Origin of the sequence: Micromonospora sp. NPDC023737, from assembly GCF_040639715.1 — a bacterium.
Taxonomy (GTDB): domain Bacteria; phylum Actinomycetota; class Actinomycetes; order Mycobacteriales; family Micromonosporaceae; genus Micromonospora.
On the sequence record NZ_JBFAAL010000003.1, the window covers coordinates 1 to 228,877 of the forward strand.

The window sequence follows — 228,877 nt, forward strand, 5'->3', positions numbered from 1 at the left end:
CCCCCAAAAAGAGGCCAACCAGTCCGGGGTAATAAATCAATTTGGCACTGGCTTATCAAGCACCCTGTTGAGTTCTCAAAGAACAACCACACACCATCCGACAAACCCCACCAAAAGGGCCCATCATCCGGGGCATTTCGCTCCGCATCCCGCCGCTCCCGCGCCGGGCACTTTTACTACGTTACCTCACCGTCTCCGCCGTGTCAAACCGGTCTGTCCCGGTCTGTCGTGCTTCGTGCGGGTTGGCACCGGCGATCGCACGCAGCAGCAAGCCGCTGAGCTTGATCGTCGGATTCGGCAGGCCGGCCGCTGCGGTCTCCCGCGAGCTCGCCCGGTGCCCTGCCGGTCGTCAACCTTACCCGGTCGGTTTCGCCTCACCAAATCCGCCTCGCGGCGAATCCGGGGCACCGCCCGGATCGGTCCCGAAGTGGTCTGTGACCGCTCCGAGCCCGATGCCATCTCGGTTCCGGGCCTCCGGGCTTTCGTCCCGTTTGCCCCGTTCCGCGCTGGCAGAGAGAAAGTTACGCGTCCCCGGGTTTGATCGTCAAATCGGGGGGCGGCGGTCCGCGTCACATGATCTTCGCCGAACTATCTTCCCTGGTCAGAGGGGTCCGGTCCGCAGCACGTCCAGCCTGGACCAGGTAACCGCCGGGTGAACGATGCCCCGGAGGGGCGGCTGAGCGGGGCCGGCGGAGCCACAACTCGCACCCTGCGGACGGCTCGACGGCATGCCCCGCGTCAGGAGGTACGCCGACGGGCTGCGAGCCAGGCGCGGATGCCGAGCACACCCACGGCGGTGCCGATGGCCAGCGAGCCCCCGATCAGGAGTGCGTGCACCCAGAAGAAGGCGGTGGGCGACCCCTGCGCGGACGTACCGCTGGACCACGCCCTGGGGTCGTCCCAGATCGCCACGGCGAACCTCGGCCAGATCACCCACATCCAGACACCGACCCCTGTCAGGAAGAGGGACCAGCTACGCGAAAGCACCATGGCACCCCAGTATGCCAGCGGCGCCCTGGCGCTCAGGATCCTCGATCGGCGGGCCTCCGCCACGGTGGATCGTGCCGGGCACACCTAAATAGCGCGCTTTCGATACCGCGAGATCATCCCGGTGTACGGTGAGCCCATGCCCCGGCCGAGTGTCCGCACGCCGGAGGTCGTCACCCGCACCGACGACCTCCCGCTCGGCGTACCCACCGGCCCGGTCGAGCGCGGCGACGGCCGCGAGCAGACCCTCGATGTCCTTCGTGCCGGCGGACTGCGGTTCCGCGACGGCGCGCGATGGCGGACGGCGCACTGACCCGATCCCGCTGACCGGTCCGGCGAACCTCGCCGCGACCGGCGCGCCCGCGTATGAACCCACTCTTCCCAGGCACGAAAGGCGTACCACCATGTCCGTTCCACGGATGCTCACCGGGGACCGCCCGACCGGGCGACTGCACCTCGGCCACTACGTCGGCAGCATCGCGAACCGCGTACGGCTGCACCAGCGGTACGAGAGCTTCTTCATCGTCGCCGACCTGCACATGCTCACCACGAAGAACACTCGCGAGGACATTCAGCAGGTGGCCGACAACGCCCGCGAGATGGTCACCGACGTCCTCGCCGCCGGCGTCGACCCGGCCCGGGCGACGTTCTACCTCCAGTCCGCGATCCCCGAGGTCGGCGACCTGAACACGCTGTTGCAGAACCTGGTCACCGTGCCCCGGCTGGAGCGGGTGCCGTCACTCAAGGACATGGCCCGCGACTCGGGCAAGGAGGAGATGCCGTACGGGCTGCTCGGCTATCCGGTGCTCCAGGCCGCCGACATCCTCTGCGTGAAGGGGCAGGTCGTACCGGTCGGCAAGGACAACGCCGCCCACGTCGAGGTGACCCGGGAGATCGCTCGACGGTTCAACGGGCTCTACGGGACCGTGTTCCCGGTCCCGGAGCTGATCCAGGCGGACACGCCCTCCCTCGTCGGCACGGACGGGGCGGCCAAGATGAGCAAGAGCCGGGGCAACACGATCCTGCTCTCCGACGACGCGGCCGCGGTGCGGCGCAAGGTGATGGGCATGTACACCGACCCGAACCGGATACGCGCCGACGTGCCCGGGACGGTCGAGGGAAACCCGGTCTTCGCGTACCACGACGTGTTCAACCCGGATCTGGCGCAGGTGGCGGAGCTGAAGGAGCGCTACCGCGCCGGGCGGGTCGGTGACGTCGAGGTCAAGGAGAAGCTGGCCGACACGTTGAACCACTTTCTCGACCCGATCCGGGAGCGCCGGGCGCGGATCGAGGACGACCGCGGCCTGGTCGACCAGCTGATCTTCGAGGGCACCGAACGGACCCGTCGCGAGGTGCGCCAGACGGTGGGCGAGGTACGCCGGGCGATGGGTCTTACCAGCGCGTACACCCGGATGCGCCGCCGGGCCGAGCGGGCCGGACGGGCCTTGGCCACCAACGGCTGACCCGCGACGGCCCGGGCACCGGAGCGGCCAGGTCATCGTCTGGCCTCGACACTTCGTCGACCGTCCCCCGTACGCCTCGCGTGCGGGGGCGGTCGGCACCTCGACACGACCGGCAGTTGCCACCACCCCGCTCCTGACCTGCGGAAATACGACTCGGTGTGGGGTGGACGAGAACTTCGGCCAGTGATACCACTTGACTATCGGCCCGTCAACGGCGCCGCGTCGTGTCCCACTTGATGCCGCCCGTTCATCGGGCTTCCACCCGGGTCGCGCAGCCGCGAGGGCACCCCCAGCCAGTCGCCGCCCTGCCGGCCGGTGCACCGCCGAATGGACGCGGCAGAGTCGCCCGAGGAGTACTCGTGCCGCACAACCGCATCCGCTCCCGGCGGCAGCCATTCGAGGTCGCCGTCCTGCTGGCCGCTCCGCCCTGCGGCCTGCTGCTGATCCTGCTTGACGTTCGACCACCGTCGGTCACGTTGGCGATGGACACTCCGATCCAGGTCCTCTGGGAAATCGGTCTGATCGTCGGAGGCTTGGTCGGTCTCTCCGGGATCATCTGGCCCGGTCGGCTCGCGACGGGCCTCGGCATCGAACTGGCAGCGGTGGTGTTGCTGGGCACGATCACCGCCATGTACGCGGTGGCCCTCGCGGCGGTCTCGGGCCGGTCGGGGACCGCCGCGATTTCGTTCATCCTCGCCGTCTCCACCGGATCGTTCTGGCGCGCCGCGCAGATCGTCTTCGACCTCCGCCTCCTGGCCCACGCCAGTCGCACGACCGACACCGACCCGAAGATCGGCACCGAACTTGTGAACGGGGAGGCGGCATGAGCAGCGCGCCACCACCGGCTGCCCCACATTGGCTGCAGACTGTGCTCTCCGCGCTCGGCGTGCTGGGTAGCGCCGGAGGGCTCGCCGCCATCGTCGCGGTGATCATCCAGCGGGGCAAGTTCAAGGCCGACGCCGCGGACACGCTGACCGACGCCGCACTCACCCTGGTGCAGCCGCTACGGGCGCGGGTGTGCGAGCTCGAACGCGAGGCGCTCGCGTCCCGCGAGGAGCTGGCCACGATGCGCAGCAGGGTGCGTCAGCTGGAGGCCGCTGTCCGGTCGCTGCGCCGGACGCTCGAGAAGTGGCGAGCGGCGGTGATGGCCCCGGACGCCACGCTTCGCCGGATCCGGGCGACCGTGGCGGAGTCGACCGAGCCACCCGATCTCTGAACCGGGGGTACCCGGCGACGGCCGCCGACAAGCTGCTGCCGCTGTCCGCGTCCGGCCGGGCGTGCCGCCACAAGCCCGGAGCCGTAGGGCCAGATCACACCTGCGGCGGCCGGCAGGACGGGCGGTACTGGCCGTCCTAGTCTCGACAGGGTGTGGCGACCGGAGTGGGGTGCATCAGCGTGCCGCATAGCCTTCGGGCCATGAGCGAGAGCACGATGACGCGGCGTCGGACCGTTGCCGTGATAGTGGCGCTGGAACTGGTGCTCGTCGCGCTCGGCTTCGGTGTGGCGCAGCAGGTCGAAGCCGACGGTGCCACCGAACGGAATCCGGTGGCCAACCTCCTCGGCCCCGACTTCGTCGACATCAGGTCCGTGCCGTCCGCCCTCGGCGCTCCCGCGACCGCACCCGGTGCGGCCACGGGCACCTACACATGGGACTGTGGCCGCAACGAGAACGGCCACCGCAACACCGCCAACATCGTGATGGCACCAGGCTTCCCGGGCCAGGCGCACCACGTGCACGACTACGTAGGCAACGTCTCCACCGCGGTCAACTCGACCCCGCGCACCCTCGCGGTCGCGGCGACGACCTGCCACAACGGTGACCGTTCGACCTACTTCTGGCCGGTGCTGCGCACCGTCGGGCCGGCCGGGACGGAACCGGCCGTCGCCCCGGACGCGACGGGCCACGAGGGCCACGACGGTGAGATCCAGCTGCCGGCCGAGGTGACACTGACCTACTCCGGCAACCCGCGAGGAAACGTGGTGGCGATGCCACAGCAGCTCGCCGGTACGGTCGGAGACGCCGTGGCCGTCACCAACGGCGGCGCGCACGCGGCGGCGACGTGGACCTGTTCCAGCACGCCGGAACGGCGTACCACGGCTTATCCAGCCTGCCCGCCCGGCGACCGGGTGCTGCGGATCTACGACTTCCCGAGCTGCTGGGACGGCCGGCGGACGGACAGCCAGAACCACCGCGCGCACCTGACGTTCCCCACCCGGGAGGGCAACTGCCCCCGCAACACCTTCCCGGTGCCGCGGCTGCGGCTGGCCCTCTCGTACGACCTGCCGCCGGGAGTCCGGTTCCAGATCGACGCCTTCGACGGTCAGCGCAACAGCCCGCTGACCGACCATGCGTTCTTCGTCAACCTGATGCCCGATCCACTGATGGCGAAGGTCGTGGCCTGCCTCAACAGTGGGCAGACCTGCCGGGAGGGCTGACCACCGGCAGGGTGGTGGCCGGCGGCCGGCCCCCGTTCCTGCGGCCCGGCCGCCGGCATCCCGGCAGGCCGGGCAGGTCGATCCGGCGTACCTGCCGCCGTGACCTCATTGCGGGCGACCGACCTCGAACCGCCCGTCGGACGACTTCACCGTCACGGTGATCGTCTTCGGGACGCCGGCGACCTCGGCGGAGCAGGAGAAGCGGCTGTCCACAGTGACCGCCTGGCCCGTGGGACAGGCGACGTTGTTCGCGTCGAGCTGGTAGTCGTTCCGCAGCACCGTCAGCACCCCCTGCTGCAGCGCGGCCGTGTCGAAGACCTTCCGGTTGAGGAAGCCGGGCCAGACCAGCCCGAGCACGGCCACCAGTACGACCAGGACCACGACCGGGCCGGCGACACCCACCACGAGCTTCGGGGAGACGCGCCGTGGGCGTTCGACGGGTACGGCTGATCCCGTCGAGTCCGGCCCCCACTGCGGCGGTGGTGCGGGCGCCCAGCGGGGCGCGGGTGGGGACGCTCCGTTGCCGCTGGTTCCGGAGCCCCCGTACGGATTGGTCATCGTCGTCTCCTCCGGGTTCAGCGGGTGGCAGCCGTGGTGGGCATGCCGATCACCTCTGGCAACGGCTTCGTCTTGCCCCCGGTCGGGTTGACCGCGAACCAGGTGCCACCGACGCCCTGCCCCTTGATCTCGCCCGGCTTGCTGTCCCCGCTGAAGAGGTAGACCGGCCAGCCGGCGATGGTCACCTGGCAGGTGCCGTCGGCGCGCTCGACGTACCCGAGCAGCTTCGGGTTGATCCCGCTCGGGTAGATCTGGCCGGGCGACTTGATCAGAAGCGGCGGCCAGGTCTTCGCGCAGTCACCGTTGCAGTTGGACTTCGACGGCTTCGCCGTGTCCTTGTCGAACCGGTAGAGGGTCATGCCCTTCCCGTCGGCGACGTACGTGCCGATGTCGGCCGACGCGGTCCCGTTCAACTGCACGATGTTGCTGCCCCGTCCCTTGTCCGGTGCGGGCGACAGCGGGCCGTTGGCCGGTCCGCTGTAGATCTGCACCCGACGCTGGGTCTTCGCCACGGTGGGCGTCGGCAGCGGGGTCGGAGCCTCGATCACCTCGGGATTCCGCTCCGGCGTCGCGACCGCCGAGACGCTCGGGCTCGGCTGGTCGACCGTCGGGACGACGGCCGGCGCCGCGGAACCGGCCTCCTTGTCGCCACACGCGGCCAGGGCCGCCAGGCTGGTCAGTGCGATCGCGGTCCGCGCGATCCGGCTGCGCAACAACATCTGTGCTCTACCTCGTGTTCGGGGAGAACCGTGCCCGTACGCGCGGTCCGGCACCCACACGGCGCGATCGGCTAAGTGGTTCACCGGGGTGGCGGAGAGAGGTTCCCGTCACGAAGCCGAACTTCCCACTGAACCGTTTCGGGGCACCGTCCGTGTGGGTGGCGGCAACGGCGGAAGGCGGTCCACGAGAGACCGCCTCGAGAGCCGGAGAGACCCGAGGACACGAGGAGCGGGAACGTGGCTACCTACCACATCGTCAGCGAGGACATCCAGGAGTCGGCGAGCTGGCTGAAGCAGAACATGCAGACGCTGCTCGACGGGATGACCCAGGCCAAGAGCAAGATCGACACCCTGATCCAGGGCGGCTACAACACCCCGGGCGCGCAGCAGCAGTTCGGCCCGTACTTCGAGGAGTACAAGGGCAGCGTGGACCAGACCCTGCACGGCATGGAGGGCATCAGCCAGTACCTCACGCAGGTCAGCGACGCCTTCTCGGACACCGACACGCAGACCGCGAACAGCCTCAGCCGCTGACGACCGGACGGCGTCGGGGCCGCGTGGTGAGCAGATCACCGCGCGGCCCCGACGTTTTGTTCTGACGGACCATCCGACCAGGAGAACCACGTGCGTCTGTTGCTCACCGTTGCGGATCCGTCCACCGCCGTCACCGACTACCAGGTCGACGCCAGCCCCGAGAACACCGTCGGTGAACTCGCCGAGGCGCTGGCCGCGCGTCGCCCGGTGCCCGGTGACACGCCTCCGACCGTCTTCGTCGCCGGAGCGCCGTTGGACCCGCGGCTCACTCTCGCCGAGGCGCCCCTGCGTCAGGGCACCGTGCTCGGCCTGGACCGCCCCGTCCCCGAGGCCCCCACGCAACCGCCCGGCCTGCTGGAGGTACGGGTGGTCAGCGGAACCGACGCCGGTAGCGTCCACCAGCTCGACATCGGCGAGCACTCGATCGGCGCCGCGAGCACCAGCCGGGTTCGCCTCAGCGACTCCTCCCTCGCCGCCGTGATGGCGTGGATCCGGGTCACCCCGGACGGTGAGTGCCGGCTGCGACCGGCGCAGACCGGAATGCTGCTCGACCGGGTGGAAGTCGAGGGCGAGCAGGTGTGGGCGCCCGGCGGGCAGCTCGCCGTGGGTTCTTCCATGCTGGAGCTGCGCCGGCCGGTACGCGCGGAGGCCGCACTACAGATCTCCGAGGACCGCACCGGCCTGGACTACAACCGGCCACCGCGGCTGCTGCCCGCGGCCCGGACCACCCAGTTCTCCCTGCCGGGACCGCCGTCACCACCCGACCGGCGACCGATCGCGTTGATCACCGTGCTGGCTCCGCTGGTGGTGTCCGGGGCCGCCTACCTGGTCACGCGGAATCCACTGACCCTGCTCTTCGCCGTCCTGTCGCCGATCGCGTTGATCGCCAGCCAGGTCGGTGCCCGCCGGCAGGGGAAGGTCACCTACCGCACCCGGGTCGCCGAGTACGAGGCCAAGAAGAAGCGGATCACCACCGACGCGCAGGAGGCCCTGACGGCCGAGCGGCTGGCCCGGCGGGACAACTTCCCCGACCCGGCGGCGGTACGGCTGATCGCGGTGGGACCGCAGCGCCGACTCTGGGAGCGGCGCCGCACCGACCCCGACTTCCTGGAGCTGCGGGTCGGCAGCGCCGACCTCCCGTCCGAGGTGGTGCTCCGGGATCCGAGCCAGGACGAACACCGCCGGGAGATCCGGTGGAGCGCGCTCGACGTGCCGGCGACCGTGCCGGTGCGCCAGCACGGCGTGGTCGGCGTCGCCGGCGGCCCGGTCGCCCGCACCACGGCCCGCTGGCTGGTGGCGCAGGCGGCCACCCTGCACAGCCCCGAGGACCTGCAGATCTATCTGCTCTCCGGGGCCGCCGACGAGGAGGGCTGGTCGTGGGCCGGTTGGCTGCCGCACGCGGTGCCACGCGACGGCCAGGACACTCTCGCCACCGTCGGTGCCGACACGCAGACCGTGGCGCGGCGGGTGGCCGAGCTGGTCGCCCTCATCTCGGCCCGGTCCGGCGAGCGGGCCGACGGTGGCTTCCGCGACGTCCTCGTGGTGTTGGACGGGGCGCGCCGGCTGCGTTCCCTACCCGGCGTGACGCAGATCCTGCGGGAAGGGCCGTCGGTCGGTGTGCACGCGATCTGCATCGACGCGGAGGAGAAGCTCCTGCCTGAGGAGTGCCAGGCGGTCGTCGCCGAGCAGCCCGACGGGACGTTGCTGGTGACCCGGACGCTCGCCGCCCCGGTCTCGGGTGTCCACCCGGACCTGATCTCCCTGGACTGGCTGCGTACGGTCGCCCGTGCGCTCGCGCCGCTGCGCGACACCGGCGGATCGGACGACGGCGGCGCCCTGCCGGACGCGAGCCGGCTGCTCGACGTACTGGGCATGGAGCCGCCGGAAGCGGACGCGGTGGCGGCCCGGTGGACCACCGGGGGGCGCACCACCGAGGCCGTCCTCGGCATCTCGCTGGACGGGCCGTTCGCCCTGGACCTCAAGCGGGACGGGCCGCACGCCCTGGTGGCCGGCACCACCGGCTCCGGCAAGTCCGAGTTGTTGCAGACGCTGGTCGCCTCGCTCGCCGTCGCCAACCGGCCGGACGCCATGACCTTCGTGCTGGTGGACTACAAGGGCGGCAGCGCGTTCAAGGACTGCGTCCTGCTGCCGCACACCGTCGGCATGGTCACCGACCTCGACACCCATCTGGTGAGCCGGGCGCTGACCTCGCTCACCGCGGAGCTGAAGCGACGGGAACACATCCTCGCCGAGGCGGGGGCGAAGGACATCGACGACTACGTCGACCTGCTGCGCCGCGAGCCGACCCGGACCCCGATGCCCCGACTGCTGATCGTGATCGACGAGTTCGCCTCGATGATCCGCGACCTGCCGGACTTCGTGACCGGTCTGGTCAACATCGCCCAGCGGGGTCGATCGCTCGGCATCCACCTGGTGCTGGCCACGCAGCGTCCGGGGGGCGTCGTGTCGCCCGAGATCCGGGCGAACACCAACCTGCGGATCGCGCTGCGGGTCACCGACAGCAGCGAGAGCCAGGACGTGCTCAACGCCCCGGACGCGGCCTCGATCTCCAAGTCGACGCCCGGCCGGGCCTTCGTACGTCTCGCGCAGTCGTCGCTGGTGCCGTTCCAGGCCGGACGGGTCGGCGGGTTCCGTCCGGGGGCTCGCACGAGCACCCGGCAGGTGCCGTGGCTGGCGCCGCTCTCCTGGCCCGACCTCGGCAAGTCCGCCCCGACGCGTCCCGGCGGCGGCAACGCCGAACCGTCCGCGGAGCTGACCGACCTCGCCGTGCTGGTGGAGGCGATCCGGGGCGCGAGCGTGCAGCTGGCCATCCCGCCGCAGCACAGTCCGTGGCTGGCGGCGTTGCCGGACACCTTGACCGTGGACGCGCTTCCCGCCGCCCGCGGCAGCGGCTACCACCTGCCTCCGGTGGCGTACGGCCTGGTGGACCTGCCGGCGCAGCAGGATCAGGTGCCGCTGGAACTGGACCTGGGGACGCTGGGGCACCTGCACGTGATCGGTTCGTCGCGCAGCGGCCGGTCGCAGACGTTGCGGACGATCGCCGGGACGGTGGCCCGTACGCACTCCGCGGCGGACGTTCACCTCTACGGCGTCGATTGCGGCAACGGTGCCCTGCTCGCCCTCAACGACCTGCCGCACTGCGGTGCGGTGGTGCAGCGTACGGAAGCCGAACGGCTCGGCCGGCTGTTCGTCCGCCTGGTCGCCGAGCTGGGACGGCGGCAACAGCTGCTCGCCTCCACCGGTTCGGCGAGCCTGGTGGAGTACCGCGCCGGGGCGGCCGAGGCGGACCGTCCGCCCCACATCCTGCTGCTGCTCGACCGGTTCGAGGTCTTCGACAAGACCTTCGCCGACTACGACAACGGCAACATCATGGCGGCTCTCCTCACCCTGCTGCGGGAGGGTGCCGGGGCCGGGATCCACGTGGTGCTGGCCGGTGACCGGAGCATGTTCTCCACCCGGATCTCGTCGACCACCGACGACAAGCTGGTGCTCCGGCTGACCGAACGCAGTGACTACAGCATGGTCGGCATCAACTACCGGCAGCTGCCCGACGAGATCGAGGCGGGCCGGGCGATCCGGGCGGCCGACAGCGCGGAGGCGCAGATCGCCCTGCTCGCGGAGGACAGCTCCGGTCAGGGGCAGGCCCGGGCGCTCGCCGAGATCGCCGAGGCGGCCCGGCTGCGGGACGCCGATCTCGCCGACGCCGCCCGCCCGTTCCGGATCGACGTGCTGCCGGACGAGCTGACCCTGGCGGAGGCCTTGACGCTGACGCGGCCGACCAGCCCGCTCTGGACGATGGTCGGGGTGGGCGGCGACGAGCTCACAGCGATCGGTCCGGACCTGGAGAACATCCCCACCTTCGTCCTGGCCGGGCCGCCGCGTTCGGGCCGGAGCACGACGCTGCTCACGATGGTCGCCGGCCTGTTGGCGAAGGGAACGCCCGTGGTGATCGCGGCGCCCCGCCGGTCGCCACTGCGGGAACTGGCCGGCCTGCCCGGGGTGCTCGATCTCGTGACGAGCGAGAACTTCACCTCCGCGGGACTCGCGGCGGCGCTGGACGGGCGGACCGGACCGGCCGTGGTCGTCCTCGACGACGCCGAGCAGCTGCTCAAGTGCGACGCTGGCAGCGACCTCGGAGAGATCGCGCGGACCGGGGCGGAGAAGGGCCTGGGGCTGATCATGGCGGGTTCCATCGACGGGCTCTCCGGCGGCTTCGGCGGCTGGCACGTCGACGCCCGGCGCAACCGGCAGGGCGGACTGCTCAGCCCGCAGGGCCTCGGCGACGGGGAACTGATCGGCGTCAAGCTCTCCCGCGGCCAGCTCGGCGGCGGACGGCCGGGCCGGGTGCTCGCCCACTTCGGCGACGGCAAGGTGCACCTGGTGCAGGTGCCCCGGACCGAACCCGCCGCGCTGCGGTCACTTCCGGCGGACGCCGGATCCCCGGTCAGCGAGCCGGCGTAACCATCACGCACACGCCGGCAGGTCATGCCCTGACGGGTGTGACCTGCCGGCGTATCCGTAGCTGAAAAGGTCGGGGGGACACCGCCCCCGGTGTCCCCCCGACACGAAGCCGGCAGCTACCCCCTAGCTACCGGCTCCACCGGAGGAGGCGCCCGGCGGCGTGAGCGCGGGGCCGTCCTCCTCCCAGGTGAAAGTCAACGTCGCGGTGATCGTGGCGAAGAGCTCGAAGAGCTCCTCCGCCTCCGCGAGGTTCGGGCTCGAACCGGTGACCAGCAGTACGTTCGCCGAGCCCGGCAGCGGTACGACCGTGTGCATCACGGCGCAGCGGAAGCCCACCCCGTCCTGGGTCACGTTCTGGATGCCGTGCACGCGGCCGACCGTGCCGATCGCGGGAATCTGTGCCGTGCTCACCCGACGCCAGGTTCCGTCGGCTCGAGCCGGCTGCCCGACCGCGGTGAGCGCGCCGAGGATGTCACCGGTCGCCGGTGGCGTGACCACCGAGACCAGCACCGTCGCGGTGAGCGGACCGTCCTCGTAGACCTGGAACGTGCCGGCGGCGTGCACCGCTCCCGCGATGCGGGCCTGCCGCACCGAGCGGCGTAGCTGCTCGGCGTACTGGCTCGCCTGCTCGTCGGTGAACCCGCCGTCGTGGGCCCGCGTCCACACCTCGTTCGCCATCCGGTTCTCGCTCGCCTCGTCGGCGACCGAGAAGTCGACCCAGTCCTCCGGCGTACGCAGCAGGAAACCGGTCGGGGTCGGGGAGATGGCTGTCGCGCCGGTCATTGTGCTGACTCCCTCGCTGGTCAACTCGTCGCCTCGTCCGAGTCCTTCAATGCGTTGACCGTCTGCTCGTCCGTCTCGCGGAACGCGTCGGCCACCGCCTTCGCGGCGTCGCGTACGCCTTCGAGGTCCTTCGCCACGACGTGCCGGCCGTCGCCCCACTTCTTCTCGAACTCGTGAGCGGCCTTCTCCAGCTCCCGCTGCCCGAGCGTGTCGACCACGTGTCCCATGGACTTGATCGGTGCGCTGTCCATCAGATCCTTGGTGCGCTGCAGCAGGTCGTGCACCCGCTCCAGCTCCACACCGGGTACGTCGATCACGCTCATCCCGACGCTCCCGTGCCGCGTCCGCTCCGCCTGCTCATGGCGGCACCCCCGCTGCGTTTCCTGCCGTGACGAGGCAGCAGCACACCGAGCCTGACCATCCGCTCGCTCATCTCCGCTCTTCCTCCGGGAGCCCTGAACGGCTCTGCGCGGTACACGGACGGCCGGCCGTAGCGGTTCAGACCGCGTGAACCGATCTCGCCTCCGCTACGTGTTCGAGCCGGCTCCCGACACCCGATCGGATGCGGGATGTCCAGGTGATGCGATGGGGGAGGTTGGTCATGGCGCGTCCAGGAGCGGCCGAGTGGTCGGTGTTGGAACTCGACTCGGATCCGGTGCCGGGTGATCCGGAGTCCTTTGAGGAGATCACTCGCGCCTATCAGGAGTTGGCTCGCACCACCCAGGAGGCGCACGACCTGCTCGCCTCGGGCGGTCAGATCGACGTCGGCCAGGGCAAGGCCATGGAGGCCTTCAAGGACCTGATCGGCAAACTGCCGCCCCGACTCGACCGGATGGCCCACTCCTACGCGACAGCCGCCGACGCATACCTGCGCTACCTGCCCTCCCTCGAAGAGGCGCAGACCATGTCGCTGCGCGCCCTGGAGCAGGCCCGGCAGGCCTCCGGCGACCAGGGCGCAGCACAGGCCGCACTCTCCTCGGCACAGGCCGCGCTCACCGCCCTCACCGGCGACACCGACGCCGCCAAGGACGCCAAGGACAAAGCCGACGACGACCTCGCCGCCGCCCAACGCCGCACCGACGACGCCCGCCAAGCCCTCGACCAGGCGAAATCCCTGCTCGGCCAGGCGACCGCGCTACGCGATCAGGCTGCCCGAACCGCCGCTGAAACGTTGCGGCAACTGGCCAAGGACGCCCCTCAGCGATCCCTCTGGGAGAAGATCGCGGAAGCGTTCCACGCGTTCATCGAGTTCCTCCGCAGCACCGTCATCGAGTGGATCACCACTATTCTCGACGTGCTGTCCACCATCGCCTTCTTCATCTTTCCGCCCCTGGGTGAGGCGATCGGGTTCCTGTCCGGCGCGATCGAACTCGGCGCGGCCATCCTCAGCGGAAACCCCGCCGAGATCGGGCTCGCCGCAGGCGGACTGGCACTCGGACTCGTGCCCGGCGGCCGCCTCGTCGGCAAAATCATGAAGTTTGCCCTCAAGGGCTCGATCAAAGACGGCATCAAGACCGGCACCAAACAACTCACCGACGTGCCAACCACCACCGGCACCAAGAACCTCGACACAGGCGCGACGAGCTACGGCCCCGGCAAGACGATCAAGGGCGTGTTCACGGCCGGCGGGAAGAACCTGGGCGACCTGGCGGCCCGGTTCAAGCCCAAGCCCAAACCGGTGGACGAGAACACCATCGTCGGCAAGAACCGCTGGGGCATGAAGACACGCTTCAACGTCGACGACGTCCGCGCCGAACCGGTGTTGAACGGTGACGGCAAGCAGATCGGCGTGAGTTTCCCGTTGAGCGCCGGCGACAGCAAGAGCCGCGCCGAGTGGGCGAGCGTGAATACCAACATCTCCACCGGCCGGTACAACGGTCCGGATCTGGCCCCGGACGGGCGGGCGGTCTTCAAGAGCGTGCCGGGGGAGCGGCCGACCGAGGCGGTGGGTGGGAAGCTCGGTCAGCCGCGGCCGGACTTCGAGTTCGACCAGCTCCGCCGCGCGCCGTGGGCCGGCGAGGCGAGCGACCCGATGTTCGTCATGGCGCACAGCAGCGCCAAGGACGTCGGGCTGCAGTTGAAGAACGGGAAGATCGTCAACGTCTCGGGTGGCGATTTTGCCAAGATCATGCACCACAACACGGTGTTCAAGGATGCGGCCGGGGCCAACCCGGACAGTTCGATCACCATGATCGCCTGCAGTTTCGGGGCGAAGGACGGCAAGGTCGCCCCGGAGTTCAGCAAGGTGATGCAGGACCTCGGCAACGACCGGCAGATCTACGCGGCGACCGACACCGTGTGGACCACCCGGCCGAAGGATTTCCGTGGCGACGTCGGCTTCCCCGGCGCGGATTTCGCCACCATCGCGGTCTCCAACAAGGGCGAGTTCCGTCCGCTGGTCTCTTCCGGAGGCGGCCACCCGTCTCCTCCTCCGGCAAGCACTCCGCCGCAGCTGCCCCCCTTGGACTTCGGCGACCCGTTGCCCGACTTTAGCAGGTAGGCGTCCCGGGGCACGGCCGGCAACCGGCAGACAGGCAGGCGGACACCGGGCGGCGAACGAGCGCCACCGACCATGCGCGCCCGGCCACACAACGGCCTGATCGAGGTCGAGTACCCGCTCAGATTCGTCGAATCGATTCCCGTAAGGAGTTGGCACGTGAGCGAACAGGACGACAACGGTTCCGACCGTAAGTGGATGCTGTTGCTGGACAGTGACTGGTCGCCGCCACCGGAGACCGACGACCGGTCCGGGGCGGTACCGCCGGTGGAGTCGATCGTCGGTGGTTGGCTCGTCGACGACGACGGAACAGTCGGCCCGTTCGAGCCCAACCCGCTCTACCTGCCCAGCGGACCGGACGCGCCGACCGGACCGGTCGACGCGGCCGCGAAGCTGGCCGTGGCAGGGCGTGCCGACCCGGACCTGGTGCTGCTCGCGATGCGGGACAGTCTGGCCGAGGTCGCGGTCGACGACGAGGACGCCGTCATCGTGGCGCCCGCCCCTGACGGGGCGCCGTGCGTGCTGGTCGCCACGGGTGCGGCGGACCAACGTCGGGTGGAAGCAGCGGGTTGGCGGCAGGTCAGTAGCGCCGAGTTGGTGGAGCTGCTGCCCGAGGGCGTGGACGTGCTGCTCAATCCGGGCGGTCCCGCCTCGATGCGGCTGTTCGCCGACGCGTTGCGCGAGGCCGTCACCGGAACGGAATGACTTCGCCCGGATCCATCCGTGGGAACAGGCCCGGAGCCGGCCACCGATCCGAGCCCGCGTGAACCCGTTCGGTCCTGAGTACGTGTTCGGATCGGCCGACACCCGCCCGTCCGGCTCACCAGTGGGAGCGGGCGGCGGGATGCCGAGCGTGAGATAGGGGAGGTTGGTCATGACGCGTCCAGGTGACGCCGAGTGGTCGGTGTTGCAGCTCGACTCCGACCCGGTTCCTGGTGATCCGGAGTCCTTCGAGGAGATAACCCGGGCCTACCAGGAATTGGCCAGGTCCACCCAGGAGGCGCACGACCTGCTCGCCTCCGGCAGCCAGATCGACGTCGGCCAGGGCAAGGCGATGGAAGCCTTCCGTGACCTGATCGGCAAGCTGCCCGGGCGGCTGGACGGGATGGCCAACTCCTACGCCTCGGCGGCCGATGCGTACCTGCGCTACCTGCCGTCTCTCGAAGAGGCGCAGAGGATGTCGCTGCAGGCCCTGGAGCAGGCCCGGCAGGCGTCCGGAGACCAGGGTGCCGCGCAGGCGGCGGTGTCGGCGGCGCAGGCGGCGATCACCGCACTGGGCGGCGATCCGGAGGCCGCCCAGGCAGCGAAGGACAAGGCAGCCGACGACGCCACGGCCGCCCAGAACCGCGCCGACGAGGCCCGGCAGGCGCTGGACCAGGCGAAGTCGCTGATCGGTCAGGCGACCGCCCTGCGCGACCAGGCCGCCCGCTCGGCCGCCGAGACGCTCCGGCAGTTGGCGAAGGACGCCCCGCAGCGGTCGCTCTGGGAGAAGATCGCCGAGGCGTTCCGGGCGTTCATCGACTTCCTGCGCAGCACCGTGATCCAGTGGATCACCACCATCCTGGACGTGATCTCGGTGATCGCGTCGTTCATCTTCCCGCCGCTCGGCGAGGCGATCGGTCTGCTCTCCGGCGCCATCGACCTCGCGTCGGCCATGCTCGGCGGTGACCCGGCCGAGATCGGTCTGGCCGCCGGCGGTCTGGCCCTCGGCCTCATCCCGGGCGGCCGGGCCGGCGCGCTGGTGCTGAAGTTCGTCGGCAAGGGCGGCAAGGCCCTCGGCCTGGCGGGAGACGGCATCAAGGGAGCCACGCGAGGCCTGGACGGTGGCGGGGGTAAGACGATCGGCGGTGGGCTGCCCGGTAAGGGCGCGGGCGCCAACCGTCCACCCGTTCCAGGGGACACCTCACTGTCGATCGACGTACGCAAGTGCGTCACGGACCCGATCGACGTCGCCACCGGGGAGATGGTGCTCTCCCAGATCGACCTGGAGTTGCCCGACCCGTTCCCGCTGGTGCTGGAGCGGACCCACCTCTCGTCGTACCGGGCGGGCGGCTGGTTCGGGCCGAGCTGGGCCTCGACCCTCGACCAGCGCCTCGAGTTCGACGCGCTGGGGGTGTGCTACTTCGCCCCGGACGGCACGATCCTGGTCTACCCGCCGGCACCGGCCGGTGAGGCGGTCCTCCCCGAGGAGGGGCCGCGCTGGCCGCTGACCGTGCACGGGGACGGCACGGCCGTCGTGACCGACCCGCTGGCCGGCCGGAGCACCTTCTTCCTGATCTCCGGGGCCGTCGGCCGGCTCGCGCTCGTCGCCGACCGGAACGGCAACCGGCTGGAGGTCGCGAGGGACGCGCGGCACGCGCCGGTCGCGCTGCGGCACGCGGACGGGCAGTGGGTCGCCGTCACCACCTCGGGCAACCGGATCACCGCCCTGCACCGGACGGATCCGGGTGGGCGGCCCACGACGCTGATCACCGGGTACCGCTACGACGAGCAGGGCCGGCTCATGGAGGTCGACAACGGCTCCGGTCAGCCGATGCGGTTCGGGTACGACCACGCCGGCCGGGTGACGGATTGGCGCGACCGCAATGGTGTCGAGTACCGGTACACGTACGACGCCGCCGGGCGCTGTGTGCGTACCGAGGGTGCGGACGGGTTCCTCAACGGCACCCTGGCCTACGACTTCGAACAGCGGACCACGACGTACACCGACTCGCTCGGCAACAAGACCGTCTACCGGCTGGACGAGCTGCGGCACGTGGCGAGCGAGACCGACCCGCTGGGCAACACGACCCGGTACGAGTGGGGCCGGTACAACCAGCTGCTGGCGCGGGTCGACCCGCTGGGCCGGACCACCCGTTACGAGTACGACGCCGACGGCCGGCTGCGTACGGTCATCCGCGCGGACGGCACCGAGGCGCAGGTCACGGGCGGCCGCGACGCCATGGCCACGACGATCGCGGTGCGGGACCGGGACCTGACGGTGACCCGCAGCTATCCCACCACCCCGGACCCGGCCGGCGGCCAGGTCGGGGTCGCCGAGCCGTTCGACTACGACCGGCTGCGCGCGGACGACCCGGTCCGGGACGCCGCGCTCGCGGGAAGGCGGGTCCACCGGGTCGACGCACGCGGCCGGCTCGAACGGGTGCGCTACGACGACGAGGGCAACCCGATCGAGCGGGTCGACGCCGCGGGCCACGTGACCCGCACCGAGTACGGCCCGTTCGACCTGGTACTGGCCACCGTGGACGCCACCGGCGCCCGGACCAGCTACGACTACGACGCCGAGCTGCGGCTGATCCGGGTCACCGATCCTCGCGGGCTGGAGTGGCGCTACACCTACGACCCGGCGGGCCGGCTGGTCGAGGAGGTCGACTTCAACGGCCGGGTACGGCGGTACGACTACGACGCGGCCGGTCAGCTGATCCGGTCGACCAACGGGCTGGGCGAGGCGACCGAGTACGAGCACGATCTGCTGGGTAACGTGGTCGAGCGCCGGACCGTGTCCGGCACCACCCGGTACCGCTACGACGCGGTCGGTCGGCTGGTGGCGGCCGAGAACGCCGACGCCGAGCTGGTGATCGAGCGCGACGAGGCCGGGCGCGTCGTGGCGCACACCACCAACGGCCGTACCCTCTCGTTCCGCTACGACGACCGCACCGGCGCTCGGCACCGCCGCACCCCCAACGGGTCGGAGAGCGTCTGGGCGTACGACAGGTTCGGCAACCTCGATTCGTTGGTCACCGCCGGGCACACGCTCGGATTCCGGCACGACGGGCAGGGCCGGGAGCTGCGGCGCAGCCTCGACGGCCGGGTGGTGCTCGAGCAGAGGTTCGGCACCGACCGGCAGCTCGCCGCACAGGTGCTGCCCGGCCTGCGGCAGCGCCGGTTCGACTACCGGGCCGACGGCCTGCTCGCCGGCATCGACGAGGACGTCACCGGCCGGGTCGACTTCACCCTGGACGAGGCGGGCCGGGTGCTCGCCGTCCGGGGCGCGGGCCGGGTCGAGGACTACCGGTACGACGCGACCGGCAACCTGACGTCGGCCCGGGTGTCCGGCCTGCCGTACGCCGGGGAGCTGCGCTACGACGGCAGCCTGGTCACCGAGGCGGGCGGGGTCCGCTACCGGTACGACGCGCAGGGCCGGATGGTCAGCCGGACGCTCACCGACCCGGCCGGCGGGGACCGCACGTGGCACTTCGAATGGGACGCCCACGACCGGCTGGTCGGGGTGCGGACGCCGGACGGCGACCGCTGGCGTTACCGCTACGACCCGCTGGGTCGGCGGATCGCCAAGCAGCGGTTCGCCGACGGCGACGACCCGGCCCCGGTCGAGCAGGTGGACTTCGTCTGGGACGGGTCACTGCTGATCGAGCAGGCACACACCGACGAGCACGGCCGCACCCGGGTGACCACCTGGGAGTACCACCCGGACGAGCAGCGCCCGGTGGCTCAGACGGTCCGGGACGAGCGGGACGAGGTCGCCGAGCGTTTCTACGCGATCGTCACCGACCTGGTCGGCACGCCCACCGACCTCGTCGACGCCGACGGCCGATCGGCGTGGCGCAACGACGCCAGCCTGTGGGGTGCGTCGACGGCCGACGCGCCGGGCGTGATCCCGCTGCGCTTCCCCGGGCAGTACCTGGATCCGGAGACCGGTCTGCACTACAACGTGTACCGCTACTACGACCCGATCAGCGGCCGGTACGTCAGCCAGGACCCGCTCGGCCTCGCACCGGCGCCGGATCCGGCCGGCTACGTACCCAACCCGTACGCGGCAGCCGATCCGCTCGGCCTGGCCTGCACCGCCGGCTCGTCGAGCAAGACCCCGGGCTCTCCGGGCGGGGGTACCGACGCTCGGAACCTGCCCGACACCGCGGGTTCGCCGAACCGGACGCCGTCCCCGACGCCCGACGTCAAATCCGGGCCGCCCAGCCTGGATTCCTACGTCACCAACCCGAACAAGCCCGCCATCACCTACCACGGCTCGGATCAGGTGGGACCAGATGTGATCTTCAATTCGGGCCTGCTCTCCTCCTCCGAGATCGCCAAGTTGAAGGCCGTGAATACCGGCAAGCCGGCGCCTTCGACGCATTACAACGTGGGAGCCCACCAGCACAACACGGGAGACACCAGCGGATTCGTCTCCACCACCGGCAATCTGCACGTCGGTCTGCAGTTCGTCCGCCCGGATCCTCGGCTCCCCATTGCCAAAGACAAGACCGGGCGCGACTTCCCCGGACGCCAAGGTTGGATCTACGAGGTCGACACCTCAAGGCTCCCCATGGTGCACGTGCAGTCTCAGGGCGGGACCTCGAGTCTCATGAAATATCAGGACGAGTGGGCGGCGTTCGATCGCATTCCTCCCGAACACATCATCCGGGCGATCGAAGTCAAGGGCCACTACAACGTCGAGAACATCCAGCTCCGCGATCCGAGCGACCGGAAGAAGATGGTGGATGACCTGCGCATCAATGTGCCACAGGGCAACACGGCGCACGGGCTGGACATGTCGAAGCAGGTGTTGAACCCCAACTACCGTCCGCCGAGCCCGGTGCCCGGGCCGTCCGGCAGCGGTACGAGCAGTTGACGGGACCTCGGCGGGCCAGCGAGCAGGATCCGATTCAGGCAAGGAGATGACATCGATGGTGACGACAGTGCCAGTCCCCACGGTGACCGACCAGCTGCGCCAGCAGGCGAGGCAGGCCCCGGGCAGCTGGATCTACGCGGTCGATCCGGCCTTCGAGGGGGCCGAGGATGTGCCCGGCTGGGCGGTCATCGGGGCGTTCCGGGTGGACGAGCGGGGCGAGATCGGCGACGAGTTCCAGCGGAACCCGAACTACCAGCCGACCCCGGCCGCGCTCGGGTTCCCGGCCCCGGCGAACGAGGCGGAGAGTGCGTTGCAGTTGTTGTTGACCGGCCTGGGTGGCGAGGACCAGGTCCGCAACGCATTGCGCGAGGCAATGGTCTTCGTACCCCATCTGCCGGGGGTCGGCATCGCCGACCTGGACGCGGGCCTGGACCGGCCGGTGGTGCACGCGTTCACCTCGGACCGGTACCTGCCCGACCCGGCGGACTGGCAGTACTGGGAGCGGCTGCCGCTCCAGGACCTCAGCGCCTCCATGGGTGACCGGTACCTGGTGCTCAACCCGGGCAGCGCGCTGGAGCTTCGGCTTCCCGCGTCCGACCTGACCTGACCGCCGGACGCCGCACCCACGGCGGGACGACCAGGAGACGGACCGGGCCGAACGACATCGAGAGCGGCCAGACGTCTTGCCGTCCAAGATGCCGTCGACCCGGACGGGCCCGGGAACGGGCCGCCGATCCAAGGTCGGCACTGAACCTGATCGGGCCGGGTTACGTGTTCGGGTCGTGCCGGGGCCCCGGCCGCCGGCCCGTCCGTCCATGTCACGACAACGCTGTGAGTGAGGTACTTCATGCGTAGGCTGCTCCACGCCGCGTTACGCCGGTCGCCCAGGCCGGCGCGAGGCGGGTTGCTCGCCGTCGCCGCCGCGCTGGTGATCCTGGTGCTACCGCTGGCCGCGGGTACGGCGAGCGCCGTGGAGCCGGCCGTGCCGTACTGGGTGGTGCCGGGACAACCCGGCACGGAGAGTGACTTGACTCTCCCCGGGGTCGCCGACCGGGTGCTCGGGGACAGCAAGCGCTGGCCGGAACTCTTCGAACTCAACAAGGGCCGGACGCAGCCGGACGGTCTCGCGCTGACCGAGCCGTCGCAGTCGATCCGGGCCGGCTGGGTCTTCGTCCTTCCCAAGGGCGCGACGTCCGGCGAGATCCGGATCGGCACCCCGCCGACGGCTGCCCCGCCGAACGGGCAGCAGCCCGCCGGCCAGCAGCCGGACGCGCCGGGGGCCGACCGGCCGCAGCCGACCGCACCGGGCGCGGCGCAACCGGCGCCACAGGCCGAGGAAGGCGAAACCCAGATCCTCGGTCTCCGGCCGATCACCGCGGTGTTGCTCGGTGTGGGCACGCTCCTGGTGCTGGCCGCCGTCGTACTGGTGCCGATCCTGCTGAGCCGGCGCCGCCGCACCGCCGGACCCGCGCAACCGGCACCGGCGCCGGGCTCTCGGGCGGTCCTGGACCGCGCGTTGCGGCAGCTCGCCGCCGAGGCCGCGCAGGCCCAGGTGTACGCGGCGCTGATCGGCCCGGACCGGGTGTCGCTGCGACTGGCACCGGCGCTGCCGGAGGCTCCGTCTCCGTGGCAGGCGCGGCAGCAGGGTGCGATCTGGGAGGCGCCGAGCTGGCAGCTCGACCAGAACCCCGACGACACCACGGAGTTGCCACTGCTCGCCACCGTCGGGACGGTCGGGGGCGAACTGGCCGTCGTCAACCTGGGACGCGCGCCGGGCATCGTCGCGCTCACCGGGGACCGGGACGCCGGGATGCGCATCGCCGGGGCGTTCATCGACGAGATCGGCCGTCATCCCGCAGCCGCGTCCGTGGCGATCAACGTGGTCGGTCCGCCACCTCCGCCGTGGCCGGCCCCGGAGCGGGTCCGGGCCACCCTCGATTTGCAGACGGTTCTACCGCCGTCCGATGACGGCGTGGACGCCGCTCAGCAGGGCGGGGTGCTGCGTGACCGCCTGGTGGTGGTGACCGCCCCGGTCCCGCCGGCCGAGCTGGAACGTCTCGGCGCCCTGGCGGCCGTCTCGGGCAGCACGGCGGCGGTACTGGTCGTCGGCGACGCACCGAACGCCGCCTGGCGGTTCGAGGCCGGTTCGGACGGGTCGCTCGACGTCGGCGTGCTCGGGCTCCAGCTCGACCGCCCCACGCCGCGCGGCCGGCTCGTTCCGGGCCTTCGCGGCTGACCGGCCCTCTCCTGTCCGAACCCGTCGATCGATTGGTGTGGCGATGAAGGCACTGATACCCCGTACGCTGCTCGGCTCCCTGGCTCTGGCCGTGACGCTGGTCGTGACCGGGTGCACCACCACGGTGACCAACCCGGTCGCCCTACCCCAGCCGGACGCCGGCGGCGGCACCCAGCTGCCGGAGACCGGTGCGGCGCAGCAGCCGGAGGGCGGCGATCCGCGGAACGACCTGGGGCAGCGCAGCCCCGACGGCGGATACTGGCCGGCGTCGGTGCAGCTCGGTGAGAACCCGGAGCTCGGTCCGATCGTGCTCGACGGGCAGGGCTTCACTCTCTACCGGTTCGACCGGGACAGCTCGTCGCCATCCCGATCGAACTGCACGGAAGGCTGTCTCCTGGAGTGGCTGCCGGTGCTGGCCAACGAGAAGATCAAGTTCGATAACCTCGACCCCGCCAAACTCGGCGCCGTGGCCCGTGCCGACGGCAGTCAGCAGGTGACGGTGGGCGGCTGGCCGGTCTACCGCTTCGCGGAGGACAAGGTGCCGGGACAGATCTCCGGGCAGGGCACCGACGGGCTCTGGTTCGTGGTGGCCCCGGACGGCGCCAAGGCCGCCGCGCCCGCCGGCCAAGGTATTTGACGGCGCAACAACGTGAGCAGAAATACACATTCGTCCGCGATCTCCGTCAAAGAGGAACGCGGCAGGCATCCTGGTGACCTGTGGGCACCGGTGGAAACCGGCGTCGTGGGGCCAACAGAGGGTGGTACGTATGGCGGGGTTGAGGCCCGTTCGTCGGCAGGCAGTAGCAGACGAGGCCTTGGTCCGATCCCTGTACGAGGAGCACGGGCGGGCGATGCTCGCGTACGCGACTCAGTTGACCCGGGACCGCGCGGCCGCGGAGGACGTCGTCCAGGAGGCGTTGGTACGAGCGTGGCGGCACCCCGACAGCCTCGTCAACGGCAAGGGTTCCGTACGGGGGTGGCTGCTCACCGTGGTACGCAACATCGTCACTGACACGGTGCGCGCCCGTAAGGCGCGGCCGACCGAGGTCCCGGAAAGCCCGACGGACGTCGCGATCGAGCGTGACCATGCCGACCAGGTGGTCACGTCGATGGTCGTCATGGACGCCCTCAACCACCTCTCGCGTGAGCACCGCGAGGTACTTGAACAGGTATACCTACTCGGGAGTACAGTCGCGGAGGCCGCAAAGGCGCTGGGTATCCCGCCGGGCACGGTCAAGTCACGCTCCTACTACGCACTCCGGGCGTTGCGCGATGTCGCGGGACGCCCAACCGGGGTGGAACGGTCTGCCTCATGAAATCCGACAGCTCGATGCCGGCCGGTGACCACATGGACATCGGCGGCTATCTGATGGGCGCGCTCGACGAGGAGCAGGTCCGGCAGGTAGAGGAACACCTGGCGGGCTGCGCGGAGTGCCGGACCGAGGTCGAATCGCTCCAGGAATGGACGATGGCGCTGCAAGCGGTGCCGGACGCGATGCTGCTCGACGGCCCGCCGGAGGGCGGGGACCTGATGTTGCAGCGCACCTTGCGGCAGGTCCGGAGGGAATCGACCGGGGGGCGCCAGCGCCGGGGCGTGATGATGAGCACCGCCGCGGCGATCGTCATCGCCGCAGCCGTCTCCGGCGGCGTCGTCCTCGGCCGTGCCACCGGCGACGCCCCGAACATCGAGGCGCAGCCGGGGCCGTCCACCTCGGTGACCGCCGCCGAGCCGAACACCCGGTACGCCAGCGCGTCCGACCCGACCACCGGTGCCCGGATCACCGTCGCCGTGACCCCGGCAGCGGGTTGGGTGCGGGTCAACGCCGCGGTCTCCGGGGTCCCCCAGGGGGCGCGCTGCCGCCTGCTCGTCGTCGGCAAGGACGGCAGCAGCGTGCTGGCCGGTAGCTGGCTGGTGTCCGAGAAGGGGGCGGCCGACGGCACCACCCTCGACGGCAGCGCCCTGATCGACCCGGACCAGGTCGACAGCGTCCGGGTGGAGACCACCGACGGCATGCAGTACGCCAGCGTGCAGCTGCCTGCGTAAGGCTGTAGCCAAACGGGCCCGCCCCCGGCCGAGTCGTCGGCCAGGGGCGGGCCCGTACGGTTCACCGGCGCGCCCGCGGAGCAGGGCCCTACCGATACTTCTCCAGGCACGGCGCGATCTCCCCGGCGGAGAAGCCGTCACGGAACGCCTCGACCCGGGCGAACCCGGAGGGAATGCCGCCGCCGTTGACGTCCGCAGCGATCAAGCTCCGCGGTGCGAGCATCTCGGCCACCGCCTCGTCCAGGTCCCCGGGGGAGAGCTGCAGGACCGCTCCCCGGCCCACCACGATCGTCGCCGCCCACACACCGGTCAGGCACGCCGTGCGTTGCGCGGTGGCCAGCCCGGTGAGTGGATAGCCCTCCGCCTGCTGCCGGGCGAGCGCATGCCGGGAGGCGACCTCGGCGAAGGCGGCGAAGTCCCCCATCCCACCCGCACCCTGCTCAGGGTCGGTGCCGATCCGAGCCAGCTCAGCCACGTCGAGCCCGACGGCGTTGGTGGCCGGGCAGTAGGAGGCGGGCGTGGTCACGGTCACATCGGGGCACGGCGATACGGACTGGCTGATCGACGGCCACCGGGCACCCGAGCGGCCGAAGGCGGCACGCAGCGTCTCCTGCAAGGCGAGCAGTGAGCCCTGGTCCACCGGCAGGTTGCCGGCCACCTCGCCGGTCGGCGACGCCTGACCGCTGGCCGGCTGGGTGATTCGCCGCCGCACCTCGGCCTCGTCGATCCGGGCGCACCGGGCGGGGCCGTCGCCGAAGCCGAACTGGAATGCCGAGACCCGGTCGAACGCGTTGCCGTGCGCCCCCTCGGCGTCGAATCCCGTGCCGGCGCCGTCGCGGATGAAGAACAGTGTGGCGAGGATCTGGTTGAGGCCGGGCCCGGTGGACAACTGGAAGTGCGGGGCGTTTCCCTCGGCCACCCACCGGAAGAAGTTTCCCGCGTAACAGTCGGCCTGCTGTTCCTTGACGATGGAGCTGGTCCGGGCGTCGACCGAGCCGAGCCGGAACTGCACGGCGTGCCCCAACTCGTGTGCGAGGACGGCCACCACCGCCATCGGCCCGAACGAGTCGTCGAGCGTGGGAAGCAGTTGTCCCCGGTCCCAGGCGACCGAGTCGTCGAGTGAGCAGTAGAACGCGTTCACCGCGCCGGCAGTGCTCGTGTTGCAGACGGTGATGTCCGGCCCCGTCGAGTCGTACGAGATGAGCCGGGTGACGGGGTCGAACCGGCGGTCGAAGACGGCGGGCAGCTCGTCCGCCCAGTACCTCTGCACATCGTCGACGGCATTGCGCGCGAGCCGGTCCAGCTCGCCGCCGTCGCTACCGACGGCGACCAGACCCGTGTCCGGCGCCCCGGCCCGCGGCCCGCTCTCGCCAGTGGTGATCTCCAGCCCGGCGACCTTGGTGGCGCTCCAGCGTTCGGCGCCACCGGTCCCGGCCACGGTCCGGGTACAACCGGCGAGCAGAGCTGCCACCCCGAGGGCCACCCCGCCGAGGGCGAGGGCCCGCCTACTGCTCACCGCTCGCCTCTTGCGAAACGTCATCTTCCAGCACCTTCTTGCGTCGCGGCACCGTCACGGTGCCGCGGTTCGGGGCGACGCCGGCCGGGAGGGCGTCGAGGGCCACCGGCGCGGCGCGGAAACGGAAACGGGTGTGCCGGCCCGGCGAAGAGCCGGACCGGCACACCCGCTGGGTGAGGGTCGGAGGGTCAGCTGAAGCGGACCGAGGCGACGGCGTTGTCAAAGCCGATGGTGGCCAGGTTGCTGACGTCACCGTTGATGACCTGCGACTTGCCGGTGCAGTTCGGGCCCGTCCAGATCTTCAGCGAGCCGGGGGCCGCTACGGAGGAGGCGACGCCCGGACGGGCCAGGTTCTGGCACTCGTTCTTGCCGGCGACACCCTGGGAGGCGCCGTTGTCGCTGAAGTTGGCGTCGTCGAAGAAGACGGCGCTGGTGGCCGGCGGAGTGGCCGCCTCACCGTTGTCCGGGGTGTTCTGACCGCCGTCGGCAACGCCGGCCTTGCCGCCGGTCGGGGTCACACCGAACCAGGTGCCGCCGACACCCTGGCCGAGGGTGTCACCGCGCTTGGTGTCCTTGGCGAACCGGTACACCGGCCAGCCGTTGATGGTGACCTGCCGGGTGCCGTCGGCGCGCCGGACCGTACCGACCGCCGACTTCTTGATGCCCGCGATGAAGATCTTGCCGCCCGGGGTGACCGTCACCGGCGGCCAGGTCGCCGCGCAGTCCCCGTTGCAGTTCGAGGTGGGCGGGTTGTTGCTGTCGTTGTCGAAGCGGTAGAGGGTGAGCCCCGCACCGTTGACCACCACCGGGTCGAGGTCGCCGGCCTTGCTCGCGGTCAACTGGACCCACTTCTGCGCGTTCTGCAGGGTCTCGCCGGTCGCGACGCCACCGTTCGGCACGGCCCAGTCACCCATGCCCGGGGTGGAGTTGTTGGACTTCGCGGTACCGGGAAGCAGCGCGAGGTCGCCAGCGCCCGCACCGTCGGCGGGGGCCGCGGCCTGGCTGCTGGCCGGCGTGGAGGCCTGAGCCGGGGCCGGTGCCTCCGGGGTCGAGCTGCACGCGGTCAGCGCCGCGAGGCCGGCCGCCATCACGGCAACGAGGGGCACCAGGTGCTTGCGCATCATGTGGAATCTCCAGGTTCTAGCCGGCCCCAGTACGTCCGGAGGCCGTTCGGCATCCACACGGAGCCCGCCCCGAAACGGTTCAGCCCGCTCCCGGTCCCCGTCGCTCCACATGCCAAGATCGGCCATGCCCGTGACCAACCCCTGGCTGGCCGGCCCAGCTTCCACCAGCCGACTCGACCGACACCGCCTGGAGGAGCGCATCCTCAACCTGTTGTCGTCGCAGAACATGTGCGTCATCGCCACGTCGGGGCCGGATGGACCGCTGGCGACACCCGTGCGCTACTTCCATCTCGACTTCGCGCTGATGTTCACCGCCGCCGCCGCTTCCCCCAAGATGCGGAACATCGCGGCGGACCCACGGGTCTCGATCGGCGTCTTCGCACCGCTGGTCGGTCAGGCCAGCAGCCGGGGAGCACAGGTCTTCGGCCGGGCCCGGGTGTTCGCGGCGGACGACCCCGAACGAGCGCACTACTGGCCGGCGGTTCGCTGGCAGTCCGACCACGTCGAGCGTTCCCGGTCCCTCGACGAGCCGCCCGTCGACCCGCTCGTGGTGGTCGAGGCGGAGCGCATCGTCTACACAGAACACTGGTTGCGCCGGGACGGGTACGCTCCACGCCAGTTCTGGCGGCGCGACCCGAGCTGAGGACCGCGGGCTCGGCCCCGGCACCGCGGCTCGTCCCCAGCACCGGAAGCTCTCGGCGCCGGCACCGCAGGCTCCGCGCCGACACGGCAGGCTCCACGCCGACACGGCGGCGAGGTGCGGCGAATAGGCGGGGGACCGCCCGGGTACGACAGCCGGATGACGAATCGACCCCGGCTGGTCCTGACGACCACGGTGCTGGACGCACCCGACGCCCGGGAACTCGCCGCGTTCTACGAACGTCTGCTCGGCTGGTCGAGACACGAGGACGAGCCTGACTGGGTGACGCTTCGCGCCCCCGACGGCGGGGCCGGCCTGGCCTTCCAGAGCGAGCCGGCGTACGTCCGACCGGTCTGGCCGGCCGGTCCCGGAGACCCGCGGATGATGGCGCACCTCGATATCGCGGTCGACGACCTCGAAGCCGCCTCGGCCCACGCGGTCGCCGCGGGCGCCGTCGTGGCGGACTTCCAACCTCAGGACGACGTACGGGTCCACCTCGATCCCGCCGGCCATCCGTTCTGCCTGTACGTCTGAACTGGACCTTCCGGCGGGGCGCTACGGACGGCGACTGGGCGCGTTCGGCGTCGCCGAGGCGGCGGTAGACGCGCCCAGTCGCCGCCATCCGGCGTTCGACGTACCGGATCAGGCCTTACGCAGGGACGCGATCACCTCGGCCGAGTGCGCACGCATGGCGGGAACGAGCTCCTGTGCGGGCGCCGGGAGCCCGGAGAGGATCAGGGCGACCTCTTCCGGCGTGCCGACCTCGTCGAAGAAGCCGACGAGCAGGCTCGCCCCGGCCGGCGGCGTGGTGGCGATCACCTTGAGCGCGAAGGCCTCCCACGCCTCGGGCGACACGTGCGCCTCCAGCGCGGGGAAGAGCAGGGGCTCCTCGTGCGAGAGGTGCGTGTGCAGGATGTCCCGGACGGTGGTCGCGGCGGCAGCCAACTCCCGCCGGTCGCCGTCCGCCGGCACCGGCGCGGCCTCCAGCGCGTCGAGGGCGTCGTCCAGGGCGTGGTGCTCGTCGGTCAGGGCCTTGAGCGGCTCGGAGGTCCCGGGCGCGACAGACTCGATCAGCGGCCAGAGGTCGTTGTCCTCGCTCTCGTGGTGGTGGCGCAGCGTCGCCACCAGGAAGTCGCGGAGCTCGGTGAGGTGAGCGCTGTCAGCGTTGGGGCGCGTCGCCGCCTCGGCCAGCAGCGTCGTCGCCTGGCGATGCGTCCCGTGGGTGAGCCGAGTCTCGATCACGGAGCGGGGATCCTGTGCCGTCGTCATGCGGACCAGAGTAGTTCGCTATAGAGCCATATACTGAATAAACTATCACGAGTGTGGCCTGAACTACACGGGGGAATGAATCCGCACCATCACGCACCCAGGCCACATCCGGGAAAAACACCTCCGTCGAAATACGCTCGCTCGTTCGCCGCGCCGTGGAGTTCACCGCATCGGTACGCGTCCACGGGCAGTTCCGGTTCAGCGCCCGAGCCAATGACCTGGTCAGCGCCCACCGATCGGCCTCGGCCCACTCGGCCGAGAGGATCTGCTCCACCACCTCGTGCACACCCGTCACGGCCACCTGTCGGCGAGGATTGGGATTAGCACAAAGACTCGACGAACCCGTCGACGAGAGCCGCCGTATAGCGCCCGTCACGTTGCTCAGTGCTGCGGAGGTCGTTAGCTTTTACCTGCTGCTCGGATGCCGTACGTCCGAAGGAGATGGACGCACCACTCCCGCCGGCCCGACCCGACGCAATCTTGATCACTCCCCGTAGCGGCTCCATCCGATACGGACGGTGGCGTGTGGTGGCTACGAAGCGTCACCCGAGCATTCAGCGAATGGAGTTCTCCGCATGATTCGATCCGTCAGGCGACGCGCGTACGGACCTGGTTCCCTCGTGGGGGCCGCGATTGCCACACTGCTCGGCGCGTCCGTCGCCGCACCGGCGGCACAGGCCGCTCCGGAGACCGCCTCCGGCAAGCCGGCGCCGAACTGCGCTCCCGGGACCAGAGCGGTCGGGTTCAGCGACGCCCTGGACAAGGTCACCGTCAAGGGCGTGCAGGTCGGTGGACTATCCGCCATCACCTACGACGAGCGCAGTCACGGTTACGTCTCGGTGGTGGACCGCAGCGGCACGCTCCCCGCCCAGCTGTGGTTCTTCCAGGATCCCGGCAACCCACGCGTCACCGGTTCGACCCTGCTGACCAAGGCGGACGGCACCCCGTACGACGGCACGAACTTCGACGCCGAGGGGCTCGCCGTCCTGCCTGACGGCCGGTTCCTCGTCAGCTCCGAGTCCGAGCCCTCGATCCGGATCTTCGGACGCGACGGCGTGGAGCGCGGCGAACTGCCGGTGCCGGCACGTTTCCGGGTCTCCCCCGCGGGGGAGGCCAGCGACAACGGCACCCTCGAGGGGCTCGGCATCTCCCCCGACGGCCAGTACGTCTACGCCGCCATGGAGGACACCCTCAGCGGGGACGTCTCGCCGGCGGGTGAGGCGGCCTGGCGGCGGATCCTCGTCTACCGGGCCGATCGGCACCACGGCTACCAGCTGGACCGGCAGATCGGGTACAAGGTCGACCAGGGGCTTCGGATCGCGGAGATCGCGCCGTACGGCGACGGCCGGTTCGTGGTGCTCGAAGCAGCCTTCACCGCCAACGTCGGAAACACGGTCCGGCTGTACGCGGTGACCGGCGCGGACCGGGCCGGCGACGTCACCTCGATCCCGAACCTCTCCGTCGCCGGCGCCCGGAACGTGATCGGCAAGCGACTGGTCGCAGACTTGATCAACTGCCCGACGCTGGGGGCCACCAGCCCTGAGCCGCAGATCAATCCGCTCCTCGACAACTACGAGGCCCTGACGGTCGATCGCAGGCACGGCAACGGGAAGGCCGAGATCCACCTGATCAGCGACGACAACTTCAACCCGATCCAGGTGACCCGGGTGCTGACCCTGCAGGCACGGCTGCCCTGACACTCGCCGTGCGCCGCCGGTGATCGACTCGGAGATCAGGCGAATCGGGGGTCCGGCGGACCCGGACACCCCGACTTCAACGAGTCAATCATCGGCGGCCGCAGCGGGGCACCCCGTGGTCACTGCAGCGGGATGTCGTGACCCGCGCCCCGCTCGTCCTCCGGCCGCGGCCCGAAGAGGCGACGATCGGCCGCACTGATCGGCACATCGTTGATGCTGGCCTCACGGCGGCGCATCAGTCCATTGTCGTCGAACTCCCACAGTTCGTTGCCGTAGCTCCGGAACCACTGGCCGTCGTGGTCGTGCGACTCGTACTGGAAACGGACGGCGATCATGTTCTCCCGGAAGCACCACAGGCTCTTACGCAGCACGTAGTCGAGCTCCCGCTCCCACTTCGCGGTGAGGAACTCGACGATCGCCGCGCGGCCCGTGATGAACTGTTCCCGGTTACGCCAGACGGAGTCCTCCGTGTAGGCGAGGCTGACTCGGTGCGGGTCGCGGCTGTTCCAGGCATCCTCTGCGGCCTGCACCTTGGCCAGCGCGCTGTCGAGGTCGAACGGCGGAAACGGTGGGCGGGCTTCGCTCATGGTCTTGTCCCTTCCACGGTGCCGGGGCGGGCGGCGGCATTCCCGGGACGAGGCGGGACGAAACATGTCATCGCGCGGGGCGTACATCAGGCCCTTGCCATGCACATCGACCGGTTGAGTCAGCAGGCAGGCCTGTCGTGGGCCGGATGGGGCACTCCAGCCGCTTGACGACCATCCAAATTTAGTCATAGTTTTGGACGGTCAAGAAATTGGACTAAAGTTGGCAGGGGAGATCGGACATGCACGCAGCCTGGTACGAAAAGCAGGGCGAGGCGGCCGAGGTGCTGCGATTCGGCGAGATGCCCGACCCGCAGCCCGGCCCCGGCGAGGTCCGGGTACGCGTAACCGCCTCCGGCATACACATCGGCGACATCGGCAAGCGCCGCGGCTACTGGGGCTCGACGATGTCGTTCCCGCGGGTGATCCCACACGGCGACGGCAGCGGCGTCATCGACACGGTGGGCGAAGGCGTCGACCCGTCCCGGATCGGCGAGCGGGTCTGGGTCTACCTCGCACAGTCGTACCGCCCGTTCGGCACGGCCGCCGAGTACACGGTCGTGCCGGCCGCCCACGCCGTGCCGCTGCCACTCGAAGTACCCGACGACCAGGCCGCCGGGCTCGGGATCCCCGGCATCACCGGACATCGCGCGATCTTCGCGGACGGCCCGGTGACCGACCGGCGCGTCCTGGTGACGGGCGCGCTGGGCGCGGTCGGACGCGCCGCGGTGGCAGTGGCACGGCGGGGCGGCGCCACGGTCGTCGCCACGGTGCGGCACGCTGCACAGATCCCGGCGGCGCTCGCGGCCGGCGCCCACCATGCCGTCGACGTGTCGAGCGGTGACACGGCCGAACGGATCCTGGAGGCGACCGGCGGCAAACCCGTCGACCGGGTGGCCGAACTGGCCTTCGACGCGAACCTCGAACTGAACGAGAAGATCCTCGCCTACAACGGGGTGGTCGCCACGTACGCGACTGGTGACAGCTCGCCGCGCATCCCGTACTGGCCGTACGCCTTCAAGAATCTCACCGTGCGCTTTCTCAGCAACGACGACTTCCCCGAGGAGGCCAACGAAGCGGCCGCCCGCTCGCTGACCGAGGCCCTCGTCGCGGGCGACCTGCGCTATCCGATCGCAGCGGAGCTGCCGCTGTCGGAGATAGTCCGCGCCCATGAGCTGGTCGAGGACCCGACCACCGCCGGCCGCGTCGTCATCAGGCTCTGACGACTCACCGCGGCCGGACAGTCAGAAAGAGGTGCCCTCCTCCGCGCTGACGAGGGCGTCGATCGCGTCGAAGAACGCCGCGATTCCGGGGAGGTTGGCACCCTTGGCCCGCGACGCGGCGAAGTCCTCGGGCGTCGCCCAGAGCACGATGTCCAGCCACTCGTCGTTCGGGAGGCGCACCAGACGCGCCTCGATGAAACCCGAGCGGTCGGCCCGGAAATCGGCGAGCATCTGCGGCCGGGCGCGCAGCAGATCGTCCTCGCGGGACGGGTCGACGCGGAAGCGAGTGAGTTCGACAGTGGGCATGAGGTCCTCCAGTACTTTCGTCACCACCATCGTATAGTCCAATATCTGGACTACCCACCCGCCCAACCACCCCACCCCACCACCCCACCCGGGTTGATCACGGCCCTCCCGGGCTGATCACGCCCCTCCCGGGCTGATCACACCCCTCCTGGGTGATCATGAAGTTATTGCCACCTTGCGCCCGATATGCCGGCAATAACTTCATGATCACGACGCGTGTGGAGGGGGCTGAGGGGGATGGGGTGAGGGTTGTCACGGTGCTGACTTCCGAATTGCCTTCCCGACCGCCGCAGGAGCGGCCTGGACCGATGGAACGATCATGATCTGGACAGCCGGTTTCCGTACCGCAGTGATCAACCCCTACGACCAGCTCCAACTCAGCGAACCCCGTGGCTTCGCCGACCAGACCGTACGTCAGGTGCTGCACCTGGCCGGCGGTGGAGAAGCTTTCCGGGTACGCCTGACGAACCGCTATGGCCGTACCCCGTTGACCATCGCCGCCGCGACGGCCGTCACCGGTCAGCGGCAGACTGCCCTCAGCTTCGGCGGTGCCGAGCAGTGCGTCGTGCCGGCGGGCGAGGAGATCGTCTCCGACCCGGTCGATCTTCCCGTGGCCGCCGGCACCGACCTGGTCGTCAGCCTCTCCCTCCCGAACGAAACCGGCCTGGCCACCTACTCCCACCGACCGGCGGAGGTCGCCCGGATAGTCGACGGGAACCACGTCACGTCTCCCGCATTTTCCCGGGCCACCCAGGTCGAAGGCCGGTTCTACATCTCGGGGGTCGACGTGCTGGCCCCACCGGACACCGCGATCGCCGTCGCGTTCGGCGACTCCTGGTTCGAAGGAGTGGGCACCACGACGAGCGCGAACCGTCGCTCCGTCGACTTCCTCAACCGGCAACTCGAGCGGGGGTGGGTCGTCAACCAAGGCATCGCCGGAAACCGCCTGCTACGCGACGGGGTCGGCGAACACGCGCTGGCGCGCTTCGACCGCGATGTCCTCTCGATTCCCGCCGTGACCCACGTACTGGTGCACTTCGGCATCAACGACCTCGTCCTTCCCGGCATGCTGGGCGAACCGCTCCCGACCGCCGACGCCCTCATCGAGGGCTTCACCACGCTGGCCGGGCGCGCCCACGCCGCCGGCCTGAAGATCCTCGGCGGCACCATCGGTGCCTTCGGTGGCGCTCCGATCAGCACGCCGGAGGGCCTCGCCGTCCGGCGGGAGGTGAACGACTGGATCCGCACGACGGACGTCTTCGACGGCTTCTTCGACGTGGCCAGGGCGGTCGCGGACCCGCAGGCGCCCGACCACATCCACCCCGCCTTCGACAGCGGCGACGGCATGCACTTGAACGACCGGGGCGCCAAGGCCATGGCCGACGCCGTCAACGTGAACGACCTCGTGCTTCAGGAGCGCGTACTCGGAGCCCATTCGCCCGAGCAGGAACGGGACTGGGCCACCGACGATAAGGGAACCGGGGATCGTAGGACTCGGTGGCGAGCGAAGTGACCGACCAGGTCCACCAGGCGACCAGCAGAAGAGGTTCTGTCCCGACCCACGCCGGCTCGGGTCCTTGGCGAACTGCATCGACAACTGGGCGAACATCGCCACGTAGAAGACGTCGAGGAACAACTCCAGCAGCGTCGCCCGCTTCGACAGTCTGGTGTCGCGTCGTACCCCGGTGCTCGTCATCGATCAGCCGTTCCCGCTACCTCCGCCGACCCCTGTACGTGGGGGTCGTGGCGTATCCCGAGACGGGCGTGACCTCCAACGCCATCGCAGCTGGGGGCATCCTCGTCCCCACCACCCGTGACTATCTGATGGAGCTCGGACGCGCCAACGGGTGGGGCGAGACCTGGGAAGAAGTCGAGCGCAACGCCACCCCGATCCGCGCCGGGACCGATGCCGGCCGCATCGGATACCCCCGCGACTACGCCGACCTCGTCGCCTATCTCGCCAGCCCGGTCTCGAACTACATCACCGGCGCCACCATCCGAATGGACGGCGGCTCCTACGACTGAGCCGCCGGTCCTAGCCGATGACCCGCTGCATCAACGCTACGAGGGCGTAGACGACTCCCACCCACGCAGCCACTTGCCCGACGCGGAAGAACGCAATACCGGCGCGGAGGAACCTCATCCTTGCGTGCTGCTCAGCTTCCTCGGGGTCCATAGCCAATGCCTCCACGTCCCGGCGCTCCGATTCGAAGGCTGATCCTGCATGATCCACCCGGCGCAGTGAACCCGCTGATCGCCCTGTGCCGCCCCCGCCATTCTGGGTGGGTAGCGTCAGTTTGGAAGAGCGTGCTCAACCGGCCGCGCGGCGCGGGCGGCCTCGACACGGGCCGGGACCGCTACGCGGCGATGAGGAAGTACGCCAAGCAATGGCAAAACCGGGTGTGGGCGACCGAGGGCTGCCAGGGCATCGCCACATCGCTACCTGGTTGCTGGCCGATGGCGAGCAGGTTGTGGACGTGCCACCGAAGTTGTCCGCCCGGGGTCGGGTGTTCGCCGCCGGCTACGGCCGCAAGACTGATGCCACCGACGCCCACACCTCTCGGTGAGGACCACACCCGCGTGGTCTCCCAGTTGCACCAACTGCTCCTCGAACTCATCCGGCGGAGCGAAGAAGAGCCTGTCCGCCGCCCAGGCCAAAGCGCTGCTGGCCACGGTCAGGCCCCGTGACGTGGTCGGCAAGGCCCGGCGTCGGGTCGCCGCGGAGCTGATCAGCGACCTTTGAAGGGTTCTACCAACGCTCTAAGGAAACCGACAAGGAACTGAAGGAACTGGTCGCCTCCACCGGCACCACCCTGATGGACCTGCATGGCATCGGCCTCCTCCGGCGCCCCCGGCTGCTCGTCGAGGTCGGCGACATGGCGTAGGGCCAGCCGTGGGGGTCAACACGATCAAGGGCCGATCTCCCGTGACGGGAAACCGGCCCTTGACCTGCTGTGCGCCCGAAGGGACTCGAACCCCTAACCTTCTGATCCGTAGTCAGATGCTCTATCCATTGAGCTACGGGCGCTCGTGCTCAGCCAGCCTACACGACCGACTTTCGCGCGGAGACTCCGGGATTCGAACCCGGGAGGGGCTTTAAGACCCCAACCGCATTAGCAGTGCGGCGCCATAGACCAGACTAGGCGAAGTCTCCTCGGTGACCCGCAAGTCACCGCGCCCGAGGATACAGGGCAGCACCCGCCGGGGGCAAAGCGGCATCCTCGGGAAACTCCGTCCGGTGTCTGCCTCGGCGTACTTCCACGCTGTGCGCTGGCGTGGACAGGGCTACGCTCCATCGATATGCAGGAGCAGCCCCCGAGCGAGCCGACCCGCCGCGAGCCTGCTGACGGGGCCCGGCGGCGGTCATCCGCCAAGGCGACCTTCACGCCGCCCGGCGACCCACCGGCAGCCGCCGAGCCGGCACCCCCGCCGGCACCGCCCGCAAGATCCCGCCGTGCGAAGGCTGCCCCGGCCGTGCTGTTCCAGCCGCCCGAGCCAGACGGCCCGCTGCCGTCCCAGTCCTCCCCGCCCACGGCCGGCGGCAGGGCGAACCCGGCCACCCGCGCCCCGGCCACTACCGCGCCGGCGACGGCAGCAGCGAACCGGCCGGCGGCGACGTCCGTGTCTGAGGCCACGCCCGACCCGACCGCAACGCCCGATCCGACGGCAACGCTCGACCCGACGACGACGGCGGACCCAACGGCAACGGCGGCAGATCAGCCGGCGGGTGACCGGCAGGGGCCGGCGGCGACCAGGGCACCGAAGGCACGGAAGGCGGCCTCCGGGACGAAACGGACGCCGGTCCGGAAGTCTGCGCCCGCGCAGACCGGGCCCGCAGAGCCGGACCCGCCGGCGGCCCGCGTCGGGAGCGACGAGAAGGCGGCACCGGCGGCGGCAGCCGAGCCGAAGACGGCGACCGCCCAAGAAAGCACCCCAGCAAAGACGACGCCCGCCGCGAAGAGCACCCCGGCGAAGAAGGCCGTTGCCCGGAAGGTGCCCGCCTCGCGCAGGAGCGCGCCGGAGAAGTCGTCCCCGTCATCCGTGCAGGTCGCGACCGCGGAACCGCAGGCGCAGCCGCAGGCCACAGCTCCGCGAGAGGAGCTTTCCGGCGTACCGGCTCCGGCTGCCGAATCGTCCGGTCTCCGAGTGGCCACCGCGCGGGTGCTCGGCCACCCTGGCTTCGCGCCGGAGTTGCTGGCCCTGGCCGCGGTGGAGGCGCTCGGCCCGAGTGCACGGGACTGGGCCGAGCAGTTGCGTTCGACGTACCCCGAGGCGTCGCCGGACGGGTTGGCCCGGCTCGCCACCCGGCGGTTCGTCCGGCTGGCGGGCGCGGGCGGGGCCGCCTCGGCGCTCGCCGGAGCCCTCGCCCCGCTGGCCGAGCTCACTTCGGTGCTCTGGACCCAGGCCAACCTGGTGCTGCACCTCGCGGCGGCGTACGACCGCGACCCGGCCCATCCGGATCGGGCGGTCGAGTTGCTGGTGCTGACCCAGGTGCACCCGGATGCGGAGAGCGCGCGTACCGCTCTGGACGCGGCGCGGGCGTTGGACGGACCGGGAGACGCGCCCTGGCCGCGCGTGGTGGAGGCGGCGTGGCGGCTGGCGGCGCCACTCGCCGCCCAGGCCGCCGGGTGGCTGGCGCTGCGGCTGGCGTCCCGGCTGCTCCCGGGCGCGGCGGTGCTCGCGGCGGCGGCCGGCGACGCGGCGGCTGCGGAACGCCTGGCGGCCCGCGCGATCACGGCCTACCGCCCACCGCGCGGCGGCTGACCGGCGGCGATGTTCACCGACCGACGAGCAGGCGCTGACGCCGGCTGAGGTCGCGGGCGGCCAAAGGTGCGCCCGCGGGGCGGGTCAGAGCCAGTCGAACCACGACTCGGGCAGCAGTGCGTAGCCCACGAAGGCGACCACGTCGAGGAGGGTGTGCGCCACCACCAGCGGCATCACCCGACGGGTGCGCAGGTAGAAGAGGCTGAACACCACGCCCATCACGGCGTTGCCGAGGAACGCTCCGAAGCCCTGGTAGAGGTGGTAGCTGCCGCGCAGCAGCGCGCTGGCCGCGATGACCGCGCCGATCCGCCACTGGAGTTGCCGCAGCCGGGTGACCAGGTAGCCGACCACGATCACCTCTTCCAGCACGGCGTTCTGCGCGGCGGCGAGGATGAGCACCGGCACGGCCCACCAGACGTCGGGCAGCGCGGCCGGCACGAGGGTGGCGTTGATGCCGAGCTGCGCCGCCGCCCAGAACAGCGCCAGCCCCGGCAGACCGATCAGCGCGGCCAGGCCGGCGCCGCGGACCAGGTCCGAACCGGGCCGTCGGGCGTCCAGGCCGAGCGTCCGGGCCGGGTCGCCGGGGTCCCGGCTCAGCAGGTGTACGGCGAGCAGTACGGGCAGCAGCGCGAACACGATCCCGAGCAGCTGGTACGCCAGGTCGAGATACGGCCGGGTGGACGCGGAGGTGTTCAGCGCGGCGGTCTGCTTGGCGAGGCCCCCGTGTGCGGTCAGCTTCGCGATGATCGAGACGACCGCGTAGACGGCGGACTGACCGAGGGAGAGGCCGAGGACCAGCAGCGTCTCGGTCCCCAGCATCCGGCGGGACACCGGGCGGGTGAGCTCAAGGGTCACCGCACCACTTTGCCCGATGCGGGCGTGCGGCGGCCGCCCGAGGAGCCCTTGTGAGCTGATCGCACATTCTGTGCGACCGGTCAACACGCTCCGTGGAGATTCTGTGTTCGCCCCATTCGCCGTCAGGAGAGGGAGCGAGTCGGCATGGAGAACTTCGAGCGGTTGCTCAAGGAGAGCTGGACCCTGGTCGAGGAGCACCGGGAGCGGCTCAGCGAGCACTTCTACGCCCGACTGTTCCTGCTCGACCCGGAGCTGCGGCAGCTCTTCCCGGTGCAGATGCGTGGGCAGGGTGACCGGTTGCTCGAAGCGGTCATCACGGCGATCCACACCATCGGCGATCCGGAGAGCTTCGACGAGTATCTCCGCGCGCTCGGCCGCGACCACCGCAAGTACCACGTCGAGGCGGAGAACTACGCGACGATGGGTGTCGCTCTCATGGACGCGCTCCGCAGCACCGCGGGCGACGGCTGGAACCTCGAGTACGACCAGGCGTGGCGGGACGCGTACGCGGCGATCTCGGAGAAGATGCTGGCCGGGGCGGCGGCCGACGGGAACCCGCCGTTCTGGCATGCGGAGGTGCTGACCCACGAGCGGCACGGCACCGACACGGCGGTGCTGACCGTGCGCGCGCTCCAGCACCCGCTGCCGTGGAAGGCCGGCCAGTATCTGAGCCTGGAGGTGCCGCGCTACCACCCGAGGGTGTGGCGGACGTACTCGGTGGCGAACGCCCCTAACGACGAGAACGTGCTGGAGTTCCACGTCCGGTCCGCCGACGCCGGCTGGGTGTCCGGGGCGCTGGTTCGGCGGGTGAAGCCGGGCGAGTTGCTCCGACTCGCCGCTCCGATGGGCTCGATGACCCTGGACCGCGCCTCGGAACGCGACATCCTGTGTGTGGCCGGTGGGGTCGGGCTCGCGCCGATCAAGGCGCTCGTGGAGGAGTTGGCCAGCTACAACCGCACCCGCTGGGTGCACGTCTTCTACGGTGCCCGCCAGGAGTCCGACCTGTACGGGCTGCCCGGGCTCCGCGAACTGGTGGCCGCTCACCCGTGGCTCTCCGTCACGCCTGCGTGCAGCGAGGACCCGGACTTCGACGGCGAGCTGGGAGACATCGCGGACGTGCTCGGCCGGTACGGCCCGTGGACGACGCACGACTGCTACGTCTCCGGCTCGGCCCCCATGGTCCGCTCGACGCTGCGGGTGCTCGCGGCCGACGACGTGCCGCCGCCGCGCATCCGGTACGACACGTTCGGCGAGATCTGAGGCTTTCCTCCCCCCATCCGGGGTGCGTGCCCCTGCCCCCTGGGGCACGCACCCCGGCCCCCGCCCCCGCATCGGGCTCGACACCCGGATGCGGAAGTCAGTACCGCCATGGCCGGCCGGTCTCGCGGTATTCCTCCACCGGGACCAGCGGCACACCGGGCGTCATCCGGTCGAGATACAGCCGCCCCTCCAGATGATCGATCTCGTGCGCGACGAGCCGCGCCATCCCGAACTCGAACGAGGTGATGATCCGGCCGCCGTCCCACTGGGCGTGCTCCACGTCGAGCCGCAGCGGCCGGGGTACGAGACCTCGGTGGTCGAAGAAGGAAAGGCAACCCTCGTACTGTTCGTCCGTGTCGGGCGAGACGTCGACCACCCGCGGGTTGAGCAGCACGACGGGTTCGGCGTTCCGGTCCGGGGGCCGGACCACGGCCACCGCCCGGACGACGCCGAGTTGCGGCGCGGCGATCCCGACGCCCTTGCTGAACGGATGCAGTTCGTCGAGGCGTACGAGGGTCGCGCTGAGCCGGTCGACCAGTTTCCTGGCGGCCGACTCCTCGGCGGGCAGGTCGAACGGGTGGGCCGCCTGCCGCAGCAGGTCGTCACCGCGCTGTACCACGCCCAGCGCCCGCATCCGGTCGCTCGGGCGGATCCGGCCGTTCGGCGGGGTGTCGTGCTCCGGCTCCGGCCGGGCCCGGAACCGCCATTGCATCCGGTAGCGGGCGTTCAGCGGCGGGTCCGCGGTCTCCCACTCGAAGATCACGCGATCGCCCTCGTCGTGCCGCTGCACCGGGGTGCGTAGCGGGCCTTCCTCCGCCGAGAGTGAGGTCTCCGCGCCCCAGACCTGTGGGTCGAGGGCCGCCGGCAGATCCAGGCGTACGGCGAGGTGCCGGGTGGGTAACCGGACGGCGCGCTGGAACCAGGGTCCCCACTTCTCCGCACCGACCCGGTAGGTGTACTCGATGGTGGCCCGGTCGCCCGGGTAGAGCGGGAAACGCCGATCGCCGTTGTCGAAGAGGAGCCATACCTCCTTGAAGGCGTCCCGATCGTGCTTGGCTCGCCAGTGCATCGGCTCCCGCTCGCCGCCGTCGTCCCGGTACGCACGCAGTTGGAGCTCCGCGAAGGTGAGCGGGTGTTCCCGGTGGTGCCGGTTCGAACGGCCCGGGTCGTTCGGGTAACGGTCGACCGCCACCCGCACCAGGTAGCGGGTGACCGGCTCGGTGCCGGCGTTGTAGAGCTGCCGCCGGATCACGCACCGGTAGCCCCCGTCGGTGTGGCTGAGAGTGGCGGATTCGCGCTCGACGATCAGGCCGGTGCCGGGGGGAAGCCACTGCCCGGGCAGGGGCAGTTCACGGTGCGCCTGCCCGTTGCGGGCCTGCCGCGCGTCGTCGTACTCACGGAAGCGCTGCCAGATCGCGCCGCCGGCCTCCAGGACGGCTTCTGCCCGGCGGGCGAAATCCTCGGTCGGGCGGTGTCGCCGGCCCTCGACGTGGCTGACGTACGACGGGTCGAAGCCCATCAGCACGGCCAACTGTTTCTTGGACAGCCCCCGCCCGGTTCGTTGGCGGGCGAGTTCGGCGGCAAAGGAGTCGACAGCGCGATCGAGGGGTGAGGTGGTCATCGGCTTCCTCGTGGCCGGGAGTATCAGTTTCACGTTCCGTGGCCGGACAAACACGGAACTGCCATGTTGCCGACAGTCTGCTTGACAATTCACCGACGACCGTCGATTCTCTGCCGCCCGGTCGGGCAGACGGTGCGTTTTTCCGGTACCCGCAGGGGTATCAACGGCGGGCACGTGACGTTGCCGCCTGCGGAGACAGAGAGCCCGGAAGGTGACCGATGCCTCGACATCCGCCGGGTCCGACCTTCCCGGGAGCGGGGATCTGTGGTTAGGCTAGCCTTAGCTGAACGGACTTCACGGGGGTACGGGGGATGATCGAGTGACAGCGGTGATGCCGAGCCGCGCCCTCGCGGCCGCCCCGCTGGCTCCGGTCACGGCGGCTCTGCGCGCCATGTTCGGCACCGACGACGTCCCGAGCCTCGCGCCCGGCCTGACGGTCACCGACGAGATCGGCTGGATCCCGGCCACCGCCCTGATCGACGGCACCCGGCTGCCGGATCTCCTGCAAGCCGCCGCCGAGCAGTGGGGCGGCACTCCGCACGCCTGCGCCGCACTGGCCTGGAAGTCGTACAGCTACTGGAGTGCCCTGCCGGTGGCGCTCGGCTGGGCCTCAGCCCGACGGGTACCGCTGCTCGACCCGTCCGACGTCCTGGTCCACTTCGAGGATCGCCGTCCGCTGCTCACCTTCGGGCTGCGCCACTCGACCACCGTGGCGGTGCTCCCCGGTGACCCGCTGGCCCTCACCGGCGGTCCCGGGGTGCGGATCGTGGCCGACGAGGCCGAGCTGCTCGACGCGCTGCGCACCTCGCTGCTGGACGCCCACCTGCTGCCGATGATCGAGGCGATCCAGACGCAGGTACGGATCGGCACCCGTACGCTCCTCGGCTCGGTTGCCTCCGGCATCTCGAACGGGCTCCTGCGGGCGGCGGACGTGCTGCCCGGCTCGTCGGCGGACACGATCGCCACCCTGCTCGACGCCCTCGGCCTTCAGGATCTGGTCGAACTGGTGCCCGGCCCGGGCGGCGAGCCGACGGTGCAGCGGCGCACCTGCTGCCTGGCCTTCACCCTGCCGCAGCCGAAGATCTGCCGAGGCTGCTGCGTCAGTCAGGCCTGACCGGGCGGTCTCGTCCGACAGGCACCCGACGGCATCCGCGAGCGGCTTCAGTCGGTCAGCGGACGGATGTCCCAGAGCCAGACACCGCGTGTGAAAACCGGCTGGATCCCGGTCAGCTCGGTCATCCCCCGACGCAGCGCCTCCGCCTGCCGGTGCGGTCCGAGGATCACCACACCGGCCCGCCAGTACCGCAGGTCGTCGACCGCGTTCACCCGGCTCTGCGGGGTGATTGGCGGCACCGCGCCGGTCTGCCGGATCACGGTGAAGAAACTACTCGTGGGGCGGGGCGGGGCGGTGAAGAGAGCCGTTCCCCGCTCCTCCGCGTGCGGCCGGTCGTCCGGCCCGAGGAAGTAGCCGCGGGCCAGCGGCATCTCCAGCCGGGTGACGGCCGACCAGCGCAACGGCTCGGCGTAGTTGGTGTCCGGCAGCGGCAGCGTGACCACGCTTCGACCGCCTGCCACGTACGGGCGCCAGGCACCGGACGTGACGAAGCTCGGGATGGGGTTGAGGTGGGTCGCCGGCAGAGGGGTGGGCAGGATCGGCAGCAGGGCCATGGCGAGCACCGTCACCGTCCAGAAGCGGATCCCGGGTCGCGCGCTCGAATGCCGTACGGCCAGCTTCCGGGCACACTCGGCACCGAGCGCGAGCAGGAGTCCGATGATCGGCGTCAGGGCCAGCGCCCACCGGGTCGGCACCACCGAGTGCAGGATCGGCAGGTCCTCGAGGGGAGCCCAGAGGCTCGGCACACCCGTCTCCCGGCCGTCGAGGACCACCTCCCGGCCGAGTGAGAGCACCGCGAAGAGCAGGCCGAGTACGGCCAGGGCGAGCGCCAGCAGGTTACGTCTGAGCCACCAGATCAGGGCGATCACCAGCACCACCAGCGCCCAGCCGAAGAAGCTGTTCTCCTCGGTCGGATTCTTCGCCAGTCCCTCGGAGGTACGGGCGTTGCCCGCCAGCGACTCGCGGGAGTACGCCACGAACGACGCGAGGTCGCTCGAGTAGCCCCGGATCAGCCGGGACAGCCCGGTGTACGACCCGGGGCCGAAGAACTGCACGTAGAGCGGGTACCCGAGCGCCACCACAGCGACGGCGGCGGCGACCCCGAGACCGGCGAGGAAGGGGCGGGCCCGTTGTCGTAGGTCCGGGCGGCCGATGGCGAACACCACCAGCACGACGCCCAGCCCGATCGCGGTCATCAGCAGTATCTCGAGGTTGAGGAACGCCTGCCAGATGATCACCAGTGCGAGCAGTACGCCGTTGCGCAACCAGCGGTCCGACTCGGCGAGGCGCAGGGTCCGCCAGATGATCAGGGGGACCACGAACTGGGACACGATGTTCGGATGCGCGTTCGCGTGGGACACCATGGCCGGCGCGAACGCGCAGAACGCCGCGCCCAGCCAGGCCGGCCCGCGCGAGCCGACCAGCACGCGGGAGAAAAAGAAATACCAGGCGGTCCCGGTCGCGATCATTCCGAAGGTGAGAAAGAGCAGGAACGAGGTGCGAGGCCCGAACAGGAGGGTGATCGGCGTAAGCGGCAATGAAACGGATAATACGGACGTATTTGCCGCCAAATTGACGCCGTCCGGCACATTCATCCGATCCGAGTGGAACGGGTACGCGAATTGCGTGACCACTCGCGCACCGTGCGCCATCATCCACTCGAACTGCGCCTGATCCGACCGGTTGTCCCGAATACCGTTGCGCGGGTCGAGCCAGAGCCGCGCGGTCACCCAAAAGCCCAGCGCCACGAAGCTCAGCACGGCGAGGACGTCGATCCGGCGCCCCCGCGCCGCGCGCTCCCCCCGGTCGACACCCTCCGCCCCATCGGCCGCGGAGCCGCCTTTGGGTTCGCCCGGGTCAGGAGTAGTCATAACAATTCGGAGCGTAGTCAGCCTAAGGCGTGCACGTGACACGTTTCGGGGTACTGCCGTACCATGTGCCGGGTTCGCCAACCGCCGATCACGCGCCACCCCCCGACCGCATTTCGGCCATCAGGTTCCCCCGATTCTTCTGCCGTCCGCGCGGATGATTCACTCTGTCGGTCCAGGCGCGGGTCGAGTTCATACCGTGAGGAATCGACGCATGGCAGAAATCACTGGTGATCAGCGCGTCCAGTCCGAGGTGCTGGAGGGTCTCGCGACCGCGGTCAACCACCGCCGCTGGTTCGTCGAGCTGGCCGTGCCGTACCTGGGAGACAATCCGATCGAGATCGGCAGCGGCCTGGGCGACTACGCACTGGAGTGGGCCGAGCACGCCCCTCGGTTCACCGCCACCGAGGCGGACCCGGACCGCCTCGTCCGGCTGAAGGAGCGGCTGGCCGACCAGCCGAACATCGACGTCCGGGAGATGCTGCTGCCACACTCCGAGCGCGGGGACTACAGCGCGGCGGTCTCGTACAACGTGCTCGAACACATCGAGGACCACGTGCTGGCCCTGAGCAGCATGCGCGACCTGGTCCGACCGGGCGGCGCGGTCATCATCATCGTGCCGGCCTTCCAGTTCGCCATGAGCCCGGCGGACATCGCCACCGGACACGTCCGCCGGTACACGAAGAAGACGCTCGCGGCGGCGATGACCGAGGCCGGACTGACGGTGGAGAAGATCCACTACGCCAACGCGCTCGGCCTGCTCGGGTACTTCATGGCGACGAAGGTCTTCCGGCTCATGCCGAAGGAGGGCCCGATGGTCAAGATCTACGACGCGTTCGTACTTCCGGCGACGAAGGCCGCCGAGCAGCTGGCCCGCCCTCCGTTCGGGCAGTCCGTCTTCGCCGTGGCCCGCGTCCCGGCCTGATCACGCACGCTCCCCGTGATCCCACGATGGCGGCCCCTGCGTAGCGAGGCCGGCCATCGGTGGATCACGGGCAGAGCGGATTCAACTCACTTGCTCTGGAAAGTCGGGCGGATGACCGCCCGAGCCAGGGTGTGGAACGCCAGATTGAACCCGACGTACGCCGGGGTGGCGTCCGGGGTCAGGTCCAGGCGGTCGACGTCGAGGGCGTGCACCGCGAAGACGTACCGGTGCGGCCGGTCCCCGCTCGGCGGCGCGGCGCCGCCGTAGCCCTGCTCGCCGTAGTCGTTGCGGACCGGGAAGGCCCCGCCGAGATCGGCACCCGCGGCACCGGCGCCGCGCGGTAGCTGCGTGACGCCGGCCGGCACGTTGACCAGCACCCAGTGCCAGAACCCGCTGCCGGTCGGGGCGTCCGGGTCGAAGCAGGTGACCGTGAAGCTCTTGGTGCCGGCCGGGAAGTCCGACCAGGTGAGCTGTGGGGAGAGGTTCTCACCGCCCATGCTCGGGTGCGCGTGCCGTACGTCCATCGGCTCGCCGTTCTGCACGTCGTCGCTGGTGAGCGTGAACGACGGCACGGTCGGCAGCAGTTCGTACGGGTCCGGGGCGATCGGTCGTTCCAAGGTCATCGAGACGCGTCCTTCCGATGTGCGCGCGAACGTCCTGTGATCTTCTTACCCTGCCGCGCCGGAGCAATCGACCGGAAGCGGCAGGTGCGGATGCGCCGTTCGTCTCATTACCGTTGGTTCCAGGCAAACGTTCCAGGAGAAATCTCTTGACCAGCATGTGGCGTGACTTCTTCGCAGCGGTCGTGACCGCCTTCCGGCACCGGCCGGACGAGCGGGCGATTGCCGAGGAGCGCCGCCGCGCCGTCCAGCGACTGGCCGACGAGAAGATCCGCCAGCAGCGCCGGGAGCCGGACGACCAGGAGTGAGGGAGCGCGGGCCGGACCAAGGCCGGCGAGCGGGTCCGCTTCGCCCCGCTGGACCACCTCGCCCTCGGGACGGTGCGCGTCGCCGTCTCGCGGTGCCGTCCGGTGGTGGCCAGCACCGGGAACGTTCCGATCGAACCCTCGGTCGACCGTCGCCGCTGCCGCGCCCTCGTGGACGAGTTCGAGAAGGCGGCCCATCACTGCTCACAGAGCGGAGGGTGTGGGATTCGAACCCACGAAGAGGTTGCCCCCTTACCGGTTTTCAAGACCAGCGCCATCGGCCACTAGGCGAACCCTCCCGGACCGCGCCCCGGAGGTGTGCGGCCGTGCATAGTGTGCCATGTCGGCCGTCCGGGACGAGTGAGGGCGGCAGCGCCGGCGGGTACTTACCGCCCGCCGCGTGGACGGCGGCGCGGATCGGGTAAGACTGATCCATGCACGCGATCACCGTCCCGGAGCCCGGCGGACCCGAAGCACTGGTGTGGGCCGAGGTGCCCGACCCCGAGCCCGGCCCCCACGAGGTGGTCGTGGACGTGCGGGCCAGCGCGGTCAACCGGGCGGACCTGCTGCAACGGCAGGGGCACTATCCGCCGCCGCCGGGTGCACCCGCGTACCTCGGGCTGGAGTGTTCCGGGGTGATCAGCGCGATCGGCTCCGACGTGGCCGACTGGCAGGTCGGGCAGGAGGTCTGCGCGCTGCTGGCCGGCGGCGGGTACGCCGAGCGCGTGGCGGTGCCCGCCGGGCAGTTGCTGCCGGCGCCGGTCGGCGTCGACTTGGTCGACGCCGCGGCGCTGCCGGAGGTGGCCTGCACGGTCTGGTCGAACGTGGTGCAGCTGGCGGGGCTGCGCTCCGGTGAGACCCTGCTCGTGCACGGTGGGGGCAGCGGCATCGGCACCTTCGCGGTCCAGCTCGGCGTGGCCCTCGACGCCACCGTGCTGACGACCGCCCGGGCCGCGAAGCACGACCGGCTGCGGGAGCTTGGTGCCGCGCACGCGATCGACTACTCCGAGCAGGACTTCGTCGAGGAGGTACGTCGACTCACCGACGGCCGGGGCGCGGACGTGATCCTCGACATCGTGGGTGCCGGCTACCTGGCTCATAACGTCGCCGCGCTCGCCACCGGCGGTCGGCTGGCGGTGATCGGTCTTCAGGGCGGGCGCAAGGCTGAGCTGGATCTCGGCGCGCTGATGACCAAGCGGGCCACGATCACCGCGACCACCCTGCGGGCACGGCCGCTGGCGGAGAAGGCGACGATCGTCTGGGGCGTACGCGATGAGGTGTGGCCGCTGGTCGAGGCCGGCCAGATCCGGCCGATCGTGGAGCGGCGGATGCCGATGGCGGCGGCCGCCGACGCGCACCGGCTGGTCGAGAGCAGCGATCACTTCGGCAAGGTGCTGCTCACGACGTCCTGACGTCGGCCTCCCGCTCGGCCCGGGTATCGGGCAGGGCCTCCGGCTCGGCCTCGGTACGGGGCAGCACCAGCCGGGCACCCGGCCCTTCGCCGGCCAGGCTGTCGCCGGGGTTGTAGAGGGCGCAACGCTGCAACGACAGGCAGCCGCAGCCGATGCAACTGTCCAGGTCGTCGCGGAGCTTCGTCATCAGCCGGATCCGCTCGTTCAGCCGCTCCCGCCAGACGCTGGAGAGCTGGGCCCAGTCCGAGGCGGTCGGTGTACGCGAGGCGGGCAGCGAGTCGAGGGCGGCGCGGATCTCGTCGAGCGAGATGCCGACCTGCTGGGAGATCCGGATGAACGCCACCCGACGCAGCTCGGAGCGGGCGTAGCGGCGCTGGTTGCCGCCGGTACGCTCCGCGCGGATCAGACCGAGCCGCTCGTAGAACCGCAGCGCGGACGGTGCCACGCCGCTGCGTGCGGCGAGCTGGCCGATGGTCAGGGATTCGTTCATCCTGCTGCCTTGAGTTGAAGTTGAATTCAACTTGCAGGCTACCGGCACGACGATGACCACCGCCACCACGCCCTGCGTCGGGGAGGTGGTGGCAGCGACACGCGCGGGCCGTCAGGTCGCGGCGCTGTTCAGATCAGCGGATCGACGCGGAGGGAGGCCGGCGGGTGCGCTCGCGGCCGAGGATCCAGATGGCCTCGACGCCGTCCTTCCAGGTGATCTTCTTGCCCTCTTCGCGCCCCCGAGCCCGATAGCTGATCGGCACCTCGTAGGGGCGGATCCGCCGGCGCAGCAGCTTCCCGGTCACCTCGGCCTCCATGCCGAAGCCGCGGGAGCGGACGTCGAGGGAACGGTAGAGCGCCACCGGCATCAGCTTGAAGCAGGTCTCCAAGTCGCCGATGTAGGAGTTGAAGAGCAGGTTGGCCGCCATGGTGACGCCCTTGTTGCCGATCACGTACCAGAAGCTGTAGGCGCTGTGGCTGCCGAAGGTGCGGTTGCCATAGACCACGGTGGCCCGTCCATCGAGCACCGGGTCGAGCAGCTTGGGAATGTCCTGCGGGTCGTACTCCAGGTCGGCGTCGAGGATGACCATGTATTCGCCCTCGGCGTTGTCGACGGCCGTCTTGATGGCCGCGCCCTTTCCGGCGTTGCGCTGGTGGGTGATGACCCGGACTCGCTGGTCGTCGGCGCGGTCGAGGACCTCGGCGGTCCCGTCACGACTACCGTCGTCCACCACGACCAGCTCGATCTCGCACGGGTAGTCGACCGCGAGCGCCTGCTTGAGGGCATCCGCAATGCGATCTTCCTCGTTGTAGACCGGCATGAGGATCGAGAGCTTCACGGAAATCTCCACGGTGGGGACGACTGTCGCGCCTAGCGTAGCCTGGCTGGTCAGCGCGAGGGTGGCCCCTACCATAGGGCGTCCGGCGTGGCGCGGCCATCTGAATGGTGTTTACTTCCCGCCATGTCGGCAGCTGGCTCCCTGCTCGCGGTGGCGCCTGTCGCCGCGATGCTCCTGCTCGTCCGCGCCACCAGACCGCGTGATGCCGTGACGGCACCGCTACGGCTCGCGGTGGTCCGAGCGGCGCTGGTTACCGGAGCCTTCGCGGTGCTCACGGTCGAGGTGCTCGGCACGCTGCACGCGCTGACGCCAGCCGCATTCGCCGTCGCCTGGCTACTGTTCCTCGCCGTCGCCGCGTTGGCGGCGGGCTGGCGCCATCGTCGGGACGCCGCACGCAATGGGGCGATGCGAGCCGCCGCACCACGGCAGGCGCTGGTGGGCGTCACCGCACCGACGACCGACACCGTCGACGTTCGGTCCCCGCGCGGCACGCACCCGGCGACCACCGACTCCTCCACCGACCCGGACCGCCTGGGCCGGCGGGCTCGGCTCGTCCGGCACTGGCGTACGGCGAGCCGGGGCGAGCGGCTGCTCGCCTGCGCGGTGGCCGGGCTGCTCCTGATCGAACTGTTGGTCGCGCTGCTCGCCGAGCCGAACAACTTCGACTCGCAGACGTACCACCTGCCCAAGGTGGAGCGTTGGGTCCTCCAGGGAGGCCTCGAGTTCTGGCCGACCGCGATCCACCGGCAGGTGACCATTCCACCCGGCGCGGAGTACCTGCTGCTGCACCTGCGCCTGCTGACCGGCGGCGACGGGCTGTACAACCTGGTGCAGTGGGGGGCCGGGGTGCTCTGCCTGCTCGCGGCCGCCCGGGTCGCCGCCCAACTCGGCGGCGGCCGACGCGCCCAACTGCTCACCGCACTCGTCCTGGCCACCACGCCGATGGTGGTGCTGCAGGCGACCAGCACCCAGACCGATCTGGTGGTCGCCGCCTGGGTCGCCTGCGCGGCGACCCTGGCGCTGGACGGGCTGCACCGACGTACCGGACTGGGCACGCTGCTCGGGCTCGGCGCCGCCACCGGCCTTACCGCGGTGACGAAGACGAGCGGACTGATCGGAGTGGGCCCGCTGCTGGTGCTCTGGGGGCTGGCGCAGCTCCGGCTGGTCCGGCGCCCGCGGGCCGCGAGCAGCGAGGTGGCAGATGCCGCCCGCCCACCCGCCCGGGCCGTCGGGGTCGCCCGGACGGTCGCCGCCTCGGCGCTGATCCTGCTGGTCGCGGCCACGGTGGTGGGCCCGTTCCTGGCCCGGGTCACAGTGGAGTTCGGGCACCCGCTCGGGCCGCCCCGGCTGCGCGAGTCGATTCCGATGGAGCGGCACGATCCTCTCGCCATCCTGGTCAACGGGCTGCGGATCGCGCACACCGCGTTCGACACCCCACTCGCGCCGGTGCGCTCCGTCACCGCGGCGGCGATCGTCAACGGCGCCGAGGCGGTCGGCGTCGACCCGCAGGACCGGGAGATCACGTTCGGCCGGGAGGTCTTTCCTGAGCCGTCCTGGTACCCGGACGAGGACCGGGTGGCGTTCCCGCTCGCCGGAGGGCTGGCGTTGCTGGGGGCGGTGTTCGCGCTGACACGGCCGTGGCGGATCAGCCCGGACCGCGCCGGGTCGCTGCGGGGGTACGCGGTGGTGGTGACGGCCACCGTGGCGCTGCACGTCGCGATGATCAAGTGGCAGCCGTGGGGCAACCGCCTGCTGCTGTACGCGCTGGTGATGGCCGTACCGCTGGCGGGTGTCTGGCTGGACGCCGTGTTCCGCAGGCGGGTCGGACCGGCCGGTGCGCCCGGACGCAGGTCGATCGCCGTCCTGGCGGCGGTGACCGTGCTGGCCACCTCCGTGCTGGCCGGCGTACTGGCCGTGTCGTACGGCTTTCCGCGTCGGCTGGTGGGCTCGGGTTCGGTCTTCACCACCGGCGAGTGGGACACCCGGTTCCTGCGCCGACCTCAGTGGACCGACGAGTTCCGCTGGGCGGCCGAGGCGGTACGCGACAGCGGTGCCCGACGGATCGGCCTGGTGGAGCAGAACGACAACTGGGAGTACCCCTGGTGGCTGCTGCTGCGCGACGCCGACGGCCGACCGCCCGAGCTGGTCGCGCTCCAATCGGTGCTGCCCGAGCGGCCACCGGCTGAGCCGTCCTCGGTGGACGCCATCGTCTGCACCGGCTCCCGGGCGGCGTGTGGGCGCCTCGTCCCACCGGGTTGGCAGGTCGAGTACCGCGCCTACGTCGGGTACGCGTTGCCACCCGGTCGCTGACGGCTCGCGGTAGGCCCTCCGGGTCGCCCGCCGGGCGGCGCGGCGCTCCACCCAGGGTCCGAATGGCCCGGAAGGATGCGGTTCGCCGCTCCACGCAAGCATCACGAGATGCATTCACATGGCCATCCGCGCACGTTACTTTCGGGTAACTCAATCGATATCCAGCGATTGAGTGGAAGGGAGTGCGTCGATGCCTTTCACCTCCGCCAGGCGCGACCGGACCAAGCGGCGGCGGGTCCTGGCCGCCGCCGTCGCCGCCGCTCTCGCCGTGCCGATGCTCGCCGGACCGGCGACCGCCGCCACAGCCGACCGACCGACCATCCAGCCACTCCCGGCCGACCTTGAGGCCATCCGCGCCGCCGAGGCGACCGCTCTCTACGGCAACCCGGCGATCCGCCCGATCGAGCAACGTCGCACCTCGCTGATCACCATGGGCGACAGCGAGATCTCCGGCGAGGGCGTGGGCAACTACGTGCCCGGCACACACGAGCCCGGCAACTGGTGCGACCGCTCATACGACCAGGCGATCTTCCGCACCGGCATTCCGGCCGACGAGAAGTACAACATCGCCTGCTCGGGTGCGACCCCGTGGAACCTGATCAGCGGCGGGCCGACCCAGCACAACGAGCTGAACCAGGGCGACCACTTGGCGATCAAGGCGCGCAACACGCACGTACGCCTGATCTGGGTGATGGTGGGCGCCAACGGTGACGGCACCATCCAGTTCGGTCCGGTCGCCACCGACTGCGCCATCAGCCGGGTCTTCTTCCAGGGCCCCTGCTACCCGACCTACACCGACGAGTGGACGGTCCGCACCAACGGCAGCCGGCGGGCGGTCGAGGACGCGCTCGCCGATATCCGGAACACCATGACCGAGGCCGGCTACCTCGCCGGCGACTACGAGCTCGTGCTCATGTCGTACCCCAGCCCGGCCAGCCCGGACGTCGAGGACAACCCGGACTTCCCCGGCTGGTACGCGGGCGGCTGCCTGCTCTACCTGGCCGACGCGGCGTTCGCCCGGAACAAGGCGGTGCCTATGTTCGAGTCGGCGCTGCGGGCGGCCGCCACGAACACCGGCACCCGCTACCTGGACGCGAGCCGTCTCTTCCACGGCCACGAGGTCTGCACCGACAACACCTCGGTCCGTGGCCTCTACATCGAGCTGGGCATCTGGGACGAGAACGCGGCTCGTCAGTCGTTCCACCCGAACTACCGGGGGCACGGCATGTTCGCCCAGTGCATCACCCAGTTCTGGAACTCCGGCCAGCAGCGGGCCACCTGCGTCGACCCCGCCAGCACCGGAGCCGGCGTGCTCCACCCCGGGCTGTTCGAGTTCAAGCAGCTCCGCAACGCGGCCACCGGCACCTGCGTGGACGGCAGGGGGTACGACTCACGCAACGGTACGACCCAGCAGTCGTACGCCTGCCACGGTGGCCGCAACCAGGGCTTCTGGTACGACGCCACCCGTCAGTCACTGCACTCGGAGCTCTCCCACGACCGTTGCCTCGACGTGGCCAACGGGTCGCTGACCGCCGGCACGGCGGTGAACATCTACGACTGCCACGGTGGCACGAATCAGAAGTTCGTCCTGGCCGGCAACCAGATCAAGCCGGCCGGCAACGAAAACCTCTGCCTGGCCTTCGACAACCCGCTGCTGGGCACCCCCCGGCTGCGGCTCGCCAACTGCTCGACGAGCTACCGGCAGCGATGGTCCTTCGAGTCCCGGAACTTCGCCGATCCGGTCGGCTACGGTCACGACGACTTCATCGGCTCACGCGTCTACTGACCGGTGACGGCGGGCCGCGACGGCCCCTCCCGTGCCGGCTCTGGCCGGCACGGGAGCACCCGGTGGAGCCCGTTCGGATCAGGTCGGACTTGCGCCGCCGGCCGGGCTGACCCAACGGCACCGTCGTCGGACACGAGGCGCCGGGCCGGGCAGTCAGCGCACGACGGCCGGGCGGAGGGTGGCGGGCCGCGACTTGGCCGGCGCTTCGCCGATGGTGGCGACGATCCGCTCCAGGGCGGGCCGGAGACGGGTGCGGAAGGCGTGGTTGAGCAGGGTGTCGAGCTGCCACATCTGCTTCGGATCGTTGTTGCGGATCAGGAAGCGCTCGCGGATGCCGTCGATCGCGGTAGCGGCCAACTCGACCGAGTGTGTCCGCAGGTCGGGGCTCCACGACACGTTGCTCAGCTCGCGCAGTTCGGTGTTGAGGTGCAGGCGGAGCCGGTGCAGCACCCGGGTCTGCTGGGTGACCACGAGTCGCCGGTGCGTGAGCAGGAGGAGGTACTCGCCGCCGGCCGGCCTCTCGGGACGGCTGCAGCGGGTCACCAGGATCGTGGCATCGCCCGAGCCGACGCAGCGGCGGAAGACGGGCATGTGCCGGCCGACGGTCTGCACCGCCAGGCCGGCCTCGGCGGCGGCCGGAAGGAACGTTCGGGAGAAGACGTCCATGACCTGCCCAACGACAGGCGTACGACAGTGACATGGGTCACGTCGAAGTTGTGCAAGTTCCACGCGCCACTGTCGCACCGGGTGTCCGACTTCCGGCCCCCGTGGAGTTCGCCGGCCGGATCCGCCCTGGTGGCGGACCTGGCGCCGAAGTAGATGACGATCAGAGCAGCTCGACGATGGTGGCATTGGCCATGCCGCCGCCCTCACACATCGTCTGCAACCCGTACCGGATCCCGTTGTCCCGCATGTGCTGGAGCATGGTGGTCATGATCCGGGCGCCGGAGGCGCCGAGCGGGTGCCCGAGAGCGATGGCCCCACCACGCGGGTTGAGCCGCTCCGAGTCGGCCTCGGTCTCGGCCAGCCAGGCCAGTGGCACCGGGGCGAACGCCTCGTTCACCTCGTACACCCCGATCTCCTCGATGCCCAGCCCCGCGCGGCGCAGCGCCTTGGCGGTGGCCGGAATCGGCGCGGTGAGCATGGTGACCGGGTCGTCGGCGGCGCCCACCGCGGTGTGGATCCGCGCCAACGGACGGAGCCCGTGCCGGCTGGCCCACTCGCTGGTGGTGACCGCGAGGGCGGCCGCCCCGTCGGAGATCTGGGAGGCGGACCCGGCGGTGACCACACCGTCGGCTCGGAAGGGGGTGGCCAGCTCGGCCAGCTTCTCCAGCGAGGTGTCACGACGGATGCCCTCGTCCGCGGCGAGTTTGCCGCCGTCGACGAGCGCCACCGGCGCGAGTTCGGGGTCGAACGCGCCGGCGTCCTGCGCGGCGGCCGCCTTCTCGTGGCTGGCGAGCGCGAACTCGTCGAGCTGGGTCCGGGAGAAACGCCACCGCTGCGCGATCAACTCGGCGCCGACGCCCTGGTTGAACGGGAGTGGAGAGTCCTCGGCGAACCCCTCCACACCGCGGTAACGCTCGTGGATCGCCGCACTGAACGGCATGCCACCGGCCACGCTGGAGCCCATCGGCACCCGGGTCATCGACTCGACGCCGCCGGCCACGACCAGCTCGGCCTGCCCGGACAGCACGGTCGCCGCGGCGAAGTGCAGGGCCTGCTGGCTGGAGCCGCACTGGCGGTCCAGCGTGGTGCCGGGGACGCTCTCCGGCCAGCCGGCAGCCAGGACAGCGTTGCGGGCGATGTTCCAGGACTGCTCACCCACCTGCGACACGCAGCCCCAGAAGACCTCGTCGACCAGCGCCGGGTCGACGCCGGTGCGCTCGGCCAGGGCGCGCAACACGTGGGCCGACAGGTCCACCGGGTGTACGTCCGCGAGGCTGCCCTTGCGCCGTCCGACGGGGGTGCGTACCGCGCCGACGATAACCGCGTCACTCATGACTACTCCCCGGTAACTTGAGCTGCACCGATCCTACGTCCTCCACCACCCCGACGTCCCGTGCCGGGTCGCCTGATCTCGATAGGCCGGGCGAGGCGAACGTCCGGGCACCCGGTCGTGCCGAGCGTGACGGCAGACGATGCCACGACCCGGGCTCGCTGGCATGCTGGACGGGTGGAGGAGACGTTCCCGGTGCGACGCTGGCGGGTGCCCGCGAGCCTGCCTGCCGCGAAACTCGCTGGCGCGGTCCTGCTCATGTCGATCGGTCTGCTCTTCGCCGACGGCGATCCGGTACGCCTGGCACTGGCCGCGCTGGTGGCGGCCGCGCTGGCCGGGTGGGCCGTGCGCGACTTCGTGGCACCGGTCCGGCTCGCGGTCGACGCCGCGGGGCTCACCGTCGTCCACGGTTTCGCGCGCCGCCGGCAGTTGCCGTGGGCGGCGATCGAGGCGATCAGCGTGGACCGGCGACCCCGGCTGGGGCTGACCACCGAGACCCTGGAGATCGACGCCGGGGCGACGCTGCACCTGTTCGGCCGGTACGACCTCGGCGACTCTCCCGGCGACGTGGCCCGGGTGCTGCACACCGCGCGGACGGCCGCCGGCGCCTGACCCGACGCGGCCCGCGCGGTCGCACGGGCCGTGTGCAGGCCGGGCACTCGGCAGCGAGCTGCGGTTCAGCCGGCCAGGAGTTGGGCGCTACGGATCATGACCAGGCCGATCAGCGCCAACACGATGATCGCGCCACCGATCACCTGGAAGAGCGTGCGACGGCCGCGCGGGGCGTACGCCAGCACCAGCCCCATCAAGGCACCGGTAATCAGGCCACCGAGGTGCCCGGCCTTGGAGATGCCCGGCACGGCGAACGTGAAGACCAGGTTGACCACGAGGACGGGCAGGATCGCCGAGGTGTCCCGGCCGAGCCGGCGCATGATCACGAAGATCGCCGCGAACAACCCGAAGATCGCTGTCGAAGCGCCGGCGGTGGCCGAGTTCTGGGCGCTGAACAGGTATGCGGCGACGTTCCCGCCGAACCCGGCGATCAGATAGAGCCCCAGGAAGCGCAGCGGACCGAGGTTGGCCTCCAGCGACCGGCCCAGCACCCACAGTGCCCACATGTTCAGCAGCAGGTGGAGCAGGCCGTAGTGCAGGAACATCGCGGTGATCAGGCGGTACCACTCACCGTCGGCGATGCCGCCGACGGTGCCGTCGGGAAAGAACGCCAGCCCCAGCACCGCACCCCAGTCGGTGAGCGGCGTGTTGCCACCGAGCAGCCCGGCGAAGCCGGAGCCGCCCGCCGCCGCATCGCCGCCCCGGTCGGAGGCGATGGAGAGCAGCATGAACAGCACGTTGACCGCGATCAACGCCTTGGTGACGTAGCCGTGCCGGCCGGCGGCACCGCCGCCGAAGGCGGTACGCGCCGGCCGGACGCTACGACGCCCCTCACTGATGCACTCCGGGCACTGGTGCCCGACCGATGCCTCGCGCATGCAGTCGGGGCAGATCGGCCGATCGCAGCGGGTGCAGCGGACATAGGTCTCCCGGCCGGGATGCCGGTAGCAGACCGGGGTGGTCGGTGGCGATTCGCTCACCGTGCCCACCCTCCGGAGCGCTCAGTCATGCGAGCAAAGGTACCTCGCGCCCGCCTCAGGCGGCGGTGCGCTCGATCTCGACCCGCTCGATGACGACGTCCTGGAGGGGACGGTCGCTCGGACCGGTCGGGGTGTTGGCGATCGAGTCGACGACCTTCGCCGACTGCTCGTCCGCCACCTGACCGAAGATGGTGTGCCGGTTGTTCAGGTGCGGCGTCGCGCCGACGGTGATGAAGAACTGCGAGCCGTTGGTGCCCGGCCCGGCGTTCGCCATCGCGAGCAGGTACGGCCGGTCGAAGCGCAGCTCCGGGTGGAACTCGTCGGCGAACTTGTAGCCCGGGCCACCGCGACCGGTACCGGTCGGGTCACCCATCTGGATCATGAAGCCCGAGATGACGCGGTGCGAGATGGTGCCGTCGTAGTACGGCCCCTTGCCGGGCTGGCCGGTGCGGGGGTCGACGTACTCGCGCGTCCCCTCGGCCAGCTCCACGAAGTTCTTGACGGTCTTCGGCGCGTGGTTCGGGAAGAGCTCCAGCCGGATCGGGCCGGCGTTGGTGTGCAAGGTGGCGTAGATGGCCTCGGCCACGGGTACTCCTCACTCGTTGGTCAGTTCCATGCGGATCCTCCCATGTGCCCGATCTGGCATCACGGAGGCATCCGAAGGTGGAGGATGACGAAGGAACAACTCCCAGGAGGTGGGACCGTGTTTGGAATGGGACGACGCAAGTCCCAGGGGCAGCTGGCGAAGGCGGAATTGAACCAGGGCGTCAGCCATCTGGTGCAGGCAGCCACGTACGCCGCGAGGGGCGCCGGCGCGACCGTCGGTCCGCGGGTGCAGGCGGCCCGGGACCAGGTCGGACCGACGGCGGCGATGCTGCGCGATCGGGCCGCGACCGGTTGGGACACGGCTCTCACCTCGCTCGCCCCGCTCGCCGCGGCCGCTCGCGACGGCGCCACGCAAGCGGGCTCGATGACCAGAAAGGCGAAGTCGAGGAACATGCGGATCAGCGGGAATAAGAAGCAGCCGCGCCGTGGCAGCCGGATGATGACCGGCCTGCTGGCCGCGGGCGCGATCGCCGGGGTCGCCGGATTGATGGCCGCCCGGCGCCGCCGGGAGCAGCAGGAGTGGGCCGAGTACGACCCCACCCGCACCCTGGAGCCGATGCGGGACGAGGTGGACACCCTCGAGGTGCAGACCCGGTCGACGCCGGGCGGCGCGAAGATGGCCGACGCCTCCACGCCGCGGACGTCCGGTATGGCTGGTGGCCCGACGGGGGCCGGCAGTTCGGCGGTGGCCGGCGGGGACAGCGCCAGCACGATCCCGGCGAGCACCGGATCGAAGATCCAGCCGACCGGCAAGGTCCCCTCGGTGGCCGAGGGTGCCGCGGACGTGTCCGGCCGCCCGGCCGACGACGTCAGCAAGGCCACGAGCAAGGGCGCGGCGCGCACCAACGGGCGCCGCTGACCAGCCGTTTCACCGCGGACAGCGCCGGCAGGCGGGGTGATCCCGCAGGGCCGGCGCTTCCGCGCGTTCGGGGCCGCGACGCCGTACGCCGGCGGCGCCGTCACGAGGCGCCGTGGTTCGCGCGCCCGGCGTTCGGCGCGTTCCTCAGAGCCAGCCGTTGCGGCGGAACCAGCGGTACAGCGTCCACGAGCAGGCCAGCATCAGCGCCCAGATGACCGGGTAGCCGTACTCCCAGTCCAGCTCCGGCATGTACTTGAAGTTCATGCCGTAGATGCCCGCGATGGCCGTCCAGACCGCGGCTATCGCCGCCCAGGCGGCGATCTTGCGCATGTCGTTGTTCTGGTCGACGGTGACCTGGGCGAGGCGCGCCTGGAGGATCGAGTTCAACAGGTCGTCGTACGAGTTCACCTGCTCGACGGTGCGGCTGAGGTGATCCTGCACGTCCCGGAAGTAGCGCCGGATCTCCTTGGGCACCTCGCGGTTGACCTGCGAGGTCAGCGTCAGCAGCGGGCGCTGCAACGGCACCACAGCCCGTTTGAACTCCACCAGTTCCCGCTTCATCTGGTAGATCCGCTGGATCCTTCCGGTGCCGTTCCGGTCGAAGACCTGGGCCTCCAGGATGTCGAGGTCGTCCTCGATCTTGTCGGCGACCTCCAGGTACAGGTCGACCACCCGGTCCGTCACCGCGTACGCGACCGCCCACGGTCCGTGCAGCAGCAACTCCTGCTTGCTCTCCAGATCGGCCCGGATCGGGGAGAGCCGGCCGGCGTCCCCGTGCCGGACGCTGACCACGAAGTTCGGGCCGATGAAGAGCATCACCTGCCCGGTCTCCACGACCTCTGACTGCTCGGTCAGTTCGGTGTGCTCGCAGTAGCGGGCGGTACGCAGCACCAGGAAGCTGACGTCGCCGAACTGCTCCAGCTTGGGGCGCTGCGCGGCCTTCACCGCGTCCTCGACGGCGAGTTCGTGCAGCCCGTACGTGGCCGCGATCGCGCTCATCTGCTCCAACTCCGGCTGGTGCAGCCCGAGCCAGACGAAGCCCTGCTCCCGCCGGGCGGCGGCCAGGGCGTCGGCGTAGTTCCAGTCGCCTGGCTGGCGCTTCCCGTCGACGTAGAGCGCACAGTCGACGATCGCGTCATGCCCCGACTCGCTGGGCTCCGGGGAACGATGGGCACCATCGGTGCTGAGGATGCGGGTCATCGCCCGTACCGGAGCCGCCCAGCTTCGCGGCACCGGCAACCGACCGCCGTTCTGCGGGGTCGTCCTGCCTCGCTGGTCCCGACCTGCCATCGCACACCCCCTCCCCACGGTGAGCCGCGCTCGTCGCACCGGCTCCGCACCCGCACGGCACCTAGGAGCTGCCGGGAAACCGCGGGCAGCCGCCGCAGGACCTCCCGACAGTCTCGCGGAGCCGGATTGCAGGGTACGCCGAACCAGACCATCACTGCCTGTGACGAAGGCGTCGGGGGTGGCGCCGGGCGGGCCGGGTCGCATCAGGGGGGTGAGGGGACGACACGGCCCACCCGGCGCCCTGTGGGGGCGGGGGTTCTGCTGGTCGCGTCACTCGTCACGCATGGAAGCTGGTCGCGCGCCCCCGGCGACGGCTCGGCCGAATGCCGGGCCCGGGGGCGACCGATCGCTACACGTCGTGAATGACGCTCGCAGCATTGTGGGCCGCCGGCCGCCCGGACGGGAGCCCTGAGACGGCCGGCATCATCCTTCTGTCGGGAATCTGACAGAAACTCACCCACGCACGGATTTCACCGCTTCGGCCAGTCGACGTACACCTTCATCGATCTTGTCGGCGGTGACCGCCGAGTACGCCAACCGCAGCGCATGCCGGCCGCCGTCGATGACGAAGTCGCTGCCCTTGACCACCGCCACGCCGCGCTCGGCGGCAGCGGGGGCGACCCGTTCGGCCAGCACGTCCTCCGGGAGTTCCACCCAGAGGAAGTAGCCCCCGTCCGGCTCCACGAACCGGGCCTCCGGAAGGTGGCGGCGCAGCGACTCGGCGAGTACCCGGGCCCGCTCGCCCAGCGCCACCCGCACGGTCTCGATGGAACGATCGATGTCGCCGGAGACGCAGAACTGGTGCACGATCGCCTCGGAGACCATGCCGGGCGAGATGTAGAGACTGGTCGCCTTCTTCGCGATGTCCGCGATCAGGTCGGTGGCGCCGACCAGGTAGCCGACCCGAACGCCGGGGCAGACCGTCTTGGTGAAGCTCGATGCGTGCACCACCACGTTGCGGGTGTCCAGCGAGAGCATCGACGGCAGTGCCTCGCCCCGGAACCGGATGTCCGCGTACGGGTCGTCCTCGAAGATCGTGAACCCGTACTCGGCCGCCAGGTCCAGCAGTTCACGCCGCTTCTCCAGGGAGAGCGTCACGCCCGCCGGGTTCTGGTAGTTCGGAATGACGTGCGCCAGCCGGGGGCGGACCCCGGACTCCAGCAACTTGCGCAGCTCGGCCGTGTCCAGGCCGTCCGGCTGGATGGTGACACCGTGCAGTTCGCCGCCCATCTGCTTCAGGTTGAGCAGCGTCCGGTCGTACGTGGGCCGCTCGACCACCACCGCGTCACCGGGGCGGACCAGGTGGTTGAAGAGGAACGCGTCGGCCTGCAGCGAGCCGTTGGTGATCAGCACCTGCTCCGGCGCCACCCCGTGCTTCTCGGCGATCCACCTGCGCAGGGGCGGGTAACCGACGGAGGTTCCGTACGCCGTGACCCCCGCAGGGTCGGCGTCGAACGCGCGGACGGCGGCGGCCTTGAGCCCCTCGACATCGACGATGTCCAGCGAGGGAGCTCCGCGGGCGAAGGAGATCAGCTGCTCGGCGGTCATGGCTGTTGAGCGTACGGGCGGCCACCTCGGGTACGGCGACGGCACGGCGATGTCCGCATCCTGAGCCACCGGGTCGGGTGACGTGGGCCGGACGCGCGGGGCGGCAAGTCGGGCCGGAAGGGCGAGCGGGTCGTGCTGCACCTGGCGAATCCGGCGTTCCACCCCACATCGATCCGCCGGCCGGTCAGCCCGTCGACACCATCCGGCCCGCCGCCCAGACTCGCATGATGTCCCGCACCGAGATCACCCCGGCCACCTCGCGGCCGTCGAGCACCACCAGGTGCCGGAACCCGCCGCGGGCCATCGCCCCGCCGCTTCCTCCAGCGTCCAGTCCGGCACCGCGTAGACCACGTCCCAGGTCAGGTGGGCGCCGGTGCGCTCGACGTCGCAGTCGAGGCCGGCGCCGATGGCGTTGAGCACATCGCGTTCGGTCATGATCCCGACGCCCTCGGACTCCGGGTCGATCACCACCGCCGAACCGACCCCGCGGGCCGCCATCATCTGGGCCGCCTGCCGGAGCGTGTGCTCCGGACCCACCACCAGGACCTGGCTCGACATCGCTTCCCGTACCTGCATCACAACATCACCCCTTTGGGACGGTGACCTCCGGTACGGACATGGTGGTTGGTCAATGTTTCCGGAACAAGGCCTCGGCGTCGCCGACCTGTCGATCGGCTCGCTAGTGTCGGGGCGTGTCCACCGAGCCTCTGCGCTGCGCCGGCGCCCTCATCGTCGACGACGACGGCCGGCTTTTCTTCCAGCGCCGATCCCCGCACCGACGCCTGTTTCCCAACTGCTGGGACGTGGTCGGCGGCCACCTGGAGTCCGGCGAGGATGTCGAGGCGGCGCTGCGCCGCGAAGTGACCGAGGAGACGGGCTGGACCGTCTCGCACCTGCTCGGCCCGGTCGGCGAGTACCGCTACGTCGGCGACGACGGCCTGGCACGGATCGAGTACGACTGGCTGGTCCGGGTCGAGGGAGACCTCACCCGACCACGGCTGGAGGTCGGCAAGCACACCGAGTTCCGGTGGCTCGCCGAGGAAGACGTGGCCCTGTTGGACGAACACCGGGACGTCAACGACGGCCTGATCCGCCGGATCGCGGAGGAAGCCTTCGCGGCCCTGCGTGCCATGGGTCGGTGAGCCACGCCGTCGAGCTGGCGCCGCACCGGTACGCCGGGCTGGTCGCCCCGGCGGTCGACCGGACCTTCCTGGCCGGCATGCGGACCGGCCAGGAACGCGGCACCGAGCTGAGCCGGCGATACGGCGGACCGGCCGCGACCGGCTTCCTGGTGGAGTTCCGCACTCGGTTGGGTGAGCCCGGCGGCACGGTCGACGAGCCCGGATTCGCCGCTGTCACCCGGTACCGGGACGCGGCCGAGTGCCGCCGGGCGTTGGACAAGCAGGTCGCGTACGGGATGCTGCACCGCCGCCCGGACGGTGGGCTGGCCGCCACGGAACGCGGGCTGGCGTTCCTCGCCGAACTCTGGCGGCTGCACGCCGAGGTGACCGCCGAGCTGTGGGCCGGGCACGAGGAGCGGGTCGTCCGGCTGGTCGAGGCGCTCGGCCGGCTGCTGGCGTACGCGTTGGTGCTCGCCGCCGAGCAGCCCGACTCGGCGGGCGCCGCGTTCGCCGCGATCGCCCCGCCGTACGAGCCGGACGGCACTCCGCCCGGCGTGCTGCTGCTCAACCGGCTCGACACGCTCCGCCATCACCGGGCCGACGCGCACGCCGCCGCCTGGGCCGTCGGGGGGCACACCGCGCTCAGCGTGACCGCCCTGCCGGCCGGACCCGAGCGGCTGGCGATCGAGCAGGAGACCGACCGCCGGGCCGCCGGGCCGTACGAAACCCTGACGGCCGACGAGCGGTTGAGCGTGCTCGCCGACCTGGCCGCGCTCCCCGGCTGAGAGATCGTCGGGAGAGCCGGAACCGATCAACGATCTCCGAACATCGGGTGAAGCCCGGTTGACGGAAGGCGCCGCCGGGCCCGGCGCTATCCTCCAGCGGTGACCGAAGTCGTACGAGGGGGGAAGCCGGCATGATCGGGATGGTGCTCGCGGCCGGGGCGGGGCGTCGGCTGCGCCCGTACACCGACACACTGCCCAAGGCGCTCGTGCCGGTCGACGGCGAGGTCACCATCCTCGACATCGCGCTGGGCAACCTCGCCGAGGTAGGGCTCACCGACATCGTGATCGTGGTCGGCTACGCGGCCGACGCGGTCCGGGAGCGGCAGGCCGACCTCGAGAAGCGGTACGGCGTGAACCTCACTCTCGTGCACAACGAGAAGGCCGAGGAGTGGAACAACGCCTACTCGCTCTGGCTGGCCCGCGAGTACTTCAGCCAGGGCGTACTGCTGGTCAACGGTGACACCGTGCACCCGGTGAGCGTGGAGAAGACCCTGCTCGCCGAGCGCGGCCCGGGCATCCTGCTCGCCGTGGACACGCTCAAGCCGCTGGCCGAGGAGGAGATGAAGACCACCTTCGACGCCGCCGGTCAGCTCACCCGGATCACCAAGCTGATGGATCCGGGCGAGGCGTACGGGGAGTACATCGGCGCGACGCTCATCGAGCCGCAGGTGGCCGACGCCCTCGCCGACGCGCTGGAGGCGACGTGGCGGCGCGATCCGAACCTCTACTACGAGGACGGCTACCAGGAGTTCGCCGACCGGGGCGGCGAGGTCCGGGCGGCGCCGATCGGGGACGTCTCCTGGGTCGAGGTCGACAACCACGCCGACCTGGCCCGCGCCCGGGAGATCGCGTGCCACTACTAGCCCGGACCGTCAACACCCCTCTGGTGATCGAGGTCCGGCGCGGCGCGGTGGCCGACCTGGGCCCGCTCCTCGCCGATCGACGAATCTCCTCCGGGGGCGACGTCGCGGTGGTCGTCGGCCCCGGCCAGGGCGAGAAGATCGTCGAGCTGTGCCGGCCCAGCCTGGGCTCGGCCGACGTGTTCACGGTCGCCGGCGGCACGATCGACGCCGCGAACGAGCTCGGTGACCGGCTCCGGTCCCGCTCGTACGACGCGGTGGTGGGCATCGGCGGCGGGAAGACCATCGACACGGCCAAGTACGCCGCCACCCGGTACGGAATCCCCATGGTGACCGTGGCGACCTCCCTCGCGAACGACGGGATCGCCTCGCCGACCGCCTCGCTCGACCACGAGGGCGGCAAGGGCTCCTACGGGGTGCACATCCCCATCGCCGTCGTCGTCGACCTCGACTTCGTGGAGAACGGCCCGGACCGGCAGACCCAGGCGGGCATCGGTGACGCGGTGAGCAACCTGAACGCCTGCGCGGACTGGGAGCTGGCCCATGAGGCCCGCGGCGAGCCGATCGACGGCCTCGCCGTGACCCTGGCCCGGTCCGGCGCCGAGGCACTGCTCAACCACCCCGGCAAGATCACCGATGACGGCTTCCTCACCACGCTCGCCGAGGCGCTGATCCTCGGCGGTCTCGCGAGTGCGGTGTGCGGATCGACCCGTCCGGCCAGCGGCGGCGACCACGAGATCTCGCACGCCATCGACCAGCTCTTCCCCGGCACCGCCTCACACGGCGAGCAGGCCGGGGTGGGCGCGCTCTTCTGCACGTTCCTGCGGGGCGAACCCGAGCGGTTCGGCCAGCTCGCCCGGTGCCTGCACCGCCATGGTCTCGCCACCACCCCCGGTGAACTGGGGCTGACCGACGAGCAGTTCGTCGACGCGGTGATCTTCGCGCCGCGGACCCGGCCGGACCGGTACACCATCCTCGAACATCTGGCGCTGTCACCTTCCGACGTCCGGACGCGGCTGGCAGACTACGCCGGTGCAATCCACGACCACCTTGGCTGAGCCGTTTCGTCCCACCGTCGCCGATTTCCACCGGACAAACCGGGGCGGCGGCCTGTTCAGTGAATCGATCAGCCAGTGGCTGGGCGCCGCCTTCGCGGTCGCCGCGCACCGGCTGGGTCTGCGCCCGACGGCGCTGACCATCACGAACCTGGTGCTGGGGCTGGCCACCTCCGTCACCGTGGTCGTACTCGCCGGCCGGGTGGCCGCCGGCGAGGTTCCGGCCTGGGTGGTGGGGCTGCTCGCACTGGTCGGCTGGCAGGTGGCGTACGCCCTCGACTGCGCGGACGGCCAGCTCGCGCGGGTCACCGGGACGGGCAATCCGGCGGGTGCCCGGGTCGACGTGCTCGCCGACGTGGCCGCTCAGATCGCGCTGGTCGCGGCGCTCTCCGCGACCGCCGTCGCGCAGCACCCGTCGACCCCGAGCTGGCTGGTCGCGACGTTCGCCGGCACCTGGATGGTCAACCTGGTCACCTCGGTGATGCAGGCAGGCCCGAACGCGGCGAGCATGGTCACTTCGGCCTCGCTGCCCGTACGCCTCGTGAAACTGGTCCGCGACTACGGCGCGGTGATCTTCGTGGCCGCGCTGGTGCTGCTCCTCGCCCCCGCCCTGACGCTCTGGGTGATGGTGGCGTTCAGCGTCGTCAACGGCGGCTTCCTGCTGGCCAGCATCGCCTTCTCCGCCCGCGCCTCCTACCGCTGACCCACCCCACCCCCGCCTCGCGTGGGCGCACTTTCCCGGAAAGAGTGCCTTCCGCGGCCCGAATAGCCACTCTTTCCGTGAACGAGTGGCCGCGGGCCGGGGTGAGGGCGGGGTTAGGGGGTTAGGGCGGTGTACATGTCGATGAGCTGGCCGGTCACCACGTCCGGGTGGAAGGTGCGCTCGTAGCGCGAGCGCGCGGCCGACGACAGTGCCGCGGCACCCGCCCGCGCCACCGGAAGGGCCGCTGCCAGCGCGGCCGCCTCGGGCGGCACCGCCCAACCGGCCTCGCCGGTGACGATGCCCACCGGCACGGCGGACGTTCCGGAAACGGGTCCCGAGAGCGGCACGGAGCTGGCCGAACCGGTCGCGGCCGAGGCCTCCTGGGCCGAGCCGGTCCCGGCCGGTACCCGCGCGGTGTCCGCCCCGACCAGGTACGGAATGCCCCCCAGCGCGGTGCCGAGCACCGGCCGGCCACTCGCCAGAGCCTCGATGATCACGGTGGGCAGCACGTCGTGCCACGTGGAGGCGGCGAGCACCACCGCGCTCGCCTCGAGCGCGGCGCGGACCCCGTCCCGGCCCAACGTGCCCAGGAACGTGACATCCGAACGCTCGGCGGCCGCCGCCTCAACCAGCGGGCGCAGCTCGCCGTCACCGGCGATCCGCAGCGGGCCGAGCGCGCCGTCCGGGTGCCGGCGCCAGGCGTCCAGCAGCAGGTCCAGCCCCTTCTCGGGGGAGAGCCGGCCGAGAAAGAGGAAACCGTCGCCGAGCGGGGCGGGCAGCCCCGGGTCCGGAATCCCGTTCGGCTTGATCACGATCCGGTCCGCCGGAATGCCGTAGTCGCGCAGGTGCGCGGCGATCGCCGAGGTGAGCGCGACGTACCGGTCCACCGACCGCCAGGTGCCCCGGTGCACGGCCAGGGTGGTCGCCATCAGCGCGCTCTGCGCCGCCGAGTCGCGGTAGCAGCGGTGCTTGATCGCCGGTACGCCCAGCGCCCGGCCCTTGCAGTCCTGGCAGATCATGCCGTCCCGGAAGTAGATGCCCGAGGAGCAGACCTGCCGGTAGTTGTGCACCGTCTGCACCACCGGAACCCCGTGCTTGTGCGCGGTACGGACCACCCACGGCGAGAGCAACGGGTACGGGTTGTGCAGGTGCAGCACGTCCGGCCGGTGCTCGGTGAGCAACCGGCTCAGTTCCTGCTGGGCCTGCGGCGCGTAGATCGGCGAGATGGGCAGCAGCACCTTCGCCGCCTTCGACATCGAAGGGATCTCGTCGGAGCTGCGGATGAACGGCAGCACCTCCACGCCGGCCGCGGTGAGCTGAGCGATCTCCGCGTCGACGATGATGTTCTCCCCGGACGGCTGAGCCTGCCGGTACCGGTTGTGCGCCACCACGATCTTCACTGAGCTCGCCCTCTGTTCGCGATTGCCGGACTCGCGAGCTCGTTCCTCGCGCTCACGGGGCCACCATTGTTCCCGACTGCGGGACTCGCAAGCTCGTTCCTCGCGCTCACGGGGCCACCATTGTTCCCGACTGCGGGACTCGCAAGCTCGTTCCTCGCGCTCACGGAAAAGAAGGCTACCGTTGTCTGATGCCCGAGCTACCGGAGGTTGAGGCGCTCGCGGGTTACCTGCGTCAGCGCGCCGTGGGGCGGCGGGTCGACCGGCTGGAGGTCGCCGCGATCAACGCCCTCAAGACGTACGATCCGCCGCCGACCGCCGCGACCGGCCGCGCCGTCGTGGACGCGCGCCGGCACGGCAAGTTCCTGGACGTGGTCTTCGACGGCGACCTGCACCTGGTGGTCCACCTGGCCCGGGCGGGGTGGCTGCACTACCGGGAGGCGTTCCCCAGCGCGGCCCCGCTCCGCCCCGGCAAGGGCCCGATCGCCGTGCGGGTACGCCTCGACGACGGTTCCGGCTTCGACCTGACGGAGGCCGGCACCCAGAAGAAGCTCGCCGCGTATCTGGTCACCGACCCGGCGACCGTGCCCGGGGTGGCCAAGCTCGGTCCGGACCCGCTCACCGCCGACCTACCCACGTTCACCGAGCGGCTGCGCAGCCGCCGGGGCCGGGTGAAGCTCGTGCTGACCGACCAGGCGGTGCTGGCCGGGGTGGGCAACGCGTACTCCGACGAGATCCTGCACGCCGCGAAGCTCTCGCCGTACGCGCTCACCGACCGACTGACCGACGACCAGCTCGCCGCCCTGCACGCGGCCACCCGGCAGGTGCTCGGCGACGCGGTCGGCCGCTCGTTGGGGCAGCGGGCGGCTGAGCTGAAGGGCGAGAAGCGCTCCGGGTTGAAGGTGCACGCGCGTACCGGGCTGCCCTGCCCGGTTTGCGGCGACACCGTCCGGGAGGTCTCTTTCTCCGATTCGAGCCTCCAGTACTGCCCGACGTGCCAGACCGGCGGCAAGCCGCTCGCTGACCGACGGCTGTCCCGACTCGTACGGTGAGTAACGACACCCGGGAGCTACGGAGCCGAATCGTCCGGAGAGGGCAGAAGGTCCTGCTCGGGAGTTCTACCAACCGCACCATCCATCGGTATAGTGGCCCGGTCCCCGGCTTCTGATATGCGTGAAGCCGGCCAGATCCCGCCGGCACCAGCGGGGCGCGTTGTCCTTCGGGTCCGGCGCCCGGCCCGGCCGGTCGTGGGAGACTGGGACGGTGGGCGACCCGGGTCCTCACGATGAGTGAGCGGCCCGCGTCATGCGGGAGGACATGGGTGAGGTGACGGCAAGCCTCCAGCGCCCGGTAACCAACACAGGCCGGAGCGAACTCGTGCGGCACGTCGACAGCTTCGAGATCCAGCCGCCGACGCCGCCGTCGCACAACGGTGTACCCCGGTCGGCGTGGGCCCGGGCACGCCGACGGGTCTCCCGCTGGCACCGTCCCTACATCGCCGTCCTCCTGCTGCTCGACTTCGCGGCCGCCGCGTTTGCGAGCTTCACCGCAATCCACACTTTCGACCAGGCCACGTCGGGCTTCTACAACGCCCAGGAGAACCCGACGTGGTTCTTCACTGTGGCGTTCGTGCTGCTGCCGCTGGGCTGGGTGCTGATCCTCTGGGGCAACCGGGCGTACGACCGGCGCTACCTCGGCCTCGGCCCGGACGAGTTCAAGCGGGTGATCCGGGCCGGCGTCGCGGTCGCCGCCACGGTCTCCTTCCTCGCCTTCGCCACGGTGACGCAGCTCTCCCGTTGGACCGTCGGCACCGCCCTGCTCGGTGCCCTGCTGCTGATCCTGCTCGGCCGTAGCCTCGCCCGGTTCGTGCTGCACGTCATCCGGCGCAACATCGGCCAGGGCGCTCACCGGATGATCCTGGTCGGCACCCTGCCGGAGTGCCTGGAGGTGCACCGGGCGGTCACCCGCAACCCGGCCGCCGGTCTGGTGCCGGTCGCCATCCACCTCACGGACGGGTACACGGCCGTGCGCGGGATCGAGACCCCGGTCCCGGTCTACACCGGTCGCGACGTGCTCGCCCTGGTGCGGGAGGTCGGTGGGGACACCATCGCCGTGTGCGGCTCGGCCAGCGCCGAGCCGGGCGAGCTGCGCCGCCTCGCCTGGCAGCTGGAGGGCTCCGGCGTCGACCTGGTGGTCGCGCCGCAGCTCACCGACATCGCCGGTCCCCGAGTGCACATCCGCCCGATCGAGGGCCTGCCGCTGCTGCATGTCGAGGAGCCGACCCTGTCCGGGCCGGCGCTGCTGGCCAAGAACCTGCTGGACCGGGTGGCCGCCGGGCTCGGGCTGTTTCTGCTGATCCCGGTCTTCGTCGCCATCGCCGTAGCGATCAAGATCTCCGACGCGGGGCCGGTCTTCTTCCGGCAGCCTCGGGTGGGCCACGAGGGCCGCACGTTCCGGGTGTGGAAGTTCCGGACCATGTACGTCGACGCCGAGGAGCGGCTGGCCAGCCTGGTCGACCAGAACGAGACCGACGGCATGTTGTTCAAGATGAAGGAGGATCCCCGGGTCTTCCCGGTGGGCCGCTTCCTGCGCGCCTCGTCGCTGGACGAGCTGCCGCAGCTGATCAACGTGCTCATGGGCGAGATGTCGCTGGTCGGACCCCGTCCGCTACCGGCCGACGACGGCGACTTCCTGGGCGACGTCCGCCGGCGCCTGCTGGTGCGGCCCGGCATGACCGGGCTCTGGCAGGTCTCCGGCCGCTCCGACCTCTCCTGGGACGAGGCGGTCCGGCTCGACCTCTACTACGTCGACAACTGGTCGCTCGCGTACGACCTGAGCATCCTCTGGCGCACCGTCGGCGTGGTGCTCGCCCGCAAGGGCGCGTACTGACCCCTTGGCGGCGGGGCCCCGAGCCGACAGGATCTGGGCGTGGGTGGCAACCTCTCGGCCGTCTTCGCCGTCGTCTTTCTGGTCAGCGCGCTCGCCGCGGCCCTGTTCGCGGTGGGCCGGCTGCGTGCGCGCCGGGGCATCGCCACCGCCACCCAGCGGGCCACCTACGAGGTGCTGCACACCGCCGGGCTGGCCGCTGAGCCGCTGCGCGCGGGGTTGAGCGCGGCGGGCGCGGCGAAGTCCGTACGCCATCTTCGGGCCCTGGTGGGCGCGCCCGGGCTGGCGATCACCGACCGGAACGAGTTGCTCGCGCTCGACGGGCGGGGTGCCCACCACGGCGAGCAGTTGCTGGCCGCGGCGCGACGGGCCGTGACATCGGCCCGCTCCACCGTCCTGGGCGAGTCGGAGTTGCAGTGCGACCGGGTGGACTGCCCGGTACGGGGTGTGGTGGTCGCTCCGCTGACGGGCGCGGACGGCGAGGCCGTCGGCACCCTGCTGGCGATCGCCGACGGGCCGCCGGCGCCCGGCCTGGTCCAGGCGACCCTGGAGACCGCGCACTGGGCCGGCAACCAGCTCGCCCTGGCCGAGCTGGACTCGTCCCGGGAGCGGCTGGCCCGGGCCGAGATCCGCGCGCTGCGGGCCCAGATCAGCCCGCACTTCATCTACAACGCGTTGACCGCGATCGGTTCGTTCGTCCGTACCGACCCGGAGCGGGCCCGCGAGCTGATCCTGGAGTTCGCGGAGTTCACCCGGTACTCGTTCCGGGCGCACGGAGAGTTCACCACGCTTGCCGAGGAGCTGCGCTCGATCGACCGCTATCTGATCATCGAGCGGGCCCGGTTCGGCGACCGGCTCCAGGTGCGCCTGCAGATCGCCCCCGAGGTGCTGCCGGTGACCCTGCCGTTCCTCTGCCTGCAACCGTTGGTCGAGAACGCGGTCCGGCACGGGTTGTCCCGCAAGCCCGGCACGGGCATGGTGAGCATCGAGGCCCGGGACGCCGGTGCCGAGTGCCACATCACGGTGGAGGACGACGGGGTGGGAATGGATCCGGCCACGCTGACCACCGGCATCGCCGAGCTGGCCCGCAGCACCGGCGATCCGGGGGAGGATTCCGGCCAGCACGTCGGGCTCTCGAACGTGGACGAGCGGCTCCGCTCGGTCTTCGGGGACGGCTTCGGGCTGGTCGTCGAGACCGGGCTCGGCTCGGGCACGCGGGTGAGCATGCGGATTCCGAAGTTCCATCCCGGGGTACGGGCAGGCTCGTGAGCGAGCGGAGCGAGCAGGCCGGTCGGGTCGGCGCGGTGAACCCATCGGGATTTCTCCGGGTGCTGGCGGTGGACGACGAGCCCCCGGCGCTCGACGAGCTGGCGTACCACCTGCGGGCCGACCCGCGGGTGCTGCGGCTGCACACCGCCGGCGATGCGACCGAGGCGCTTCGGCTGCTCCGCGACGGCGACGTGGACGTGGTGTTCCTGGACATCAGGATGCCCGGGCTGGACGGGATGGAGCTGGCCCGGGTGCTGCGCCGGTTCGCCCGACCGCCGGCGATCGTCTTCGTCACGGCGTACGACGACGGCGCGGTCGACGCGTTCGACCTGGGCGCCACCGACTACGTGCGCAAGCCGGTACGCGCCGACCGGTTGGCCGAGTCGCTGCGCCGGGTGATCGGTTCGCGGGTGGTGCCGTCGCACCCGGCGGCGCTGGCCCGGGCCGAGGAGGATCCGACCATCCCGATCGAGCTGGCCGGTACGACCCGGATGCTGCCGAGGTCGGCGGTGCGCTGGGTGGAGGCGCAGGGGGACTACGCCCGGCTGCACACGGCGGACGGTTCACACCTGGTCCGCGTCTCGCTGGCCACCCTCGCGGAACGCTGGGCGGACGCGGGGTTCGTGCGGATCCACCGGTCGTACCTGGTGCAGTTGAAGCTGATCGCCGAGTTGCGGTTGGTGAACTCCGGCTACGTGGTGGTGATCGACGGCACGGAGCTGCCGGTCAGCCGCCGGCACACCCGGGAGCTGAAGGACAAGCTGGTTCGCGCGGCGAAGCAGGACTGGAACCGCTGACCGCGGCGCTGGCCCTGCCCGCCCCGGCGGAACGTCCGCCCGTCGATGGGCCGGTGGGGCAGCGGCGGCTCTCCGGCCCGGACCCCCGGCTGGTGACAGCCGCGCGTATCCGCGGAGGTCGAGTCGATCAAAGTGCGGGAAGTTGCCTCACGAACCGGGAATGCACGCGGCTTGTCGTACGCTGTACGACAGGCCGTACGACTTCGAGGAGGACGCCGTGACCGACGCCCCGTACGACGCCGCCGCCGAGTTCGACCGCCAGGTGCAGCGCCTGGTGGAACTCGGCTATCCCAAGCTGGCCGGAACGGCCGAGGACGACTTCCGGAACCTGGTCGCGCCACTGCGAGCGGCCGCCGTCACCGGCGCGGCCGGCCTGCCGGCCCCCACCGCGGCACGGGTGCCGTTCCTGCTGGTGGTCACCCGCAACCTGATCCCGGTGGAGGAACGCCTGCCACTCACCACGCTGGCCGGCAAACGCAAACCCGGGTTCCTCGACCGGCACTACGCCGACGGCGACCTGGCCCGCTTCGACCCGATCAAGGAGCTGGAGGTGCCGGCCGGGCCGGCGTACCTGCTCTTCGACGTCGACCGCGGGGAGGAGACGCTGAACCTGGCTCCCTCGTCGGCGATGGAGAGCATCACCGGCCAGGGCCGGCTGCCGCTCACCATCGACGAGGGGATCGCCTTCGTCACGCTGCACCCCGCCGCACTGGAGAAGAACAAGTGCTTCTCGCTGGTCGGATCGCGTTGTGGGGACAAGCGGGTCCCGGCGCTCTGGATCAGCCAGGGCGCGCCGAAGCTCGGCTGGTGCTGGTACGGCAACCCGCACACCTGGCTCGGCTCCGCCTCCGCACGACCGGACCGCGTCGGCCTGTCCTGACCCCCGGGCCCCTTCACACCGGACCATGGCCCGCCGATGGCGGCACGGGCGGCGAGCGGCAGCGGTCGTCGTGGCGCCGCCGGCGGGTCAGTGGCGAGCGGCAGGCTGGTCGTGGCCGCCGCCGGCGGGTCGTGGCGAGGCACCCCAGCCTCGTTCTCCACCGGGTTATCCACAGGAGTGGCCCGTAATCCACAGGTTGTGCACAACGCTTCCCACGGCTCCCCCACCCGCTTGCCACCCTGGGCCCGCTGCCCGGTCGACCTCGCAGGCGACCACCGCGCTCTTGACAATCCCATCGAAAGAACGAGACTGCCGGGGTGTCCGCCACCGACGATCGCGCGCCGACACCCGGCACCGAGGGACGGCCGGAAGCCCCGGTGCCCTCCGCGGCCAACGGCCGGTCGGTCCCCCAGCCGCGGACGCGGATCGTGCTGGCCGACGTGTCCGGCCGCGAGGACCGGGGCGACCGGACCCGCGCCGAACTCGCCCAGCAGACCCGGGTCGGGGAGGCGCTCGTCCGGGGGCTGGTGCGGGCACAGCTCGCCCTGGCGCTGCGGCTCTCCCTGGTCGTGGTGATCGGGCTCGGCGGTCTGCCCTGGCTGTTCGCCATCGCGCCCTCGGTCAGCCGGGTCACCGTGCTCGGGGTGAAGCTGCCCTGGCTGCTGCTCGGGGTGGCGAGCTTTCCGTTCCTGATCGGAGTGGGCTGGGCGTACGTGCGGCTGGCCGAACGCAACGAGCAGGACTTCACCGACCTGGTCCAGCGGCCGGAGCACTGAAGTGGAGAACGGCCTCGTCGTACCGGCGATCGTCGCGGTCACCCTGCTCACCGTCGGCATCGGCTTCTACGGGCTGCGGCTGGCCCGGACCACCTCCGACTTCCTCGTCGCCTCCCGGGCGATCAGTCCGACGTGGAACGCGGCCGCGATCGGCGGGGAGTACCTGTCGGCGGCGTCCTTCCTCGGCGTCGCCGGACTGATCCTCAAGTACGGCGTGGACGTGCTCTGGTATCCGGTCGGCTTCGCCGCCGGCTACCTGGCCCTGCTGCTCTTCGTGGCCGCACCGCTGCGCCGCTCCGGAGCGTTCACCCTGCCGGACTTCTGCGAACTGCGGCTGGGCTCCCGCCGACTGCGCATCCTCGCCACCGCCTTCGTGATCTTCATCGGCTGGCTCTACCTGGTGCCGCAGCTCCAGGGCGCCGGCCTCACCCTCGCCACGATCACCGGCTCCGCCTACCCGGTCGGTGCCGTGCTGGTGGCCGTCGTGGTCACCGCGAACGTGGCGCTGGGTGGCATGCGGGCGATCACCTTCGTCCAGGCGTTCCAGTACTGGCTCAAGCTGACCGCGCTCGCCGTACCGGCGATCTTCCTGGCCCTCCAGTGGCAGGCCGACGCCCGGCCGGCCGTCGCCCCGCCGGACGGGCCGTTGTTCCGGACCGCGACCAGCGTCGTGGTCGAGCATCCCGCGAACCTCACGTTCCCCGACGGCGAGATCCGGGCGGTACGCCCCGGCGAGACGATCTCCTTCGACGCCGGCGACCCGGTGCCGGAGGTGGCCGGCGTGACCATCGACGCCGCCGACTGGCTGCTCCCGAGCACGGCCGGGGCAGACGACCGGGGACTGTTCGCCACGTACTCCCTGATCCTGGCCACGTTCCTCGGCACCATGGGGCTGCCACACGTGCTGGTGCGCTTCTACACCAATCCGGACGGCGCGGCGGCCCGCCGCACCACCCTGGTCGTACTGGCGCTGGTGGGCCTGTTCTACCTGCTGCCCACCATCTACGGGGTGCTCGGCCGCATCTACACCCCGCAGCTGCTGGTCACGGGGCAGACCGACGCAGTGGTGGTGCTTCTGCCGGAGGCCGCCCTCGGCCACGGAGCGACCGGCCGGCTGCTCGCCGCACTCGTGGCGGCCGGCGCGTTCGCCGCCTTCCTCTCCACCTCATCCGGCCTGCTCACCAGCGTGGCCGGGGTGATCTCGACGGATGTGCTCGGACGCGGCTCGGTACGCGGTTTCCGGCTGGCCACCGTGATCGCCGGCACCGTGCCCGCGATCCTCGCGTTGAACGTCTCCGGGCTGGACGTCTCACAGGTGGTCGGGCTCGCCTTCGCCGTCGCCGCGTCCAGCTTCTGCCCGCTGCTGGTGCTCGGCATCTGGTGGCGGGGGCTGACCGACCTCGGTGCCGCCGCCGGGGTGCTCGTCGGCGGCGGCGCCGCGATCGCGGCCGTGCTGGTGACCGTGGTCGGCCCGCCGTTGTCCGGTTGGCCGGCGACGCTCGTGGCACAACCGGCCGCGTGGACGGTGCCGTTGGCGTTCACCGTGACGGTCGTGGTCTCGGCGGCCACCCGGCGGCGCGTACCCGCCGACGTCGGCGCCACCATGCTCCGCCTGCACGCCCCGGACACCCTGCGCCTCTGACCGGGAACGGCCGCTCGCCGTCTGACGGCCGGGTCGCAGCACGCCGGAAGCGGGACCGGTACGCCCTCGGGATGACGGAAGGTCATCCTCGCGCGGGACCACCGGGTCGCGCCGGAGGGATAGGTTCTGCTGCATGACCGATGAGCACCCGGCGCTGTCCCTTCGTGGCCTGGCCAAGCGGTTCGACGGCAAGGTGGCGGTGGCCGGCGTCGACCTGGACGTACCGGCCGGTTCCTTCTACGGCCTGCTCGGGCCGAACGGCGCCGGCAAGACCACCACGCTCTCCATGGCCGTCGGGCTGCTCCGGCCGGACGCGGGTCAGGCCCGGGTGCTCGGCCAGGACGTCTGGGTCGACCCGGTCCGCGCGAAGCAGCTGCTCGGCGTGATGCCCGACGGCGTACGCCTCTTCGACCGGCTCAGCGGCGCGGAGCTGCTGGCGTACCACGGTCTGCTGCGCGGCATGGACCCGGCGGTGGTCGACCAGCGGACGGCCGAGCTGCTCGACGTGCTGGCGCTCACCGACGCGGGCCGCACGCTGGTGGTGGACTACTCGGCCGGCATGAAGAAGAAGATCGGCCTGGCCTGCGCGCTGCTGCACGGGCCCCGTCTGCTGGTGCTGGACGAGCCGTTCGAGGCGGTCGACCCGGTCTCGGCGGCGCTGATCCGGGACATCCTGGCGCGCTACGTCGCCAGCGGCGGGACGGTGATCTTCTCCAGCCACGTGATGGAGGTCGTGGAGCGGCTCTGCTCGCACGTGGCGATCCTGGCCGAGGGCGCGATCAAGCGGGTCGGCACGATCGACGAGGTACGCGGGAAACGCTCGCTCGAGGACGTCTTCGTCGAGGTCGTCGGCGGCCGGACGGCGACCGGTGAGGAGCTGGCGTGGCTGTCGAACTGACCGCGCCGGCGGTGCCGGCCCGCCGGGTGTCCGCCCGGCACTTCGTCCGGCTCAAGCTGCGCGTGATGGGCAACAACTTCCGCGGTCAGGGCTGGCGGATCGCTCTCTTCGTGGCCGGCGCGCTGGTCGGGCTCTGGCTCGCCGGTACCGGCTTCGTCGTGTTCGCCACGCCCGGGTTCGCCGACGGCGGCCGGTACGCGCCGATGGTCGCCGCGTTCGGCGGCGGCCTGCTGGTGCTCGGCTGGCTGCTGCTGCCGCTGGTCTTCTTCGGCGTGGACGAGACGCTCGACCCGGCCCGCTTCGCGCTGCTGCCGCTGCCGCGCCGGACGCTGGTCACCGGGCTGTTCGCGGCCGCCCTCGTGAGCGTGCCGGCGGTCGCGACGCTGCTGGCGCTCTTCGGGCTGGTGGCCACCGCCGGCGCGCTGGGCGGCTGGTCTGCGGCCCTCGTGCAGGTGGTCGGCATACTCGCCGGGGTGCTGCTCTGCGTGGCCGCCGCCCGAGCGGTCACCAGCGCGTTCGCCTCCATGCTGCGCTCGCGCCGGGTCCGCGACCTGGCCGCCGTGCTGCTCGCCGTCGCCGCCGCGCTGCTCGGCCCGTTGCAGCTGGTCGGCATCTCGGCGCTGCAGGAGACCGACTGGGACAGTCTCACCGGGGTGTCGGAGGTGGTCGGCTGGACTCCGTTCGGGGCGCCCTGGACGGCCGGCATCGACGTGGCCGAGGGCCGAGCCTGGGCCGCGCCGATCAAACTGCTGATCACCGCGCTCGCGTTGCTGGCGCTGGTCGGCTGGTGGTCCCGCTCGCTGGAGTCGGCGATGGTGGGCGCGGCGAGCACCGGAGGCGCCCGGGCGAAGAGCGACCCGACCGGCGGCGCGGTCAGCCAACTCTTCCCGCGTGCCGCCGGGTGGGCCCGGCGTGACCAGTTCGGTGCGCTCGTGGCGCGGGAGGCCCGCTACTGGTGGCGGGACGCCCGCCGGCGAGCCAACCTGATCACCATCGCGGTGGTCGGCATCTTCGTCCCGGTGCTGGTCAACCTCGGCGGGGCCGGGTTCACCATGAACAGCGGGCAGGGCTTCGGCCAGGGCAGCGCCGAGCCGTCGGCCGGGCTGGTCAGCCTCTCCATGCTCTTCGTGGGCGTGGTCGCCGCGGTCACCCTGGCCAACCAGTTCGGTTTCGACGGCAGCGCGTACGCCGCGCACGTGGTGGCCGGCGTACGCGGCCAGCAGGAGCTGCGGGCCCGGATGACGGCGTTCTCGATCTACGTGGTGCCGATGCTGGCGGTGGTCTCGATCGTGATCGCGGTGGTGCTCGACCGGCCGGGGTGGATCGGGCTGACCGCGGGCGGCCTCTTCGCCAGCTACGGCGCGGGGCTGGCCGTGAACAGTTTCGTCTCGGTGCTCGGCGCGTACGCCCTGCCGGAGACGAGCAACCCGTTCGCGTTGAACAGCGGCGCCGGCGTGGCCAAGAGCTTCCTTACCATGCTCGCCATGCTGGTCACGGCGGTGGCCGCCGTGCCGATGGTGGTGGCGGCCGCGCTGCTCGGCGACGTCTGGCACTGGCTCGCCCTGCCGGTAGGTGCGGCTTACGGACTGGGTGCCGCGCTGCTCGGCGCCTATCTGGCGGGGGACGTCCTGGACCGCCGCCAAGCGGAGTTGCTGGCGGCGGTCACCCCTCGTCGCTGACGCCGGGTCTCGACGGTGACGCTCGGCCCGTACAGCGGTACCCGATCCGGCACCGCGGGCACAATGTTTCACGTGAATCATGAGCCCGGAGCGGAGATCCACCACACCGATCCGTTCGCCGTACCGGCCGGTCAACGCTCGCCCGCGCGTCGGCTGCGAGGCCGCCTCGCCTCGCCGGTCACGCTCTGGACGGCACCCGGCCCCGCCGGGCTGACCGTGTCGTCCACCCTGGTCGCCGAGGGTGAACCGGACCGGCTGCTCGGCCTGATCGACGCCGAGTCGGACTTCTGGGCGGCGGCCGAGTCGGCCGGGCGTTTCGCGGTGGCGCCGCTGGGTCCGGTGCACCGGCAACTCGCCGACCGTTTCGCCGGCCTGTTCCCCTCCCCGGGCGGGCTGTTCGCCGTCGGCGCCTGGACGGAGACGCCGTACGGTCCGGTGCCGACCGACGCCGGCGGGTGGGCCGGCTGCCGGCTCGACGGCGCCCGGGAGTACGGCTGGGCGCTGCTGGTCGAGGCGACCATCGAGGCGGTGGACATGGTCGAGGAAACGGCGCCGCTGCTGCACTACCGGGGCCGCTACCGAGAGCTGACCTGACGACCACCGACCGCTCAGCGGGGTGACCTGAGTCACTCGGCGCAGCCATCCCGCCGTTCGGCGCAGCCGCCGACCGACGGCGATCTCGGCCTTCCCCGCCGGGGAGCGCGCTTTCTAACGTGCGCGAAACCCCCGACGCCTGTGAAGGTGGTGATCCACAAATGTCCACGGACACACCCACGCCGGCCGCGTCCGCGCCCGACCGGTACCTCGCCGTGCAACGGTCGGACGAGTTCGCCGGCCTGCGTCGCGCCCTGCGCGGCTTCGTCTTTCCGATGACCGTCGCGTTCTTCCTGTGGTACGCGCTCTACGTGATCCTCTCCGCGTACGCGCGGGACTTCATGGGCACGAAGCTGATCGGCAACATCAACGTCGCGCTGGTCTTCGGCCTGCTCCAATTCGTGTCCACGTTCCTGATCGCCTGGCTCTACTCCCGGCACGCCGACCGGAAGATCGACCCGGTCGCCGACCGGATCCGCGACGAGATCGGGGAGGTGGCCCATGGATCCGGTCCTCGCGGCTGAGGCGGGCGGCACCACCGCCCGCAACCTGACCATCACGCTCTTCCTGATCTTCGTAGCGGTGACCCTGGCGATCACCATCTGGGCCAGCCGGCAGACCAAGACCGCCACCGACTTCTACGCCGGCGGCCGTTCCTTCTCCGGCTTCCAGAACGGCATGGCGATCGGCGGCGACTACATGTCGGCCGCCTCGTTCCTCGGCATCGCCGGCCTGATCGCCCTCTACGGGTACGACGGCTTCCTCTACTCGATCGGGTTCCTGGTCGCCTGGCTGGTGGCCCTGCTGCTCGTCGCGGAGCTGCTGCGCAACTCCGGCCGGTACACCATGGCCGACGTGCTGGCCTTCCGGATGCGTCAGCGTCCGGTGCGTACCGCCGCCGCGGTCTCCACCATCACCGTGTCGATCTTCTATCTGCTGGCCCAGATGGTGGGCGCCGGCGCGCTGGTCGCGTTGCTGCTCGGCATCAAGCCGGGCACCACGTTCCTCGGCATGGACGCGGACGCCGCCAAGATCGCCACCATCATCATGGTCGGCGCCCTGATGATCATCTACGTCACGGTGGGCGGCATGAAGGGCACCACCTACGTACAGATCGTCAAGGCGTTCCTGCTCATGAGTGGCGCAGTGGTCATGACGCTGCTGGTGCTCGCCCATTACAAGTTCAACCTCTCCTCGCTGCTCGGCGACGCCGCGGCGTCCTCCGGTAAGGGCGAGAACTTCCTCAGGCCCGGGCTCCGCTACGGGGTCGAGGTCGCCGGCAACGCGACGCAGACCTTCTACAACAAGATGGACCTGCTCTCGCTCGGCATCGCCCTGGTGCTCGGCACCGCCGGCCTGCCGCACATCCTGATCCGCTTCTACACCGTCCCGACCGCGAAGGCCGCCCGCAAGAGCGTGCTCTGGGCGATCGGCATCATCGGCACCTTCTACCTGCTCACCCTGGCCCTCGGCTTCGGCGCGGCGGCCCTCGTCGGCGGCGAGGCGATCACCGCCCAGGACAAGGCCGGCAACACGGCAGCCCCCCAGCTGGCCCAGGTGCTCGGGGCGGACTTCCTCGGCGGCGACCTCGGCGGGGCCACCCTGCTCGCGGTCATCGCCGCGGTAGCGTTCGCCACCATCCTCGCCGTGGTGGCCGGGTTGACCCTGGCCTCCTCGTCGAGCCTCGCGCACGACTTCTACGCCAACGTGCTGAAGAACGGCACGGCGTCGGAGCGGCAGGAGGTCCGGGTCGCCCGGATCTCCGCGCTGGTGATCGGCGCAGTCTCGATCGCGCTCTCCATCTTCGCCCAGAACCTGAACGTGGCGTTCCTCGTGGCACTCGCCTTCGCGGTGGCCGCCTCCGGCAACCTGCCGGCCATCCTCTACAGCCTCTTCTGGAAGCGGTTCAACACCTCGGGCGCCGTCTGGGCCATCTACGGTGGCCTGCTCGCCGCGGTGGTGCTGGTCTTCTTCTCGCCGGTGGTCTCCGGAGCACCGACCGCGATGTTCCCCGACCACGACTGGCAGTGGTTCCCGCTCTCCAACCCGGGCCTGATCTCCATCCCGTTCGGCTTCCTCTGCGGGTGGCTCGGCACTCTCGTCTCGAAGGAACGTGACGAGGAGAAGTACGCGGAGCTGGAGGTGCGGTCCCTGACCGGCGCCGGCGCGCACTGACCGATCACCGAGAAGGGCACCCACCGGATGCGCACTCCGTCCGGGGGTGCCCTTCTCGACGCCCGATCGCCCAGGGGAGCGGGCGGTGCCGGCCGCCGGACGGCCATCGTGTCGTCTCGACTCAATGGCCGGGGGCTGAAGATCCGGCGACGCTAAGTAAGCTGACCGCCATGAAGGTCGCACCCCGCTTCGGCTCCGGTCACCGAATCCTCGTCACCGGCGGTGCCGGCTTCGTGCCGTCGCACCTGGTAGACGCCCTGATAGCGCGCGGTTGCACGGTGGTCGCGCTGGACAACTTCGTCACCGGGTCGAAGGAGAACGTCGCCCACCTGCTGGACACGCCGACGTTCACGCTGGTCGAGGCGGACATCTCCGACGGGCTGCCGGCGCATCCGGCCCTGGCCGAGCGGTTCGACGCGATCCTGCACATGGCTTCCCCCGCCAGCCCGACCGACTTCGAGAAGCTGCCGGTGGAGATCCTCCGGGTCGGCTCGGTGGCAACCCTGCACCTGCTCGATCGAGCGGTCACCGACGGCGCCCGGTTCCTGATGGCCTCCACCTCCGAGGCGTACGGGGACCCGAAGGAGCACCCGCAGCGCGAGTCGTACTGGGGCAACGTCAACCCCATCGGTCTGCGCAGCGTCTACGACGAGGCCAAGCGCTTCTCGGAAGCGGCGACCATGGCGTACCACCGCAGCCGGGGGCTGGACACCGCGATCGTACGGATCTTCAACACGTACGGTCCGCGGATGCGGCCGGACGACGGCCGGGCCATCCCCACCTTCATCTCCCAGGCGCTACGCGGTGAGCCGATCACGGTGCACGGGACCGGCGACCAGACCCGGTCGATCTGCTACGTGGAGGACCTCGTCCGGGGCATCCTGCTGCTGCTCGACTCCACCGAGACCGGCCCGATCAACTGCGGGACCGAGCACGAGATGAGCATGCGCCAGCTCGCCGAGACCATCATTTCGCTCAGCGACAGCAGCTCCGAGGTGACGTACATCACTCGCAGTGCGGACGACCCGGAGATGCGCCGACCTGACCTGACCCTCGCCCGGAAGCTGCTCGGTTACGAGCCGACCGTGACACCCGAGGACGGCCTCCGGCGCACGATCGAGCACTTCCGCAGCCGCGTGTTCCAACCCTCGACGGGCAGCCCGCCGGACGGAACCTGAGTGTCGCCTGAGGGCGGCGCTGGCCCAACGTACGTACCCTGACTTACATGTCAGCCACCTCGTCCGCCGCCGGCTCGCACCCCTACCTGCACCGCAGCTCCGGACGTGCGCCGGCGCCCGGCTCCGGGCGCGCATCGGTTCCCGGCACCGCGCGCGGGACCACCGCGCGCGTCCGGGCGTCCGACGGGTACCGGTCGTACGACGAGGTGCCGCTGGGTGGCGGGCCCGGTGGCCCGGGCGGGCCGGGAGGTCCTCCCGGCCCCGGGGGCGGGGGCGGTCGACCGGGCCGGCGTGGGCCGCGGCCAAGGTGGGGGCGGATCGCGCTCGTGGTCGGGATCGCCGTCCTGGTGCTCGCGTTGATCGGCGGCGTCGGCGCCTGGCTCTACGTACGCAACCTCGACAATGATCTGGCCCGGACGGACCCGTTCTCGGAGATCACCGAGGGACGGCCGACCAAGACGGTGGAGGGCGCGCTCAACATCCTGCTGGTCGGCAGCGACTCGCGGGACCCGGACGCGCCGGTCGACCAGGCCGGCAAGTGGCGGGCCGACACGATCATCGTGATGCACATCCCGGCCGACCACCGGGAGGCCTACCTGGTCTCCATTCCGCGTGACCTGTACGTGCCGGTACCGGAGAGCGCCGGCGCCGACTGCGGCTCCGGACGGCGGGCGAAGATCAACGCAGCCTTCGCCTTCGGCGGTCTGCCGCTCGCGGTGCGCACCGTCGAGTGCTTCACCGACGTCCGGATCGACCACGTCATGGCGATCGACTTCGCCGGCTTCAAGCAGGTCACCGACGCTCTCGGCGGGGTCGACCTGAACGTCGAGCGCACCGTCACCTCGATCCACAAGCCGTACCGGACGTTCACCAAGGGCATGAACCACATGAACGGCACCGAGGCGCTGGACTGGATCCGGCAGCGCAAGCAGTTCCCGGACGGGGACTTCGCCCGGATGCGGCACCAGCAGGAGTTCCTGCGCGCTCTGATGGACAAGGCGGCGAGCAGCGGCACGTTGAGCAGCCCGAGGAAGCTGAACGCCTTCCTCCAGTCGGTGACCGACGCCGTCACCGTCGACCAGGGCTTTTCGTTGGTCGACATGGGATTGCAGTTCCGCAACCTGCGAGGTGAGAACCTGACCTTCGTGACCAGCCCGAACTCCGGCAGCGACATGATCGACGGAGAGTCGGTGGTGGTCTCCGACCGGGAGAAGGCCCTCGCGATGTACCGGGCCATCTCGGCCGACACGATGGCCGACTGGGTGAAGGCCAACCAGCAGAAGAAGAGCGACGGCGGCTGATCAGCCGTTCGCCGGGGGTTGACGGCCCGGCGTCGACGAGAAGTTTCCAGTTACTGAAAGCCAGCCGCCGATCGGTCGCTGTCGATCTGGCTGATCAGTCAGTATGCCTGGTGTTGCGGAATTTCCGCCTTGGCGAACTCGCCAGGACCGCAAAGTATCCGTACAGTGGTCCCGCCCCCCGACAACGCGAGCTGGAGCACGCATGCCGGTTCAAGCCAGCCGTCGCCCTCCGTCGCTGGATCGCTCTCGTCCGTCCGCCGGCGGTTCCGCGGCCATACCCTCCCAGGCCCGTGCCCACGGTGCCGACCCGATCGCGCCCAAGAAGCGCACACGGCGAAAGGACCCGCTCTGGGCCCGACTCACCGTGGTGTTCGGCGCGGTGCTGATGCTGACCAGCGGCGTAGCGATCGTCGGCAGCAAGGCATTGATCAGCCAGGCGACTGGCGGGATCGCACAGCGCAACCTGCTCGGCGACGCCGGCAAGACCGACGCCGAGGGCGGCGCGAGCCTGGACGGCCCGATCGACATGCTGCTGCTGGGCGTGGACGCGCGGGAGCGGTGGGCGGCTGACGACGTCCGGTCGGACTCGATCATCGTCCTGCACATCCCCGCCACGCACGACCAGGCCTACCTGATCTCCGTCCCGCGGGACACCGAGGCGCACATCCCCGCGTTGAAGAAGGCCGACTGGAACGGCGGCACCGAAAAGATCAACGCCGCCTTCCAGATCGGCGCCCGCAACGGCGGCGGCTGGGAGGGCGGCGCCCAGTGGATGGCGAAGACCATCAAGGAGCTCACCGGGGTGAGCTTCGACGGCGCCGCGATCATCAACTTCGGCGGCTTCAAGAACGTGATCGAGACGCTCGGCACGGTGCGGATCTGCGTCAAGCAGGAGGTCGAGTCGATCCACATGTCGTACGTGGACGGCAAGCCGATGTGGAACGCGGACGCCAAGAAGACCGGCAAGCCGATGAAGCCGGTGGTGCACAAGAAGGGCTGCCAGGAGATGGAGGGCTGGGCGGCGCTGGACTACGCGCGGCAGCGCAAGACCCTCACGAACGGCGACTACGACCGGCAGGCCAACCAGCAGCAGCTGATCAAGGCGATGGCCCGCAAGGCCACCGACAAGGGCATGCTGACCAACCCGCTCAAGCTCCAGCAGATCGTCAAGGCGGCCGGCCAGGCGCTCGTGCTGGACACCGGCGGCGCCAAGATCGAGGAACTCGCCTTGACCATGCGCGGCGTGACCGGGAACGAGCTGATCATGCTCAAGACGAACGCCGGTACCTTCAACGGCAACGGCAGCGGCCGGGAGGTCTTGAGCGAGGACACGCTGGAGATGTTCAAGGCGGTCAAGGAGGATCGGCTCGCCCAGTACGTCTTCTACCACCCCGAGGTCATCTCGAACCGGAAGTGACAGCGGAGTCGGCAAAACGGACCAATTGGCGTGGCCCCACCCGTAGCCTGATCGTGAGCAGGACTCACGTCGGCAACTGGGAGGGGCCACGTCCAGTTCGGGCCGGGACGACGGGGGGCGGACCGAGGCGGACAACGCGGCCGCCAGGCCACGCCGCGCCCGCTGGCCCCGGGTCCTGCTGGGATTCGGCCTGACCCTCGTGGTGCTGGCCGGGCTCACCATGCTCGGACTCCACAAGCTCACCGACCGGTACGACCGCACCGTGCTCAAGGAGCACCTGCTCGACGCCAGCGCCCGGAACGAGCACCCCGACCTGGACGGCCCGCTGAACTACCTGCTGATCGGCACCGACCGGCGGCCGGGCGACAACACCACCGAGCAGCGCGCCGACACGATCCTCATCGTGCACGTGCCGACCGGGCTGCGGGAGGCGTACCTGGTCTCCATCCCCCGCGACCTGCTCGTCGCGATTCCCGCGGGCAACGGCTACGCCGGGGGCGAAGACAAAATCAACTCCGCGTTCGAGCACGGTCGGGGCGGCGAAGCAGGCGCCCAACTCCTGTCGGCCACGCTGACCCGGCTGACCGGGGTCCGTTTCGACGGCGCCGCCCTCGTCGACTTCGCCGGCATCCGGCAGGTGGTCGACCTGCTCGGCGGCGTCCGGATGTGCGTGGAACGCGAGGTCCGCTCGATCCACACGAAGCGGGTGTTCAGTCCCGGCTGCCGGCAGATGAACGGTGCCGAGGCGCTGGACTACGTCCGGCAGCGCTACGACCTGCCGGCCGGCGACTACGACCGGCAGCGCCACCAGCAGCAGCTACTCCGGGCGATGCTGGACCGGGCCGGCGAGACCCGGCTACGCAGCAACCCGATCAAGCTCGACCAGGTGATCCGTGCCGTCGGCAGCTCGCTGACCGTGGACACCAACGGGGTGGCCCTGGAGGACCTGCTCCTCGCCCTCCGCGGGCTGCCCCCGGACGCGCTACGCGGCGTACAGGTACCGTCGCACTCAGAGATCATCAACGAGGTGTCGTACGTGGTGCTGGAGAACAGCGGCAACGGCCTGTTCGACGCCGTGCGCGGCACCCGGATGCCGGACTGGACCCGGGCCAATCCGCGCTGGGTGGTCCGGCTGTGACCGCGCCGACGTCCCGGACCCCGCCAAACTCCCTCGACGAGGATCTAGGCTTGGTAGCCGTGTTCGGATCCCAGGTACCCACAGTGACCGTCGCCGAGATCACCGACGACACCTACCTGCTCGACGTCCGCGAGGACGACGAGTGGGCCGCCGGCCACGCGCCCAACGCCCATCACCTGCCGATGATGGAGCTGCCGGCCCGGCTGTCCGAGGTGCCCGACGACCGGGACGTGGCCGTCATCTGCCGCTCCGGCGGCCGCTCCGCCCAGGTCGTCGCGTACCTCACACGCAACGGTTGGGACCAGGTGCGCAACGTGGCCGGCGGCATGGGCGAATGGGCCTCCGCCGGGCGCCCGGTGATCGGCGAGAACGGGCAGCCCGGCCGGGTGCTCTAGGCGGCCGGGATGGGCGACCAACCTCTCGTCTTCGCGCACCGCGGCGCCTCGTACGACCTGCCCGAACACACCCTCGCGGCCTACCTGCGCGCGCTGGCCGAGGGTGCCGACGGGCTGGAGTGCGACGTACGGCTGACCCGCGACGGGCACCTGGTCTGCGTGCACGACCGGCGGCTGGATCGCACCAGCAACGGCCATGGCCTGGTCAGCGCCCGCACCCTCGCCCAGTTGGAGGAGCTCGACTTCGGTTCCTGGCACCCCGGGTGCGTACCGGGCGTGGGGGACGAGCCGCCGGACGACTCGCACACCCGGCTGCTCACGCTGGAGCGGCTGCTCGACGCGGTGCTGGCGGCCGGTCGGCCGGTCCGGCTGCTGATCGAGACGAAGCACCCGTCCCGCTACGGCCGCGACGTGGAACGGCGACTGGTCGCGCTGCTGCGCCGCTACGGGCTGACCGAGCCGAAGCCGGACGATCCGGTCCAGGTCACCGTGATGTCGTTCGCGCCGTTGGCCGTACGCCGGATCCGGGACCTCGCCCCCGCCCTGCCCACCGTGCTCCTGCTCGAGGTGCTGCCGCGGTGGATGCGGCTCGGCCGCCTGCCGTTCGGCACCCGCGTCGCCGGGCCGGGCATCGCGCTGGTACGGGCCCGCCCGCAGTTGCTGCCGGCACTGCGAGCAGCCGGCAACCAGGTGTACGTCTGGACGGTGAACGAGCCCGAGGACCTCGACCTCGTGCTCACCGCCGGGGTGGACGGCATCATCACCGATCGGCCTGGGCAGACCCTGGCCCGTCTCGGCCGCTGACCGGACGAGCTGGCGGACGCGGCCCCGACCTGAGGGGTCCGGCCGGGGGTGCCCAAAATCGGGCCGACAGGGCACACTCGGGACATGCCGGAGCGCATCGATTTCGCCGCTCTCATCGCCGGCCACACCGTCGTGATCGAGATGATCAACTCTGGTGACGCCGGACTTCCCGTCCTCACCCAACTCCTCCGGGTGGCCCAACCGGCGCTCGGCGCGGCCGCCACGGCATTCGTCGAGTTCGGGCCGACCGGTGGGCGGGTCATCTCCGCGACGGGCGCCGCCGAATGGACCGTGGGCCGCCCGCTGCCCGCCACCGACCCGGCCACCGTCTGCCTGCTCTCCGGTCCCCGGGTGCAGCAGATCCGGACGGACCAGCTCGCCGGCACCTTCCCCGGCGAACTCGCCGACCGGGGCCTGCGCCGGATGGTCGTCTCCCGGGCGGAGATCGGCGGCCACACGGTCGGCAGCCTGCACGTCATCTACGCAGACGACTCCGACGAGCCGGACGGGGATCACCACGCGGTGATCGCGTACCTCGCCTCCTGCATCGCCCACATGTACGGCGACCAGACCGGGCTGCCGGTGCACGGCGACGGCCCGGTCGTCGCGGCGCTCGCCGACGGGCTCGCCGTGGTCGACCGCGACGGGCGCGTACGGCTCTGGAACCCGGCGGCGGCTCAGGTGACCGGACAGGCAGCGGCCCAGGCGCTCAGCCGACCACTGCCGTTCCCGATCCCCCCGTCCGGCCAGGTGCTCGACCACCGCCTGCCGGACGGTCGCTGGCTACGGGTCACCTCCGGCGACGTACCCGGTCTCGGCGCCCTGCGGGTGGTCACGTTCCGCGACATCACCGACCAGCAGCGCCGCGACCACGAGCGTGACCTCTTCGTGGCGGTGACCAGCCACGAGCTGCGTACCCCGGTCACCGTGATCAAGGGGTACGCGGACACCCTGACCGACCACTGGGAGTCGCTGACCGACGCCGACCGACGCCAGGCCGCCCGGGTGATCGGCCAGCGGTCGAACGAGCTGGCACGGCTGCTCGACCGGCTGCTCTCCTCCGCCGCCGAGGCGGGGCCCGGCGACGAGCCGCCCACCCCCTTCGACCTCGGGGACGCCCTGCGGGCCGCGGCCGGCGACCTTCCCGCCGAGCTGCGCCACCGAATCACCCTCGACCTGCCGACCGACCTGCCCAAGGCGCTCGGGCACCGGCCGAGCCTCGCCACCGTGCTGACCGAACTGGCCACCAACGCCGGAAAGTACTCCGCAGCGGACTCGCCCATCGAGATCAGCGCCCGGCCGGACGGTCAGATGGTCGCCTTCCGGGTCAGCGACCAGGGCATTGGTATTCGGCCGGAGCATGTCGAGCGGGCCTTCGACCGGTTCTGGCAGGGCGAGTCCGGAGACCGTCGCGGCTATCCGGGAGCCGGGCTCGGTCTCTATCTCGTCCGCAGGATCGTTGAACAGCAGAACGGATGGGTATCCCTCAGACCAAGGGCCGGTGGCGGTACGGTCGCAGAGGTGCGGCTGCCGCGCGGATGACCGGCGACGGCACGGGGGGCGTGAAGGGGCGACGGTGGCGACGGGAAAGGGCGAACGGGCCTGGTGCGTGGTGGTTCCCCATCACGCCAGCGGGGCGCGGCTGGCTCGGCACCGGCTCGCCGACGAGCTGACCGGTCTGGTGCCACCGACGCTCCTGGCGGATCTGGTCGCGGTACTGGCCGAGTTGGTGGGCAACGCGGTCCGGCACGCGCGCCCGCTGCCCGGCGGGGTGGTGCGGGTCGCCTGGCGGCTGCGTGGGCCGGCCGACGCCCCACGGATCCAGCTGCGGGTCACCGACGGCGGGTCCGGTGAGGGTCCCCGGATGCGGGCGGCGAGTCCGGACGCCGCCGACGGCCGCGGGCTGCACATCGTCTCGGGCCTCGCCAGCCGGTGGGGAGTCGAGCTGGACGGGCTCGGGCAGTGTGTCTGGGCCGAGTTCGAACCCACCGGCGCCGATCTCCTCGTCACCGGCTGAGCCTCAACCTTCGCCAGGGCCCGTCCTCGGCACGTCCGGTCCGGACCCGGCCAGCGGTGGCTGCGCGACCACTACGGTCGGGCCGCCTCCCGGGGCGGGTCGTCCCCACAGCGGTCCCACCGGACCTCTAGGCTGTCTCGCCGTGAGCAAGCGTCGAAAGAGCCAGCGGGCCGCCGAGACCACCCCGAAGCGCGAGAAGGTACGCGACATCTTCGTGCCGCGCCCGTTCGAGGGGCTCGTCGACGAGCCCGAGTGGATCGCGCTGCGCGAGCTGGTACCGGCCGCGTCCGCGCCGCTGCGGCTCGCTCCCGCGCTGGTGGAGGAGTTCGGTGAGCGGCAGGTGACCCTGGCCACCGTCCTGCCGCTGGCCGCTCCCGCGACAACGAAGCCGGACGGGCGGGTGCTCATCGGGCTACAGCGTCACATCCAGTCCGGCGACGTCTCCCGCGACCTCGCCGAGGCGCTGCTCTGCGCGCTGCGTACGGAGCCGGGCGACCCCGTGTCGGTACCGCCGCTGCCCGGACCGGGCGCGCGGTTGCAGGACATCCTGGTGGACGGGCCGCTGGAGATCAGCATGCACGACGGGTTCGATTTCTGGCTGGACCCGGGTGCGACGGAGGACCCGAACGTGCAGGCGTCCCTGGAGCGGGCCAACGCCGCCATCTACCCGACGGTGCGGCTGAGCGCCGCGAAGGCGGCGTACTGGTGCCAGGTGCCGGAGAAGGCACACGTGCGCTGGGTGCTGCCGGAGGACGAGGACGCGGCGTTGGACGCGCTGGCTCGGCTCGGCGCCGCCGGCACGCTGCCGCTGGGTGACGACACGCGGTTCGCCGGCATGTTCCGGGCACACGGCCGGCTGGTGCCGGTCTGGGACCTGCCCGAGCGGACGCCCGCCACCGAGTGGGAGGAGCCGGTGGCACAGTTCGCCAAGCGGTACGCCGACGCGCTCGCCGACACCACTCCGCTCGACGCCGCCGGACGCCGGGCCCGGCAGGGTCTGCTCGGCCGGCAGCTCACCCTGCGCTGACCCGGTAGCGGGCCGGTCAGCGCTGCAACGGCTCCCGCACCATCGGGCAGGACATGCAGCGGGGGCCGCCCCGGCCCGAGCCCAACTCCGATCCGGCGATCGGGATCAGCTCGATGCCGGCCCGTTCCAGCTGGGCGTTGGTCTCCACGTTGCGCTCGTACCCGACGCAGAGCCTCGGCGCCAGGGCGAGGGTGTTGTTGCCGTCGTCCCACTGTTCGCGCTCGGCGGTGACCGGATCCAGCCCGGTGTCGATGACCCGGAGCTGGTCGATGTCCATGGCGTCCGCGGCGGCCCGCAGGAACGGTGCGGGGCCGTCCACCCGCGGGTCGTCGCCGTCCGCGCCGGCGATCACGGTGTACGCGGACAGCGCGTCGGCGACGTTCGGGTACATCAGCACGGCGTCGACGTCGACCATCGTGCAGACCGTGTCCAGGTGCATGGTGGCGCGCTTCTGCGCGACCGGCACCACCAGGATGGTGTGCGCCAGTCCGGCGGCGAAGACCTGCCGCCCGAGCCGTTCCGCGCCGGCCGGCGTGGTCCGTTCGCCCACTCCGACGGCGATCACCCCCGGCGCCAGCAGCAGCACGTCGCCGCCTTCCAGGTGCTCCAGACCGGGTTGGTAGACGAACTCGGTGCCCACGAAGCGCGGATGGTGGCGGTAGATGGCGTTCGTCAGGGTGCTCTCCCGGCGACGGGCCCGCATCGCGAGGCTGGTGACCCCGACCCGGTCCCTGATCCAGAGCGAGGAGTCCCGGGTGAAGAGCAGGTTCGGCAACGGTTCGATCACGAAGTCGTGCCGGTCCATCAGCGTGTAGACGAGGCCTCCCGGCCGCTCCGGGCTGATCCGCAGTTCCTCGTGGGCGAGGCCGGCGATCAGCACGTCGGCGAGCGCCGCGGGGTCGAGGTACGCCAGGTGCTCGGCGACGCGGGCGCGCAACGTGTCGCCCAGCCGGGGCGAGCTCAGCACCTGCTCGGTGAGTTCGGCGCGGGCATCGGCCACCGCCAGCGTCTCGGCGAGCAGGCTCGCGAGGTAGAGCACCTCCACCCCGCGCTCGCGCAGCGCTGCCGCGAAGGCGTCGTGTTCCTCCTGGGCGCGCCCAACCCATGGGATGGCGTCGAACAGGAGCGAGTCGTTGTTGCGGGGTGTGAGGCGGGCGAGTTCCGGGCCGGGACGGTGCAGGAGCACGGTGCCGAGCCGTCCGACCTCGCTGTCCACATAGTGGGTCACCCTTGGCAGCGTAGGGCAGGGTTTGGCGGTATCCGGGAAAAGAAGAGCGGATGAATATGGCATTCATCCACAGTCACTCCGGCGCTCCACCTTGCCGAGCCCCGGGAGTGGCGACGTAGGGTAGTGAGGACATAACCGAGGGACCTTTTGCCGGAGGTCGCGATGACTGTCTTTCCCGCTCGCCGAGCCGCACCCACCACCCGGGCGCTGCCTGGCACGGTGCCACACCCCCGGGCGGAGTCGCCGGGCGTTCTCGATCCGGTCCGTCCCAGACCGTTCGAGTGGGCCCGCCGTCGGCGGGCGGAGCGTGGTGCTCGACGCCTGGAGGCGGCGGGAGCCCGTGCCGTCGGGCAACTCGACCACCTCGGGCCGGCATGGCACGTCATCGAGTGGCCCCGCACCGACGCCGCCGACATCCTGATCGACGGTACGCAGGACGATCGCGCCGGTTTCCTGGCCATCGGCCCGAGCGGTCTCTTCGCGGTCACCGTCGCCGATCACGGCCGGGCCCGGGTGCTGGTCGCCGGTGACGTGGTCCAGATCAACGGCAAGCGCCCGCCGTACGTGGCCGAGGCCCGGCGGGACGCCAAGCGGGCGAGCAAGGCGCTCTCAGACGCGGTGGGCCTGCAGATCCCGGTGACCCCGGTGCTGACCTTCGTCGGCTCCGGGGTCATCAGCGTCTACGGCCTGCCCAAGGACTGCCTCATGGCCACCCACCGAGAACTGGACCGGCTGCTCGTCGCGGGCGGCAACCGGATCAGTCCCGTCACCGCCGAGAAGCTCTCCCGGGTGGCGCAGCACCCGAGCACCTGGCTGAACGGCACGTACCGCCCGGCGGCCGACTACCGGTGGTACGAGGACGGCCGAACGGCCGCTGACAAGCCGGCGAACCGCCGGTAACGTCTTCGGCGACGTCTCGTGGGCCGGTCTTCACCGGTGCCGCGGGTCCGTGCCGCGACCACTGGTCGCCCGCGCTGCTCCCGCAGCGACGGCGGCCGGCGGCCGCGGTGCGGTCGCCGACCGGCTAGCGTGGACAGTCCGTCGGTGTACATAGGAGGCGCGGTGGCCCACGTCGAACTCTCGCTCTCCGAAGTGTTCGTGCCGGCGGCACAGGCATCGACAGAGCCCGAGTGCGACAACTTCGATCGCTGGTCCTCGACGGTCACCAACGCCGACGAGCCGTGCTTGTTGATCGACGCCGACACGAACGTGGTGGCGATCTCCACCGCCACCTGCCGACTGCTCAGCCTGGGCGAGCCGGACGCCGTGATCGGGCTGCCGCTGCTCTCCGGCGGCCTGCGCCTTCTCGACTTCACGGCGAACCGCAACGAGCTCACCCAACAGGAGATCGACAAGATCCCGCCGCTGCTGGCGCTCTCCTCCGGTCGGCTCGCGCGGGGCCTGCTGCGGGTGCAGGCGGCGACGCCGAAGGCCCCCGTCTGCACGGTGGACGCGATCTCCACCGCGGTGTTCACCGACGACGCGGTGGCCGGCTCGCTGACCTTCTTCTCCCCCGTCTGACCTGCGACAATGTGTGGCGCCCGCCGCACGTGGCAAAGCCGGACCCGCCGCCGGTCGAGGCCGTAAGGTGCCCTCATGCTCGATATCGCGCTGCTGCCGGGGGAGTACGCCGTGTGCCGGATGGCCGCCGGCTCCGCCCTGCCTCCGGCGCTGTCGAGCGGGCTCGGCGCCACGGACGTGGTGACGGTGAGCTGGACCGCCGACGGGATCTCGGTGATCTGCCCGATGGACCGCGCGCCCGCGCAGGCCGTGGTGGAGACCGCCTGGCGCTGCCTGCGCGTCGGCACGCCGGACGACGTGGCCGTCGGCGGCACCCTCGCCGATCTGGTCGACCCACTCGCGGGCGCCCGGGTGAGCGCGGTGGCATTCTCCACCTTCGACACCGACTACGTGCTGGTGCCGGCGGTACGCCTCACCGAGGCGACCGCCGCGCTGGAGCGCGCCGGACACCGCCTGCACGGATGACTTCAACATCACTACGGATACTCCTACGATGGGCTCGGCCACCCCGGCCGTAACGTCCCCGCAGCCCCTCAGGATCGGCCCGTGCCGCCCACCCCGCCCCTCCATACCGCGCTGTCGCTCGTCGACCCGACGCCGCCGGCCGTCCGCCCGATCCGGGCCGGCACGCGCGCGACCGCACCCACCGGACGATCGGGTAGGCACGGTGTGGCTCCCCGCGTCCGCGCCCGTTCGACCGCGTACAACCGGCGGCTACGCGCGGTGTCGGCCGTCCTGACGGCCCTGGCGGTCGCCGGGTGCGGCGTACCGCCCGACCTCCGTCAGTCGACGTCGCCCAGCGCGCCGGCCACCGCGTCGGCGCCGACCTCGATCCCCACTCCACCGGTCCCGCCGGCCACCGGCCTGCCCACGACCACGCCCAGCCTGTCGTCCCCAACGGCCGATGCCGGACTGGTGGCGACGTCGTGCCGGAGCGGACCGACCGGTCAACAGGTCATCCAACTGCTACGGGGCCGGGCCGCGGTGCTCTCCGACGGCGTCCGGGTGCAGGTCGGCACCGGGCCCCTCTGCGCCGCGGACTGGCAGTACACGGTGCTCAAGGTGACCGGGTACGAGGAGCTCCGGGTCGTCACCCGGGGCCGGCCGGGCGCGCCGCAGCTGGTGACCGCCGGCACGGACGTGTGCAACGCCGAGGTACGCGTCGTCGCTCCGCCCGGAATCCGGACCTTGGCCTGCGACGGCGGCACGGTGGGCGTATCGGGTGCGTAGGCTGGTCGGCATGCCGGGAACTCCGCCGACCCGTTTCGTCTACCTCGGGCCTGAGGGCACCTTCGCCGAGCAGGCGTTGCGCACCATCCCCGCCGCCGAGCGAGGCAGCCGTACGCCCGCCCGCAGCGTCGGGGAGGCGCTGGAGAACGTACGGGCCGGGGAGGCCGACGCGGCACTGGTGCCGCTGGAGAACTCGATCGGCGGGGCGGTCGGGGTGACCCTCGACGAGCTGGCCGAGGGGGAACCTCTGGTGATCACCCGTGAGGTCGTCCTGCCGGTGGAGTTCGTGCTCGGCGCACGTTCCGGCACGGAGCTGGGCGCGATCGGCACGGTGGCGGCACACCCGCAGGCGTCCACCCAGTGCCGGAACTGGCTGCGCGCCAACCTCCCCGACGCGGTGGTGGTCGACGTGCTCTCCAACGGAGCCGCCGCCGCGGGTGCCGCCGCGGGCGAGTACGACGCGGCCATCTGCGCGCCGATCGGCGCCACCCGTCACCGGCTGGCCGTACTGGCTGACAAGATCGCCGACCATCCGGACGCGGTGACCCGTTTCGCGCTCGTGGCCCGGCCCGGCCCGCCCCCGCCACCGACCGGGGACGACGTCACGTCGCTGGCGGTCTACATCGCACACGACCGGGTGGGCGCGCTGCTGTCGGTGCTGATGGAGCTGGCCGTACGCGGGGTCAACCTGACCCGCATCGAGTCCCGCCCGACCGGCGAGGCACTCGGCCGCTACGTGTTCTTCCTCGACTGCACCGGGCACGTGGCGGACGTCCGGCTGGGCGAGGCGTTGCAGGGCTTGCGTCGCGTCTGCGCCGCCGTGCACTTCCTCGGCTCGTACCCCCGCCATCGCTGGGTGGAGACGGGTGGCGACCGGCCGATCCCACCGCCGCCCGGTCTGTCGGACGCCGACTACGCCGACGCGACCGCCTGGCTGGCGCGGCTGCGCGCCGGTGAGCTGAGCTGAGCCGGCGCGCGACGCTGCCGCGCTCGCTCGCTCAGCCGGCGCGCTACTCGTCGACTGTCGTGCCGGTCAGCTGAGCAGACCGCCGAGCAGACCGCCCTGCTGCTCCTGCGCACCACTGCCCATCACCGGCGGCTCCTCGGAAGGCTGCACCACCACGAAGCCCTGCCCGGCGAAGCTCATCGTGAACGCCTCACCCGTACGCCGTCCGAGCAGCGTGCCGAGGCCGAGCTGCTCGGCGCGGTGGTAGCCGGTCTGGAGGCTGGCCGACCAGCAGACCGCGGCCTGCGGGTCGACGTAGGTGGGCTGATCCACGTTGAGGACCACGGGCGTGCCCTCGGTGGTGATGGCGATCCGGCCGTAGCCGCTGAAGACGCAGTTGAACAGGCCGGAGGCCGCCATGCCGGTGCCGCCGACCATCCGGATGTCGTACTGGAGGGTGGAGTCGAAGGCCAGCACGCTGGAGCCGTTGATGGAGAGCGAGTCGCCCGGCTCCAGGTCGATGATGTGTACGTCCTTGGCCGACTCGGCCAGGAAGACGTCACCCTGGCCGCTGACCTTCATGAGCGGCACACCCTCGCCGGTGAGCTTCTGCTTGAGGAACTTGCCCAGCCCGCCGGAGCCGAGCGCCTGGAACTGCACCTGCCCCTGGTAGGCGACCATCGACCCGACCCGGGCCATCGCCTCCCCGTTGAGCTCGATCTTCAACATCTTGGAGTTCTGCAGCCGCATGCCTGGCTGCGCGGACTCCTGCTCCAGGTTCTCGGCAGAGAACAGCGAGCTGCGCATGACGTGCCTCCTGATGTCGCGATGCCTGCCAAGACGGTAGGTGACGGTCGCAATGCCGGGCCATCGGGCAGCTGGGCCTGTGACCGGCGGCTCGGCCTGGGATGCCCGCCGCTAGTCACTCGCGGCTGGTCTCCGGCGGCCCCGCTCTCGGGAGGCGTGGACGGCCGGGTCAGGCCCAGCCGAGAGAGTGCAGTCGCTCGTCGTCGATGCCGAAGTGGTGGGCGATCTCGTGGACCACGGTGACGGCCACCTCGTCGACGACGTCGTCCTCGTCCTCGCAGATGCGCAGGATCGGGTGGCGGTAGATGAAGATGCGGTCCGGCAGCACACCGCCGTAGTCCCAGCCGCGCTCGGTGAGCGCGTGTCCCTCGTAGAGGCCGAGCAGGTCCTCCTCGCCCGGCGGCGGATCGTCCTCGACGAGGATCACCACGTTGCTCATCAGGCCGAGCAACTCCTCGGGCACCTCGTCGAGCGCGTCGCCGACCAGTTCCTCGAAGCGCTCGCGGCTCATCTCCACCGGCACCCTGCCATTCTGCCTGACGCCGCCCCGCCTCCGACCTGCCGAGATCCATGCACGTTCACGGAAAGAGTGGCCTGCCGAACGCCGGCTGGGGACTCTTTCCGTGAACGTGCGGTCAACGAGGTGTCAGGAGGAGAGTCGGGCGGTGAGAGTAATCTCGGCGCCCGGCGAGAGCAGACGGGAGATCGGGCAGTTCGCCTTGGCGGCCTCGGCGAGCTTCTGGAACTCGGCCTCGTCGATGCCGGGCACCTCGCCCACGGTCTCCAGCTCGATCCGGGTCACGCTGAACCCGGCGTCGGTCTTGTCCAGGTGCACCTTGGCGGTGGTCTCGACCGAGGTGGCCGTCGAGCCGGCGTCGGCGAGCGCCTTCGAGAAGGCCATCGAGAAGCAGCCGGCGTGCGCGGCGCCGATCAGCTCCTCGGGGTTGGTGCCCTCCCCCTCCTCGAAGCGCGACTTGAACGAGTAGTTCCCCTGAAGGCCGCCCTTGCCGGTGCGGACCGTGCCGGACCCCTCGGTGAGGTTGCCCTGCCAACGTGCGGAAGCGGTACGGATAGGCATGGTCCGACGCTATCGGAAAGCGGATCTCCCTGCGATGGGCTCCGCCGACGCCCAGCGTGCGATCCCTGTCACCGGGCGTCCTCTGTGCCATTATTCGACCAGTCGCGTGACCGGCGAAAGGATGTCGGATGTCCCGGGAGCTTCCCATCCAACGACAGGACGACCGATCCGACGACATGGCCGTCATCGAGTGGGGCACGGCCGAGCCCGACGCGCCGGAGCGGCGCAGACGCTCGCTCGCCGGGCTGGGGCGGGATCGCCGGATACCGCAACTGCTGGCCGGGCTGGGCGGGCTGGCCGGAGTCGCCTCGCTGGTCGGCGAGTGGGTCGTGATGACGCTGCCCGACGGCGGGCGTGAGGGTTCCCTCGAAGTGCCCGCCGGGGTGGCCGACGTCAACGGTTTCGGGGTCGGCTACCTGGTCGGCCTGCTCGGGCTGGTCTGCGCGGTGGCGCTCGCGCTGCGCGGCACCCCGACCGTCCGGCCGAACGCCCGGGTGCTGGGGCTCGCCCTCGCCGCAGCGCTGCTGGTCGTACTGGCCGCCACCGCGTCCGAACTCGACGACTCGACCCGGCGTCTCTTCTACAGCCCGGAGGAGGGCTTCCGGATCGAGTACGGACGGGGCCTCGCCATGGCCTTCGTCGCCTGCGTACTGCTCGGCGCGGCGTCGCTGCTGGCGCCGAACGCCGCACCGCTCGACGAGGACGCCCCGGCCGGTGCGGTGTTCCGGCGACGCCGCCGGTCCGCGCGGGAGGAACCGGACGACGTACCGCCGGCGCCGGCCGATCTGACCGTGCAGCCGGCCGTCCCGTTCGCCCGCCCGGAATCGCAGATCTGAACACCGGGTGGGCTAGGCCGGTTCCGCGCCCGCCCGGGCGGGGCCGTCAGGTGCGGCGCGGCCGGCCGGAGGAGGAGGACCGGGGCCCGTCGCTCAGCAGTTGGCCCAGCGCAGCTCGCCGTCGACCACGACGCCCGTGGCGCGCAGACCGAGACGTTCGGCGATCCGCGCCGAGGCGAGATGGTCGGGGTGCACGTGTGCGATCAGTGCGGTGATCCCCTGCCGGTCGAGCCAGCCGACCATGCCGAGCGCCGCCTCGCCGGCGTATCCGCGACCCTGCTGCGGCGCGGCGACGACCCAGGCCAGCTCGGCGACCTCACGGTCGCCGTCCAGCCGGACGGTGGCCTGCACCGTACCCACGGCGTCGCCGGTGGCCCGGTGCCGGACGATCCAGTTCAGCCAGCCCTGGCTGCCGTCCGGGGAGCGCCCGGCCACCTGGCGCGCGTACCGGGCACGCAGCTGCTCCTGGCTGGCCGGCTCACCACCGATGAACTCGTGCAGCCGTTCGTCGTGCAGGAGCGGGGCCATCTCCGCGGCGTGCGAGATCCGCAGCGGTTCGAGCACCAGGTGCTCCGTCTCGATCAGCTCCGCCGCCGGCCAGTCGCGTAACACCCGCAAACTGTACGACCGGACGGATTCCGCCGGAGGCGGGCTGGCCGCCACCGGGGGTGTGCCGCTGGTTGGCTTCCGATTCGCCTGGAAGCCATGGTTGCGCCCCGTTCCGCGAGGTACGGTTGCTGCCCGCCGTCACTCCGGGTCGATGATCGACCACTGAAACGGCTGGTTGCGACGGCGGCGGGCGAAGGAGGAACGATGACCCGCCCCGGACTGCCCAAGCTGATCGCCACCGATCTCGACGGGACGCTCGTCCGCAGCGACAACACCGTCTCCGCGTACACGCACGGGGTGCTGGACCGGGTGCGCGCCGCCGGGATCCCGGTGGTCGGCGCGACCGGCCGCGGCCCGCGGCTGACCGAACTGACCCGCAACGACATCCGCGCGGCCGACTTCCTGGTGATGGCCGGCGGTGGCCGCGTGGTCGACCAGAGCGACCCGGCGGGCCCGGTGGTGCTGCGCGACGAGCGGCTCCCGGCCGAGGTGCTGGCCCGGATCCTGGCCGATCTGGAGGCCGCGGTCGGTCCGTTGACCGTGATGGTCGAGGCGTCCGACGAGCACGACGCGCCGCTCTGGGGCGACTATCACCCGAGCTGGCCCTACCCGGACCGGTTCGAGGCGCGTACGCGCGCGGAGTGCCTCGCCACGGACGTGATCAAGGCGTTCGCCCGGACCGCCGATCATCACGTGGACGAACTGCTCGACGTCGCCCGCCGGATCGTCCCGGCGGAGGTGGCCACGCTCACCCAGGCCGGGCTCGGTTTCGTGGAGATCTGCCCGCCCGGCACGGACAAGGCCAGCGGGCTGGCCGTGGTTGCGCAGACCCTCGGCGTCGACCCGGGCGACGTCCTGGTCTTCGGCGACCAGCCCAACGACCTGCCCATGTTCGAGTGGGCCGGCTGGGCCCGGGTGGCTGTCTCCAACGCCCACCCGGCGGTCCGAGCCGCCGCCGACGAGGTCACCCTGCGCAACGACGACGACGGAGTGGCCGTCTATCTGGACCGACTACTGTCCCGGTGATGGGAGAGAGACCTCGGCTCGTCGCCACTGACATCGACGGCACGCTGCTCCGGGACGACCGCACGGTGAGCCCGCGCACCGCGTCGGTGCTGACCCGGATCGCCGCCTCGGGAACGCCGGTCGTGCTGGTCACCGGCCGCCCGATCCGCTGGCTCAAACTGGTGTACGACCAGCTGGCCGAGCCGCTGCCGGCGATCTGCGCGAACGGCGCGGTGGTGTACGACCCGGCCGGCGACGAGGTGCTGCGCGCCGACCCGCTGGCGCCGGAGCTGCTGGCCGAGGTGGCCCGGCGGCTGCGGGCCGAGGTACCCGGGGTGACCTTCGCCGTGGAGGTCACCGACAGCCGGCAGATGCGGCACGAGGCGCACTACCCGCTGCGCTGGGACGCCGACCACGACGCGATCCGGGCAGTGCAGTCTCCCGAGGAACTGCTGGCGGCCCCGGCGGTGAAGCTGCTCGCCCGGGCCGGTGAGCAGGATCCGGACGCGTTCGTCGAGTTGGTGGCCGCGGCCCTGGAGGGGCTGGCCGAAGCCACCCACTCGTCGTACTCCGGACTGGTGGAGATCTCCGCGGCCGGCGTGACGAAGGCGGCGGGCCTGGCGTGGTACTGCGCCCGGCTCGGCGTCGACGCCCGGGACGTGGTGGCGTTCGGGGACATGCCGAACGACGTACCGATGCTCACCTGGGCCGGTCGGGCGGTGGCGGTCGCCAACGCGCACCCCGCGGTACTGCGGATCGCGCACGAGGTCGCCGCCGCCAACTCCGAGGACGGCGTCGCGGCGTACCTGGAGAAGCTCTTCGACGTGGGCTGAGCGGACCCGGGCCGGGCCGCTTCCACACGGATCGCGGCCCGGCCTCGGCCCTCCCGGCACCGCTACGCGCGGCAGTGTCCCGGGCCGGTGGTGGCCCGTCGGCTCAGAGGTACTGGCCGGTGCTGTGCCCCTCGCCGCCCTGACCCATGCCCGGCATCCCGGGCGCCATCCCGCCGGGGCCGCTCGGCAGCGCCCGGCCGGAGCGCATCTGCTCCAGCTGCACCCGGGCCGCCATCTGCTGGGCGACCAGCGCGGCCTGGATGCCGTGGAAGAGACCTTCCAGCCAGCCGACCAGCTGGGCGTGCGCGACCCGGAGCTCGCTCTCGCTCGGCGCGCCCTCCTCGGTGAAGGGCAGCGAGATCCGCTCCAACTCGTCACGCAGCTCCGGGGCGAGGCCCTCCTTGAGCTCGACGATCGACCGCTCGTGGATCTCCCGCAGCCGGTGCCGGCTGGCATCGTCGAGTGGGGCGGCCTTGACCTCCTCCAACAGCTGCTTGATCATGCTGCCGATCCGCATCACCTTGGCAGGCTGTTCGACCAGGCGGGTCGGGTCCTCCCCCTGTCCCTCGCCGGTCTGCATGGTGCCGACGGGCTGGCCGTCCGGGCCGACCACCACCACCGTGCCGGAGTGACCGGTGCCCTCGTTGCCCGGCTCGTCGTTCTGTCCAGCGGCGCTCGCTTCGGTCATGTGATCCATCTTGACCCAGCGCGCCGGGTTCACGCTCGCCGGGACCAACTCCTCCGTCACGGATCACTCCCGGGACGCGTTACCGTCGCGCCATGCCCGCCGACCCCCGCGCCGTACTGAGCCGCCCTGCCCCGGATCCCGACCACACCGTGGCGTACGGGGACCATCCGGACCAGATCGCGGACCTCCGGGAACCGGCGGTCAGCGGATCCGTCCGGCCGTTGGTCGTGGTGGTGCACGGCGGCTTCTGGCGGGCCGAGTACGACCGGCGGCACACCGGCCCGCTGGCCGCCGCCCTGGCCAGGCTTGGCCATCCGGTGGCGCAGCTCGAATACCGGCGTACCGGGCAGCCGGGCGGCGGCTGGCCGAACACGCTCTCCGACGTGCTGGCCGGCGTGACGGCGCTGCCCCGGCTGGCCGCGGCCGCGATGCCGGGCCGGGTACGCGCCACCCCGCCGATCCTCGTCGGTCACTCCGCGGGCGGTCAGCTGGCGCTCTACGTTGCCGCGCGGGTGCCGGAGGCGGTCGGAGGGGTGTTGGCGCTCGCCCCGGTTGCCGACCTGGCCGAGGCCTACCGGCTGGACCTGGACGGTGGCGCGGTGGCCGAGCTGCTCGGCGGCGGGCCGAGCGAGGTCCCGGACCGGTATCGGGCCACCGATCCACGAACGTTGGTGCCCATGCGATCACGCACCGTAATTGTTCATGGTGAGATGGATCAACAGGTGCCAGCGACGATGAGCCGGGACTTCGTGGCCGCCGCCCGGACGGCGGGTTGCGATATCACCCACTTTGAGCTTCCCGAGTGCGAGCATTTCGGCCTAATCGACCCCGAATCCGCTGCCTGGCCCGTGGTCGTCACCGCGTTGCGATCGCTGCACGAAGATCAGCGGCCGATTGACGCAGCGTCGCCGACCAGGTAGAACGCCGGAGGGGCGACGCGCCCTCGAACCCCTGCTGGAAGGACTCGGTGTCGCAGATGAACCGCAGACGGGCGCTCCAACTCCTGGCCGCGCTCGGCACTACCGGGCTCGTAGCGGCGTGCGGCAAGGACACTGACGGCGCATCGGGCAGCACCGCCAACCCGATCAAGATCGGGCTCATCGCCCCCCAGGCCGGCGGCCTCAAAGCGATCGGCGACGAGATCGTCAACGGCTTCCAGCTCTTCCTCGACCTGAACGAGCAGCAACTCGGCGGGCATCCCGTCACGCTGATCACCGCCAACGAGGGCAATGACGTCAAGTCCGGCAAGGCCGCCGTCGACGAACTGCTGAGCCAGGGCGTGCTCGCGCTGACCGGCGTGGTCAACTCCGCCGTCATGCTCGGCATCCGGGACACCGTCGAGAAGGCCCGGGTGCCGCTCATCGGCTCGAACGCCTCGCCGAGCACCCTGCAGAGCGTCGTCTACATCTGGCGGACCTCGTACGTGCTCGACGAGGCGGGACGGGCGCTCGGCGGCTACCTGAGGGAGCGACTCAAGCCGGGCTCCCGGTTGGGGATCATCATGCCGGACAGCGTCGGCGGCGAGGATGTCGAGCGCGGCTTCCGGGAGGAGTTCGGCTCCTCCGACCCGCGCCTCGCCGGCCCGGTCGTCTGGACCACGGCCGCGGACAACCCGGGGAAGACCGCGTTCAGCCAGGACATCCGCAAGGCGCTTCAGAAGCACCCCGACGCCATCCTCTGCTTCTTCACCGGTGAGGCCGGCGTCGAGTTCATCAAGCAGCTGCGCGAGGCGGGCTACAAGGGTCCCGTCTACGCCCCGGGCTTCCTCACCGAGGGCACGGCGTTGGAGAGCATGAAGAACGACGCGCTCAACATCCAGACCGCGCTGAACTACTCGGCCGACCTCAGCAACACGGCCAACCGCGTGTTCGCCTCCGAGTACCGGAAGAAGCTGAACAGCTCCCCGACCACCTACGCGATGGCCTCGTACGACGCCGCCCAGGTGTTGCACCAGGCCATCCAGCTGGCCGGCGCGGACCCGAACCCGCAAGAGGTCAACCTGGCCCTCGGCAAGCTCGGGCAGATCGACAGCCCGCGCGGCATCTGGCAGTTCAACCAGCCGCGTACGCCGCAGCAGAAGTGGTACCTGCGCCAGGTGCAGCGCGACGGCCAGGTGCTGTCGAACGTCCTCATCAGCGAGCTGGCCACGCTCGGCTGAGCTCCTCAATTCCGGGCACAGGGCCGGCCTCCGTGGGGAGACCGGCCCTGTTCCGTACGCGGAGGGGGCCGGCGCTCCCGGGACCGGCCGTGTCGCCCGTACCGCTCAGTGCCGCAGCTCGGCGATGCAGCACTTGACGCTGCCGCCGCCCTTCTTCAGCTCGGACAGCTCGACCGGCACCGGGTGGTAGCCGACGGCCTCCAGCTTCTCGGCGAGCCCGGCGGCCTGACTGTTGAGGACCACGTTCAGCCCGTCACTGACCAGGTTGAGCCCGAAGGCCATGATGTCGGCGTCGTCCGCGATCACCGCGTCCGGGAAGAGCTGAGCCAGCACCTTCTGGCTCGCTGCCGAGAAGGCGCCCGGGAAGTAGACGATGTTGGCGTCGTCGATGGCGGCGAGAGCCACGTCCAGGTGGTAGAAGCGCGGGTCGACCAGGCGGAGCGAGACCACGGGGCGGCCGAGCGCCTCCTGCGCCTCGGCGTGCGCCGGAAGCTCCGTACGGAACCCGTGCCCGGCGAGGATGAGCCCACCGTGCGCCTCCGGGACGTACGCGAAGTCGCCCTCGCCCTCGTTGGTCTCGCTCGGAGCGATGAACCGCCAGCCCTGCGACTCGTAGAAGGCCCGGTGGGCCGCGGCCTCGGCGGCCCGCTGCTCGTGCTTGAACTGGGCACCGTAGACGACGCCGTCCACCACGAAGGCGCCGTTGGCGGCGTAGACCATGTCCGGCAGGCCGCGCTCGGGAGTCAGCAGGTGCACCTCGTGGCCGAGCTGCACCAGAGTCTCCCGCAGCCGGTCCCACTGCTTCACGGTCAGCTCGGTGTCGACCGGGGCGGTCACGTCCATCCACGGGTTGATCGCGTACTCGACCGCGAAGTGCTCCGGAGAGCACATGAGGTATGTCCGCTTTCGCGGCACTCGCTGGTGGTTCACGGTCACCAAGAGTAGGTATCGTAGAAGTTTGGTAACAGCCACAACCATTGCTTCCCAGGGACAGAACGTTGCAGATAGACGCCGTAGACCAGCGGATCATTGCGCTGCTCGTCGCTGACGCCCGCGCGTCGTACGCCGACATCGGGATCCGGGTGTCACTCTCCGCCCCTGCCGTGAAGCGACGGGTCGATCGGCTGCGTGCCACCGGGGTGATCCGCGGATTCACCGCCGTCGTCGACCCGGCCGCCGTGGGCTGGACCACCGAGGCGTTCGTGGAGCTCTTCTGCGCCGGGCGGACCACCCCCGCGCAGATCGGCGCGGCGGCCCGTCGGCATCCCGAGGTGGTCGGCGCGTACACCGTCTCGGGCGAGGCCGACGCGCTGGTGCACATGCGTGCCGCCGACATCGCTCATCTGGAGGCCGCGCTGGAGCGGCTGCGCGCCGAGTCGTTCGTGACCTCGACCCGCAGCACGATCGTGCTGTCCCGGCTGGTCGAGTCGCCCGGCGTCGGACCGTCAGCCGGCTGACTCGGGAGCGGAGCCCATCCGGCACCGAGGGGCCGGAGCCGGTCCCGGGGCACCGGAGATCCGGGGCACGGGTGACGGTGACCGGGTGCGGGCTCTGCCGGGGCGGGGCGGCGGCGTGGTCCGGCGCTCCGGGCGGAGCTTCCGGACCCCCACCCGCCCTGGCGCCCCACCGGCCGTGACAGCCCCACGCGGCCGCACGCTTCATCTGACCGGCCTTGACGTGAAGTGCGGTTGAAGGTGTCGACTTGAGGTCGGTCGAGCCGAACAGACAGGGGCATTCATGAGGGCAGTGTGGTTGCGTGAGTTCGGCGGACCGGAGGTTCTCGCGGCGGGCCCCGCACCCGATCCCGTGCCGGGGCCGGGCCAGGTGCTGATCGACGTGGCACACGTCAACATCACCTTCGTGGAGACCCAGTTCCGGGCCGGCCGGTCCGGGCCGTTCGGCGGCAACCCGCCGTTGATCCCCGGCAACGGCGTGGGCGGCGTGATCGCCGCGGTGGGTGCGGACGTCGATCCGGCACTGGTCGGCCGGCGGGTGGTGAGCGGCACCGGCGGCTCGGGCGGGTACGCCGAAAAGGTCGTGGTCGACGCGACGATGCCGATCGAGGTGCCCGAAGGATTGCCGCTCGACGTGGCGGTGGCGCTGCTCGCCGACGGTCGTACGGCGACCATGCTCGTCGACACGGTCGGCCTCCGGCCGGGCGAGCGGGTCCTGGTCGAGGCGGCCGCAGGGGGCGTCGGGAGCCTGCTGGTGCAGCTCGCCGCCGCAGCGGGCGCGCGGGTGGTCGGGCTGGCCGGTGGCCCCCGCAAGGTGTCGCTGCTGCCCGAGTTCGGCGCGGAGGTGGCGGTGGACTACCTGCGCCCGAACTGGACCGATCAGGTCCGAGCCGCGGTCGGCGGGGTGGATGTGGTGTTCGACGGCGTCGGAGGCGAGGTCGGGCGGGCGGCGTTCAGGCTGCTCGAACCGGGCGGCCGGATGATCAGCTTCGGCCTGGCCAGCGGCGAGTGGGCCGGCGTGCCGGCCGAGGACGCCGCCGCCCGGGGCGTGACGCTGCTCCGGCCGGACGTGCCGCCCGCGCGGCTGCGCGCGTACACCGAGAAGGCGCTGGCGGAGGCGGCGGCCGGCCGGCTGCGCCCGGTGATCGGCCAGCGTTTCCCGCTGGAACGGGCGTCCGATGCGCACGCGGCGATCGGCGCCCGGACGACGGTGGGGAAGACGCTGCTCGACGTCCGCTGACCCGAGTTCTCGTCGTTGCCCTGGGCCCTCAGAGGTACATGCCCGTGCGGTGCTCGCCGTCGGCGCGGCGCGGCGCCTTGTCGCCGTCACCGAAGAACCGCTTACCGCCGAACTCGCCGTGCAACCGGTCGTCCAGCTCGTCGGCGAGCCCGGTCATCACCTGCACGGCCAGCATGAGGTGGGTGGGCTGGAAGTTGCGGCCGAAGACGGGGATGGACGCCCACACCGTGTCGTCGGTGCAGTAGAGGCGGCCGATCGGCATCCGGTTGGTCAGCTCGGAGAGCTTGACGTAGAGCCGCTCGGTCGGCTCGACCTCGGTGAGCACCGGGGAGAAGACGTCGACCAACGGTGGATTGTCCCGCACCCGGACGAAGACCATCGCCGATCCGGCTCGGATGTTGATGTCCCCGTCCGAGTCCACCTGCAACCGCTCCGAGTCGGACTTGAGCATGGTCGAGACGACGGTGCGTACGCGCTCCTCCAGCGCCAGCACGTCGCTCTCCTCGTTCTGCGCGGCCACGGCCTCGACCAGCGCCTCGTCCAGGTCCTCCTCGACGACGCGCCCCGGACCGAACTCGCTCCGTGCGGTACCCAGCGACGCCTCCGGCAGCGGCTCCCCCTCGGCGTCGTGGATCAGATAGACGAGGAACGCGGGATGCGGTGCGCCGTAGACGTCGCGCAGGGTGCGGGAGAGGAGGGCCGCGACGCGGCCCGGCTGGGTGGTGCTCGAGTCCAGGCCGAAGTACCCCGCGGACCCCTCGAGGACTCCCGGAGGAGACCAGCCCAGCGCGATCATGTCCGCCACGGCCGCCCGGTCCAGCCGGTAGCCGTCCGGCAGGACGGTGTTTCCGACGGCCCGCGCGGAGATTCGGCCCTCTTCACCCACATCGATCCCGATGGAGTAGACCGCGTCGCCGGTGCCGGAGGCCGTCGGGTCGAGGGTCAACTCGACGTGCGCGCCTGCCGGGAGCGCGGGCAGCAGTTCGGCCAGCGCCCGGGCGAACTCCTGCCATGCCTGGGTCACCTTGGCCCGCAGGTCCGCGGTGCTCGGCTCGTCGAGCAGGACCGACTCGTGGTGCTCCGGCAGGGGCGACGCGGCGCCGGATGAGTGCGCCGGGACGGCCGCCGACTCCGGGGCCGAGGCAGCGCCGGGCGGTTCACCGGGCGGCGCCGAGGGGTGGTCTGCCGTCATGATCGCCTCCATCCGTCAAGGTCACCCTACCCACGGGTTCCCGCGGACGAATCAGCCCCGACCGTGATCGGACAAACCACGCACCAGGCGGCTCAGGAGGTCGGCTCCACGCCCGACGAGGTGGGGTCCGCGCCTCAGGAGGTGGGGTCCGCCCCGAGCTCGACCGGCCAGGACGCGGCGAGGGCGCTGAGCCGTACGGCCGCGTCGGCCGGGTCGGCGCCGCGCCCCACGGCCAGCCCGAGAAGGTACGCGGAGACCGGCGCGCCCGGCCGGAGTACCTGGTGGGCGACGTCCTTCGCGAGGCCGAGCACGGCCGGCACCGGCACCTGCGCCGGATCGAGGCCCAGCTCGGCGCAGGCAGCCGTGACCCAGTCGTCCATCACCGTCATCGCGCCCACTCCTCCGCCCGGCGTACGTCCTGGTCAGTGTCGCAGTCGAACCATGGTGGCGGGCCGGCACCGGCCCAGGCCACCTCCCGTACGGTCAATCCGTTCAATAGGGCGCGTACCGGGGTGCCGGCGAGTCCGCCGTCCCGACCGTTCGTGAGTCGGGCCAGCGCGCCCCGAAGCGCGGGAACCCGCCACACACCGCAGAGCGTCTGCCGCCGCCCCTCGGCGTCGACGTAGCAGGCGCCGTCGGCGCCCGCAGGGGCGAGCGCGCCCAGGAGCACGGCGACCGCCTCCCGGGTGAGCAGGGGCAGGTCCGCCGCGAGCAGGGCGACAGTGGTGGCGTCGGAGTCGAGCAGGGCGAGACCGGCCGCCGCGGCCGCGACCGGACCACCGCCGGGTGGTTGTTCGCGGGTGACCCGTACGTCGGGCGGCGCCGGGTCGGCCGGTCCGACCAGGATCCGCGGAACGGCGTCGGCGACCGCGGCCAGCACCCGGTCCCGCATCGACCGGCCGGCGACCGGCAGCGCCGGTTTGTCGACGCCGCCCATCCGCCGCGCCGCCCCGCCCGCGAGCACCACCGCCGCGTACCCGTCCGAGGAGCCCTCTTCAACCTGCACCGCGCGGTGCAGGCGCACCGCGTTCGGGTTCGCGGCCTGGTGGGCGGCGAGGGGAGGTCGGATAGAGCTCACTCGGCAACGGTAGCCGTGCGGACGCCTCGACACTGGGTGCAGGATGTCGGGGTGGGACGGGCAGCTGACCGACGTGGCGTAATCCGGATCGACCTCGACGCGGCGGGGGGTCGTACCTCGGTCCGGCGACCGGACACCATCGCAGCCGAGGAACCGCTCGAGATCCGGGTGGGTGCGGCCGGGCCGGGTCGACGCCGACCGCTGGCGGTGACCATGCGTACGCCCGGCGACGACCTCGATCTGGCGCTCGGCTTTCTGCTGACCGAGGGCCTGATCAGGTCGACCGACGACGTGCAGACCGCGCAGCTCTGCGCCGGGGCGGAGACGCCCAACACGTACAACGTGGTGGATGTGGTGCTCGCGCCCGGCGTGCCGGAACCGGCGACGGACCCGGCCCGGAACTTCTACACCACCAGTTCGTGCGGCGTGTGCGGCAAGGCCAGCATCGAGGCGGTCCGGACCAGATCGCTCTTTCCCGTCCGCGACGATCCGCTGGCGGTGCCGGCCGCGGTGCTGGCCGACCTGCCGGACGTGCTGCGTGCCGCGCAGCGTGGCTTCGAGCGGACCGGCGGGCTGCACGCCGCGGGCCTGTTCACGCCGGACGGAAAGCTGGTCGTCCTCCGCGAGGACGTGGGCCGGCACAACGCCGTGGACAAGGTGATCGGTTGGGCGGTACGCGAACGAAGGCTGCCACTCGCCAACCATCTGCTGCTCGTCTCCGGCCGGGCCAGCTTCGAGCTGACCCAGAAGGCGTGGATGGCCGGTGTGCCGCTGCTGGCCGCGGTGTCCGCGCCGAGCACTCTCGCGGTCGACCTCGCGGAGGAGGCCGGGCTGACCCTGGTCGGCTTCCTCCGCGGCCGGACCATGAACGTCTACGCCGGCCCACACCGGGTCACCGTCGGTTGATCGCGGACCGTGGTCAGCCGAACAGGTCGAGCCGGGCGGCGGCGTCGCGCGCCAGCAGGAAGCCGGCGATGCCGAGGACCCAGCCCAACGCGCTGCCCGACTTCTCGGTGATCCACGTGTTGAGCCGGGCGAGCAGCGGCTCGACCCGTGCCGGGAACGCCACCCGGGTGCCGAGCAGCAACATCGCGGGCAACACCATGACCAGGCAGTAGCCGGCCAGCACGGGCACCAGGGCGGGACCGCTCACGTCGGCCGTGGCCAGCAGGCTCACCGCGCCGAGGTACGGCAGCATGGTCGCCACCTCGGCCAGCGCGGCGAGCAGCGCCAGCCCGACCAGCCACCGGGCGGACGAGTCGCCGGAGGTGGCCCGGTCCCGCCAGCGCAGCACCCCGCCGGACCGGCGTCGGCGCTTACCGTCGTAGCGGAAGCTGATCGCGAACAGCCCGATCCCGAGTACGAGCTGCGCCCAGAGCACCGGCCGCTGGTCCAGCGCACCACTCAGCGTCTCGGCCAGCCGGGTGCCGACCCAGACCAGCAGCAGCCCGACCAACAGGTAGAAACCGGCGATCGTCCCGAGGTACGCCAGGATGCGCCGGACGTCGACCTGCCCGGGGGCGAGCAGCAGCCAGATCGGGATGAAGAGCGTGCCGATGCTGGTGCTGTCGACGAGCGCCAGCCCGGCGAGCGCCAGCAGCAGGCCGACGCTCATCGTCGCACCGAGGGGAACTTGGCCATGTATCGATTCTCGGACGTGCCCGCGTCGTTCGAGTCGGCCCGGGGAACGACCGTCGCGTACATCGTTCGACGGACGGCGTGCCCGCATGCGGGAACTTCTACCGTTGCCGGTGCGTCCCGTAGCGTCTCAACGGGCCGCGTGACGGCGTCTCTTCCGGCCGGGTGACAGCGTCTCAACTGGCCGGACGGCGCCTTCGCTTCCGGGCCCGGACCACACCCGGTGCCCCGACCAACGGCCAGCCGTCCAGATCCGAGGGTGGTACGCCCCGGCGGAGCAGATCGTCGAGGAGCAGCGCCAGCGAGTAGTCGGGGTGCTCGGCAAGCGCCCGTTCCAGAGCCACCGCCGCCAGGGCTCCCTGGCCCGCGCGCCAGGCGGCGAAGGCCAGCAGGCTCGCCGGAGCGGCGATCAGATCCGGCTCGGCGCGGCGCAGCACGTCGGTCCAGAGCGCGATGTCCCGGTCCCGTCCGTCGGTGCGTTCCCAGGCGTGGTCGCGTACCGGGATGCGGGTGAGGAGCAGGCTGAGCCAGGCCACCTCGTCGTCGCTGAGCCGCTCGCCCCGGCGCTGCCGACGCATCGCCTCCCGCACGGCGGCCACCCCGGCCGTACGCACCTGACCTTCGTCCGGCAGCTCGCCGGTGGGTGCGAGCAGGCGCGCCAGCCGCTGCTCGGCGGCGGTGGTGGCGCGCCGCATCGCCACCCGCTCCGGCCCGTCCACCGGCGCCACCTGTGCCACCAGCGCGCCTCTGTCGGGGAGCGCCACCTGGCCGGCGTAGACCGCGGAGGCGCTGACCTCGCTGGTGCCCGGGTCGTACGGCCGACCCTCGGGTGGACAACATCCCGCCTCGGCGCAGAGGTACGACCACCAGCGACCGTCGGTGACACGCAGCGCGTCGAGCAGCACCAGCCCGGCCTCGCCGAGTGCGCCACGGACCGCGTCCACGGCGGGCGTGGCCCGGTCCACCGGGCCGTAGCCGACCACGGTGGCGGCGTCGGCGCGCTGCCGCTGGACGACGTTCGCGAGGTGCCGGGCCGGGCCGACCGGATCATCGGCCGGGTCGGGCAGGTCCGCGCGGGCGGCGAAGACGACCCGTCGACCGCGCATCGCCACCACGACCACGCTGTCGGCGGGATGGAAGCCGAGCAGGTACGGCACGGCGGCGAGCAGGTCGGCGGGGGAGCGTACGGCGAGGCGGGGCGGTTCGGTCGATGCCATGTCGGCAGCCTGCGACCGAACGGGTACGCTCCGCAGCTCCCTGTGGACGACACGCCCGTCGTCCACAGTCACGCAGCGTGTTTACCCAGCTCAGCCGTGACACGACCCTCCGTGCGCCTGGTCGGCGGCGCGTTCGCGCGCCTGCCTCGACCGCCCGCGCAACAGCAGGCCGGCGTTCGGAGCGGCGAGGATCGCGCCGGTGGCCGGGTGAGCGGTGTGGACCGCAGGGTCGGTACGGGCGGAAATCCGGTCGGACAGGTTACGGTGCGGTAATGGACCTCGCGTACCTGCGGGCACATCCGGCGCAGCTGCCGGCCTTCCTCACCCATCAGCGGATCCGGGAGACCCCGGTTCCCGGCGGGGACATCTGTGCCGCGTCCCGGCTGACACTCGACGACGGTCACTCGATCTTTGCCAAGTCCTGGCCGGAGCGCGCCGACCGCCCGGTCCCGGACGGCTTCTTCACGGCCGAGGCCGCCGGGCTGCGCTGGCTGCGGGACGCGGACGCGGTGCCGGTGCCCGAGGTGATCGTGGTGCTGCCGGAGCTGCTCGCCCTCGACTGGGTGCAGCCCGGCGAGCCGACGCCGGAGGCGGCCGAGCGCTTCGGCCGGGAACTGGCCGCCCTGCACCGGGCCGGCGCGCAGAACTTCGGGGCACCCTGGAACGGCTTCATCGGGGCGCTGCCGCAGGACAACACGCTCGACGAGGGACCGTGGTCGCGGTGGTTCACCCACCGGCGGCTCACCCCGTACCTGCGCCGCTCAGTGCAGAACGGCGCGCTGACCGCCGCCGAGGCCGCCCTGGTGGAGAAGGTCGTCGAGCGGATCGGTGAGTTCGGCGGGGACGAACCCCCGGCACGGATCCATGGCGACCTGTGGCCGGGCAATGTGCTCTGGGGCGCCGACGAGCGGGCCTGGCTGGTGGACCCGGCCGCGCACGGCGGACACCGGGAGACCGACCTGGCCCAGTTGGCGCTCTTCGGCGGGGCACCCCACCTGGACCGCATCCTCGTCGGGTACGAGCAGGTCTGGCCGCTGGCCGACGGGTGGCAGGAACGCGTGCCGCTGCACCAACTGCATCTCCTGCTCGTGCACACCGCGCTGTTCGGCGTCACCTACCGCGATGCGGTCAACCGCGCCGCCCGATCCGCCCTCACCGGGCTCAACCACGCTACGGTCGACAGGTGAAGGCCACCCACCCGTCCGACGGCGTCCTCGTCGATCGGTACGGCCGCATCGCCCGAGACCTGCGTGTCTCATTGACCGACAAGTGCAACCTTCGGTGCACGTACTGCATGCCGGCGGAGGGACTGCCCTGGCTGGCCGGGCCGCAGCTGCTCACCGACGAGGAGATCGTCCGACTGGTCGGCGTCGCCGTGCAGCGGCTCGGCGTGACCGAGGTGCGGTTCACCGGCGGTGAACCGCTGATCCGCGCCGGGTTGCTGGACATCGTGGCCGCGGTGGCCGCGCTCGAACCACGCCCGAGGATCTCGCTGACCACCAACGGCATCGGCCTGGACCGGCTCGCTCCGGCGCTGCACGCCGCCGGCCTCGACCGGGTGAACGTATCGCTGGACACCCTGGACGCGGACCGGTTCGCGGCGCTGACCCGCCGCCCGCGACTCGACGCCGTACTGGCCGGTCTGGCCGGCGCCGCGGCCGCCGGTCTCACCCCGGTGAAAATCAACAGCGTGCTGATGCGCGGGGTGAACGACGACGAGGCCCCGGCCCTGCTCCGCTTCGCGCTCACCCACGGCTACGAGCTGCGCTTCATCGAGCAGATGCCGTTGGACGCGCAGCACGGCTGGGACCGGGCCGCCATGGTCACCGCCGACGAGATCCTCGCGTCGCTGCGGCGCGAGTTCGACCTGCGTACCGATCCTGTCGAGCGCGGATCGGCACCCGCCGAGACCTGGCTGGTCGACGGCGGCCCGGCCCGGGTCGGGGTGATCGCCAGCGTCACCCGCCCGTTCTGCGGTGACTGCGACCGCACCCGGCTGACCGCCGACGGTCAGGTCCGTGCCTGCCTCTTCGCCACCGAGGAGTCCGACCTGCGAGGCGCACTGCGTGCCGGGGTGGACGACGAGGGCCTGGCGGACCGCTGGCGTCGTGCGATGTGGGGCAAACGGGCCGGTCACGGCATCGACGACCCGACCTTCCTGCAACCAGCCCGGCCCATGTCCGCCATCGGAGGGTGACAATGACCGACCGGACGCCCCTGGTCACGACTGCGACGCTGACCGTCCGCTACTTCGCCGGGGCGCGGGCCGCCGCCGGCCGGAGCGAGGAGACGACACCGGCCGGGCGGTCGCTCGACGACATCACCGCCGAGCTGGCCGCACGTCACGGCGCCCGGCTCGGGGCCGTACTACGTGTGGCGAGTTTCCTCGTCGACGGTGTGGTCTGTCATGATCGACACACACCGCTGCCGGCCGGGGCGACGATCGACGTCCTGCCCCCCTTCGCGGGCGGCTGAGGGAGGACGTGTGCTGTCGGCTCTGGGGTTCGTGGGCACCCTCGCCCTGATCACCGGCCTGCTCCATCTCTACCTGTGGAAACGCCTGGTTCGGGACACCACACGGCCCGGCCGGTGGCGGCGGATCGGCGGCATCGTCGCCGTGGTGCTCGCGGTGCTGGTGCCGGCCACGATGGCGGGCACCCGGGCCGAGCTGTACTGGCTGGCCTGGCCCGGCTACCTCTGGCTCGCGCTGATGTTCTACCTGCTGGTGCTGTTGCTGGCGCTCGAGGTGCCGATGCTGGTGGCCCGGCTCGCGCTGCGCCGCCGGGCGGTCACCGCCGAGCCCACGACCGCCGCCCCCGAGCCGGTGCTGGTTGGTGGAGCCGGACCCGCCGAACCGCCGGCCGCCGCGGCGGTCGACCAGCCCGACCACGACCCGTCGCGCCGGTTGCTGCTCGCCCGGGGGGCCGCGGTCTTCGCCGGGCTCACGGCCACCGGCATCACGGGGTACGGCGTGAGCACCGCCTTCGGGCCGCCGGAGCTGGACCGGGTACGCATCCCGCTCGCCAAGCTCCCCCGCGGCATGGACGGCCTGCGTATCGCCACCGTCTCCGATATCCACCTCGGACCGCTGCTCGGCCGGGCGCACACCGAACGCATCGTATCCATGATCAACCGGCTCGACGCGGACCTCGTGGCCGTGGTCGGCGACCTCGTCGACGGCACGGTCGCCTCGCTCGGCGAGGCGGCCGCACCCCTGCGCGGCCTGCGTTCCCGCTACGGCAGCTACTTCGTGACCGGCAACCACGAGTACTACTCCGGGGTGGAGGAGTGGGTACAGGAGCTGGACCGGCTCGGGCTGCGGGTGCTCCAGAACCGGCGGGTGGAGATCCCCGCGCGGGGCGGCGTGCTCGATCTGGCCGGTGTGAACGACCTCTCCGGACGCGGTACCGGGCTCGCCGCCGGACCGGACTACGGGGCGGCGCTCGCCGATCGTGATCCGTCCCGCCCGGTGGTGCTGCTCGCGCACCAGCCGGTCGCGGCGCTGGAGGCGGCGAAGTACGGAGTGGATCTGCAACTGTCCGGGCACACCCACGGCGGACAGATGGTGCCGTTCAACCTGGCGGTCGGGCTGGAACAGCCGATCGTCTCCGGGCTGGGCGAGGTCGACGGCACGAAGGTGTACGTCACCAACGGTGCCGGCTTCTGGGGCCCACCGGTCCGCGTCGGCGCCCCACCCCAAATCACCCTCGTAGAACTCCAAACCCCCTAACCCCCACCCCCTCCCTCCCCCGGTCCCCGCTCCCCGCCGGTGATCATGAAGTTATTGTCGCGACACGCCGATTGAGCAGGCAATAACTTCATGATCAACCCGCCTGGTGAGGGAGCGGGCGGGGAGGTCGTGGGGGCGGGGGTGGATTGCGCTTGTCACGTGTGTGCGTGGCGGCGGGCGCGGTCCCGGGCGGGCGTGACAGGATGCGGCGTGCCTCCGTTCAGCGCCGTACCCCCCGGTGGCCGCCCGCCGTTCGTCGCGGACCTGCACATCCACTCCAAGTACTCCCGCGCCTGCAGCCGGGACCTCACCCTGCCGAACCTCGGCTGGTGGGCCCGACGCAAGGGCATCGGACTGCTCGGCACCGGCGATTTCACCCACCCCGCCTGGTACGACCACCTGCGCGAGACCCTCCACCCGGCCGAGCCCGGCCTCTACCGGCTCAGTCCCGAGGCGGAGCGGGACATCGCCCGGCGGCTGCCACCCCGGCTGGCCAGCGAGGCCGAGAGCGACCCGGTCCGCTTCATGCTCAGCGTGGAGATCTCCACGATCTACAAGCGGGACGATCGCACCCGCAAGGTGCACCACCTGATCTACCTGCCGGACCTGGACGCGGTGGCCCGGTTCAACACCGCGCTCGGCCGGATCGGCAACCTCGGCTCCGACGGCCGGCCGATCCTCGGCCTGGACTCCCGCGACCTGCTGGAGATCACCCTGGAGGCCAGCGCCGACGGTTACCTGGTGCCCGCGCACATCTGGACGCCGTGGTTCTCCGCTCTCGGCTCGAAGTCCGGCTTCGACGCCATCGCGGACTGCTACGCGGACCTGGCCGAGCACATCTTCGCCGTGGAGACCGGCCTCTCCTCCGATCCGGAGATGAACTGGCGGGTCGGCAGCCTGGACGCGTACCGGCTGGTGTCCAACTCGGACGCGCACTCGCCCCCGGCGCTCGCCCGGGAGGCGACCGTCTTCGCCACCGACCGCGACTACTTCGCCGTACGCGACGCGCTGCGCAGCGGTGACGGCCTCACCGGGACCGTCGAGTTCTTCCCCGAAGAGGGGAAGTACCACGCCGACGGCCATCGGCTCTGCGGGGTCAACTGGGCTCCGGAGCAGACCCGCGCGGCGGGCGGACGCTGCCCCGAGTGCGGCAAGCCGCTGACCGTCGGCGTACTCAGCCGGGTCGAGGAACTGGCGGACCGCCCGGAGGGGCACCGGCCGGAGCACGCGCGAGAGGTGACCCACCTGGTGCCGCTGGCCGAGATCCTCGGCGAGATCAACGCGGTGGGTGCCCGCTCGAAGAAGGTCGACGGGAAGCTCAACGAGTTGCTCGCCGCGCTCGGACCGGAGCTGGAGATCCTGACCGGCACGCCACTCGACGAGATCAGACGGGTCGGCGGCGAACTGCTCGCCGAGGGCATCGGCCGGCTGCGCCGGGGCCAGGTCCGCCGGGTGCCCGGCTACGACGGCGAGTACGGCGTCATCACGCTCTTCGACCCGGCGGAGCTGCGCGGGCGCTCGGGCGGAACGCAGGCGGAGGCACTCTTCGACGTACCGGTGCCGGAGCAGCGCCGGCCCGCGGAGGCGACGGCGAAACCGCGGGCCAAGCGCCCGGCGGCGGCCAAGGCCGAGCCGAAGCGGAAGGCCGCGCCGCCGCCCCCACCGCCGATCGCGCCGCCGCCGTCACCGCACGAGCCGTTCGAGCCGATGCTCGCCGGCATGGAGGAGGTCGGCACCGGTCTGCTGGACCGGCTCGACGCGATGCAGCGGGTGGCCGCCTCGGCACCGGGCGGTCCACTGCTCATCGTGGCGGGCCCGGGCACCGGCAAGACGCGGACGCTGACCCACCGGATCGCGTACCTCTGCGCCGAGCTGAACGTCTTCCCGGAGCATTGCCTGGCGATCACGTTCACCCGCCGCGCGGCGGAGGAGCTGCGGCACCGCCTCGACGGTCTGCTCGGGCCGGTGACCGAGGACATCACGGTCGGCACGTTCCACTCGCTCGGGCTCACCATCCTGCGGGAGAACGCCGCTGCGGCCGAGCTCCCGGCGGACTTCCGGATCGCCGACGACGCCGACCGCGCGGCAGCCCGCGTCGAGGCGGGTGACGACCTGGCCGCGTACACGGCGTTGCTGCGCAAGCAGGGGCTGGTCGACCTGGACGAGCTGCTCACCCTGCCGGTGGCGCTGCTGCGGGCGGACCGGACGCTGGTCGAGCGTTACCGGGACCGCTGGCGGTGGATCTTCGTCGACGAGTACCAGGACGTCGACGCGGTGCAGTACGAGCTGCTGCGTCTGCTCAGCCCGCCGGACGGCAACCTCTGCGCGATCGGCGACCCGGACCAGGCCATCTACTCGTTCCGGGGCGCCGACGTCGGCTACTTCCTGCGTTTCTCGCAGGACTTCACCGACGCCCGCCTGGTCCGCCTGAACCGCAACTACCGCTCGTCCGCCCCGATCCTCGCCGCAGCGGTACAGGCGATCGCGCCGGCGTCGCTGGTACGCGGCCGACGGCTGGACCCGGCCCGCCTCGACCCGGAGGCCCCGCTGGTCGGGCGCTACGCGGCGGCCTCCGCCGCCGACGAGGCGGACTTCGTCGTACGCACGATCGACGAACTGGTCGGCGGACTGTCCCACCGGTCGCTGGACTCCGGCCGGATCGACGGTCGGTCCACCTCACTCTCGTTCGGCGACATAGCGGTGCTGTACCGCACCGATTCCCAGGCGGCACCGATCGTGGACACGCTCACCCGGGCGAACATCCCGGTCCAGAAGCGCTCACACGACCGGCTCCGGGACCGTCCCGGCGTGGCGGCGATCGCCCGCGAGCTGCGGCACGCGTCCGGACTCGGCGGCGGCCTGGCCGCCCGGGTACGCCTGGCCGGGGAGGTGGTGGCGGAGCGCTTCGCGACCCCGACGCTGGACGGCGCCGGCTCGGTACGCCCCGAGGATGTCCGGACGGCCGTCGACCTGCTCACCCCACTCGCCCGCCGCTGCGGAGACGACCTGGAGCTCTTCCTGTCCCAGCTGGCGACCGGCGCCGAGGTCGACGCGCTCGACCCACGGGCCGAGGCGGTCACCCTGCTCACCCTGCACGCCGCCAAGGGGCTGGAGTTCCCGGTGGTCTTCCTGGTCGGTGCCGAGGACGGGCTGCTGCCGCTGCGCTGGCCGGGCTCGACTCCGGACGAGGACGCCATCGCCGAGGAACGACGGCTCTTCTTCGTCGGCCTGACCCGGGCACAGGACCGGCTCTACCTGAGCCACGCGGCCCGCCGTACCCGGCAGGGCACGGAACGCGAGTGCAAGCCGTCGCCCTTCCTGGAGTCGATCGATCCCGGACTGTTCGAACGCTTCGGTGACGCCGAGCCCCGACGTCCCAAGGACCGCCAGCTCCGTCTGTTGTGAGCCGGCAGGCGGGCGCGATCAGTGCGCCCGTTCCGACAGGCCTCGCCGCCCGTCGGACCGCGAGCTCGGGCGCGGTGCGCACGCACCGCGCGGTTCAGGCGCAAGAGGGCACGGTAGGCCGGCCCGCGCACCCGCCGGGCTGACGGTCGCCGCGTGCCGGGGAGCTTCCGGTCAGGCGATCAGCGCCGCGAGCCAGGCGCCCGCCAGGATGGCCGGGCCGAACGGCAGTGCGGTGTCCCGGCGTACCCGGCCTGCCGCCAGCAGGGCGAGGGCCCAGCTTCCGCCCAGCACGTGTGGCAGAGCGAGCCCCCAGGCGAGGGCCGGCCAGCCCAGCCAGCCGAGCGGCAGGCCCAGTGCGGTGGCGAGCTTGACGTCGCCGAAGCCGAGCCGGGAGCCAGGCAGCAGCGCCAGGAGCAGCCCCACGGTGAGCGAGACGGCGGCGCCGGCGGCGGCCATCGGCAGCCGGAGCAGCTCGCCGCCGGCGGCCGCCACCGTGACCAGTCCGAGCGTGCCCGCGGCCGCCGTCGTGCCGACCAGCGGATCGGGAAGCCGCAGGCAGGCCAGATCCACCACGGAGAGCGCCAGGCCGACGGCCGCGATCAGCAGGAAGACGGGCAGCGCCGGATCGTCGCCGTGGACGGCGGCGAGCCCGCCGAAGACCACGCCACCGGCGACCGCGAGGCCGGGCCGGGCCCATTGCGATCCCGGCACGAGGAGGCCGGGCCGCACGGCACGGGTGCCCGGCACGAGGAGGCCGCGCCGCACGGCACGGGTGCCCGGCACGACGAGGCCGCGCCGCACGGCACGGGTGCCCGGCGCGAGGAAGCGGCCGGCGAGCGCCGGGGCGGCCGATCCGGCGAGCACACCCAGGAGCACCACAACGGTCAGCGGGCCGGCGGACACCGGCCGGACGTTACCGGCGAGTTCCTCCCAGTGGTGCCCCGGTGCCGGAAGGTGCGGGCTGCGGCTCGGTGGTCGCGCGGCGCCCCGGACGCTCGGTGGTCACCACCAGGGCGACCCCGACCACGATCACCGCGCCACCGAGCAGCACCTGCGTGGTGATCGGCTCGGCGGCCAGCACCGCACCGAGCGCCACCGCCACCGCCGGGTTGACGTAGGCGTACGTCGAGACGAGCGATAGCGGCGCGCTCTGCAGCAGCCACACGTACGCCGTGAAGGCGACCAGTGAGCCGGCCACCATCAGATAACCGAGCGCGAGCCAGGAACGTCCGCTCACCTCGGCCAGGTCGAACCCGCGCAGCTCGCCCCGGCCGAGCGAGAGGAGGACGAGTGTCACCGCACCGGCCGCCATCTCGTAGACCGTGGCGACGAACGGGTCGGCGGGCATCCGGAGGCGACCGGAGAGGAACGACCCGATCGACCAGCTGGCGGCCCCCGCGACCACGGTGAGCGCCCCGGCCAGCGGCACGGCGTCCGCACCTCCGCTCGGCAGGACGAGCAGCACCAGCCCGACGAACCCGACGCTGACTCCGGCGATCGTCCAGAACCGGGGCCGGTCCCCCGTCACCGCACGGAGCACCACCACCAGCAGTGGCACCGTGGCGACCAGCAGCGCGGCGATGCCGGAGGGCAACGCGACCCCGGGCGGCCCGGACTCGGCGAGCACCACGAGCCCGTTGCCGCCGGCGAGCAGCAGGAGCCCCACGAGCGCCGCCGAGCCGAGCTGCCGCCGGTCGACCCGGAGGGCTCCCGGCCCGCGTCGTATCCGCAGGACGACCGCCAGCACCAGGGCGGCGACGGCGAACCGGGCTGCGGCCGAGGCGAGCGCCGGCATGGTCTCCACCGCGATCCGGATACCCAGGTACGTGGAGCCCCAGAGCAGGTAGACCAGTAGGAGCGCGGTCCAGACCAGGGCGGGCGCGGCGGTCGCGGGCAGGCCGGACCGGTCGCCGGCACGGGACGGACGAGACGGAGTCGAGGTCATCGTCGGTCCACGCTACGGTGACGTCGGTGTCGGCGTCCCGCCTTGGTGGCCGGCCTCTCACCACCGTCCAGGAGGGCGTTCATGGCGAACTACGGATCACCGGGTGGCGGACCCGCGGAGCCGTGGCGTGGGCAGCGACCTCATCCGGGGTACCACGATCACGGGGTGCACCGGCCCGCCGAACCGGGGTCGCGCCACGACGAGCCGCAGTACGCCGAGCCTCGCTACGAGGAGCCCCGCCACGACGGCTACCGCTACGACGAGCGGTCCCGCGCCACCGACGGCCGGGCCGAGGCGATCCCGCAGCCGGCGTACGACTCCGGCTGGGACCCGGTAGGCGGTCCGGTGCCGTACGCCGGGGCGCCGACCCCGCCACCGCGTCGGCGCCGGCCGCTGGTCGTGGTGCTGGCCGTCGTCGTACTGCTGGTGCTGGCCGGTGGTTCCGCGCTCTACCTTCTGGCCGACGGGAACGAGTCGCCGTCGGTGGCCGCGCCGACCAGCGCGGCTCCGACCGGGTCGGCGGATCCGGACGTGCCCGCCCCGACCGGCCCGGCGACCGCGGCAGCCCCAGAGTCGTCGGCCGATCCGCGCTTCGCGAAGGTCGGCCAGTGCGTCCGCGACGCGGGCACCACGGATGGCAAGCCGAAGCTGCTGATCAGTTCCTGCACCTCGAACACGTACGAGGTGCTGCGCCGCTTCGACGGCACCACGAGTGGCGAGAAGGACGCCGAGGCGAAGTGCGGCCGGGTCCAGGGCTACACCAACTGGTTCTTCTACGACAGCGAGCTGGACACCCTCGACTTCGTCCTCTGCCTCAAGCAGCGGTAGAGCGGCACCCGTAGCCAAAACTAGGGCTGTCTAGCGTGTCGACTAGACAGCCCTAGTTTTTGGTCGAGGATCCTCGACACGCCGGTAGCTTCATCTATCCATGTCTAGCCCCACAGCTAGATGGCCCGATACTGTGCGATGCGTGGATCCGGTCCGCAACCCGTACGCCCCGGGCGCCGGTCAGCGCCCGCCCGAACTCGCCGGGCGGGGGCGGGAGCTGGACGTCTTCGACATCGTGCTGGAGCGCATCGCCCGAGGGCGGCCGGAGCGAAGCCTGATGCTGACCGGCCTCCGGGGCGTCGGCAAGACGGTGCTGCTCAACACCCTGCGCTCGCAGGCGATCAATCGACTCTGGGGCAGCGGAAAGATCGAAGCCAGACCGGATCAGTCCCTGCGCCGCCCCGTCGCCGCCGCGCTGCACATGGCGGTGCGGGAACTCGCGCCCCGGCACCGCGCTCCGGACCGGATCGACGCCTTCCTCGGCGTGCTCAAGGCGTTCGCGATGCGTGCCGCGCCCACCGGGCGGGGTGGTGCCGCGCCGAAACTGCGGGACCGTTGGCAGCCCGGTATCGACGTTCCGGCGAGCAGCGGTCGGGCCGACTCCGGCGACATCGAGATCGACCTGGTCGAGTTGCTGACCGACGCCGCCGCGGTGGCCAGCGACGTCGGCACCGGCGTGGCCATCTTCATCGACGAGATGCAGGACCTCGGCCCCGAGGACGTTTCGGCGCTCTGCGCCGCCTGTCACGAGCTCTCTCAGATCGGCGCGCCGCTGATCGTGGTCGGCGCCGGCCTGCCGCACCTGCCGGCCGTGCTCAGCGCCGCGAAGTCGTACTCCGAGCGTCTCTTCCGCTACCAGCGGATCGACCGGCTCGACCGGATCGCCGCCGACCAGGCGCTCTGCGCCCCCGCCGAGCGTGAAGAGGTCGAGTACGAGCCGAAGGCGCTCGACCTGCTCTACGAGAAGTCCGGCGGCTACCCGTACTTCGTGCAGGCGTACGGGAAGGCCACCTGGGATCACGCGCCACGGTCCCCGATCACCGCTGCGGACGTCCGGGTCGCCGCTCCCGAGGCCGAGGCCGAGTTGGCGGTGGGCTTCTTCGGCTCCCGCTTCGAGCGGGCCACTCCCGCCGAGCGCGAATACATGCGGGCCATGGCCACACTTTCGCTGGTGGAGGCCGAGGCCGGTGGCACGATCCGGGACGACATGGACGCCGCCGTGCCGACCGCGGAGATCGCCCGCGCGCTCGGCCGCAAGCCGGCCAGCCTCTCCCCGGCCCGGGACGCACTGATCAAGAAGGGGCTCATCTACTCCGGTGAGCGTGGGACTGTCGCGTTCACCGTGCCGCACTTCGGTCGCTACCTGCGCACCCAGCCGGCCTGATCACAGCCGTCCGCCCGAAGAACCCTCCACCGGTCAGACCTTCGCCCAGGGTGGCGGGAACACCACCTCGCCCCGCGGAGGTGGCGGAGCGTCGCTGGTCGACGGGGGCAGCACCAGCGCCTGCCAGGGCTCTCCCAAACCGGACCAGGGGCTGGTGAGACCCATCCGGTCGGCACGGCTGAAGCCGAAGCGGCGGTAGTAGGCCGGGCTGCCGAGCACCACCACGAGCCGCTCACCCAGCTCGGTCGCGGCGTCGAGGGCCGCCTGCACCACGGCCGTGCCGTGGCCGAGCTTCTGCCGGTGCGGCGCGACCGCCACGGGACCGAGGGTCAACGCCGACGCGGAGCCCCGTTCGGATCTCACCCGTACGCGGGTGAGCAACGCGTAGCCGACCACCTCGCCGCCGTACTCGGCGACCATGGCGAGCTCAGGAATCCAGGCGTCGCCGTCGCGCAACTCTTCGACCAGCCCGACTTCGGGTGGGGCGGCCACGTCCGGGCGCGCGAACGCGGCGGCGAGCACCCGACGGACCGGGCCGGTGTCGGCCGGGCCCTCGGGTCGAAGCCGCAGCGTCGTCACCCGCGCGACGTTACCCGCCGGGACGCGTCCATCCGCGACGGTCGCTCGAATCGGCGTGGCGCGACGTGCACATGCGCCGATCCGGATCGGCCGTTGCCGGGGTGGCCGGGGCCGCGACGGGGTATGACTGAGCCATGAAACCCGTACGCTCCCTCGCCCGCGCCATGTTGAGCGGCATCTTCGTGGTCGGCGGGTGCCGCAACTTCACGAATCCGGAGCGGCTGGCAACGACCGCCAAGCCGGTCATCGACCGCGTGGAACCGCTGCTCGAGCAGGTGAACCCCCGCATCCCGACCGACACCCTGACGCTGATCCGGGCCAACGGGGCGGTACAGGTCGGCGCCGGGCTGCTGTTCGCCACCGGGAAGCTCACCCGGCCGATGGCGCTGGTGCTGGCCGGGACGCTGGTGCCGGTGACGCTCGCCGGCCACCGCTTCTGGGAGAACGAGGACCCGGTGGCGCGGGCCAACAACCGGGTGCACTTCCTGAAGAACCTCGGGCTCCTCGGTGGGCTCCTCCTCGCCGCCGCCGATACACAGGGCAAGCCGGGGATCCGTTGGCGTACCGGCCACCGCATCGGCCATTCCCGACGCACGATGCAGCGGGCAGTCCGTAGCGCCCGGCGCGAGGCGCGGGTGGCGGCTGCCCGGGCCGCGGGCACGGCTCGCCGACTTCCGGGCTGACCTGCGTCGATGCTTCCCCTCGACACGCCGCACCCCGCCCAACACCGCGAATCACCTGAACCGCCCGCTAGGCGTTAACGCGGTGGAAATGTCAAAAACATGTGTGGGATCGGACACGGTCGCATAACGCGGGAGGCACTGACGTGAGTCGCCGTTCTAGGCTCCGTGCGGGACCTGGACGGGTAGGACGAGCTTGGTACGGGGGTGGCCACGCCATGCCGGCGACCGTCGGGAGACGGACGGACCGCCTCGCCACAGTCCGACGCGTGACGAGCCGCGTCGATCGCGGGATCGTCGTACGGGTCAGCATCGTGGCTGCCGTCGCCTACGCCGCCTGGCTCGCGATCGGGGCCTTCGGACGGCCGTACAACTTCTTCGACATGAAGATCTACCACGGTGCGGTGGTGTGGTGGGCGACCGGACACGAGCTCTACGAGTTCGTCGCGCCCGAGACCACCCTCGGCTTCACGTACCCGCCGTTCGCCGGCCTGGTAATGCTGCCCATGGCGCACCTGCCCATCGAGGCCGCCGGGATGGCGAACGCGCTGGCCAGCCTCGCCGCCATGGCGGTAGTGCTCGCCGCTCTGCTGCGCCCGATCGTCGACCGGCTGGGCTGGTCACTGTGGTACACGGTGGCCCTGGCCGTGCCGCTCGCCGCCGCCATCGAGCCGACCCGGGAAACCCTCGGCTACGGCCAGGTCAACCTGTTGCTCTTCGCGCTCGTCATGGCCGACCTGATCGGCCTGCGTTGGCGCTCCCGTCGGGGCACCCACGTCGCCCCCGACGACGGCCTGTTGCTGCGCTTCGTCTACAGCGGCGCGTGGGCCGGTGTCGGCATCGGACTGGCCACCGCGGTGAAGCTCACCCCGGCGCTCTTCATCGTCTACCTGATGATCACCCGGCAGTGGCGGGTGGCGACGACCGCGATCGCCACCACGATCGGGGTCACGGTCGGCACCTTCGCGATCGTCGGCGACGAGTCCCGCACCTACTTCGGCAGCGTCCTCTGGCAGACCGAGCGGGTGGGCGCCGCCGACATGACCCCGAACCAGTCCCTGGCCGGCCTGCTGGCCCGCCTCTACGACTCGATCGAGACCCCGGGCCTGCTCTGGTTCTCGTTCTCCGTGCTGATCCTGGCGCTGGGTCTGTCCCGGGCGGCGCACTCGCACGCCGACGGTGACGAGTTGACCGCGTTCACCCTGGTCGGGCTCACCGCCAACGTGATCAGCCCGATTTCCTGGACGCACCACCTGGTCTGGGTCATCCCGGCGATCATCGTGCTGGCCGACGCCGCCGTACGCCGTCGCGACGCGAGCCGGGGGCTCACGTACCGCGCCGGGTCGGGCGGCGTGAACTCCGGGCTGCCCAATGTCAACGGCCTACGCCCGCCGATCTGGTATCCCACGTTGACCGGGCTCCGTCACGGCATCGCCGCGGTCGCGCTCTACCTGTTGTTCCTGGTCTCTCCGATCTGGCCGTACGAGCACCAGCTTCCGGAGGTCTCCCACTACCAGGACGGTCTCTTCGGCGCGCTCATGGAGAACTCACTGGCGGTGGCGCTCATCGTGCTGGTCGCCGCGCTGCCGTGGCGACCCGGCGCCGAACCGGCCTTCTACGCCGACCGGATGGGCCGGATTCCCGCCGGCGCCCGCCGCTGAACTGCCCCGCCGTCCGGACCACCTGCCGCTTAACCGGCCGCCTTCCGGACCACCTGCGGCAGCACTGGCCGGCTTTCGGACCACCTGCCGCCGCCCGAGCCGGCCGGTGGCGGCTCACCGGCTGCCGGACCGGCCGGTACGCATCAGGGGCAGTTAACCCACTCTTCGGTGCCGTCGGCGAAGACCTGGCGCTTCCAGATGGGCAGCCGGGCCTTCACCTCGTCGACCAGCCGGGCGCAGGCGGCGAACGCGGCGGCCCGGTGCGCGGTGCTGACCGCGGCGACCAGGGCCACGTCGCCGATGGCGAGCGGACCGACCCGGTGTGACACGGCAACCGAGTAGACCTCGGGGTCGGCGGCGATCTCGGCGGCGACCTCGCGCAGGATCCGTTCGGCGCTCGGGTGCCCCTCGTACTCCAGGCTGGTGACCGCGCGGCCGTGGTCGTGGTCGCGTACCACGCCCTGAAAGGACACGACCGCACCGGCGCGCGGATCGGCGACCGCCGCCTCGTGCGCGGCCAGGTCGAGCGGTTGGTCGGTGACCTCACCGAGGGCGAGTGTGGGTGCTGTCATGAGGCACGCTCTCCACTACGTAGGGGCAGCGGCACCACGGGAACCGGGCTCCCCGGTTCGCCGGTGCCGCCCGGGCTGATCACCGCAAAGCCGTCCGCCCCGGCGAGCCCCCGCAGCATCGCCGAGCCGACGTGCCGCACCGGGTGCGCGGTCCCGGCGACCCGGTCCAGGCGGACCAGGGCGAGGTGGGTGTAGTCGCCCCGCCCGGGAACCGGCTCGGCCAGGGTGGCGTGCGGCAGCTCCGGCAGCTGCCGACCCTGGAGGCCGGCGAGCAGCGGGGCGACCAGGGAGACCAGGGCGACGATGGCCGACTGCGGGTTGCCCGGCAGGCCGGCCACGAAGCGGACCCGCCCGTCCGCCGCGGTCACCCGGGCCAGCAGCATCGGGAACCCGGGCCGGACGGCCACCGTGTTGACGACGTACTCGGCGCCGAGTTCCTCGAGCGCGGGGTGCAGGTGGTCGACCGGACCGTGCATGGTGCCGCCGGTCGTACAGACCAGATCGGCGTCGGCGAGCGCCGTGCGCAGCGCCGCCACGTGCGCGGGGAGGGTGTCCTCGACCGGGCCGATCACGTCTGAGGGAGGGATCTCGCAGCCGTACCGGCGCAGCCAGGCCGGCAACGACGGCCCCAGCGCGTCGCGGACCCGCCCGGCCGCAGGCGGCCCGGAGGTCAGCAGCTCGTCGCCGAAGACCAGCAGCGCGGCGCGCGGCGCGGGTCGGACCGGCAGGGTGTCGTAGCCGCAGGAGGCGGCCAGACCGATCACCGCCGGGTCCACCGCCGTCCCGCCCGGCAGGAGCTGCTCCCCGGCGTACGCCTCCTCGCCCGGCTGGCGCCACTCCGGGGTGCTGCGGGGCGTGCCGACGACCCGATCGTCCGGCGTCCGGTCGGACTCCTCGATCCGCAATACGGCAGTGGTGCCCTCGGGCACCATCGCACCGGTGGCGATCTCGACGGTGGTGCCGTCCTCGGTCAGCGCCGGCGGCGTGCTGCCGGCCAGCACCCGGCCGACGACCCGCCACGGTCCGGCCCCCCGTACCGCCCACCCGTCCACGCTGGAGGTGGGGAAGGCCGGAAGGTCGGTACGCGTGGTCAGCGGCTCGGCGAGGGTCAGACCGTCGGTCTCGGCGAGCGGGCGGGCGGTGACGGGGAGCGCGGCGGCGAGTCCGACGGCGTGCACCCGGGAACGCGCCTGTGCCCAGTCGGCCGGCGGCGATGCGACGGCGTGGTGCGCCGCTGCGGTTTCCGTGCTCACCGGCCGAGCCTATCGGGGCGGCGGCGGCTATGCCGGGCCAGTCGCCGCCCTGGTCCAGCCGGCAGCCGGATCGAGATGCGGGCGGGCGGCCTCAATGGTCGCCACCGCGAAGCTGGTCGACGGCGTGGGCGAGGATCGGACCGAGCACGGCCAGGCCGTCCCGGGCGCCACCGGTCGAGCCGGGCAGGTTGACCACCAGCATCCGGCCGGCCACCCCGGCCAGTCCCCGGGAGAGCGCCGACGTGGGCACCCGGTCCCGGCTGTGGGCGCGGATCGCCTCGGCGATACCGGGGATCTCGTAGTCGAGCATCGCGCGGGTGACGTCGGGCGTCCGGTCGGACGGCGTGATGCCGGTGCCACCACTGGTCACGACCACGTCGACACCGTCGGCGAGCGCGCTGCGCAGCGCCTCGCCCACCGGCTCGCCGTCGGGCACCACCACCGGATCGTCGACCTCGCAACCCAGCTCGCGCAGGCCGGCGACGAGCAGGGGACCACTGGTGTCGGCGTAGACGCCGGCCGCGGCCCGGTTCGAGGCCACCACCACTCGGGCCCGGATCACGGCCGGTCCTCCGGGCGGACCCACTCGCCGGTCTTGCCGCCCTCCTTGCGCAGGACGCGTACCCCCTCGACGGACGCCGCCGGGTCGACAGCCTTGACCATGTCGATGAGGGCGAGGCCGGCGACGGCCACCGCGGTCAACGCCTCCATCTCGACGCCCGTCCGGTCGGCGGTGCGCACGAGAGCGGTGATCTCGACGGTGTCGGTGGTGGGTTCGAGTTCGACGGTCACCGCGTGCAGCGCGATCGGGTGGCAGAGCGGGATCAGGTCGGGGGTGCGCTTGGCGCCCATGATGCCGGCGAGCCGCCCCACGGCCAGCGCGTCGCCCTTCGGCAGGCCGTCGCGCCGCAGCAGGTCGACAACCTCGGGCGTCGTCCGCAACCGGCCGGCGGCGACCGCCGAACGTCCGGTCACCGCCTTGGCGGAGACGTCGACCATGTGCGCCGCGCCGGCGGCGTCGACGTGAGTGAGCTGCGCGGATTCGGTCACGGCGGCGAGCCTATCTTCCGGTACGACGAAACGCCGCGAGCGCGTGCCGTCCACACCCGGTGACGGTCGAGCGGCGGTCCTCGTCGAACAAGGCCGGGGCGTTCCGGTACTCGGCATCGGAACGGCTGAGGTGGGCCGCTTCCAGGTCGGCGCGCAATCGGTAGCCGTCCCCCGTGGCGATGTAAGCCCGGTTTCCAGCTTTTCCAAGTACCGGTGCAGTTTTGCGAAGTACGTCCACACATCGAAAAGGCAGACGAACTCGGTTGCGCCCTTCATCGACCAGTTCACCGACGCCCTGACTTTGCGAACAGCGGAATTGGGGATGGTTCGGGCGATGCTCGTGACGGATTCGCTGTAGTTTGCTCGGCGCAAATTGCGTCACCGCGCCACCCGGCACCTGCAGCTACGACCGGACTCCGCCGCTTCGGCGTCGAATGGGTAATCACGTAATCACAGGTCCGGTCCGTGGTGGGTCGCCCTACTGGGACCGCACCGCAGGTCAGGCCCTATTTACCTGCACCTTTGCGGGTCACACCGTGGTTGTTGGTCCCAGCGGCCGGCGGGCAGGACGGCGACTCGCGAGTCACGCAAGCGCCCCGACCAGCAGCTCCTTGCTAACGTCCGGCGGCTTCACGAGACCTCAACTGATTGCGGAGAATGCGTTAAGCGCGCTCCGCTCAGGACTGGGGACAGAACGTAACAAATCAGCGCCACTTAGCTTATGTTGCGCATACCGACATTAATCCTTTCGTACCGCGCGCCGCCGCTCCTACTCTCTTCCCATCGGGCTCGGGCGCCAATGGCCCGCTCATCAGGAGGAGGAACCGTCATGCGCGGCAACGAGTGGGGCTGACACCAAGGAGAGACTTCTGGAGTCACCCAGAGGTATGGTGCGAGCACGCACGATGCAGTCACCCGGGAGTGGCGTGACTTCAAGACGACATGAGCATGAGACCGATCGGCAGCTCCGGCTGCTTGTCGGTCTCGTCGTCGTTGCGGCGGCGATACCCGCGGCCACATCCCTGAAGTTGCTCCTGACCACCGCCGCGCCCCGCTCCGGGACCGACGTCGCAACGCTGCTGGCGCTCATTTCCATGATCGCCATCGGCGCTCTGGTGAAGGTCCGGGTGCGTATCCGGTCCGCCCTGCATCTGATCAGCTGGAGCGAAGCCGCGATCGTCGTCGCCGCGGCCGTCGCGCCGCTCCCGTGGGTGGTCGTCTGCACCGCCGTCGGGATCACGATCGCCTCGGTCCGCCTACCGGTCATCAAGCTGGCTTTCGGCGTCGGAAAGAACATCCTCGTGGCCTGGGGCGCCGGCACCACCCTCGAAATGTTGAACTGGCCCTGGCCGCACCTGGGTGCGCAGCGGATCGCGGGACTGCTCGCGATCGGCTACCTGGTCGCGGCGCTGCTCGACGAGGTACTCGCCATCCCGGTCATCGCGCTCGCGTCGGGCACCAGGATCCGATCCCAGTTCCTCGGCAACCTGGACCTACGGCTGGCCGGTTACGTCGTACGGTTCGTCGTCGCCGTCTGCACCCTGCTCATCCTCCAGGTCGACCCCCGGTTCCTGCTGGCCGTGCCACCCCTCGTGTTGAGCCTGCACCTGGCCTACCTGGCGCGGATCCGCACCCGCACCGAGCAACGGGCCTGGCAACGCCTCGCCCGGGCCACCGACGCGCTCAACGTGGTCGACCTGGACAAGGTCCTCACGACCGCGGTCACCCAGGCCGCCGAGCTCTTCTCCGCCGACGAGGTGGAGATCGAGCTGCGCGAAGGATCCCGGACCGTACGCGGCGGCGCCGCCGGTGTCATAGCGCCCGGCGGTCGGGAGGGCGAGCCCGCCCCGATCGACGGGACGGTCGTGCCGATCCGGCTGGAAGGGCACGACCGCACCGCCGACGTCGGTGTGCTGCGGCTGCGGTTCCGTGGCCCGGTGCAGCTCTCCGAACGGGAGCAGTACACACTCCGCACCTTCGCATCGGCGCTCTGCACCGCCGTACGCAACGCTCAGGCGTACACGGAACTCGCCCGCGTCGCCGACGAGCACGCGTACGCCGCCAGCCACGACGCGCTGACCGGGCTGGCCAACCGGCGGCACCTGCTCGACCAGGGCACCGAGCAGCTCGGCAGCAGACACGCCGACGGTGTGACCGCCCTGGTGCTGATCGACCTCAACCACTTCAAGGAGATCAACGACACGCTCGGGCACGCCGCCGGCGACCAGGTGCTCGTGCAGGTGGCAGAACGGCTACGCGACGCCGCCCAGGGCGACGACCTGGTCGCACGGCTCGGCGGCGACGAGTTCGCCGTGCTCCTGCGCGGCCTGCCGGCACCAGCGATCGCCGCGCACCGGGCGGAGGCGCTGCTCGCCGCCCTGCACGAGCCGATCGACCTGGACGGCATGCTGATCAGCGTCGAGGCGAGCGGAGGCATCGCCGCCGCGCCGGCCGCCGGCGGGATGCCCGAACTGCTCCGCCGCGCCGACGTGGCCATGTACCAGGCCAAGCGAGCCGGCCAGCGCACCTCCACGTACGCCCCGACCCGGGACACCGCCGACCTCAACCGGCTCACGCTCGGCGGCGAACTGCCCCGCGCGGTCGCCGACCACGAGTTCACGGTCAACTTCCAGCCCATCGTCGACCTAGGCACCGGCGAGATCACCAGTGCCGAGGCGCTCGCCCGCTGGCACCACCCCACGCACGGGCTGATCGACCCGCTGCGCTTCCTGGAGGCCGTCGAGCGCTCCGGTCTGCTGCCGGCCTTCGCCGAGGCGATCCTCGACCAGGCGCTCATCGCCGCGAAGACCTGGCGGGAAGACGGCTTCGACGTACCGGTCGCGGTGAACGTCTCGCCGCGCAGCCTGCTCGACGCCCGCTTCCCCGGTTCGGTGCTGGCCCGGCTCCGCGCCCACGACCTTCCCCCGGACCAGCTGGTGCTTGAGCTGACCGAGACCCTCACCCTCAGCCAGCTCGACGTGGTCGACCGGGTGCTCAGCCGGCTCCGGGACGAGGGCGTACGACTGGCCCTGGACGACTTCGGCACCGGTTACTCGTCGCTGAGCCTGCTCTCCCGGATCCCCGTCCACGAGCTGAAGATCGACAAGAGCTTCGTCACCGCCATGGAGAGCTCGACCGAGGCTGCCGCGGTGATCCGCTCCACCCTGGACCTCGGCCGCAGCCTCGACCTGACAGTGGTGGCCGAGGGCGTGGAGAGCGAACCACAGCGCCGGGCGCTCTGGCAGCTGGGGTGTGCCGCCGGCCAGGGCCACCTCTTCGCCCGGCCGATGCCCGCGGGCATGCTCCTGGCCGCACTGCACCGCGGCGCCGGCGGCAGCCCCGGACTCCTCGCGCCACCGCTGCACGACGCGGGCGCGGTGATCCGACTCGCCCCCGGTCGCCGTTCCGGCGGACGCGGCCGGGATCGGCTGCCGCACCAGCCCGCCTGACCGAGGCGGGGTACGCGGGCGCGGGCCGCCGCTACGCGCGACCCGAGGCGGTACGCCAACCGTCTGCCACACTTGCCCGCGTGACCGCCGCAGCCCCGACCCCCCGCTCCCGTGGCTGGCGTGCCCTCGACTCCGCAGGCGGCGGGCTCCCGCTCGACCTCGCCCTGTACGCCGCGTCGGCCGCCTTCGCCGCGATCACCGCCGTCACCTCGACGTTGCTTCCACACCGTGCCTGGGGCGGCATCGCAGCGATCGGCTACCTCGTCGCGGCGTCGGCCGTCATCGGCCAACTGCTGCTCCGGCGCCGCCGACCCGATTCGCCACTGACCGGCCTGGCGGCGCGCTGGGCGATCACCGGTTTCACCTGGGCGGCCACCACCCTGCTGCCACTGCTGCGGCAGAGCGCCGAGCGGGCGGCCGGACGCACCGACCGGGCACAGGAGGAAGTTCTCGTCGTCGAGCGGGCCGGCATCCGCCTCGCCGAGCACGGCACTCCGTACCTCGGCCACGACGCCATAGCCGCCCTGCCCGCCGACGAACGGTTGCTCGGCTACACCCCCTACCAGCCGGGCATGGCGCTCTTCGGGCTGCCCCGTGCCGCCACCGCAGCGTGGTGGACCGACGCCCGGGTCTGGTTCGCGCTCGGCACCGCGGTCGTCCTCGCCCTCGCCGTCGCCGCTCTGCGGGGACGCACCACGGGCACTGGCCCCGCCGCCCGACCGGGCATCGCCGCCACGCACCGGTCCGCCGCCCTGCTCCGCGGCGTGCAGGCCGCCACGGCACTGCCGATCTGCGCCCTGACCCTGGCCACCGGCGGCGACGACCTTCCCGTGCTCGCGCTCTGTCTGCTCGCGCTGGCCCTCGCGGCGACCGGCCGGGCGGGTCTCGCCGGCGTCGCCGTCGGCCTGGCCGGCGCGCTCAAGCTCTTCGCCTGGCCGATCGCCCTCGTCCTCATCGTCTGGGGCGCGACCCGGCGGGCCGGTCTCCGGGTGACCGCCGGGGCGATCGGGCTGCCCCTCGCGGCGCTGCTGCCCGCAGTGCTGGTCGACCGGGACGCCCTCGTCGAGAACGTGCTCCGTTTCCCCCTCGGTCACGGGCTGGTGACCAGCCCCGCGCAGTCGCCCTTCCCCGGGCAGCTGATCGCGGCCGGGCTGCCCGGCGGCCGGGTGATCGCCGCTGGGCTGCTGGTCGCCGCCGGTGCCGCGATCGCCGTACGGCTCGTCCGCCGGCCGCCCCGCACCGCCTTCGCCGCCGCACTCGTCTGCGGGTACGGGCTGCTCGTCGCGATCGCGCTCATGCCGTCGACCCGGTTCGGGTACCTGCTCTACCCGATCGCCCTGCTCGTCTGGGCGCCCGCCCTGCGGAACCTGGACTCCCCGGCCGCGAACCCGGCTCTTTCCGTGAACTGGCAGGCGGTGGAGCGTGGCAGGGCGTAGACCTGAGTCATGACGACCTACCGCGACCGCGCCGAGGCGGGCCGGATGCTCGCCGACCAGCTCACCGGACTGATCGGCGAACCGGACGTCATCGTCCTCGGCCTCGTACGCGGTGGCGTACCGGTGGCTCAGGTGGTCGCCGAACGACTCGACGCGCCACTGGATGTGCTGGTGATCCGGAAGCTCGGCATGCCCTGGGCCCGCGAGGTCGCGTTCGGAGCGCTCGGCCCGGACGGCGTGCAGGTGCTCAACGAGCACGTGGCCAGCCAGCTCAGCCCGGAGGACATCGCTGCGACCAACCGTCGCGAGCAGGCCGAACTGGAGCGCCGCGAAGCGCTCTACCGCACCGGGCGTCCACCGCTGGACCTCGCCGGTCGCACCGCCGTGATCGTCGACGACGGTCTGGCCACCGGTGCCACGGCCCGCGCGGCCGTCGAGGTCGCCCGTCACCTCGGTGCCCGGCGGGTGATCGTCGCCGTGCCGGTCGGTTCCCGCGAGGCGAAGCAGACGCTTGCCGCCGAGGCGGACCAGGTCGTCTGCGTGCAGTGCCCCCCGGAGTTCATCGCTGTCAGCGCCTACTACGAGGACTTCCACGAGGTGGAGGATGAGGAAGTCGTGCAGACGTTGACGGCAACTGCGTGACCTGACCAGGTACCTTCGGGTGATGAGTCTCACCTGTCCCAAGTGCCACGGAGAAATGCGCCAGTACGAACGCAGCGGCGTCGTCATCGACCAGTGCAGCGAGTGCCGAGGCATCTTCCTCGACCGCGGCGAGCTGGAGAAGCTGTTCGAGGCGGAGGCGAACTGGAACCGCCAGCAGACCGCCGCCGCTCCGGCCGGCGCGGGTGGCCACGCCCAGCCGGCCCACCAGCCGGCCGGCTACCCGCCGCCCCCACCCGCCCCGCACCAGCCCGGCTACGGCGCCGTGCCGCCGCCTCCGCCGCCCGCGCACGGCTACCCGCCGGCCCCGGCGTACGGCCACGGGCAGCAGCACCACGGCTACCACGGGCACTACCGGAAGAAGAAGCACAAGAGCTTCCTCGACGACTTCTTCGGCTGAGCCCGCCCCGAGAGGGCTTCGGCGGCCGGCCCGGCAGATGCGGGCCGGCCGTCCGGTCGTGATCAGCGGGCCGGCGGTGTGCGTGCGAAGCTGTCCGCATGAGCACCGTCCGGCAGCACGAGGCGTTGGCCGAGGCGTACCAGGGCATCACGGCGACCGTTGCGGGCCGCTCCGACGACGACCTGCAGCGGCCGACGCGGTGCCGGGGCTGGCTCGTCGACGACCTGCTCCTGCACGTGCTCTGCGACGCGCAGCGGGCCCTGGTGGCGCTGGCCAGCCCGGCTGCCGGGCCGGCCGACGTGGACGATGTGAGCTACTGGCGGGCGAAACCGTGGAGCGGCGGTGACGCCGAGGCGCGGCACTCCCGCTGGATCCGCCGGTCCGCCGCCGCCTTCGACCGGCCCGCCGGCGTGGTTCAGGTCTGGTGTGACACGGCGCCCGCCGCAGCCCGCGCCGCAGCCGCAGCCGACCCGTCGGGGTACGTCAATACCCAGGGTCACGTGCTGCGCGTACCCGATTTCCTCGCCACCCTGACGACCGAGGCGGTCGTTCACCACCTCGACCTGGTGCTGGACCTCCCAGACGCGCCGCTGCCGGGTCCGCTCGCCACCCGGGTCGCGATGGCCACCCTGGACGGTCTGCTGAGCGACGTCGCTGCTCGCCCGGCGAGCTGGGACGAGCACGAGTTCATCCTGAAGGCGACGGGCCGGCTCCCGCTCAGCGACCGGGACCGGTCGGAGCTGGACGACCTCGCCGACCGTTTCCCGCTGCTCGGCTGAGCCCGGCGGAACGGTCGGTCAGACGATCGCCATGTCGACGAAGCGCGACAGGTGCAGCTGCGCGGCGACGGTCACCGTGTCGGTCGGCCCGTTCCGGTGCTTGGCGACGATGAAGTCCGCCTCACCCGCCCGCGGCGACTCCTTGTCGTAGTAGTCGTCACGGTGCAGCAGGATGACCACGTCGGCGTCCTGCTCGATCGAGCCGGATTCGCGCAGATCGGACAGCTGCGGCCGCTTGTCCGTGCGCTGCTCCGGGCCACGGTTCAGCTGGCTGACCGCGATCACCGGGCACTCGACCTCCTTTGCCAGGAGCTTGAGGCCACGGGACAGGTCCGCGACCTCCTGCTGCCGGCTCTCGGTGCGCTTCGGTGAGGTCATCAGCTGGAGATAGTCGACGACGATCAGCTTCAGGTCGTGCCGCTGCTTGAGCCGACGGGCCTTCGCCCGGATCTCCATGAGGTTCATGCTCGGTGTGTCGTCGACGAAGAGCGGGGCCTCACTGATCTCGCCCATGCAACGGGCAAGCTTGGTCCAGTCGTCGTCGGAGAGCTGGCCGCTACGCAGCACGTGCAGCGGAACGCGGGCCTCGGCCGAGAGCAGTCGCATGACGATCTCGACCTTGCTCATTTCCAGCGAGAAGATCGCGGACGCCTGGTTGGCGCGGATAGCCGCGTTCCGGGCGAAGTCCATGCTCGCCGTCGACTTCCCCAGACCGGGTCGGCCGGCCACGATGATCAGCTGCCCGCCGTGCAGGCCGTTGAGCAGGCGATCCAGATCGGTGAAGCCGGTCGGCACACCGGTCATCACTCCGCCCTGCGCGCCCACCGCCTCGATCTCGTCGAGCGTCGGCTGGAGCATGTCGGCCAGTACCGCGAAGTCCTCGCTGACCCGGCGCTCGGTGACGTCGTACACGGCCTGCTGGGCGAGGTCGACGATGTCGTCGACCTCGCGGCTGCCGCCGGCCGCCGTGCCGTAGCCAAGTTGCACGATCTTGGTGCCGGCCTCGACCAGTCGACGGAGGACGGCCCGTTCGCTCACGATGCGGGCGTAGTAGGCAGCGTTGGCGGCGGTCGGCACGGCAGCCATGCAGGTGTGCAGGTAGGGCGCACCGCCGATGCGAGCCAGGTCACCGGAGTCGGCCAGGGCCGCAGCGACGGTGATCGCGTCGGCAGGCTCACCCCGGCCGTAGATCTCGAGGATCGTGTCGAAGATCGTGGCGTGCACCGGCCGGTAGAAGTCGTTGCTCTTCAGGATCTCGACGACGTCGGCGATGGCGTCCTTGGAGAGCAGCATGCCGCCGAGGACGCACTGCTCGGCGGCCACGTCCTGCGGTGGGGTGCGCTCGAACTGGCCGTCCTGCTGGGTAGGCACCTGGGGCTGCCGCTCGGCTCGCGGCTCCGCCCGCCTGTCGTCGGTGACCGACACGGTTCCCCCCTCCGCTGCGTCGGATCCTCGCACCGGCTCCACCGTCCGGGTGCGACACTCCTGCCGACCGGGCCGGGCGATCGGGGGTCATCGCACGGGTGGTCGGGGGCCAACGATACGGAACCCGAGCTCAGCGACTCAACACCGGCGGTGGACGAGCCTCGGGACAACCTGTGGACGCCGAAGGGCGGGCATGTGCGCAGCGTGTGCACAGGCTGTGGACAACTGTTGGGGAATTCGCCCACTCACCCGATGTGAGCTGGGATTATGCGATCCCCAGGCTGTGGACGAGAAGTTTTCGGTCGGATCGGCACACCTGCCGTCCCGTACCATCTCCACCGGACGGCTACACCTGGGCCGCGGACTGCGCCAACGGTTGAGAAGGGTCACGCTCCGGCCGTGAGTCACCGGGACTGGGGACGCGGGGAGGGCAGCCCGCACGCGCGTGAGCCGGTCGCCTCGTGGCACGAAGCTGTCGCACCCGCCCCGGCCGATCCATACCTTCCCCGTGAACGTCCGCGTACGCCCAGCCGTCGCCAGGCGCGGGACCGGGATCAGGACGAGCCCGTCGACGCCTACCTGCCGCGGTGGGCGATCGACTCCGGAATCCGCCGGCCGGACGGCGGCGGGCGCCATGCCGCACCGGACGACGGTGACGACTCGGTATGGCCGAGCTCCGGTGGAGGTTGGCGCACCGACCGCGCCGGCAGCCGGCGACGGGCGCACGAGACCAATTGGCGAGAGGTGCCGTCTCGCGACTCGGAGCACACCGCCGAGTGGACGTTCGACCGCCCGCAGGAGCAGGGCTACGTGGGCCGCCGGCGCGCCGACCCGGCGGACGAGGGGTCGTTCCCCAGCTCGATCGCGGCGCGCAGACCTCGACGATCATCGGCCGAACGGCCTCCGGTGATCTGGTCCGGGGGCGAGGAGTTCTCGACGGAGGAGCCCACGGCGCCTCGGGAACGGGACCGACCCGGCCAACGGGCGCGGCGGGCGGCGGGCGGGAAACCGCGGCCCGCCGTCGACGGGTGGGACCGGACGGCACGACACGGCGAGGAGGCGGAGCCGACGTACCAGCCGGCGGTCGACCCGTGGGATGCGTCCGGGACACACGCCCTCCCGGCGGCGGTCGAGGTGGACCCGTGGGACGCCTCGGGAGTGCATGCGTGGCCGGCGGTGGGCGGTGACCGTGGGCACGGCACCGGCCAGTGGGAGCAGCCGGAAGGCATCGGCCGCTGGGAACAGCGGAGCCGGCGGCGTACCGATCCCATTGGCGCACCCCGAGGCACGGGGCGAACGCCGCCGCGCCTTCGAATCGACACGGTCGCGTCGAGCGACTGGACGCGGCGCCTCGAGGACGACCTGCTCGACCTGGATCCGGGCGGGACGCTCCGGCCGCTGCTCTACACCATGGCGTGCTACCTGATCCCCGCCGTCGTGGTCTTCGCCTGGTTGCTGACCCTCGATGCGCAGCCACCGGCCGGCTGCGTCACCGACATCACCGGCGGCGGCTGTGACTCACCCCGGGCGCATGCGCTCGGCTCGCTGATCGCCGGCGCGCCCCGCTACGGCGTGGCGCTGGCCAGCAGCCTGGTCGTCGCGGCCCTGCTGCGAAAGGTCGGGACGACCTGGCGCTCCACGACTGTCGCGCTCGCCTCGGCGGTCGTGGGTGGCGGCCTGTCGACGGTGCTGATCAGCGCCGTGACGGGTCAGCCGATCGGCTGACCGCCTCGGCCGGCTCGCCGCTGCACCGCCTCCGCCGGCCTCACTAGCGAGTCGAGGGTGCGCGGGTGAGCCGCGGCGGGGTAACGGTCTCAAAGGCCAGGGCCCGCACCGATCACTCGGTGCGGGCCCTGGTCGTGGTGCTTGGCGCGTCAGGCCGCGACAACGTTCAGGTTGAACGAAGCCGTAACCTCCGGGTGCAGCTTGATCCGCACCGGGTAGGCGCCGGTCGACTTGATGTGACCGGGCACCTCGAGACGACGCCGGTCGAGGGCCGGACCGCCGGCGGCCTTGACCGCGTCGACGATCTCGGCCGGGGTGACCGAGCCGAAGAGTCGCCCGCCGTCGCCGGCACGGGCCTTGAGGCTGACCTTCAGGCCTTCGAGCTGGCCCTTCACCTCGTTGGCGTGGCCGAGGTCGCGGATCTCCCGGGCCGAGCGGGCCCGCTTGATCAGGGTGACCTGCTTCTCCGCGCCCTTGGTCCAGGCGATCGCGAAGCCCTGCGGCAGCAGGTAGTTACGGCCGTAGCCGTCCTTCACCTCGACGATGTCGCCAGGGGCACCGAGGCCGGAAACCTCCTGGGTAAGGATGATCTTCATTTCGGCGCCTCCTCTCAGCGGGTGGTGGCCGTGTACGGCAGGAGCGCCATCTCACGGGCGTTCTTGACCGCACGGGCGATCTGCCGCTGCTGCTGCGAGGTCACGCCGGTCACCCGCCGAGCGCGGATCTTGCCGCGGTCGGAGATGAACTTCCGCAGCAGCGCGGTGTCCTTGTAGTCGATGTAGGTGATCCCGTCCTTGTCGAGCGGGTTCACCTTCTTCTTCGGCTTGCGAAGTGCCGCAGCCTTGGCCATTGCTCTTGCTCCTGGTTTGCGATCACGGGCGCTCGGCGCCATTAGAACGGGGGCTCCTCATCAAAAGATCCGCCGCCCGAACCGGAACGCGAGGGAGCGGGCGCAGCCGAAGCCCAGGGGTCGTCGAAGTTGCCTCCGCCGCCCTGGTTACCACCGCCACCACCGCCGCCGAAGCCGCCGCCACTGCCGCCGGAGCGGGCCATCTTCTGCACCTTCGCCGTGGCGTAGCGCAGCGACGGGCCGATCTCGTCGACCTCGAGCTCGATGACGGTGCGCTTCTCGCCCTCGCGGGTCTCGTAGGACCGCTGGCGCAGCCGGCCCGACACGATCACTCGGGCGCCCCGCTGGAGCGACTCGGCGACGTGCTCGGCGGCTTGACGCCAGACGGTGCACGCGAGGAACAACGGCTCGCCGTCCTTCCACTCGCCGGACGCCCGATCCATGAACCGGGGCGTCGAGGCGACGCGGAACTTGGCGACCGCCGCCCCGGAGGGGGTGAACCGCAACTCGGGGTCATCGGTCAGGTTGCCGATGACCGTGATGGTGGTGTCTCCTGCCATGACCATCTCCTCGCGCACTCATCGTCTCGTCGTACAGGCTCTCAGAGCCGTACGACAGCGTGGATGAGGCTGATCCGGGCGAACCGGGTTGGATACGCTCAGCGCATTTCCGGCCGGATGACCTTGGTGCGCAGCACGGACTCGTTGAGTCGCAGCTGACGGTCCAGCTCGGCCACCGCCGCAGGCGTCGCCTGCAGGTCGATGACGGCGTAGATGCCCTCGGCCTTCTTGTTGATCTCGTACGCGAGGCGCCGGCGGCCCCACACGTCGGTCTTCTCCACCGAGCCACCCGCAGTCCGGATCACGTTCAGGTACGTGTCGAGCGACGGGGCGACGGTGCGCTCCTCGAGGCTGGGGTCGAGGATCACCATGATCTCGTAATGACGCAAGACGTGCTCACCTCCTGTGGGCTAAGCGGCCACGGTCCTTCCGTGGCAGGAGGTCGTGCGTCGTGGACCGCTCCGGGATCGGGGGAACCCGCCCGGACGCGGACAACCGGACCAGGATACCCGGTCCGGACGATCAAGCCCGGGGTGGTAGTACGCCGTCGAGCCGAAGTCGCCGCTGGCGCTCGTCGCATGCTCGGCGACGTACCCGACCAGCACGACCCGGACCAAGCCGCGTGCTCCGCACCCGGCCCGGCCGACCGGCATCGCCCCGCGGCGGCCGGGACGGCACGGCGACGGGGCCCGCGCCGAGCACCAGGCTGGCAGCGGGCCCCGTCAACGAGGCCGCGGGGCGTCCCGTCCGCATTCCTTGGGTGGGACCTGGGGAGGAACGACCACACCGATGAGGTTGGACCGGAGACGCCCCGCGGAGCTTTATCGTGTTGTTACCTGACGATACAACGGCTCTCGTCACTTGTTGGGGGGATTGGCACAATATTCGGCGAATTTCCGATGCTTCCGTCTTCGCTCGGGGCAAACCCCCGCCACGCCGGGCCGCATGACGAGGGAGCCCCGCACCAGGGAAGGTGGGTCGTCGCCCGTCGCGGTCCGGGTCTCCACCGGCGGCGGGCCGACGGGCCGGGGCTGCGGGTCCGCAACCTTCCCTCCCACCTCATCAACGACCGCCGGCCCCTCGGGTGACGACGCCCGGCACCGACTCGCTCCCGCCGTGATTCCCCGCGTCGGATGCTCGACGTAGGCTCGCCTGCATGCGTATCGGAGCCCACGTCGATTCGACCGACCCGCTCGCTGAGGCGTCCGCTCGAGAAGCCGACGCCGTGCAGTTCTTCCTCTCCGACCCTCAGGGATGGAAGGCCCCGAAGTCCCGGGAGGACGCCGAACGGCTGCGCAGCGCCGAGGTCGACGTCTACGTGCACGCGCCGTACGTCATCAACGTGGCGACCCTCAACAACCGGATCCGGATTCCCAGCCGCAAGCTGCTGCTCGCCCATGCCAGTGCGGCCGCCGAGGTCGGCGCGAAGGGGCTCGTCGTACACGGTGGGCACGTCAACTCCGGTGACGACCTGGCGGTCGGCTTCGACAACTGGCGCAAGACCTTCGCGTACGCGGCGGAGTCGGGCGGGTTCAAGGTGCCGGTGTTGATCGAGAACACGGCCGGTGGCGAGAACGCCTGCGCGCGCCGGCTCGACGCGCTCGCCCGGCTCTGGGACGCCGTCGCCGACTACGACGTGGGCTTCTGCCTGGACACCTGCCACGCGCACGCCGGCGGTGAGGAGCTGTTGGGCCTGGTCGACCGGGTCAAGGCGATCACCGGACGGATCGACCTGGTACACGCCAACAACTCCAAGGGAAGCTTCGGCTCCGGCCAGGACCGGCACGACAACCTCGGAGGCGGCACGATCGACCCCGACCTGGTAGTGGCGGTGATCCGGGCGGCCGGAGCGCCGGTGGTCGTGGAGACTCCCGGCGGTGCGGCCGGCCAGGCCGAGGACATCGCCTTCCTTCGTGAGCAGCTCGGGACGGAGCGTCCCGCGGCATGACGACCGGACAGTCGGAGACCGGTGGCGTGCCCGCGCCGACCGGCGACAGCCAGCGACCCACGAGCGGCTCCGCGCCCCGCCCGGCAGGCGGTGCCGGAACGGGGAACGGCCGCACGGGCGCGGCCGACAACGGGGACGGGACCGCACGTAGAACAGGCGGGGCGGCCGGGACGACCGCAGGTGACACGGGGACTGCCACGGCCGAGCCCACCGCCACCGGCTCGACCTCCGTCACCGGAACGACCTCCGGTGCCCCCGAAGCCGGTACGAACGACCTGACCGCCGCCGACAAGGCCGACGCGGACCGCGGAACCGCCGCGAACGGCAAGGCCGCCGACAAGGCCGACGCGCTCGGCAGCGCCGAGGGGATTGGCACGCCCGGTAAGGCCGGCGCCGAGGGGAAGACCGGCACGAGCGCCGACTCCGGTGCCGGGAGCGAGGCGGGCGACCCGGCGAAGGACAAGGCCGCCGTCGCGGACGCGGACAAGAAGGCAGGCGACCGGCCGACGGACGACACCGCTGTCGCGGACACGCGCGCCTCCTCGGACCCACCGGCCTCGACTGCGAGCCCAGACAAGAAGGCCGGCGACGCGAAGGCGGGCGACGCGAAGGCGGGCGCGACGGCCGAGGAGGCCAAGGACCCGTGGAGCGCCTTCGGGCCCGCGCCGGAGACGGTGCCGAGCCGACCGCGCCGAGCGGTGCGCGCAGTCGGGCGCTTCCTGATCCACGAGTGGACACTGGCGACCCTCGGGGCGCTCGCCCTCGCGGTGCTGATGACGTGGCCGACGCTGCGCTACCCGCTCTACACGCTGCCGCAGGACACCTGGGATCCGAGCCTGCAGGCCTGGCAGATGGCCTGGTCCGGGCACATCCTGCTGGCCAACCCGGCCCAGCTGTGGCAGTCCAACAGCTTTTTCCCCGAAGTGTGGAGCTTCGCGTTCTCCGACACGCTGCTCGGCTACGCCCCGGCGGGCATGATCGGCACCGGCCCCGAGGCCGCCGTCCTCCGCTACAACATCATGTTCGTGCTGGCGCACGCGCTCGCCACGTTCGGGGCGTACTCGCTGGCACGGCAACTCGGCTCGGGGCGCACGGGCGCGGCGGTGGCCGGGGTGGCCTACGCGTACGCCCCCTGGCTGCTGTCCCAGGCCGGCCACCTGCACGTGCTCTCCAACGGCGGCATTCCGCTGGCGCTCGCCATGCTGGCTCGGGGCCACGGCTGGTCGCTCCGGCACGGTTACCGGCCCGAGCTACGACACGACGGCTGGGTCTACGTCGGCTGGCTCGTGGCGGCCTGGCAGCTGAGCCTCGGCTTCGGCATCGGACTGCCGTTCGCGTACTTCCTCGGAGCCACGGTGCTCGTCACCGCGGTCATCTGGTACGTCCGGCGGACCTGGTTCTGGGCGGTACGGCGGCCGTTCGGTACCCGGCTGTTCGTCGCCGACCTCGTCGGCGGAGCGCTCTTCGCCGGTGTCGGCGTGCTGATGGCGATCCCCTACTTCAAGGTGACCGAGCTGCACTCGAACGCCGAACGGTCGATCGGCGACATCGCTCTCTTCTCGCCGCCCGCCACCGGCTTCGTCACCGCGCCGGCGGAGTCGCGGATCTGGGGTGGGCTGCACGAGGGGGCGCGAGCGGCACTGCCCTGGCATCCGGAGATGACGCTGCTACCCGGCTTCGTGCTCTATGCCCTGGCCGCGGGCGGCCTCTTGTTCTCGGTCTGGAAGCTGCGGCACCGCCTGCTGCTGCTCGCCGGTGTGCTGGGCACGATGGTGCTCGCCATGGGCACCCGCTTCTTCGGCGGTACCTGGACCTACGTGCCGCTGTTCGAGCACCTGCCCGGCTGGAACGGGCTGCGTACGCCGGGCCGGCTGATGCTCTGGACCACGCTGCTGCTCTGCCTGCTGGCGGCCGGCGCGGTCACGGCTCTCACGGAACGGGTGTACGACCTTGCCAGGCAGCGGATCCCGTCCTGGCCCGGCCCATGGCTGCGGCTGGCCACCCTGCTGCCGTTGCTGCTGGTGGCGGCCGAAGGTCTGAACACCACGCCACACCCGGTGGCCCCGACCCAGCCGGCCGCCATGCGCCTGGTCGACGGCCCGATGCTCGTCCTACCGAGCAATCAGAGCCTCGACCAGCACGTCATGCTCTGGTCCACCACGCACTTCCAGGACGTCGTGAACGGGGGCAGTGGCTTCACCCCTGAGCAGTTGGACGAAGTCCGGCGGGTGACCCAGACGTTCCCCGACCAGACCAGCGTCGACTACCTGCGCACGCTGGGCGTACGCAACGTGGTGCTGTTGCGCGACCAGATCGCCGGCACTCCGTGGGAGATGTCCGTCGACAGTCCCGTGGACTGGCTCGGCATCACGCGGGAGGAGATGGGCGACGCGGTGGTCTACCGGCTCTCGCCGGGGGAGCCACCGGCCGCCGGCCAACCCCAACCGACCCAGCCGAGCCAGCCCGGACTCCCGACGAACCTCCCGACGGGGCTGCCGACGAACCTCCCGACAGGGCTGCCGACGAACCTTCCAACGGGGCTGCCGACGGGGCTGCCGACCGGACTACCTACCAACCTGCCCACCGGCCTGGCAACGGGCGGGCCGGGCTCAACCGGCGGCCGGTAGCGGCGCGGAGGGCAGCACCTCGCGCCGCCGCCACCGGTCCAGCCATGGCGCGTCCGGGGCGCCGTCGAGCACCCCGCCGTCCGGGTCGTCGGCGTACGTGGCCCGGACCGCGTCGCGCTCGGGCCGGAGGATGTCGCGCACGATCAGCCCGCAGAGCACCACCACGGTGACCAGCCGCAGGCTGGCGGCCAGCACGAACACGCCCTCCGGGAAGACGGCCCGCCCGGTCGAGGCGCCGAGCAGTTCACCGTAGAACGCCGCGAAGTAGCAGACCTCGGCCAACTGCCAGGCGAGGAAGGCGCCCCAGCGCGGCCGGGCGAGCACGGCGAGCGGCAGCAGCCAGAGCACGAACTGCTGGGACCACACCTTGCTGAAGATCAGGAAGGCGGCGACCACGAGGAACGCGAGCTGCGCCAGCCGGGGACGGCGTGGTGCCAGCAGGGCCAGGGCGGCCACCCCGAGGCAGACCAACACGAACAGGGCGTACGAGAGCAGGTTGAGCGTCGGGATGTTGCCGTTCAACCACTCGAACGGGCCCTGGCCGCCGACCTTGCCGTCCAGGTAGCGGCCGATGTACCAGAGGGTGCCCCAGTCGATGGGACGGGTGCTGTTCAGTTCGAAGAAGCGGTCCCAGTTCTCCCAGTACGGCACCGCGGCCGGCAGGTTCACCGCCACCAGCGCCACCACGCCCGCCGCGATGGCGATGAGCGCCGCGCGCAGCCGTCTCGCCCGCAGGGCGAGCAGCAGCAGCGGCCAGAACAGGAAGAGTGGCCATAATTTGGCCGCGCCGGCCAGCCCGAGCAGCGCGCCGGCCAGCACGGGCCTTCGCCGGGCCCAGGCGAGCAGGCCGAACGCGGCGATCCCGATGGCGAGCAGGTCCCAGTTCACCGTGGCGGTGAGCACCAGAGCCGGCGACAGTGCGAAGAGCGCGGCGTCCCAGGGTCGTCGGCGGCGCAGTGCCAGGATCACCGCGACAGTGGCCACGGCGAGCGCGCCGAGCACCAGCGCGTTCAGGTTGTAGAACCACTGGCCCTGGTTGATGCCGGGGTCCTCGTTCCCGAGGGCGTGCACCGGCAGACCGAGCGCGCCCATGAAGTACCCGGTCAGCACCGGGTACTCGACGGGGTGGTCCCGGTAGGGCACCTTGCCCTCGTTCAGCCCTTCGGCGTAGTAGAGGGCGAGCACGTCGGTGTAGCAGAACCGCGTGTACTGCACGTTGTTCTGCCAGGCGCCGTCCTGGCAGGGGGATTTCTGCACCCAGTGCAACGCCAACGTCAGGCAGACGAGGGCCAGGACGATCCGCGCCGCCGTCCAGAACCGCCGTTCGCGGCCGGCCGGCCGGTCGAGGGCCACGGCGTGGTCGCCCAGCGGGCCGCCGATGAGCCCGGAGACTCCCCGGACGAACCCGTCGGAGCGGGACGGGTGGTCACTGGTGCGGGCATCGCCGAGGCCGGGCGTCGACTTGGTGCTCATGAAGAGGCATCCTGCCGTACGTACGGGTCCCACGTCCCGTCACGGGCCGGAGCCGCTGGTACGCGAAACGCCGCCGGCGGCCGGACATGTGTCCGGCCGCCGGCGGCGTCGAAGGTTGGGATCAGTTTTCCTCAGGCGGTGTGCTCGGTAGCAGGCCACCGCCACGGCCACCGCCGCCGGGGAACAGCGGATTGCCGCCCCCAGGTCCGCCGCCCCCGGGTTCGCCGCCAGGGTTGCCCCCGCCAGGGTTGCCTCCGCCGTTCGGCGGGCACAGCACACCAAACGGGTCGGCGCACGGCGGCGGCTGCTGGGTGGGCGGCGGCGCGGGCTCGACCCCGTTGCCAACCTTGTCGTCGCCCATGCCGGTGACGCTCGGCAGGTCCAGCTTGTCCTTGCCCTTGAGCGCGGCGTCCATGAATCGCTTCCAGATCGGGCCGGGCAGCGTGGAGCCGCCGATGTCCTTGCCGCCCTTGAGCCGGATCTCGGGTTTCTTCGGGTCACGGCTGCCCACCCAGACCGCGGTCGCGACCTGCGGGGTGTAGCCGACCATCCAGGCGTGCGCGTTGTCGTCGCCGTCGTACTCCCAGGTGCCGGTCTTCCCGGCGGCTTCGCGGCCGCCGTCGAGCGACGCGTTGTTCTTGCCCGGGATCTCCTTGAGCACCGCGGTCACCTCCTTGGCGACCTCCGGCTTGATCCGCTGCTGCGGCTTGATCTGCTCACCGGTGCCGGGCACGTTGACCCACTTGCCGGTGTCCCGGTTCTGCTTCTGGATCCTGAGGATGAAGTGCGCCTTGATGTACTTGCCGTCGTTGGCGAACGTCGCCATGCCGTTGGCGTGGTCCAGCACGGTGATCGGGTACTTGCCGAACCCGGTCCGGTTGTCGAACGGGTCCTGCTCCTTCTTCGACAGGTCGTAGGCGCGCGGCGGGTCGACGCCCCACATGGTGGTCACGCCGGCCTGCTTGGCCATGTTGACGACCTTGTCCGCGCCGATCTTGTCTGCCACCCAGTAGAACGGCACATTGTACGACTGGACGGTGGAGACCTGGAGGGTGCACCACTTGTGGCAAATGCCGTCGCCGCGGCCGGCGTTGCCGATCTCGTTCTTTTCGGGCTCGCCTTCGGGAACGAACGGCGTCGCGTCCCAGTGCGACTTCACCGAGATACCATCGTCGATCGCGGCCGCCAACGTGTAGACCTTCATCGACGAGCCCGGCGGGTGCCCGCCGGTGAGATCGCCGTTCTTGTCGATGTTCTTGCCGGCGTAGTCGAAGTCGGCGCCGCTGTCACCGCCGTAGTAGGCGAGCACCCGGCCGGTCTTCGGCTCGATGGACACCACCGCCGCCATCAGGTTCTTCGGCTGACCGTAGAGCTCCGAGCCCTTCACCGACTGCCGCGCGGCGTTCTCGGCAGCAGTCTGCATCTTCGGGTTGATCGTGGTCGTGATGCGGTAGCCGCCGTCCCGCAACTCATCCACGCAGCTCGGTTTTCCGTCCGCGCCGCTGTCGGAGCAGATGCCCATGGCATCCATCTCCTGCCGGACGTAGTTGATCACGTTTCCGCGCGGCGTGTCGACGCCGAAACCCGCGCCGCCCTTCTTCGGCGGCAGCACCTTCGGGTACTCGGTCGGTGCTGGCGGCTTGCCCTCAGCGTTCAGCCAGCCCTTTTCGATCATCCCGTTGATGACGTAGCCCCAACGGCTCTTGGCGTCGGTCGGGTTGACCGCCGGGTCGTAGCCCCTGTGCGTCTCGCTGGCCTCCGGCTGCTTGATCAGAGCCGCGAGCACGGCGCCCTCGGCTGGGGTCACCTTGCTGACCGATTTGCCGAAGTAGGTCTGCGCCGCCGCCTCGACTCCGTACGCCCCGCGGCCGAAGTAGATGACGTTGAGGTAGTGCTCCATGATCTGGTCTTTGCTGAACTGGTCGTTCAGCTTCGAGGCGAAGATCGCCTCCTTCACCTTCCGGGCGTACGTGTCGTCCTGAAGGTTCTCGTACGCATTGCGGGCGTACTGCTGGGTGATCGTGGAGGCACCCTGTTTGTCGCCGCCGGTGAGGTTGTTCCACGCGGCCCGGACGATGCCCTTGTAGTCGACACCGGAGTGCTCGTAGAAGTTTCGGTCCTCGGCGGAGGCGACCGCGTCCCGGACGTACTGCGGGATCTGGTCGATCTTCACGAGCTGCCGGTTCTCCTCGCCGAGTTTGGCGATCGGCGTCTTGTTGTCGCTCATGTAGACCGTCGTGGATAGCGGCAGCGGCACCTGCTGCGGCAGCACGACGTTGGTCGAGTAGTAGGTGATGCCGACGACGCCGATGCCGGCGAGCATGATGAAAACCGCGAACCCGGCGATGATGAAGTTCATCCGCTTGCGCTTCTTCGCCCGCGCCGCGCCGGCCGGGTCACCCGCACCGCGACCGCGACGCGGTCCGGTGGGTCCGCCGGGGCCACCGGGCCCGCCGGCGCCCGGCGAGACGCTCGCTCGGGCCACCGAGGCACGACCGCCGACCGATGCGGATCCGACACTGGCCCGTCCGGCGGAGGCCGCGCCCACTGCCGCGGCACCGACGGAGGCGCGACCGGCCGGACCGGCCGGGGAGACCGGAACCGAGGCCCGGCCCGCGCCCGCGCGTCCGGACGCACCGCCCGGGGCCGGCGAGACCGGCACCGACGCCCGTCCGGGGCCACCGGCGGATGCCGAGCCGACAGCCGCCGAACCGACCGAAGCGGAACCGACGGACGCCGCACCGGAAGCGCCGCCACGCGACGGGACGGATGCGCGCCCGCCCGAGCCGGTGCCGCGGGACGCCACCGACGCACGTCCGGCCGAGGCCGAGGCCTCCTGGCCCGACCAGCCGTTTCCGCGCGCGTCCTCGCCGGGGCGGTGGTATGAGCCGTCCGCCCCCCGTCCGGGGTCTCCGCTCGGATTCGGGATCTGGGCCCGCCCACGCGAACTGGGATCGCCGTACGAGTTCATTCCTCACACCCTGCCGGTCGCGATGGGGCACCACTGCGCCACCACCGGGTTGCCGTGAGCCGATTCACGCGTCTCCAAGACACACGAGTGCCGGACGCGCAACACCGTTTCCCGATTAATCGGGCTTATCAGACCAATCACCGTCGTCCGTCCTGGCGCTCCTGTGCGACGCCGGGACCGGGCGGCCGGTTTGGACTCACCGTTGGGCCTCTCGCCTTCGCCGTACCGTGCCGGACACGTCGCCACCCACCGCGTCGCCCTCCGACCCGCCCTCGGCCAAGCCGTCCCGGCCGAGCAGGTACTGCTCGACGAGATGGTTCCAGTCACAGCCGAGGCACACCTCCACCACAAAGACCTGGAACTCACGTAGCGTCATCGCCAGCACCGGCAGCTCCGCCAGTGTGCGGGCCTGACCGGCGGACTGCTTGAGTTCGTCGCCGTAAATGTAGTGGACGTGGATGAGGTTCTCGCTCCGGCAGATCGGGCAGCGCTCGTCGGTCGGCTCACCATGGAACCGAGCTGCGTTCTTGAGGTACGGCGAGGCGTCGCAAACGTCGTACGTGCCGACCCGGCCGGCCAGGAGCTCACGCAGCACCGCTCGCTTCCGAAGCGAGTAGTCGACAACCTGGCGCTGCGTACGCATGCGGAGAAGGGTACGCGCTCCGGCCGAACGAGGCGACCGGGGTGACTATCCGTAGTCGGAGCACCTCGTTTTCGGGGTTTGCCCTGATCGGGGCGAGCGACTAACGTGCGATGTATCGGTTCGATACATCGCGGCGGTTATCGCTCCGCGCAGAGGGTAAGAGAGGATGGCCCGTGCTCGAGCTCGCCATCCTCGGCCTGCTGCAGGAGTCTCCGATGCACGGCTACGAGCTGCGCAAGGAGTTGGCTGCCAAGCTCGGCGCAATCCGAGCGGCGATCAGCTACGGCTCGCTCTACCCGACCCTGCGCCGGCTGCAGGCGGCGGGCTGGATCACCGAAGCTGCTGAGACACCCGCCACCGCCGAGGAGGTTCCCGCGCTGACCAGCCGACGTGGTCGGGTGGTCTACAAAATCACCGCGGAGGGCAAGGAACGCTTCGCCCAACTCATCGCACAGACGGGGCCCGAGACGTACGACGACACGGGCTTCGGTGTGCACTTCGCGTTCTTCGCCCGGACCGACCAGGCGACCCGACTCCGCATCCTGGAGGGTCGCCGACGCAAGATCGAGGAGCGTCGCGAGGGACTTCGCGACGTACTGGCACGGGCGGCCGAGCGCCTCGACGCATACACCCTGGAACTGCAGCGCCACGGACTTGAAGCCTGTGAGCGCGAGGTCCGCTGGCTGGAGGAGCTCATTGCAAACGAGCGCTCCGGCCGTGCCCCGACGGTCCCGCAACTCGGGACGGCCGGCGGCCGACGAGAAGAGTTCAGCCCGCCCCCACCTGGAGAGTCCAGGAAAGAGCGGCCGTGATGAAGAAGAAGGAGGCAGACGCTATGGGCTCCGTCCGCGTCGCCATCGTCGGTGTGGGTAACTGCGCCTCGTCCCTCGTGCAGGGCGTCGAGTACTACCGGAACGCCGACCCCAACGATCGCGTCCCGGGTCTCATGCACGTCACCTTCGGCGACTACCACGTCTCGGACGTGCAGTTCGTCGCGGCGTTCGACGTGGACGCCAAGAAGGTGGGCATGGACCTCGCCGAGGCGATCGTCGCCAGCGAGAACAACACCATCAAGCTCTGCGACGTGCCGCCGACGGGCGTCACCGTGCAGCGCGGTCCGACCTTCGACGGTCTGGGCCAGTACTACCGCGAGATCATCGAGGAGTCGGACGCCGAGCCGGTCGACGTGGCCCAGGCGCTGCGCGACGCCCAGGTCGACGTCGTGGTCTCCTACCTGCCGGTCGGCTCCGAGCAGGCCGACAAGTTCTACGCCCAGGCCGCGATCGACGCCGGCTGCGCGTTCGTGAACGCCCTGCCGGTCTTCATCGCCTCCGACCCGGAGTGGGCGAAGAAGTTCGAGGACGCGGGCCTGCCGATCGTCGGTGACGACATCAAGAGCCAGGTCGGGGCCACCATCGTGCACCGCGCGCTGGCGAAGCTCTTCGAAGACCGCGGTGTCGAGCTGCTGCGCACGTACCAGCTCAACTTCGGCGGCAACATGGACTTCATGAACATGCTGGAGCGCAACCGGCTCGTCTCGAAGAAGATCTCGAAGACCCAGTCGGTCACCTCCCAGATCCCGCACGAGATGCAGAAGAGCGACGTGCACATCGGCCCGTCGGACCACGTGCCGTGGCTGGACGACCGCAAGTGGGCGTACATCCGCCTGGAGGGCCGTTCCTTCGGTGACACCCCCCTGAACGCCGAGCTCAAGCTCGAGGTGTGGGACTCCCCGAACTCGGCCGGCGTCATCATCGACGCGGTCCGGGCCGCGAAGATCGCGCTCGACCGGAAGATCGGTGGCCCGATCCTGTCGGCCTCGTCGTACTTCATGAAGTCCCCGCCCGTGCAGTACGCCGACCACGACGCGCACGCCGCCGTGGAGGCGTTCATCGCCGGTGAGGTCGAGCGCTGACGCGCTGACCACAGCAACGCAGTGAGGGCCGGGTCCGGGTGGACCCGGCCCTCACTGCATCCGTCCGGCGCGGCGGCCTCGGTTGCGTCCGGCACTCGCCGCGATCGTGGTTGCGCCGGCCCTCGCCGCGCGGCCTTGGTGCGGGAACCGGCAGGCCGAGGACGCCGGGGAGCCACACTGTCGAGCTGCCCCATTTCTGGGGCAGCTCGACAGGGAGCACGGCCCGTTATGCCTCAGGTCGGTGAACCACCGACCTGAGCCGACGGATGGAAATCGTCCGGCTCGATCACCCGCCCACTGCTGCGGTCAGGACCAGGCGCGTTGCAGCGCTATCCGGGCCTCCAGCTCCAGCAGGTGCACCTTGCGGTCCAGCCCGCCGCCGAAACCCACGAGCTTGCCGCCGGCACCGACGATGCGGTGACACGGCACGATCACCGGGACCGGGTTGCGGTTGCAGGCGACTCCGACCGCCCGCGCTGCGCCCGGGTCGCCCACCCGCTGCGCGACCTCGCCGTAGGTCAGCGTCTCGCCGTACGGGATAGCGACCATCTCTCGCCAGACCGCCCGTTCGAAGTCGGAGCCGCGTGGCATCCTGACCGGCACGGTGAAGTCGGTGAGCTCACCGGCGAAGTACGCGCGCAGTTCGCCGACCGCCTGCCGGGTCAGGTCGTCCTCCGGCTCGGCCGCGGCCGCATCGAGCCGCCCGAAGTGCGTCCCGCACACGCTCGTGCCGTCGGTGGCCAGGGAGAACTCGCCGATCGGTGAGTCGAGCACGGTCCAGCGCATCCGTCCATTCTCCGTGGCCGTACGACACCTTCGCCAGGCCAGGCGTCCCCGGCTCGATTCCGTCCCGATCAGAGCAGGTTGATGCCGAGCAGCAGCGAGCCGGCGATCAGGCAGCCGCCGCCGAGGACGGTCAACCAGATCAGCTTGTTGGGCCGGGTGTCCTGGGGGCGTACCACCGAGAGGAAGAAGCCCAGCGGCATCAGGACCGGCGCCGCTACCAGCAATGACCGGATCACGGTGCGCGTGCCCTCGGACGCATCGGCCTGGTCGATGTAGGGCAGGACCGCGAGCGCGAAGAGGACCAGCACGCCGGCATGGGCATGTCCGGCCGTCCAGAGACCACGGCGCACGGGGTTGTCGAGGTAGCCGCCCTTGCGGCGGGCGAGGTGAGTGAGCAGCGTCAGGCCGCCGTACGCGACGGCGACGACGGTGATCAGCAGGATGCCGGCGGTGGTCAGGGTTGCCGAGGACATGGGGGCACCTCCATCTTGTCGCCGTAAAGATTGCCAAGCCGTCGAGATCTTGTCAATGGCTAGATCGAAGATCAGAGCAAGATTCCGTAGCCCGCCGGCGTCTACCGCTGCCGCCGGCGCTGGACAACCTGACGCTGACGGTCGGACCGGCCTGATGCGTTGCGGAATGTCGATACCGTTCCGGGCGTGGCCACGGGGACACTCATCTTTCTGATCATCGGCGGGGCCGGCGTCGGTGTGCTGGCGCTCGGTCTGCTCGGCACGGAACTGCTGCACTTCGGCGGCGCCGACGTCGACGGGCCGGTCTCGCTCGAGACCGTCGCCGGTTTCGCGGGCGCCTTCGGCTTCGGCGCCGCGATCGTCAACGAGCTCGTCGGTGGTCGGACCACCGGCGCGGTCGCCTCGGCGGCGGCCGGCGGGGCGCTCGCCGCTATTCCCGTCGCCTGGGCGGCGGCCCGGCTGGGCCGCGCCGCCCGGCGGATGCCGACCGATGCCACCCCGACCCGGAACGACCTGGTCGGCTCGGTGGGGTTGGTCGTCACCCCGGTGCCGGTGAACGGCTACGGAGAGGTCCGGATACGCCTGGCCGGCCAACCGGTCAAGCTCAACGCCCGCGCCGACCAGGCCATCGCCGTCGGCACGCGGATCTTCGTGGTCGAGGCGCTCAGCGAGACCAGCGTGCACATCGAGCCCTACTGATCCAACCCCCTTCGCATTCAACCCCTCGCAGACAGGAAAACTGCATGCCCCTGTTCATCGCCATCGGAGGTGCCGTCCTCCTCGTCATCGTTCTCGTGCTCTTCGTGCTCTCGCGGATAAAGGTCGCCGGGCCGAACGAGGCGTTCATCGTCACCGGCCGCAAGGGCCGCACCACCCAGACCGCCGACGGCGGCCGATCGACGGACATGTCCGGACAGAAGGTGGTACTCGGGGCGTCGGTCTTCGTCCTGCCGGTGGTGCAGAAGCTCCAGTCGCTCGACCTGTCCAGCCGCCGGATCGACGTCGGCATCAAGGGCGCGGTGAGCAAGCAGGGCATCCGTACCGAGCTGCATGGCGTCGCCATCGTCAAGGTAGGTGGCACGGAGGACGCCATCCGGGCCGCCGCCCAACGCTTCCTGCACCAGCAGGACGAGATCGAGGACTTCACCCGGGAGGTGCTGGCCGGCGCGCTGCGTTCGATCGTCGGCCGGCTCACCGTCGAGGAGGTCATCCGCGACCGGGCCGCATTCGCCAGCGCGGTGGCCGAGGAGGCCGAGCACTCGATGACGAACCAGGGCCTCGTGCTGGACACCTTCCAGCTGCAGGACATCCTGGCCGAGGGCAGCTACCTGCAGGACCTCGGCCGGCCGGAGGCGGCCCGGGTGCTCAAGGACGCGGCCATCGCCGAGGCGCGGGCCCGGCAGCAAGCCGAGCAGGAGCGACTGCTCGCCGAGGAGGCCATCGCCGAGGCCAACCGGAACCTCGCCCTCAAGCAGGCCGGCATCCAGGCCGAGATCGACGCCGCAAAGGCGAAGTCTGCCGCGGCCGGGCCGCTCGCCCAGGCGGAGCGGGACCAGGCGATCCTCTCGGAGCAGCAGAAGGTGGCCGAGCGCAACGCCGAGCTGAAGCAGCGCCAGCTCGACACGGAGGTGCGCAAGCCGGCCGACGCCGCCCGTTACAAGGTGGAGCAGGAGGCCGAGGCGGCCCGCAACGCGGCGGTGCTACAGGCCGACGCCCAGCGGCAGTCGGTCATCGCCGCCGCTCAGGCCTCCGCCGAGCAGGCCCGGCTCACCGGTGAGGGCGAGCGCGCCCGCCGGGCGGCGCTTGCCGAGGCGAACGCGATCGAGGGCGCCAAGGAGGGTGAGGCGGAGCAGCGGCGACGTTCGGCGATCGCCGAGGCCGTGGAGCGGGAGGGTCAGGCTGAGGCCGCCGCGATCCTGGCCAAAGGCCAGGCCGAGGCCGACGCGATGGCCCGCAAGGCCGAGGCGTTCGCCGCGTACGGAGAGGCCGCCGTGCTCGACCTGCTGGTCAAGGTGCTGCCCCAGGTGGTCGAGGCGGCCAGCGCGCCGATCGGTGCGATCGACAAGATGACCGTCATCTCCACCGACGGCGCGTCGTCGCTGACCAAGTCGGTGGCGGGCAACGTGGCACAGGGGCTGCAGCTCGGCAGCGACCTCACCGGCATCGATCTGCCCGGGCTTCTCGCCCGGCTCGGCGCGGCCGCCGACAACGGCAGGTCGAAGTCTGCCGTCGAAGCCTGAGCCGAAGGGAAGGGCCCCTCGTCAACGCTTGGCGCGTTGGCGTAGGGGCCCTTCTCGGTGTCCGTCAGGAGACGATGCCCTCGTCGCGGGCCCAGCGGAGCAGCTCCGCCTCCGCGGCGTCACGGTCCAGCGGGCCGCGCTCCAGGCGCAGGTCCTTCAGATACTTCCAGGCCCGGCCCACCACCGGCCCCGGCGGTACGCCGAGCAATTCCATGATCGCGTTGCCGTCCAGGTCGGGACGTACGCGCGCCAGGTCCTCATCCGCCGCGATCCGGGCGATCCGCTCCTCCAGCGCGTCGTAGTCCGCGGCCAACTGTGCCGCCTTACGACGGTTACGGGTGGTGCAGTCCGAGCGGGTCAACTTGTGCAACCGGGGCAGCAGGTCACCGGCGTCGGTGACGTAGCGGCGTACCGCCGAGTCGGTCCACTCGCCCCGGCCGTAGCCGTAGAAGCGCAGATGCAACGCGACCAGCGCGGTCACCTTGGAGGTGACCTCCTTCGGGTAGCGCAACGCCTTCATCCGCGCCTTGGTCAACCGCGCGCCGACCACCTCGTGGTGGTGGAAGCTGACCCGCCCGTCCGGGCCGACCGCCTTGGTGTCCGGCTTGCCCACGTCGTGCATCAGCGCGGCCATGCGGAGGATGAAGTCGCAGCCCTCCTCCTCGAAGCCGACCGCGTTGCTCACCACGGTCAGCGTGTGCTCGTAGACGTCCTTGTGCTGGGCGTGCTCGTCGATCTCCAGTTTCAGCCCGGTCAGCTCGGGCAGGAAGCGCTCGGCCAGCCCGGTGTCGACCAGCAGCCGTAGCCCGGTGATCGGGTCGGCGCCGCACAGCAGCTTCGTGAACTCGTCCCGGATCCGCTCGGCGGTGATCCGGTCCAGGTCGGCCGCCATCGCGACCATCGCCGCGCGTACGTCTGGGTGCACCGCGAAACGCAGCTGCGCGGCGAACCGGGCGGCGCGCAGCATCCGCAGCGGGTCGTCGCGGAACGACTCCTGGGGCGAGGCGGGCGTACGGATCACCTTGGCGGCGAGGTCGTCGAGACCGCCGTGCGGGTCGGTGAACCGGTGCTCGGGCAGGCTCACCGCCATCGCGTTGATGGTGAAGTCGCGCCGCTTCAGATCCTCGACCAGGCTGGTGCCGTACTCGACCACCGGGTTCCGGCTGACCTGGTCGTACGCCTCGGCTCGGAAGGTGGTGATCTCCAGCCGCAGCCCGTCGCGTTGCGCACCGATGGTGCCGAACTCGCGACCGGTCTCCCAGACCGCCTCCGCCCAGCCCTTGACGATGCGCAGGGTCTCGTCGGGGTGGGCGTCGGTGCAGAAGTCGAGGTCCTCGCCGAGCCGCCCGAGCAGGGCATCTCGCACGGAACCGCCCACAAGGTGCAACTCGTGACCGGCCCTGGCGAACCGGCGGCCAAGCTCGTCGGCGACCGGGGAGACCCGGAGAAGTTCGGCGACGGCGTTGCGCTGGGCGGCGGTTAGTTCGCGGCGGTCGGCGGCGTGCGGTGCGGAGGCTTCGGACATGGGATCGCCAGCCTATCGGGCCGGGTCTGGATCTCCTGCGGCGGGCGCGGGTATCGGGTTCGCGTTGACTAAGGTCTGTGACGTGCGGGCAGGTGCCCTGCTTGACGTACCCCGGGGAGGCTGGAGATGAGCGGCGGGCTCTACCGCAGCGCGAACGCCGCACAGGGCGGCGACCCCGGCGGGTACGACGGGCGGCCGTCGGCGGACGGCGCCACCTTCATCTCCGCGGAGCCGCTCAACCAGCCGGGGGCGGAGGCGGTGGCCCCGCCGCAGGAGGTCGTCGCGGAGACGAGCGCCGCCGCGAACAGCGCCGTGATGGCGATCGGCAGCCTCGTCAGCCGGGGCACCGGGTTCCTCCGGAACCTGATGATCGGCGCCGCGCTGGGCAACCTGGTCGGCAACGTCTACACCACCGCGCAGTTCCTCCCGAACCAGGTGTACGAGTTCCTGCTCGGCGGGGTGCTGACCAGTGTGCTGATCCCGGTGCTGGTACGCCGCCGGAAAACCGACCCGGACCGGGGTGAGGCGTACGCCCAGCGGCTGCTCACCCTCGCGGTGCTCGCGCTGGCCGCCGCGGCGCTGATCGCGGTGCTCCTGGCACCGGTGCTGACCACCCTTTACGCGAGCGGCAAGGATGACGCGTACACGGGGCTGGTCACGAAGCTGTCGTGGCTGATGCTGCCGATGCTCTTCTTCACTGGGTTGAGCGCGCTGATCGCCGCGGTGTTGAACACCCGGGGGCATTTCGCCGCGCCGATGTGGGCGCCGATCCTCAACAACCTGGTGGTCATCGGCACGTTCGGCCTCTACATCCTGTTCTACGGCGCGAAGGCCATCCGGCCGGACGACATGGGCTGGGGACGGATCCTGCTGGTCGGCGGGGGCACCCTGCTCGGTGTGGCGGTGCAGTCCGCCGGCCTGCTGCCGGCGCTGCGCAAGGTGGGATTCCGGTGGAAGCTGCGGTTCGACTTCCGCGAGTTGGGGCTGCGGGAGCTGGCCAAGCTCGGCGGGTGGATGTTCTGCTACGTCGCCGTCAACCAGCTCGGCCTGTTCGTGATCGTCAACGTGCTCACCCGGGCGGCGGGCGAGGACAGCGCCGGTCTGCTGATCTACAACAACGTCTTCCTGCTGCTGATGATGGCGCACGGCATCATCGCCGTCTCGATCATCACCGCGCTGATGCCACGGATGAGCGCCGCCGCGGCCGACGGCCGGTTCCACGAGGTCACCGCCGACCTGTCCCGGGGCACCCGGATGGTCACCGCGGTGCTCGCGCCGATCGCGGTCAGCTACGCGGTGCTGGCCGCGCCGATCGCGGTGGTGGTCTTCCAGTACGGCGCGTTCAGCGGTGACAACGCGGTGGCCACCTCGACGGTGCTGCTGGTCGCCGCACTCGCCCTGGTGCCGTTCGCGATCAGCCAGCTCTTCACGTTCGCCTTCTACGCCCTGCCGGACACCCGCACCCCGGCGCTGGTGAACATCCCGGTGGTGGTGCTGCGGGTACTGATCCAGGTCGGCCTCTACCTCGCCTTCTCGCGCACCTTCGCGGCGGCCGGCATGATGCTCGGCAACGCGATCTCGTACGTGGCGGCGGCCGTGATCTCCGCGATCCTGCTGCGGCCACGGGTCGGGCGGATCGGGATCGGCGCGATCATGCGCACGATGGGCCGGGTGATCGTCGCGGCGCTCGGCGCCGCCCTCGTCGGATTCCTCGTGGTCACCGTGCTCCCGGGTGACTCGGCGCAGCTGTCTCGGGGCGAGGCCGTACTCCAGCTCGTCATCGGCGGCGCGGCGATCGGCGCGACCTACCTGGCCCTCGCCATGGCGCTGCGGATCGGTGAGATCACCGAGGTGGTGGGCATGGTCCGGCGCCGCCTCGGCCGCTGACCCCACCTTCGATCCGCCCGTACGGTGCGTCACCATGGATCACCAGCCTGGGGATGCGGCTGTGGATAACTCAGCGATTCACCGGCCAACCGCCGGATCGGCCTGTGGATAACCAGCCGTACGGCTGAGCGTGGCCGACCGTACGGTGGGAACGAGGGAGCTGGGCGCGACCACCACCCCGGTCCGAGCCCCTCCGGCGGCCTCTTGCGGCGAACCCGTAGATTGGCTAGTACATGTGCCAGCAACGTGGCTGACAACGGTCGTAACCGGACGGCGTGTCATACCCCCGGCACCTTGGTGGGTACGGCGGGAAGATGACATGTCGGGGAAGCGGGCAACCCGGGTAAGGTCGCTCTCGACGGGTACGGCAGGCGGCGGCGCTCGCGTCGACACCGGTCGGCCGGTTCCTTCGAAGGCAGAGCGGGAAGCCACATGCCCAGCAGCGCGGGTCCATCGATCGACACGATCACCGAGGGAGGACGGGTGACCCAGGTCGGCGAGGGTCAGGACGCGGACGAGAGCGCTCCGCCGGTCATGACCTTCGGTGCTCCCACGACCGGTGAGATCCTCGCCGAGCGGTACGAGCTGGTCGAACACATCAACAACGACAGTGCCGGGCGGTTGGTCTGGCGAGGTGTCGACGTCATCCTGCGCCGCCCGGTCGCGGTCGTGCTGCGCTACCCGGGCGGCGACTCCGCCACCGAGATGCTTCAGGCCGCCGTCGCGGCCAGCCGTGTCATCCACCCCAACCTCGTCGGCGTCTACGACGCGATCGACGAGGACGAGCGGGCGTACGTGGTCCGTGAATGGGTCGACGGACGGTCCCTGCGCGAGATGGTTGCCGACGAGCCGCTGGACTCGGCCCGGGCGACCGCGATCGGATCCGCCGTCGCCAGCGCGCTGGCCGCCGTCCACGCCACCGGAATGGTGCACGGGAACGTACACCCGGGCACCGTCATGATCTCCGACGACGGCCGCGTGGTGCTGGCGGACGCGCGTACCGACGGTGACGACAGCCAGGAGAGCGACGTCCGCGCGGTCGGCGGCATCCTCTACTTCGCGCTGACCGGGCACTGGCCGCACACCGAGGCTCCGCTGCGGGGCGCCACCGCCGGACACGGCCGTGCCGCCATCCCCGACGCGGTCCGGGACGCCGACGGCGCGCTCGCCGCGCCCCGGCAGGTCCGCGCAGGCGTGCCCGCGTACCTCGACGACCTGACCATGGATCTGCTCGACGCCGACATCGCGCCGCCGTCGTCGGACGTGCTCGCCGCCGAACTGGCCCGCCTCGACGTACCGGCCGAGGATCAGTTCCTCGACAACAGCGGTCCGTTGCGCTTCACGGCCGAGCCCGGGGAAGAGCCCTCGCCGTTGGCCGCCGCGGGCGGCCGCAAGGTCGCCATCGGCATCGCCGGGCTGCTGGCGGTCGCCCTGGTCGGGCTTCTGATCGGCATCAGCACCCTGGGCGGCGACGACAAGGACCCGCAGACCAATCCGGTGGCTGCGCCGAGTTCCAGCGCACCCGCCCAGGCCGAGCCACCGGCCCCGGCCGTCGGCCCGTTGCGCGTCCGGGACGTACGCATCGTCGACCCGGACAGCAAACTGCGGGATGAGTTGGACGGCGCGAACAAGGTCATTGACGGTGACCGGGACAAGGGCTGGGGTACCGACACCTACACCACCGCCAAGTTCGGCAACCGAAAGTCTGGCATGGGGGTCTGGATCGACCTCGGCAGCCAGCGCACGGTGAAGTCCGTCCAGGTCAGCCTCTCCAGCACCGGCGCCACCGCCGAGCTGCTCACCGGCACCACCAACCCGCCGTCGACGTCGAACGGCGACAAGCAGCTGGTGCAGGACTACAAGAAGACCCGGATCGGGCAGCCGTTCGAGGAGCACGACGGCACCACGATGGCCTTCGACGGCTTCGACGCCGACAAGAAGTACCGCTACCTGCTTTTCTGGATCACCCAGCTGCCTCCGAACGACCGGGGTTACCAGATCGACGTCCAGGAAATCACGGTCCAGGGGTCGTGACCCGGCCGCCGCGCTCCGGGCACCGCCTCCGCCGGACGTGGTGATGGACGAGCGCGACACGCGTACGACGGCGGGCCTGCCCACCCCGGCTGGGCCCGCCGACCCGTCTGATGACCTCGCTCTGCTGCGCGCCCACGTCGCCGGCGACCGGGATGCCTTCGCTCAGCTCTTCCAGCGACACCGCGACCGCCTCTGGGCGGTGGCGCTACGGACCATGGGAGACCGCGAGGAGGCCGCTGACGCGCTCCAGGATGCTCTGCTCTCCGCTCACCGTGCCGCGAGTCGGTTCCGCGGCGACTCGGCGGTCACCACCTGGTTGCACCGGATCGTGGTGAACGCCTGCCTCGACCGCATCCGTCGGCGGCAGGCGCATCCGACGGTGCCGCTGCCCGACGGTGTACGCACCGACAGCGGTTCCGCCACGGGAGGTGTGGAGCCGGCCGCTCCGGTGCACGATCACGAAACCGCGCTGGTCGTCCGGGAGGCGCTCGCCGCGCTGCCCGTGGAGCAGCGCGCCGCGCTCGTCCTGGTGGACGTACAGGGCTATCCCGTCGCCGAGGTGGCGAAGATCCTCGGCGTGGCCGAGGGGACGGTGAAGAGCCGTTGCGCCCGGGGCCGGGCCCGGCTGGCCGTCCTCCTGGGCCACCTCCGCCCGACGGCGGGCGGCGCGGCGACGCCGGCCGGTAGCGGCTCCGGCGTGCCGCCCGTCACCCTCGGGAACCCGCGCCGGGTGGAGGGCGTCGGATCAGGGTCGGGGAGATCCCGGCGGGACGCCAAGCAGGAGGACACGTGACGGTCGGGCGGTTCCGGGAGGTCGACCACGACCTGCTCGCCGACTACCTCGGCGGGGCGCTGGACGGCACGCCGGAGCAGGCGGTGGTCGCGCGCCTGGTCGCCGAGGACGCCGCCTGGGCCGAGGCGTACGCACAGCTGGCGCCGGCTGTGGCGGCCGTCGAGGGGGATCTCGCCCGCTGGGGTGAGCCGGTTGCCGACATGCCGCTGGACGTCGCCGAGCGGATCACCTCGGCCCTCGCCGCGCTGCCTCCGCTGACCGGTGAGCTCCCGACCGCGACCGGTCCGGGCCCGGCCCAGGACACGACTCCCGGCGGCACGGACGTGGACGCGACCACTGCCGACGACGACGCGGTCAGCGCCGACGGCGCACACACCGGGTTCGGCGGGCCCGGGACGCCCGATGCCCACACGGAGAAGCCGTCCGAGCCGGACGCGGACCAGACCAGCAGCCCGCTCGTACCGGCTCAGGGCGGTCGCCGGCGGCCCGCTGCCGGTGTACCGCGGTCGGATCGGGGCGCCCCCACCGGGCCCGGTCGACGACGGCGACGCCTGGCCCGGGTGGCGGGGCCGGTGGCACTGGCCGCGGCCGCCGTGGCGGTCGTCGGCCTCGGCGTCGACCAGCTCGCCGGTGGAGGAGACGACGCCCGGACCTCCGGTGCCGCGCTGGAAGCGCCCGTGAACGCTCCCGAGGCCGCGGCCGCACCGGTCCGGACCACTGGGCCGTCGATGCACAGCGGTATCGACTACGCACCAGAGAATCTGGGCTCCGCGTTCGCGTCCGGGCTGCCCAAAACGCTGGATGGCGCACCGCTCCCGAGCAACCAGAGCGCCGTCGATGCCCAGGGTGGCCGGCTGCCCGCACCTGACGGACGGGACCGGCTCGCCCGGCTGACCGATCCGGCGGCACTCAGCACCTGCCTGACAGAGATCGCCGCCGAGCACCGGGGCGGCGCCCTCGTGGCCGATCTGGTCGACTACGCGGCCTTCCAGGGCGAGCAGGCGCTGGTCGTGCGCTTCACCGACGCGGCGGGCGCACGGTGGGCCTGGGTGAGCGGCCCGGAGTGTGGGGTGCCGGGCTCCGGCGCGGACACCCGTTATCGGACGCGGGTAGGGTGAGTTCGCGGTTACCCGGGCGTTCGGGCATCCGCGTGACGTGACCCACCGGACGCCTGGCGCGGGAATTCCCGGTTCGTACGATGACGTTTCTGAAGTAGCTGCCGGCTCCTCCAGGCGTCGGCAACCGGATCGGCATCGTGCGCGCGCCGATGCCGAAACACACACAACTCGGGAGACGGCAGTGGACGAGGTCCGCAACCTGATCATCATCGGCTCCGGGCCGGCCGGTTACACGGCGGCGGTCTATGCCGCGCGCGCCAACCTGAAGCCGCTCATCATCGAGGGCGTGCAGTCCGGTGGCGCGCTGATGACGACGACCGAGGTGGAGAACTTCCCCGGTTTCGCCGACGGCATCCTCGGGCCCGAGCTCATGGACAACATGCGTAAGCAGGCCGAACGGTTCGGTGCCGAGTTCCTGACCGACGACGTGACCCGGGTCGAGCTGGTGGACACCGGTGACGCCGGCTCCGGCGCGGTCAGCACCGTGTGGGTCGGCGAGACGGCCTACCGTGCCCGCGCCGTCATCCTGTCCACCGGTTCCGCGTGGCGGCCGCTGGGCGTGCCGGGCGAGCAGGAGTACCTCGGCCACGGCGTCTCCTCGTGTGCGACCTGCGACGGCTTCTTCTTCCGGAACCAGCACATCGTCGTCGTCGGCGGTGGCGACTCGGCGATGGAGGAGGCCAGCTTCCTCACCCGTTTCGCCGACTCGGTCACCATCATCCACCGCCGTGACTCGTTCCGTGCCAGCAAGATCATGGCCGACCGGGCGCTGAACAACGACAAGATCAAGGTCGAGTGGAACACCGTGGTCGAGGAGGTCCTCGGTTCCGACGGCAAGGTCTCCGGCGTCCGCGTCCGCAACGTGCACACCGGCGAGACCAAGGAACTCGACGTCACCGGCGTCTTCGTGGCGATCGGCCACGACCCGCGTAGCGAGCTCTTCCGCGGGCAGGTGGAGCTCGACGACGAGGGGTACGTGAAGGTCGAGGCACCCACCACCCGGACCAGCGTGCCTGGCGTCTTCGCGGCCGGCGACCTGGTAGACCACACCTACCGGCAGGCGATCACCGCCGCCGGTACCGGCTGTGCGGCCGCCCTCGACGCCGAGCGCTTCATCGCGACTTTGCAGGGCTGAACAACCCGAACGACCCTGGAGGAGGGCCATAGTGGGAACAACCAAGGCTGTCACCGACGCGAGCTTCGCCAGCGACGTGCTGAAGTCCGACAAGCCGGTGCTGGTCGACTTCTGGGCCGAGTGGTGCGGGCCGTGCCGCAAGGTCTCGCCGCTGCTCGAGGAGATCGCGGGCGAGATGAGCGACCAGGTCACCATCGTCAAGCTGAACATCGACGAGAACCCGGAGACCGCCCGGGCCTACCGGGTGATGTCCGTGCCGACCCTGACGATCTTCAAGAACGGCGAGCCGGTGCAGTCCATCGCCGGTGCCAAGCCCAAGGGCGAGCTGGTCAAGCTGATCGAATCAGCGCTCTGACCAACGAGTACGCCGCGACCCCGCAGCCGGTCCATCCGGTTGCGGGGTCGCGTTTTTTCGCCGGGCGAGCCACCTCACCCGGCCGGAACGCATAACCTCAAGCACGGGCCGCCCGGCCAGCCAGCACCCGTGCAGAGGGGGTCGTGCGTGCGTCCGATCCGTCCTGGTGATCGCGGACCCGCGGTCACGGAGATCCGTACGATCCTGGCCGGTCTCAAGCTGCTCCCGCCGTCGGACGGCGCGCAGATCGACGAGTTCGACGCCGCGACCGAGCGGGCGGTACGCGCCTTCCAGCAGTCCCGCGGGCTGAGCGTGGACGGTCGTGTCGGTGCGGAGACGTGGCGGGCCCTGGAGGCGGCCCGCTGGCGGCTCGGCGCGCGCACCCTCTACCACGCGGTGCCCGAGCCACTGACCGGCGAGGACGTCCGCTCGCTGCAGGAACGTCTGCTGGAGATGGGGTACGACGCGGGCCGGGCGGACGCCATCTACGGCATCCGAACGTCCCGAGCGGTGGCCCAGTTCCAACGAGAGGTCGGCCTGACTCCGGACGGCGCCTGCGGTCCGCACACCATGAACGCGCTGCGCCGGCTCGGCCGGAAGGTGGTCGGCGGTCGTCCCCAGTGGCTGCGCGAGTCCGACGCCATTCGGCAGTCCGGGCCGACCCTCGTCGGCCGGACGGTGGTGATCGACCCGGGCCACGGCGGCACCGACCCCGGCGTGGTGGTGCCGGACGGAACGCTGCGCTGGACCGAGGCGGATCTGGTGCACGACCTGGCGAGCCGGCTGGAAGGACGGCTGGCGGCCTCCGGTGTGCGAGTGCAGCTCACCCGCGGCCCGGCCCCCGGTGAGTGCCTGCCGGACACCGACCGCGCCCAGCTGGCCAACGCGCTCGGCGCTGACGTGTTCATCTCGCTGCACACCGACGGGCACCTCAATCCCGACGCCGACGGGGTGGCGACCTACCACTACGGCACCAACAACGGGGTGACCTCGGCAACCGGCGAGCGGCTGGCGGGACTCGTACAACGGGAGATCGTGGCGCGCACCGGGCTGCGGAACTGCGGCACCCACGCCAAGGCGTGGGACCTGCTCCGACTGACCCGAATGCCGGCGGTGCGGGTGGAGGTCGGTTACCTCACCTCACCGACGGACCGCGCCAGGCTGGTCGACCCGGGGTTTCGCGACCGGGTCGCCGAGGCGATCGTGGCCGCCGTGCAGCGGATGTACTTCCCCATCGAACGGGACGTGCCGACCGGCTCGATCGACGTCAGCGAGCTACGGGCGGTGGTGGCGGCCGGCACGGTGGTGGACTGATCGCCCACCGCCCCGGCACACCGTTCAGTTCGTGCTCGAACGGGTGGCCGCAGCGGGCCGGACCGGGCGTAGGAGGCTTTCCGGGCTCATCGAGCCGAGCAGCTTCTCCAGCGCGTACTCGACGTCGGACTTCCAGCTCAGCGCGGTACGCAACTCCAACCGGAGCCGCGGGAAGCGAGGATGCGGACGTACGGTTTTGAAGCCGACGGAGAGGAAGAAGTCGGCCGGCGCGACGCAGGCGCGGGAGTCGTCGGACGCGTCACCGAACTTGGCGTCGCCGAACGCCTCGATCGCCTTGATCCCGCGCTTGGTGAGGTCCCGCGCGACACCCTGCACGAGCATCCGTCCCAACCCGCCGCCACCGAAGGACGGCACCACGTTCGCCGTCATCAGCAGCGCGGCGTCGGCCGAGACGGGCGAGGTGGGAAACGCCATCGAACGGGGAACGTAAGCCGGAGGCGCGTACATGACGAAGCCGGCCGGCATGCCGTCGACGTAGGCGAGTTTGCCGCACGCCCCCCATTCGAGCAGGGTCTGGGAGACCCAGGCTTCCTTCTCCAGGCCCGGATCACCGGCGGCGCAGGCCCGGTCGGCGGAGACCGGATCCAGCTCCCAGTAGACGCACTGCCGGCAGGGACGGGGCAGGTCCTCCAGCGTGTCCAGGGTCAGGTTGACCAGACGTCGCGACATTGGCGCACCCCACACTAGGCTCGGTGGTGAACCGGCACGGAACGACAGCGCCGCCTTCCTGCCCCCGACGAGCGATCGTACGCCGCCATCCGACCGTACGGGAGGGGACGCGCGAACGCCCACCGGAGCGGGTGACCGTCCGGGGAATGGACGCACCAGATGTCCGGTGACCGGCTAGGCGGAAGCGGTCTAGGATCGAAAATCGGCGCCCCGTGCCGCCATGGTCGACGGTGTCCGGGGTACGCCCAGGGCGGGAGTCCGCCTTCCAGCGATCGAGGTGATGTCATGGCCGGCACGACGCTCGACGACTACACCGACCGGTACGCCCGGCGCGTGCGGGGCATGAAGGCCTCGGAGATCCGAGCCCTCTTCGCAGTGGCGAGTCGTCCTGAGGTCGTGTCGCTGGCCGGCGGCGCTCCGTACATCACCGCGCTGCCGTTGGACGCGGTGGGCGAGATGCTCGGTCGACTGGGCTCCGAGCACGGCGCGACCACGCTGCAGTACGGCATCGGCCAGGGCACGCTGGAGCTGCGCGAGGGAATCTGCGAGGTGATGGCCCTCTCCGGCATCGACGCCTCCTGCGGCGCGTCGCCGGACGACGTGGTGGTGACGGTCGGCGGGCAGCAGGCGCTCGACCTGGTGGCCCGCCTCTTCCTGGATCCGGGCGACGTGGTGCTCGCCGAGGGCCCGACGTACGTCGGCGCGCTCGGGGTGTTCCAGGCCGCCCAGGCCCAGGTGGTACACGTGCCGATGGACTCCGACGGGCTCATCCCGGAGGCGTTGGAGGCCGCCATCGCCGAGCAGGCACGCGCCGGCCGGCGGGTCAAGTTCCTCTACACCATCCCCACCTACCAGAACCCGACCGGCGTGACGCTCACCGAGGAGCGACGGGAGCGGGTCCTCGACATCTGCGAGCGCGCCGGCCTGCTCGTGATCGAGGACGACCCGTACGGGCAGCTGGGATTCGAGGGCGAGGCGCCCCTACCGCTGCGGGCTCGCCGGCGAGAGGGCGTCTTCTACCTCGGCACCTTCTCCAAGACCTTCGCCCCCGGTCTACGGGTCGGCTGGATCCTCGCGCCGCACGCGGTCCGCGACAAGCTGGTGATCGCGAGCGAGGCGCAGATCCTCTGTCCCAGCGGCTACGCGCAGGCCGCTGTGGCGACGTACCTCAACACCATGCCGTGGCGGGAGCAGCTGAAGGTCTACCGGGAGGTCTACCGGGAGCGCCGCGACGCGCTGCTCGACGCGCTCGCCGACCTGATGCCGGAGGGCACCAGCTGGACCAGGCCCGGCGGTGGTCTCTTCGTGTGGACCACCCTGCCCGCCGGCCTCGACTCCAAGGCGATGATGCCGCGCGCCGTGGCCGCCCGCGTGGCCTACGTGCCGGGTACCGGCTTCTACGCGGACGGCTCCGGTGCCGGCCATATGCGGCTGAACTTCAGCTTCCCGCCGCCGGAGCGGATCCGGGAGGGTGTGCGCCGGCTCGCCGGGGTGATGGAGCAGGAGATCGCGACGCGGCACGTCTTCGGTGCGGTACGTGGCGAGGGTCCCCGCCGCCGGACCGGTCCGGATGCGCCAGGGCCGGCCTTGGCATGATTCCGGCATGGGTACGACCGCTGCTGACCGCCCCGAGTTGACCGAACCAGCCGGCCACGACGACCTGCACGTCCTCGTACTGGCCGGCGGGCTCTCGTACGAGCGGGACGTGTCGCTGCGCTCCGGCCGCCGAGTGCTCGACGCCCTACGAAACGTCGGCATGGACGTCGAACTCCGCGATGCCGACATCGCGCTGCTACCGGCGCTGGCCGCCGACCCGCCGGACGCCGTCGTCATCGCTCTGCACGGCGCGACCGGCGAGGACGGCTCGCTGCGGGGCGTACTCGACCTCTGCGACGTTCCGTACGTCGGATGCGACGCGCGGGCGTCCCGGTTGGCCTGGGACAAGCCCTCGGCGAAGACCGTGCTCCGCGAGGCGGGCATCCCGACTCCCGACTGGGTGGCGCTGCCGCACGACCGCTTCTCCGAACTGGGCGCCGTCGCGGTACTGGACCGGATCGTCGACCGGCTCGGCCTGCCGCTCATGGTCAAGCCGGCGCAGGGCGGTTCCGGCCTGGGTGCCGCGGTGGTTCGGGAGAGCGGGGCGCTGCCGGCCGCGATGGTGGGTTGCTTCGCGTACGGCTCGACGGCGCTGGTCGAACGGTACGTGCCCGGGATGGACGTGGCCGTTTCCGTCCTCGACCTCGGCGACGGCCCGCAGGCACTGCCGGCCGTGGAGATCGTGCCGCGCAACGGTGTGTACGACTACGCCGCCCGGTACACGGCCGGACGGACCACCTGGCACGCGCCCGCGCGCCTCGACCAGGAGGTTGCGGCGAACGTCGCGGACGTGGCGCTCGCCGCGCACACGGCCCTGGGCCTGCGGGACCTGTCCCGGGTCGACCTCATCGTCGACGCCGACGGGCAGCCGCACGTCCTGGAGGTCAACGTCTCCCCGGGCATGACCGAGACGTCGCTGCTGCCGCTCGCCGTGTCGGCTGCCGGCCTGGACTTCGGACAGGTGCTCAGCGCGCTCGTGGCCCGCGCCGCCGCTCGGCGGCCCTGACGCCGGGTCGACCGGAAGGTGTCGCACCGGCGGCCGGGCCTATACCGGCGCCCCCTCCGGCCCGGCGAGGTCGAGGCCGCGATGGACGAGGAGCCCAGTGGTGACCTGGCGGTGCAGCTTCCTCTCCGCGCCCGGGCAGTCGAGGACGGCTTTCGGCCCGCGCCCGACGGAAGCCGGTTGATCGTCGCCCGGTCGGCTGGCAGCGTTGCGCACCATGACGACGACCCCCGACGCCACCGATTGGCGTGCGGCCAACCGCGCCAACTGGGACGAGCGCGTCCCAGTTCACGTAGCCGGCGACTTCTACGACCTCCCCGGCTTCGTCGCAGGTAGGGACACGCTTTGCGACTTCGAGCTGGCTGAGGTCGGTGAGGTCCACGGCAGGACGCTGCTTCACCTTCAGTGCCACATCGGGCTGGACACCCTGTCCTGGGCTAGGCGCGGAGCCACCGTCACCGGTCTGGACTTCTCCGAGCCCGCCGTGGACGTGGCTAACGCTCTCGCCGCTCGAATCGGCATCACCACCGCCCGCTTCATCACCGCGGACGTGTACGACGCCGTCCAGGCGCTGGACGGGCGTACCTTCGACATCGTCTACACCGGCTTCGGCGCGCTGTGCTGGCTCCCCGACATCGCCGGGTGGGCGCAGACGGCGGCCGAGCTGGTGGCTCCTGGCGGTTTCCTCTACCTCGCCGAGTTCCATCCCGTTGCCGACGTCCTCGCCGACGACGGCCGCACTGTCGGGGGAAACTACTTCCAGCGCGACCCGATTGTCGTGGATGCGCCAGGGACCTACGCCGATCCCGACGCCCCGATCACCGCTTCCCTGACTGTCGAATGGCTGCACGGCATCGGCGAGGTGGTCAGTGCCCTGGCCGCCGCCGGCCTCCGCCTGGAGTTCCTGCACGAGCACGACAGCGGCCATTTCCGCTTCCCCGCGGGACTTCCCGTTCCTCAGGTCTACTCGCTGCGTGCGGCGCGGATCGGGTAGGGCCGGCCCGCTCAGCCCCGCAGCTCAGATTCTTGGTTTCGACGAACGCCTCAGTTGCCGGCGGTCGGTGTGGTGACGTCTTCGTCGGGGCGTCGCGGGGAAGGCACCTTCCGCGACTGCCCGGTGTCCTCGTCCGTCGACCAGTCCCGCAGCGGCGTGCTCTCCACGGCGTCGATGCTTTCCGAAGGCGTCGGACTCTCCGTCGTGGTCGTTGGCTCTCCGACGCCCCGCCGGCCGGTCACCTGCTCGACGCTCCCGCCGGCTGGGCCGTCGCCGTCGCCGTCGCCGTCGCCGTCGCCGTCGCCGGTGGAGTTTCGGTCGAGGGCCGGGCTGTCACCGGCAGCGGGAGCATCGTCGACGCCCGGATCGTCGACCGGAACCTCCTCCGCTGCCTCGATGACCGAGGCGGGTTCGGTGGCCGGGGCGACGTCCGCGTCGGTGACGGGGAGCGATGCAGAGAGGCTGGATGGTGCCTGCCACTGGATCCGGGGCGGCTCCGCGAGTGGACGGCCGCCGAAGTCCGCCAGCCAGGCCGCAACCAGTGCGAGGTTCTCTCGCCACTTGGCCTCGGGGATCGGCGGCAGGATCGAGTCCCAGAGAGACAGGAACGTGCCACGTAGTTGTAGGCGGCCGTACGGGCGGGCGAGGAACCACAGGTGCAGGTGCGCGGAGCCGTCGCCCCAGCGATTCACGTGAACCCGGGCCACGTCGTCCAGCGACCGGATCGCCCGCTCCAGCCGTACCGTCATCACACCCAGTTCGGCAGCGAGCAGGTTCGGCAGATCGCCGAGATCGAGGTGGGATCGGGACTCGAGGATGAGGACCATGGGCAAACCCGTGGGGCGGTCCATGGCGCGTACCCGCCACCGCTCGCCGACCCAGATGTAGGCCTCGTCGGGCGCCCTGCACGCGATGCATTCCCGGTTGCCCTCGCCCTTACGGGGCGGCTCGACGGGGACCGGATCATCGAGCTGCTTGACGCGAAGGTCGCCCTCGAAGGGGAACGAAGGCCACCGGGTGAAGTCCGGAACTGCGGGAGGGGTGTCGTGCACGAGGGTGACCCTAGTCGAGTCCGGCACCGCTGTCCCTACTCTGCACCAACCGTTGTCGCGGTCCCTCCCGATGTCTTCGACGGGTCCGGTAACAGAGATATCCACAGGGCTCCGGAGGCTCGCGGACGGAGCGTCATCCACAGGCCGGTAGGCGGTTTCACGCGCTGTTTCACGTGAAACGAGGGGTGCCTGTGGATAACTGCTGTGGATAAGTTCGACACCGCTCGGGTCCACTCGACGCTGTCCCCCTGAACGTCACCTCCCACAGGCCGAGCCTCCTTGTTTCACGTGAAACGAGGGCACGAGGCAGGGCCGGTGATCGGACGCCCCGAGGTCGAGCCAGGCCGGCCCCGGGAAGCTCGTCCCCATACTCAACCGACGACCCGCCGCCCCCGTGGAGTCGAGCAGGGTCGCCAACGCGTCCACCCGGACAGCGCGACGGCCGCACACCCCGTTGCGGGGAATGCGGCCGTCGGCTCGATCAGGTCAGGATTCGGGCGACTCCTCGCCCACACCGATGATGCCCACGATCCGCTCCAGGTCGTCGACCGTGGCGAATTCGATCGTGATCTTGCCCTTGCTCCGGCCGATATCCACCTTCACTCGGGTGTCGAAGCGGTCCGACAGCCGATCAGCCAGATCGTTGAGGGCCGGCGCGTGCGGCTTGGGACGCCGGTTGGCGGCCGCGGGCTTCGCCGGGCCGTCGTTCAGGGCCAGGGCGACGATCTCCTCGGTCGCACGTACGGAGAGACCCTCGGCGACGATCCGCAGAGCGAGCTGCTCCTGCGCCTCCGCATCGTCGAGGCTCAACAGAGCGCGAGCGTGCCCGGCGGAGAGGATCCCCGCGGCGACCCGCCGCTGCACCTGGGCCGGGAGGTTGAGCAGCCGGATGGTGTTGGAGATCTGCGGGCGGCTGCGTCCGATCCGACGGGCCAACTCTTCGTGCGTGGCCCCAAACTCCTCCAGCAGCTGCTGGTAGGCGGCCGCCTCCTCCAGCGGGTTGAGGTTCGCCCGGTGGATGTTCTCCAGCAGTGCGTCCCGGAGCATCGCGTCGTCCCGCGTGTCCCGCACGATCGCCGGGATGTTCTCCCTACCGACCGCCTGGGCGGCCCGCCAGCGGCGTTCGCCCATCACCAGCTCGTACTTCTCGTCGTCGAGCTGGCGGACGACGATCGGCTGGAGGAAGCCGACCTCCTGGATCGAGGTCTTCAGCTCCTCAAGCGCCTCCTCGTCGAAGACCTGTCGGGGCTGTTTCGGGTTCGGCAGGATCGCGTCGACCGGGATCTCGGCGAACCGTGCTCCCGGCACCGGGCTCAGCGCCGGCTCGGGCTGCGCCGGCGGCGCGACCGGTGCTTCCGCAGCCGGTGGCGCGTCGGCCACCGCACCCGCGGCCGGCAGGTTGCTCGCCGGCTCGACGACCTCCGTTCCGGCACCCGGCACCGGCCCGGTCGGGATGAGTGCTCCCAGACCTCGACCCAGGCCGCCCCGAGGACGGTTCTTCATGCCACGCCTCCAGACGACTCGTCCGCACTACGCATTCCGGCCCACCGGTTCCTTGACGCCTCGCTCGGCGATCTCCTGGGCTGCCTCGAAGTAGCTCGTGGCACCCCGCGATCCGGGATCGTAGGTCATCACGGACTGCCCGTAGCTGGGCGCCTCGGAGACGCGTACGTTCCGCGGAATGACCGCCTGCAAGACCTTGTCGCCGAAGTGGTTGCGGACGTCCTGCTCGACCGCGTCAGCCAGGCGGGTACGCCGGTCGTACATCGTGAGCAGGATCGTGGAGACCTCGAGGCGCGGGTTCAGATGCTGCCGGACCAGGTTGATGTTGTTGATGAGCTGGTTCAGCCCTTCGAGCGCGTAGTACTCGCACTGAATGGGGATCAACACCTCCTGGGCGGCCACCAACGCGTTCACGGTGAGCAGGCCGAGCGAGGGCGGGCAGTCGATGAAGACGTAGTCGAAGTGGCCGGGGTACGCGGCGATGGCCCGGGCGAGCCGGGACTCCCGGGCCACCACGGAGACCAACTCGATCTCGGCGCCCGCGAGGTCGATGGTTGCCGGTACGCACCAGAGGTTGGGGATGCCCTCTACGCCCTGCGCCACCTCCTCCAGCGGCACACTGTTGATGAGGCAGTCGTAGACGTCCGGCACGCCGGTGTGGTGGGGCACGTTCAACCCGGTGGAGGCGTTGCCCTGTGGGTCGAGGTCCACCACGAGCACCCGATTGCCGTGCAGCGCGAGCGCCACGGCCAGGTTGACGGTGGTGGTCGTCTTGCCCACGCCGCCCTTCTGGTTCGCGACGCACATGACCCGGGTCCGCTCCGGTCGAGGCATCGTCACCTCGCCACTGGGGTTCAGGATCTGCACGGCGCGCATCGCCTCCATTGCCAACGGTGGGTCATCATCTTCGGCCGTTTCACGTGAAACGTACGAGGGGTCAACCGGCGCGGCCTCGTACGGCTCGGCCGGGACAGCGGGGGCGTCGGATGCTGCGGTCGCATCCCGTACCGATTCGGGGTTGGGCTGGTGCGGGACGGCCTGTTCGAACCGAGCCGACGCTGTGGTGTTGCGCCGGGTCGTGGCCGATCGCGCCTCGGACGGCGCGTTCACCGGCCGAGGTCCTGAGTCCGGCGGGCGGATCGCCTGCTGCTCCGGCCCGGACCCGTCGGGGGACCGGGCGGGGTAGCTGGTTTCACGTGAAACATGGTCGTTGGCCGACCTGTTCGTTCGTGGGTCGTCGTACCTGCCGTCGTCATGCACCTGTCATCCCTGCCCGCTTCGGATGGTCGGTCCGCACCCGTCAACTGGCCACGTCCGCACACGCCTGTCACGGTGTCCGTAGCCAGCGGGAGCGGCCGGGACCGTCAACGTCCGTCGCCATCCGCTCCACACTATCGACGCGCGGTCAGCCTACGGCGCACGGGCGCGGCCGGTCCACGTCGGGTTCTCATCCCTTCCTCCACCCGCACCGGTTTCAACGACCCAGACACCTACCGGGAAAGGCTTGCGCCGCAATGGAACCGCTGGTCATCCAGCGCGAGCGGCGACCACGGCGAGCCCCGCCGCGGCGGACGCGATCGGTGTCACAACAGGTCGGCCGCCGCTCACGGGGGCGACAGTTCGTCCGCGCCGTCAACGACGGCGGGAGCGGCCGCCCCGGGACCTCTTGGCGGCCGCCGCACGGACCGGGCCCACGACCCGCTCCCGTACGACCTCCACCACAGTGGTCGGCGGGTCGATCACTCCGACGCCGCAGAGGTGCACGGTCGGCTGCCCGCCGCCGAGCTTCCCGACCGCGGCCTCGTGCTCGGCGATCTCCTCGGTCGCCGAGGCGCCCTTGAGCGCCACCAGCCGTCCGTTCGGCACGGCGAGCGGCAGGCACCAGGCCGCGAGCCGGTCCAGCGGGGCGACGGCGCGAGCGGTGACCACGTCCCCGCGCAGCGGGGCCACGCCGGTCGCACCGGTGGCCGCCTCCTCGGCCCGGCCATGGAACACCCGGACGGACTCGCCCAGCCCGAGCCGGTCCACTGCCTCGATCAGGAACGAGGTGCGTCGGGCCAGCGGCTCGATCAGGGTCACCGCCAGGTCGGGACGCGCGATCGCCAGGACGAGACCGGGCAGGCCGGCGCCGGAGCCGACGTCCAGCACCTCGACGCCCTCCGGAATCCGCTCGGCCACCGCCGCGCAGTTCAGCAGGTGACGGTCCCAGATCCGGGGGGCTTCCCGGGGGCCGATCAGGCCGCGGACCACCCCGTCGGTGGCGAGCAGTTCGGCGTACGCGGCGGCGATGTCGAGGCGGTCACCGAAGAGTGCACGGGCCGCGTCGGCCAGCTCGACCGGCAACGTGGCGACGGCGGGGTCGGGGGTGTCCGCCGTACCGGAGGAACGCGAGAAATGTTCCGAGGGGTCTCCGGGCCGGACAGCCGACGGCCCGGGTGAGGTGCCACCCGGGCCGGTCGCCGCATCTTCGTGGGTCACCCGGTCAGTCCACCGGCCGGACGACGATACGGCGGTTCGGCTCGACGCCTTCCGACTCGCTCTCCACGCCGGCGATCGCGTTGACCACGTCGTGCACGCACTTGCGCTCGAAGGCGGACATCGGCTCCAGCCGGACCGCCTCGCCGTACTCCTTGACCTTCTCCACCGCGTTGCGGGCCACCGCGGCGAGTTCCTTGCGGCGGGTGGAGCGGTAGCCGCCGACGTCGAGCAGCAGCCGACTCGGCGAACCGGTCTGCCGGAAGACGGCGAGCCGGGTCAACTCCTGGAGCGCTTCGAGGGTGGCACCGCGCTGGCCGACGAGGCTCTGCAGCCTGGCACCGACGACCTCGACCACCGGGCGCCCACCGGATACCAGCTCGTCGATGTCGCCGTCGTAGTCGAGGATGTCGAGCAGACCCTCGACGTAGTCGGCCGCGATCTCGCTCTGCCGGAACAGTTCGCTTTCGGCCGGGGCCTTCTTCTCCCGGCCCGCGCCGTTGGCCTCCTCGGCCTCGACGTCGGCGTCGTCGCCGGACGCGACGGGAGCCGTCCCCTCCTCGTCCAGGGACTCGTCGGCGCGGGGGATGCTGGTATCGGTCACGGTGTCATCTCCGTACTCGCTCGGCCGGACCGTCGGGTCCGCTGGTCTCCCGGGCCCGGCTGGAGGTCGCCGGTGCCACGGGCACGTCTGTACGGGCAGTTTCGCCCGTGCCCGCGTCGCGCGCGGTGTGTTCCGCCCGGCGCCGGCCGTACGGCGGCTGCACGGTGCGGAACGGGCCGCCGACGGTCTCCCGCGGCGGCCCGGATCACGTCAGCCCTGCCGCTTGGCGGGGCGCCCCTTCTTCGGGTTGGCCGGCTTCGCGCCCGGCTTCGGCGCGGCGACCTTCGGTGCGGTGGCCTTGGTCGGCACCTGCGGGGCGGGCTTGCGACCGAACAAGCCACTCGTCTTGGCCGGCTGCACCGGGTTGCGGGTCGACGTCGCGGCCTTGGAGGCGGTGGGCGGCGGTGGGTACTTGCGGAGCACCCACTGCTGCTGGCCGAGCGTGAAGAGGTTGTTGGTGACCCAGTAGATGATCACACCGATCGGGAAGATCGAACCGGACACCAGGAGCGAGAGCGGGATGCCGTAGAGCATCAGCCGCTGGATCATCCGCTGCTGCGGGTCCTCGGCCCAGCCGGTCTTGAGGATCATCTGGCGGCTGGTGAGGTAGGTGGTACCCATCATCACCAGGACCAGGACGCCGGCGATGAGCTTGACGGTGGTGCCGTTCGCGCCCAGATTGGCCAGTTCTTCGGAGGTCGAGCCGAAACGGCCGGAGATCGGGGCGGTGAAGAGCTTCGCGCTCGAGGCGCTGTTGAACTGGTCGACGGTCCAGCCGTACAGCGTCTTGAGCTGGTTGTCCGGGTTGAGCCGCTTGAGCGTGTGGAACAGGCCCAGGAAGACGGGGATCTGGAGGAACATCGGAAGGCAGCCCATGAGGGGGTTGGCCTTTTCCTTCCGGTAGAGCTCCATCATCTCCTTCTGGAGCGTCTCCCGGTCACCCTTGTGCTTCTCCTGCAGCGCCTTGACCTGGGGCTGCAACGCCTGCATCGCGCGCTGCGACTTGATCTGCTTGACGAAGACCGGGAACAGGATCACCCGGACGGTGACCACCAGGAAGAAGATGGCCAGGATCCAGGCGAAGTTCGTGCCGATGACGGCGTCGACGGGCACTCCGATGGCATCCCAGGCCGAGTGCCAGGTCAGCAGGATCCACGAAATCGCGTAGTAGATCCAGTCAAGACTCAATTCGGAGCTCCAGTCACATCGGCACGGCGGCGACCGCCCGGCTCCGGCACCGGGTCATGTCCACCTGGGTGGAAGGGATGGCAGCGCAACAACCGCCGGACCGCCAGCCCGGTCCCGCGGACCGCGCCGTGCCGGCCCACCGCCTCTAGCGCGTACGCACTGCACGACGGGTAGAACCGACAGCGAGCCGGCAGTGCCGGACTTATCCAACGACGGTACGCGATGATGGGCCCGATCAGCACACGCGCGGCCAGGCTGTTGGGCCGGGGAGCGGCCGAACCGAAGCTCACCGGCGCCGCCTACGGGGCACCTGGGCGGCGGCGATCGCGGCGTCCAGGTCGGCGCCGAGCCGCGGGTAGGACACGTCGGCGGCCTCCGGCAGCGCTCGAACGACCAACGTGCTGCCCGGGGGCAGTTCGCCAAGCCGTTCCCGGACGAGGTGCCGCAGGCGGCGGCGGACCCGGTTACGGACGACCGCCGGCCCGACGGCCTTGGATACGACGAAGCCGGCGCGAGTCGGCGCGGACGACTGCTCCGCGCCGGCGTTGCGCGCCGGCTCCGACGAGGTCGGTGTCGCTGGCTCGGGAGAGATCGGCAGGGTCAGGTGCACCACGACCGCGCCACGGCCGGCGCGTCGCCCACCCCGGACCGCTGCGGCGAAGTCGGTGCTGCGCCGCAGTCGCTGCGCGGCGGCCAGCACGACTGCCTCACGTCTCCCCGGACCTGCCCGGTCGGCCTCAGGCCGACAGGCGGGCGCGGCCCTTGGCGCGACGGGTCGAGAGGATGGCCCGCCCGGCCCGGGTGCGCATGCGCAGCCGGAAGCCGTGGGTCTTGGCGCGCCGGCGGTTGTTCGGCTGGTAGGTGCGCTTGCTCACGTCAGGCTCTCCGTTGTCCTACGTCCCGGGACGGTGAGGACCCGGGAGTCGTGTGGTGGTCCAGGCCACTACGCGGTGGCCTCCAATCGGCGCTGCCCGACGACGCGGCACCTCACCGATTCGGGGAGACCTACGCGGGCAGCAAGCACCCATCACCCTAGCAGAGGGCGTGAGAGCAGCCGCTCCAGCCTACGCAGGGAGGCAATGACCGTCAAACAGCACCGCCTGGGCCCGTACGGACGCGCCGACGACCGAAGCGGCGGTTTTCGCTCATACCGAGAACGCGCGGGCCGCGTCGCCGGTTGATGGCGCAGGGACAACGCTGTTACCGTGCCCGATTGCGGTCGGCGTCGGGGGTTGAATCGTCGGCGACCGGCAAGACCGGACAAGGTAGTGAATCGTTCGGCACGGTGTACCCGCTTCAGCGCCCGATCAGGCAGGGGCAGGTCCCACCCGCGTCCGACGAACGGCCACAATCGGTCGGTACACAGGCTGTGGATAACTTGTGGACGACGACTGGTCGGCCGTTCGGGTGGTAAAGCGCCATCCGCGCTCACGCGGCGGGCCCGCGACGGCCGGCTGGCAGACAGCGACGGCCGGGGAGCAGAGGCGAGGGGGGTGGCACGACGGTGGCCGGTTCGACCGACCTTGCCGCGGTGTGGACGGCGACGACCGACGAACTCGCCGACGAGATCATCTCCGCGCAGCAGCGGGCCTACCTCCGGCTGACCCGACTGCGCGCGATCGTCGAGGACACCGCGCTGCTCTCCGTACCGGACGCCTTCACCCGGGACGTGATCGAGTCCCGGCTGCGCCCGGCGATCACCGAGGCGCTCACCCGCCGTCTCGGCCGGCCGATCCAGGTGGCGGTCACCGTACGGGTCGCCGAGGACCCGGCCGGGCGACCGGCCGGAACCGTATACCGCAGCGCCCCGGAACCAGGGCCGATCGATCGGGAGATGGGGCCGGCGGATCTGCTCGACGCGCCCCACCCGGCCGCGCGGCCGGACCCGCCGATCCCCGAACAGCCGCAGCCGGACCGGACGCTGGAGCATTCGCCGCAGCTCGTCGAACCGCACCATCCGGACTTCGGCCCGGGCCGGGACGCGCAGGAGGCGCTGTTCAGCACCGCGTTCGCCGATCCGACGCCGGCCCCGTCGCCGGCTCCGGCCCCGCGGACCGCACCGGAGCGGCGCGCTTTCGACGAACAGGCTGCCCGGCTCGACCCACCTGGCCCGGACGCTCGCCCCTACGAACCCCGGTACCGGGAGGAAGCCCCGTCGCCACGTGATCAGCACGTGATCCGGGCGCTGCCCCGTGATGGTGCGACCGACAGTGGTCCCGGCCGTGGTGGCACGGATCACCGGTCGGGGCTGCGCGACGACCGCCGGCTACCGGGAGCCGACACCGGCGGCAACCGGCTCAACCCGAAGTACATGTTCGAGACGTTCGTCATCGGCTCGTCGAACCGCTTCGCGCACGCCGCGTCGGTCGCGGTGGCCGAGTCACCGGCGAAGGCGTACAACCCGCTCTTCATCTACGGCAGTTCCGGGCTCGGCAAGACCCACCTGCTGCACGCCATCGGGCACTACGCCACGACTCTCGGGAACGCCCGCTCGGTCCGCTACGTCTCGACCGAGGAATTCACCAACGACTTCATCAACTCGCTGCGGGACGACAAGACCAGCGCGTTCCAGCGGCGGTACCGGGACGTGGACATCCTCCTGATCGACGACATCCAGTTCCTGGAGAACCGGGAGCGGACCCAGGAGGAGTTCTTCCACACCTTCAACACCCTGCACAACGCCAACAAGCAGATCGTGATCACCTCCGACCGCTCGCCGAAGCAGCTGGCGACCCTGGAGGACCGGCTGCGTACCCGGTTCGAGTGGGGGCTGCTCGCCGACATCCAGCCGCCGGACCTGGAGACGCGAATCGCGATCCTGCAGAAGAAGGCGGCCCAGGAGCGGCTCTACGCGCCGCCGGACGTACTGGAGTTCATCGCCTCCCGGGTGTCGAACTCGATTCGCGAGCTTGAGGGCGCGCTGATCCGGGTGACCGCGTTCGCGAGCCTCACCCGGTCGACGGTCGAGCTGTCCCTGGCCGAGGAGGTGCTCCGGGACTTCATCCCAGACGGCGCCGGCCCGGAGATCACCGCCGACCAGATCATGGTCTCCACGGCCGACTACTTCGGGGTCAGCCTGGAGGATCTGCGCGGGCACTCGCGGTCCCGGGTCCTCGTCAACGCCCGCCAGGTGGCCATGTACCTCTGCCGGGAGTTGACAGACCTCTCGCTGCCCAGGATCGGGCAGGCGTTCGGTGGACGCGACCACACCACGGTCATGCACGCAGACCGGAAGATCCGGCAGCAGATGGCCGAGCGCCGCTCGCTCTACAACCAGATCGCCGAGCTGACCAACCGGATCAAGCAGAACACCTGAGGCGTACGCGGGCCGCACGCGGCGGCCGCGGTGCATGACCGAGTGACCCGAGCCCCGCCCACGGCGGGGCTCGACGCTTTCCACAACCCGGTCGCTTGACCCTCGAGCCGGTCGAACCCACAGGATCGTGGCCGTGTCCGTCCACCGCCCGCGATCGTTGTCCACATCCCGTTGTCCACCGACGGTGGATAACTACGCTAGGTCCGCTCTCGGCTACCCACAGGTTGTGGACAACCCCTGGGGACAGGGTGTGGACGACTGGGGACAACGGGGCCGTCATCCACCGATGACGGTCGACCTGTGGGCAAGCTGTTGAAGGTTCTGGGGATGACGACGGATCGGACGGTCCGGACGATCCACAGGCCTGGGGAGAAAGTCGGTGGATTGGCGGTGGATAACCGGTGGACAACGGTGGACAACCTGGGGGCAGTCGCGGCCTGTGGACTGCGAGCCGGGTTTACCCCCCGGTTCTCCACAGCCAAATCACCGGTGGATAACCTGTCTCACCTGCGCAAACGCCGGTTCTCCACAGTTTGCACAGGTGCGATGAAGACGATGAGTTATCTCTTCTGAAAGAACAAAAACCAATCATCACCGTTGGACTTTCTGTGGATCGGGCCGGACGCTGCCGAGGCAGCGGTGAGCAGGGACTCCCTCCGTGGGGTCGGGCACACAGCCGATGTCGTCGCGTCTTAAGGTGCGATGAGTACCCGCCCCGTCGGGCGGGTCGGCAGGCAGCGGTCGGCATGAGAGAGTTGTCGTCGACGTCGACGCGGAGGCATTGATGAAGTTCCGAGTGGAGCGCGACGCGCTCGCCGAGGCCGTGGCCTGGACCGCGAAGAGCCTGCCCAACCGGCCGTCCGTCCCGGTGCTGGCCGGCGTGATGCTCCGGGTCACCGACGGAAACCTGCAGGTCTCCGGGTTCGACTACGAGGTCTCCAGCCAGGTGACCGTCGAGGTGCAGGGAGACGCCGACGGCGCGGCCCTGGTCAGCGGCCGGCTCCTCGCCGAGATCACCAAGGCGCTGCCGGCCAAGCCGGTGGACATCGCCGCGGTGGGGGCCCACCTCGAGCTGGTCTGCGGCAGCGCCCGGTTCACCCTGCCCACGATGCCGGTGGAGGACTACCCGTCCCTGCCGGAGATGCCGGAGAGCGCCGGCACCGTCGACGCGGCCACCTTCGCAGCCGCGGTCGCCCAGGTCGCCATCGCCGCCGGACGGGACGAAACCCTGCCGATGATGACCGGTGTCCGGATCGAGCTGTCCGGCAGCACCCTGGCGATGCTCGCCACCGACCGCTACCGGCTGGCGCTGCGCGAGATCCAGTGGAACCCGGACGACCCGGATGTGAGCATCAATGCCCTGGTGCCCGCCCGTACCCTGCACGACACCGCCAAGGCCCTTGGTCCGATCGGCGGCGAGGTCACGCTGGCGCTGGCCGCGGGGGGCGCCGGCGAAGGCATGATCGGCTTCGCCGGAGGTACCCGGCGTACGACCAGCCGCCTGCTCGACGGCGCCAACTACCCGCCGGTCCGCTCGCTCTTCCCGAGCAGTCACAACGCCGAGGCCCGGGTTTCGGTCAGCACCCTGATCGAGGTCGTCAAGCGGGTGGCGCTGGTGGCCGAGCGGACCACTCCGGTGCTGCTCAGCTTCAGCGCGGACGGGCTCGTGGTCGAGGCCGGTGGGTCCGAGGAGGCGCGCGCCAGCGAGGCGATGGAGGCCACCTTCACCGGCGACCCGCTCACCATCGGCTTCAACCCGCAGTACCTGATCGACGGCCTGGCCAACCTGGGCGCACAGACCGCAGTACTCTCGTTCGTCGACGCCTTCAAGCCCGCGGTGATCTCGCCCGCCGGGGAGGATGGCGAGGTCGTACCGGGGTACCGCTACCTCATCATGCCGATCCGCGTGTCCCGCTGATCGCGCCCGCAACACCCACGCACCGGAGGTAAGAACACATGCAGCTCGGCCTGGTAGGACTCGGCCGGATGGGCGGCAACATGCGCGAGCGGTTGCGCGCCGCCGGCCACGAGGTGGTCGGTTTCGACCACAACGCGGAGCTGAGCGACGTTGCGTCCCTCGCGGAGCTGGCGGAGAAGCTCGAGTCGCCGCGGGCCGTCTGGGTGATGGTCCCGGCCGGCGTCACCGACGAGACCATCGACGCGCTCGCCGAGGTGCTCGGCGAGGGCGACATCATCATCGACGGCGGCAACTCGCGGTTCAGCGACGACGCGCCCCGGGCCGAGCGGCTGAACGAGCAGGGCATCGGCTACATCGACGTCGGGGTCTCCGGCGGCGTCTGGGGCCGGCAGAACGGCTACGCGCTGATGGTCGGTGGCGCCGAGGAGCACGTCGCCCGGCTGATGCCGATCTTCGAGTCGCTCAAGCCGGAGGGCGAGTTCGGTTTCGTGCACGCCGGCCCGGTCGGAGCCGGTCACTACGCGAAGATGGTGCACAACGGCATCGAGTACGGCCTGATGCACGCCTACGCCGAGGGCTACGAGCTGCTGGCCGCCTCCGAGCTGGTCACCAACGTGCCGGGCGTCTTCAAGTCGTGGCGTGAGGGCACCGTCGTCCGGTCCTGGCTGCTCGACCTGCTCGACCGGGCCCTCGACGAGGACCCGGAGCTGACCGAGCTGAGCGGCTACACCGAGGACACCGGCGAGGGCCGGTGGACGGTGGACGAGGCGGTCCGGCTGGCCGTGCCGCTGAACGTCATCACCGCCTCGCTCTTCGCCCGGTTCGCCTCGCGTCAGGAGGACTCGCCCGCGATGAAGGCGGTGGCCGCGCTGCGTCAGCAGTTCGGCGGGCACGCCGTCCGTAAGCGCTGAGCGGTATCCACAACCTGTGTACGTCCGCCGGCTGGAACTGGTCGACTTCCGCTCGTACGAGCAGGTCGGCGTGGACCTGGAGCCGGGGGCGAACGTCCTGATCGGCGCCAACGGCGTCGGCAAGACGAACCTGATCGAGGCGCTCGGCTACGTGGCGACCCTGGACAGTCACCGGGTCGCCACGGACGCGCCGCTGGTACGAATGGGTGCCGGTTCGGCCGTGATCCGCTGCGCGATCGTGCACGACGAGCGGGAGCTGCTGGTCGAGCTGGAGATCGTTCCGGGTAAGGCGAACCGGGCACGGCTGGGCCGTTCCCCGGCTCGTCGGGCCCGGGACGTCCTCGGCGCGCTGCGGCTGGTGCTCTTCGCTCCGGAGGACCTCGAACTCGTCCGGGGCGACCCGGCCGAGCGCCGCCGTTACCTGGATGACCTGCTGGTCAGCCGGCAGCCGCGGTTCGCCGGGGTACGGGCCGACTACGAGCGGGTGGTCAAGCAGCGCAACGCCCTGCTGCGCACCGCGTACCTGGCCCGCAAGACGGGCGGGTCGCGGGGCGGCGACCTGTCGACCCTCGCCGTCTGGGACACGCATCTAGCCCGCCACGGGTCGGAACTGCTCGCCGGCCGGCTGGAGCTGGTCGCGGCGCTGACCCCACACGTCGCGAAGGCGTACGACGCGGTCGCCGCGGGGCGCGGAGCCGCCGGGATCGCGTATCGGCCGTCGGTGGAGCTGCCCGAGCCGACCCCGGACCGGGCCGCGCTCGCCGAGGCGCTGACGGCCGCGCTGGCCGAGTCGCGGTCGGCGGAGATCGAGCGGGGCACCACGCTGGTCGGCCCGCATCGGGACGAGCTGGCGCTCACCCTCGGTCCGCTGCCCGCGAAGGGGTACGCGAGCCACGGCGAGTCATGGTCGTTCGCGCTGGCGCTGCGCCTGGCCGGGTACGACCTGCTGCGCGCCGACGGGATCGAGCCGGTGCTGGTGCTCGACGACGTCTTCGCCGAGCTGGACGCCGGGCGTCGGGAACGGCTGGCCGAGCTGGTCGGCGGGGCCAGTCAGCTGCTGGTGACCTGTGCGGTCGACGACGACGTGCCCGCCGCGCTGCGGGGCGCTCGGTACGCGGTGGGCGACGGGACGGTGAGCCGTGCCGAATGATCCGGAGGGCACCGGGGCCGGTGGGGCGGGCACGGGTGGACCGAGTCGCGCCGTGCCGACCGGGCGCCGGGGTGCGCGTACCCCGGCCGACGGCGGGACCGACCGGCGGGACCAGGCGGCCGCTCGGGGCGCTACCGGCTCGGACGCCGCGGCCGGCGACGGTGGGCTCCGGCCCGACGGTCCCGGCCCGACGGGGGTTGTCGATGGCGCCGACCCGGACGGACTGTCGGGGCCACAGTTGGCGCGTGCGGTGCTCGATGCGGCGAAGGCTCGGCGGGACACGAAGCCCGCGGCCCGCCGGCGGGGCTCGGCCGGTGGTGGCGGTGCCGGCGAGCGGCGGATGCGCGGCTACTCGGGTCCCGGGCCGGATCCGCGTGACCCGCAGCCGCTGAGTGCCGTGCTGGACCGGCTGATGAAGGCCCGGGGCTGGCAGCAGCCGGCCGCGGAGGCGACGGTCTTCGGCGCGTGGGAGCGGGTGGTCGGGCCGGAGGTGGCGCAGCACAGCCGCCCGGTGAAGCTGGAGAACGGGGAGCTGACCGTCGAGGCGCGCAGTACCGCCTGGGCGACCCAGCTGCGCCTGCTCGCCGGTTCATTGTTGAAGCAGATCGCTCGCGAGGTCGGCCACAACGTGGTGCGCAAACTGCACATCCACGGCCCGGCCGCGCCGTCGTGGTCCCGTGGGCCGCGCCGGGTCCGTGGTCGCGGCCCGCGGGACACGTACGGCTGATCGCGGTTTCGCGGCGGCTCAGTTGCCGTTGCGGGCCTCGCGGGCGGCGCGCTTGCGTTCCCGCTGCTCCCGGCTGTAGCGCTTGCGGTTCTCCAGGTCCTGCTTCCACATTTCCCGGGCCACCGCCGAACCGCCCTGGACGGCACCCTGGACCTCGGCCGGCCCGGCCAGGTGCTTGTACGCCCACCTCATGAGCCGGCCGCCCTCACCCGGCTTCTGGACCGGCTTCTCCTCGGCCATCGCCACCCCACCTCTCTGATGGTTGGACTACCAACAATTGGTGTACCAATAGTTGGGGCACCAAATGCCGGTACGATAGCACCGGTCTACGAGGGGGGCGAGTAGTGCGCGAGGAGATGGCCGACCGGGATCCGCTGGCCCTGGAGGAGCAGGTCTGCTTCGCGCTCTCGGTCGCCGCGCGCAGCGTCGTCGCGGTCTACCGCCCGCTGCTTGAGCCGATGGGGCTGACCCATCCCCAGTACCTGGTGATGCTGGCGCTCTGGCAGTACGCCCCGCTCTCCGTGCGCGAGCTCAGCCGGCTGCTGCAACTGGACCCGGGCACCCTTTCGCCGCTGCTCAAGCGGCTGGAGGCGACCGGCTACGTACACCGCGAGCGGGCCGCCGCCGACGAGCGCAGCCTCGCCGTCACGCTGACCGCCGCCGGAGAGGCGCTGCGGGTGCAGGCGGAGCAGATTCCGGCCGCGATCGTGGAGCGGCTCGGGCTGCCGGTGTCGGAGCTGCGGCAGCTGCACGCCGCGCTCACCACCGTCATCGCCGCCGCGAACCGCGCCGAGGCCGCGCCGCTCTCCTGACTGAGGGGGAGTTGCTCTGCCGGGCCCGTCTGACGGTGGTGGGCCCGGCAGAGGTCCGCCCGTCAGGAGTGCGTCGCCCGGCGCGGAGCGGCCGACTCGGCGTAGACGGCGAAGCCGCGGTCGGCACAGCGCCGGTAGAAGGCAGCCAGGACCCCCAACTCGGCGCAGGTGAAGTTCCACTGCGGCGGCTCGCCGCTCTCGTCGCGCAGGCCGTCGAGCCGCCCGTCCAACCAGCGCAGCTGCTGCTCGGCCAGGCGCCCGTCACCGAGCAGCTCGCGCAGCACCGCGCTCACCGACTCGAACGTCACCGTCTCGCCGTGCGGCCGGTGCCCGGCGACGAACCGCTCGATGCCGTCGGCGATCCAGCCGCAGCCGTCCGGGTCGATCACCGGATCCTCGTCCTCCGCGGCGGCGTCCGTGGCGTAGAGCACACCCTCCAAGCCGAGCAGCAGGTCGACCAGTTCCGTGTACGCGGTCGCCCGGACCGTGCCGGTCTTCGCGATCAATTCGGCCAGCGCGGCTGTCGGCGCGGAGATCCTCGGCAGATCGACGATCTCGCCGAAGTCGACGAACTCGGCCGGTGCGACCGGGTCGTAGAAGCGGCCGGTACGCGGCCAGTGGACCGCGACGTTGTCCAGCCCCATCTGGGGTCACCTCTTAACAGCACGTGTGGGGTTGATCGGGTCGATCGTCCGGTTCCGGCCGAGAAAGATCAAGTCCGGTCCTGGACCGCCGCCAACGTACGGCACCACCGACGGCTCCGCGACCCCTCGACCCGCCCGACCCGGGGTGCCCTCGCGAGCGGCACGGCCCGTCGATCTTGGCGTGGCGCGTGGGGGGAGTCGTGGACGCGGCGATTCGGCCCGCTACGGAGTTCTCAGCCCTTCTGCGAGGGTGCCGAGTGGCGGTTCTACCCCCAACGCACAGTAAGATTGGCGTAGAGACGAAGACCCGGTGCGGAGCGACGAGACACGGGCCCCGAAAGGGCCCGCGATCATTGTCCACGTCGGGTCGAGCCGATCGCGATCCGCGGGCAACCGCGGCGACCGGCGCGTACCGACCCGTGACCGGACTCCTCCGGTGCCGGTCCGCGCCGACGTCGCGTCCTGTCCGCCGAACCCGCGTCCGAAGCGCCCATCCCGGGTGCTCACGGCGCGAGAAAGTGGCCGAGGGTGGCAGCGCAGGACAACCAGCAGTACGGCGCAGAATCGATCACCGTTCTCGAAGGACTCGAGGCGGTCCGCAAGCGGCCCGGCATGTACATCGGGTCGACCGGCGAGCGGGGTCTGCACCACCTCGTCTGGGAGGTCGTGGACAACGCGGTCGACGAGGCCCTGGCCGGCTACTGCGACACCATCGACGTGGTGCTGCTCGCCGACGGTGGCGTCCGGGTGACCGACAACGGCCGCGGCTTCCCCGTCGACCTGCACCCCAAATTGAAGAAGCCGGGCGTCGAGGTGGCGCTGACGGTGCTGCACGCCGGTGGCAAGTTCGACGGCAAGGCGTACGCCGTCTCCGGTGGTCTGCACGGCGTCGGCGTCTCGGTGGTGAACGCCCTCTCCACGAGGATGGCCGTCGAGATCCAGAAGGACGGCTTCTTCTGGCGGCAGCAGTACACCAACTCGAAGCCCAGCACGTTGGAGAAGGGCGAGCCGACCGAGAACACCGGCTCGGCGGTGTCGTTCTGGCCCGACCCGGCGGTCTTCGAGACGGTGGAGTTCGACTTCCAGACCATCTACCGGCGGCTCCAGGAGATGGCCTTCCTCACCCGGGGCCTCACCATCCACCTGCTCGACGAGCGGGTACCGGAGGACGAGGACGGCAAGACCCGCGAGGTCACCTTCCACTACGAGGGTGGCATCGCCGACTTCGTCCGGCACCTCAACGCCTCGAAGAACCCGATCCACAAGACGGTGGTCGAGTTCGGCGCCGAGGAGGCCGGCATGTCGGTCGAGATCGCCATGCAGTGGAACGAGTCGTACGGCGAGTCGGTCTACACCTTCGCCAACAACATCAACACCCACGAGGGCGGCACCCACGAGGAGGGCTTCCGGGCCGCGCTGACCAGCGTCGTCAACCGCTACGGCACGGAGCGGAAGCTGCTCAAGGGCGACGAGCGGCTCTCCGGCGAGGACATCCGCGAGGGCCTGGCCGCGATCATCTCGGTCAAGCTCACCGACCCGCAGTTCGAGGGCCAGACCAAGACCAAGCTGGGCAACACCCCGGTCAAGGGCTTCGTGCAGCGGGTCTGCAACGAGTCGCTCGTCGACTGGTTCGACCGCAACCCGGCCGAGGCGAAGATCATCATCCAGAAGGCCTCCCAGGCGGCCCGGGCGCGCATCGCCGCCCAGCAGGCGCGCAAGCTGGCGCGGCGCAAGTCGCTGCTGGAGTCCGGCTCGATGCCCGGCAAGCTGGCCGACTGCCAGTCCACCGACCCGCGCGAGTCCGAGGTGTTCATCGTCGAGGGTGACTCGGCGGGCGGTTCGGCGAAGCAGGGCCGCGATCCGCGGACCCAGGCGATCCTGCCGATCCGCGGCAAGATCCTCAACGTGGAGAAGGCCCGGATCGACCGGGTGCTGAAGAACAACGAGGTCCAGGCGCTCATCACCGCGCTGGGCACCGGCATCCACGACGACTTCGACATCGAGAAGCTGCGCTACCACAAGATCGTGCTGATGGCCGACGCGGACGTCGACGGCCAGCACATCCAGACGTTGCTGCTCACCCTGCTCTTCCGCTTCATGCGGCCGCTGGTCGAGCTGGGTCACGTCTACCTGGCGGCCCCGCCGCTCTACAAGATCAAGTGGAACAAGAAGGGCGACGACGCGCAGTACGCGTACTCCGACCGGGAGCGCGACGGCCTGATCGCGCTGCGCCAGCAGCAGAAGCCCAACGCGAAGCCGGACGACATCCAGCGGTTCAAGGGTCTCGGCGAGATGAACTATCCCGAGCTGTGGGAGACGACGATGAACCCGGCGACCCGCACCCTGCGTCAGGTCACGCTCGACGACGCGGCGACCGCCGACGAGTTGTTCAGCGTTCTGATGGGTGAGGACGTCGAGGCACGCCGGTCGTTCATCCAGCGCAACGCCAAGGACGTCCGGTTCCTGGACATCTGACGGTCATCGGCGGGCCGGCTGGTCATCCACCGGCCGACCCGCCGATCCACAGAGTTATCCACAGCCGGGCCGGTATCCACAGCGGTTATCCACAGCACGAAAACGACTCTCAGTCTGATAAGGGTAAACAGTGACCGATTCCCCCGAGTCCACACCGAACGAGCCCGAGGCCACCGAGGCCGCCGGCGCAGTGGTCGCGCACGACCGGATCGAACCGGTCGGGCTCGAGGTGGAGATGCAGCGCTCCTACCTCGACTACGCCATGAGCGTCATCGTCGGGCGTGCGCTGCCGGATGTCCGGGACGGGCTCAAGCCGGTCCACCGCAAGATCCTCTACGCGATGTTCGACTCCGGCTACCGGCCGGACCGCGGCTACGTGAAGTGCTCCCGCGTCGTCGGCGACGTGATGGGTCAGTTCCACCCGCACGGCGACTCGGCGATCTACGACGCGCTGGTCCGGATGGCCCAACCGTGGTCGTTGCGTTACCCGCTCGTCGACGGCAACGGCAACTTCGGCTCGCCGGGTAACGACCCGGCCGCGGCCATGCGATACACCGAGTGCAAGCTCGATCCGCTGGCCATGGAGATGCTGCGGGACATCGACGAGGACACCGTCGACCTGCAGGACAACTACGACGGCCGGGCCAAGGAGCCCACCATTCTGCCGTCCCGGATCCCGAACCTGCTGATCAACGGCTCCGAAGGCATCGCGGTCGGCATGGCCACCAAGATCCCGCCGCACAACCTGCGCGAGATCGGTGCGGCGGTGCAGTGGTGCCTGGAGAACCCGGACGCGGACGAGGCGACGACCCTCGAGGCGTTGCTGGAGATCGTCAAGGGCCCTGACTTTCCGACCCATGGCCTGATCGTCGGCCAGGCGGGGATCCAGGACGCGTACCGGACCGGTCGCGGTTCGATCCGGATGCGGGCCGTGGTGGAGGTCGAGGAGGACAAGCGCGGCCGGCCCGCGCTGGTCGTGAGCGAGCTGCCCTACCAGGTCAACCCGGACAACCTCGCCGAGCGGATCGCCGAGCTGATCAAGGAAGGCAAGCTCGGCGGCATCGCCGACATCCGGGACGAGTCCTCCGGGCGTACCGGCATGCGGATCGTGCTCGTGCTCAAGCGCGACGCGGTGGCCAAGGTCGTGCTGAACAACCTCTACAAGCACACGCAGCTCCAGGAGACCTTCGGCGCCAACATGCTGGCGCTGGTCGACGGAGTGCCGCGCACGCTCAACCTCGCCCAGTTCCTCCGGTACTACGTCGAGCACCAGATCGAGGTCATCCGCCGGCGCACGGCGTTCCGGCTCCGCAAGGCGGAGGAGCGGGCGCACATCCTGCGCGGTCTGTCCAAGGCGCTCGACGCCCTCGACGAGGTGATCGCCCTGATCCGGCGCTCGCCCACGGTCGAGGACGCCCGGCAGGGCCTGGTCCGGCTGCTGGAGATCGACGAGATCCAAGCGACCGCGATCCTGGACATGCAGCTGCGCCGCCTGGCCGCCCTGGAGCGGCAGCGGATCCTCGACGATCTGGCCAAGCTCGAACTCGAGATCGCCGACCTCAAGGACATCCTGGCCAAGCCCGAGCGGCAGCGGAGGATCGTCTCCGAGGAGCTGGGCGAGATCGTCGCCAAGTGGGGTGACGACCGGCGGACGAAGATCGTCCCGTTCGAGGGCGAGGTCTCGATGGAGGACCTCATCGCCCGCGAGGACGTGGTGGTCACGATCACCCGCACCGGGTACGCCAAGCGCACCCGGGTCGACCAGTACCGCTCCCAGCGTCGTGGCGGCAAGGGCGTCAGCGGCGCGAGCCTCCGCCAGGACGACATCGTCAGTCACTTCTTCGTCTGCTCGACGCACGACTGGATCCTGTTCTTCACCAACAAGGGCAGGGTGTACCGGGCGAAGGCGTACGAGCTTCCGGAAGCCAGTAGGGTGGCCAAGGGTCAGCACGTGGCCAATCTGCTCGCCTTCCAACCGGACGAGCAGATCGCACAGATCATCGAGATTCCGAACTACCAGGTGGCTCCCTACCTGGTACTGGCCACGAAGAACGGCCTGGTGAAGAAGACGCGGCTCGAGGAGTTCGACTCCAACCGTTCCGGCGGCATCATCGCGATCAACCTGCGCGATGAGGACGAGCTGGTCGGTGCTGCGCTGGTCGGACCGGAGGACGACCTGCTGCTGGTCTCCAAGAACGCGCAGGCGATCCGGTTCAACGCCACCGACGAGGCGCTGCGGCCGATGGGCCGGGCCACCTCGGGCGTGATCGGGATGCGCTTCGCCGAGGACGACGTGCTGCTGGCCATGGAGGTCGTCCGGCCGGGGCTGGACGTGCTGGTGGCGACGAACGGTGGATACGCGAAACGTACCCCCATCGAGGAATACCCGGTCCAGGGCCGGGGAGGTAAAGGCGTGCTGACTGCGAAGATCACAGAGCGCCGGGGTGGTCTGGTCGGCGCGGTGGTGATCGATCCGGACGACGAGCTGTTCGCGATCACCAGCAACGGTGGTGTCATCCGGACTCCGGTGAAGCCTGTACGCCGTACGCGTGACCGGAACACAATGGGGGTCAAGCTGATGGACCTTCCGGACGGCGTGACTATCGTGGCGATTGCTCGCAATGCCGACGAGCCTGACGAACAGGACTAGTTGAATGACGGAGACACAGGCGAAGTCGGGGAACGCGGGGTCCTCGGCCAACCCGGTCGACGAGGAGGCCGCAGGAGGCGGCGCATCGGCGACCGGCCGAGCGGCCGTGGGCCGCGCGACGGTCCCCGCCGACGCGCCTGCCCCGAAATTCACCCGGGCCCCCGGGATGACACCCCCTCCGGACAAGCCGACCGAAGACGAGGGAGCCAGCGAGAAGACACAGGCGGTGTCGGCCGACGCCGCGGCGAAGGCGGCCGGCGCCGCCCGGTCTTCGAGCAGCACCCAGCAGATTCCGGTCCGTGCAGGTGTGTCCGCCACCGGCACTCAGCCTCGAGTCAGCGGTGCGGCGACGTCGGACGCCGCCCGGCCGGGGTCCGGCCGCGCACCCAACGGCGGTGGCCTCCCGGCCGGGCTCGGCAACCCGTCCGCTGTCGGGGCTGCTCGGGTCGGTGACGCCGTGCGCGCCGCCCGTTCGTCCGTGAGCTCGGCCGCGTCGCGCGGACCGCGCCGGGCCCGGCTGAACCTGAAGCGGATCGACCCCTGGTCCGTGATGAAGTTCGCGTTCGCCGTGTCGGTGGTGCTCTTCATCGTGGTCGTGGTGGCCACCTCGGTGCTGTACCTCGCGCTGGACGCCATGGGTGTCTTCCAGAGCGTCAACGACAGCCTGACCGACCTGTTCAACGCCGGCGGCCAGAGCGCCGACGGCTTCCAGGTCACCGCCAAGGGCGTGATCCTCAGCTCGGCGCTGATCGGCCTGGTCAACGTCGTGCTCTTCACGGCGCTCGCCACCCTTGGGGCGTTCGTCTACAACGTCTGCGCCGACCTGGTCGGCGGAGTCGAGCTGACGCTCGCCGAGCGGGACTAGATCCACCGGACGCCGGGGCGCCGCAGAAAGCGGTCGTCCCGGCGTTCCGTACTCCGATAGGTTCGACGGCGACGGGCGGCGCGCAGAGCCACCCCCGATTTGGGGCGGCGCGCGCTGATGGGTTAACCTTGCTCGTCGCTACGCGGGGCTATAGCTCAGTCGGTTAGAGCGCAGAGCTGATAACTCTGAGGTCGCTGGTTCGATTCCAGCTAGCCCCACCGCACGTCCTCCGACGGCAGCCGAGCGCAAGGGGTCGCCCCAATGGTCAAGAAGCTTCTGATTCTGGTCGGCGTTGTCGGCGTGGCCGCCGTTGTGGCCCGCAAGATCAAGGCTTCCAACGATGAGCGCGCCCTCTGGCACGAGGCGACCACGGCGCCTGACCTGCGCTGAGACGCCGTAAGCCACAACTGACCAGCGGATTCATCCGCTCTCGGGGCCCTAGCTCAACTGGCAGAGCACTGCCTTTGCAAGGCAGGGGTTAGGGGTTCAAGTCCCCTGGGCTCCACTCTTACCGCATCTGACCCAGGCTTTTTGCCGGGGCAAGATCAAGCGGCCCAGATCCGGCACAACTCAGCATTGATCTTGCGCGCTCTCAGCGTGCGGCTCACGCGCTGCTGGCTTCCAGGATCGTGCCGACCAAACCGCGTTGACGCTCCCGCTTCGGCCACCAGTGCACGTACGTCTCCAACGTGATGCGCAGTTTCTTGTGCCGGAGCAACCGCTGAACGTCCTGGGGTTCCGCGTGGTTCGTGATCAGCGTGGTGGCGAAGAAGTGCCGTAGAGCGTGGAACGTGCCGTGCTTCTTCGGCCAGCCGGCCGCATCACGCCAGTCGGCCCACTCTCGTGACCAGGTCTTGTCGTTGAGCGGGTTGCCGCGCGTGGTGGTGAACAGCAGCGGCACCAATCGACGCACCGGGTCGCCCGAGGTGATGTCGACCAGCTCGACCGGGACGGGTGGGAAGGCCCGGATGTGCTCGGTGAGGACTCGGCGAACGACGGGGTCCAAGTCGATGCTTCCGGACCATCCCGCTTTCGGCTCGCTCAGGTAGAACCCGCCGTACTGCTGGGGCAGACCGCCTCAGCGCCGCTCGCTGAAATCTCAGCCCCAGAGCGGCAACGCCGAGCCAGCCGCCCATGTGGCCCGGCAACTGACGTGCAACAACTCTCCGCCACGTGCTGCTGATAGCGAGATCTAGGTGCACATCGGCGCGCCTCGGGACGCGCGGATCTGCCGATGGTCGGATGTCGCCTTGCGCTGTGTCGGAGACCCATACACTCCTGCCGGGCATCGCTCTTTGGCGGCGCTCAGTTGCAGCCAAGGATCAATTCATAGAAGCACAGGTCGCCCTCGCTGCGAAGGCGCCTGAAGCCAGCCCGTTCGAGAGTCCTTTGCGAGGCGATGTTGCCCCGGTCGGTATCGGCGACGACGCGGTCAAGGCCGTGGTCAGCTGCCACAGTAAGGAGGGCGATCACAGCCTCGGCGGCGTAGCCGTTGCCGCGGGCTGAGGGGGCGAGGCCGTAGCCGACCTCGACGCTTCCGTCCTTGGGCTGCCCTTTGAAGCCGATACCTCCGATGGCCTGTCCGTCTGCGGTTCGGGTGATGCGGTAGAAGCCGAAGGGACGCTGCTCGCCGTGCTCTGCAGTGGCACGCAGGTAGGCGGTGGCCCCGATGACGTCGCCGTCGAAGGGGAAGTCTGCCGCCCATCGGTCGTCATCGCCGGGTCGGCGGGCGGTGATGCGTTCGCCCTCCGCGACGTCGACGGGGTGCAGGACCAGCCGCTGTGTGTGGAGATCGATCACGCGGTTAGCCAAGCGACGCCCGCTTTACCGACGCAAGCGAATTTGCCGCGTCGGCCACTCGCACATGCCCGCGATCAGCGCGCTGAGGTGTCGCGGATCAGTTGGCGGAGAACACGGCCGGCTGCCGGAAAGCGTAGACGTGGGGCTCCGCCCCACACCCCGGCCTTCCCTCGCAGATCAGCGGAATCGGGTGGGGCGGGCTCCCCTCGCCCAGGCACCACCAGGGCTACGCGAGAACCCCCGACCGCGCCAAGGCCAAGCCGTTTCGCGGTCGCCTACGGCGGGTGCATTGCGCCGCCGCGGATCATCCAGTCGTCCGAGTAGCCGAGCCCTGATGCTTCTGAGGTGCGTACCTCAACCGCTGGACGACGTGTAGCTCCTCGTGTTCGTCGTCCAGGCATACCAGCTGGATGATCTAAATCGAGTGATGGGTGTCTCTCCGTAGGCATACTCGGCTGTATGGTGAGCGATCGATTGCAGGAGTGGGTCCGGGCACGGTTCGGACCGGCCGAGGTGGAAACGGTCCTGGATCTCCTGGCCGATCTCGTGCCCTTGACCCCGGGCGGCGCCGCCGAAAGCGCCGAGCGTGTTCAAGCTGCGGTGGTCTTCCTGTCCGGTGGAGATGGCCAACGGTTCCTTGATGCCGCGGCCCTGGCACAGCAGGATTGGCGTGATGTTCTGGTTGGCGCGGGGCTCGCCGATGATGACTGGGCCGATCAACTGAACCGCATGCTCGGGGACGCCTCGTCGGTACCCATGCGCCATTAGCCTGTCGACGTCACGTAGGTCCGAGACCGGACAGCCGGCTGCCAGCGATGTCGGGCTTCAACCTCCGGTCATGTCGACGCCCCGAGCAGACCGACGAGTGAGCCGCCACTCGCCCGAGGCGTCGCCTGCGCAGAGATGGATCAAAGGTGCCCGGTGTCGTTGAAGGCGACCAGGGCGGGAGGTCTCCCGGTGTCCCACTGCACGATGGTCAGCCCGCAGTTCTCCTGGTTGAGGCTCATCCAGCGCCACGTCGGAGCGTCCAGGACGTGCCGGACGAACCAGCCGATCACGAAGTTGTGCGTAACCACGAGCTCGCGTCGGTCCTCGACGTCGGCGGTACCCAGGTGCTCCACTGCTGCCCGCAGACCGACAGCGTCCTCGTCGCGCTCTTGATCCGGGACCTCGTCCAGCCAGGAGAGGAAACGCTCCGGGTACTCGGTGCGGTGTTCGGCAGAGGGTACCGGCGTTCGGTCCATGGCGAAGTCACACGCGTGTCGAGGAACATCGGGCAGATACTCAGCGAGAATCTCAGCGGTCTCGGCTGCCCGGGACAGTGGGCTGTGATGCATGGTCGCGAACGTCGTGCCCTTCAGCCGTCGGCCGAGCCGATCCGCCTGCCAGCGGCCCCGTTCGGACAGGCCGCCGTCTATCGCATGGCCGAGCGTTTGATCCTGCTCACCGTGGCGGACCAGGTACAAGAGTGTGCGAGCCACCTTCACCGTCCCACTACTGACGTCGATGCTCACAGGATCATGCCAAACGTCAGGCGGGACGAGGTGTCAGCCGGATGGGGCGGCGATGTCTCACTCGGTCGGCCGGCGTCCGTGCGGGTCGGACTGCGCCGACGCCACCTCGCGGATTCTCCGCAACGCCTCCGGCCGGTCGATCCCGGTCGCCTGCAGGACGTCGCTGGCGGCGGTACGGACCTGCCCCACGATCACCGTGCCGGACAACTGGGTCCCGGCGATCTCCGCCTGCGTCGCCTCAGCCACCGCCCGCAGTGCGTGCCGTCGGGTGGCCTCGGGGCCCCAGCCGGAGAGCACCTCGTTCTGCAGGGCGTGCACGGCCGCCCCGAGTTCCTCGACGGCGTTCGGCAGGCCCTCCGGGATCGGCTCCTTGTCCTCGATCAGCACGACCACCCGCCGGGCCAGGACCCTCGTGTTCCAGACGGTCTGATCCACCTCGGGTGCGCCCAGTTGGTAGTGCCGGACGGCACGCCGCCAGGGCCACCGGGTCGGCGCGAAGTTGACCGTCTCCTTCGCGCTTCCGAAGGCGTCCCAGAACCTTCCCAGATCGCTGCCGATTCCCTGCGAGTGGGCCAGCGCCCGGTTGGCCAGCTCGTGATCACGACCACGCAGCGCGGACGCCGTCTGCCTGAGCTGTTCGGCGAGGTCCCGCAGGGTCGGCGCGGCCACCCGTCGCATGATCCGGAGCGGGTTGATCGGCAACAGCAGCAACGTCACCGCCAGCCCGACGCCGCCACCGATGACCGCGTCGATGAAGCGGGGGAACTCGAGGGTGTGCCGCGACGACGAGAGAGCACCCAGGAGCACTGCGGTACCGCTGGCGTTGCCGACCACGCCCCCGCGCGGACTGAGCGCAAGCGCCACCAGGATGGCCGCGGCCACGATCACGCCGGTCTGCCACACGCCCACGCCGGTGACCTCGATCAGCAGGTCCGAGACGAAGATGCCCAGCGTCACCCCGGCGAGCAGTTCGATGGTGTTGGTCAGACGCTGCCCGAGGGAAGAGGTGATCACGGCTACCGCGGCGGCCGGGGCGAAGATCGGACTCGGCATGCCGGTGAGCCAGCGCGCGGCCGCCCAGGCCAGCGCGGCGGCCAGACCGGCTTGGATGGCGAGCAGGAACTTGATCTGCAGTTGCTGGATCCTGGTTCGGCCCGCGTTCCGGCCACGCTTGTTCACGCGCTCCAGGGCCTCGTCGAACCGCTCTTCGTCGAGGCCCGCGCGTTGCCTCGAACCCCGGCCGCCATCCCTCCTCTGCCGCCCTCCGTTCACCGGCGGCGGCTACCCCGAAAATCCCGTCCGCAATCGCGGTGAGCGGACGGGTCACCCGGCCGGCGCCGGGTGACGCTTGCCCGAGGCGCTGCCGCTGGACCGAACGGCGCTGGCACATCGGGGCTGGAGCGGGCGCTCGGGTGGGCGAGGTCAGGTGAGCGGGACCGTCTCGCCCCGCTCGATGGTGCGTACCTGCCGGATGATGCCCCGCCGCCGGGCCTCTGCGACGAAGTGCGACAGCGGCGAGCGGAAGACCGGGTAGTCGTCGTAGTGGATCGGCACGATCAGTTTCGGCCTGATCAACTCGACCAGGTCGGCGCCGTGCCGGGCGTCCATGGTGAGCAGGATGCCGGCGACCTTCGTGCCGCCGAGGTGGATGAGCATCGCGTCGATGTCCGGGTACCGCTCCGGGATCCGGGCGAGTTGCGGACGGTTGAGGGTGTCGCCGGTGACGTAGAGGCGGAACGCCCGGGTGCCGCCGCAGACCAGGTCGATCATTGTGCCCATCACGTCGGGGAGCAGCCGGTCGAGCAGGCCGGGCCCGTGCTGGCCGGGAAGCGAGGTCAGCCGCAGGAACTCCCCGTCCCCGCGCAGCTCGTGGGACTGCCAGGTGGGCAGTCCCTCGGCCGCACGGAAGCCCCAGCTACGAAGCTTCCGCTCCGCCGCCGGAGTGGTCAGGATCGGCAGCTCCCGGTCGAGCTCCCGCCGGGCCACGCGGTCGAAGTGGTCCCCGTGCAGGTGGGAGAGGAGCACCGCGTCCAGCGACGGCAACTGGGCGATCCGCAGCGCCGGGTCCGTGCGCCGGCGCGACCACAGACCTTTGCCCAGGTACGCCCGCTGCCCCCGATGCAGGAAGTTCGGATCGGTGAGCAGGGTGAACCCACCGATCCGGAGCACTGTGGTGGCCGTACCGATGAACGTGACCTCCGGCTGCTCAGCCAACGCACCCACCTCCACGATCCCGGTACCCGGGGAGGGCCGAGCCATGCGGGCGGCTCATTCCTGCGGTGCGTCTGCGGGACGAACGGCCTGCGAGCCCGCGTCGGACTGCTCCGCCTCGGGGCGCTCGGCGTCGTCGGGCCCCTTCGCCTTGGGCAGGCGCTCCACCAGCCGGCTCAGCGCGCCGTTGGCGAAGGTGGCGCCGAACGCCGAACCCGCCGCGATGCTCCAGGCGACCGGTCCGAGCGGCGTGCAGCCGAAGAACTGGCTGAGCCCGGGCGTCTGCACCACGGCCACGAGGGCGCCGAGGGACACCGCCGTGGAGGCGAGTACCGCCGGGCTCGTACCGCCAGCCAGCACGGTCTGCCCGAGCTGCGTACCGACGAGGGACACCAGAGCGACCGTGCCGTCCCGCGCAGGTCGTCCGGGGGTGTAGCGGGCCAGCGTCCACCCGGCCGTCGCGCCGAGGGTGGTGGCGGCGGCGCGCAGGCCGATCTCCCGGTTCAGCGTCTCGCCCAGTGAGGTGTCCGGGCCTTCCCGCAGCAGACTGTCGGTGCGGTCGGCGGCGGGTGGGCGGACCGCGATGGCGAGCGCGGGCGCCAGGTCGGTGAGCAGGTTGACCAGCAGCAGCTGCCGACCGTTGATCGCGGACCGGCCGGTCGCCGCCGCGCTCAGGACGCTGAACGCGATCTCACCGAGGTTGCCGCCCACCAGGATGCTCAGCGCGTGCCGGACCGAGGACCACATCGCCCGCCCCTCGACCAGCGTGGCGATGATGGTCTCCAACCGGTCGTCGGTGACCACCAGGTCTGCGGCGGCCCGGGCGGCCGGGGTGCCTCGCTGGCCGAGCGCGATGCCCACGTCCGCCAGGCGGATGGCAGGCGCGTCGTTGGCGCCGTCCCCGGTCATCGCGACGGTACGGCCGCACTTCTGCAACGCCTGGATGATCCGTACCTTGTGCGCGGGCGTGCAACGGGCCACCACGTCGGTGCGGGCCAGCCGTTCGGCGAGGGCCTCGTCGTCCAGCTGGTCCAGTTCGGTAGCCGTCACCACGTGCTGCTCGTCGTGTTCGGTGATGGTGGCGGCGATCGCCTCGGCCGTCGCCGGATGGTCGCCCGTGATCATGATCGTGTGCACGCCGGCCTGCCGGATCCGGCGTACGGCGGGAGCGGCGCTCTTGCGTACGCCGTCGGCGAGGGCCAGGAAGCCCACGAAGCTGAGGTTCCGCACCTGCTCGTCGCTGACCGTAGGTTCGGACACCCGGCACTCGGCGATCGCCAGGATCCGGTGCCCGGCGCCTGCCCGATCGGCGAGCAGCCGGTGCAGCTCGGCGCGCCCGGCGTCGTCCAACGGCTCCTCCCGCCCGTCGACCCGACGCGAGGCGCAGCGCGGCAGCACCGACTCGGGGGCGCCCTTGACGCTGAGCAGCAGCCCGTGGTCACTGTCGCCGATGCTCGCGTGGTATCCGCGCGACGGCTCGAACGGCAGGCCACCGACCGCCCGCCAGCCGGTCGCCCCGGTCTGCTCGACCACGCCTCCGGCCTCGGCGCCGCGCCGGACCGCGCGGTCGGTCTGGTGGGTCAGATCCTCCGGGTCCTCCGCGCCGGGGGTGGCGCGCAGCGCCGCGCCCAGCGTGAGTCGCAGCCGGTCGTCGAGCCGGTCCAGCGGGGCGTACCGGCTGGCGTCGCCGTCACCGATACCGGCCAGCATCAGCTGCCCCTCGGTGAGGGTGCCGGTCTTGTCGAAGCAGAGCACGTCCACCCGGCCGAGCGCCTCGATGGTGCGGGGATTGCGGACCAGCGCGCCGTGCTCGGCCAGTCGCCGGGCCGCAGCCAACTGCGCGGCACTGACGAGGAAGGGCAGCCCCTCCGGCACCGACGCCACCGCCAGGTTCGCGGCGGTCGCCGCGGTCTGCGCCAGCGGTACGCCCCGGAGCAGGCCGGCCCCGGCCACCGCGACGGCCGAGCTGGCCGCGAGCGGGATGGCCGCTCGGGTCAGCCGGCCGAGCCGGGCCTCCACCCCGCCGGACGGGGGCGCCTGCCGGGCCAGCGCGAGACTGCGACCGGCCTCGGTGTCGGCGCCGGTGGCGACCACCACGGCGGTGCCGTGCCCGGCGGCGATAGTCGTGCCCTCGTACACCATGGAATGCCGGTCCGCGACGGCGGCGGCCACGACCGGCCGTGGACTCTTGCCGACCGGGAGGGACTCCCCGGTCAGGGAGGACTCGTCCGTCTCCAGGCCCACCGCCTCGATCACCCGGCAGTCGGCCGGCACCGCGTCGCCCGGGTCCAGCCGGATCACGTCGCCGGGCACGAGATCGTCGGCGGCCACCACGCGGTCCGTGCCATCGCGCCGGACCCGTGCGGTGACCGCTGAGCGGGACAGCAGCTCCGCGAGGGACCGTTCGGTGTTGCGTTGGTGCACCGCGCCGATCAACGCCGAGCCGCCGACCACCCCGCCCACCAGGGCGGCGTCCACCAGCGAACCGAACGACGCGGAGAGCACCGCGCCGGCCGCGAGCACCGGCGTGAGCGGGTTGGAGAGCTCGTCGACGAAGGCTCGGAGCAGCCCTCCGGTCCCCGGGGCGTCGCTGCCACCGCCACCGGCGCCGCGTCGCTGCTGGGCCTCCGCGCCGGTCAGCCCGTCCGGGGTGGTGTGGAGCCGGTCGAGGACCGTGTCCACCGGCATGAGGTGCCACGCGGTCGCCGTCGGCGCCGGTGCGTCATCCGGCTTGCGCAGCCGACTGGCCCGCCACATGCCGTTGCCGAAGGCCAGGGCGGCGGCTCCGTTGACCGCGAGCAGGCTCCGGGTGGGCAGTTGCTGGGGTGGGGCGGTGAACGCGTTCAGCGCACCGAGGCCGGTCCCGGCCATGGCCAACCGGATGTTCTGCCGGGTCATCCGGCGGGCCGTCCCGGCCGCCTCGACGAGCAGCGCCGCTATCCGCAGATCGTTGCCGACCAGCAGGTGGGCGCCCCACGGCGGCAGGTCTTCCGGGTCGTACATGCCGAGCCCACAGTCCGAGGCGCCGAGCGCCTTCCGGTCTGCGGAGACCAGCATCACCGTGGCACCGTCGCGCTGGAGCGAGCGGACCGACTCGGCCAGTCGGTCGCCGCCGGGCAGGATCGCGTCGGCGAAGCCGTACCGCTGCTCGTCGTCGCCCGCCACCACGAGCCGCAACCCCGCGTGGCGGGCGGCGGTGGGCAGCCCGTCGACGCCCGGCGCGGGTTCGGCGTCCACCCGGAGCAGGGCGGCGAGGGTGCCCCCCGAGGCGAGGCCGAGCAGCCGGCCGCCTGCGGAGCGGAGCCGGGCGCTCTCCTCGGTGTCACCCGGGTCCTCGGCATCGAGCCGGTCCAGCGGACCGATCTGCCAGCCGTCGGCCTCGTGCCGCCGCCCCGGATCCGCCGGTTCGAAGAGTGCGAACGCCCGCTCGGCCACCTGTTCGGTGTCCGCGCCGGGCAGCGGGGCCAGGTCGGCCAGGACGCCGCGGTCGGATCCGAGCACCGTCGAGTCCAGCACGAGGGTGTCGATCCGGTCGAGTTCCCGCAGCACACCCCGGTCCATCGCGATCACGCCCCGGCGTGCCAGGATCCGGCCCAGTTGGGCGCCGTACCCCTCACGACCGCTCCCGGGCGCCTTCGGCAGCGCGGAGAGCCCGAGCGCCGTGGCCCGTTTCCGGCCGACGACCGGGGCAGCGCCCAGGACTGCCGCCGCGCCGGCCGTCAGCATCCGGATGGCGTACCGTTCCAGCGGGCCGTCCGGCTTCGGCCGAGGTCGTTCGGCGACCGACCACCGGGCGACGGCTCGTTCCGGATCGCCGGTCAGTCGAGGTTCGGCCTTCTCCCAGACGCTCAGTTGGGCGCGGTCCTCACCCCACTGCGCGATCCGCTGAGCGCCGTCGAGCACGATTCCGGCCCAGCCGCCGGTGAGGCCCTGCACCACCGCCTCGGCGAGCGGGAAGATCAGGTCCGCCCGGGGATCGGCGCGCAGGCCACGGCCGGCCAGCGCGTGCAGTCGCGGATGCAGGTCCACCGCGCCGAGCAGACCGGCAACCTCGCCCGGAACCGGCGTGAACGGCAGGATACGAGTGGCCGCGGAGATGGTCAGGCCGAGCGCGTCGGAGGCGAGCGCGCCGAACGTACGCGGAGTGCGTGGTCCCTCCTCGGGTGGATGCGGCGGCGGCACCTCCGGGTCCGGCTCGTACGGACAGGCGCGTTCGGCTCGGGAGATGGTGGCGATCAGGTCGCGCAGCTTCGGTTCGGGCGACTCGACGGCCACCACGACCCGCCCGGACGGCGCGTTCACCCTGGCCCAGGCCACACCAGGCATCCGCTCCAACGCCGACTCGACCTGTCGGGCGAGGGAATCGCCGCCGTCCTGGCAGACGCCGTGCACCTCGATGTGGTGTCGTCCCGGCCGGGACCACACCCGCCTGCTGCTCAGGCCGACGATCCGGGCCAACCGCGAGGCCGCGGACCCTACGGTCCGCGACGCCTCGCCGACGAGCTTGGGCACGCCGACCGGCGGGAGGAGTCGGGCGGCGGCGCGGCCTGGTGGGGTCATCGAGGCGTACGGCCGGGCTGGTGCCGGCGTGGCCCCTCCGCACTGCTCTCCGTGCCGTACGACATTTCGCCTCCCACTCGTCGCATCCGGCGGCCTGGCTTCCCGGCATGGCGTCCGTTATGCGCTCCAAGCTGGGGAAGTTGCCGCTGCCGACATCGCATGAACCGGATCGCCGGTGGAAAGCGTCTGGTGGTGGAAGCCAACGGGGAGGCTGGAATGAGCACACTGACCCGACATCTCAACGGGGGTCGTGAGACGGTGCAGATCTACAACCGGCGGGTGCAGGTGCCGTTGCTGGGCGAGTTGGCGGTCCCACCCGCTGACAAGATCGCCTACTACGGCGGGTTGGGCCTGCTCGCCGCGCTCCAGATCATCGAGTGGCCCGTGGCGTTGATGATCACCGCCGGTCATCTCCTGGCCGATCAGCATCTCTCCGGGCTCGTGAACGGCATCGGCAAAGCGCTGGAGACGGCTGACGTCTGATCCACCGCCCACGGGTTGACCTCAATCCAGGTTGAGGTCGCAGGCTGAGTGCATGTCGATCGGAACGCCCAGGCTCGACCCGTCGGGCCGGAAGTGACCGCCACCCTCGCGCCGGCACCGGGGCTGCTCGCCCCCCGGCTGCGCGCGATGACGGTGGGCAGCGTCGCGCTCATCTCGCTGCTCGCTTTCGAGGCGTTGGCGGTCGGTACGGCGATGCCGACGGTCGCCCGCAACCTGGACGGGCTCGCCCTGTACGGGTTGGCCTTCGGTGGCCCGTTCGCCACCGGCGTGCTCGCCATGGTGCTCTCCGGCATCTGGTGCGACACCCGCGGACCGGGCTCCCCGATGTGGCACGGGCTGCTCTGGTTCGTGGCGGGGCTGGTGGTCGCCGGCACCGCGCCGACGATGGAAGTGCTGGTCGTCGGCCGGGTGGTGCAGGGATTCGGCTCCGGACTGCTCTCCGTGGCGCTGTACGTGATCGTGGGCCAGGCGTACCCGGAGCAGCTGCACCGGCGGATCTTCGCGGCCTTCGCCGCCGCCTGGGTCGTACCGTCGCTGGTCGGGCCGGCGGTGGCCGGGCTGGTCGTGGAGCATCTGCACTGGCGCTTCGTCTTCCTCGCGGTGCCGGCGGTGGCCGTACCGGCGGCGTTGCTCATGCGCCCCGGTCTGCGGTCGGTCGCGGCGACGGTGGTGACCCGCCCTTCGGTGGGCGCGGTGGCGCGGATCGGCTGGGCGTGCGGGGCGGGGGTGAGCGCCGCACTGTTGCACATCGGGGGCCAGCAGCGCGGCGCGTACGGCCTGGCGCTCTCGGCGGTCGCGATCGGTGGCCTGCTGTTCTGCGCGCCGCGCCTGCTGCCGCCGGGATCCCTGCGGGCCGCCCGGGGGCTGCCTGCCGTGGTCGGGCTGCGTGGACTCGCCTCCGCGGCGTTCGTCGGCGCCGAGGTGGTCATCCCGCTGATGCTCTCCCGGGAACGTGGCCTTTCGCCGACGGCGGCGGGGCTGGTGCTGACGACTGGCGCGTTGTTCTGGTCGGCGGGGTCCTGGATACAGGGGCGCATGCGGGCACCGGCCTCCCGCGCCAGCCTCCCCCGTGCCGGGCTGGCCTGCGTGACCGCCGGCATCGGCACGGTGGCACTCACGCTCCTGCCCGGTACGCCGGTCGCCGTGGCCGTCCTCGGCTGGGCCGTCGCCGGGCTGGGCATGGGGTTGCTCTACCCGTCGCTGTCGGCTCTCACCCTGGAGCTGTCCGCGCCCGGGGAGCAGGGCCGCAGCAGCTCGTCGCTGCAACTGTGCGACTCGCTCGGCGCGGCGACCGTGCTGGCGCTGACCGGCGCCGTGCTCGCCAGTGGCTCGGCCCCCGCTTCGGGGAGCTTCCTGGTCGCTCTCGCGATCTCGACCGCCCTGGCACTGAGCGGCACCCTCCTCGCCACCCGGGTGACCCCCAGCCCCAGCGCGTCCCATTGACCAGGAGGTTGTCGCCGACGTACCGGACCGCGCGCGGCGACAACCTCGGTCGCGGGCGGGGGAACGACGCGCCGGGCGTCATGATCGAAGCTTGGGTGGAGCGAACCGGGCCCGATGCATGGTCGGGGCCGCGAGGATGGGCGGAGGATGAACTTCCTGACCGTCCTGCCGCTGGCCGTGGTGATGGTCGCCGGGACGCAGTTCGTCGCGGCGGCACTGCTTCCCTCGGCCGATCGCCCGCGCGCCGCGCTACTCGCATACCTCGGTGGTGTGGGCGTCGTGGTCACCATCGGGGTGACGGTGAGTTGGCTGGTCACCCGGGCGCTGCGGGGCTTCGCCGACCGCGCGGAGACCGACGTCGGCCACCTGGAGCGCACCGCCCATCGGATCGACTGGGCGGTGCTGGTGCTGCTGGCCGTACTCGCGGTGGTCGTCTACCTGCGCCGCCACCAGACCGGCACGCCACGCTGGTTGACCATCCTCCAGCACGCCGGGCCGGGTAGGGCCGCCCGGCTCGGCGCGGTGTTCGTCGCCACCTCGCCATCGGACGACCTCACCATGGCGGCCGTCGGCGCGAGCGTCGCCCGGCACGACCTGTCGTGGTGGCACCTGCTGCCCTTCGTCGGGTTGACGCTCGGGCTGCTGGCCCTGCCGCTGCTCGCCCTGCTGCTGGCCGGTCGGCGGGCCGCCATGGCGCTGCCCCGCGTTCGCGCCTGGTCCGACCGGAATTCCTGGGTGATCAGCGAGATCGTGATCGTGTTCTACGTGCTGGTGACGGTGCTCGACCTGCTCAGCTGAGACCGAGGGCGCGCCGGTTGGTGGGCACGTTGAGCGGTGGGCTCGTCACCACAGCCCCGCTCGGGGCGATCAGCTCGCGGACACGTACGGGGGAACGGGGCGGAGATGAGAACGTGTCTGGTTCACATACGACCTAACGTGACCGCATGTTCCCTGTCTTCGTCGCTGTCATCCTTTACTGCTTCGGTTTCGTCTTCCTCTACGGCGTGATCCGGCTCGCCGTACGCCAGGCGTTGGAAGACCTTGAGGTCCGCTGTGCCCAGGCGCTGCGGGCGGAAGAGCTCGCGGCCCATCGGGACCGCACGTTCCTCAAGGAGAACGCCTTCCTCGCCGGCGGCTGAGTGGCACCGCGGACGGCCGCAGCCGGCGACCGGCTGGCCGCCTCGGTCCGGTGGGTGGAAGGATCACACCCGTGATGGGGACGCTGAAGACCGAACCGGCCCGCACCCGCCCCGACCTGCTGGCCCCGCCGGTCGCCGCGGCGCTCGCAGAGTGGCCCGCCGAGGCGCCGGTGGACGTGGACGAGGTGCTGGTCGCGCCGATCGACGCTGAACTCGCCGACACCGCCGCGTTCTGCGCGGCGTACGACGTGGGGCTGGACGTTTCGGCGAACTGCGTGGTGGTGGCCGGTAAACGGGAGGGCGTGGTCCGCTACGCGGCCTGCATCATCCTCGCCACCACCCGGGCCGACGTGAACGGGGTTGCCCGGCGCGCGCTCGACGTGCGCAAGGCGAGCTTCGCACCGATGGCGGACGCGGTCGAGTTGACCGGCATGGAGTACGGCGGGATCACCCCGATCGGCCTGCCGGCCGCGTGGCCGATCCTCGTCGACTCCCGGGTGATCGCCACGCCGCACGTCATCATCGGCTCCGGCGTACGGCACAGCAAGATCGCGCTGCCTGGTCCGGCGCTCGGCGCGCTGCCCAACGCCCGCGTGGTCGAGGATCTGGCGCGGCCCGCCTGACCGGCGTCCGTCCCGGCCCGCGGTCCGACGTTTGATCGGCCGCCAAGCCACAGCTGCTCATCGACGTCGATACCGTTGCACGTGAAACATCAACGGTGTCGATGTCCGTCAGTTGGGCGAAGCGGCTTCTGCGACCGCCGGCCGCGGCCGTGTCGGCTCAGTCCTTGCCCGACTCGAGGCGTTCGACCTCGGCCAGCGCGGCGAGCAGCGTCTGCGGCTCCTGCGCGCCGCTGATCCCGTACTTGCCGGCGAGCACGAACGTCGGCACGCTGCTGATCCCGAGATCCCGCGCCTTGGCCAGCTCGGCGGAGACCTCCTTGGTGCCTTCGTCCGAGTCGAGGTACCGGCGCGCGTCGGCGCCGTCCAGTCCGACCTGAATGGCGAGCTCCGCGAGCGCGTCCCGCGAGCCGATGTCGAGCCCGCGGACGAAGTGTGCCTGGTAGAGCGCCTCCACCATCTCGGCGGCCCGGCCGCGCTCGTTGGCGTACGCGACGAGCCGGTGGGCGTCGAAGGTGTTCGCGGCGATCGCCCGGTCGTAGTCGAGCCGCAGCCCGGCCCCGGCCGCCGCCTCGGTGACCCGCGCGACCATCTGCCGGGCGTTGGCCGGGCCGCCGAACTTGGCGCCGAGCGCCTCGACCACGGGCACCGGCTCGGGTACCGGCGACGGATCCAGCTGGAACGGCCGGTAGCGCACGGTCACCTCGCCGTCGTACGACGCGAGGGCCTGCTCAAGCCGGTGCTTGCCGATGTAGCACCAGGGGCACACCACATCGGCGTAGATCTCGATCTCCATGACCGGTGGCAACTCCCAGGTCAGCCCAGTTGTTCCCGCACCTGGCGCTTCAGCCGCGCCAGGATCGCCGTGCCGCCGCGCACCCGCAGCGGGCTGATCGCCTGGGCCAGGCCCATCCGCTGGTAGAGGTCGTCCGGGACGGCGAGAACCTCGTCCGCTGTCGCCCCGGTCAGCCCTTCGGCGAGGATGCCGGCGAAGGCGCGGGTGGTGGGGGCCTCGGGCGGGCAGTCGAAGATCGTCTCCACCGTCTTCTCCGGTGTCACCCGGGCACGCAGGAAGAACGCGGTCTGACACTCCGGTACCTGCTCCATGCCCTCCCGCTCCGGCGCGTCCGGCGGGAGCTGTGGAATGACATCGGCGTACTCGAGCAGCATCTCCAGCACCACGTCGCGGGGTGCGGCGGCGAACTCGTCGACGATCTCGGCCAATCTGGCCGGCATGGCGGACATGCGGTCGAGGCTACCCCGGTGGAGAGGGGCCCTCCGTTGAGAAGGGCGCCCTCCTCACACCGTGGGCGACTGCTCGCTGATCTCGCTGAGGGCGGACTGGGGGTCGAGCTGCATCGCCAGGTCGCCGAGGGAGACGATGCCGACCACCTTGCGATCGCTGTCACAGACCAGTACCCGTCGGAGTCCGCGCTCGCGCATCAGCGCCGCCGCCTCACCGGCCGTCGCGTGCTGCTCGATCATCACGACCTCCCGGGTGGTGATCGAGCCGATCGTGGTGCTGGACGGGTTCGCACGTTCGGCCACCGCGCGGACCACGATGTCCCGGTCGGTGAGCATCCCGGCGAGGCTGGCGCCGTCGGTGACGACGACGTCCCCGATGTCGGCCTCCCTCATCACCGTTGCCGCTTCGTCCAGGGTGGTCTCCGCCGGCAGGTAGACGACCCGCCTGGTCATCACGTCGCTGACCCGGTAACCGGTCATGGGAGTCCTCCACACACGCGTACGCCGATCCGGATTCCGTACCCCGTCACGGTTTGGTTATACCCGGTGTGCGGGGTGTACCGAGTCGACGAGCCGCTCCACCAACCCTTCGAGCGGCAGTTCGGCCCGCTCACCGGTGGCCCGGTCGCGCAGTTCGACGTACCCGTCGGCGAGCCGGCGGCCGACCACGACGGCGCGCGGGACGCCGATCAGCTCGGCGTCGGTGAACTTCACCCCCGCGGAGACGCCGGACCGGTCGTCGACCAGCACCCGCAGGCCCGCCGCGGAGAGCCGCGCACCGAGGTCGAGCGCCGCCTCCAGCTGCGGTCCCTTACCGGCGGCCACGAGGTGTACGTCACACGGCGCGACCGCCGCCGGCCAGACCAGCCCCCGATCGTCGTGATGCTGTTCGGCGACGGCGGCGACCGCCCGGGACACCCCGATCCCGTAACAGCCCATGGTCGGCCGGACAGGCTTGCCCTCCGGGCCGAGCACGTCGACGGCGAACGCGTCGGTGAACCTGCGGCCTAGCTGGAAGACGTGCCCCACCTCGATGCCGCGCCGGATGGTCAGCGCTCCGGCTTCGCACGACGGGCAGGGGTCCCCGGGGCGTACCTCGGCGGCCTCGATCGTGCCGTCCGGGGTGAAGTCCCGGCCACTGACGACTCCGGTGGCGTGCCGACCCGGCTCGTTGGCCCCGGTCAGCCAAGCCGTACCGGGCGCGACCCGCGGATCGACCAGGTAGCGCAGGTTGAGCTTGTCGAGGATCTGCGGGCCGAGGTAGCCGCGGACCAGTTCGGGGTGTTCCGCCCAGCCGTCGAAGACGGTCACCGTGGCCGGATGCAGCGCGGCGGCGACCCGCTTCAGGTCGACCTCCCGGTCGCCCGGTACGCCGGTCACCAGCAGCTCGGTCTCTGCCGAGCCCGGCCGTCGTACGGTCAGCACGATGTTCTTCAGGGTGTCGGCGGCGGTCCAGTCGCCGCGGCCGCCGAGCTGCCGGGCGTTCGCCAGCTCGACCAGGCTGGCGATGGTGGGGGTCTCCGGTGTGTCGTGCACCTCGACGGGCGGGTGTGCGTGCGGGTCGCCGGACGCCGGCGCGCGCGTCGTGACGGCCTCGGTGTTCGCCGCGTAGTCGCAGGACGTGCAACCCACGAAGGTGTCCTCGCCGACCGGCGTGGCGGCGAGGAACTCCTCCGACGCCGAGCCGCCCATCGCGCCGGACATCGCGTGCACCACCGTGTAGTCCAGTCCGAGCCGGTCGAAGATCCGCCGGTATGCCGCCCGGTGCCGGTCGTACGCGGCCTGGAGGCCCGCCTCGTCGAGGTCGAACGAGTAGGCGTCCTTCATCAGGAACTCGCGCCCGCGCAGCAGTCCGGCCCGGGGGCGGGCCTCGTCCCGGAACTTCGTCTGGATCTGAAAGAGCGTCACCGGGAAGTCCCGGTACGACGTGAAAAGGTCCTTGACCAGCAGCGCCGCCATCTCCTCGTGGGTCGGGGCGAGCAGATGCTCGGCACCCTTCCGGTCGGCGAACGTGAAGATGTCGTCCCCGTACTCGGTCCACCGGCCGCTGGCCCGGTACGGCTCCGCCGGCAGCAGAGCCGGGAAGTGCACCTCCTGGCCGCCGATGGCCGCCATCTCCGACCGGACCACCTCGCTGATCCGGTCCAGCACCAGCTTGCCCAGCGGCAGCCATGTGTAGCCGCCCGGTGCGGCGCGACGGATGTAGCCGGCACGCAGCAGGAGCCGGTGGCTCGGCACCTCCGCGTCCGCCGGTTCCTCACGCAGGGTCCGGAGCAGCAGGGTCGACATGCGCAGCAGCATTGGCGCAGCGTACGTCCGGTGCCGCCGACCGGGCGACGGGTTTCGGGGTGCCGACGGCATCAATCAACACCGTTTCCAGGGCCCGTTGACTGGTCACCCCGGTCTCTCGGAATCAGCGTCGACGGAGCGCGCGCCGCACCGTCGTTCGGTCACCGCACCTGACGCATCCCGTACTGGAGCCGTCGCGACTGGGACGCGGCGGCTCCAGCGCGTTCGCCTAGGACCTCTGCCACGTTCACCCCGGCGGGCACCACCACCGCCCGGCGCGGTGCCAAACTGGTCGCCGCAGGCAACAAGAAGCGTGAGGGGGCGGCAGTGCGCTGGCGCAGCTTCGTGGCGGTGGGCGACAGCTTCACCGAGGGGATGGACGACCCGTACCCGGACGGCACCTTCCGCGGCTGGGCGGACCTGGTCGCGACCCGGCTGGCCGCCGAGGCCGGACCGGACTTCCGGTACGCGAACCTCGCCATCCGCGGCCGGCTCTTCCCGAACATCGTGGCGAACCAGGTGCCCGAGGCGCTCGCCATGAAGCCGGACCTGGTCAGTTTCGCCGCCGGTGGCAACGACGTGCTGCGCCGCACCTTCGACGGGGAGAGGCTCGTCGCCCACTTCGACGAGATCGTGGGGCAGTTCCGGGCGACCGGCGCGGACGTACTGATCTTCCGGTTCGCCGACGTGATGGCCCGGCTGCCCGGGCAGCGACTGGTCAAGCCCCGGGTGGAGCTGCTCAACCGGGCGGTCGGCGAGACCGCCGAACGGCACGGTGCGATCATGGTCGACCTCTACGCCGACGACACGTACCTCCACCCGATGCTGTGGGGCACCGACCGGTTGCACCTCTCCTCGGCGGGGCACCGGCGGGTCGCCGGCCAGGTGCTCGACGCGCTCGGGGTGGGCTGCGACGAGGAGTGGCTCCTGGTTCCACCGCACCCGGAGCCGACGCCGTGGCTGGCCGCCCGTACGGCCGACCTGCGCTGGGCCGGTCAGCATTTCGCGCCGTGGATCAAACGCCGGCTCACCGGCCGCTCATCCGGCGACACCGTCTCCGCGAAACGCCCGATACTCGGCCCGATCGGCGACTGACCGCTGCCGGCGTGCCTGGCCGGTCACGTTTGCGGGTCGGTACCGGCGCATCCGGCGTACCTTGGGGATCATGTCTGTGCCGAGCGATCCTGATCCCCGACTCCAGGCCTATGCGGACCCGCAGCGCCTGGTCACCACCGCCTGGCTGGCCGAGCACCTCGGCGACGAGGGGCTCGTCGTGATCGAGTCCGACGAGGACGTCCTGCTCTACGACACCGGCCACATCCCGGGTGCGGTCAAGGTGGACTGGCACCTGGAACTGAACGACCAGGTGACCCGGGACTACCTCGACGCCAAGAGTTTCGCTGAGTTGTGCGCCGCCAAGGGCATCGGCCGCAACGACACGGTCGTCTTCTACGGCGACAACTTCAACTGGTGGGCCGCGTACGCCCTCTGGGTCTTCTCCCTCTTCGGCCACCAGGACGTACGGCTGCTCGACGGCGGCCGGCAGAAGTGGATCGCCGAGGGGCGGGAGCTGAGCCGCGACAAGGTGACCCGGCCGCGGGCCGAGTACCCGGTGCCGCAGCGGGACGACGCTCCGCTCCGGGCGTACCGCGAGCAGGTGATGGCGCACGTGGCCGCCGGCCGTCCGCTGGTCGACGTCCGCTCGCCCGGCGAGTACACCGGCGAGATGCTGCACATGCCGGACTACCCGCAGGAGGGCGCGCTGCGCGGCGGGCACATCCCGGGTGCGGTGAACAAGCCGTGGAAGCAGGCGGCCAACGACGACGGGACGTTCAAGTCCGCGGACGAGCTGCGCGCGATCTACGCCGACCAGCTCGGGCTGAGCCCGGACGACGACATCGTCGCCTACTGCCGGATCGGCGAGCGGTCCAGCCACACCTGGTTCGTGCTGCGGCACCTGCTCGGCTACCCGCAGGTGCGCAACTACGACGGCTCGTGGACCGAGTGGGGCAACCTGGTGCGCGCCCCTGTCGTGCAGGGCGACCAGCCCGGTGGCCTGAACCCCTGACCCGGCGAACCACATGAAGGGGCCCTTCGCACCGGAGCCGGTGCGAAGGGCCCCTTTCAACAGCGGCCGGTAGCCGGCAGATCATCCGGCGGCGAGCGAGATCTCGCCCTTCAGGTTCCGGGCCACTCCGGTGACCTCGCCGGTCGCCGGCTCCCAGCGCAGCAGTCCATCCGGGTCGTTGCGGAGCAGCACGGCGTCGCCGTCCCAGCCCAGTACCTGGCAGCAGCCCTTCCATCGGTCGCGGCCCAGGTCGAGCAGCCGGGTCACCACTCCGGTCGTGGCGTCCAACACCGCGACCCCCTCCAGCCCGTCCATGCCGCCGGTGCTGATCCAACCCGCCCGGGCGACCTCGTCGCCGCGCTGCCAGGCCCGTCCGTAGAACTCGTTCACCCGGTTGCCGGCCGGCAGCGCGCGGAAATCGACCGGCCGGTCGCCCCGATCAGTGCGGTCGGCGCTCTGCGTCCAGCGGCTCAGGGTCAGGCCGTCCCGGAGGTCACCCAGCGTCAGCAGGGTGTCGGTTCGGTCGTCCTGGTCGGGGACGACCATCTCCCACGGAGAGAGCGGCATCGTCCGGCTGACACCCGTGCGTCGGTCCAGCTCGTACGTCGTGTCGTTGTCGCCGACGAAGAGCCGGTCGCCGGCCCAGAGGACGTGCTCCAGGTAGCCGTTGAGCGGATAGCGACGGACCTGGGCGGTGGTCAGATCGACCACGATCACCTCGCCGGTCTGGGCGAACGCGGCCAGCCGACCGTCCGCGGAGAGACTTCCGGACTTCAGGGCAAAGGCCTCGTTGCCGCTGGCGTCCCGGGTTCGGGCCGGGGTTACCACGTCCAGTTCCCGCACCAGGCCGTCATCGCCGAGCACCCGGATCCGTCCCTCCGTGCCGGTTTCCGCGTCGACCGGCTGATAGAGCGCCAGCGCCTGGCGGACCGGGCGGCTGGAGAGCGACGCGGTCACCGGGTCGCCGAGACGATTGAGCGGGCTTGCGGGATAGGTGAGCTGTTGCGGCGGCCGCTGCACCGGCGCATTCGGGACTGGCGTCGCGGTCACGGTGGCGGCCGTGGTCGGTGCCGGCAGGTCGGCGGGACGCAGGGCCAGCACCACACCGCCGGTGAGCAGGACGACCGCCGTGGCGGTGGCGCCGGCGACGCGGCGGGCATGCCGGACGCGGCGAGCCCGCTCCCAGCCGGCCGCCGCCGAATGGCTCGGGCGCACGTCCTCGGCAGCGACGGTCAGCAGCCGGGTCAGGTCCTCATCCCTCACCGGTTCACCTCCGTTCCGTGGGCAGGCCGTCGTCGCGGCCCAACTCGGGGGCGAGTTCGCGCAGCCGGCGCAGCGCGGCGTGGCACTGGCTCTTGACCGTGCCCACGGTTACGCCGAGCACCTCGGCGGTGGCCGCCTCGCTCAGGTCCTCGTAGTAGCGCAGCACCAGTACCGCCCGTTGCCGTGGCGGGAGTTGGCCGACGGCGTCGCGTAGCGCGAGCCGCAGCGCGCCGTCCCGGTCGGCGCTCACCCGCTCCGGCGGTTGGGCGCTCAGCCATTCCCGCCGACGGCGTCGCCACCAGGAGATCGTGTCCCGGTAGAGGATCGACCGCACGTACGCAGCCGGGTCGCCTTCGCGCACACTGGACCAGCGCAGCGCCAGCTTTAGCAGCGCGTCCTGGAGGAGGTCCTCGGCCTGGTGCCGGTTGCCGCAGACCAGGTACGCGGCGCGCAGCAGCCGGTGCTGATGGTTCTCGACGAAGGCGACGTAGCCGTCCCGCCCGTCGTTCGCCGCCGGTCCCATCCGCCCACCTCTCCGGGCCGTCGCGTTCCGCGTCACCTGCCAGACGCACGGGAAGGCAGAAAGGTTGGGTCAGTTTTCCGGAACTCCGCTCAGGTAACGCTGGAGGGTCGGTGCCACCCAGGCGATCAGTTCCTCCGGCGTCATCGTCACGATCGGTGGCAGCTGGACGATGTAGCGGGTGAAGGCGAGGCCGAGGGTCTGGGCGGCCACCAGGCCGGCTCTCCGGGCCGCCGCTGCCGGGTCGGTGTCGAAGGCGGCCACGGCCGCGGTGATCTGGTCGGCGAAGATGGCCCGCATCCGCTCAGCCGCGCCCGGGTTGGTGCTGGCGGCGCGGAGCAGTGCCGCCAGTGTCTCGTCCCCTTCCCACCTGGAGAGGAAGTGGCGGATGAGTGCCTCACCGAGCTGTCCGGGCGGCACAGTGGTCAGATCGGGCAGGCGCAGGTCGAACTCGGCCGCCGCCGCGAAGAGTCCCTCCTTGTTGCCGTAGTACCGCATCACCATCGACGGGTCGATGCGGGCGTCCGCCGCGATCGCCCGGATGGTCGCCCGTTCGTAGCCTTCGGCGGCGAACCGGTCCCGAGCGGCCTGGAGGATCGCCGCGCGAGTGGCGTCCGACCGACGCGGACGGGTCGGCTCGGTTGCTGCTGTCATGCCAACGACCGTAGGCCAACGCCCGTTGACATTCCAGTCCACTCTGGCCAAACTTGCCAACAAGTGTTGGCCAACGTTTGTTGGCTATGTTGCTCCGGAGGTGGTCATGCTGCCCACGAGTACCGACGTCCTGGTGGTCGGAGCCGGCCCGACGGGAATCGCCACCGCGCTCACGCTCGCCCGGCGAGGGGTTGACGTGACCATCCTCGACCAGCTGGACCGGCCACCGGCGACCTCCCGGGCGGCGGTCGTGCACGCGTACACCCTGGAAGTGCTGGACCGGATCGGCGCGGCGGCGCCGTTGGTGGTCCAGGGCGTGCGGGCACCGCGCTTCACCGTACGCGACCACGACCGGGTGCTGATGGCGGTGCCGTTCCACCGGCTGCCGACCCGGTTTCCCTACGCGCTGCTGATCTCCCAGTCGGTCACCGAGGCGGTGCTCACCCAGCAGTTGAGCGGGCTGGGCGTCATGGTGCACCGGCCGTGCCGGCTGACCGGCGTGACGTCGGCCGGCAACGGCGTGGTCGCGCGGGTCGACGACCAACTGCTGCAGGCACGTTTCGTGGTCGGCGCGGACGGCATGCGCAGCACGGTCCGCCAGATCGCGGGCATCGGCTTCGCCGGGCAGACCAGTGCGGAGTCCTTCGTGCTCGCCGACGTCCGCGTGCACAGCGGCCTGCCGCGCGACGAGGCGGCCCTCTTCCTCGCCCGATCCGGACCACTGATCTGGGCGCCGCTGCCGGACGGGGTGGTTCGGCTGGTGGCGGCCGTACGGCAGGCAGCCGCCGAGCCCGGACAGGCCGATCTCCAGTCCCTGCTCGACGAGCGAGGACCGGCGCGTCACCCGGATCGCGTGACCGAGGTGCTGTGGGCCTCCCGCTTCCGGGTGCACCATCGTGTCGCCGACACCTACCGCGCCGGGCCGCTCCTGCTCGCCGGGGACGCCGCGCATGTGCACAGCCCGGCCGGCGGGCAGGGCATGAACCTCGGCATCTGCGACGCCATCGCCCTCGGTGCCGCCCTCACCGACGTGCTCACCCGCGGCCCCGAGAGACTGCTCGACGACTACACCGCCCGGCAGCGGCCGATGGCCGAGGACGTGCTGCGCTTCGCGGCCGGGCTCACCCGGCTGGCCACCCTGCCCCCGGCCGGGCGGCCGGTGCGGGACGTGCTGCTGCGGCTCGCCGGAGCGGTGCCGCCCCTTCGTCAGCGGATCGCCCTGCGCCTCTCCGGGCTCTCCCACGGCAGCGCGAGTGCCGGATAACCTGCGCCGATGGCGCAGGTCCGGCGGGACTGGGGTGGTGTGCTCAACGCGACCGGTGCGGCACTGGCCGGGCTGCTGTCCCGTCGGTGGTGGGCCGGTCGGCGGCCGGCGCCGGTACGGCCGGTCGCAGCACTCGCCATGCCGCGACGGTGACCAGGGCGAACGTCGCCGTGGCCGCGATCGTGACCGGCACCGTCCCGTACGCCCCGGCGACCAGCCCGGCGAGCGTGGCGCCGACCGGCGCGCTGAGCAGACCGAGCATGCGCTGAGCCGCTCCCACCCGACCGAGCAGTGCGGCCGGCACCTGCTGCTGCCCGTACGACGTCCAGAGGCTGTTCCACACGGACGTGCCGGCGGCGAAGACCGCCAGTGCGAGACCCGCCCACACCGGGTTCCGGGAGAGCGCGAACCCGGCCAGCGCGACGGTCTGCGCGGCGAGCACAGCACGCAGCGCGGGCAGTGTGCCGAGCCGGGCGGCGAGCCGGCCGGCGGTCAGCGCCCCGACCACCCCGCCGACGATCGCGGTCGCGGTGAAGAGCCCGTACCCGGCCGAGGGCACGCGAAGCACCTCCAACGCATGGAGCACCAGGACGGCCAGCAGGCCGCTGATCGCCAGGTTGCTCGCCGCCGTGAGCAGGGCGACCCGCCACAGTGTCCGATTGCCGCGCAGCCAGCGCAGACCGGTCGTCATCTCCACCCAGAGCGAGCCGCCCCGGCCGTCCGCGCCGCCCGCCACGTCCACACCGTGACCCTTGGTCGCGGCGGCACGGCGACCGACCCGAGGGCGCGGGAGTCGGGCACCCGCCCGTACGTGGCCCGAGGCAGGTGAGAGTGGCGAGAGCGCCAGGACGAGGAACGCGGCGAGGGCGAAGGTGACGGCGTCGAGCGCGAAGGGGAGAGCGGGGGCCAGGGCGAAGGCCGCCCCGGCCGCGGGCGCTCCGATGAGGCCGCCGGCCACGGCCGTACCGGCCTGGAGGCGACCGTTGGCCCGGGGCAGGGCGGCCGGCGACACGACGGACGGCAGCAGCGCGAAGGAGGCGGCGTCGAAGAGTGCGGCCAGGGCGGCGAGCAGGAACGCCGCCAGCAGCAGCGTCACGATTCCGGCCCGGTCGACGGCGATCGCCACGGCGAGCGCGGCCACCAGGGCGGCCCGTACGCCGTCCACCACCGCCATCGTGCGCCGCCGGTCCCAGCGGTCGGCGTAGACGCCACCGAGCAGACCGAACAGCAGTGGTGGGAGCTGCCCGGCCACGGTGATCGCGGCGATCAGCCGGGGATCGCGGGTCAGCGTGACGGCGAGCAGGGCGAGCGCCGGCGTACGCAGGGCGTCGCCGAAACGTGAGGAGACGGCGGCCGACCACAGCAGGTGGAAGTCGCGACCGAGACGGGTTGCGGACATGACGGGGAGGCTGCGGGTTCGACCCGGTCGAGGGTCAAGCCGCCAGGTGAAAGGGGGACGCGCCTGTCGGTGATCATCGGTACGGTGAGCGCCGGCATCGGACCGGGGAGCGCAAAGGCGTGGACCACACTTTCCAGGTCGACCTTCGTGGCGTCGTCGACCTGCTCAGTCATCACCTCTACGGCAGCCCGCGGGTGTACGTCCGCGAGCTCTTACAGAACGCGGTCGATGCGATCACCGCGCGGCGGGCGTCCCACCCCGACGCGCCCGCGTTGATCCGCATCGAGCCACCCGAGCTGACCGGCGACGGGACGCTCCGGGTGCACGACACCGGCATCGGTCTCACCGAGGCGCAGGTGCACGAGCTGCTGGCCACGATCGGCCGCAGCTCCAAGCGGGACGAGCTGGGCTTCTCCCGGCACGACTTCCTCGGCCAGTTCGGCATCGGGCTGCTCTCCTGCTTCCTGGTCGCCGACGAGATCCGGGTGTTCACCCGGCACGCCGACGAGCCCTCCGTGTGCTGGACGGGCTATTCCGACGGCCGTTACACGGTCCAGCTCGCGCCTACGGACGCCGGGCGGAGCGAGCCGGGCACCACCGTCACGCTCGTCCCACGCCGGGCCGCCGAGCAGTGGTTCACCACCCCGACCGTCATCGACCTGGCCCGGCTCTTCGGCTCGCTGCTGCCGTTCACAGTCCGGGTCGGCGACGTGACCACGACCGCCGGGCCACCGCCCTGGCCGGTCACACCCGGCACGCCCGTCGACCGTCCGGCCCTGATCCGGTACGCCCGGGAGACACTCGGCTTCGACCCGTTCGACGTGCTGCCGCTCTCCGTACCGGAGGCTGGGCTGACGGGCGCGGCGTTCATCCTCTCCCAGCCGGTGAACCCGGCGGCCCGGGCCGGCCACCGGGTCTACCTGAAGCGGATGCTCCTCACCGAGCACGCCGACGGGCTGCTGCCCGATTGGGCGTTCTTCGCGCACTGTGTGGTGGATGCCAGTGAACTGCGGCCGACCGCGAGCCGCGAGGCGCTCTACGAGGACTCGCTGCTCACCGCGACCCGGGAGGCGCTCGGCGACCAGGTGCGCGGCTGGCTGGTGCGGCTCGCCAAGCACGACCCACGCCGGCTGGGGGAGTTTCTCCAGGTCCATCATCTCGGTGTCAAGGCGCTGGCGTTGCACGACGACGAGATGCTCCGGCTGGTCGACCAGTGGTGGCCCATGGACACGAACGTCGGCACGCTCACGCTGGCCGAGTTCCGGCAGCGGCACGGCCTGATCCGGTACGCGGCGAGTTTGGACGAGTTCCGGCAACTCGCCGCGGTCGCCGCGGCTCAGGACCTGGCCGTGGTGAACGGCGGCTACACGTACGACACCGAGCTGATCGAGCGGCTGCCCGCCGTCGACCGGTCAGTGCTCATCGAGCGGCTGGAACCGAGCGACCTGACCACCCGCTTCGACAGTCTCGACCCCCAGGTCGAGCTGGCCCTGCGGTCGTTCCTCGCCGGCGCCCAGCGGGCGCTGGAGCGGACGGGCTGCGAGGTGGTGATCCGGGCCTACGACCCGGTCTCGCTACCCGCGCTCTACCTGGTGAGCCGCTCGGCGGCCTTCAACGACCAGCTCGCGGCCAGCCGCGACAAGGCCGACGAGCTGTGGGGTGGGGTGCTCGACGCGCTCGCCGCGTCCGCCCCACCGGATCGTCCGCAGTTGGTGCTCAACCACCGCAACCCGCTGGTCCGCCGGGTCAGCACGCTCACCGATCCGGAGCTGGTCGGGCTCGCGGTCGAGGCGCTCTACGGACAGGCGTTGCTGCTCGGGCACCATCCCATCCGCGCGGGGGACGCCGCGCTGCTGAACAGTTCCTTCCTCGGCCTGCTGGGCCGGGCCGTACCCGGACAGGAGTGACGGGTGGACACGATCGAGGACCTCTGGCGGGTGTTCCGGCAGGTCTGCAACATGCCGTTCGGGCCGGGACAGATCGCCGCGCTGGAGCAACTGCTCCGGCGGGTCGACGCGGCCGAGGACCGTGAGCTGGCCTTCGTCACCCGGTTGCAGGGCACCAACGCGTACACGTACGGCGGCGAGCCGGCGAAGTCCTTCGTCACCTTCTCCTGGTGCCTCGCCGAGTTCGACCGGGATCCGCAGCCCTACCATGCCCGCTACGCGGGGCAGCTGCTCTGGCACTTCAAGTACATGGTCAACCTCATGCTGAAGTTTCCCGAGGTGCCGCTCGACCGGACGTACGCGGTCATCGACGACATGGAGCAGCGTTACCGGGCCGGCGGGCACAGCCTCCAGGCCGTGTACAAGCACCGGTTCCGGGTGGCCGAGCACGTCGGCGACAGCGACGCGGCCGCGCACTGGTACCGGCTCTGGCAGACCACGCCGCGCGACGACCTCTCCGACTGCGCCGGCTGCGACCCGACCACCGAGGTGCAGTACCTCGCCGACACCGGCCGGTACGCCGAGGCGGCGACCCTCGCCGAGCCGGTGCTCGCCGGCCGGCTCACCTGCAGTGAGCAGCCGCAGGCCATCCTGACCGCGCTGCTCGTGCCGTACCTGCGGTCGGGGCGGCACGAGGACGCGCGCAACGCGCACCGGACGGCGTACCGCCGGATGCGCGGCAACATCTCCGACCTGTGGGACATCGGCGACCACATCGAGTTCTGCATGGTGACCGGTAACGAGGCGCGGGCCCTGGAGCTGGTCGAGCGGCACCTGGACTGGCTGGATCGGTCGCCCTCCCCGGCCGCCACCATGCACTTCGCGGCGACGGCCTCGGCGGCGCTCAAGCAGGTGGACGGTGAGCTGACCGTGTACCGGCGGGCGGCGGGTGACCGGCCGGCCGCCGACGTCCCGGCGGCCCGGCTCTCCGCGGAACTGGCCCGGACCGCCACCGAGCTGGCCTCCCGGTTCGACGCCCGTAACGGCACCGCCCGCCAGTCCGAGCTGGTCGCGGCCCGCCTCGCGATGCGGCCGACCGGTGAGCATCTGCCGCTCTCGGCGAGCGTGCGCCGTCGTGCACCGCGCCCGGATTCCCCGGCGGCGGACCTCACGCCGCTAGACGTCGAGGGCGCGGTCGTTCCGAACCCGGTGCCACCGGAGATTCCGGCGGACGCCGGCGCCGACCAACTGCTCGACCTCGCCGAGTCGAGCTGGCACCGGCACGACCGCCCCGGCTTCCGGGCCGCCCTGGCCGCGTACGACGAGCGGTTCGGCGCGGCGGAGCCCACCCCTTCGGCGGGGGCTCGCCGGCTGGAGCTTCGGGCGGCCGAGCTGAGCGACGGCGAGCAGGTCGCGGAGGCGATCGAGACCGCCCGGGCGGCAACAGCCGCCCACCGGGAACTGGGGGACGAGGTCCGGGCACAGGTGGTTGCCAGCCGGCTCGGTGTGCTGCTCGCGATGGCCGAGGAGAGCAGGCAGGAAGGGCTGGCGCTGGTCGAGGCGGCCGCCGAAGCGCTGGACCGGATCGGGGACGACCGGCAGCGGGCCGCCGCGTACGACCGGGTGGCGCTCGCGCTGATGCACGGCGAGCGCTGGGCCGAGGCGCTGGCCGTGCTGGAGCGGATCCCGGCGGAGGCGGTCGACGACCCGTACCTGGAACTGCGGGTCGCGCTGCACCGCGCCCACGCACTCGAAGAGTCGGAGCAGGCGGCGGAGTTCCGCGCGGCGGCCGAACGGGCCCGGACGCTCGCCCGGGAGTTGGGCGTCGGCGAGTTGCTGATGAGTGCCTGCCTGGCGTACGCGCGGGCGGCGGACGACCCGGCGGAGGCGGTGACCGCCTGCGACGAGGCACTGCGCGTGGCGCCGCGAGCCGCCCTGGTCGCGGTCCGGGTCACCCGGGCCCGGGCGCTGATGGCGGCCGGGCGGGCCGACGACGCGGTGGACGACTTCGCCGAGGCGGTCACGCTCTGCGTGGAGCAGGGCGCGCCGGGCGACGCCCTGCTGCGCTGGGAGCTGGCCAACGCGTACCGGGTCGCCGGCCGGTTGCACGAGGCGGCCGAGGTCGCCGAGGAGGCCGTGATCGGGCTCGACAAGCTCGGGGCTCAGGTTCAGGCCGACCGTTGCCGTTACCTGTTGGCCGGCATCTACCAGGGGCTCGGCGAGATCGACCCGGCGCTCGCACTGCTGGAGCAGCTGGCGGAGAACCTGGACGGGCCGGACAACCTGCCGCACCGGGCGGAGATGCTGGAAGAGGCCGGCGGGCTGCTCTACGACGCGGACCGGGACGCGGCGGCCGCCGGGCGGTTCGCGGCGGCGGCGAGCGCGTACGAGCTGGCCGGGCACCCGGTGGACGAACTGCGGGCCCGTCGGCGCGAGGCGTACGCGTGGATGTGGGCCGGTGACGGCGCCGCGGCTCTTCGCGTCCTGGAGATGATGGACCGCCTCGCGGCGGCGCTCGCCGAGGACTCGGAGCCGCCGGCGACGTACGAGCGGGCGATGGCGGCCGAGGTGGCGGCTCGGGTGCTGGCCGGCGACGGCCGGGAGAGCGAGGCGCTGGACCGGCTGGACGGGGTGCCCGACCGCCTCCGCACGATCGAGGCGTTCGGCGAGGCGGCACAGGTCGAGATCTTCACCGGTGAGCTGCTGCTGCGGCTGGACCGGCCGGCCGAGGCGGAGCGGTTGCTGCGCGTGGTGCTGGGTGGGCTGCCCGTCGGCACCCGGCCGGTCCAGCAGGCCGCGTGGCTACTGGCCCAGGCGCTGGACAGGCTGGGCCGCCCGGACGAGGCGGCGAAGCTGCGTACCGAGCACGATCTCGACCACGATCACGATCACTGACCATGACCCGGGCCGGCCGCCGCGCCGGTCGGCCCGGGCCATCGGCGGAGTGACCTACCGTCCCGTAACCGCGCCTGCTCCTCGCGCCGAGCGCGGGTCTACGCTTGCCTCGTGACGGTGGAGCAGCAGGCGCGGGGCGCGGCCGGCGCGAACCGGCGCCGTTCCCGTAAGGACGAGATCCTCGAGATCGCGGTCGGCCTCTTTGCCGCCCGTGGCTACCACGGGGTCTCGATGGACGACATCGGTGCGGCGGCCGGGGTCACCGGGCCGGCCCTTTACCATCACTTCGCCGGCAAGGAGGCCATGCTGGTCGCCGCGCTCATCCCGGTGAGCGAGGGGCTGCTGGCCGGCGGCCGCGAACGTGCCACCGCGCACCCGGACGATCCGCGGGCCGCGCTGGAGTCGCTCATCGACTTCCACGTCGAATTCGCGCTGGCGAACCCGGCGGTGATCGCCCTGCACCTGCACGAACTGGACCGTCTTCCCGACGAGCCGCGCCGCCGGATCCGCCGCCTTCAGCGGCTCTACGTCGAGGAGTGGGTGACGGTGCTCACCGCCCTGCACCCGGGCATGCCCGACGGTGAGGCGCGGGTGCTGGCGCACGCGGCGTTCGGCCTGATGAACTCCACCCCGTTCCTCGGCGGCGAGGTGGACCGCCGTCGCCGCGCGGAACTGCTCCGCGGCGCCACCCTGGCCGCCCTCCTGGCCTGATCTCGTCCCATTCCGCCGCCCGGTCCATGCGGTGGATGGGGGTGGGACTCGTGCGTCACGGTGCGGGCGTGGTTTTCTGACATCCGTCCCCACCCCTGGACGCCTGGAGGAAACATGATCGAGTCGCTGCTGGTCGCCAACCGGGGCGAGATCGCCCGCCGGATCATTCGTACCGCCAGGCGGCTCGGCGTCCGGGCGATCGCGGTGCACTCGGAGGCCGATGCCGACCTGCCGTTCGTCGCCGAGGCCGACGAGGCGGTGTGTGTGGGGCCGGCCAACCCCGCGCAGAGCTACCGCAACGCCGAGGCGATCCTCGACGCCGCCAAGTCCACCGGGGCGCAGGCCATCCACCCCGGGTACGGCTTCCTGTCGGAGAACGCCGACTTCGCCCGTACCGTCGAGTCGAGCGGGTTGGTCTGGGTCGGACCCGGCGCCGACGCGATCGCCGCGATGGGCGACAAGATCAATGCCCGGAACCTCATGGCGGCGGCCGGTGTCCCGGTCGCCCCCGGCACCACCGAGCCCGCCGCCGACCTCGCGGCGGCGGTCGCCGCGGCGGCCGAGATCGGCTACCCGGTGATGGTGAAGGCCGCGGCCGGCGGTGGCGGCATGGGCATGGGTGTCGCCACCGACGAGGCGGCGCTGCGCACCGAGTACGACAAGGTGCGCTCGTTCGCCGAGCGGATGTTCGGCGACGGCTCGGTGCTGATCGAGCGGTACTTCCCGCGGGTCCGCCACGTCGAGGTGCAGATCCTCGGTCTCGCCGACGGTCGTGTGGTCGCGCTCGGCGAGCGCGAGTGTTCGGTGCAGCGCCGCAACCAGAAGCTGGTCGAGGAGTCCCCGTCACCGGCGGTCGGCCCCGAGCTGCGGGAGCGGTTCCTCGCCGCGGCGGTACGGGCGGGCGAGGCGGTGAACTACCGCAACGCGGGCACAGTCGAGTGCCTGCTGGACCCGACCACGCAGGAGTTCTTCTTCCTGGAGATGAACACCAGGCTCCAGGTGGAGCACCCGGTGACCGAGCTGGTCTACGGCATCGACCTGGTGGCGGAGCAGCTGCGGGTGGCCTCCGGGCTGGCCCCGACGTTCGACCCGGAGGCGCTGGTTCCGCGCGGGCACGCGATCGAGCTGAGGATCAACGCCGAGGACCCGAAGCGCTTCCTCCCCGGCCCGGGCGTGATCAGCACGTGGACCGAGCCGGTCGGTGAGGGTGTACGGGTCGACTCCGGCTACGCCGCCGGCAACACGGTCACCCCGTTCTACGACAGCCTGATGGCCAAGCTGATCGTCAGCGGGGCGGACCGGGCCGAGGCGATCGAGCGCGCGAAGGCGGCCGTGGCCGGGTTCGAGATCGCCGGCCCCAAGTGCAACCTCCCCTTCTTCGCCGAACTGCTGGAGCACCCCGAGTTCCTCTCCGGCGACTACGACACCCGCATCGTCACCCACCTCCGCTAACCCAACCCCCCGGGGCCCCTCCACCCCCCACCCCCGCACCGTTGATCATGAAGTTATTGCCCTGCGCCGCGGCGTGTCGCAGCAACAACTTCATGATCAACCTGTGGGGCGGGCGGGGTGACATGCTGGGGGTGAACAGGACCAGCACCGTCACAGTGAGGTGACCCCTTATGACGAGCCTGCCGAACGCCGTGTCGATCCGGGAGGTCGGACCCCGCGACGGGTTGCAGAACGAGGACCCGATCCCGACGGACGCCAAGGTGCGCCTGCTCGACGCGCTCTCCCGCACCGGCGTGAAGCGGATCGAGGCGGTGTCCTTCGTGCACCCGAAGGCGATCCCGCAGATGGCCGACGCGGACGAAGTGTGGCAACGCGCCGACCGGGTCGACGGGGTGCGCTACTCGGCGCTGGTGCCGAACACCCGCGGCGCGCAGCGCGCGCTGGCCGCCGGGTTCACCGAGATCGAGGTGGTGGTCTCGGCCAGCGACACGCACAACCGACGCAACGTCAACCGCTCGACGGAGGAGTCGCTGGACGACATCGCCGAGTTGATCGACCTGCTGCACGGTGCGGGCGCGCGCGCCGAGGTGATCGTCGCGACCAGCTTCGGCTGCCCGTACGAAGGGGACATCGACCCGCAGCGGGTCGCCGGCATCGTGGACCGGGTCGTCCGTGACGGCGCCGACCGCGTCGCGTTCGGTGACACCACGGGGATGGGCACGCCACGCCGGGTGCGGGAGCTGCTGACGGCGGTACGCGACCGCAACGCGCACATCCCGGTGCTGCTGCACTTCCACAACACCCGCGGTACGGCGCTGGCGAATCTGCTCACCGCGCTGGAGTTGGGGGTCACCGAGTTCGACGCCAGTGTCGGTGGCCTCGGTGGCTGCCCGTACGCCCCAGGGGCGAGCGGCAACCTCGCCACCGAGGAGGCGGTGCACATGCTGCACGACATGGGCATCGAGACCGGCATCGACCTGGACGCCCTCGTCGAGGTCGCCGAACTGGCCGAGCGGCTGGTGGGCCGGCAACTGCCGTCCGGTGTGCTCCGCGCCGGGCCACGTACGCGACTGGCCCGATAGGCGGGGCGGGTCCGTTCCGGGCCCCCGAACGACGCAGGGGCCGGCGACGACGCCGGCCCCTGCGGACCGACGACGCCGGCCCCTGCGGACCGACGACGCCGGCCCCTGCGGACCGACGACGCCGGCCCCTGCGGACCAGCGGCCCCTGGTCGGTCAGCCCACCGTCACGGCGGCGGCCGGCCAGCTGTCGCGGAAGATCTGGCTTCCGGTGCTGTCCGTGGCGTGTTCGGGGGCGACGCGGGTGCCGGCGAAGAGGTTGCTGACCCGGTTCGCCTCGGTCGTGCTCGGGTACGGGTTCGTGCAGCTGGTGCCGGCGCTGCCGCCGGACATCAGGATCGCGCAGTTTCCGTTGTAGTTGTCCGGCAGGCCGAGGATGTGCCCGATCTCGTGGGTCATGATCCGCAGCGGGCTGTACTGCTGGGCCTGTTGGGTGTCGATGTAGACCCGGCCGTTGCCGAGGCTGGTCCGGATGGCGTACGAGCCACCGCCGGTGATCTGGTAGATCCGCAGGTTCGAGCCGCAGTTCGCCGACAGGGTCAGGTTCGTCGTGGCGTTGTTCCAGATCGAGGCGGCCTGGTTGGCGACGCTGGCGAAGCTCCCCGCCTGGCTGGTGTTGTAGCAGATGGTCATGGCGGCGGATGCCGGTGCCGGGTTTGCCACAGTGACGCCGAGGGTGGCAAGCGCCGTCGCGACGGAGGCGGCCGCGAGCCGGCCGATTCGTGAGGTCATGACGCACTCCAATCCGGAAGGTGCTGGGGTGCCAGGAGCCTAGCCATAGAGATAGGCCGATATCAATATGTGGCGGGATGGTCGTCGGCCGAGTGGTTCGTCGTGACCGGGATGCGCTAACCTAACGATCGTTCAGGTCGGTACGGCGAGGGGGTCGGCGTGACGCTCGACGGTGAGGCACTGGAGCAGCTGCGCAAGCGGGCCAAGGCCGGCGGGGCGGACAAGTACCACGCGGCGAACGCCGCCAAGGGCAAGCTCTTCGCCCGGGAGAGGGTCGCGCTCCTGGTCGACGAGGGCAGCTTCGTCGAGGACGGCCTCTACGCCAACGCGCTGGCCGACGGGCTCCCCGCCGACGGTGTGGTGACCGGCACCGCCACCATCGACGGCCGGGCGGTCTGCCTGATGGCGAACGACTCCACGGTCAAGGCCGGCAGCTGGGGCGCCCGCACGGTCGAGAAGATCATTCGGATCATCGAGCGGGCGTACGACACGGGCGTGCCCATGGTCTACCTGGTCGACTCGGCCGGCGCCCGGATCACCGACCAGGTCGAGCTCTTCCCCGGTCGACGCGGCGCCGGAAAGATCTTCTGGAACCAGGTTCGCGCCTCAGGCTCCATCCCGCAGGTCTGCGCGCTCTTCGGACCGAGCGCCGCCGGCGGGGCGTACATCCCGGCCTTCTGCGACGTGGTGGCCATGGTCGAGGGCAACGCCAGCATGTACCTCGGCTCGGACCGGATGGTCGAGATGGTCACCGGCGAGAAGACCACGCTGGAGGCGATGGGCGGGGCGAAGGTGCACTGCGCCGAGTCCGGCGTCGGGCACTTCCTTTGCAAGACCGACGCCGAGGCGCTCGACGTGGTGAAGCGCTACCTGTCGTACCTGCCGGCGAACTGGACGCAGGCCCCGCCGGTCGGTGAGGCCGTGCCGGCGTCCGAGAAGGCCGACCTGGCCGCGCTGGTGCCGGCGAGCGAGCGGCAGGCGTTCGACATGCGACGGTACGTCAAGGGCCTGCTCGACGAGGGGTCCTTCTTCGAGATCCAGGCGCTCTGGGCCAAGGAGCTGACCATCGGCTTCGGCCGGCTGAACGGCGAGGTCGTCGGCGTGGTCGGCAACAACTCGATGTTCAAGGGTGGCGTCCTCTTCGTCGACTCGGCCGACAAGGCCACCCGGTTCGTGCAGCTCTGCGACGCGTTCAACGTGCCGCTTCTCTTCCTCTCCGACGTACCCGGCTTCATGGTCGGCAGCGCGGTGGAGAAGCAGGGCATCATCCGCCACGGCGCCAAGATGATCACCGCGATCTCCGAGGCGACCGTGCCGAAGATCTGCGTCGTGGTCCGCAAGGCGTACGGCGCGGGTCTCTACGCGATGGCCGGCCCCGGCTTCGAGCCGGACGCCACGATCGCGCTCCCCACCGCGAAGATCGCCGTGATGGGCGCCGAGGCGGCGGTGAACGCCGTCTACGCCAACAAGATCGCCGCGATCGCCGACGAGGCGGAGCGCGCCGCCTTCGTCGCCGCGAAGCGTGAGGAGTACGAGCGCGACATCGACATCGTCCGCCTCGCCAGCGAACTGGTGGTGGACGCGATCGTTGAGCCGTACGAACTGCGGGCCGAACTGGTCCGCCGCTTCGCCGCCGCGCGCGGCAAGGATCGCAGCTTCTCCCGGCGCCGGCACGGCGTCACCCCGGTCTGATCGACCATTCCCGCGTCTGCCGCCGGCGTCACGAGCGCCCGGTCGGCCTGTCCGTACAGGAGGAACCATGGACTTCCGGCTCACCGAGGAGCAAGAGGCGCTGCGGGAGAGCGTGCGGGACTTCGCGCGCGAGGTGGTCGCGCCGGTCATCGCCGAGCACTACGAGAAGCACACCTTCCCGTACGAGGTGGTCCGGCAGATGGGCAAGATGGGCCTCTTCGGGCTGCCCTTCTCCGAGGAGTACGGCGGCATGGGCGGCAACTACTTCACGCTCTGCCTAGCGCTGGAGGAACTGGCCCGGGTCGACTCCAGCGTCGCCATCACGCTGGAGGCCGCGATCTCCCTCGGCGCGATGCCGATCTACCGGTTCGGCACCGAGGAGCAGAAGGCCCAGTGGCTGCCGAAGCTGATCAGCGGTGAGGCTCTGGCCGGCTTCGGGCTCACCGAGCCGGGCGTCGGCTCCGACGCGGGTGGCACGCAGACCCGTGCCGTGCTCGACGGCGACGAATGGGTGATCAACGGGTCGAAGGCGTTCATCACCAACTCCGGCACGGACATCACCACGCTGGTCACGGTCACCGCGGTCACCGGCACCCGGCCGGACGGCTCGAAGGAGCTCTCCACGATCATCGTGCCCTCGGGCACCCCGGGTTTCACCGTCGCCCCGGGGTACTCGAAGGTGGGTTGGAACGCCTCGGACACGCACGAGCTGACCTTCGACGACTGCCGGGTACCGGCGGGCAACCTGCTCGGCGAGCGGGGCCGGGGTTTCGCCCAGTTCCTGCGCATCCTCGACGAGGGACGGATCGCCATCGCCGCGCTCGCGGTGGGCCTCGCGCAGGGCTGCGTCGACGAGTCGCTGAAGTACGCCCGGGAGCGGCATGCCTTCGGCCAGCCGATCGGGAACTACCAGGCCATCCAGTTCAAGATTGCCGACATGGAGATGCGGGCACACACGGCCCGGCTGGCGTACTACGACGCGGCCGCGCGGATGCTCGCGGGCGAGCCGTTCAAGCGGCAGGCCGCCATGGCCAAGTTGCACGCCAGCACCATCGCGGTGGACAACGCCCGGGAGGCCACCCAGATCCACGGCGGCTACGGCTTCATGAACGAGTACCCGGTGGCCCGGTTCTGGCGGGACTCGAAGATCCTCGAGATCGGTGAGGGCACCAGCGAGGTGCAGCGGATGATCATCGCCCGCGACCTCGGCCTCTGAGGACATCGGCGATCGGGAGGGCGGGCGGCGACGGCTGTCGGGTTTCGGCCGAGGAACGTCGGCAGCCCGACGCTGAGCTGCCGGACCTCGTACCTGGTCCGTAGTCTTCCACTCCGTGACTCCGGCTCGTGATCGCTCGCCCGACCCGGCTGACGGCTTCGGCCTGCCGGAACTCCTGCGTGGGCACCGGCTCGCTGCCGGCCTCACCCAGGTCGAGCTGGCGAACCGCGCCGGGGTGGGCGTACGGACGGTGCGCGACCTGGAACGCGGCCGTTCCTCCCGGCCCCAGCGGACCACCGTCGAGCTGCTGGCCGGGGCGCTCGAGCTCAGCGGCGCCGCCCGGGCGGCGTTCCTCACCGTGGCTCGGGGGCCGGTCGGGGTCGAACCGGCCGCCCCGACGTCGGGCTCGGCGGCGGTCACCCGGTTCGGGACCGGGGAACCCGGGCTGGCGGTGACGTTGCCGCCGCCGGTCGAGTTGGTCGGGCGCGACCGGGACGTCACCGAACTGGTCGCCATGCTGACCGACGAGCTCGGTCCCCGACTGGTGAGCCTTGTCGGCCTGGCGGGAGTCGGCAAGTCCGCGCTGGCCCTGACCGTTGGTCACGCGGTGGCGGGCAGCCACCCCGGCGGCGTCGCCGGGGTGCTGGTCGGGGAGGGGTCGGACGCGCACGACGTACTCGCCATCTCGGTGGCCGTGTTCGGCGCGACCCGCGCGCCGGAACTCGCCGCCCGCCTCGCCGGCCGTCCGGCGCTGCTAGTGGTGGACGCCGCCGAGCGCGCCCCCGGTCCGGTGGCCGAGGTGCTGCACCGGCTGATCGCCGCCGTGCCCTCGCTCCGGGTGCTGGTCACCGGGCGACATCCGGTCGGTCTGTCCGGGGAGCGGGTGTGGCCGGTGACGCCCCTCGATGTGCCGCCTCCGGAGGCGGAGCTGTCCGAGCCCGCGGCGCTGACCGGGTGGCCGGCGGCCGAACTCTTCATCGCTCGTCTCGCCCAGGTGCGCCGCGAGCCGCCCGCTCGCGCCGAGCTGCCGGCCATCGCGGCGCTCGTTCGCCGGCTCGGTGGCCTGCCGCTCGCCATCGAACTGGTGGCCGCGCGCGGACGGGTTCTCGACCCGGCCGAGCTGCTCGATCGGTACGGCGACCGCGTTCTCGACCTCGCCACCCCAGACACGTACGCGCAGAGTCGAGGATGGGGGCGGGGCGGGGCGGAGCCGGACGCGCCCTCGGGGGCGGTCACGCTCCGGGACGCCGTGGCGGCCAGCTACCGGCTACTCGCGCCGGAGGAGCGGGTCGCGCTGTGCCGGCTCGCCGCGTTCGGCCATCGCTGGTCCGTCGAGCTGGCCGAGGAGATGCTCGCCTGCGACGCGGACGCGGACGGCACGGTGGCGATCGATCCCGTTCCGGTGCTGGACCGGCTCGCCGAGCTCGGCCTGCTGAGCGTATTCGGCACCGGGCCGTTGCGGTTCCGTCTGCTGGACGCGGTCCGCGAATTCGCCATCGAGCAGGCCGCGGGGGCCGGAAAGCTGACGCACATCCGCCGCCGACACGCTGGCGTGATCGCCGCGCTGGTTGCCCGCACCGTGCCCGACCTGGTCGGCGCCCGCCTCACCGGTGCGGTGCGTCGGCTCGACGAGATGAACGGTGACATCAGCTCAGCGTTGGCGCACGCGGCCACCGACGATCCGCTGACCGCACTGCGGCTCGCGTCGGGACTGTCACGCTGGTGGCGGTTCCGGGGGCGCGACGTGGCGGGACGGCAGTGGCTGCGCAGGCTGCTGGCCGATCCGCGTACCGCCGACGCCGACCCGGCCCTGCGGGCGCGGGCGGAGCTGGGGGCGGCCCGGCTCGCCGCCGAGCACGGGTCCGCCGACGAGGAACTGCCCGCGGCGTGGGCGGCCCTGGACACGTTCCGGCGTACCGGCGACGTGCCGGGGCAGCTCGCGGCGCGCACCGTGCTCGGCAGCCTGCTGATCCGCACCGGCCGGCCGGTGGAGGCCCGGGAGCAGGCCGAGGCGGTACTGCAGTTGGCCACGCGGCACGGACGGATCCGGGACGTGGCGGTGGCACAGAACTATCTGGCCTGGCACGAGGTCCGCCTCGCCGATCTGGCTGCGGCTCGGCGTCGGATCGCCGCAGTGGACCGGATCGCGGCCGAGCGGGGGGAGCAGCGGCTGCGGGTCCTGGCGCGGGCGAACCTGGCCGAGGTGGCCCGGCTGGAGGGGCGGTACGGCGACGCCGTCGACCA

General features: G+C 71.3%; 209 protein-coding genes, 5 tRNA genes and 2 pseudogenes (1 of these 216 cut by a window edge). 131 read left to right on the forward strand and 85 right to left on the reverse strand.

What is annotated here, in order from left to right:
• Positions 1–738: 738 nt before the first annotated feature.
• A complete protein-coding gene (locus tag AB0F98_RS08770) occupies positions 739–990 on the reverse strand; it encodes a hypothetical protein (protein WP_357730974.1) in 252 nt (83 codons plus the stop codon).
• A 136-nt stretch (positions 991–1,126) separates the two neighbouring features.
• On the opposite strand from AB0F98_RS08770, the gene AB0F98_RS08775 reads away from it, so the two are divergent.
• From AB0F98_RS08775 to AB0F98_RS08795, 5 genes are all read left to right on the forward strand, one after another.
• Complete coding sequence (locus AB0F98_RS08775) at positions 1,127–1,300, forward strand: hypothetical protein (protein ID WP_357730977.1); 174 nt, start codon at positions 1,127–1,129, stop codon at positions 1,298–1,300.
• A gap of 91 nt (positions 1,301–1,391) precedes the next feature.
• Positions 1,392–2,450 (forward strand): tryptophan--tRNA ligase, encoded by a 1,059-nt coding sequence (gene trpS / locus AB0F98_RS08780; RefSeq protein ID WP_357730980.1) that lies wholly within the window; start codon positions 1,392–1,394, stop codon positions 2,448–2,450.
• 359 nt (positions 2,451–2,809) lie between these two features.
• The gene (locus tag AB0F98_RS08785) at positions 2,810–3,277 is read left to right on the forward strand and encodes a hypothetical protein (protein WP_357730983.1); all 468 of its coding nucleotides are present in this window, start codon (positions 2,810–2,812) and stop codon (positions 3,275–3,277) included.
• Positions 3,274–3,666: a hypothetical protein gene (locus AB0F98_RS08790; protein ID WP_357730986.1), complete on the forward strand. Its 393-nt coding sequence runs from the start codon at positions 3,274–3,276 to the stop codon at positions 3,664–3,666. The genes AB0F98_RS08785 and AB0F98_RS08790 overlap by 4 nt, the downstream gene beginning before the upstream one ends.
• Positions 3,667–3,866: 200 nt before the next feature.
• Complete coding sequence (locus tag AB0F98_RS08795; protein ID WP_357730989.1) at positions 3,867–4,886, forward strand: DUF1996 domain-containing protein; 1,020 nt, start codon at positions 3,867–3,869, stop codon at positions 4,884–4,886.
• 105 nt (positions 4,887–4,991) lie between these two features.
• Here AB0F98_RS08795 and AB0F98_RS08800 read toward each other — a convergent pair whose 3' ends face one another.
• Positions 4,992–5,444, reverse strand: coding sequence for a DUF4333 domain-containing protein (locus tag AB0F98_RS08800; RefSeq protein ID WP_357730993.1), 453 nt, complete (start codon positions 5,442–5,444; stop codon positions 4,992–4,994).
• 17 nt (positions 5,445–5,461) lie between these two features.
• Positions 5,462–6,163, reverse strand: coding sequence for a hypothetical protein (locus AB0F98_RS08805; protein WP_357730996.1), 702 nt, complete (start codon positions 6,161–6,163; stop codon positions 5,462–5,464).
• 237 nt (positions 6,164–6,400) lie between these two features.
• Between AB0F98_RS08805 and AB0F98_RS08810 the strand changes: the two genes are divergently transcribed.
• On the forward strand, positions 6,401–6,697 hold the full coding sequence (locus AB0F98_RS08810) for a WXG100 family type VII secretion target (RefSeq protein WP_132350682.1): 297 nt from the start codon (positions 6,401–6,403) through the stop codon (positions 6,695–6,697).
• Positions 6,698–6,787: 90 nt separating this feature from the next.
• Complete coding sequence (locus AB0F98_RS08815; RefSeq protein WP_357731000.1) at positions 6,788–11,179, forward strand: FtsK/SpoIIIE domain-containing protein; 4,392 nt, start codon at positions 6,788–6,790, stop codon at positions 11,177–11,179.
• Between the two features lie 123 nt (positions 11,180–11,302).
• Here the strand turns inward: AB0F98_RS08815 and AB0F98_RS08820 are convergent, their stop codons facing one another.
• Both AB0F98_RS08820 and AB0F98_RS08825 read right to left on the reverse strand, forming a co-directional pair.
• Positions 11,303–11,962, reverse strand: a complete 660-nt coding sequence (locus tag AB0F98_RS08820; RefSeq protein WP_357731003.1) for a hypothetical protein — start codon at positions 11,960–11,962, stop codon at positions 11,303–11,305.
• 20 nt (positions 11,963–11,982) lie between these two features.
• Positions 11,983–12,285, reverse strand: coding sequence for a hypothetical protein (locus AB0F98_RS08825; protein WP_355142702.1), 303 nt, complete (start codon positions 12,283–12,285; stop codon positions 11,983–11,985).
• Between the two features lie 278 nt (positions 12,286–12,563).
• Here AB0F98_RS08825 and AB0F98_RS08830 point away from each other — a divergent pair, with 278 nt between their 5' ends.
• From AB0F98_RS08830 to AB0F98_RS08865, 8 genes are all read left to right on the forward strand, one after another.
• On the forward strand, positions 12,564–14,462 hold the full coding sequence (locus tag AB0F98_RS08830) for a putative T7SS-secreted protein (protein ID WP_357731008.1): 1,899 nt from the start codon (positions 12,564–12,566) through the stop codon (positions 14,460–14,462).
• A 156-nt stretch (positions 14,463–14,618) separates the two neighbouring features.
• Positions 14,619–15,164 carry a type VII secretion system-associated protein gene (locus tag AB0F98_RS08835; RefSeq protein WP_357731011.1) on the forward strand — a complete coding sequence of 182 codons (546 nt, stop codon included), beginning with the start codon at positions 14,619–14,621 and terminating at the stop codon, positions 15,162–15,164.
• 169 nt (positions 15,165–15,333) lie between these two features.
• Complete coding sequence (locus AB0F98_RS08840; protein ID WP_357731014.1) at positions 15,334–20,046, forward strand: DUF6531 domain-containing protein; 4,713 nt, start codon at positions 15,334–15,336, stop codon at positions 20,044–20,046.
• A 55-nt stretch (positions 20,047–20,101) separates the two neighbouring features.
• On the forward strand, positions 20,102–20,653 hold the full coding sequence (locus AB0F98_RS08845) for a type VII secretion system-associated protein (RefSeq protein WP_357731017.1): 552 nt from the start codon (positions 20,102–20,104) through the stop codon (positions 20,651–20,653).
• A 240-nt stretch (positions 20,654–20,893) separates the two neighbouring features.
• On the forward strand, positions 20,894–22,282 hold the full coding sequence (locus AB0F98_RS08850; RefSeq protein WP_357731020.1) for a hypothetical protein: 1,389 nt from the start codon (positions 20,894–20,896) through the stop codon (positions 22,280–22,282).
• A gap of 43 nt (positions 22,283–22,325) precedes the next feature.
• The gene (locus AB0F98_RS08855; RefSeq protein WP_357731023.1) at positions 22,326–22,919 is read left to right on the forward strand and encodes a hypothetical protein; all 594 of its coding nucleotides are present in this window, start codon (positions 22,326–22,328) and stop codon (positions 22,917–22,919) included.
• Between the two features lie 130 nt (positions 22,920–23,049).
• Entirely contained in the window at positions 23,050–23,598 is a 549-nt protein-coding gene (locus tag AB0F98_RS08860; protein ID WP_357731026.1) for a sigma-70 family RNA polymerase sigma factor, read from the forward strand.
• Complete coding sequence (locus tag AB0F98_RS08865; protein ID WP_357731031.1) at positions 23,595–24,326, forward strand: zf-HC2 domain-containing protein; 732 nt, start codon at positions 23,595–23,597, stop codon at positions 24,324–24,326. Before AB0F98_RS08860 ends, AB0F98_RS08865 begins: the two co-directional genes overlap by 4 nt.
• A gap of 88 nt (positions 24,327–24,414) precedes the next feature.
• Here AB0F98_RS08865 and AB0F98_RS08870 read toward each other — a convergent pair whose 3' ends face one another.
• Together AB0F98_RS08870 and AB0F98_RS08875 are read right to left on the reverse strand one after the other, a co-directional pair.
• On the reverse strand, positions 24,415–25,866 hold the full coding sequence (locus AB0F98_RS08870; protein WP_357731034.1) for a neutral zinc metallopeptidase: 1,452 nt from the start codon (positions 25,864–25,866) through the stop codon (positions 24,415–24,417).
• 164 nt (positions 25,867–26,030) lie between these two features.
• Positions 26,031–26,966 (reverse strand): hypothetical protein, encoded by a 936-nt coding sequence (locus tag AB0F98_RS08875; protein WP_357731037.1) that lies wholly within the window; start codon positions 26,964–26,966, stop codon positions 26,031–26,033.
• 124 nt (positions 26,967–27,090) lie between these two features.
• Here AB0F98_RS08875 and AB0F98_RS08880 point away from each other — a divergent pair, with 124 nt between their 5' ends.
• On the forward strand, positions 27,091–27,609 hold the full coding sequence (locus AB0F98_RS08880; RefSeq protein ID WP_357731041.1) for a pyridoxamine 5'-phosphate oxidase family protein: 519 nt from the start codon (positions 27,091–27,093) through the stop codon (positions 27,607–27,609).
• A 156-nt stretch (positions 27,610–27,765) separates the two neighbouring features.
• Complete coding sequence (locus AB0F98_RS08885; RefSeq protein WP_357731045.1) at positions 27,766–28,140, forward strand: VOC family protein; 375 nt, start codon at positions 27,766–27,768, stop codon at positions 28,138–28,140.
• 108 nt (positions 28,141–28,248) lie between these two features.
• Here the strand turns inward: AB0F98_RS08885 and AB0F98_RS08890 are convergent, their stop codons facing one another.
• Positions 28,249–28,875 (reverse strand): hemerythrin domain-containing protein, encoded by a 627-nt coding sequence (locus tag AB0F98_RS08890; protein ID WP_357731048.1) that lies wholly within the window; start codon positions 28,873–28,875, stop codon positions 28,249–28,251.
• A gap of 620 nt (positions 28,876–29,495) precedes the next feature.
• On the opposite strand from AB0F98_RS08890, the gene AB0F98_RS08895 reads away from it, so the two are divergent.
• Positions 29,496–30,572 (forward strand): esterase-like activity of phytase family protein, encoded by a 1,077-nt coding sequence (locus AB0F98_RS08895; RefSeq protein WP_357731052.1) that lies wholly within the window; start codon positions 29,496–29,498, stop codon positions 30,570–30,572.
• A 119-nt stretch (positions 30,573–30,691) separates the two neighbouring features.
• On the opposite strand, the gene AB0F98_RS08900 is transcribed toward AB0F98_RS08895, so the two are convergent.
• Complete coding sequence (locus tag AB0F98_RS08900; RefSeq protein WP_357731055.1) at positions 30,692–31,159, reverse strand: nuclear transport factor 2 family protein; 468 nt, start codon at positions 31,157–31,159, stop codon at positions 30,692–30,694.
• 239 nt (positions 31,160–31,398) lie between these two features.
• On the opposite strand from AB0F98_RS08900, the gene AB0F98_RS08905 reads away from it, so the two are divergent.
• The gene (locus tag AB0F98_RS08905) at positions 31,399–32,379 is read left to right on the forward strand and encodes an NADPH:quinone reductase (RefSeq protein ID WP_357731058.1); all 981 of its coding nucleotides are present in this window, start codon (positions 31,399–31,401) and stop codon (positions 32,377–32,379) included.
• 21 nt (positions 32,380–32,400) lie between these two features.
• On the opposite strand, the gene AB0F98_RS08910 is transcribed toward AB0F98_RS08905, so the two are convergent.
• Positions 32,401–32,709 (reverse strand): antibiotic biosynthesis monooxygenase, encoded by a 309-nt coding sequence (locus AB0F98_RS08910; RefSeq protein ID WP_357731060.1) that lies wholly within the window; start codon positions 32,707–32,709, stop codon positions 32,401–32,403.
• Positions 32,710–33,004: 295 nt separating this feature from the next.
• Between AB0F98_RS08910 and AB0F98_RS08915 the strand changes: the two genes are divergently transcribed.
• The 3 genes from AB0F98_RS08915 to AB0F98_RS08925 all read left to right on the forward strand — a co-directional run bounded on the left by AB0F98_RS08915 (position 33,005) and on the right by AB0F98_RS08925 (position 35,428).
• Positions 33,005–34,198, forward strand: coding sequence for an SGNH/GDSL hydrolase family protein (locus AB0F98_RS08915; protein WP_357731063.1), 1,194 nt, complete (start codon positions 33,005–33,007; stop codon positions 34,196–34,198).
• Positions 34,199–34,428: 230 nt separating this feature from the next.
• On the forward strand, positions 34,429–34,710 hold the full coding sequence (locus AB0F98_RS08920) for an SDR family oxidoreductase (RefSeq protein ID WP_357731066.1): 282 nt from the start codon (positions 34,429–34,431) through the stop codon (positions 34,708–34,710).
• Positions 34,711–35,248: 538 nt separating this feature from the next.
• Positions 35,249–35,428, forward strand: coding sequence for a hypothetical protein (locus AB0F98_RS08925; RefSeq protein ID WP_357731069.1), 180 nt, complete (start codon positions 35,249–35,251; stop codon positions 35,426–35,428).
• Positions 35,429–35,640: 212 nt separating this feature from the next.
• On the opposite strand, the gene AB0F98_RS08930 is transcribed toward AB0F98_RS08925, so the two are convergent.
• The 3 genes from AB0F98_RS08930 to AB0F98_RS08940 all read right to left on the reverse strand — a co-directional run bounded on the left by AB0F98_RS08930 (position 35,641) and on the right by AB0F98_RS08940 (position 36,770).
• Positions 35,641–35,713: transfer RNA gene (locus AB0F98_RS08930), tRNA-Arg, on the reverse strand.
• 35 nt (positions 35,714–35,748) lie between these two features.
• Positions 35,749–35,839, reverse strand: a tRNA-Ser gene (locus AB0F98_RS08935).
• 562 nt (positions 35,840–36,401) lie between these two features.
• Positions 36,402–36,770, reverse strand: a complete 369-nt coding sequence (locus AB0F98_RS08940; protein ID WP_357731072.1) for a hypothetical protein — start codon at positions 36,768–36,770, stop codon at positions 36,402–36,404.
• Positions 36,771–36,831: 61 nt separating this feature from the next.
• On the opposite strand from AB0F98_RS08940, the gene AB0F98_RS08945 reads away from it, so the two are divergent.
• Positions 36,832–37,449, forward strand: coding sequence for a hypothetical protein (locus AB0F98_RS08945; protein WP_357731076.1), 618 nt, complete (start codon positions 36,832–36,834; stop codon positions 37,447–37,449).
• Positions 37,450–37,533: 84 nt separating this feature from the next.
• On the opposite strand, the gene AB0F98_RS08950 is transcribed toward AB0F98_RS08945, so the two are convergent.
• Positions 37,534–38,304, reverse strand: a complete 771-nt coding sequence (locus AB0F98_RS08950) for a type II CAAX endopeptidase family protein (RefSeq protein WP_357731079.1) — start codon at positions 38,302–38,304, stop codon at positions 37,534–37,536.
• A gap of 144 nt (positions 38,305–38,448) precedes the next feature.
• Between AB0F98_RS08950 and AB0F98_RS08955 the strand changes: the two genes are divergently transcribed.
• Positions 38,449–39,564, forward strand: coding sequence for a globin domain-containing protein (locus AB0F98_RS08955; RefSeq protein WP_357731082.1), 1,116 nt, complete (start codon positions 38,449–38,451; stop codon positions 39,562–39,564).
• A 97-nt stretch (positions 39,565–39,661) separates the two neighbouring features.
• On the opposite strand, the gene AB0F98_RS08960 is transcribed toward AB0F98_RS08955, so the two are convergent.
• Positions 39,662–41,185, reverse strand: a complete 1,524-nt coding sequence (locus tag AB0F98_RS08960; protein WP_357731085.1) for a peptide deformylase — start codon at positions 41,183–41,185, stop codon at positions 39,662–39,664.
• Between the two features lie 331 nt (positions 41,186–41,516).
• On the opposite strand from AB0F98_RS08960, the gene AB0F98_RS08965 reads away from it, so the two are divergent.
• Positions 41,517–42,299, forward strand: a complete 783-nt coding sequence (locus AB0F98_RS08965; RefSeq protein ID WP_357732405.1) for a hypothetical protein — start codon at positions 41,517–41,519, stop codon at positions 42,297–42,299.
• A 47-nt stretch (positions 42,300–42,346) separates the two neighbouring features.
• Here the strand turns inward: AB0F98_RS08965 and AB0F98_RS08970 are convergent, their stop codons facing one another.
• Entirely contained in the window at positions 42,347–44,170 is a 1,824-nt protein-coding gene (locus AB0F98_RS08970) for a hypothetical protein (protein WP_357731088.1), read from the reverse strand.
• Between the two features lie 211 nt (positions 44,171–44,381).
• Between AB0F98_RS08970 and AB0F98_RS08975 the strand changes: the two genes are divergently transcribed.
• Positions 44,382–45,092 (forward strand): class I SAM-dependent methyltransferase, encoded by a 711-nt coding sequence (locus AB0F98_RS08975; protein WP_357731091.1) that lies wholly within the window; start codon positions 44,382–44,384, stop codon positions 45,090–45,092.
• Positions 45,093–45,178: 86 nt separating this feature from the next.
• On the opposite strand, the gene AB0F98_RS08980 is transcribed toward AB0F98_RS08975, so the two are convergent.
• Positions 45,179–45,715 carry a YbhB/YbcL family Raf kinase inhibitor-like protein gene (locus AB0F98_RS08980; RefSeq protein WP_357731094.1) on the reverse strand — a complete coding sequence of 179 codons (537 nt, stop codon included), beginning with the start codon at positions 45,713–45,715 and terminating at the stop codon, positions 45,179–45,181.
• 146 nt (positions 45,716–45,861) lie between these two features.
• On the opposite strand from AB0F98_RS08980, the gene AB0F98_RS08985 reads away from it, so the two are divergent.
• Positions 45,862–46,020 carry a hypothetical protein gene (locus tag AB0F98_RS08985; protein WP_357731097.1) on the forward strand — a complete coding sequence of 53 codons (159 nt, stop codon included), beginning with the start codon at positions 45,862–45,864 and terminating at the stop codon, positions 46,018–46,020.
• A gap of 209 nt (positions 46,021–46,229) precedes the next feature.
• On the opposite strand, the gene AB0F98_RS08990 is transcribed toward AB0F98_RS08985, so the two are convergent.
• Positions 46,230–46,316: transfer RNA gene (locus AB0F98_RS08990), tRNA-Ser, on the reverse strand.
• Between the two features lie 135 nt (positions 46,317–46,451).
• On the opposite strand from AB0F98_RS08990, the gene AB0F98_RS08995 reads away from it, so the two are divergent.
• On the forward strand, positions 46,452–47,429 hold the full coding sequence (locus tag AB0F98_RS08995) for an NAD(P)H-quinone oxidoreductase (protein WP_357731100.1): 978 nt from the start codon (positions 46,452–46,454) through the stop codon (positions 47,427–47,429).
• Here the strand turns inward: AB0F98_RS08995 and soxR are convergent.
• Both soxR and AB0F98_RS09005 read right to left on the reverse strand, forming a co-directional pair.
• The gene (gene soxR / locus AB0F98_RS09000) at positions 47,416–47,919 is read right to left on the reverse strand and encodes a redox-sensitive transcriptional activator SoxR (protein ID WP_357731102.1); all 504 of its coding nucleotides are present in this window, start codon (positions 47,917–47,919) and stop codon (positions 47,416–47,418) included. The genes AB0F98_RS08995 and soxR overlap by 14 nt on opposite strands.
• A gap of 133 nt (positions 47,920–48,052) precedes the next feature.
• Entirely contained in the window at positions 48,053–48,757 is a 705-nt protein-coding gene (locus AB0F98_RS09005) for a glycosyltransferase family 2 protein (RefSeq protein ID WP_357731105.1), read from the reverse strand.
• 123 nt (positions 48,758–48,880) lie between these two features.
• On the opposite strand from AB0F98_RS09005, the gene AB0F98_RS09010 reads away from it, so the two are divergent.
• Positions 48,881–51,067 carry a hypothetical protein gene (locus tag AB0F98_RS09010; RefSeq protein ID WP_357731108.1) on the forward strand — a complete coding sequence of 729 codons (2,187 nt, stop codon included), beginning with the start codon at positions 48,881–48,883 and terminating at the stop codon, positions 51,065–51,067.
• 190 nt (positions 51,068–51,257) lie between these two features.
• Positions 51,258–52,853, forward strand: coding sequence for a ricin-type beta-trefoil lectin domain protein (locus tag AB0F98_RS09015; protein ID WP_357731111.1), 1,596 nt, complete (start codon positions 51,258–51,260; stop codon positions 52,851–52,853).
• A gap of 153 nt (positions 52,854–53,006) precedes the next feature.
• On the opposite strand, the gene AB0F98_RS09020 is transcribed toward AB0F98_RS09015, so the two are convergent.
• On the reverse strand, positions 53,007–53,519 hold the full coding sequence (locus AB0F98_RS09020; protein WP_357731114.1) for a hypothetical protein: 513 nt from the start codon (positions 53,517–53,519) through the stop codon (positions 53,007–53,009).
• 160 nt (positions 53,520–53,679) lie between these two features.
• Positions 53,680–54,852 carry an acetyl-CoA C-acyltransferase gene (locus AB0F98_RS09025; protein ID WP_357731117.1) on the reverse strand — a complete coding sequence of 391 codons (1,173 nt, stop codon included), beginning with the start codon at positions 54,850–54,852 and terminating at the stop codon, positions 53,680–53,682.
• A 174-nt stretch (positions 54,853–55,026) separates the two neighbouring features.
• Here AB0F98_RS09025 and AB0F98_RS09030 point away from each other — a divergent pair, with 174 nt between their 5' ends.
• Positions 55,027–55,461: a PH domain-containing protein gene (locus AB0F98_RS09030; RefSeq protein WP_357731120.1), complete on the forward strand. Its 435-nt coding sequence runs from the start codon at positions 55,027–55,029 to the stop codon at positions 55,459–55,461.
• Between the two features lie 65 nt (positions 55,462–55,526).
• On the opposite strand, the gene AB0F98_RS09035 is transcribed toward AB0F98_RS09030, so the two are convergent.
• A complete protein-coding gene (locus AB0F98_RS09035) occupies positions 55,527–56,441 on the reverse strand; it encodes a rhomboid family intramembrane serine protease (protein WP_357731123.1) in 915 nt (304 codons plus the stop codon).
• Between the two features lie 55 nt (positions 56,442–56,496).
• Complete coding sequence (locus tag AB0F98_RS09040; RefSeq protein WP_357731125.1) at positions 56,497–57,027, reverse strand: peptidylprolyl isomerase; 531 nt, start codon at positions 57,025–57,027, stop codon at positions 56,497–56,499.
• An 84-nt stretch (positions 57,028–57,111) separates the two neighbouring features.
• Here AB0F98_RS09040 and AB0F98_RS09045 point away from each other — a divergent pair, with 84 nt between their 5' ends.
• Complete coding sequence (locus tag AB0F98_RS09045; protein WP_357731128.1) at positions 57,112–57,906, forward strand: hypothetical protein; 795 nt, start codon at positions 57,112–57,114, stop codon at positions 57,904–57,906.
• Between the two features lie 144 nt (positions 57,907–58,050).
• Here AB0F98_RS09045 and corA read toward each other — a convergent pair whose 3' ends face one another.
• The 3 genes and pseudogenes from corA to AB0F98_RS09060 form a co-directional block, all read right to left on the reverse strand.
• Positions 58,051–59,196, reverse strand: coding sequence for a magnesium/cobalt transporter CorA (gene corA / locus AB0F98_RS09050; RefSeq protein WP_357731131.1), 1,146 nt, complete (start codon positions 59,194–59,196; stop codon positions 58,051–58,053).
• Positions 59,197–59,649: 453 nt separating this feature from the next.
• Positions 59,650–60,744, reverse strand: a complete 1,095-nt coding sequence (locus tag AB0F98_RS09055; RefSeq protein ID WP_357731134.1) for a PLP-dependent aminotransferase family protein — start codon at positions 60,742–60,744, stop codon at positions 59,650–59,652.
• Positions 60,745–60,928: 184 nt separating this feature from the next.
• A pseudogene (locus AB0F98_RS09060) lies at positions 60,929–61,320 on the reverse strand (CBS domain-containing protein).
• Positions 61,321–61,436: 116 nt separating this feature from the next.
• Here AB0F98_RS09060 and AB0F98_RS09065 point away from each other — a divergent pair.
• The 5 genes from AB0F98_RS09065 to AB0F98_RS09085 all read left to right on the forward strand — a co-directional run bounded on the left by AB0F98_RS09065 (position 61,437) and on the right by AB0F98_RS09085 (position 65,268).
• Positions 61,437–61,886, forward strand: a complete 450-nt coding sequence (locus tag AB0F98_RS09065; protein ID WP_357731136.1) for an NUDIX domain-containing protein — start codon at positions 61,437–61,439, stop codon at positions 61,884–61,886.
• Positions 61,883–62,650 (forward strand): hypothetical protein, encoded by a 768-nt coding sequence (locus AB0F98_RS09070; RefSeq protein ID WP_357731139.1) that lies wholly within the window; start codon positions 61,883–61,885, stop codon positions 62,648–62,650. Before AB0F98_RS09065 ends, AB0F98_RS09070 begins: the two co-directional genes overlap by 4 nt.
• 131 nt (positions 62,651–62,781) lie before the next feature.
• Positions 62,782–63,513, forward strand: a complete 732-nt coding sequence (locus tag AB0F98_RS09075) for a phosphocholine cytidylyltransferase family protein (RefSeq protein WP_357731142.1) — start codon at positions 62,782–62,784, stop codon at positions 63,511–63,513.
• Entirely contained in the window at positions 63,501–64,568 is a 1,068-nt protein-coding gene (locus tag AB0F98_RS09080) for an iron-containing alcohol dehydrogenase family protein (RefSeq protein WP_357731145.1), read from the forward strand. Before AB0F98_RS09075 ends, AB0F98_RS09080 begins: the two co-directional genes overlap by 13 nt.
• Positions 64,543–65,268 carry a CDP-alcohol phosphatidyltransferase family protein gene (locus AB0F98_RS09085; RefSeq protein ID WP_357731148.1) on the forward strand — a complete coding sequence of 242 codons (726 nt, stop codon included), beginning with the start codon at positions 64,543–64,545 and terminating at the stop codon, positions 65,266–65,268. Before AB0F98_RS09080 ends, AB0F98_RS09085 begins: the two co-directional genes overlap by 26 nt.
• Positions 65,269–65,381: 113 nt before the next feature.
• Here AB0F98_RS09085 and AB0F98_RS09090 read toward each other — a convergent pair whose 3' ends face one another.
• The gene (locus AB0F98_RS09090) at positions 65,382–66,668 is read right to left on the reverse strand and encodes a glycosyltransferase family 4 protein (protein WP_357731152.1); all 1,287 of its coding nucleotides are present in this window, start codon (positions 66,666–66,668) and stop codon (positions 65,382–65,384) included.
• Positions 66,669–66,856: 188 nt separating this feature from the next.
• Between AB0F98_RS09090 and AB0F98_RS09095 the strand changes: the two genes are divergently transcribed.
• From AB0F98_RS09095 to AB0F98_RS09195, 21 genes and pseudogenes are all read left to right on the forward strand, one after another.
• Positions 66,857–67,717, forward strand: coding sequence for a DNA-formamidopyrimidine glycosylase family protein (locus tag AB0F98_RS09095; RefSeq protein ID WP_357731156.1), 861 nt, complete (start codon positions 66,857–66,859; stop codon positions 67,715–67,717).
• 265 nt (positions 67,718–67,982) lie between these two features.
• On the forward strand, positions 67,983–69,554 hold the full coding sequence (locus AB0F98_RS09100; RefSeq protein ID WP_357732409.1) for a sugar transferase: 1,572 nt from the start codon (positions 67,983–67,985) through the stop codon (positions 69,552–69,554).
• Positions 69,555–69,593: 39 nt separating this feature from the next.
• A complete protein-coding gene (locus tag AB0F98_RS09105; RefSeq protein WP_357731159.1) occupies positions 69,594–70,820 on the forward strand; it encodes a histidine kinase in 1,227 nt (408 codons plus the stop codon).
• 35 nt (positions 70,821–70,855) lie between these two features.
• Positions 70,856–71,617: a LytTR family DNA-binding domain-containing protein gene (locus AB0F98_RS09110; protein WP_357732412.1), complete on the forward strand. Its 762-nt coding sequence runs from the start codon at positions 70,856–70,858 to the stop codon at positions 71,615–71,617.
• 217 nt (positions 71,618–71,834) lie between these two features.
• Entirely contained in the window at positions 71,835–72,497 is a 663-nt protein-coding gene (locus AB0F98_RS09115) for a DUF5701 family protein (protein ID WP_357731162.1), read from the forward strand.
• A 377-nt stretch (positions 72,498–72,874) separates the two neighbouring features.
• Positions 72,875–73,273, forward strand: coding sequence for a hypothetical protein (locus AB0F98_RS09120; protein ID WP_357732415.1), 399 nt, complete (start codon positions 72,875–72,877; stop codon positions 73,271–73,273).
• A gap of 1 nt (position 73,274) precedes the next feature.
• Positions 73,275–74,915 (forward strand): cation acetate symporter, encoded by a 1,641-nt coding sequence (locus AB0F98_RS09125; RefSeq protein WP_357731165.1) that lies wholly within the window; start codon positions 73,275–73,277, stop codon positions 74,913–74,915.
• Positions 74,916–75,048: 133 nt separating this feature from the next.
• Positions 75,049–75,813 (forward strand): ABC transporter ATP-binding protein, encoded by a 765-nt coding sequence (locus AB0F98_RS09130; protein ID WP_357731168.1) that lies wholly within the window; start codon positions 75,049–75,051, stop codon positions 75,811–75,813.
• Positions 75,798–77,492 carry an ABC transporter permease gene (locus AB0F98_RS09135; protein ID WP_357731173.1) on the forward strand — a complete coding sequence of 565 codons (1,695 nt, stop codon included), beginning with the start codon at positions 75,798–75,800 and terminating at the stop codon, positions 77,490–77,492. The genes AB0F98_RS09130 and AB0F98_RS09135 overlap by 16 nt, the downstream gene beginning before the upstream one ends.
• A 63-nt stretch (positions 77,493–77,555) precedes the next feature.
• Positions 77,556–78,086: pseudogene (locus AB0F98_RS09140) on the forward strand (flavin reductase family protein); the annotation flags it as partial.
• A gap of 161 nt (positions 78,087–78,247) precedes the next feature.
• Positions 78,248–78,610 carry a DUF485 domain-containing protein gene (locus AB0F98_RS09145; protein ID WP_357731176.1) on the forward strand — a complete coding sequence of 121 codons (363 nt, stop codon included), beginning with the start codon at positions 78,248–78,250 and terminating at the stop codon, positions 78,608–78,610.
• The gene (locus tag AB0F98_RS09150) at positions 78,588–80,261 is read left to right on the forward strand and encodes a cation acetate symporter (protein WP_357731179.1); all 1,674 of its coding nucleotides are present in this window, start codon (positions 78,588–78,590) and stop codon (positions 80,259–80,261) included. Before AB0F98_RS09145 ends, AB0F98_RS09150 begins: the two co-directional genes overlap by 23 nt.
• 170 nt (positions 80,262–80,431) lie before the next feature.
• Positions 80,432–81,439, forward strand: coding sequence for an NAD-dependent epimerase/dehydratase family protein (locus tag AB0F98_RS09155; protein WP_357731181.1), 1,008 nt, complete (start codon positions 80,432–80,434; stop codon positions 81,437–81,439).
• 47 nt (positions 81,440–81,486) lie between these two features.
• Positions 81,487–82,740, forward strand: a complete 1,254-nt coding sequence (locus AB0F98_RS09160) for an LCP family protein (protein WP_357731184.1) — start codon at positions 81,487–81,489, stop codon at positions 82,738–82,740.
• A gap of 202 nt (positions 82,741–82,942) precedes the next feature.
• The gene (locus AB0F98_RS09165; protein ID WP_357731187.1) at positions 82,943–84,157 is read left to right on the forward strand and encodes an LCP family protein; all 1,215 of its coding nucleotides are present in this window, start codon (positions 82,943–82,945) and stop codon (positions 84,155–84,157) included.
• A 199-nt stretch (positions 84,158–84,356) separates the two neighbouring features.
• The gene (locus tag AB0F98_RS09170) at positions 84,357–85,295 is read left to right on the forward strand and encodes an LCP family protein (RefSeq protein ID WP_357731190.1); all 939 of its coding nucleotides are present in this window, start codon (positions 84,357–84,359) and stop codon (positions 85,293–85,295) included.
• 59 nt (positions 85,296–85,354) lie between these two features.
• The gene (locus tag AB0F98_RS09175) at positions 85,355–85,690 is read left to right on the forward strand and encodes a rhodanese-like domain-containing protein (protein ID WP_357731193.1); all 336 of its coding nucleotides are present in this window, start codon (positions 85,355–85,357) and stop codon (positions 85,688–85,690) included.
• 9 nt (positions 85,691–85,699) lie between these two features.
• The gene (locus AB0F98_RS09180) at positions 85,700–86,494 is read left to right on the forward strand and encodes a glycerophosphodiester phosphodiesterase family protein (protein WP_357731196.1); all 795 of its coding nucleotides are present in this window, start codon (positions 85,700–85,702) and stop codon (positions 86,492–86,494) included.
• Positions 86,495–86,578: 84 nt separating this feature from the next.
• Complete coding sequence (locus AB0F98_RS09185) at positions 86,579–88,036, forward strand: ATP-binding protein (protein WP_357731199.1); 1,458 nt, start codon at positions 86,579–86,581, stop codon at positions 88,034–88,036.
• A gap of 34 nt (positions 88,037–88,070) precedes the next feature.
• On the forward strand, positions 88,071–88,511 hold the full coding sequence (locus AB0F98_RS09190; protein ID WP_357731202.1) for an ATP-binding protein: 441 nt from the start codon (positions 88,071–88,073) through the stop codon (positions 88,509–88,511).
• Positions 88,512–88,653: 142 nt separating this feature from the next.
• A complete protein-coding gene (locus AB0F98_RS09195) occupies positions 88,654–89,538 on the forward strand; it encodes a DUF5926 family protein (protein WP_357731205.1) in 885 nt (294 codons plus the stop codon).
• A gap of 16 nt (positions 89,539–89,554) precedes the next feature.
• On the opposite strand, the gene AB0F98_RS09200 is transcribed toward AB0F98_RS09195, so the two are convergent.
• The gene (locus tag AB0F98_RS09200; RefSeq protein WP_357731208.1) at positions 89,555–90,766 is read right to left on the reverse strand and encodes an arginine deiminase; all 1,212 of its coding nucleotides are present in this window, start codon (positions 90,764–90,766) and stop codon (positions 89,555–89,557) included.
• A gap of 162 nt (positions 90,767–90,928) precedes the next feature.
• Between AB0F98_RS09200 and AB0F98_RS09205 the strand changes: the two genes are divergently transcribed.
• From AB0F98_RS09205 to pheA, 5 genes are all read left to right on the forward strand, one after another.
• Positions 90,929–91,666 (forward strand): hypothetical protein, encoded by a 738-nt coding sequence (locus AB0F98_RS09205; RefSeq protein ID WP_357731210.1) that lies wholly within the window; start codon positions 90,929–90,931, stop codon positions 91,664–91,666.
• Between the two features lie 162 nt (positions 91,667–91,828).
• Positions 91,829–92,287, forward strand: coding sequence for a hypothetical protein (locus AB0F98_RS09210; protein WP_076468360.1), 459 nt, complete (start codon positions 91,829–91,831; stop codon positions 92,285–92,287).
• A gap of 75 nt (positions 92,288–92,362) precedes the next feature.
• Entirely contained in the window at positions 92,363–92,752 is a 390-nt protein-coding gene (locus AB0F98_RS09215; RefSeq protein WP_357731214.1) for an ACT domain-containing protein, read from the forward strand.
• Positions 92,753–93,010: 258 nt separating this feature from the next.
• A complete protein-coding gene (locus AB0F98_RS09220) occupies positions 93,011–93,517 on the forward strand; it encodes a hypothetical protein (protein WP_357732418.1) in 507 nt (168 codons plus the stop codon).
• A 10-nt stretch (positions 93,518–93,527) separates the two neighbouring features.
• Positions 93,528–94,484, forward strand: a complete 957-nt coding sequence (gene pheA, locus AB0F98_RS09225) for a prephenate dehydratase (protein ID WP_357731217.1) — start codon at positions 93,528–93,530, stop codon at positions 94,482–94,484.
• Between the two features lie 66 nt (positions 94,485–94,550).
• Here pheA and AB0F98_RS09230 read toward each other — a convergent pair whose 3' ends face one another.
• The 3 genes from AB0F98_RS09230 to AB0F98_RS09240 form a co-directional block, all read right to left on the reverse strand.
• Positions 94,551–95,270 carry an AIM24 family protein gene (locus AB0F98_RS09230; protein ID WP_357731220.1) on the reverse strand — a complete coding sequence of 240 codons (720 nt, stop codon included), beginning with the start codon at positions 95,268–95,270 and terminating at the stop codon, positions 94,551–94,553.
• Positions 95,271–95,439: 169 nt separating this feature from the next.
• The gene (locus AB0F98_RS09235; protein ID WP_175649139.1) at positions 95,440–95,787 is read right to left on the reverse strand and encodes a metallopeptidase family protein; all 348 of its coding nucleotides are present in this window, start codon (positions 95,785–95,787) and stop codon (positions 95,440–95,442) included.
• Between the two features lie 129 nt (positions 95,788–95,916).
• On the reverse strand, positions 95,917–96,348 hold the full coding sequence (locus AB0F98_RS09240; protein ID WP_076468372.1) for an OsmC family protein: 432 nt from the start codon (positions 96,346–96,348) through the stop codon (positions 95,917–95,919).
• A 128-nt stretch (positions 96,349–96,476) separates the two neighbouring features.
• On the opposite strand from AB0F98_RS09240, the gene AB0F98_RS09245 reads away from it, so the two are divergent.
• On the forward strand, positions 96,477–97,184 hold the full coding sequence (locus AB0F98_RS09245; protein WP_357731224.1) for a hypothetical protein: 708 nt from the start codon (positions 96,477–96,479) through the stop codon (positions 97,182–97,184).
• A gap of 93 nt (positions 97,185–97,277) precedes the next feature.
• Here the strand turns inward: AB0F98_RS09245 and AB0F98_RS09250 are convergent, their stop codons facing one another.
• Positions 97,278–97,796 (reverse strand): GNAT family N-acetyltransferase, encoded by a 519-nt coding sequence (locus tag AB0F98_RS09250; protein WP_357731227.1) that lies wholly within the window; start codon positions 97,794–97,796, stop codon positions 97,278–97,280.
• 201 nt (positions 97,797–97,997) lie between these two features.
• Here AB0F98_RS09250 and AB0F98_RS09255 point away from each other — a divergent pair, with 201 nt between their 5' ends.
• Positions 97,998–98,819 carry an HAD family hydrolase gene (locus AB0F98_RS09255; protein WP_357731230.1) on the forward strand — a complete coding sequence of 274 codons (822 nt, stop codon included), beginning with the start codon at positions 97,998–98,000 and terminating at the stop codon, positions 98,817–98,819.
• Positions 98,819–99,631: an HAD family hydrolase gene (locus AB0F98_RS09260; RefSeq protein ID WP_357731233.1), complete on the forward strand. Its 813-nt coding sequence runs from the start codon at positions 98,819–98,821 to the stop codon at positions 99,629–99,631. The genes AB0F98_RS09255 and AB0F98_RS09260 overlap by 1 nt, the downstream gene beginning before the upstream one ends.
• Positions 99,632–99,734: 103 nt before the next feature.
• Here AB0F98_RS09260 and AB0F98_RS09265 read toward each other — a convergent pair whose 3' ends face one another.
• Complete coding sequence (locus AB0F98_RS09265) at positions 99,735–100,328, reverse strand: bacterial proteasome activator family protein (protein WP_357732422.1); 594 nt, start codon at positions 100,326–100,328, stop codon at positions 99,735–99,737.
• Between the two features lie 83 nt (positions 100,329–100,411).
• Here AB0F98_RS09265 and AB0F98_RS09270 point away from each other — a divergent pair, with 83 nt between their 5' ends.
• The gene (locus AB0F98_RS09270; protein WP_357731236.1) at positions 100,412–101,239 is read left to right on the forward strand and encodes an alpha/beta fold hydrolase; all 828 of its coding nucleotides are present in this window, start codon (positions 100,412–100,414) and stop codon (positions 101,237–101,239) included.
• Positions 101,240–101,286: 47 nt separating this feature from the next.
• Complete coding sequence (locus AB0F98_RS09275; protein WP_357731239.1) at positions 101,287–102,477, forward strand: ABC transporter substrate-binding protein; 1,191 nt, start codon at positions 101,287–101,289, stop codon at positions 102,475–102,477.
• Positions 102,478–102,582: 105 nt separating this feature from the next.
• On the opposite strand, the gene ddaH is transcribed toward AB0F98_RS09275, so the two are convergent.
• On the reverse strand, positions 102,583–103,416 hold the full coding sequence (gene ddaH / locus AB0F98_RS09280; protein ID WP_357731242.1) for a dimethylargininase: 834 nt from the start codon (positions 103,414–103,416) through the stop codon (positions 102,583–102,585).
• A 59-nt stretch (positions 103,417–103,475) separates the two neighbouring features.
• Here ddaH and AB0F98_RS09285 point away from each other — a divergent pair, with 59 nt between their 5' ends.
• Both AB0F98_RS09285 and AB0F98_RS09290 read left to right on the forward strand, forming a co-directional pair.
• Positions 103,476–103,934, forward strand: coding sequence for an Lrp/AsnC family transcriptional regulator (locus AB0F98_RS09285; protein WP_357731245.1), 459 nt, complete (start codon positions 103,476–103,478; stop codon positions 103,932–103,934).
• Positions 103,935–104,214: 280 nt separating this feature from the next.
• Positions 104,215–105,171 (forward strand): zinc-binding dehydrogenase, encoded by a 957-nt coding sequence (locus tag AB0F98_RS09290; RefSeq protein WP_357731249.1) that lies wholly within the window; start codon positions 104,215–104,217, stop codon positions 105,169–105,171.
• 28 nt (positions 105,172–105,199) lie between these two features.
• Here AB0F98_RS09290 and AB0F98_RS09295 read toward each other — a convergent pair whose 3' ends face one another.
• From AB0F98_RS09295 to AB0F98_RS09305, 3 genes are all read right to left on the reverse strand, one after another.
• A complete protein-coding gene (locus AB0F98_RS09295) occupies positions 105,200–106,363 on the reverse strand; it encodes a hypothetical protein (RefSeq protein WP_357731252.1) in 1,164 nt (387 codons plus the stop codon).
• Positions 106,364–106,497: 134 nt separating this feature from the next.
• Complete coding sequence (locus AB0F98_RS09300; RefSeq protein WP_355142786.1) at positions 106,498–106,752, reverse strand: DUF6457 domain-containing protein; 255 nt, start codon at positions 106,750–106,752, stop codon at positions 106,498–106,500.
• Entirely contained in the window at positions 106,749–107,300 is a 552-nt protein-coding gene (locus tag AB0F98_RS09305) for an NTP transferase domain-containing protein (protein WP_357732425.1), read from the reverse strand. The genes AB0F98_RS09300 and AB0F98_RS09305 overlap by 4 nt, the downstream gene beginning before the upstream one ends.
• A 192-nt stretch (positions 107,301–107,492) precedes the next feature.
• Between AB0F98_RS09305 and fdhD the strand changes: the two genes are divergently transcribed.
• The gene (gene fdhD / locus AB0F98_RS09310) at positions 107,493–108,347 is read left to right on the forward strand and encodes a formate dehydrogenase accessory sulfurtransferase FdhD (RefSeq protein WP_357731257.1); all 855 of its coding nucleotides are present in this window, start codon (positions 107,493–107,495) and stop codon (positions 108,345–108,347) included.
• A 13-nt stretch (positions 108,348–108,360) separates the two neighbouring features.
• On the opposite strand, the gene AB0F98_RS09315 is transcribed toward fdhD, so the two are convergent.
• Both AB0F98_RS09315 and AB0F98_RS09320 read right to left on the reverse strand, forming a co-directional pair.
• Positions 108,361–109,056 carry a GAP family protein gene (locus tag AB0F98_RS09315; protein WP_357731260.1) on the reverse strand — a complete coding sequence of 232 codons (696 nt, stop codon included), beginning with the start codon at positions 109,054–109,056 and terminating at the stop codon, positions 108,361–108,363.
• A 199-nt stretch (positions 109,057–109,255) separates the two neighbouring features.
• Positions 109,256–110,296: a DUF4192 domain-containing protein gene (locus tag AB0F98_RS09320; protein WP_357731264.1), complete on the reverse strand. Its 1,041-nt coding sequence runs from the start codon at positions 110,294–110,296 to the stop codon at positions 109,256–109,258.
• 272 nt (positions 110,297–110,568) lie between these two features.
• Here AB0F98_RS09320 and AB0F98_RS09325 point away from each other — a divergent pair, with 272 nt between their 5' ends.
• From AB0F98_RS09325 to AB0F98_RS09345, 5 genes are all read left to right on the forward strand, one after another.
• Positions 110,569–111,483 carry a fructosamine kinase family protein gene (locus AB0F98_RS09325; protein WP_357731267.1) on the forward strand — a complete coding sequence of 305 codons (915 nt, stop codon included), beginning with the start codon at positions 110,569–110,571 and terminating at the stop codon, positions 111,481–111,483.
• Positions 111,480–112,493 (forward strand): GTP 3',8-cyclase MoaA, encoded by a 1,014-nt coding sequence (gene moaA / locus AB0F98_RS09330; RefSeq protein WP_357731270.1) that lies wholly within the window; start codon positions 111,480–111,482, stop codon positions 112,491–112,493. The genes AB0F98_RS09325 and moaA overlap by 4 nt, the downstream gene beginning before the upstream one ends.
• Before the next feature lie 2 nt (positions 112,494–112,495).
• Positions 112,496–112,771, forward strand: a complete 276-nt coding sequence (locus AB0F98_RS09335) for a MoaD/ThiS family protein (RefSeq protein WP_357731273.1) — start codon at positions 112,496–112,498, stop codon at positions 112,769–112,771.
• A gap of 10 nt (positions 112,772–112,781) precedes the next feature.
• The gene (locus tag AB0F98_RS09340; protein ID WP_357731276.1) at positions 112,782–114,026 is read left to right on the forward strand and encodes a metallophosphoesterase; all 1,245 of its coding nucleotides are present in this window, start codon (positions 112,782–112,784) and stop codon (positions 114,024–114,026) included.
• A 210-nt stretch (positions 114,027–114,236) separates the two neighbouring features.
• Positions 114,237–117,431 carry a UvrD-helicase domain-containing protein gene (locus tag AB0F98_RS09345; protein WP_357731280.1) on the forward strand — a complete coding sequence of 1,065 codons (3,195 nt, stop codon included), beginning with the start codon at positions 114,237–114,239 and terminating at the stop codon, positions 117,429–117,431.
• A gap of 171 nt (positions 117,432–117,602) precedes the next feature.
• Here AB0F98_RS09345 and AB0F98_RS09350 read toward each other — a convergent pair whose 3' ends face one another.
• Together AB0F98_RS09350 and AB0F98_RS09355 are read right to left on the reverse strand one after the other, a co-directional pair.
• On the reverse strand, positions 117,603–118,334 hold the full coding sequence (locus AB0F98_RS09350; RefSeq protein ID WP_357731283.1) for an A24 family peptidase: 732 nt from the start codon (positions 118,332–118,334) through the stop codon (positions 117,603–117,605).
• Positions 118,335–118,344: 10 nt separating this feature from the next.
• Positions 118,345–119,376, reverse strand: a complete 1,032-nt coding sequence (locus AB0F98_RS09355; RefSeq protein WP_357731286.1) for an EamA family transporter — start codon at positions 119,374–119,376, stop codon at positions 118,345–118,347.
• A gap of 345 nt (positions 119,377–119,721) precedes the next feature.
• Here AB0F98_RS09355 and AB0F98_RS09360 point away from each other — a divergent pair, with 345 nt between their 5' ends.
• Positions 119,722–120,204, forward strand: a complete 483-nt coding sequence (locus AB0F98_RS09360) for a hypothetical protein (RefSeq protein WP_357732429.1) — start codon at positions 119,722–119,724, stop codon at positions 120,202–120,204.
• A gap of 142 nt (positions 120,205–120,346) precedes the next feature.
• Complete coding sequence (locus AB0F98_RS09365; protein WP_076468410.1) at positions 120,347–121,588, forward strand: ATP-binding protein; 1,242 nt, start codon at positions 120,347–120,349, stop codon at positions 121,586–121,588.
• Between the two features lie 33 nt (positions 121,589–121,621).
• On the opposite strand, the gene AB0F98_RS09370 is transcribed toward AB0F98_RS09365, so the two are convergent.
• Positions 121,622–122,167: an N-acetyltransferase gene (locus tag AB0F98_RS09370; RefSeq protein WP_357731290.1), complete on the reverse strand. Its 546-nt coding sequence runs from the start codon at positions 122,165–122,167 to the stop codon at positions 121,622–121,624.
• Between the two features lie 134 nt (positions 122,168–122,301).
• Between AB0F98_RS09370 and AB0F98_RS09375 the strand changes: the two genes are divergently transcribed.
• Both AB0F98_RS09375 and AB0F98_RS09380 read left to right on the forward strand, forming a co-directional pair.
• Positions 122,302–122,850: a DoxX family protein gene (locus AB0F98_RS09375; protein WP_357731293.1), complete on the forward strand. Its 549-nt coding sequence runs from the start codon at positions 122,302–122,304 to the stop codon at positions 122,848–122,850.
• A gap of 215 nt (positions 122,851–123,065) precedes the next feature.
• On the forward strand, positions 123,066–124,508 hold the full coding sequence (locus AB0F98_RS09380) for a glycosyltransferase 87 family protein (protein WP_357731297.1): 1,443 nt from the start codon (positions 123,066–123,068) through the stop codon (positions 124,506–124,508).
• Positions 124,509–124,651: 143 nt separating this feature from the next.
• On the opposite strand, the gene AB0F98_RS09385 is transcribed toward AB0F98_RS09380, so the two are convergent.
• The 4 genes from AB0F98_RS09385 to moaC form a co-directional block, all read right to left on the reverse strand.
• Positions 124,652–125,080 carry a molybdenum cofactor biosynthesis protein MoaE gene (locus tag AB0F98_RS09385; protein WP_357731300.1) on the reverse strand — a complete coding sequence of 143 codons (429 nt, stop codon included), beginning with the start codon at positions 125,078–125,080 and terminating at the stop codon, positions 124,652–124,654.
• Positions 125,077–126,333: a molybdopterin molybdotransferase MoeA gene (locus AB0F98_RS09390; RefSeq protein WP_357731303.1), complete on the reverse strand. Its 1,257-nt coding sequence runs from the start codon at positions 126,331–126,333 to the stop codon at positions 125,077–125,079. The genes AB0F98_RS09385 and AB0F98_RS09390 overlap by 4 nt, the downstream gene beginning before the upstream one ends.
• A gap of 91 nt (positions 126,334–126,424) precedes the next feature.
• On the reverse strand, positions 126,425–126,895 hold the full coding sequence (locus AB0F98_RS09395) for a MogA/MoaB family molybdenum cofactor biosynthesis protein (protein ID WP_357731306.1): 471 nt from the start codon (positions 126,893–126,895) through the stop codon (positions 126,425–126,427).
• Positions 126,892–127,383, reverse strand: coding sequence for a cyclic pyranopterin monophosphate synthase MoaC (gene moaC, locus AB0F98_RS09400; RefSeq protein WP_357731309.1), 492 nt, complete (start codon positions 127,381–127,383; stop codon positions 126,892–126,894). The genes AB0F98_RS09395 and moaC overlap by 4 nt, the downstream gene beginning before the upstream one ends.
• Before the next feature lie 905 nt (positions 127,384–128,288).
• Between moaC and AB0F98_RS09405 the strand changes: the two genes are divergently transcribed.
• From AB0F98_RS09405 to AB0F98_RS09425, 5 genes are all read left to right on the forward strand, one after another.
• A complete protein-coding gene (locus tag AB0F98_RS09405; protein ID WP_357731312.1) occupies positions 128,289–130,832 on the forward strand; it encodes a bifunctional diguanylate cyclase/phosphodiesterase in 2,544 nt (847 codons plus the stop codon).
• Positions 130,833–130,912: 80 nt separating this feature from the next.
• Entirely contained in the window at positions 130,913–132,268 is a 1,356-nt protein-coding gene (locus tag AB0F98_RS09410) for a glycosyltransferase 87 family protein (protein WP_357731315.1), read from the forward strand.
• A 9-nt stretch (positions 132,269–132,277) separates the two neighbouring features.
• Positions 132,278–132,910 carry a phosphoribosyltransferase family protein gene (locus AB0F98_RS09415; RefSeq protein ID WP_357731318.1) on the forward strand — a complete coding sequence of 211 codons (633 nt, stop codon included), beginning with the start codon at positions 132,278–132,280 and terminating at the stop codon, positions 132,908–132,910.
• Between the two features lie 19 nt (positions 132,911–132,929).
• Entirely contained in the window at positions 132,930–133,328 is a 399-nt protein-coding gene (locus AB0F98_RS09420; RefSeq protein WP_357731321.1) for a zf-TFIIB domain-containing protein, read from the forward strand.
• A 98-nt stretch (positions 133,329–133,426) separates the two neighbouring features.
• Positions 133,427–134,107 carry a maleylpyruvate isomerase N-terminal domain-containing protein gene (locus tag AB0F98_RS09425; protein WP_357731324.1) on the forward strand — a complete coding sequence of 227 codons (681 nt, stop codon included), beginning with the start codon at positions 133,427–133,429 and terminating at the stop codon, positions 134,105–134,107.
• Positions 134,108–134,125: 18 nt separating this feature from the next.
• Here the strand turns inward: AB0F98_RS09425 and dnaB are convergent, their stop codons facing one another.
• Positions 134,126–135,532 (reverse strand): replicative DNA helicase, encoded by a 1,407-nt coding sequence (gene dnaB / locus AB0F98_RS09430; protein ID WP_357731327.1) that lies wholly within the window; start codon positions 135,530–135,532, stop codon positions 134,126–134,128.
• Positions 135,533–135,931: 399 nt separating this feature from the next.
• On the opposite strand from dnaB, the gene AB0F98_RS09435 reads away from it, so the two are divergent.
• On the forward strand, positions 135,932–137,257 hold the full coding sequence (locus AB0F98_RS09435) for a hypothetical protein (protein WP_357731330.1): 1,326 nt from the start codon (positions 135,932–135,934) through the stop codon (positions 137,255–137,257).
• Between the two features lie 149 nt (positions 137,258–137,406).
• Here the strand turns inward: AB0F98_RS09435 and rplI are convergent, their stop codons facing one another.
• From rplI to rpsF, 4 genes are all read right to left on the reverse strand, one after another.
• A complete protein-coding gene (gene rplI, locus AB0F98_RS09440; RefSeq protein WP_357731333.1) occupies positions 137,407–137,853 on the reverse strand; it encodes a 50S ribosomal protein L9 in 447 nt (148 codons plus the stop codon).
• A gap of 14 nt (positions 137,854–137,867) precedes the next feature.
• A complete protein-coding gene (gene rpsR, locus AB0F98_RS09445; RefSeq protein WP_013289355.1) occupies positions 137,868–138,107 on the reverse strand; it encodes a 30S ribosomal protein S18 in 240 nt (79 codons plus the stop codon).
• A gap of 41 nt (positions 138,108–138,148) precedes the next feature.
• Positions 138,149–138,685 (reverse strand): single-stranded DNA-binding protein, encoded by a 537-nt coding sequence (locus tag AB0F98_RS09450; RefSeq protein ID WP_357731336.1) that lies wholly within the window; start codon positions 138,683–138,685, stop codon positions 138,149–138,151.
• 80 nt (positions 138,686–138,765) lie between these two features.
• Complete coding sequence (gene rpsF / locus AB0F98_RS09455) at positions 138,766–139,056, reverse strand: 30S ribosomal protein S6 (protein WP_076468436.1); 291 nt, start codon at positions 139,054–139,056, stop codon at positions 138,766–138,768.
• A 767-nt stretch (positions 139,057–139,823) separates the two neighbouring features.
• Here rpsF and AB0F98_RS09460 point away from each other — a divergent pair.
• Positions 139,824–140,615 (forward strand): deoxyribonuclease IV, encoded by a 792-nt coding sequence (locus AB0F98_RS09460; RefSeq protein ID WP_357731339.1) that lies wholly within the window; start codon positions 139,824–139,826, stop codon positions 140,613–140,615.
• Positions 140,612–143,242 carry a PT domain-containing protein gene (locus AB0F98_RS09465; protein WP_357731342.1) on the forward strand — a complete coding sequence of 877 codons (2,631 nt, stop codon included), beginning with the start codon at positions 140,612–140,614 and terminating at the stop codon, positions 143,240–143,242. The genes AB0F98_RS09460 and AB0F98_RS09465 overlap by 4 nt, the downstream gene beginning before the upstream one ends.
• Here the strand turns inward: AB0F98_RS09465 and AB0F98_RS09470 are convergent.
• The 3 genes from AB0F98_RS09470 to AB0F98_RS09480 all read right to left on the reverse strand — a co-directional run bounded on the left by AB0F98_RS09470 (position 143,225) and on the right by AB0F98_RS09480 (position 148,329).
• The gene (locus AB0F98_RS09470) at positions 143,225–144,715 is read right to left on the reverse strand and encodes a glycosyltransferase 87 family protein (protein ID WP_357731346.1); all 1,491 of its coding nucleotides are present in this window, start codon (positions 144,713–144,715) and stop codon (positions 143,225–143,227) included. The two genes, AB0F98_RS09465 and AB0F98_RS09470, sit on opposite strands and share 18 nt — an antisense overlap.
• Positions 144,716–144,836: 121 nt before the next feature.
• On the reverse strand, positions 144,837–147,686 hold the full coding sequence (locus AB0F98_RS09475) for a transglycosylase domain-containing protein (protein WP_357731350.1): 2,850 nt from the start codon (positions 147,684–147,686) through the stop codon (positions 144,837–144,839).
• Positions 147,687–147,882: 196 nt separating this feature from the next.
• The gene (locus AB0F98_RS09480) at positions 147,883–148,329 is read right to left on the reverse strand and encodes a DUF5318 domain-containing protein (RefSeq protein WP_076468456.1); all 447 of its coding nucleotides are present in this window, start codon (positions 148,327–148,329) and stop codon (positions 147,883–147,885) included.
• A 173-nt stretch (positions 148,330–148,502) separates the two neighbouring features.
• On the opposite strand from AB0F98_RS09480, the gene AB0F98_RS09485 reads away from it, so the two are divergent.
• On the forward strand, positions 148,503–149,141 hold the full coding sequence (locus AB0F98_RS09485; RefSeq protein ID WP_076468458.1) for a PadR family transcriptional regulator: 639 nt from the start codon (positions 148,503–148,505) through the stop codon (positions 149,139–149,141).
• A gap of 23 nt (positions 149,142–149,164) precedes the next feature.
• The gene (locus AB0F98_RS09490; protein ID WP_355142889.1) at positions 149,165–150,244 is read left to right on the forward strand and encodes an inositol-3-phosphate synthase; all 1,080 of its coding nucleotides are present in this window, start codon (positions 149,165–149,167) and stop codon (positions 150,242–150,244) included.
• A gap of 306 nt (positions 150,245–150,550) precedes the next feature.
• Here the strand turns inward: AB0F98_RS09490 and AB0F98_RS09495 are convergent, their stop codons facing one another.
• Both AB0F98_RS09495 and AB0F98_RS09500 read right to left on the reverse strand, forming a co-directional pair.
• A complete protein-coding gene (locus AB0F98_RS09495; protein ID WP_357731357.1) occupies positions 150,551–151,030 on the reverse strand; it encodes a methylated-DNA--[protein]-cysteine S-methyltransferase in 480 nt (159 codons plus the stop codon).
• Positions 151,031–151,098: 68 nt separating this feature from the next.
• Positions 151,099–151,503 carry a hypothetical protein gene (locus AB0F98_RS09500; RefSeq protein ID WP_357731360.1) on the reverse strand — a complete coding sequence of 135 codons (405 nt, stop codon included), beginning with the start codon at positions 151,501–151,503 and terminating at the stop codon, positions 151,099–151,101.
• Between the two features lie 186 nt (positions 151,504–151,689).
• Here AB0F98_RS09500 and AB0F98_RS09505 point away from each other — a divergent pair, with 186 nt between their 5' ends.
• Together AB0F98_RS09505 and AB0F98_RS09510 are read left to right on the forward strand one after the other, a co-directional pair.
• A complete protein-coding gene (locus AB0F98_RS09505) occupies positions 151,690–152,202 on the forward strand; it encodes a hypothetical protein (RefSeq protein WP_357731363.1) in 513 nt (170 codons plus the stop codon).
• Positions 152,203–152,246: 44 nt separating this feature from the next.
• A complete protein-coding gene (locus AB0F98_RS09510) occupies positions 152,247–153,743 on the forward strand; it encodes an SPFH domain-containing protein (protein ID WP_357731367.1) in 1,497 nt (498 codons plus the stop codon).
• A gap of 64 nt (positions 153,744–153,807) precedes the next feature.
• Here the strand turns inward: AB0F98_RS09510 and AB0F98_RS09515 are convergent, their stop codons facing one another.
• On the reverse strand, positions 153,808–155,268 hold the full coding sequence (locus AB0F98_RS09515) for a CCA tRNA nucleotidyltransferase (protein ID WP_357731370.1): 1,461 nt from the start codon (positions 155,266–155,268) through the stop codon (positions 153,808–153,810).
• Positions 155,269–155,394: 126 nt separating this feature from the next.
• On the opposite strand from AB0F98_RS09515, the gene murJ reads away from it, so the two are divergent.
• The 7 genes from murJ to AB0F98_RS09550 all read left to right on the forward strand — a co-directional run bounded on the left by murJ (position 155,395) and on the right by AB0F98_RS09550 (position 163,904).
• A complete protein-coding gene (murJ, locus tag AB0F98_RS09520) occupies positions 155,395–157,155 on the forward strand; it encodes a murein biosynthesis integral membrane protein MurJ (RefSeq protein ID WP_357731373.1) in 1,761 nt (586 codons plus the stop codon).
• 432 nt (positions 157,156–157,587) lie between these two features.
• On the forward strand, positions 157,588–159,189 hold the full coding sequence (locus AB0F98_RS09525; RefSeq protein WP_357731377.1) for a protein kinase family protein: 1,602 nt from the start codon (positions 157,588–157,590) through the stop codon (positions 159,187–159,189).
• A gap of 43 nt (positions 159,190–159,232) precedes the next feature.
• Positions 159,233–159,982, forward strand: a complete 750-nt coding sequence (gene sigM, locus AB0F98_RS09530; RefSeq protein WP_357731380.1) for an RNA polymerase sigma factor SigM — start codon at positions 159,233–159,235, stop codon at positions 159,980–159,982.
• Positions 159,979–161,100 carry a hypothetical protein gene (locus AB0F98_RS09535; protein WP_357731383.1) on the forward strand — a complete coding sequence of 374 codons (1,122 nt, stop codon included), beginning with the start codon at positions 159,979–159,981 and terminating at the stop codon, positions 161,098–161,100. Before sigM ends, AB0F98_RS09535 begins: the two co-directional genes overlap by 4 nt.
• 181 nt (positions 161,101–161,281) lie before the next feature.
• Positions 161,282–162,235: a thioredoxin-disulfide reductase gene (trxB, locus tag AB0F98_RS09540; protein ID WP_350785700.1), complete on the forward strand. Its 954-nt coding sequence runs from the start codon at positions 161,282–161,284 to the stop codon at positions 162,233–162,235.
• Positions 162,236–162,266: 31 nt separating this feature from the next.
• On the forward strand, positions 162,267–162,590 hold the full coding sequence (gene trxA, locus AB0F98_RS09545) for a thioredoxin (RefSeq protein ID WP_076468482.1): 324 nt from the start codon (positions 162,267–162,269) through the stop codon (positions 162,588–162,590).
• A 147-nt stretch (positions 162,591–162,737) separates the two neighbouring features.
• Positions 162,738–163,904, forward strand: coding sequence for an N-acetylmuramoyl-L-alanine amidase (locus AB0F98_RS09550; RefSeq protein ID WP_357731388.1), 1,167 nt, complete (start codon positions 162,738–162,740; stop codon positions 163,902–163,904).
• A gap of 24 nt (positions 163,905–163,928) precedes the next feature.
• Here AB0F98_RS09550 and AB0F98_RS09555 read toward each other — a convergent pair whose 3' ends face one another.
• Positions 163,929–164,594: a GNAT family N-acetyltransferase gene (locus AB0F98_RS09555; RefSeq protein ID WP_357731391.1), complete on the reverse strand. Its 666-nt coding sequence runs from the start codon at positions 164,592–164,594 to the stop codon at positions 163,929–163,931.
• A gap of 285 nt (positions 164,595–164,879) precedes the next feature.
• Here AB0F98_RS09555 and AB0F98_RS09560 point away from each other — a divergent pair, with 285 nt between their 5' ends.
• From AB0F98_RS09560 to AB0F98_RS09570, 3 genes are all read left to right on the forward strand, one after another.
• Entirely contained in the window at positions 164,880–166,190 is a 1,311-nt protein-coding gene (locus AB0F98_RS09560; protein WP_357731394.1) for a PLP-dependent aminotransferase family protein, read from the forward strand.
• A gap of 7 nt (positions 166,191–166,197) precedes the next feature.
• Positions 166,198–167,196, forward strand: a complete 999-nt coding sequence (locus tag AB0F98_RS09565; RefSeq protein WP_357731397.1) for a D-alanine--D-alanine ligase — start codon at positions 166,198–166,200, stop codon at positions 167,194–167,196.
• A 214-nt stretch (positions 167,197–167,410) separates the two neighbouring features.
• The gene (locus AB0F98_RS09570; RefSeq protein ID WP_357731400.1) at positions 167,411–168,187 is read left to right on the forward strand and encodes a class I SAM-dependent methyltransferase; all 777 of its coding nucleotides are present in this window, start codon (positions 167,411–167,413) and stop codon (positions 168,185–168,187) included.
• Between the two features lie 50 nt (positions 168,188–168,237).
• Here the strand turns inward: AB0F98_RS09570 and AB0F98_RS09575 are convergent, their stop codons facing one another.
• From AB0F98_RS09575 to rpmH, 9 genes are all read right to left on the reverse strand, one after another.
• A complete protein-coding gene (locus tag AB0F98_RS09575; protein WP_357732432.1) occupies positions 168,238–169,014 on the reverse strand; it encodes a hypothetical protein in 777 nt (258 codons plus the stop codon).
• A 711-nt stretch (positions 169,015–169,725) separates the two neighbouring features.
• Entirely contained in the window at positions 169,726–170,742 is a 1,017-nt protein-coding gene (locus AB0F98_RS09580) for a ParB/RepB/Spo0J family partition protein (protein WP_357731403.1), read from the reverse strand.
• Positions 170,743–170,769: 27 nt separating this feature from the next.
• Entirely contained in the window at positions 170,770–171,882 is a 1,113-nt protein-coding gene (locus AB0F98_RS09585; RefSeq protein ID WP_357732435.1) for a ParA family protein, read from the reverse strand.
• 492 nt (positions 171,883–172,374) lie between these two features.
• A complete protein-coding gene (gene rsmG, locus AB0F98_RS09590; RefSeq protein ID WP_357732439.1) occupies positions 172,375–173,085 on the reverse strand; it encodes a 16S rRNA (guanine(527)-N(7))-methyltransferase RsmG in 711 nt (236 codons plus the stop codon).
• A gap of 139 nt (positions 173,086–173,224) precedes the next feature.
• Positions 173,225–173,821 (reverse strand): R3H domain-containing nucleic acid-binding protein, encoded by a 597-nt coding sequence (locus tag AB0F98_RS09595; RefSeq protein ID WP_357731406.1) that lies wholly within the window; start codon positions 173,819–173,821, stop codon positions 173,225–173,227.
• A gap of 210 nt (positions 173,822–174,031) precedes the next feature.
• On the reverse strand, positions 174,032–175,009 hold the full coding sequence (gene yidC, locus AB0F98_RS09600; RefSeq protein ID WP_357731409.1) for a membrane protein insertase YidC: 978 nt from the start codon (positions 175,007–175,009) through the stop codon (positions 174,032–174,034).
• Positions 175,006–175,251, reverse strand: coding sequence for a membrane protein insertion efficiency factor YidD (gene yidD / locus AB0F98_RS09605; protein WP_217696738.1), 246 nt, complete (start codon positions 175,249–175,251; stop codon positions 175,006–175,008). Before yidD ends, yidC begins: the two co-directional genes overlap by 4 nt.
• Before the next feature lie 44 nt (positions 175,252–175,295).
• Entirely contained in the window at positions 175,296–175,709 is a 414-nt protein-coding gene (gene rnpA / locus AB0F98_RS09610) for a ribonuclease P protein component (protein WP_350785684.1), read from the reverse strand.
• A gap of 37 nt (positions 175,710–175,746) precedes the next feature.
• Positions 175,747–175,884, reverse strand: a complete 138-nt coding sequence (rpmH, locus tag AB0F98_RS09615) for a 50S ribosomal protein L34 (protein ID WP_007073824.1) — start codon at positions 175,882–175,884, stop codon at positions 175,747–175,749.
• 629 nt (positions 175,885–176,513) lie between these two features.
• Between rpmH and dnaA the strand changes: the two genes are divergently transcribed.
• From dnaA to AB0F98_RS09640, 5 genes are all read left to right on the forward strand, one after another.
• Positions 176,514–178,325, forward strand: coding sequence for a chromosomal replication initiator protein DnaA (gene dnaA / locus AB0F98_RS09620; RefSeq protein ID WP_357731414.1), 1,812 nt, complete (start codon positions 176,514–176,516; stop codon positions 178,323–178,325).
• A 784-nt stretch (positions 178,326–179,109) separates the two neighbouring features.
• Positions 179,110–180,243 (forward strand): DNA polymerase III subunit beta, encoded by a 1,134-nt coding sequence (dnaN, locus tag AB0F98_RS09625; protein WP_357731418.1) that lies wholly within the window; start codon positions 179,110–179,112, stop codon positions 180,241–180,243.
• A gap of 38 nt (positions 180,244–180,281) precedes the next feature.
• The gene (gnd, locus tag AB0F98_RS09630; protein WP_357731422.1) at positions 180,282–181,154 is read left to right on the forward strand and encodes a phosphogluconate dehydrogenase (NAD(+)-dependent, decarboxylating); all 873 of its coding nucleotides are present in this window, start codon (positions 180,282–180,284) and stop codon (positions 181,152–181,154) included.
• 16 nt (positions 181,155–181,170) lie between these two features.
• Positions 181,171–182,304: a DNA replication/repair protein RecF gene (gene recF, locus AB0F98_RS09635; protein ID WP_357731426.1), complete on the forward strand. Its 1,134-nt coding sequence runs from the start codon at positions 181,171–181,173 to the stop codon at positions 182,302–182,304.
• A 52-nt stretch (positions 182,305–182,356) separates the two neighbouring features.
• A complete protein-coding gene (locus tag AB0F98_RS09640; RefSeq protein WP_357731429.1) occupies positions 182,357–183,031 on the forward strand; it encodes a DciA family protein in 675 nt (224 codons plus the stop codon).
• Between the two features lie 18 nt (positions 183,032–183,049).
• On the opposite strand, the gene AB0F98_RS09645 is transcribed toward AB0F98_RS09640, so the two are convergent.
• Positions 183,050–183,271, reverse strand: a complete 222-nt coding sequence (locus AB0F98_RS09645) for a hypothetical protein (protein WP_357731432.1) — start codon at positions 183,269–183,271, stop codon at positions 183,050–183,052.
• A 116-nt stretch (positions 183,272–183,387) separates the two neighbouring features.
• On the opposite strand from AB0F98_RS09645, the gene AB0F98_RS09650 reads away from it, so the two are divergent.
• Positions 183,388–183,843 (forward strand): MarR family transcriptional regulator, encoded by a 456-nt coding sequence (locus AB0F98_RS09650; protein WP_357732442.1) that lies wholly within the window; start codon positions 183,388–183,390, stop codon positions 183,841–183,843.
• Positions 183,844–183,905: 62 nt separating this feature from the next.
• On the opposite strand, the gene AB0F98_RS09655 is transcribed toward AB0F98_RS09650, so the two are convergent.
• Complete coding sequence (locus tag AB0F98_RS09655) at positions 183,906–184,487, reverse strand: hypothetical protein (protein ID WP_357731435.1); 582 nt, start codon at positions 184,485–184,487, stop codon at positions 183,906–183,908.
• 528 nt (positions 184,488–185,015) lie between these two features.
• Between AB0F98_RS09655 and gyrB the strand changes: the two genes are divergently transcribed.
• The 6 genes from gyrB (at position 185,016) to AB0F98_RS09685 (ending at position 190,982) form a co-directional block, all read left to right on the forward strand.
• Positions 185,016–186,962 carry a DNA topoisomerase (ATP-hydrolyzing) subunit B gene (gene gyrB, locus AB0F98_RS09660; RefSeq protein ID WP_357731438.1) on the forward strand — a complete coding sequence of 649 codons (1,947 nt, stop codon included), beginning with the start codon at positions 185,016–185,018 and terminating at the stop codon, positions 186,960–186,962.
• A gap of 130 nt (positions 186,963–187,092) precedes the next feature.
• Positions 187,093–189,612, forward strand: a complete 2,520-nt coding sequence (gene gyrA / locus AB0F98_RS09665) for a DNA gyrase subunit A (protein ID WP_357731441.1) — start codon at positions 187,093–187,095, stop codon at positions 189,610–189,612.
• 4 nt (positions 189,613–189,616) lie between these two features.
• The gene (locus AB0F98_RS09670; RefSeq protein ID WP_357731444.1) at positions 189,617–190,477 is read left to right on the forward strand and encodes a DUF3566 domain-containing protein; all 861 of its coding nucleotides are present in this window, start codon (positions 189,617–189,619) and stop codon (positions 190,475–190,477) included.
• Positions 190,478–190,621: 144 nt separating this feature from the next.
• Positions 190,622–190,695 (forward strand) — tRNA-Ile (locus AB0F98_RS09675).
• A 43-nt stretch (positions 190,696–190,738) separates the two neighbouring features.
• Positions 190,739–190,867 carry a DLW-39 family protein gene (locus AB0F98_RS09680; protein ID WP_217696734.1) on the forward strand — a complete coding sequence of 43 codons (129 nt, stop codon included), beginning with the start codon at positions 190,739–190,741 and terminating at the stop codon, positions 190,865–190,867.
• A gap of 42 nt (positions 190,868–190,909) precedes the next feature.
• A tRNA-Ala gene (locus tag AB0F98_RS09685) sits at positions 190,910–190,982 on the forward strand.
• 99 nt (positions 190,983–191,081) lie between these two features.
• Here the strand turns inward: AB0F98_RS09685 and AB0F98_RS09690 are convergent.
• Both AB0F98_RS09690 and AB0F98_RS09695 read right to left on the reverse strand, forming a co-directional pair.
• Positions 191,082–191,483 carry a tyrosine-type recombinase/integrase gene (locus tag AB0F98_RS09690; RefSeq protein ID WP_357731449.1) on the reverse strand — a complete coding sequence of 134 codons (402 nt, stop codon included), beginning with the start codon at positions 191,481–191,483 and terminating at the stop codon, positions 191,082–191,084.
• Positions 191,484–191,782: 299 nt separating this feature from the next.
• Positions 191,783–192,277: a GNAT family N-acetyltransferase gene (locus AB0F98_RS09695; RefSeq protein WP_357731452.1), complete on the reverse strand. Its 495-nt coding sequence runs from the start codon at positions 192,275–192,277 to the stop codon at positions 191,783–191,785.
• A gap of 459 nt (positions 192,278–192,736) precedes the next feature.
• Between AB0F98_RS09695 and AB0F98_RS09700 the strand changes: the two genes are divergently transcribed.
• Positions 192,737–193,045: a hypothetical protein gene (locus tag AB0F98_RS09700; RefSeq protein ID WP_357731455.1), complete on the forward strand. Its 309-nt coding sequence runs from the start codon at positions 192,737–192,739 to the stop codon at positions 193,043–193,045.
• Positions 193,046–193,185: 140 nt separating this feature from the next.
• Here AB0F98_RS09700 and AB0F98_RS09705 read toward each other — a convergent pair whose 3' ends face one another.
• The 4 genes from AB0F98_RS09705 to AB0F98_RS09720 form a co-directional block, all read right to left on the reverse strand.
• Positions 193,186–193,791: a histidine phosphatase family protein gene (locus tag AB0F98_RS09705; protein WP_357731458.1), complete on the reverse strand. Its 606-nt coding sequence runs from the start codon at positions 193,789–193,791 to the stop codon at positions 193,186–193,188.
• 57 nt (positions 193,792–193,848) lie between these two features.
• Entirely contained in the window at positions 193,849–194,970 is a 1,122-nt protein-coding gene (locus AB0F98_RS09710; RefSeq protein WP_357731461.1) for an FUSC family protein, read from the reverse strand.
• A 243-nt stretch (positions 194,971–195,213) separates the two neighbouring features.
• Entirely contained in the window at positions 195,214–196,050 is an 837-nt protein-coding gene (locus AB0F98_RS09715) for an MBL fold metallo-hydrolase (RefSeq protein ID WP_357731465.1), read from the reverse strand.
• A gap of 9 nt (positions 196,051–196,059) precedes the next feature.
• Positions 196,060–200,562 (reverse strand): HAD-IC family P-type ATPase, encoded by a 4,503-nt coding sequence (locus AB0F98_RS09720; protein WP_357731469.1) that lies wholly within the window; start codon positions 200,560–200,562, stop codon positions 196,060–196,062.
• A gap of 159 nt (positions 200,563–200,721) precedes the next feature.
• Between AB0F98_RS09720 and AB0F98_RS09725 the strand changes: the two genes are divergently transcribed.
• From AB0F98_RS09725 to AB0F98_RS09745, 5 genes are all read left to right on the forward strand, one after another.
• The gene (locus AB0F98_RS09725; RefSeq protein WP_357731472.1) at positions 200,722–201,045 is read left to right on the forward strand and encodes a hypothetical protein; all 324 of its coding nucleotides are present in this window, start codon (positions 200,722–200,724) and stop codon (positions 201,043–201,045) included.
• Between the two features lie 48 nt (positions 201,046–201,093).
• Positions 201,094–202,509 carry an MFS transporter gene (locus tag AB0F98_RS09730; RefSeq protein WP_357731475.1) on the forward strand — a complete coding sequence of 472 codons (1,416 nt, stop codon included), beginning with the start codon at positions 201,094–201,096 and terminating at the stop codon, positions 202,507–202,509.
• Between the two features lie 147 nt (positions 202,510–202,656).
• Positions 202,657–203,307 (forward strand): GAP family protein, encoded by a 651-nt coding sequence (locus tag AB0F98_RS09735; protein WP_357731478.1) that lies wholly within the window; start codon positions 202,657–202,659, stop codon positions 203,305–203,307.
• Positions 203,308–203,453: 146 nt separating this feature from the next.
• The gene (locus tag AB0F98_RS09740) at positions 203,454–203,648 is read left to right on the forward strand and encodes a hypothetical protein (protein WP_357731481.1); all 195 of its coding nucleotides are present in this window, start codon (positions 203,454–203,456) and stop codon (positions 203,646–203,648) included.
• 74 nt (positions 203,649–203,722) lie between these two features.
• Entirely contained in the window at positions 203,723–204,271 is a 549-nt protein-coding gene (locus tag AB0F98_RS09745) for a YbaK/EbsC family protein (protein ID WP_357732445.1), read from the forward strand.
• 157 nt (positions 204,272–204,428) lie between these two features.
• Here AB0F98_RS09745 and AB0F98_RS09750 read toward each other — a convergent pair whose 3' ends face one another.
• Genes AB0F98_RS09750 through AB0F98_RS09765 form a run of 4 tightly spaced genes read right to left on the reverse strand, consistent with a single transcriptional unit; the run spans position 204,429 to position 207,814 of the window.
• Positions 204,429–205,064 (reverse strand): DsbA family oxidoreductase, encoded by a 636-nt coding sequence (locus AB0F98_RS09750; RefSeq protein WP_357731484.1) that lies wholly within the window; start codon positions 205,062–205,064, stop codon positions 204,429–204,431.
• 20 nt (positions 205,065–205,084) lie between these two features.
• Positions 205,085–205,513 carry a SufE family protein gene (locus AB0F98_RS09755; protein WP_076468541.1) on the reverse strand — a complete coding sequence of 143 codons (429 nt, stop codon included), beginning with the start codon at positions 205,511–205,513 and terminating at the stop codon, positions 205,085–205,087.
• A gap of 54 nt (positions 205,514–205,567) precedes the next feature.
• Positions 205,568–205,993, reverse strand: a complete 426-nt coding sequence (locus AB0F98_RS09760; protein WP_357731488.1) for a CBS domain-containing protein — start codon at positions 205,991–205,993, stop codon at positions 205,568–205,570.
• A gap of 57 nt (positions 205,994–206,050) precedes the next feature.
• Complete coding sequence (locus AB0F98_RS09765) at positions 206,051–207,814, reverse strand: proline--tRNA ligase (RefSeq protein WP_357731491.1); 1,764 nt, start codon at positions 207,812–207,814, stop codon at positions 206,051–206,053.
• Between the two features lie 315 nt (positions 207,815–208,129).
• Between AB0F98_RS09765 and AB0F98_RS09770 the strand changes: the two genes are divergently transcribed.
• Together AB0F98_RS09770 and AB0F98_RS09775 are read left to right on the forward strand one after the other, a co-directional pair.
• Entirely contained in the window at positions 208,130–208,897 is a 768-nt protein-coding gene (locus tag AB0F98_RS09770) for an SGNH/GDSL hydrolase family protein (protein ID WP_357731494.1), read from the forward strand.
• 70 nt (positions 208,898–208,967) lie between these two features.
• Entirely contained in the window at positions 208,968–209,870 is a 903-nt protein-coding gene (locus tag AB0F98_RS09775; RefSeq protein WP_357731497.1) for a sulfurtransferase, read from the forward strand.
• Between the two features lie 81 nt (positions 209,871–209,951).
• On the opposite strand, the gene AB0F98_RS09780 is transcribed toward AB0F98_RS09775, so the two are convergent.
• The 3 genes from AB0F98_RS09780 to AB0F98_RS09790 form a co-directional block, all read right to left on the reverse strand.
• The gene (locus AB0F98_RS09780; protein WP_357731501.1) at positions 209,952–211,133 is read right to left on the reverse strand and encodes a hypothetical protein; all 1,182 of its coding nucleotides are present in this window, start codon (positions 211,131–211,133) and stop codon (positions 209,952–209,954) included.
• Positions 211,134–211,137: 4 nt separating this feature from the next.
• A complete protein-coding gene (locus AB0F98_RS09785) occupies positions 211,138–211,656 on the reverse strand; it encodes a SigE family RNA polymerase sigma factor (protein ID WP_357731505.1) in 519 nt (172 codons plus the stop codon).
• A gap of 69 nt (positions 211,657–211,725) precedes the next feature.
• Positions 211,726–212,307, reverse strand: coding sequence for a TetR family transcriptional regulator (locus AB0F98_RS09790; RefSeq protein ID WP_357731508.1), 582 nt, complete (start codon positions 212,305–212,307; stop codon positions 211,726–211,728).
• Positions 212,308–212,413: 106 nt separating this feature from the next.
• Between AB0F98_RS09790 and AB0F98_RS09795 the strand changes: the two genes are divergently transcribed.
• Positions 212,414–213,571 (forward strand): FAD-dependent oxidoreductase, encoded by a 1,158-nt coding sequence (locus AB0F98_RS09795; RefSeq protein WP_357731511.1) that lies wholly within the window; start codon positions 212,414–212,416, stop codon positions 213,569–213,571.
• Positions 213,572–213,614: 43 nt separating this feature from the next.
• Here AB0F98_RS09795 and AB0F98_RS09800 read toward each other — a convergent pair whose 3' ends face one another.
• A complete protein-coding gene (locus AB0F98_RS09800; RefSeq protein ID WP_357731514.1) occupies positions 213,615–214,970 on the reverse strand; it encodes an MFS transporter in 1,356 nt (451 codons plus the stop codon).
• Between the two features lie 119 nt (positions 214,971–215,089).
• Here AB0F98_RS09800 and AB0F98_RS09805 point away from each other — a divergent pair, with 119 nt between their 5' ends.
• The 5 genes from AB0F98_RS09805 to AB0F98_RS09825 all read left to right on the forward strand — a co-directional run bounded on the left by AB0F98_RS09805 (position 215,090) and on the right by AB0F98_RS09825 (position 222,996).
• Positions 215,090–216,877 (forward strand): HSP90 family protein, encoded by a 1,788-nt coding sequence (locus AB0F98_RS09805; protein ID WP_357731517.1) that lies wholly within the window; start codon positions 215,090–215,092, stop codon positions 216,875–216,877.
• Positions 216,878–216,880: 3 nt separating this feature from the next.
• The gene (locus AB0F98_RS09810; protein WP_357731520.1) at positions 216,881–219,751 is read left to right on the forward strand and encodes a hypothetical protein; all 2,871 of its coding nucleotides are present in this window, start codon (positions 216,881–216,883) and stop codon (positions 219,749–219,751) included.
• A 111-nt stretch (positions 219,752–219,862) separates the two neighbouring features.
• Complete coding sequence (locus AB0F98_RS09815) at positions 219,863–220,462, forward strand: TetR/AcrR family transcriptional regulator (protein WP_357731523.1); 600 nt, start codon at positions 219,863–219,865, stop codon at positions 220,460–220,462.
• 114 nt (positions 220,463–220,576) lie between these two features.
• Complete coding sequence (locus AB0F98_RS09820; protein WP_357731526.1) at positions 220,577–221,914, forward strand: biotin carboxylase N-terminal domain-containing protein; 1,338 nt, start codon at positions 220,577–220,579, stop codon at positions 221,912–221,914.
• Positions 221,915–222,084: 170 nt separating this feature from the next.
• Positions 222,085–222,996, forward strand: a complete 912-nt coding sequence (locus tag AB0F98_RS09825) for a hydroxymethylglutaryl-CoA lyase (protein ID WP_357731529.1) — start codon at positions 222,085–222,087, stop codon at positions 222,994–222,996.
• A gap of 153 nt (positions 222,997–223,149) precedes the next feature.
• Here AB0F98_RS09825 and AB0F98_RS09830 read toward each other — a convergent pair whose 3' ends face one another.
• Complete coding sequence (locus AB0F98_RS09830) at positions 223,150–223,725, reverse strand: snapalysin family zinc-dependent metalloprotease (RefSeq protein WP_357731532.1); 576 nt, start codon at positions 223,723–223,725, stop codon at positions 223,150–223,152.
• 159 nt (positions 223,726–223,884) lie between these two features.
• Here AB0F98_RS09830 and AB0F98_RS09835 point away from each other — a divergent pair, with 159 nt between their 5' ends.
• The 3 genes from AB0F98_RS09835 to AB0F98_RS09845 form a co-directional block, all read left to right on the forward strand.
• A complete protein-coding gene (locus AB0F98_RS09835) occupies positions 223,885–225,417 on the forward strand; it encodes an acyl-CoA carboxylase subunit beta (protein WP_357731535.1) in 1,533 nt (510 codons plus the stop codon).
• Positions 225,418–225,484: 67 nt separating this feature from the next.
• Complete coding sequence (locus AB0F98_RS09840; protein WP_357731539.1) at positions 225,485–226,633, forward strand: acyl-CoA dehydrogenase family protein; 1,149 nt, start codon at positions 225,485–225,487, stop codon at positions 226,631–226,633.
• 115 nt (positions 226,634–226,748) lie between these two features.
• Positions 226,749–228,877, forward strand: partial view of a helix-turn-helix domain-containing protein gene (locus AB0F98_RS09845; RefSeq protein ID WP_357731543.1) — the 5' portion only. Its footprint extends 544 nt past the window's final position; 2,129 of the gene's 2,673 nt are visible here — the first part of the coding sequence; the start codon lies at positions 226,749–226,751; the stop codon falls past the right edge of the window.

Excerpts from the sequence above, each read along its gene's own strand:
- AB0F98_RS08770 (WP_357730974.1), bottom strand. The coding sequence starts at position 990 with ATGGTGCTTTCGCGTAGCTGGTCCCTCTTCCTGACAGGGGTCGGTGTC.
- AB0F98_RS08775 (WP_357730977.1), top strand. The coding sequence starts at position 1,127 with ATGCCCCGGCCGAGTGTCCGCACGCCGGAGGTCGTCACCCGCACCGAC.
- trpS (WP_357730980.1), top strand. The coding sequence starts at position 1,392 with ATGTCCGTTCCACGGATGCTCACCGGGGACCGCCCGACCGGGCGACTG.
- AB0F98_RS08790 (WP_357730986.1), top strand. The coding sequence starts at position 3,274 with ATGAGCAGCGCGCCACCACCGGCTGCCCCACATTGGCTGCAGACTGTG.
- AB0F98_RS08795 (WP_357730989.1), top strand. The coding sequence starts at position 3,867 with ATGAGCGAGAGCACGATGACGCGGCGTCGGACCGTTGCCGTGATAGTG.
- AB0F98_RS08800 (WP_357730993.1), bottom strand. The coding sequence starts at position 5,444 with ATGACCAATCCGTACGGGGGCTCCGGAACCAGCGGCAACGGAGCGTCC.
- AB0F98_RS08805 (WP_357730996.1), bottom strand. The coding sequence starts at position 6,163 with ATGTTGTTGCGCAGCCGGATCGCGCGGACCGCGATCGCACTGACCAGC.
- AB0F98_RS08820 (WP_357731003.1), bottom strand. The coding sequence starts at position 11,962 with ATGACCGGCGCGACAGCCATCTCCCCGACCCCGACCGGTTTCCTGCTG.
- AB0F98_RS08825 (WP_355142702.1), bottom strand. The coding sequence starts at position 12,285 with ATGAGCGTGATCGACGTACCCGGTGTGGAGCTGGAGCGGGTGCACGAC.
- AB0F98_RS08830 (WP_357731008.1), top strand. The coding sequence starts at position 12,564 with ATGGCGCGTCCAGGAGCGGCCGAGTGGTCGGTGTTGGAACTCGACTCG.
- AB0F98_RS08840 (WP_357731014.1), top strand. The coding sequence starts at position 15,334 with ATGACGCGTCCAGGTGACGCCGAGTGGTCGGTGTTGCAGCTCGACTCC.
- AB0F98_RS08845 (WP_357731017.1), top strand. The coding sequence starts at position 20,102 with ATGGTGACGACAGTGCCAGTCCCCACGGTGACCGACCAGCTGCGCCAG.
- AB0F98_RS08850 (WP_357731020.1), top strand. The coding sequence starts at position 20,894 with ATGCGTAGGCTGCTCCACGCCGCGTTACGCCGGTCGCCCAGGCCGGCG.
- AB0F98_RS08855 (WP_357731023.1), top strand. The coding sequence starts at position 22,326 with ATGAAGGCACTGATACCCCGTACGCTGCTCGGCTCCCTGGCTCTGGCC.
- AB0F98_RS08860 (WP_357731026.1), top strand. The coding sequence starts at position 23,050 with ATGGCGGGGTTGAGGCCCGTTCGTCGGCAGGCAGTAGCAGACGAGGCC.
- AB0F98_RS08865 (WP_357731031.1), top strand. The coding sequence starts at position 23,595 with ATGAAATCCGACAGCTCGATGCCGGCCGGTGACCACATGGACATCGGC.
- AB0F98_RS08870 (WP_357731034.1), bottom strand. The coding sequence starts at position 25,866 with ATGACGTTTCGCAAGAGGCGAGCGGTGAGCAGTAGGCGGGCCCTCGCC.
- AB0F98_RS08875 (WP_357731037.1), bottom strand. The coding sequence starts at position 26,966 with ATGATGCGCAAGCACCTGGTGCCCCTCGTTGCCGTGATGGCGGCCGGC.
- AB0F98_RS08880 (WP_357731041.1), top strand. The coding sequence starts at position 27,091 with ATGCCCGTGACCAACCCCTGGCTGGCCGGCCCAGCTTCCACCAGCCGA.
- AB0F98_RS08885 (WP_357731045.1), top strand. The coding sequence starts at position 27,766 with ATGACGAATCGACCCCGGCTGGTCCTGACGACCACGGTGCTGGACGCA.
- AB0F98_RS08890 (WP_357731048.1), bottom strand. The coding sequence starts at position 28,875 with ATGACGACGGCACAGGATCCCCGCTCCGTGATCGAGACTCGGCTCACC.
- AB0F98_RS08900 (WP_357731055.1), bottom strand. The coding sequence starts at position 31,159 with ATGAGCGAAGCCCGCCCACCGTTTCCGCCGTTCGACCTCGACAGCGCG.
- AB0F98_RS08905 (WP_357731058.1), top strand. The coding sequence starts at position 31,399 with ATGCACGCAGCCTGGTACGAAAAGCAGGGCGAGGCGGCCGAGGTGCTG.
- AB0F98_RS08915 (WP_357731063.1), top strand. The coding sequence starts at position 33,005 with ATGATCTGGACAGCCGGTTTCCGTACCGCAGTGATCAACCCCTACGAC.
- AB0F98_RS08955 (WP_357731082.1), top strand. The coding sequence starts at position 38,449 with ATGGAGAACTTCGAGCGGTTGCTCAAGGAGAGCTGGACCCTGGTCGAG.
- AB0F98_RS08960 (WP_357731085.1), bottom strand. The coding sequence starts at position 41,185 with ATGACCACCTCACCCCTCGATCGCGCTGTCGACTCCTTTGCCGCCGAA.
- AB0F98_RS08965 (WP_357732405.1), top strand. The coding sequence starts at position 41,517 with ATGCCGAGCCGCGCCCTCGCGGCCGCCCCGCTGGCTCCGGTCACGGCG.
- AB0F98_RS08970 (WP_357731088.1), bottom strand. The coding sequence starts at position 44,170 with ATGACTACTCCTGACCCGGGCGAACCCAAAGGCGGCTCCGCGGCCGAT.
- AB0F98_RS08975 (WP_357731091.1), top strand. The coding sequence starts at position 44,382 with ATGGCAGAAATCACTGGTGATCAGCGCGTCCAGTCCGAGGTGCTGGAG.
- AB0F98_RS08980 (WP_357731094.1), bottom strand. The coding sequence starts at position 45,715 with ATGACCTTGGAACGACCGATCGCCCCGGACCCGTACGAACTGCTGCCG.
- AB0F98_RS08995 (WP_357731100.1), top strand. The coding sequence starts at position 46,452 with ATGCACGCGATCACCGTCCCGGAGCCCGGCGGACCCGAAGCACTGGTG.
- soxR (WP_357731102.1), bottom strand. The coding sequence starts at position 47,919 with ATGAACGAATCCCTGACCATCGGCCAGCTCGCCGCACGCAGCGGCGTG.
- AB0F98_RS09010 (WP_357731108.1), top strand. The coding sequence starts at position 48,881 with ATGTCGGCAGCTGGCTCCCTGCTCGCGGTGGCGCCTGTCGCCGCGATG.
- AB0F98_RS09015 (WP_357731111.1), top strand. The coding sequence starts at position 51,258 with ATGCCTTTCACCTCCGCCAGGCGCGACCGGACCAAGCGGCGGCGGGTC.
- AB0F98_RS09020 (WP_357731114.1), bottom strand. The coding sequence starts at position 53,519 with ATGGACGTCTTCTCCCGAACGTTCCTTCCGGCCGCCGCCGAGGCCGGC.
- AB0F98_RS09025 (WP_357731117.1), bottom strand. The coding sequence starts at position 54,852 with ATGAGTGACGCGGTTATCGTCGGCGCGGTACGCACCCCCGTCGGACGG.
- AB0F98_RS09045 (WP_357731128.1), top strand. The coding sequence starts at position 57,112 with ATGACGAAGGAACAACTCCCAGGAGGTGGGACCGTGTTTGGAATGGGA.
- corA (WP_357731131.1), bottom strand. The coding sequence starts at position 59,196 with ATGGCAGGTCGGGACCAGCGAGGCAGGACGACCCCGCAGAACGGCGGT.
- AB0F98_RS09055 (WP_357731134.1), bottom strand. The coding sequence starts at position 60,744 with ATGACCGCCGAGCAGCTGATCTCCTTCGCCCGCGGAGCTCCCTCGCTG.
- AB0F98_RS09075 (WP_357731142.1), top strand. The coding sequence starts at position 62,782 with ATGATCGGGATGGTGCTCGCGGCCGGGGCGGGGCGTCGGCTGCGCCCG.
- AB0F98_RS09095 (WP_357731156.1), top strand. The coding sequence starts at position 66,857 with ATGCCCGAGCTACCGGAGGTTGAGGCGCTCGCGGGTTACCTGCGTCAG.
- AB0F98_RS09100 (WP_357732409.1), top strand. The coding sequence starts at position 67,983 with ATGGGTGAGGTGACGGCAAGCCTCCAGCGCCCGGTAACCAACACAGGC.
- AB0F98_RS09130 (WP_357731168.1), top strand. The coding sequence starts at position 75,049 with ATGACCGATGAGCACCCGGCGCTGTCCCTTCGTGGCCTGGCCAAGCGG.
- AB0F98_RS09145 (WP_357731176.1), top strand. The coding sequence starts at position 78,248 with ATGTCCACGGACACACCCACGCCGGCCGCGTCCGCGCCCGACCGGTAC.
- AB0F98_RS09150 (WP_357731179.1), top strand. The coding sequence starts at position 78,588 with ATGGATCCGGTCCTCGCGGCTGAGGCGGGCGGCACCACCGCCCGCAAC.
- AB0F98_RS09155 (WP_357731181.1), top strand. The coding sequence starts at position 80,432 with ATGAAGGTCGCACCCCGCTTCGGCTCCGGTCACCGAATCCTCGTCACC.
- AB0F98_RS09160 (WP_357731184.1), top strand. The coding sequence starts at position 81,487 with ATGTCAGCCACCTCGTCCGCCGCCGGCTCGCACCCCTACCTGCACCGC.
- AB0F98_RS09165 (WP_357731187.1), top strand. The coding sequence starts at position 82,943 with ATGCCGGTTCAAGCCAGCCGTCGCCCTCCGTCGCTGGATCGCTCTCGT.
- AB0F98_RS09180 (WP_357731196.1), top strand. The coding sequence starts at position 85,700 with ATGGGCGACCAACCTCTCGTCTTCGCGCACCGCGGCGCCTCGTACGAC.
- AB0F98_RS09185 (WP_357731199.1), top strand. The coding sequence starts at position 86,579 with ATGCCGGAGCGCATCGATTTCGCCGCTCTCATCGCCGGCCACACCGTC.
- AB0F98_RS09205 (WP_357731210.1), top strand. The coding sequence starts at position 90,929 with ATGACTGTCTTTCCCGCTCGCCGAGCCGCACCCACCACCCGGGCGCTG.
- AB0F98_RS09215 (WP_357731214.1), top strand. The coding sequence starts at position 92,363 with ATGCTCGATATCGCGCTGCTGCCGGGGGAGTACGCCGTGTGCCGGATG.
- pheA (WP_357731217.1), top strand. The coding sequence starts at position 93,528 with ATGCCGGGAACTCCGCCGACCCGTTTCGTCTACCTCGGGCCTGAGGGC.
- AB0F98_RS09230 (WP_357731220.1), bottom strand. The coding sequence starts at position 95,270 with ATGCGCAGCTCGCTGTTCTCTGCCGAGAACCTGGAGCAGGAGTCCGCG.
- AB0F98_RS09240 (WP_076468372.1), bottom strand. The coding sequence starts at position 96,348 with ATGCCTATCCGTACCGCTTCCGCACGTTGGCAGGGCAACCTCACCGAG.
- AB0F98_RS09245 (WP_357731224.1), top strand. The coding sequence starts at position 96,477 with ATGTCCCGGGAGCTTCCCATCCAACGACAGGACGACCGATCCGACGAC.
- AB0F98_RS09255 (WP_357731230.1), top strand. The coding sequence starts at position 97,998 with ATGACCCGCCCCGGACTGCCCAAGCTGATCGCCACCGATCTCGACGGG.
- AB0F98_RS09260 (WP_357731233.1), top strand. The coding sequence starts at position 98,819 with ATGGGAGAGAGACCTCGGCTCGTCGCCACTGACATCGACGGCACGCTG.
- AB0F98_RS09265 (WP_357732422.1), bottom strand. The coding sequence starts at position 100,328 with ATGGATCACATGACCGAAGCGAGCGCCGCTGGACAGAACGACGAGCCG.
- AB0F98_RS09270 (WP_357731236.1), top strand. The coding sequence starts at position 100,412 with ATGCCCGCCGACCCCCGCGCCGTACTGAGCCGCCCTGCCCCGGATCCC.
- AB0F98_RS09290 (WP_357731249.1), top strand. The coding sequence starts at position 104,215 with ATGAGGGCAGTGTGGTTGCGTGAGTTCGGCGGACCGGAGGTTCTCGCG.
- AB0F98_RS09295 (WP_357731252.1), bottom strand. The coding sequence starts at position 106,363 with ATGACGGCAGACCACCCCTCGGCGCCGCCCGGTGAACCGCCCGGCGCT.
- AB0F98_RS09300 (WP_355142786.1), bottom strand. The coding sequence starts at position 106,752 with ATGACGGTGATGGACGACTGGGTCACGGCTGCCTGCGCCGAGCTGGGC.
- AB0F98_RS09305 (WP_357732425.1), bottom strand. The coding sequence starts at position 107,300 with ATGGGCGGCGTCGACAAACCGGCGCTGCCGGTCGCCGGCCGGTCGATG.
- AB0F98_RS09315 (WP_357731260.1), bottom strand. The coding sequence starts at position 109,056 with ATGAGCGTCGGCCTGCTGCTGGCGCTCGCCGGGCTGGCGCTCGTCGAC.
- AB0F98_RS09320 (WP_357731264.1), bottom strand. The coding sequence starts at position 110,296 with ATGGCATCGACCGAACCGCCCCGCCTCGCCGTACGCTCCCCCGCCGAC.
- AB0F98_RS09325 (WP_357731267.1), top strand. The coding sequence starts at position 110,569 with ATGGACCTCGCGTACCTGCGGGCACATCCGGCGCAGCTGCCGGCCTTC.
- AB0F98_RS09335 (WP_357731273.1), top strand. The coding sequence starts at position 112,496 with ATGACCGACCGGACGCCCCTGGTCACGACTGCGACGCTGACCGTCCGC.
- AB0F98_RS09355 (WP_357731286.1), bottom strand. The coding sequence starts at position 119,376 with ATGACCTCGACTCCGTCTCGTCCGTCCCGTGCCGGCGACCGGTCCGGC.
- AB0F98_RS09375 (WP_357731293.1), top strand. The coding sequence starts at position 122,302 with ATGAAACCCGTACGCTCCCTCGCCCGCGCCATGTTGAGCGGCATCTTC.
- AB0F98_RS09380 (WP_357731297.1), top strand. The coding sequence starts at position 123,066 with ATGCCGGCGACCGTCGGGAGACGGACGGACCGCCTCGCCACAGTCCGA.
- AB0F98_RS09385 (WP_357731300.1), bottom strand. The coding sequence starts at position 125,080 with ATGACAGCACCCACACTCGCCCTCGGTGAGGTCACCGACCAACCGCTC.
- AB0F98_RS09405 (WP_357731312.1), top strand. The coding sequence starts at position 128,289 with ATGCAGTCACCCGGGAGTGGCGTGACTTCAAGACGACATGAGCATGAG.
- AB0F98_RS09415 (WP_357731318.1), top strand. The coding sequence starts at position 132,278 with ATGACGACCTACCGCGACCGCGCCGAGGCGGGCCGGATGCTCGCCGAC.
- AB0F98_RS09425 (WP_357731324.1), top strand. The coding sequence starts at position 133,427 with ATGAGCACCGTCCGGCAGCACGAGGCGTTGGCCGAGGCGTACCAGGGC.
- rplI (WP_357731333.1), bottom strand. The coding sequence starts at position 137,853 with ATGAAGATCATCCTTACCCAGGAGGTTTCCGGCCTCGGTGCCCCTGGC.
- rpsR (WP_013289355.1), bottom strand. The coding sequence starts at position 138,107 with ATGGCCAAGGCTGCGGCACTTCGCAAGCCGAAGAAGAAGGTGAACCCG.
- AB0F98_RS09460 (WP_357731339.1), top strand. The coding sequence starts at position 139,824 with ATGCGTATCGGAGCCCACGTCGATTCGACCGACCCGCTCGCTGAGGCG.
- AB0F98_RS09465 (WP_357731342.1), top strand. The coding sequence starts at position 140,612 with ATGACGACCGGACAGTCGGAGACCGGTGGCGTGCCCGCGCCGACCGGC.
- AB0F98_RS09470 (WP_357731346.1), bottom strand. The coding sequence starts at position 144,715 with ATGAGCACCAAGTCGACGCCCGGCCTCGGCGATGCCCGCACCAGTGAC.
- AB0F98_RS09475 (WP_357731350.1), bottom strand. The coding sequence starts at position 147,686 with ATGAACTCGTACGGCGATCCCAGTTCGCGTGGGCGGGCCCAGATCCCG.
- AB0F98_RS09480 (WP_076468456.1), bottom strand. The coding sequence starts at position 148,329 with ATGCGTACGCAGCGCCAGGTTGTCGACTACTCGCTTCGGAAGCGAGCG.
- AB0F98_RS09490 (WP_355142889.1), top strand. The coding sequence starts at position 149,165 with ATGGGCTCCGTCCGCGTCGCCATCGTCGGTGTGGGTAACTGCGCCTCG.
- AB0F98_RS09495 (WP_357731357.1), bottom strand. The coding sequence starts at position 151,030 with ATGCGCTGGACCGTGCTCGACTCACCGATCGGCGAGTTCTCCCTGGCC.
- AB0F98_RS09500 (WP_357731360.1), bottom strand. The coding sequence starts at position 151,503 with ATGTCCTCGGCAACCCTGACCACCGCCGGCATCCTGCTGATCACCGTC.
- AB0F98_RS09510 (WP_357731367.1), top strand. The coding sequence starts at position 152,247 with ATGCCCCTGTTCATCGCCATCGGAGGTGCCGTCCTCCTCGTCATCGTT.
- AB0F98_RS09515 (WP_357731370.1), bottom strand. The coding sequence starts at position 155,268 with ATGTCCGAAGCCTCCGCACCGCACGCCGCCGACCGCCGCGAACTAACC.
- murJ (WP_357731373.1), top strand. The coding sequence starts at position 155,395 with ATGAGCGGCGGGCTCTACCGCAGCGCGAACGCCGCACAGGGCGGCGAC.
- AB0F98_RS09525 (WP_357731377.1), top strand. The coding sequence starts at position 157,588 with ATGCCCAGCAGCGCGGGTCCATCGATCGACACGATCACCGAGGGAGGA.
- sigM (WP_357731380.1), top strand. The coding sequence starts at position 159,233 with ATGGACGAGCGCGACACGCGTACGACGGCGGGCCTGCCCACCCCGGCT.
- AB0F98_RS09555 (WP_357731391.1), bottom strand. The coding sequence starts at position 164,594 with ATGTCGCGACGTCTGGTCAACCTGACCCTGGACACGCTGGAGGACCTG.
- AB0F98_RS09560 (WP_357731394.1), top strand. The coding sequence starts at position 164,880 with ATGGCCGGCACGACGCTCGACGACTACACCGACCGGTACGCCCGGCGC.
- AB0F98_RS09565 (WP_357731397.1), top strand. The coding sequence starts at position 166,198 with ATGGGTACGACCGCTGCTGACCGCCCCGAGTTGACCGAACCAGCCGGC.
- AB0F98_RS09570 (WP_357731400.1), top strand. The coding sequence starts at position 167,411 with ATGACGACGACCCCCGACGCCACCGATTGGCGTGCGGCCAACCGCGCC.
- AB0F98_RS09575 (WP_357732432.1), bottom strand. The coding sequence starts at position 169,014 with ATGGTCCTCATCCTCGAGTCCCGATCCCACCTCGATCTCGGCGATCTG.
- AB0F98_RS09580 (WP_357731403.1), bottom strand. The coding sequence starts at position 170,742 with ATGAAGAACCGTCCTCGGGGCGGCCTGGGTCGAGGTCTGGGAGCACTC.
- dnaN (WP_357731418.1), top strand. The coding sequence starts at position 179,110 with ATGAAGTTCCGAGTGGAGCGCGACGCGCTCGCCGAGGCCGTGGCCTGG.
- gnd (WP_357731422.1), top strand. The coding sequence starts at position 180,282 with ATGCAGCTCGGCCTGGTAGGACTCGGCCGGATGGGCGGCAACATGCGC.
- AB0F98_RS09645 (WP_357731432.1), bottom strand. The coding sequence starts at position 183,271 with ATGGCCGAGGAGAAGCCGGTCCAGAAGCCGGGTGAGGGCGGCCGGCTC.
- AB0F98_RS09650 (WP_357732442.1), top strand. The coding sequence starts at position 183,388 with ATGGCCGACCGGGATCCGCTGGCCCTGGAGGAGCAGGTCTGCTTCGCG.
- AB0F98_RS09655 (WP_357731435.1), bottom strand. The coding sequence starts at position 184,487 with ATGGGGCTGGACAACGTCGCGGTCCACTGGCCGCGTACCGGCCGCTTC.
- AB0F98_RS09670 (WP_357731444.1), top strand. The coding sequence starts at position 189,617 with ATGACGGAGACACAGGCGAAGTCGGGGAACGCGGGGTCCTCGGCCAAC.
- AB0F98_RS09680 (WP_217696734.1), top strand. The coding sequence starts at position 190,739 with ATGGTCAAGAAGCTTCTGATTCTGGTCGGCGTTGTCGGCGTGGCCGCC.
- AB0F98_RS09700 (WP_357731455.1), top strand. The coding sequence starts at position 192,737 with ATGGTGAGCGATCGATTGCAGGAGTGGGTCCGGGCACGGTTCGGACCG.
- AB0F98_RS09715 (WP_357731465.1), bottom strand. The coding sequence starts at position 196,050 with ATGGCTCGGCCCTCCCCGGGTACCGGGATCGTGGAGGTGGGTGCGTTG.
- AB0F98_RS09720 (WP_357731469.1), bottom strand. The coding sequence starts at position 200,562 with ATGACCCCACCAGGCCGCGCCGCCGCCCGACTCCTCCCGCCGGTCGGC.
- AB0F98_RS09725 (WP_357731472.1), top strand. The coding sequence starts at position 200,722 with ATGAACCGGATCGCCGGTGGAAAGCGTCTGGTGGTGGAAGCCAACGGG.
- AB0F98_RS09735 (WP_357731478.1), top strand. The coding sequence starts at position 202,657 with ATGAACTTCCTGACCGTCCTGCCGCTGGCCGTGGTGATGGTCGCCGGG.
- AB0F98_RS09740 (WP_357731481.1), top strand. The coding sequence starts at position 203,454 with ATGTTCCCTGTCTTCGTCGCTGTCATCCTTTACTGCTTCGGTTTCGTC.
- AB0F98_RS09745 (WP_357732445.1), top strand. The coding sequence starts at position 203,723 with ATGGGGACGCTGAAGACCGAACCGGCCCGCACCCGCCCCGACCTGCTG.
- AB0F98_RS09750 (WP_357731484.1), bottom strand. The coding sequence starts at position 205,064 with ATGGAGATCGAGATCTACGCCGATGTGGTGTGCCCCTGGTGCTACATC.
- AB0F98_RS09755 (WP_076468541.1), bottom strand. The coding sequence starts at position 205,513 with ATGTCCGCCATGCCGGCCAGATTGGCCGAGATCGTCGACGAGTTCGCC.
- AB0F98_RS09760 (WP_357731488.1), bottom strand. The coding sequence starts at position 205,993 with ATGACCGGTTACCGGGTCAGCGACGTGATGACCAGGCGGGTCGTCTAC.
- AB0F98_RS09765 (WP_357731491.1), bottom strand. The coding sequence starts at position 207,814 with ATGCTGCTGCGCATGTCGACCCTGCTGCTCCGGACCCTGCGTGAGGAA.
- AB0F98_RS09775 (WP_357731497.1), top strand. The coding sequence starts at position 208,968 with ATGTCTGTGCCGAGCGATCCTGATCCCCGACTCCAGGCCTATGCGGAC.
- AB0F98_RS09785 (WP_357731505.1), bottom strand. The coding sequence starts at position 211,656 with ATGGGACCGGCGGCGAACGACGGGCGGGACGGCTACGTCGCCTTCGTC.
- AB0F98_RS09790 (WP_357731508.1), bottom strand. The coding sequence starts at position 212,307 with ATGACAGCAGCAACCGAGCCGACCCGTCCGCGTCGGTCGGACGCCACT.
- AB0F98_RS09795 (WP_357731511.1), top strand. The coding sequence starts at position 212,414 with ATGCTGCCCACGAGTACCGACGTCCTGGTGGTCGGAGCCGGCCCGACG.
- AB0F98_RS09800 (WP_357731514.1), bottom strand. The coding sequence starts at position 214,970 with ATGTCCGCAACCCGTCTCGGTCGCGACTTCCACCTGCTGTGGTCGGCC.
- AB0F98_RS09820 (WP_357731526.1), top strand. The coding sequence starts at position 220,577 with ATGATCGAGTCGCTGCTGGTCGCCAACCGGGGCGAGATCGCCCGCCGG.
- AB0F98_RS09825 (WP_357731529.1), top strand. The coding sequence starts at position 222,085 with ATGACGAGCCTGCCGAACGCCGTGTCGATCCGGGAGGTCGGACCCCGC.
- AB0F98_RS09830 (WP_357731532.1), bottom strand. The coding sequence starts at position 223,725 with ATGACCTCACGAATCGGCCGGCTCGCGGCCGCCTCCGTCGCGACGGCG.
- AB0F98_RS09840 (WP_357731539.1), top strand. The coding sequence starts at position 225,485 with ATGGACTTCCGGCTCACCGAGGAGCAAGAGGCGCTGCGGGAGAGCGTG.